We start from the raw sequence: 230,686 nt of genomic DNA, 5'->3' as shown, positions 1-230,686 counted from the left end.
CGCGCGGGTGGGTGCTCGACGCGCGGTGCTTCACGGAGCTCGTGGAGCAGCAGCTGCCGCCGGGGCACGACCTCGCCACGCTGATCCGGCTCTCGGGCACGAAGGCGGGCGTCGACAGGGCGGCGCGGGCGCGCGACCGCATCCTGAACGAGCCGCTGCCCGAGGCCCTCTCGGCCGCGCTGCTGGCGCTCTGGCAGGCCGTCGAGCCGGAGGCGCCGTGGGGCCTCGCGGTGCGGTCCAGCGCCACGTGCGAGGACAACGAGGAGACGTCGATGGCGGGGCTCGCGACGACCGTGCTCGGCGCGCGCGGGGAAGCCGCGCTCGACGCCGCGATCCGTCAGGTCTGGGCGAGCGCCTTCCTGCCGCGCGCGCTCGCGTACCTCGCGCACGCCGGCGTCCGCGACGTCGCGATGGGGGTCGTGCTGCAGGTGATGGTGCGCGCCGAGGCCGCGGGCGTGCTGTTCACCGCGCCCCCGCCGGGGCTCGGGGGCGAGCACTGGCACGCCGGCGAGCGGCTCGTGAACGCGACGCTCGGGCTCGGCGCGCCGGTCGTCGACGGCGCCGCGGCGGCCGACACCATCCGGATCGCGCGCGACGGCGGCAGGGTCGTCGCGTCGGCGGTGGCGCAGAAGCGGCGCGCGCTCGTCGTGGGCGCGGCGGGGCTCGAGGAGGTCCCGGTGCCTGAGCCCCGCGCCGAGCAGCCGGCGCTCGGCGAGGCGGCGCTGCGGCAGCTCGCCGAGCTCGCCGAGCGGCTAGAGCAGGGCGGCAAGGGCCCGTTCGACGTGGAGTTCGCGGTCGAGGCGGTCGAGCCGGGCGGCGAGGGCTCGCGCGGCGCGGCGCTCGCGGTCGAGGCGGTCGGGCCGGGCGGCGAGGGCCCGCGCGGCGCGGCGCTCGCGGTCGAGGCGGTCGAGGCGGTCGAGCAAGCCGGCGAGGGCTCGCGCGGCGCGGCGCTCGCGGTCGAGGCGGTCGAGCAAAGCGGCGAGGGCTCGCGCGGCGCGGCGCTCGCGGTCGAGGCGGAGGCGCAGCGGGTGTGGCTGCTCCAGGTGCGTCCGGTGAGCGGCGGCGGCTTCCCCGAGGGGGGCGGCCCCGACACCATCTGGTCGCGCGCCAACGTGGGCGAGGCGCTCCCCGGGGCGGCGACGCCGCTCACCTGGTCGGTGGCGCGGGCGTTCTCCGACCGGGGCTTCCGCGAGGCGTTCGCCGCGCTCGGCTGCCGCGTGCCGCGGGGCGCGCGCCTCGTGGCGAACGTCCACGGGCGCTTCTACCTCAACCTGACGGCCTTCATGCGGATCGCGGCGCAGGTCCCGGGGCTCTCGCCGCGCGCGTTGCTCAGCATGAGCGGCGGGGCGAGCGAGCCGCTCATCGCGCGGCTCGCCGAGCAGAGCGTGGGCGTCTCGCGGCGCGGCTTCTTTGCCCGGCTGCCGCTCACGGGGCCGCGGCTCCTCCTCCGGCACGCGCGGCTCGAGCGCGAGGTCGCGGCGTACGAGGGCGAGGCGCTCTGGGCGCAGCGCGCCCTCTCCGAGCTCGACATGACGCTCCTGCCGGACGACGCCATCGGCACCACGCTCCGGAGCGTCTTCCTGCTGCTCGAGCGGACCGGCACGCGGATGCTGCACTGCGCGTCGGCGTCGCTCGCGAGCCACCTCGCGCTGTGCAAGGCGCTCGAGCGGATCGCGGGCCGCCGCGCCTCCGCGCGCTCCGCGTCCGGGGAGGCGCACCTCGACGCGCCGGCCGGGCGCGCGGAGACGAACGTCGAGCACCTGGCGCAGGTGCTCGCGGGCGGCGTCCGGGAGCTCGACAGCGCGGGGCCGGGCATCGAGCTCGCCCGGGTGGCCGAGCTCGTCATGCAGGATCGGGCGGCGCGCGAGCGGCTCCTCGCCGGCCAGGTGATGTGGCCGCGCGACCTGCCCGAGGGGCCGGCGCGCGACGCGTACGCGCGGTTCCTCGAGGCTTACGGCGATCGCGCGGTGCGCGAGGCGGAGCTCGCGACGCCGCGCTGGCGGGAGGACCCGTCGCCGGTCATCGCGATGCTCACGGCGTCGCTGCGCGGCGCGCCGGGCGATCCGGAGCGCGCCCTGGCGCGCGCGAGGGCGCTCGCCGATCGGGAGATGGCGATGCTCGAGACGCGCGTGCCGCGGCTGGAGCTCGCGCTGCTGCGCACGCTCGTCGGCCGCGCGCAGCGCTACGTGCGCCTGCGGGAGCGCATGCGCACGTGGGTGTCGCGCGTGCTCGGCATGCTGCGGCGGGTCGCGCTCGACATCGACCGGCGCCTCAGGCGCCTCGACCCCTCGCTGGAGCCGGGGAGCGTCTTCTTCTGCACCTACGAGGAGCTCGTGACGGCGCTCTCCAGCGGCCGCGCCGACGTGGGCCACCTCGTGCGGCTGCGGCGCGCCGAGCACCTGCGCGACGCCGCGCGCCCCGATCCGCCCGCCACGTTCATCGGCCGGCCGCCGCCGCTCGTGCTGCCGCCCGCGTCGGGGGTGCGCCTGCTCGGTCTGCCGGCGAGCCCTGGCGTCGTGGAGGGGCGGGCCCGCGTGCTCGAGCCGGGCGCCTCGGCGCTCGACGCGGTGGGGCCGGGGGAGGTGCTGGTCGCGCGCACGACCGACATCGGCCTCTCGCCGCTGTTCCTGGTGGCCGCCGCGGTCGTGACGGAGCTCGGCGGCCCCATGTCGCACGCCTCGATCGTCGCGCGGGAGTACGGCATCCCTGCGGTGGTGAACGTGCCCGGCGTGACGCTGGCGATCAAGACGGGCGATCGGCTCCGGATCGACGGCGATCGCGGCGTGGTCGAGCGCCTGGACGAGCGCGGCGCGCCGTCGTCGCCGGGCGTCGTCGCCGGGGGAGCTCCTGGCAGCGGCGCCGAGCCGCTCGCGGCGCAGCCCGGATGACGGCCGCGCGCCTTCGCGTCGGGCCCTCGGACGGCCCCACGGTGGCCGACGTCCTCGAGCGCGCGGGCGGCGCGTCGCGGGGCCTCGCGGGCGCGGCGGCGGAGGGCCGTGCGTTCCTGAACGGCCTTCGCGCGCGGCCCGGCGACGTGGTGGCCGTCGGCGACGAGCTCGCCGTGTGGCCGGCGCGGCGCGACGCGCCGGGGGCGCCGCCGGTGGAGGTGCTGGCGCGCTGGGGCGAGCTCCTCGTCGCGTCGAAGCCTGCGGCGCTGCCGACCGAGCCGGAGCGCCGGGGCACGCGTTCGCTCGTCACGGAGGTCGCGGAGCTGCTCGATCTGCGCGACCTGCCGCACGCGGCCTCGCGGCTCGACGTCGGCGTGAGCGGCGCGGTGCTGTGCGCGACGGGCGCGCGTGGCACGCGGCACCTCGCGGCGATGCGCGAGGCGGGGCGCATCGCGCGGGTGTACGTCGGCGTCGCTCTCGGGCGCATCGAGGGGTCGGGCACGTGGGATGCGCCGATCGGCGCGGCGCGCTCGCGGGGTGGGCGCAGCCTGCCTGCGGTGGGCGGCGCCGGGGCGAGGGACGCGGCGACGCGTTATCGAGCGGTCGCCTCGGCGGGGGGCGGGGCGGCGCCGGCCACGCTGCTGCGCCTGGATCCGCTGACGGGCCGCACGCACCAGCTCCGGGTACACGCGGCGCACGCCGGGGCGCCGCTCCTTGGCGACCGCGATCATGGCGGGGCCCGCTCGGTGACCACGTCGAGCGGCCGCGTGATCCCGCTCTCGCGCATCGCGCTGCACGCCTTGCGGGTCACGGTGCCGGACGAGCGCGGCGAGCTCTGCACGGCGCTCGCGCCGGTGCCGGACGAGCTCCGCGATCTCTGGAGCGCGCTCGACGGCGACGGCGCGGCGTGGGAAGAGGTGTTCCCTGCGACGCTCGAGGCGGCTCCGCCGCCCGGGGCTCCTTCCGGTATCTGATGACCACGCCTCGCCCTCTCGCCCGCGCCGCCCTGGCGCTCCTCGCTGGCCTTGCGCTCGCTGCCGCCGGCGTGGTCGCCGTGGCAGAGCCGGAGGTTCCGCCGTCCCGCGCCGGCTATGCGCCGGACCCTGCCGCGCGGCCCAGCGCCAAGCAGTGGGTCTTCGACGTGCAGTACGCGAAGGGGAGGGGTTCGATCGTGCAGGCGCGATCGGTGGCGCTCGCCCGTCCTCAGGCGACGGCGCGCGTGATGGGCCGGTTCGCGATCGAGCTGTACGTCGGCCAGGAGCTGCTCGATCGGATCCGTTTCGACGTGCCGCTGACGGGTGACGCGCCGGAGCGGCCGTCGGGCGCCCTGCGCCGCCGGCCGACGTTCGACGACGGCGTGACGACGCGGGTTCGCGTGCAGATGGCGGACAACCCGCGCGCGAGCTGGGCCAAGCTGGTGGACCGGAAGACGGGCGCGGAGGAGCGTTTCCTCTGGCCGCCGGAGCCGGACGGCCGGCTCATTCCGTTGCGCGCGCAGGGCGGGGCGGCGGTGGACGGCGGCGCGCCGAGCGATGCGGGGTCGCCGCCGGCGGATGCTGGTGGACCGGCCGACGCGGGGCGGCTGCCGGTGGACGCGGGCTGGCCGGACGCGGGCATTCCGCCGGTGGACGCGGGCTGGCCGGACGCGGGCTGGCCGCCGGTGGACGCGGGGCGGCTTCCGGACGCCGGGTTGCCGCCGGATCCGTTCAAGCCGCGGCGGAAGTAGCCCGCCCTGGTTGGGCGAGCGGCGACGACCGTCGTTGCCCTGTGCAGCAACGTTCCCCTCCGGGCCGCGGCTGCGGTACCTTGGCGGGCATGCAGGACCGCTCGCTCGCTGTCGTCGCATCGCTCGCTCTCGCTGTCGTCTTCTCCGCGGCGCCGGTCGCCGCCCAGCCGCCTGCGGGCAAGGAGAAGCCGCAGGCGGCCGCGCCTGAGCCGGCGGCCGCGCCCGAGGCTTCCTCCACGCCGCGCAAAGATCCCAGCGGGCACACCGGCATCAGCCCCTACACGGAGCAGGTCCTCAAGGGTGAGGCGTCGTTCGTGGCGCGCGACATCCCCGGCGCGATCGCGGCGTTCCAGGAGGCGATCAAGCAGGATGCCTCGAAGATGCTCGGCTTCTACCTGCTCGGCGAGGCGATGCTGGAGTCCGGCAACATGGCGGAGGCCGAGACGGCCTGGACCACGGCGATCGGCAAGAAGGGCCCGGACGAGCTCCAGGCCAAGGTGCTCTTCTGCCTCGCCGATCTGCGCGAGCGTCAGAAGAACTGGCAGGCGGCGAAGGAGGCGTGGGGGGCCTACAGCGCGTTCCTGACGAGCAACCCCAAGGCGACCGGCTATCCGGCGACCGCGGCGGAGCGGCAGAAGCAGATCGACCGGCGGGTGAAGGACGAGAAGGACTACGCCACGGTCAAGGAGCGCATCGTCCAGCGCGAGGCCGAGCGCCAGAAGGAAGCCGAAGAGAACGCCAAGAAGGACAAGATGAACCGGTAGCGCGCCCTCGGCTGCGCGCGGCGCGCGCCGCCATAGAACACGCCGCGCTCCGCGGAGCGCCCGGTGTGTGGCGAGGAGCCGCCGCCCCGCAACGTGGTGGATGACGAGCTCGCCCCTGCGGACACGGCGCTCAGGTGGGACTCGCGCTGATGCCGTTCAGCTTGAACCTCGTGAGGCGCAGGAGCCGGGTGACGAGGAGGGCCGAGTTCGCCACGAGCGCGGTCGTGAGCCCCCACCAGAGCCCCTTCGCGCCGAGGCTCAGGGCGAAGCCGAAGAGGAGCATGAGCGGCAACCCGACCAGCCAGTACGAGGCGATGTTGGCGAGGAAGGGAAACCGCACATCCCCGGCGCCTCGCAGCGCCCCCGCCGCGACCACCTGGATGCCGTCGAAGAGCTGGAACAGCGCGGCCACATAGAGCAGCTCGACGCCGATGTGGACGACCTCCGCGTCCGACGTGAACAGGTGGATGAGCCAGCGCGGAGCCAGGCTGAAGAGGAGCGCGCCGCAGGTCATGACGGACGTCCCGAGGGCGAGGCCGAGCAGCGCGGACCGCCGCGGAGAGGCGCCGGCGCCGATCGCGTGACCGACGCGCACCGAGGTCGCGCCTGCCACGCCGAGCGCGCCCATGAAGGTGAAGCTCGTGAGCCCGATGGCGATCTGGTGCGCCGATACGGTGTGAGACCCGAGGCGCCCCGCGAGCACCCCGAGGAGCGCGAAGGCGCCGCTCGCCACCAGCAGGTGCAGGCCGATGGGAACGCCGAGGCGGAAGACGGCCGTGACTGGGACCGCCTCGCCCGCGGGCGCGAACGCCTGCCGGTGCCGCCGCGCCGCGGCCAGGACGATGGCGGCCAGCACGAAGCTGCCCGCGCTCGTCGCGAGCCCGGCGCCCAGGGCGCCGAGGCGCGGCAGATCGAGCGGCGGGAGGTGCAGCCACTGCAGGGCCTCGTCGCCGCGGACGAGGAGGCCGCACGCCAACGCGTTCACGACGTTGGCGGCGAGCGAAGCGACAAGCGCCGGCCGCGTCTCGCCGTGTGCTTGCAGGAAGGTCCTGCAGGCGACGTGCGTGAGCAACGGCAGATACCCGGGCGCATGGCCGATGAGATACGCGCGCACGTGCGGGATGAGCGCCGCCTCGACCCCCATCGGCTCGAGCAGCAGCGTCGCGGCGAACGAGAGCGCGACCGCCGGGAGCGAGAGGAGCGCGCAGCCGCGAATCGTCGCGCGCAGCGCCGCCCACGCCCGCGCCGACTGGCCGGCGCCTATCGCCTGCGAGGCGAGAGGCTCCAGGGCGAACGCTATCCCCATCCCGACGGAGGTGAGCGCGAACATGATCGACCGAGCGATCCCGATCGCCGCGAGATCTTGCACCGAGCCGCGGCCGATGATCGCGGTGTCGATGAGACCCATCGACACCAGGCCGAGCTGCGCGAGCGTGAGGGGCACCGCGAGACGGACGAGCGTACGCAGCGCGGCGCTTTCAAAGGCCGAGTGCACAGGCGAAGTGCGGCTCATGCTAGCTCCGTTCAGGGCGCCGCGTACCCCCGGGGCCACACCGCGTCAACGCGGCCCTGGGTCGCGCCGCGCGGGCCCAGGAACATCTGCCGACCTCGGATGGATCCGACCTCGAGATCCTGACTGTCTCTGCTCACGACCAGCTCGGACGGGCGCGGCTGCGCGCGGATCTTCCACGCGGCGAACTCGAGGTCGAGCGAGGAGCAGCTCACGAGCAATACGTCGCTCTTGAGGTGGGGCCAGCGCGCGCCGTCAATCCTTCTTGAATACGTGTTTGTCCGCCGTGCTCACCGCGGCCAGGCGCGCGCTGCTATCCGGCGAACGGCTTCTTCATACTGTTCGTATCCCAGTACGACGAATATCGATGAATCTTGTCCTCGCGAAGGACCGTCGCGGGGACGGTTGATATCTGATATTTATATGAAGTTCAGTTCTCTCCGCGCGCGCCCGACGCTCTCCCTACCCACGACGCCAGCCGTCGCTAGGCTGAGCCCCCGCCTCCGTCCACCGGTAGAACCCTTCCCCCGTCTTCTTCCCGAGCTTCCCGGCCCGCACCATCTGCCGCAGGATCACCGGCGGCCGGAACTGCTCCCCCACCTCGCGGTGCAGGTGCTCCAGGATCGCGAGCCGTACGTCCAGCCCCACGAGGTCCGTCAGCTTGAGAGGCCCCATCGGGTGCCGGTACCCGAGCTCCATCGCGCGATCGATGTCGACCGCCGACGCCACCCCCGCTTCCAGCATCCGCATCGCCTCGGCGCCGAGCGCCACGCCGAGCCGGCTCGTCGCGAAGCCGGGCGTGTCGTTCACCACGATCGGCGTCTTGTCCAGGCGCCTCGCCACCGAGAGCGCCGCCGTCACCGTCGCCTCGTCGGTCTCGAGCCCCCGCACCACCTCGAGCAGCTCCATCACCGGCGGCGGGTTGAAGAAGTGCAGGCCGATCGTGCGCCCGCCCGCCCCGAGCCGGCGGCCGAGCTCCGTCACGCTCAGGCTCGACGTGTTCGTGCCGAGCAGCGCCCGCTCCGGCGCCGCCGCCTTCACCCGACCGAGCACCTCGACCTTGAGGTCCATCTGCTCGGGCACCGCCTCGATCACGAGATCGGCGTCCGCCGCCGCGCGCTCGAGCTCCGGCGACGCCACCAGCATCCCGATCATCTCGCTGCGCGCCTCGTTGAGCATCTTGCCCTTCTGGACGAGGCGATCGGTCGTGCGCTTGATGTCCTCGATCGCCGCGCCGATCCGCGCGGCGTCGACGTCGTAGAGCCGCGTCACGTAGCCGGCGACCGCCGTGACCTGCGCGATCCCCTGGCCCATGGTGCCCGCGCCGAGCACCAGCACCGTGCGCATCCGCGCGGCGGCGGGGTCCCCCACGAGCTCGCTCACTTCGCCGGAGCCGGGGCGCCGTCCTTCTGCCGCGCATCCAGGCGCTTGCGCACCTGCTCCACCTCCTGGGGCGTCAGCTTGCGCAGGTTCGCCGGGCCCGGCGCGGCGGCGCCCCCCGCGCGCTCGCGCTCGGCCGCGGCGGCGCGCAGCGTCTCCGCGGCGGCGCCCGCCTCGGGCCCCGCCGGCACCGCCGGGCGCGCAGCAGGCTGAGGCGCCGGGCGAACGCCGGCCTGAGCAGGGCGAGCCTCGGCTGCAGCCGGGCGCGCCGCGGCCGCAGCCGGGCGGGCGCTCGCCGGCGCGGCTTGCCCTGCGGCGCTGTCGTCGCTGCTCATCGCAAGGCAGGTGACGCCCGCCACCACGAAGACGGCGAGCCCCAGCGCAGGGACCCAGTTCGGGGTGGGCGGCTCGTCCGCGGGCAGCGCGCGGGCGGGCTCCCCGTCGAAGCCGTGATGATCGCTCACGTCGTGCGCCGCGGCCGCGTGAGCCTCGTGATGGGCCGTGCTCATGCGCGGACAGTTGCCGTACTTCGCAAGCGGCGTCGAGGGGGTTCCACGCCCTTCCACGCGCTTCCACGTCTCGCCCCACGTCCCGCCGGCCAGAACGGCCGGGCGCGCTCAGCCCGCGAGCCTCCGGTGGCTGTCGAGCGCCGCGCGCTGATCCTCGAGATCGTCGCCGTAGACAGCCTCGATCGCCTCTGCCGCGAGGCGGTGCTGCCGCTCCGCCGTCTCCTTCGGCTGCATCCCGTACGCGGCGTCGCGGATCAGCACCGTGCAGAACTCGAAGCGGTGCTCCCCCATCCGCGACCAGATGCGCTGCGCCTCGCCGAAGCGCAGGTGATCCACGAGCGCCGAGGCGTCCGGGATCATCCGGGCGAGCACGCGCGTGTCGAACTCGCGCCCCAGCACCGCCGCGGAGATCACCGTCTGCCTCGTCGGCGGCTCGAGCCGCTCGAGCCGCGCGACGAGCAGGCTGTTCACCGTCCGCGGCGGCATGAAGCGGCTCGATCGCACGGCGTCGTGGCTCGACCCGTACCGCCCGTCCTCCAGCCAGTACGCGAGGATCTCCTGCGCGAAGAACGGGTTCCCCCCCGCGGTCTGGCCGAGCAGCGACTCGAGCATCGTCGGGAGCGGGCCGCCGAAGAAAGGCTCCGCCAGCGAGATCAGCCGCTCCGGCGGCAGCGGCGCGAGCTCGATGGTCTGCGACGGGATGCCGGCGTCGAGCGGGATGCGGACGTCCACGCCCTCCCCCGCGGACCCCTCGGGCCGCGCCGAGCAGATCACCGCGAGCGGCAGATCCTTGCAGGCGGCCGTGATGGCGCGAACGGCGTCGAGCGAGGTCGGATCGGCCCACTGCGCGTCGTCGAGGTGCACCACCACCGGCTGCAGCGAGCTCTCCGCGACGAGCAGCGCCGCGAGCGCCCCGAGGACGTCGTCGCGCCGCGCGTCCCCGGCGGCCGCCGGCTCCTCTCCGTGCAGCCTGAGGAGCCGCGCGAGCGCCTGGCGCGACCGGTCGATCCCGGCCCGCACCTCGGTCCAGCTCTCGGGCAGCCGCTCCAGGAGGAGCTCCAGCGCGAGATCGAGCCCCGCCTCCTTGGCGCGCTGGCCGAGCTCCGACGAGATCCCGAGGTACTCCTTGAGCGCGAACTCGAACGCGTAGAGCGGGGTCCTCAGCGTCTGATCGCAGCGCGCCTCGATCCACAGGAGCGGGCGCATGTCCATGAGCTGCGCGCGCTGGTGGCGGTAGCTGTGCACGAGGTAGCTCTTGCCGATGCCCGCCTCGCCGAGGATGTACACGACGCCGGCGGAGCGCCCGGTGAACAGCGGCTCGAGCGCCTGCGTGAGCCGCCCGAGCTCGGCCTCGCGGCCGATGGGGCCGAGGTCGTAGAACTCCTCCTGCACCGCGATGCGCCGCCGCTCGAGCGAGTAGACGAGGATCGGCAGGTCGAACCCCTCGAACCGGAAGATGTTCTCGGTCGACCACTGGTGGCTCGCCTCGCCGGCGAGGAACGCGCGCTCGTCCGCCCAGATCGACGACGGCGCGGCCTTGCGCGCGATCTGCGCGGCGAGGTGGACGGCGCGGCCGACGCACGCGAACTCGCGGCGGCCCACGGCGCCGAAGAAGCCGACGAGGCAGCGCGCGCGGGTGATGCCCACCGCGAGCCGGGGCACGCCGAGGCCGTTGCTCTTCAGCTCGAGCGCGAAGTCGAGGGCGCGATCGTGGTCGCTCTCGTGCGCGACGGGCGCGCCGAAGTAGAACTGCGCGCCGAAGCCGCGCTCCGTCACCGTCATGCCGGCGAACGTGGCGCCGTACATCGCCGCGATCTCGTGCAGCTGCTGGAGGAGCTCCGTCGGGCTCTCCACCCGAGCGAGCGAGACCGACACCGTCGTCACCTCGCGGATCTCGCCCTCCGGCGCGAGATCGCCCGCGCCCGGCGGCAGGAACGCCTCCGCGTCCGCGTCCGTCGGCGCCGACGCGATCGTGAGCGACGGCGGCCCGCTCAGGAGATCGGCGTCGTCGAGCTCCGCCACGTTCTCCCGCGCGCTGGCCGCGGGGAGCCGCTCTCGGAAGCTGCGATCGAGGTGGAGCTCGCTGTCGTCGACCCCGCGATCGGTCGCCTGGCAGGCCTCGACCGCGGGGCCGTAGAGCAGGAAGTAAGCGCGATCCGCGGCGATGCGCACGATCGTCCAGTGGACCGTGCCCCAGGCGAGCCCGATCCTGAACGGCGTCTGCGCGCCCCCGGCGCCGAGCGCGCGCCGCGCCGCGAGCTCCAAGAGGCTGCGCCGCATCGCGAGCGCGGCGCTGCGGGCGTGTCGCGTGACGTTGCGCCCCGGCCGATCGGGGAAGAGCGCGGTGAACCCGCCGCCGGGCGACAGCGTCGCGACGAACCCTCCCGACTGGTGCACGGCCTCGAACAGCGGATCGAAGAGCGAGCGCAGCGTGTCCGGATCGATCGCCTGACGCGCGATCATCTGCTCGGCGAGCTCCACGATCGCCGGGAGGGAGACGTGCAGGACGGCCGCGTCGACCGCTCCCGCGTATTGCCCTTCGGCGTCCTGTTCGAGGATGAAGTCCGGGACGAGCGGATTCATGTCGAAACTGTATCGGGGATCTCCTCCCGACACGAGCGCGGCGGGAGGGCGGTGTGAGCGCCGGGCGAGCGCGCCCGGGGGTGCGCTGAAGAGGCTGTTACGGAAGCGCGCTGCGAGGGTCGTTCAGGACATGTGAAGGGAGGGGTGCGCAAGAGAGTGGCGCCGCGCGTGGGCGGAGGTCGGTCTCGACGGTTCCGTCGGTCCCCTCGGTCCCGTCAGCCCCATCAGCTCCGTCAGAACCGCTGGGGTATCCGGTCGTCGACCGGCACCAGGCGGGAGGTGAAGAAGACGCGCACCGTGCCGAGCTCGAGGCGCGCGCCATCGAGCGTGAAGGGCACCTTGCGGGTCTCTCCCGCGAGGCGCAGGGTCAGCTCGCCGCGCACGGGGCCCAGCGCGCCGGCGCCGGCCGTGGAGGCGCCGGCGCCCTCCGCCGCCGACGCGCGCGCGATCTCGACGAGGTAGCTGCCCTTGGGGAGGCTCCGCAGCGCCAGGGACTCCGAGCGCGTGCTCGTCGCGTCGCGCGAGCGCACACCCACCGATGCGAGGGTGGAGCCCATCCACGAGATGCGCCGCCCTTGCGCGTCGATGAGGGAGATGTCGAGGTCGGCGCCGCCGGTCCACTCGGCGCTGAGCCGCACGTCGCCGGACAGGTCGGCGGAGGGCGCCGCCTCCGGCTGCGCGAGCCGCCGGTCGACGTCCGCGCGGATGGCGGAGGTCACGTCGAGGCGGAGCTGGCTCGCGAGCTCGCTCATGCCGCCCTCGCCGGCGCATCGGATCGCGGCGGCGACGAGCTTCGCGTCGGCGGGCGCGAGGTCGGCGAGCGCCACCCGGTGCCGGCACGCGAACGCGGGCCGGCCCGCGGCGTCCCAGAGCTCGGCGAGCCGCGCCTGGATGGATCGGTCGCCGGGGCGCACGTCGGCGAGGCCCCCGAGGATGCGCGCGGCGCGGTCGCGCTCGCCCTGCCGCGCCGCGAGGTCGGCGCGGGCGATGAGCGCGTCGGGATCGAGCGCGTCGCGCCCGCTCCAGCGCGCGGTCAGCTCCTGGGCCTCGCCGATGCGGCCGGTCGTGGCGTAGAGCGCGTAGAGGCCCGCCGTCCTGTCGCGGCTGTCCGGGGCCGCCGCGAGCGCCGCCTCGGCGGCCGCGGTCTTCGCGGCGCTCTCGGGCGCCAGCGTGTTCGTCGCGTCGAAGCTCACGTTGCGATCGAACACCCGGCGCATCGGGATCATCCGCCGCGGCCGCGGGCGCCACAAGTCCTCGGCGGCGACGAGGCCCTCCTCGGACGACCTCCGGGCGCGATCGTCCGGCGGGAGCGCCGGCTTCGGCTCCGCGGGCGCGGCGGCCGTAGGCGCCGGCGGGGGCGCCGGCATGTCGGCGTCGAGCGGGCCCGAGAGGGGATCGAACGACTTGTCGAACCGGCGCTGCGGCTTGGCGGGCGACGCCGGGCGGGCGCCGGCCGACGTGCGAGACTCCGCCTTCGCGGCCGGCGCGGCGTCCGGCCAGCCGGATCCGCCGCCGCCCCTGCCGGTGCCCGACAGGCCAAGGCCCGCTCCGAGCCCGTCCCCCTTCTCCTCGGCGCCCTTGTCCGCCGCGTCGTCGGGCTGCTCGCCCTCGGCGTTCGCGCTCACGCGCTCGGCCTGCTCCTCGCCCGTGAAGGCGGAGGTGATGCCGTCTCGCTCGAGGCCGAACGCCTTGAACATCGCCTCGCTCTCCAGGACGAGCAGCGAGGTGAACCGGCTCGCCACGGAGAAGCGCCGCGACAGCTCGATGATGGCGGGCTTCTGCGCGTCGCCGCCGGTCTCCTCGAGCTCCGCGATCTTCGCGGCGGCGTAGAGGCGCGGGACGAACGCGTTGCCCGCGCCGGTCGTGGCGGCGATCGTGACGGGGTAGGTCTGCTCGAAGCGCTCGCCCGAGACGCGGCCCCGCAGGCGGATCGCGCCGGAGACGTCGGCCCCGGAGCTCATCCGCGCCACGACGAGCGCCTCGCCGCCGGCGCGGATCGGGTCGAGCCGCGCCGGCGTGATCTGCGTGAGGCCGGGCGGGAGCTCGATCTCGGGATCGCGCAGCGCGAGGCCGTACGCCGCGCCGAGGACCGACTGCGCCGCGCTCGCGACCTTCTGGCCGGGCACGTAGGGGACCATCACCCCGCCGCCGCCCCGCGCGAGCGCCCTGAGCGACGTGGTGTCCGCGTCGCTCCCGAGCGCGACCGCGACCACGGCGGCGCCGTCCGCGGGGACCGCGCCGCGCACCGCGGCCTCGATGTGGGCGGGGCGCGTCGGGCCGACCGAGGGCGTGCCGTCGCCGAGGTAGATGATCCGGAGCTCCTTGCCGTCGAGCGGGCCGGCGGCCGCGCGCGCCGCGATCATCGCCGCGGCGAGATCGCTGCCGCCGTCGGGCTCGATGCCGCCGAGGAAGCGCTCGACATCGCCCGCGGAGGCGGCGCCGGGGGCCATGGGGCGCGCGGCGCCGCCCTGGCCTCCCTCGCCGAGGGAGCGGCACAGGGTGTCGCACGCGAGCACGACGACCTCGTCGCGCCGGTCCATCTCGCGGACGATCGACGAGGCGAGCCGCGTCGCGCGGGCGAAGCGCTCGCCCACCATGGACCGGCTCGAGTCGACGACGATCGCGTGGCGCCGCGACGTCGACGCCTGCCAGCGGGGCAGCCGGGGCCGGATCGCGATCGCGACGTAGGGCGACGCGTCGCTCGCGATGGCCTGCGCCGCGGCGAGGGAGGCCTCGTGCTCCGCGCCGTCGCGCGTCGACGCGCCGGCCGCGCCGCGCCGCGCGCTGTTCACCCGCGGCGCGGCGGGCGGCGCGGGGGCGGGCGCCGGGGCGGGGGGCATCCGGTAGGCCCAGGCGGAGACGGGCCGGTCGCGATCGGGGAGCGCGTACTCGACCGTGAGGTCGCCGGCCGGCGTGAACCCGCGGGCCTCCAGCGTGCGGCGGTCGGCCGCGCCCTCCGCGGGCGCGGCGGCGAGCTCGTAGCCGCGCGTCGAGACGCCGAACTCGCGGTCGTGGCCGAGCACCTGGACGTCGAGCGAGAAGTCGCCGATGTTCGTCGTGCCGCTCTGGTCGTGCGCGAGGGGGTACGTGAAGCGCCGGACGCCGCCGGCCTGCTCGACGAGCTGCGTGTAGGTGAGCACGACGCGCCTCGATCCGCGCTTCGGGATGGGGAAGATGCGCAGCTCGAACCGGCCGCCCCGCTGCCACTCGAGCAGCGCGGGGTCGCGCCACGGGCCGGGGACCCAGATGATCTCCTCGCGCGGCTTGGGCGCCTTGGGGGCGGCGTTCTGGATGACGCCGCGCCAGATCGCGGCCCCGCGATCGCGATCGACGAACGCGCCCTCGATGAGCTTGCCGTCCACCTCGAGCGCGAGCCGCTCGATCTGCGCGCCCGGCGGGAGCGGGAACCGGAAAATGCCCTCGAGCTCCTCGTCGGTGTCGTTGGCGAAGGTCTCGTCGATCTCCGTCCTGGCGACGACGTCGACGATCCGCACCTTGACGGCGTGCTTGGCGAGCCGCACGGCCCGCTCTTTCTCCTGCGTCGCGCCCGGCTTTCGCGCCCTGAGCTCGCCGAGGCCGCGGAGCGCCGGGGCGTCGGCCTCCTCGGCGGAGCGGTCGCTCCACGCGAGCGTGTCGGCGAGCGACGTCGCGCTCGCGACCTCCGGCGCGGCGCCCTTCGCGAGCGTCGCCTCCTCGCCGGCGCGCACCTCGACGGGCTCGCCGCGCTCACCGGTGACGCGCACGGCGCCGCGGGCGACCTCGACCGAGGCGCGCGCGGGGCCCGCGGTGATCGCGAGCTTGGTCCCGAGCACCTCGATCGCGCCGTGCGGCACCTCGATGCGCGCGGGCGGCGCGCCGGGTGCCGGGGTGACGTCGAGGACGACGGCGCCCTCATCGACCCGCGCGCGGCGGCCGTCGCCGGCGATCCACACGCGGGAGTCGCGATCGATGGCGAGCGCGGAGCCGTCCGCGAGCGACAGGTGGGCGCGCGTCCGCGCGTCGGTGCGCAGGGTCGCGCCCTCCGGGAGCGCGGCGCCCGAGGCGAGCGGCGCGCAGGCGCCCGCGGCGTCGCACGCCTCGAGGCCGCCCGACTTGTCGGCCGACGCGCGCGACACCGAGGCGACCTTGCCGGACCACGGCGCTCCGGCCGTCGCGGCGACGGACGGCGTCGCCTCGCCGCCGCGCCGCAGGACGATGCCGCCGGTGATCGCCGCTGCCGCGGCCAGGGCGGCGGCGGCGAACGCCGAGCGCCGCCCGAAGGCCGGACCGCGGGCGCGGCGCGGCGCCGGCGCGGTCCGCTCCGGGATCGTGGAACGCGGCCCGCCGGTGCGCGCTTCGGCCGCGCCGGATCGCCGCTCGGCGATGTCGGATCGCGCTCCAGAGGCTTCGGATCGCCCTTCGGCGATGTCGGATCGCCCTTCGGCGATGTCGGATCGCCCTTCGGCGGTGTCGGATCGCCCTTCGGCAATGTCGGATCGCCCCTCGGCGGTGTCGGATCGCCCTTCGGCAATGTCGGATCGCCCCTCGGCGGTGTCGGATCGCCCCCCGCTCACGCTGGATCGCGCGCCGGCGGCGCCGTCTTGCTCCTCGGCCGCCGCCTTCAGGACGGCGCCGCTCGTTGCGCCCTCCGAGGCGCGCGCCGCCTCGATCCGCCGGAGAAGCGCCTCCGCGAAGCCGTCCGCCGGCCGGAAGTCCGCGCCCGCCGCCGCGGTCACCTCCGCGGCGCGCGCTGCGTCGTGGCGGAGATCGCGGCACGCGTCGCAGCCGGCGATGTGCTCGTACAGCGCCGGCCGCGCCGTCCCGTCGAGCACCTCCGCGAGCTGCTCCTCGACCTCGCCGCAAAGCCCAACCGAACCCGTCCCTGTCGCGCTCATCGCCCTCACTCCTCGCCCAGCTCGGCCCTGAGCCGCGAAAGCGCGCGGCTCACCCGCTTCCGCGCCGCCGCCTCGTCGATCCCGCACGCGATGGCCACCTCCTTGAAGGAGAGGCCTGCCTCGAAGCGCAGCACCACCGCCTCGCGCTCGCTCGGCTTGAGCCGCGAGAGCGCGGCGCGGGCGCGCTCGGCCCGCTCGCGCTCCACCGCGAGCTCGCTCGCGTCGGGCCGCGGCCGGGTGTCGTGGACGAGGCGCAGCCGCGCCTCACGCCGCGCTCTGAGCTCCGTGTGCCGCCCGCACAGGCGCCGCGCGATCCCGAAGAGCCAGGCCCGCACGCTCCCCTCGGCGCGGTACTGCGGGAACGCATCGAACGCCGCGAGCAGCGTCTCCTGCACGAGCTCCTCGCTCTCGGCCTGCGACCCCGTGAACGCCATGCACAGCCGGCCCAGCGGCATGGCGTAGGCCTTCGCACACCGAGACAGCGCTTCCCGGAAGTCGCCTGCCCCGATGAGCCCCTCGATCGCCCGAGCCTCGTCGGCCCGCGCGTCGGTCCCAGTCCGCGCGTCGTCCCCCGACCCAACGAGCGCTAACCCAGCTGCCATCGCTGCCTCATCGCCGGCCATGTGCCCCCGTCCCCCGAGTTCGTGACCGGATTTTTTTCGTCCCCCGCCCCCAGCGGACTCCGGTGCCCGATCCCACAGTACAGGGCGGTCCGGCCTTTGCCTTTTGCAATGCGATCCCCGCCGCAGCAGAATCGGCAGTCGCCTCAGGAGCCGCGCTTATGAATGAGACAAGCCCGTCTGTTTTCGCGAAGGCCACCGCGCCCCGAGGTGCGGCGCCGAGCGATCCCGTTGACAGGTCGCCTGTGAAGCGATGGAGACGGTCGCTTTCGCTCGCCCTCGCCGTGTCCCTCGCCGGCGCGCTCGCCACCCCCGCGGCGCTCGCGCAGGATGCGCCGGGCGAGGCGCAGGTTCAGGGAGAAGGTGAGGCCCCGCCGGCCGGCAAGCGTGTGGTGCTCCCGACCCGGACCAGCGCGGGCGGGAAGGACAGGAAGGGGGCCGCCGCCGAGCCGAAGGCAGGCCCGGCCGAGAAAGACAAGGCGGAGCCGTCGGTGGAAGAGCGCGCCGCGCGCGGCGTGGCGGTCATCGAGCGCGGCGGGCAGGTCCTCGGGCTAGGCGCGGTGCTCGCCGGCGACGGGCGCGTGCTGACGGCGCTCTCGCCGCTCGGCGCGGGCAACGACCTCACGGCGCGCCTCGCCGACGGGACCACCGTCCGGGTGAAGCTCGGCCACCACGACCGCGTGTGGGATCTCGCGCTGCTCGTGCCGCAGACCGGCAAGTGGGCCGAGGGGCTCACCGCCTCGTCGCGCGATCCGGTGCGGCCGGACGCGCAGATCCGCTCGTTTTCGGCGGCGCGCGGCAAGGTCGCGGCCACCGCGATCGTGCTCCGATCGCACCGGACGTTGATCGGCGGCGACGACCGGCCGCTCGACCGCGCGATCGAGCTCGGGTCGCGCGTCTCGCCGCTCGATCTGGGCGCGCCCATCATCGACGAGGACGGCCGCGTGGTCGCGGTCCTCGGCCGCGGCTGCGCCCCGAACGAGGGCAAGCCTTGCACGCCGGTCGCCTTCGGCGCGCCGATCGGCGCGATCCGGGCGTTCCTTCGGGCGGTGCCGTCGACGGCGGTGCAGCCCGCGGCGTGGCTCGGGATCCAGGGCGTCAGCGAGGCGGCGCCGGTCGCCAAGGGGGTCCGGATCACGGTGGTGCACCCCGAGAGCCCCGCGGACGAGGCCCGCTTGACGGGCGGCGATCGCGCGGAGAGCGACATGATCCTCGCCGTCGACGGCGTGCCCGTCACCAGCCCCGAGGCGCTCTCCGACGCGATCCGGACGCACGCGGTCGGCGAGAAGGTCCCGCTCACGTTGCTGAGCCGCGGGAAGTACCGGCAGGTCACGGTCCTGCTCCGCGCCGCGCCGGAGCCGTCGGCCGCCGCGTTGAAGCGGCCCGAGGCCGAGCTCCCGCCGCCGAGCTCGAGCGGTAAGGGGACCGAGGAGTACCGCAAGTAAGCAAAAAATGATGCGGGCCTGCGCGCGGATTCTATAAGCTCGGCGCTCGGGCCCGATCCGGTTGACACTCCGTCAACGGAACCTCCAGGATCGGGCTCGAGCGGCTCGGACGGGCGCGCTCGCGGTTCTCATTCAGCCTCGCGCCTGGCGCGGGGCCTTCGATCGGGTGATCCGTGTCCCAAACGTTTCGAATCGAAGTGGCCGGCGAGACGAACGTCGGGCGCAAGCGCAACCACAACGAGGACAACTTCGGCATCATGGTCGAGTACGGCCTCTTCATGGTCGCCGATGGAATGGGGGGGCATGCGTCGGGCGAGGTCGCGTCGAAGATGGCTGTCGACGCGATGCAGGACTTCTTCGCCCAGACGCAGGACGACCCGGAGCGGACCTGGCCCTACAAGATGGACAGGTCGAAGGGCTACGAAGAGAACCGGCTGATCACGGGCATCAAGCTCGCCAACCTGCGGATCTACGAGACCGCGCAGCGCGAGGCGAAGAAGCGGGGCATGGGGACGACGTTCGTCGGCATCTTCACGGCGAACGACGGCGTCTACGTCGCCCACGTCGGCGACAGCCGGGTCTACCGCTTCCGCGAGGGCCGGCTCGAGATGCTCACCGAGGACCACTCGCTCCTCAACGACTACATCAAGATGAAGCGGCTCACGCCCGAGGAGATCGCGAACTTCCCGCACAAGAACGTGATCGTGCGCGCGCTCGGGATGAAGGACACGGTCAAGGTCGACACCCGCTTCGAGGTGCCGCAGCTGAACGACACGTACATCCTCTGCTCCGACGGGCTCTCCGGCCCGGTGAGCGACATGGAGATGACGCAGATCCTGACGGAGCACCAGGATATCCAGGTCGCGACCGCCAAGATGATCGAGCGCGCAAACGAGAACGGCGGGCCCGACAACGTGACCTGCGTCCTCGTTCGCTGGACCCAATAGGCCGCTCTTGCGCTCAGACAACTGCCCGTCGCCGCATCACGCGACGAGCTCCCTCCCCGGGGGCCTCACCGAAATGGTCGACCAGGGGCGAACGGACTAGGGGAGGGCGCCGCCGCTCCAGGGGATCAGGACCAGGAAGACGAAGGCGATGAGGGCGAGCATGAAGAGGCTCGTCATCAGGTAGGTCGAGCGCGGCGAACGCGCGGTGCTCCAGCCGTCGCCGTAGAACTTCCCACGCGAGCGCACCCGGATCCGGCGCTGCACGCCGCGAAGCAAGCTCGGCGGCGCCACGGGCGGCGCACGCATCGCTCCCCGGACCAGCTCGCGCAAATCGAGCTCGTCGACGAGCGGCAAGTCGCCGTGCTCGGGCAGGTCGCCATGCTCGGGGAGGTCGCCGTCGTCGGGCAGGTCGCCGTCGTCGGGCAAGTCGCCGTGCTCGGGGAGGTCGCCGTCGTCGGGCTGATCGCGTCGGGGCGCGGCGGCGGGGCGCGCGGGCTCCACGGGGGGCGCCGTGGGACGGCCGCCGCTCTCCGCGGGCGAAGCGGCCGGCTCATCGGCTTGCCCCGCGCGCTTCGGGTCGTCCGCTCCGCTCATTTCCCGCCTCTCACCTTCTCGCCCATCATCTTCTCGACAAGCGCGCGGAGCTGCCCACGCGCGCGATGGATCCGGCTCTTCACCGTCCCGTCCGGCAAACCCGTCACCGAGGCGATCTCTTCGTAAGACATGTCCTCGACGTCGCGAAGGATGAGCGCCTCCCGGAACTCGGGATCGAGCTGCCCGATCGCACGCTTCACGACCGCCTCGAGCTGCATCCCCTCCACCAGCTCGTCAGGGCGGCTCACGTCGCCGACGCTCACGCCCTTGGCCGCAGAAAGCGGCACCCGCTCGGCCATCGCGTCCACGTCGTCCTGGGCGCCCGCGTGCCGCCGCGAGAGGTACTTCGTTCGGTTTTTGCAGAGATTCACGGCGATTCGATAGATCCAGGTCGAGAGCTTCGACTCGCCGCGGAACTGATCGATCGCCTTGAAGACCTGGACGAAGACTTCCTGCGACACGTCCTCGGCCTCGTCACGCCGGCCGAGCATGCGGAAGACGAGCGCGAACACGCGGCGCTCGTACATGATCACGAGCTCGTTGAACGCGCTCTCGTCACGCGCGACGAGCCGCGCGATGAACTGCGCCTCGCCCGCCTCGAGCGGCGCCGAGGGCTCGGGGTCGACGCCTGCACCGGTCGGAGCGCCGCGTCCGCGTTCCGCACCCGCATGGGCCGGGGCTCCGCGTCCGCGTTCCGCATCTACATGGGTCGGGGCTCCGCGTCCGCGGGCCCCTTCATCGCTCGCCACGCCGTCCGGTCCTCCAGGAGCCAGGGGCTCGCGCACGCCGCGCGGCAGGCGCAGAGCCCTCGGTGAGACCACGGTAAACAACCCCGGCTCGACCGCGCCAGACAATAGCGAGCAGACGACGGCGCAGGATGCACCCGCAAGGCGGTGCGACCTCGCCGGAGGCGCTCCCGCCCGCGCGATGGAGGTCGGCCGCCATGACCCCCCTCAGAGGGCGCGGGGGCTCGATGGTTCCGGCGCGTGGATTCGAACCACGATTAGGGGATTCAAAGTCCCCCGTCCTGCCCTTGAACGACGCCGGAGTGCTGCGGGACGGAGCCGACCGCCGCGCGGCGCGCACCTTAGCGCGAGTCGCGCAGGATAGCACCCGTCCCGATCCAAGAGTCGGCTCTGCGGGCCGGATAGCTGATGCCGCGCGTGGCGTCTGCCTCGGATCGACCTCGCCTCAGGCGGAACTGCCCGCGCTCGCGGCGGCCCACCGGCGCCGCCTTCGCGCCGGAAGCCAAGGCCTTCTCCGCCCCGTAGGGCGGCAGCGCGGAGGCGCCCGTGCCCTCGCCCGGGGCCGCGGCCGCTTCCTCGCGCGCCGGGGTCGCCTCGGGCGCAGCGCCGCCGGGCGTCGAGGTCGCCCCGGGCGCCACGCCGTCGCGCGCCAGGGTGGCCTCGGGCGCCGCAAGCGCCGGGGTCGCCTCGGGCGCCACGCCGTCGTGCGCCAGGGTGGCCTCGGACGCCGCAAGCGCCGGGATCGCCTCGGGGGGAGCGCCGTCGAAGGCCGGGGTCGCCGCGGGGGCCGCGACGGCAAGGGTCGCGGCGAGCTGCGAGGAAGGCAGGACGACCTGGGCGGCAGCCGCTGCCACGCCCTGGGCCACGCCGGGGCGCGCCGCCAGCGCGACCGAGGCCGCCGCGGGCGCGCCCTCGGGAGCGAGCGCGCTCAGCACCGAGAGGCCCAGCACGAGCACGATCGCCGCGCTGCCCGCGGCGATCGAGACGGCGTTGCGCGAAGCGCGAGCCCGCCGCGCGAGCCGCGACCAGGCGCCCGACACGCGCGCGCGCGGCGTCGGGTCCGCGTCGCGCGCGCCGCGCGCCGGCCCGGATCTCGCGGCGCCGAGCCTCGGGGCGACGGCGCTCGGGAGCGTGTCGGGCGGGGACGAGGGGGTCGCCGGGAAGCAGGACGGAATCTCGAGGGAGATCGGCTGCGAGGGAACGTCCTGCCGCAGCACGGCCTCGGCCAGCGGGAACCGGCCGAGGGTGAAGGCCTCGGCGCGCTCGTCGCGCGCCTTCGCGGGGGCGCCCTGATGGAAGCGGGGCGCGACCGCGCTGAGATCGTCTGGCGTCAACGCGAAGCTGAGCGGGCCGGTGGACTCAGGGCCCTCGCCTGCGGCGGAGAGGGCGGCCGCCTCGTCGCGCGGGGGCGGCTGGGAAATGGTCCAGCCGAGCGCCTTGACCTCGCCGGCGGGCGTCCAGCACTCGAGGCCTTCGCGCCAGACGCGCGTGCTGTGGGGGAGCTCCCCCAGCTCCAGCGCGCGCCAGAGCGTGACCGTGCTCATCGCCTCGAGAAAGTCGCCACGGTCGATGCACCAGGGCTTCGACTCCGTCGGTGCCTCCTCCGCGCCGCCGGCGTGCGACGTGAACGGCATCGTGGGGGCGCTGCAGAGGCTGCTCAGCTGCTCCTGCCCGCACCCCTCCGCGCCACCCGACGCCGGCACGCCGTCGCCAAGCCCCTCCACCTTGTACGCTGCGCTCGGGCCCATCGCTGTCTCCCTAGCGAGCCGCGGCGGCCCACCCGATGCTGCTTCCGGGTGCACCTCCGCTGCTCTCGTGCGTCGGTAGCGGATGCTGGCGCGGTGGGCCAAGAAAGGTGCCGAGCGGGGCAGGCAGGTAGGCCGGGCGCGCCGCTCCGAGCGGAGGGCGTGCGGGGGCGGAGGCGCCGCTGCTGTGCGCGAGGCGAGAGCGCGGCCGTGATGTAGAGCGCAGCCGTGATGCCGTGATGTGGAGCGCTGCGTGGAGCGCAGCCGTGATGTGGAGCGCTGCGTGGAGCGCAGCCGTGATGTGGAGCGCTGCGTGGAGCGCAGCCGTGATGTGGAGCGCTGCGTGGAGCGCAGCCGTGATGTGGAGCGCGGCCGCTGTAGCCCGACGTCAGAGGTCCGTGTAGTTGTCGGCGAACATCGCGCGCTGGCCGAGGAAGGCGATCTCGAGCATGCCGCCGACGTCCGTTCCTCCGGTCGCGCGACGGATCACGTTGAGCGCCGGCATCAGCCGGACGAGCCCGCGGTACTGCGTGCCCTCCGGCGCGCGCGCCAGCGTCAGGTGGACCGGGGCGCGCAGGCTGAGGCGGACGTCGGCGGGCGCGTCGTCATTGAGCGCGACCGCGACCTTTGCGCCGAGCGCCGCGCGGAACGTGGCGCTCGCCACCTTGTCGACGAGCCCGGCGTGCGCCGCGATCGTGAGCTCCTGGCTCTGCACCGGCGCGCCGAGCACCTCGCGCCTGCAGCGCGTCGCAGGGACGAAGGCGGTGGACTGGGTGATCGGATCCACGCCGCTGACGACGTCGCCCGCGGGCTCGCACCACTCGAGCGTGTCCGTCGACGCGGTCCAGCGCGAGTCGAACGCGATCTGCCCTTCGATTGTGGGCGCGAGCCTCTTCCCGCCCTGGCCGACATAGATCGCCGCCGCGCCGACGCTCCAGGGCACGGCGGTGAGCTCGCGCGGCGCGTACGTCGGTGGCAGGCTCTGGTCGCGCCGCTCGGGGCCCGGGCCCAGGTAGCTGAACCGGGTGCGGCCGACCGCGCCGCCGACGTAGAGGATCAGCGGAGGATACGCCGAGCTGCCCTCTCCCTCGAAGTCGAGGTGCGCGAACGAGGCGGACAGGCGCAGGGTGCCGGTGGGCGTCTGGGCGGAGTCGCTGGCGTGGGAGAGGCCGATCAGCGTGGACAGCCCGTCCTCGGACGCCACCTCGGCCTCGATCACGGCGCTCACATCCCACGCCGTCGGATCCGTCGCCTCGCCGAACCCGGCCAGCACGCCGAAGCCGACCCGCGCGACCGCCGCGCCCGCGGAGCTGCCCGTGACCTCGGCCGGAACGAGGTAGACGAGCTCGCGGCCCGTGGCGGCCGGCGCGATGGCCGCGCCCTCGGCAGGCGCAAGCGGCGCGATGGGAGCGCTCGACGCGGCCGGAGCGACCGGCGCAATGGCGCGGCCCGGCTGCGCGGGCGCCACGGCCACGCCGGCACCCGGCGCAGCGGGCGCGCTCGGGGCAGCGGCGGGCGCGCTCGGGGCAGCGGCGGGCGCGCTCGGGGCAGCGGCGGGCGGGACCGGCGCCGTGGGGGCGCTGGCCGGCGTGGGGGCGCCGGGGGCGGTGGCAGCCGGCGGGACGGGCGCCGGGGGCGCTACGCCCGGCGGCACGGGAGCCGACGGCTGCCCCGCGCCCTGGGCGAGCGCGGGCGCGGCGAGCGTGAGCGAGAGCAGCGCTGCGGCGCGCCGGAGCAGCAGGGCGCCCCTCACGGCGCCACCGTGAACCGGAACGTGAGGTCGCCGGCGCCGATCGACGTGTCGTATTCCTCGCGGGTGCTCTGATTCGTCTTGGGATCGAAGGCGAAGATCTGGAACTTGCCGCTTCCGTTCCTGACCCTGAAGCGGAACACGTAGTTGCCGGGATCCAGATCGAACTCGGGGAAGACCGTGTTGCGGATCGAGAACGGCTTCACTCCCGACGGATCCGCGGCGGGCGCTGGGTCCTCGAACAGATAGCCGACGGCGCTGAGGTGGTACTCGTCGCTGTGGAGCTTGAGCTTGATCCTCTTCATGGTCGAGAGCGATCCTCTCACACGCGCGCGGGACGGTACAGCGGTTGGGGGGCTCGCGGCATGGCGGCGATCGGGCTCGCCCGGCCGTCCAGGCGGCCGGCTTTCGAAGCGCGGCCAGAGACGGGCGCGGGCACGGGGCCCGGAGAGGGCGCGCGCCGTCTCGAGGACGTGAGCGCGCGCGGAAGCGGCAAAGGGGCGGCTTTGAGAGCCGGTTCCGTTGCCGAGACAAGACGGTGTCGAGACGAGGGGTTGCGGCGGGGAGACAATGGGCCGCCGCGGGGAGACAACAGTCGTCGAGCGACCACGACCGCTCGCCCCGGGTCGCGGAGGTCCAAACGCATGTCGGCGATCTCGGCGCTGCCGCCGTCGGTGTGGCCGAGTCGGCGGGGCGAGCGTCGGCCCGCCCGACCGCGCCGCCGCACGGCCGAAACCCGGCATGCCGCAACAGTCGATGCACAAAGAGCTCGCTGCTGCCGGAGCGACGATCTCGTATCCAGCGCTGACGGCGTATTGCCGGCGACACGGCATCGGCCATGAGCCGCACAAGCCGGTCGGGCAATACCACTTCGGGCCGGGCAAGGAGTCGCAGCACCACACGTCGCCGCGCGAGCCCGTCATCGGGGCAAGGAGCGACGCGCCCAGGCGGCCTCGACGTTGCTGTGCTGCTCGCGGATGCTCTTCTTCAGCGGCGCCGCTCTCGCCGCCGGCCGCTCCGCGCGAGCCGACGCGCGGAGCGTAGCGCCTCGAGGTGCTCAGCCGCCGCCGGCGCGCCGCACGGCGACGCCGACGCCGGCGGTGCTGTAGCAGCCGCTCACGTTCCACGAGATGGTGGTGTTGGAGTCGGCCACGAGATAGCCGGCCAGCGCGACCATGGTAGTCGGATCGGTCAGGCGCCGGTTCATGGTGGAGGTCGCCGCGGTGGGGCTCATGGTGGCGCCGGTGTTGCCGTTGCGCGCCGCCAGCACCGTGTACACGAACGAGCCGCTCGCGCTGAAGTTGGTGGTCACCCCTCGGGGCACGGCGCTGTTGCCGCAGTCCATCGTGTTGGTGTGGATGCCGGTCGTGTTGGCGCTCGCGAACGGGTTCGACTGGTGCACGGCCTTCAGCTCCACCACGTTGGCGAAGTACACGCCCCAGGTGTTCGCGTTCGCCATCTGCACCACCACGGGCTTGTTGCCGGTGGCGGCCGGAAGCTGGCTGTCCAGGAGGTAGTAGATGTGCGCGGCGGAGTTGTTGTCGGCCTGCCGTGCGTTGAAGAGCGTCATCGGCGTGCCGTCGTAGGTGACGCTCACCGGCACGAGCGAGTTCTCGGAGGCGACGATCCCGACGAGGACCATGCGATCGTTGTCCCGCGGTGTCTGCAGGGCGTGGGTCACGTTGATGATGGACGCCGAATTCCCGATGGTGCTCAAGGTGCCGATCGTGCCCGAGTTGACGACGACGATGTTCGGCGAGACGACGCAGTTGCCGTTCGAGCAGATGGACCTCGTCCCCGAGCACGCGTGGCCGCAGTCGCCGCAGTTGCTGGCGGTGCCGAGCTGGGTCGTGCAGCCGGCGCTGGGGTCGCCGCAAGCCTTCCAGCCCGTGTCGCAGGTGGGCACGCAGGTGCCGGCCGTGCAGCCGGTGGCGCTCGCGTGCGCCTGGAGGCACTGGGTGTTGCAGCCGCCGCAGGCGTTGACGTCGCCGGAGACGTCCTTCTCGCAGCCGTTCATGCCGTTGCCGTCGCAGTTGCGCCACAGGCCGCTGCACACCGGGGTGCAGCCCGACGAGCTGCATTGATTGCTGGTGACGTGGGCGCTGGCCCCGCTCTGGCACACGAGGTTGCAGCCGAGGCAGTTGTTCTCGTCGTCCCACAGGTCGATGTTGCAGCCGTTCTTCGGTACCCCGCAGTCGTCGTACTGCGCGGTCGTGCACACCGGGTTGCAGGTGCCGTCGAGGCACTGGCTGCTGGTCGTGTGGATGGTGCTGCACTGGGTGCCGCAGGTGCCGCAGTTCCCCTCGTCGGTCTTGATGTTGGCCTCGCAGCCGTCGGTCAGCGAGCTGTTGCAGTTCCCGTAGTCCGCCTTGCAGCCGGCGAAGCTGCAGGCGCTGTTCTGGCAGGTCGCGGTGGCGTTCGCGTAGATGGTGTTGCAGTTGACGCCGCCGGCGGCCGCGCAGGCGCCGCAGTGGGTCTGGTTGACGTTGACGTTCGTTTCGCAGCCGTTGTCCGGATCGCCGTCGCAGTCGCCCATCCCGCTGTTGCAGGTCTTCACCTTGCAGTCGCCGCCCTCGCACTTGGGGGCGCCGCCGGCGATGGTGCAGGTCTCGCCGCAGCCGCCGCAGTGGCTGAGGCTCGTCTCGGTGTTGGTCTCGCAACCGTCGGCGTAGCCGCCGCCGCAGTCGGCAAAGCCCGGCTCGCAGCGGCCGATGGCGCAGCCGGTGGCCGTGCATTTGCCGGTGCCGTTGGCGACCGTGCACAGGCCGCCGCACGTGCCGCAATTCTCCGGATCAGCGGTCAGATCCACCTCGCAGCCGTCCTCGGGGTCGCCGTTGCAGTCGCCCCTGCCGGCCGGGCAAACCGTCTCGCCGCATACGCCGTCGCGGCACCAGGGCCTGCCGCCCGCCGTGGGCACGCACTCGTGGCCGCACTCGCCGCAGTTCAGCACGTCGCGGTTGATCGCCCTCTCGCAGCCGTCGTCGACCCGGCCGTTGCAGTCGGTGAAGCCCTCGTCGCACTCGACCTTGCACTCCGACTTCTCGCAATAGGCGTCGCCGTTCGCGGCCGGACACAGCTCGTCGCACCCGCCGCAGTGGCTCGAGTCGGTCGAGGTGTTCACCTCGCAGCCGTTTTCGGGATCGCCGTCGCAGTCGGCGTAAGGCGCTTCGCACTCCTTGACCTTGCAGGCGCCGCCCTGGCACTCGGCCGTCGCGTTCGGCAGCGCGCACTTCAGGCCGCAGTTGCCGCAGTTGTCCACGTCGGTGCGCAGGTTCACCTCGCACTCACCCCCGGCCTGGCGATCGCAGTTGGCATAGCCGTCCGAGCAGGTAGGGCCGCACGCCCCGTCGATGCAATCATTGCTGAGGCAGTCGCTGCTCGAGCGGCACTTCTTGCCGTCCTGGCAGCCGCCGCAGCTGGCGCCGCAGTCCACGTCGCTCTCGGTGCCGTTGGGCACGCCGTCGGTGCACGTCGGCGCGACGCATTGGCCCTCCTGGCACACGCCGCTCTCGCAGTCGCCGGCCCGGTTGCAGTCTTGGCCGGTCGTGCACTTCTTGTCGCAGCTGCCGCCGCAATCGACGTCCGACTCCGAGCCGTCGCGGGCGTTGTTCATGCAACCCGCTTCCTGGCAGACGCCGTCGATGCACTCGCCCTCGGCGCAGTCGCGGCTCGCGGCGCAGCCGGAGCCGAGCGGGCATGGGTCGCACTCGCCGCCGCAGTTCGGGCCCGTCTCGCCGTCGGACTGCGTCTCGTCCGTACAGTGCGCCGGCGGGCCGGGGTCGCCCGGGAACTCGAAGTCCGGCACGCTACACGAAGCGGCGAAGAGCCCCGCCGTCAGCGCGGCGGCCGAGAACGCGCGCAGCAGCGCGAAACAACGCAGAAAGCTAGGGGTCGACATCCAACGACAAAAGTATCATTCGCAGGCGCATTTCGCGGCCACAAATCGAGACAGCGCCGGGATTCGTACGGGGCGCGCGGGGGGCGCGCGGAGCTCCGCCGGCACGCTCGCACCTCCGACCACGACGCGGCGCGGCGTCGCGCCGCCGCATTGACAGGAGCGGAGGCGGCAAGCCACTATGGCGGCCAGTCACTTGGGTGAGCGCCGCATGAGGAATTTTCCACGAATGTTCCGCGTCGCAGCGGTGCTGCTGCTGCTCGAGGCGCCCGCGCTCGCCCAGGAGCCCGACGAGCTCACGCGAGCTCGCGCGCAGTTTCAGCAGGCGACCGAGCTCGAGCAAGCTGGTAACTGGGCCGCGGCCCTGCAGCGGTTCCGCGAAGTCGGCCAGGTGCGGATGACGCCGCAGGTCCGCTTCCACATCGCCGTGTGCGAGGAGAATCTGGGGCGGCTCGTGGCCGCGCTCGGTGGCTACGAGCTGGCGCTCGCGGAGGCCGACGCCGTGGGGCCCGAGTTTCGGGCCGAGGTCGAGCAGTCGATCGGCCGGCTGCGTGCCCGGATCCCGAAGCTCGTCATCGTACGTGGCAAAGGGGCGGCCTCCGCGGCCATCGCGCTCGACGGCATCGCCCTCGGCGGCACGTCGATCGGCGTCGAGGTGCCGCTCGATCCCGGGCCCCACGCGCTCACCGCCAAGGCTCCCAATTACAAGCCGTTCCAACAAACGGTGGAGCTGAAGGCGGAGGGGGTGACGCGCGTCGAGGTGACGCTCGAAGCGTTGCCGCAAGAGCTGCTGATCAAGGCGGGCGCCTTGCAGCCCGAGAAGCCGCCGTCCAAGGTGGTGCCGTACGTCATCGGGGGCGTCGGCGCCGTGAGCCTGATCGGCTCCGGGGTGCTGTTCGGGCTCCGCCAGGGAGCGCTCCAGGATCTGGAGGACGCCTGCGGCCAGGGCGGCAAGTCGTGCCCGCCCTCGATGCAGTCGCGCTACGACGACCTCAAGTTCTATCACTACGGGGCGCAGGTCGCGCTCGGCGTCGGCGTCGCCGCGGTCGGCACGGCGACCGCGATCTTGCTCCTTCAGAGGAAGAAGCCAAAAGAGCCCGAGAAGACCTCGCTCGAGCTCGTGCCCGTCGCGGGCGGCTCCGAGATAGGCGCGAGCGTCTCAGGGACGTTCTGAGGGAGTCGAGCCACAGCGGGGCGCATCTTCGTGCGCTACGGGCTCATCCGCAGAGTGAAGCTCGCTGCGGCGTACTTCGGTACGCTCCACTCGCCTGCCCAGCGGCTGAGCCCGTACCCCACGAATCTGGGTACTGGTCAAATTTGAACGGGGAGACAGGGAGACGGGGAGAAAACCCCTAGTAAAGCTCCCTGTCTCCCCGTGATCTTCTCGGGCAAAATTGACCGCCGCCCGAATCTGCACCCCGCTATGAAACATCGACGATGAGGCAGCCCTGAGGTCCAGGGCGTCAGCGCTCTCTTCACGATGTGTTTGCCGCGTTAGAACCCCGGATCGTGCTTCCACGACTTGGGCGGCGCGGCCTTTGGCGTCGGGCTCGGCGGCTTTACCTGCTCGGCGGGCTTGTTCTGGCGGCGGGGCGCCTGGCTCGCGGGTGACACCGGGGGCGGAGCCGGCGCGGGCGCCGGCGCTGCGCTGGCCGAGACGGGGGCAGGGGGCTCGCCCGTGGGCCCGCTGAGCCCGTTCGCAGGGGGCGCCTCCCCCTGGGGAGGCGCGGGCGCCGGGGCGGCGGGCGCGGCGACGGAAGGAAGAGGGGCCGGTGGGTCGGCGCTCTGGAGCCGCAGCGCGGCGAGCACGCCGCCGGCGAGGAGACCGAGGATCACGACGGTGGGCAGCGCGCGGCTCTTGGAGCGCGCGAACGGCGGGATCTCGTCGTCGGGCGTGCTCTTTCCGGCCTCGCCCGGGATCGCGCCGCGGAGGTTGACGGTCCTGAAGGTGCTCACCGCCGAGTGACTCGTGCCGGTCACGTCGGAGATGCCGAGGTTGCTGCTCAGCTGATTGCGCTCGGCGCGCTCCAGCGCTTCGGCGAGGGCCGCGCGCGTTTGCCGGTGCTGCTCCTCGAGCAGCTCGCGGACGAAATTGGCGACGTCCTCGTCGGTGGCTCGCTGGCTGGGCGGCAGCGCCTTGTCGAGCGCTCGCTGCAGCTCGTTGGCCGTGGCGTAGCGCTGGTCGCGCTCTTTTTCGAGCGCGCGCAGCAGCACGGCCTCGAGCGACGCCGGGTAGTCTTCCATGAACTCGTGCGGCGCCAGCACCGGGTCCGGTGACGAGATGGCGAACAGCGTCGCGCCCTCCGCTTCCCTGCGGAACGGGTGTTTGCCGGTGGTGAGCGCGTAGAGCACGATGCCCATCGCGAACACGTCGACGCGCCGATCGATCGCCTCGCCGCGCACCTGCTCCGGCGCCATGTAGCTCACCTTGCCCTTGAGCTGGCCGGCCTGCGTCGTGCTGTCGTTGAGCGCGGTGGCCTTGGCCACGCCGAAGTCCACCACCTTGGCCAGGCCGTCGTACGTGACCAGGATGTTCTGCGGGGAGATGTCGCGGTGCACCAGGCCGACGAGCTTGCCGTTCTTGTCCTTGAGCTCGTGCGCGGCGTGCAGGCCGGCGCAGGCCTGGGCCACGATGCGCACGGCGATCGGGATCGGCATGCCGTTCCGCTTCTTCGCGGTCTTCATCACCTGGTTGAGCGGAACGCCGTCGATCCACTCCATCGCCAGGAACAGCACGCCGTCCTGCTCGCCGAGATCGAGGATCTCGACGGCGTTGGGGTGGCGGATCTGGGACGCGAGCGACGCCTCCGAGAGGAACATGCGCTCGAACTGGTCGTCCTCGGACAGCGTCGGCAGCATCGTCTTCAGGGCGACGATCTTCTGGAAGCCGCGCGTTCCCTTCAGCCGTGCCGCCCACACCATGGCCATGCCGCCTGCTGCGATCGGCAGCAGCAGCTCGTAACGACCCAACACGGACCCGGGCCCGAGATCGGCCGGGGTGGTGGGTAGGACGTTCGGTGCAGGATTCACGCTACTCGGAAGGCTTGATAAGTTGCCCGACTGTACGAGTGTGCGGCGACACCAAGCGAATGCCTAGCGATAAGAAACACCGCGGAGACAAATTGACGTTATCGCACCAATAGCCCCACCTCCTTACATCCACCTACGGCCGGCGGCGCTTCGCAGGCGGGAAGCTGCCACCAAAACGTCGTTAGGAAGGCCAAACGCTGTCCGAAAGTCAAGCGCCTCCTATCCACCCACCATCGTACAGCCTCTTTGTACGCATGGGTCGACGTCACGCCCATTCTGCAATCCACCTGATTCCATGCGCGGTGGGACGTCGATGAGCGGCGACCTTCGGCCTCCGGCACCGGCGTCTCGTGCCATTTACTGTACGTATCTGGGCTTACTGTATCTATCTGAGCTCCTGGATCGCGCGGGCATGGGCAGGGCGTCGAGCGACCGTCGCCGCCGCCATGGGAAGATCAATGGTCGTGATCGAAGGATGGCTCCCGCCTTTTGCGCGAGGACATGAGCGCTTCGATTGAGCGTTTCGATGTCGCCGTGGATGCCAACGCGACAAGCCGCCCCGCTATCGAGGGCGATCGTCCTCCGCTGGCGAAATGGGTCCTCACCGCCGATTTGACGGTGCGCGGCGCAATCAAGAGCGCGCCGAGCGGGCTCCTGCCCTGACGAGCGCCGGTCGTTCAATCAGCGGTGAGGGCCCGCTTCGCCACGCGCGAGCGCGCCGTCAGCGGCGCACGACGAACATCGCCGCGAAATACCCGTCCGTGCCGTGGACGTGCGGCAGCAGCCGGAACGCGTCGCCGCCGCCCGCGAGCTCCCGAGCGAGCTCCGCGTCGAACGGCGCCGGCTCCAGCCGGACGCCGAGGTCGTCGTCCGCCGGGGCCGCGAGCCGCGCCGCCACGGCCTCGCACTCCTCGCGCAGCACGCTGCACACCGCGAACACGAGCCGGCCGCCATCCCGGGCGCGCGTGGCGGCGCGGCGCGCGATCGCGACCTGGAGGTCGGCCAGGCGCGGGAGGTCGTCCGCCTCGCGCCGGAGCGCGATTTCGGGGCGCCGCCGCAGCGTGCCCACCCCGGAGCAAGGGGCGTCGACGAGCACCCGGTCGTAGCCCTCGGGGACGTCGCCCGCGCCCACCGTCCAGTCGACGGCGTAGGTCTCGCGGACGTACGCGGCAGCTCGCCCGACCCCGTCACGCGCGCCGGCCTGCGCATCGCCGACCTGCGCGCCGGCGCCCTCCGCGCTCGCCGGAGGCGCGCCCAGCGCCGCGCGCAGCTGCGAGAGCTTCGCGGGGTACAGATCCGCCGCGTCCACCGCGCCGCCGGGCAGCACCGCGCGCGACAGGAGCCACGACTTGTTGCCCCGGCCGGAGCAGGCGTCGAGCACGGCCTCGCCTGGCCGCGCGCCGAGCGCGAAGGCGAGCGCCTGCGCCCCCTCCTCCTGGCCGATCCACGCGGCGCCGAAGCCGGGGAGCCGCCGGAGATCGCCCGCACCCCGCGCGACGATCGCCGTCGGTGAGACGCGCCCGGCCTCGAAGGACGCAGAGGGCGCGGCGGCCCGCAGCGCGTCGAGCCACGCGCCGCGGTCCTCGCCGGGGGCGAGGCAGAGGCCGGTCGGCGGCGGCACCGGGCCGGCCGACAGGAACGCCTCGGCCGCAGCTCGGCCGAGCGAGCGGCGCAGGGCGCCCCGCAGCCACCCCGGCGCGGAGGCGACCACCGCGCTCGCGAGCGGCGGGCGACCGCCGGACTCCACGGCCGCCGCGAGCCTGCGCAGCACGGCGTTCGCGAACGCGCCGACGCGCGGTCCGCCGGCCGCCTGGGCGCCGTCCACGGCCTCCGAGACGGCCGCGAACGAGGGGACGCGATCGAGGAAGCAGAGCGAGTACGCGCCCATCAGCACGTGCGCGCGCACCAGCGGGTCGGTCGTCCAGCGGCTCTTCGCGGCGAACTCGGCGATGCGCGCCTCGAGCGCCGCCTGCGCGCGCAGGACGCCGTAGACGAGCTCCGTCGCGAGGCCCGCGTCCCGCGGGTCGAGCGCCGGCGCGCGGCGCAGCTCGGCGTCGAGGGCCGCCGAGGCGAACGCCTCCGAGCCCCACACCCGCGCGAGCACGCGCGCCGCGACCGCGCGCGGCGCGCTCTCGGTCGCGTGCGGCGGGCGCGGGGCGCCGCGGCCCCCGTCGCGCCCGTCCTCTTTGCCCCGGTCAGCCAACGAGCTCCTTGAATTGCCCCTGGATCACGTCCCAGCGGCGCTCGACGTCGTTCTTGAAGGCGATGCCCATCAGGCCGATGAGCACCACGAGCCCGACCAGGCTCGCGATCTCGCGGACGCGCAGCGGCAGCGGGCGCCGCAGCACGGCCTCGAACGTGAAGAAGAGGAGGTGGCCGCCGTCGAGCACCGGGATGGGCAGGAGGTTGATGAGCCCGAGGTTGATCGAGATGACCGCCATCGCCCAGACGAAGTAGCTGACGCCCTTCGCGCCCTCCTCGCCGATCACGTCGTACACCGTGATGGGGCCGCCCAGCGTGGAGATGCTGACCTTGCCCTCCATGATGCGGACGATGCCGACCACGATGAACCGGATGACGTCGTACGTCTCGTCGACGGCGCTCTCCAGGGCGAACTGGAAGGCCGACGGGCTGTCGACGTAGGGCGCGGCCACCATCGGCGACCAGTTCGACGCGCGCAGGTAGAAGCGCGGGCGGTGCTGGCCGTACTCGTCGATCCAGTCCTCGCGGCGGAGCTCGATGGTGCCGCTCTTGCGCTGGCCCGAGCGCTGCCACGTGATGACGTGGGACCGGTCCGGCGCCGCGAACAGCCGCTCGACGAAGGTCGACCAGGCGGTGACCTCGACCCCGTCGACCTCCGTGATGCGATCGCCCGGCCGGAGCTCGGCGTCCCACTCGGCCGAGCCCTCGGGCACCTCGGCGACGTAGAGGTCGGCCGGCTCGATGCCGGTCCGCGCGAGCAGGTCGCCGTGGCCGCTCTCCGGCGTCAGCGCGGCGACGCCCGACTCGTAGACGGCGAGCTCGGCCAGCCCGCCGAGCGCGCGCGGCACCGTGACCGGCCGCAGGTACGTGACCGGCACCGTCGCGCCGCGGCTCTCCTCGAGCGCGAGCTCCAGGTCGGCGAACGTCTTCACGGGCGTGCCGCGCACCTCCGTCACGACGTCGAACGTGCGCAGCCCGGCCCGGAACGCGGGCGAGTCGGGCCGCGAGACGCCCACCACCGCGGCGGGGCGGCTCGGCCGGATGCCGATCTCGCCCACCCGATCCACGATCTCGAGCGGCTTCTGGACGACCTTCTCCTCCGGGACGACCGTGACCTCGACGTGCTCCTTGTTGCGGAACACCTTGAGGCGGAGCTCCTGGTTGGGGCTCTTCGTGACGATCCGGTGGAGCTCGGCGAAGGTGCTGACGCGCTCGCCGTCCACCTCGAGGATGCGATCGCCCGGGACCAGCCGGCCCTCGGCCGGGTGCCCCGGCAGGACGACGCCGACCGTCGGCGGGACGAAGCGCGTCTCCCCGATGAAGACGGCGAAGTAGAGCAGCACCGGGAAGAGCACGTTCATCGCCGGGCCGGCCATGACGATGATCACGCGCTTCCAGAGCGCCTGGGACTCGAAGGTGCGCTTGCGATCCTCGGGGAGCACGGCCTCCTGCCGGTTCTCCTCGAGCATCTTCACGAAGCCGCCGAGGGGCAGGAGCGCGACGCAGTACTCCGTCTCGCGGCCCCGCAGCCGCAGCACCCGGGGGCCGAAGCCGATCGAGAAGGTGAGGACCTTCACGCCGAAGATCTTCGCGCACACGAAGTGGCCGAGCTCGTGCACGAAGATGAGCACGGAGCAGAGCAGCGCGAAATACAGGAGGTCCACGGCGGCGGTTGTCTTTACGCGAGGCCGGGCGCGGTGACCACTGGCCACTGAGGGGGCGCAAGGCCACGACGCCCTCCCGCGGGGAGGCCAGCCTCTGGCGGATGAGGGCGGCGCGTGGAAAGGCGTCCTCCGGCGTGAAGACGCCTTCAGGGCGATGGCCCCGGTCGGCCGCCCACACACACCCGCAATTCGGCCGCGTGGCGAAATGTCACAGAGCGCGGGCGCGCGAAGCCCGGGCTCGCGCCCGCCAGAAGCCCGCAGGCTCGGCGCATCCGTGATATCTCACCGATGGAACTCGGCCGGGCGCCGCGCCCGCGAGCGGCGCCTCACGGCGGACGGTCCCCCTGGCCGATTCTCGCGATGTGCCCTGATACGAACTGCGAGGTCCCATCATGAAGCACACGATTGAGCACGATCTGAGCGACAGCGAGGCGAAGCTGGCGACCGAACGCGCGATCGCGCAATACCGAGAGCGGTACGCCGAGTACGAGCCTTTCCTCGTGTGGCGCGACGAGCGGCGCGCCGAGCTCGGCTTCTCCGTGAAGGGCGTGAAGCTGAAAGGCAGCATGGAGCTCCGGCCCGGCGCCGTGGACGTGGACCTCGACGTGCCCCTCCTGATGCGCCCCTTCAAGGGGGTAGCGATCGGCGCGATCGATAAAGAGGTTCGTCACTTCATCGAACAGGCGAAGCGCGAACGGGCACAGGGAGGCGGCAAAGCCACCTGAGCGGGCGGACTGTTCCGCTATGGACATGCGCGCCGGCCGGCGCTATGTTGCTGCAACAGTATCTACTTCGCCGGCCGAAGTACGCCCCGCGACACGACTCACTCCAGTGCTCGGCCGGCAGGGGGCTGTCTCACCGCGCGCCCTGCCGGCCTTGTTGTCGTGCTCACGGAGCGAGCGCCCTCACGGCCGTCAGCTTGTGTGATGCCAGCACGCTGTGGAGCGCCGTGATGCGGCCGCTCGCGTCGATGTCGCAGCGCATGACGAACCGCGGCGCCAGCTTCTCCACGGTGGTCCTGCGCTCGATGACGACCGCCGGGAGGCCGTTGATGAGGCGCAGCTCGTGGCGGAGCGCTCCGGGGTCGTCGATCCTCAGCAGGCCGACGTAGAACCGCGCGACCCGGTTCGGGCCGACGACGATCCGGCGCGCCGCCTTGAACTCGCCGTTCGCGTCGTTGATGACCCGGACTTCCTCGCTAAGGAGCGCCTCGACGGCGGCGACGTCCTGCGTCGCCAGCGTCTGCAGGAAGCGCACGAGCGCCGCGCCCGACCGCTCGACGAGCTCGGGCGAGGGGCGGCAGCGCTCGCGATCGTACGGCTCGAGGGCGCGGCGGGCGCGGTGGTGCGTCGTCTTCACGCTGGCCTCCGACAGGTCGAGCGCGGCGGCGGTCTCCTGGACCGAGTAGTCGAAGACGTCGCGGAGGAGGAGCACGGCGCGCTGCTGCGGGGTGAGCGCCTCGAGCGCGATGAGGAACGCGAAGGACGCGCTCTCGAGGAGGTCGTAGCGGCCCTCGGTGCCGTCTCGGCCGGGGATCTCGAACGACGGGGGCTCGGGCTCCGTCTCGATCGGCGAGGGGAGCCACGGCCCGTCGTAGGCGAGGCGCTTGCGGCGCCGGAGCGCGTCGCGGCCGAGGTTCAGCGCGACGCGCGCGAGCCACGGGCGGACGGGCTCTCCGGTGCGAGCGGGCGGGCGCTCCAGCGCGCGGACGAACGTCTCCTGCACGATGTCGTCCGCGTCGGCAGCGCTGCCGGTGAGCCGGTAGGAGAGGGCCCAGAGGAAGCGCTCGTGCTCGCGGTAGCTCGCGGCGGCGAAGCCCGCGGCGGCGAGCCCCGCGCGCGGGCAGGAAGGATGCGAGGCCGTGGAGCTGCTCATGGAGCGTCGGGTAGCCCCGTCACGCCGCGCGGTCGAGGGCGCGGCGCGAGAGGATGGCCCCCGCGGCGTCCCGCGCGCTGGCGAAGCTCGCGTCGGCGAGCATGCCCGTCGGCCCGACCCAGTCGCCCGCGAGGAAGAGCCCGTCGAGATCCGGGACGCGGACGCCGGGGCGCGCCGCGTAGCCGCCGCCCTCCGCCGGGACCACGGCGTTGGAGACGACGAGCGAGGGCAGGAAGCGGCGCTCGACGAGCGCGTCGCGGTAGCCGGGCTGCACGCGGTCGAGCAGATCCTCGAGCTCGCGCTCGGCGTCGCGGCCCGCGAGCTCGGGGCTGTACTGGGCGGTGTGGATCACGGCGCCGCCGCCGGGCGCGAGGCGCGCGGCGCCCGAGTGGACCGACAGGTAGAGCGGGCGGTCGACGCCGAGCACGAAGAGCGGGCGCGGGCGAGGGAGCCTCGACAGGGCGACGTCGAGGCACGCGGCGCGGATCGGGACGGCGCGCTCGGCGTGCGCCGCGAGCGCCGTGCTCGCGGGCGCGAGCGCGGCCGCGGCGCGCGGGCTCGCGGCGACGAGCACGGCGCCGGCGCCGAGGCGGTCGCCGTTCGCGAGCTCCACGGCGGAGACGGCGCCGCCCTCGGCCGCGATCTGCGTCGCCCGCACGCCGGTGAGGATCTCCACGCCCGCTGCCACGGCGGCGTCGCGCAGGCCCTCGACGAGCGTCTTCCAGCCGCCGTCGAGGTAGAGCACGCCGTGGCCCAGGGCGTGCTGTACCTGGGCGAGCGCCGCGCCGGCGCTCTGGCGATCGTCGTCGGCGCAGTAGGTCGACAGCCGGACGAGCGTGCCGACGAGGCGGCGCACCTCGGGCGCGCGGAAGGCGTCGCGGAGCCAGGTCGAGACCGGGACCGACGCGAGCGGCGCGGGGTTCGCCGCGGCGAGGCCGCCGAAGACGCGGCCCATCTCGATCTTCGCGGCGAGGGGGAGGAGGCCCGTCGTGAGGAGCGACAGGGCGCCGGAAGGCAGGGTGTGCAGGGCGCCGCGGTCGAGGGCGAGCCCGCCCGACGTGGGCGGCGTCGCGCCGGTGTACCGGACGCCGAGCTCGCGGAGCACCTCGAGCGCCGCGCCGCCGCGGTAGAGCGCGTGGGCGCCTAGGTTCAGCGAGAAGCCGTGGCTCTCCTGCGTGGAGGCGCGGCCGCCCGGCGCGTGCGCCTTCTCGACGAGGGCGACCGACCGGCCCGCCCGACCCAGGTACGCCGCCGCCGCGAGCCCAGCGAGCCCGCCGCCGATCACCACCACGTCTTTTGTGGTCTTCATTACTTGTGCCCTTTCCTGGCGGTATCACGATCGAGGGCCCGGAAAGGTTACGTGCGCCCCGTCGATTTTTCGGAGCGGGCTCGGAGGGCTGGTCGGGGGAAGGGGGAAGCGGCGTGTCGGCGCTCAGGCGGCGCGGACGAGCGGCGTGTCGGCGCTCAGGTGGCGCGGACGAGCGGTGTATCGACGAGGTGCTCCGAGAGGAACCACACGTGCATCTCGTTCATGCGGAGGACTTCGCCCATGAGCAGGTCGGCGGTGCCGGCGTCGTCACCCGTCGCCGTCACCTTCAACGCCTCGTGCGTGTCCGCGAGGACCACCTCGTGGGCGTCGAGCAGGCGCGAGATCTGCACCGGCACCTGCTCGCGGCCGCGGGCCGGCCGCTCGACCCTCGTCATCTCCACGACGTCGTGCGCCATGGCCACCGCGATGCCGCCCAGCGTCTGCACCCGCTCGCCGAGCAGGTCGATGAGCGTGTTCTGCTCGTTGAAGTGCTTATCGAAGAGGAGGTGGAGCTGGTAGAAGGTCGGTCCGGAGACCTGCCAGTGGTGCTTCTTGTACATGTCGCGCAGGACGAGCGTGTCCGCCAGGATCTGATTCAACGCGCTGACGCTCGCCGTGCGAGTCTTTACGCTCAGCGCCAGCTGATACTCCACGAGCGTCCCGAAAGGCTGGATCTCGGGGCTTCGCTGCCGGAGTAGCGGCTGGGCCTCGTGGATTCGCGTCTGTCCATCCTTGCCACGTTGTTGCTGGTGCTTCGATGACATGATCCCCTCCTCGTCGACTGGTTCACTGCGTATCTAGGGCTGCGGCCGGCTCCGTCCACGGCCGCACGTCCGGTATCGTGTCCGCGCGGGGCAGCTTTCCGCGCGCGTCCGCTGGATAGCGCGCGCCGCGCCGCATCCGCGGCTCGCATCCGGCCGGGATTTCGTGCAAAGTCCAGCCCAGCATGAAACGGCTCCTGCTCACCAGCGCGCTGCCCTACGCCAACGGGCACATCCACATCGGCCACCTCGTCGAGTACACGCAGACCGACATCTTTGCCCGTTACTGGCGCATGACCGGGCGGAGGTGCATTTACCTGTGCGCCGACGACACCCACGGCACGGCCATCATGATGCGCGCTCGGCAGGAGGGGCGGAGCGAGGCCGACGTCATCGCCGACATGAGCGCGGCCCACCAGCGCGATTTCGCGGCGTTCCAGATCCGGTTCGACCACTACGGCAGCACGAACTCCCCCGCGAACCGCGCGCTGTGCCAGCAGATCTGGGCGTCGCTGCGCGAGCGCGGCATGGTGACCACGAAGGAGGTCACGCAGCTCTTCGATCCGCAGGAGGGCATGTTCCTGGCGGATCGCTTCGTCAAGGGCACCTGCCCGAAGTGCGCGGCGCCGGACCAGTACGGCGACAGCTGCGACAAGTGCGGCTCGACCTACGCCGCCACGGACCTGATCGAGCCGAGGAGCGCGCTGACGGGCGCGCGGCCCGAGCTGCGGAGCGCGCAGCACCTCATGGTGGCCATCGAGCCGGAGCGGCCGTTCCTGTCGACCTGGACGCAGGGCGACGGGCGGATGCCGAAGGAGATCGCGAACTACCTCGCGGGGCACTTCCTGTCGGAGCCGCTGCGCGACTGGGACGTGTCGCGCCCCGCGCCGTACTTCGGGTTCGAGATCCCCGACGCGCCCGGGAACTACTGGTATGTCTGGTTCGACGCGCCGGTCGGGTACATGGCCGCGAGCAAGGAGTGGTGCGATCGGGAAGGCGAGGCGTTCGACGACTGGTGGCGATCCGAAGAGACCGAGATCGTCCACGTCATCGGGAAGGATATCGTGTATTTCCACACGCTCTTCTGGCCGGCGATGCTGAAGAGCGCGCGCTTCTCGCTGCCGTCGCGCGTGCAGGTGCACGGGTTCCTCACCGTGAACGGAGAGAAGATGTCGAAGAGCAAAGGCACGTTCGTGCTGGCCTCGACGTACCTGAAGCACCTCGACCCGGCGTACCTCCGGTATTACTACGCGAGCAAGCTGAGCTCGAAGGTCGACGACATCGATCTGAACCTGGAAGAGCTCGTGAACAAGGTGAACGCCGAGCTCGTGAACAAGGTCGTGAACCTGGCGAGCCGGTCGTCGCGCTTCGTGGCGCAGACGGGGCTGTCGGCGGCCTACCCGGAGGACGGGGGGCTGTTCGCGGCGGCGGCGGAGGAGGGGGACGCGATCGGGGCGGCGTACGCGGCGTTCGACTATGCGCGGGCGACGAGGATCATCGTGTCGCTCGCGGATCGGGCGAACGAGTATGTCGACCGGATGCAGCCGTGGGCGCTGGCGAAGCAGCCGGAGAAGAAGGCGGAGGTGCAGGCGGTGTGCACCGTGGCGCTCAACCTGTTCCGGCAGATCGTGCTCTACCTGGCGCCGGTGTTGCCGAAGCTGGCCGACGACGTCGGGCGGCTGCTCGGGTGCCCGATGGACCGGTGGGCGCTCGCGAAGACGCCGCTTGTGGGGACGCCTGTGGCCGCGTATGAGCACCTCATGAAGCGGGTCGAGCCGGGTGCAGTGGAGAAGATGATCGCGGAGGGCCGCCCTGCCGAGGAGGCGGCGGCGCCGGGCGGGGCGACAGGGGCGCCGGCCGCGGAGGCGGCGCCAGCGGCAGCGGGCGCGGGGGCGGCCGTGGAGGACGACGGCGCGGCGCTCGCCAAGGAGCCGCTCGCGCCCGAGTGCACGATCGACGACTTCGGCAAGGTCGACCTGCGCGTGGCGCGCATCGTGGCGGCGGAGCACGTGCCGGAGGCGAAGAAGCTGCTCAAGCTGACCGTGTCGCTCGGCGGGGACGCGCGAAGGACGGTGTTCGCCGGGATCAAGGCGCATTACAAGCCGGAGGACCTCATCGGGCGGCTCGTCATCGTGTGCGCCAACCTGGCGCCGCGGAAGATGAAGTTCGGCCTCAGCGAGGGGATGGTGCTCGCGGCGGGGGATGAGACGGTGCACATCCTGGCGCCCGACTCGGGGGCGAAGCCGGGGATGCGGGTGCACTGAGCCGGCGGCCGGCGGCGCGGGCTCGGTGAGCCCGAGAGCCGCCGCGCCAGCGGGTGGCGACGAGCCCCCGTGGCCATGGCCGGCGGCGCGCCCGCTCATCGCGCTGGGCAGGATGCGTCGTAAGCGGTTGCGCTCGCGGAGCTCCTGACGAGATCCTGCCCGGATGACCCCTGAGACCGTCGATATCCTCGATCCGGACCTTTACCTCGCGGGCGCGCCGCACGATCGCTTCGAGATCCTCCGCCGGGAGGCGCCCGTCCACTGGCACCCCGAGTCGGCGGGCCGGGGCTTCTGGGCGATCACGCGGCACGCCGACGTCGCCCGCGTCTCGCGCGATCCGGCCGCGTTCTGCTCGGGGCGCGGCCTCTTCATCGAGGATCTCCCGCCGGGGGACATGCGCGACAACCCCGATGTCATGATCATGATGGACCCGCCGAGGCACGCCCGCTTCCGGGCGCTGGTCAGCAAGGGGTTCACGCCCCGTGTCATCCAGCGCCTCGAAGGGCACGTGCGGGAGCTCGTGACGAGGCTCATCGACGACGCCTGCGCGCGCGGCGGGTGCGACTTCGCCAGCGACATCGCGGGCAAGCTGCCGCTCTCCGTGATCCTCGAGGTGCTCGGCGTCCCCCGCGAGGATCAGGAGCAGATGCTCGACTGGACGACGCGGTTCTTCGGGGCCAGCGATCCCGACTACGGCGTCACGCGCGAGGAGCTGAACGCCGTGCTCCACAACATGAACGCCTATGCGCACGCGCTCGCCGAGGAGCGGCGGAAGGCGCCCAAGGACGACATGCTGAGCTTGCTCATGGCCGCCGAGGTGGACGGCGAGAAGCTCTCCTATACGGAGTTCGGCGGCTTCTTCAACTTGCTGCTCACGGCCGGCCACGACACCACGAAGAACCTCATCTCCAACGGGATGCTCGCGCTCCTCGAGCACCCCGACGAGCGCCGGCGTCTGCTCGAGGATCCGTCGCTCCTCCCGACCGCCATCGAGGAGATGCTGCGCTTCACGCCGCCGGTTTATTACTTCCGGCGCTCCGCGGTGCGGGACACCGAGATAGGCGGGCAGCGGATCGCGGCCGGGGACAAGGTGGTGCTGTGGTACGTCTCGGCCAACCGCGATGAGGCGGTGTTCACTGACCCGCACAAGTTCGATGTCGGCCGGACGCCCAACGAGCACCTCTCCTTCGGCGTCGGCCCCCACGTGTGCCTGGGCCTCGCGCTCGCGCGCCTGGAAGCGCGGGTCGCCTTCGAGGAGCTCCTGCGCAGGCTCCCCGAGCTCGAGCTCGCCGGGCCGGCCGTGCGGCTCCGCTCGAACTGGGTGAGCGGCGTGAAGTCGATGCCGGTCCGGTGCGCGCGCCCCGCCGGCTAGCGCGCGGCGCGCCGAGGCGCCGGGCCGCACGCGGCGGTCGCGCCGCAGCCCACGCACCGCAGGCGCTGCTCGACGAGCCCCGGCGCTCGCCGGGTCGATCGCTCATGACCCGTTCTTCTCGCTGAAGCGGTACACGACCGTCCCGAAGGCGTGCACCTCCCGGGAGGCGCCGTCGACGACGGCGACGTCGGTCCAGCAGATCCGCGCGTCGCGCGCGCGCACGACGGCGCGCGCGACGAGCCCGTCCCTCGGCAACGCCCCGAGGATCTGCGCGCTCAGGGCGATCGTCGCGCCCGAAGCCCCCGGCGACGGCGCGGCGACCGTCCACGGGGACGTGGCGCCGGCGGCGTCGATGAGCGTCAGGACGGCCCCTTCGTGCATGGCGCCTTCCTCGTCGAGGTTCACCGCAGCGGCGTCCATCGCCATCTCGACCGCGCCGCGGCGCAAGCCGAGGAGGCGCAGCTGCCTTCGCGACAGGAAGGGACTGGCCGCCATCGCCGCGCGGATCGCGCCCGCGAGGCCGCTCTGCGCGTCGTCCGAGGGAGCGACGCCGGCTCGTTCTCCCTCGGGAAGATCGATGAGGGGAGGGGAGCCCGCCGGCGCGCTGTCCAGTCCGGCCTCGCTCACGGTCGACGAGGCGTGCGCAACCGTATTCCCGTCCACGTCCCTGATGAGCGTCTCGAAGAAGCCCAGCTCGCGCACGCGGCGCACGGCGCGCGTCTCGACCCTCACCGCCTTGCGCGCCGCGCGCACGTAGCCGACGTGCATCGAGACGGTGCGGAGCGGCGCCTTGACCGCGCGAGGGGGCTCACGCGCGACGGCGTGCGCGGAGATCGACACGAGCGAGGCGATGGCGCCGCCGTGGACCAGCCCGAACATGGTGTTCCGCTCTTCGTAGGGCAGAGCGAGCCGCGATTGCGCGTCGTCGGTGGCCTCGATCTCCACGCCTAGGTCGGACGGATAGGAGCCGTCCTTGAACCGCGTCCTGATGTTCTCGGTCATGCCGTAGTGTCCGGAGATCGGCCGGGGTCGTCCAGCCTGGCCGCGCATGGCTGTCCACGCCGATCGACGCGTCTTGCTCACGCCGGTCGCCCTCGGCGCAGCGCTGCAGGGGGAGGACCTCTCTCCGGCGCGGCGAGCTGGACAGTACATATGATGATGGGAGAAAAATTCAATCGACCAAGAACGATATCGAATCTTCAGGCACCCCCAAAAACATGAGCCGCGCCGGGCTCACGCCGGCACTGAAGGGACCGGGAGCGCAGCTCCTCATGAGCTGCAGCTGATTCGGGTGGATCGAGACCGTGATCCCGCCGGATCGGGGGCCGCCGGTGCGCCCCGATCGGGCGCCCTGCCCGCCGCTTGGCACGCGCGATGTCGCTCGCTCCTCGTGAGAGGCGCACATCGCACGATGAGCAACTTCAGGAGGAATCATGACGCTTGGCAGGATGGTTCTTGTGGGATGTCTGTCGCTGGTCGGATCCGCCCTCGTCGCCTGTGGGAACGGCGATGCGGATCGCCTCGGCGAGGGGAGCGGCAACGTCGTCACGAGTACGCCCACGTCCGAGGGCGACGGCTGTACGCTCACCCAGGGCTACTGGAAGAACCACGAGGAGAGCTGGCCGACATCGACGCTCACCATCGGAGGGGTCGACTACACCCAGGAAGAGCTGCTCGATCTCTTTCGGACGGCCCCGCGGGGCGACACAAGCCTGATCCTGGGCCACCAGCTGATCGCCGCGCTGCTGAACGTGCGGAGCGGCGCGGACGACGCGGCCCTGGGTGGGGCGCTCGCGGACGCCGAGGCGTGGATGGTCGCCAACAAGGACGCCGATGGCCGGCTCCCTTACGGCATCAAGCAGGGCGACGCGGCCGACGAGGCCGTCTCGCTGGGAGGTGCGCTCGCGGACTTCAACGAGGGCGGCACCGGCCCTGGCCATTGCGACGGCGGCCCCGGCAGCGGCTCTGACGACCCGGGTGATGACAGCGGCTCCGGCGACCCGGGCGGGAGCGACGACGGCGCGGGCGGCTGCGGCCACGACGGGAGCACGGGAGAGAGCGACGGCGGCGACCCCAGCGGCGGTGACCCCAGCGGCGGTGACCCGAGCGGCGGGGAAGGCGGGTCTGCTCCGACGGGCCCGACGTGCTCGGACCCCTGCAGCGACGGGTGCGCCGATGGCTACATCTGCGTCGTCGGCTGCTGCGCGATCGTCGTCAACTGAGCTCGAGAGCACCGCCCAGGTCCCCCGGGAACGACGGGCTCGCACGAGCTGAATTTGTGGGGCATCTCACGCGGGTGCAGCGGCCGGCCGCTGCTGCACCCTGTCGGGATCGACGAGGGCCGCACGCCCGTCCATGGGTATTGACACCGGATATGTGAGCGCTCACAATCGGCCTTCCGGTCGTTCTTTCGCTTTGCTCTGGATAGCCCGCCATACGTGGGATCGGCACGGGGCGAGTGCCGACAGACGAGTCGCGCCATCGCGACAGGGGCCAGATCATGCTGAAACCAGGTGCTTATTCTTCTTTCCCGGCCGTCGCCTTGATGTTGCTCGCTTGCTCGTCGGAGACAGGCTCTCCCGGCGCGGGGGGCGGCGGAGCCGGTCCGACCTCGGGCGGCGCAGGTGGGGCCGACGCTTCCGCGGGCAGCGGGGAAACCGCCTCCACGGGGAGCACGAGCAATGACGGCGGCTCCTCCAGCAGCGGCACGACAGGGGATTCGACCGGCGGCGCTTCGCCGGCCGGGGGCGGCGGCACGGGGACCGGCGGCGCCGAGACACCCACGGGCAACCCGAGCCCAGGCTGCGGCAAGTCGGGGCGGCCCCAAAGCGGAACGGTCACGGTCGACAACGATCACATCTACACGTTCCCGGACAGCTACGACGGCAACACCCCTCTCCCCCTCTTGATGGGCTTCCACGCCTGCGGCAATCCCATCGACCAGTTCATCAACCTCACCCGGGGATCGGCGTTCGAGGCGGAGTACGTGCGCGCCGTGGGAAGGTCGTCGGACCGGGGTGGGTGCTGGAACTACGGCAACGACATCGCCAAGGTCCTCAAAATCTACGACGACCTCATGGACAACTACTGCATCGACATGGACCGTGTGTTCGCCACCGGCCACAGCTCCGGTGCCCAGATGATCGTGCAGATCCTGGCGCACAAGTCCGATGCCGAGCACATGCGCTTCAGGGCGGTCGCGCCCGTCGCGGCCTCCGACTACGGTGCGCTGCAGGTGTCCGTTCCTGTGATGTACATTCAGGGCAAGAACGACACCGTTCGCGGGGGAGACGGGGCGAGCACGGTCGCCAGGTTTCGCACCGCGAATGGGTGCGAGATGAGCTCGACGCCGTATTCCGAGGTCATGGGCTGCCAGAGCAGCGGCAAGGCGGTCAACCCCGGCTGCGTTTCCTACAGCGGCTGCTCGGAGCCGACGATCTGGTGCTCGCACGACGATCCGGCGTACAGCAACACGAGCCACGGCGTGCCGTGTTTTGCCATCCAGGCGATGTACGACTTCTTCACGGAGTTGCCGTAAGGACGTTCCGGCCCGATCGTTCGTCGTCTCCGCATGGCGGCGGACGCGAGCGAAGGTGAGGACGGGAGACGGAAGACGAGAGCACACGCAATCCGGACGGTGAAGCTCTCACCGATTCACCCGGAGGCGCTTGCGCCAGCCATTCCCCCACGTCAACATGCCGTCGAATCGGCGTGCGGGGTAGTCCATAAAAAGACGGAACGCCGCTGTCCGGGCCGAGCACACGTTCCACAAGAGCCCCCTCGCCCTGCGGGAGAGGGGAGAGCAAGCGGAGCTGCGGCACCCTGCGATGCGCGTGCGGGCGAAGCACTATCGAACCGGCGAGCCGCTCGATCTCGTCTGCGAGCGAGGCGCGATTCAGCGCCTCGACCCCGCCGGCGCCGAGCCCGCCGATTGCGAGGCGGACTGGGTCGCTCCCGCCTTTTGCGATATGCAGATCAATGGCTGCGAGGGGATCAGCTTCAACTCCCCCCAGCTGACGCGCGCACAAGTCCACCACGTCGTGGACACGTGCCAGCGCCACGGCGTCGCCCAGCTCTGCCCCACGCTCGTGACGAGCTCGTTCGACGCCCTGATGCACGGCCTCCGCACCCTTCGCGCCGCGTGCGACGAGGATCGGGACGTGAGCCGGGCCATCGCCGGGATCCACCTGGAAGGCCCCTACATCTCGCCGGACGATGGGCCGCGCGGGGCGCATCCGAGGCAACATGTCCGCCCACCCAGCTGGGAGGAGTTTCAGCGCTTTCAGGACGAGGCCGCCCGCGGCATGATCAAGATGGTGACGCTGGCGCCGGAGACGGAAGGGGCGCTGCCGTTCATCGAGAAGCTGGCGAAGGCGGGCGTGGTCGTCGCCATCGGCCACACGGCCGCGTCGGCGAGCTGCATTCGCGACGCGATCCGCGCGGGCGCGCGCATGAGCACCCACCTCGGCAACGGTTCCCATGCGATGTTGCCCCGGCACGACAACTACCTCTGGGAGCAGCTGGCGGCGGATGAGCTCTCGGCCAGCATCATCGCCGACGGGCACCACCTCCCCATCCCGGTGATGCGCAGCATCCTGCGCGTCAAGACGCCGGCCCGGCTGATCGTGACGTGCGACGCGTGCCCCCTGGCCGGGCTGCCGCCCGGGAAGTACCGCGAATGGGATCAGGAATTCGAGATCCTCCCGGCGGGCAAGATCGTCGTGCTCGGCACCAGCTTCCTCGCCGGCTCCTGGGCGTTCACGGACCTGTGCGTGCGCAACCTGCTCCAGCTGGGCGAGACATCCCTGCCGGACACCATCGATCTGGCGTCGAACCGGCCGCGCGCCTTGCTGGGGTTGCCCCCGCGCCGGATGGAGGTCGGCGAGCCGGCGGAGTTGATTCTGTTCGATTGGTCGCCGGGGCAGGAGTTTCGCTTACGGGCGATCGTGGTGGGCGATAGATCACCTCTGCACTGCACAGCCTCAGCTGCCTGACCCGGTTCCCGGGGACGAGCTCGTGCGACACGGCGTCAGATCTGCCGAAACCTACGAGCTCGCGCGCGCCAAGCTCGTTGGGCAACTCACGCGGACGACGCGGCCGCCCGTCGCCGCGCGTCCGGCGGGACGAGGAGCGCCGCGCGCCGATCGAATTTGGTTGACGCCGCAATGTGAACGTTCACAATTGCGTCGACCCCCGGAGTGAGGGACGGCGGCCGCGCGACCGAGCCGTGCCGTTCGGCGTTGTTGCGCGCGCTGTCGCTCGGGTTGTCGTACCGGACAAACGCTTAAAGTAGGTGCTCAACATGGATCACGCTCGTTCGAGCCTGGTGACCGGTCTTGTATTCTCGGCATTGCTTGGGGCTTGCGGCGGTACGGAGAACCAGGAGCCCGAGCCGGACTCGGCGGCCTCTTCTGGCACGGGATCTTCGTCGTCGAGCTCCAGCAGCAGCAGCAGCAACAACAGCAGCAGCTCGGCCAGCAGCGGCGCAGCGGGAACCGGCGGTGAGGGAGCCGGCAGCGTCGCCGGTGGAGGCGGTAGCGGCGGTGAGGGCGCCGGCGGTGGCGACGGGGGCAGCGGCGGCGGTATCGAGCCTGCTGTCTGCCCTGAGACCTACTCCAATCCTCTCATCTGGGAAGACCTCCCCGATCTGGAGGTCATTCGCGTCGACGACACCTACTACTACACGGCGTCCACGTTCCACCATTCGCCCGGAGCGCCCCTGCTACGCTCCTACGACCTGGTCCATTGGGAATACGTCTCACACTCCGTTCCCCTGCTGGACTTCGACGCCTCGTACGACATGAGCAGGGGTAGATCGTATGTCAACGGCATCTGGGCGTCCACGCTCCAGTATCGGAAGAGCAACGAGACCTTCTACTGGATGGGCTGCATGCACAACGCGGGCGGCGGCTGGGTCTTCACCTCCAAGTCCCCCGAAGGCCCGTGGGAAAAGCACAAGGGTGGTTGCTACTACGACATGGGGCTGCTCATCGACGACGACGACACCATGTACGTCGCTTCTGGAAACAACACGATCAGCGTGGCCCAGCTGAGCGCGGACGGCTTCAGCCAGGTCAAGAGCCAGGTCGTGTTCCAGACGCCGGCTAACCTCTCCGGACCGCTGGAGGGATCTCGCTTCATCAAGAAGGACGGGGCCTACTACATTTTCACCACGCAGTATGCGAATGGCGAGTACGTGCTGCGCTCGACGAAGGGGCCGTTCGGTCCCTACGAGCTGCGGCCCTTCGCGGTCAAGCTGCCCTACGCTGGCGCTCCGGGCTCCGGTGGATCGCCGCACCAAGGCGGCGTCGTCGAGACGCAAAACGGGGATTGGTACTACCTCGGATTCAATGACTCGTACCCGGCTGGCCGCATCCCGGTCATGGCCCCGATGACGTGGACCGACGGCTGGCCCTCGCTCACCTTGGTGGACGGCAAATGGGGAGGTACGTACCCCTTCCCGGACCTGCCTTGCGGATCGAACCGCGTGAAGCCGCGCGTGAACAAGGACATGTTCGAGGGAGCTGCCCTGCGCCCCGAGTGGGAGTGGAACCACAACCCCGACAAGACAAAGTGGTCCTCCGGGGCTGGGCTGACGCTGCAGACGGCGACGGTGACCGACGATCTCTATGCTGCGCGAAACACGCTGACACACCGCATCGAAGGTCCCGTCTCCATCGCGACGATCGAGCTGGACTATAGCAAGATGCAGAACGGTGACGTGGCCGGCCTCGCCGCCCTGCGTGACGTGTCGGCGTGGATCGGGGTCAAGAGAGCGAACGGGGCGACGCGCGTCGTGATGACCAATGGGGTCAACATGAACACCTCCTGGGCCACGACGGGCAAGGGTACCGAGGCGGCTGGCGCCGACGTGTCCGGCGGCAAGATCTGGCTGCGCGTGGAGGCCAACATCCGCACGGACGGCGGCGGTGGGCAAGCGCGCTTCTCCTACAGCACCGATGGCACCCGATTCACCAGCCTCGGCAACACGCTCAGCATGAACAAGAACTGGCAGTACTTCCTCGGTTACCGGTTCGGTATCTTCAACTACGCCACGCAGTCTCTCGGTGGCTCGGTGAAGGTCGCGTCCTTCGAGATAACCAAGCCGTAACACGCGAGCCGTTCGTCCGCCTCACGGACGTCTCGAGCGACGCGAGCGCTTCGCTCGTCCGAACACCTGGCCCTGGACGCCGCCGAAAGCGCGACAAGGGGCGGCCGGACAGGCTTCGCGACCCTGCTGAAGCGCCTCGTCGAGCAGCCCACCAGATGAGCCTGGATCGATGATCGGCCCGGGTCGCAATCGAGGCAAACGCATCGATGTGTCCGGGGCGCCGCGCGCGGGAGGCGCGGCGACAATCCGAGCTGCGGGCTAGACGAACGGCATTCTCCGTCTATCCTTGATAGGTGCGCTTGGGGGAGCTCTTGGGGGGGCGCTTCCGGATCGAAGCGCTCGCGGAGGCCGGCGGGATGGGCGCGGTCTACCGCGCCTTGGACGTCACCACCGGAAGGCGGGTCGCCGCCAAGGTGCTGCACGATCCGTCGCCGGACCACCTCGCGCGCTTCGCGCTGGAGGCGGAGCTCCTCGCCCGGCTCGATCACCCGGGGATCGTGCGGTACATCGCCTACAAAGCCGCGCGCGAGAGCACGCCCTTCCTGGTCATGGAATGGATCGAGGGAGAGGACCTCTCCCGCCTCCTCTTGCGACGGCGGCTCACCGTCGCCGAGGCGGTGGCGCTCGGGGCGCGCGTCGCTGCGGCCCTGGGCGCCGCCCACGCGCGGGGGATCGTCCACCGCGATCTCAAGCCGGCCAACATCCTCCTCGTCGGCGGACGGATCGAGGAGCCCAAGCTCCTCGATTTCGGGGTCGCCCGCTTCTCGGACATGCACCCGATCACCGGCGCTGGGGTGCTTGTCGGCACGCCCCAATACATGGCTCCGGAACAGGCGCGCAGCGGCGATGAGGTCGGCGCGCCCGCCGACATCTTCTCGCTCGGATGCGTGCTCTTCGAGTGCCTCACAGGCGCCCCGCCGTTCCAGGCGGATCACCTCGTCGCGCTCCTCGCCAGGATCATCTTCGACGAGCCGCCGCGCCTGTCGCAGCTCTGCCCCGACGCGCCCCTGTGGCTCGACGCGCTGCTCTCGCAGATGCTCGAGAAGGACCCGGCGCGGCGCCCGCGCGACGGGGCCGCGGCCCACGCCGCGCTCGCGACGCAGGAGGTCCAAGGCGGATGGAGCTCGGCGCCGACGAGCTCCGCGCTCACCTGCAGCGAGCGCCGCTTCCATGGCGTCGCGGTGGTGGGCCGCGCGCCGGCTTCCGCGCTCGACGCCACCGTCTCCGTCTCCGACGTGAGCGCGGACGCCGGCGCGCTCCGAGAGGTCGCCGCCCGCTTCGAGGGGCGCCTCGAGCTGCTCGCCGACGGTACCGCGGTGCTCATCGTCGGCCGCCCGCACGTGCCTACCGACGTCGCCGCGCAGCTCGCGCGCTGCGCGCTGGCCCTTCGCGAGCGCGTCCCCGATCGCCCGATCGCGATCACCGTCGGCTGGGGCGAGCTCGGGTGCGGACTGCCGGTCGGCGACGCCATCCAGCGCGCGGCGGGGCTGCTCCGGAGCGTGGGCCGCGCGGGCGCGCCGCAGATCCTCGTCGACAAGACCACCGCCAGGCTGCTCGAGGCCCGCTTCGAGGCCGCGAGCACCGCGTCCGGCGCCCTCGAGCTCCGCGGCGAGCGGGGCGCCGCCGCGCCGTGGCGCCCGCTCCTCGGCAGGCCCACGGCCTGCGTCGGCCGCGATCACGAGCTCCGCCTGCTGGATCAGACCTTCGCCGGGTGCGCCGGCGAGCCGGCCGCCCGGGCGGTGCTCGTCATCGGCGGCGCGGGCATGGGCAAGTCCCGCCTCCTCCAAGAGCACCTCGCGGCCCTCCGGCGCGCCGGTGCGCCCGCGGAGATCTGGGCGGGGCGGGGGGATCCGCTGCGCGCCGGATCGATCGGCGGCCTGCTCGCGGAGGCGATCCGGGGCACGGCGGGGATCAAGGGCGGCGAGCCCGTCGAGGAGCGGCGCGCGCTCCTCCGGGCCCGCGTCGCCCGCCGCGTTCCCGAGGCGGAGCGGCGCCGGATCGACGAGTTCCTCGGCGAGCTCGCCGGCGTCCCGTTCCCCGACGAGGACAGCCTCCCGCTCCGCGCCGCCCGGCAGGATCCCGAGCTGCTCGGCGAGCAGATGCAGCGCGCGCTCCGCGATTTCCTGCGCGCCGAGTGCGCCGCCCAGCCGGTGGTGCTCGCGCTCGAGGACGTGCACTGGGCCGATCGCGCCTCCGTCGCGGCCATCGACGCGGTCTTGCGCGAGCTCGCGGACCAGCCGCTCGTGGTGATCGCCACGGCGCGCCCCGAGATCAAGCAGGCGTACCCCGATCTGTGGGCCGAGCGCGGTCGGCAGGAGCTCTGCCTCAGGCAGCTCTCGCCGAGGGCGTGCGCGCAGCTCGCGCGGGAGGCGCTGGGCGACGCGGCCGACGGGGCGCTCATCGATCGCCTGGTCACCCAGTCCGAGGGCCAGCCCTTCTTCCTCGAGGAGCTGATCCGCGCGACCGCGGAAGGCCGGGCCGACGCGCTGCCCGAGACGGTGGTGGCGATGGTGCAGGTCCGGCTGGAGGCGCTCCCGCCCCCCGCGCGCCGGATCCTGCGCGCCGCCAGCGTGCTCGGCGAGGTGTTCTGGCGAGGCGCCGTCGAGCACCTGCTCGGGGGCGGCGAGGCCGCGCTGCTCGCGAGCCACCTCTCCGCGCTCGTCACCGGAGAGCTCTGCGTACGCCACCGCGAGGGCCGCTTCCCCGGCGAGGAGGAGTACGCCTTTCGCCAGGCGCTCCTGCGCGAGGGCGCGTATGCGCAGCTCACCGAGGAGGATCGAGCGCTCGGCCACCGCCTCGCCGCCGGGTGGCTCGAGGCCGCGGGCGAGACCGATCCGCTGGTGCTCGCGGCGCACTGCGAGCGCGGCGGGCTGACAGCCCGGGCGGCGTCGCTCCTCGTCCGGGGCGCCGAGCTCGCGGCCGCGCGCCGGGCCTACCCCGACGCCGAGGGCTGCTACGGGCGCGCCGAGGCGCTGCTCGGCGCGCTGCCTCCTGCGGCGCGCCGCGCGCGAGGCCTCGTTCGCTTCCGGCTCGGCCGCTACACGGAGGCGCTCGCCGACCTCGCGGCGGCGCGCGAGGAGTCGGCCGCGGCGTCGGAGCCAGCGGCCGAGATCGAGCTCCTCCTCGACGAGGCCATGATCCTCGACTGGACAGGCGAGTATCAGGCGGCAAGCGGGCGGGTCGCGGCCGCCGAGCGCCTCGCCGACTGGGTGGCCTCCCCCCTGCTCGGCGCCCGCCTGCTCCTCGGCATGGGCCGCTCGCTCCACCGCGTCGACCGCGAGGACGAGGCCGCCATGGTGCTGACGCACGCCGCGGAGCACGCCGCGGCGCTCGGGGACGAGGGCCACGAGACGCACATCATCGCCCGGCTGCTGCTCGGCTTCATCCTGCCCAGCCTCGGCCGCGTCGAGGAGGCGGCGCAGGACCTCGACGCGGTGATCCGTAGCTGCGAGGAGCGCAGCGACCTCATGCACCTCGGCGCTGCGCTCAACAACCGCGCGCTAGCGCGGGCCCTCCTGGGCGACCGCGCCGGGATGATCGCCGATTTCGAGCGCACCATCGCGCTCGGGCGCGACCTCGGCCAGCTCGCGATCGAGCTCGTCGGCCGCTACAACCTCGCCGAGTACCTGTATTTGATGGACGATCTCGAGGCCGCGGCGTCCCACGCGCGCGCCGTCGAGGCGATAGCGCCCCGCTGCGGCGATCGCCACGCGTCGATCGCCTTGGCGCTCCTGAGCGCGCGCTTGCGGCTCTACCAGGGCGATGAGGCGGGCGCTCGCGAGATCGCCCTGCGGCTCCGCCCGGCGCAAGAGGAAGCCGGCTGCGAGGCGCTGAAGCCTTCGGAGGACGTGCTCTGCGCGATGATCGAGCTCGCGACGCGCGACGACGACCGCGCCGCGTGGGCCGCGCTCGAGGAGCGCTCCGCGCGCTGCTCGGTAGGGCAGGAGCGGATCGAGGTGCTCGAAGCGCGGGCCCTCGCCGCCCTCCGCCGCGGCCGGCACGCCGACGCCCTGTCGCAGCTCGAGCGCGCCCTCGCGGCCGCCTCCACCATTCCGACCGTCATGGGCGGTCGCCTCCGTCGCTGGCACGCGGAGCTGACGAAGCGGACAGAAACGGACGTTCGCGACACCCACCCTCGCCGCCGCTGAATCACCTTTCACGGGCGTGACAATGCCGGAAAAGGTAGAACATTGAACCCATAGCGAACCTATGGATGATGGTTGGTGCGTTCGCGCGCCGCGCGCAGGGAGCCGCCGGGTCGTGCGCCAGAAATGGGGGGGAACCCATGTCTCTCAAGCGGACATTCATCGTGCTTGGCTGGGCTGGGGTGCTGTCGGGCTGCGCCGCCGAGGTCGGGGACACCGGTGCGCAGGATGAGCTTGTCGGGGAATCCCAGGGGGCGCTCCTGAGCGGCAACGCGCTCAGCGCGAACGCCCTGAACCTCAACGCCTTGAACCTCAATGCCCTGAACCTCAACGCCCTGAACCTCAACGGCCTCAGCGCGCAGAACCTGGCCGTGATCCGGGATCCCGGTCCTAACGGCACGCTGGCGCGCGAGTTCATGCGTTATGCGACGAGCTGCGCCCTGAACAGCACGGGGTCCTTCAACTTCTCGTGGACGGACTCCAGCGGCAAGATCCACAACGAGAAGTACCCCGGTCTGCTCGGCGTCGCGCCCACCTGGGCGAGCGGGCCGCTCGACGAGCTCGGGCAGCGCATGGTCACGAGCTGCGTGGCGGCGCGCGTGAACTACTATCAAACACCGGTCCTCCTCTCCGCCCGCTCGCTGCGGGATCCGCTGAAGACGCTCTCTTCCAGCCAGGAGCTCATCGATTATCCGGACGTCGAGGGGGCCTTCTGGGGCAACCTGTTCGCCGCGCAGCCCTACCTCAACACCTGCTACAACAGCGCGACGGTCGACAACTCGCGCGCCCACCAGCGCGACTGCGCCGCGGGCCACATGACCTCCGAGGGCCAGATCGTGGAGTGCGGGGTGATCCGCATCGTCGGGGCGTGCAGCCGGGTCTGCCAGTCCCTCAACGGGGCCGGCCAGTACTACCCGTCCTGTGTCGACCGCCCTGGCCAGAGCACCGCGACCACGAAGGAGGTGATCACCACCGCCTTGCCCTGACCGACGCGCCGCGGCGGCTCGCGAGATAGCGCCCCCTCCTCTTCTGGGAGGGGGCGGTAACAACCTACTCCAGAGGGCGAAACGCTTCGTCCCACTTCTTCTCCTTCAGCCTCTGGAGGAAGGGGAGCCACGACGCCTCTCGCTGCGCGAGCTTGCTCACGCCCATCGCCTTCAGCTTTTTTAAGTACTGGGCAGAGATCAAGGAGTGATCGTCTCGGAAGTAGGCGCTTCCCACCGCGAGCTCTCCAAAGATCTGGACGAGGCGCAGCGCCGCGGCGTGCTCGTCCCGATACCTGTCCCGTTGATAGTTCAGCGTGATGGCGACCCGTCGCGCAAAATACTCCGTCACCCCCTCGTCGAGCGAATCGCCGAAGAGTCGACGAAAATTTCCGGACGCGTACAGGTGGATTCCCTCGTGGATGATCGTGCTCGGCTCTCCTCGGCTCGTGCTGAGGTAGATGGTTCCCTCTTCCGTGAACGCGTTGACCTGGCCGCCTCCAGGCAGCGAGGCCGCGTACTTCCGCTGAGCGGCCTTGAACAGGTTCGCGCTCAGCACCACGTAGTGCTCGGCGATGTTCACGCCCGCGTCGACCCGCCTCCGCACGTAGTCGCCGAGCACCTTGCGAACGGCGTCGTCCACGGGCCCCGGATCGTGGGGCCTCACGGCCCCGACCAGTCGAACCTTCAACGCCTTCACGAGATCGGGAAAGTCGTTCGGCACGGGCTCGGGGTACGGAATCCAGTTGTCCGGGGGAGCCAGCACGCGCGCACCGGCCTCCAGCATCTCCTCATCGCGGGCGGCCTCCGTGATCTCCTGCGGCGACGCCGCCACGATGAGCTGGTATATCTCCGCGTAGCGCACCGCCTCCCGCTCCGCCGACGCCTTCGAGAAGATGCGGTACAGCATATCGCTCAGCGTCTCGTACACCGGGTTGCTGAACACGTCGTGCCACCTGCTGTGTTGCTCTCCGGTGGGCCGATACCTCCCTCCAGGCTCACCCGCGCGCCAGACGTGGCGGCCATCGCGCATCCGCTGCCAGAAGCCCGCACGGAAATAGCTCGGTACCCAGCTCGCGCGTTGGGCCACGGTCCCCGGCGCTGTCAGGCCAACCGCCGCCTTCGGCTGCGCCACCGTGGCCGGGTGGGGCGCCCTCGGCTGCGCCACCGTGGCCGGGTGGGGCGCCCTCGGCTGCGCCACCGTGGCCGGGTGGGGCGCCCTCGGCTGCGCCACCGTGGTCGGAGTCAGCGCCCTCGGCTGCGCCGCCGTGGCCGGGTGGGGTGCTCTCGGCTGCGCCACCGTGGCCGGGTGGGGCGCCCTCGGCTGCGCCACCGATCGCCCGCGGCCTTGGCCACCTCGCGTCCCGTTGCTCATCGCCGTACGTCTACCCGCGCACGCTTCTACCGGCGCACCCGGCGCCCAGCCAACTTCCCCGCCGCCGCGCTCGGCGTGGCTCAGGGTGCTGGCAAGCTCGACAACCGCGGTGCTCCGATTGGGAGGTCGCCGCTCCTGTTCCAACGTAGCTCCCGAGAGAGCGAAGCAGGGGGCGGTGAGCGCCTCACGTCCAGCCTTGGGCTGGCCGCGCGTCCGCTGGCAGCCGCATCGTGAACGTCGTACCGCGACCGGGAGCGCTGTCCACATGGACGCTCCCGCCGTGGGCTTCTGCGCAGGCGCGTACCAGCATCAGACCGAGGCCCCATCCGTGTGCGCGGTGCTCGCCTGCGGCGCGCATGAATGGATCGAACAGCGTCTCTTGTGCCTCCGGCGGGATCGGCTCGCCCTCGTTGTGCACGTTCACCTCGACGCCGTCCGGCCGCTTCGTGATGGCGACGGCGATCGGCGCGTCCTTCGCGCCGTACTTCAGCGCGTTCGAGATGAGGTTCCAGAGCGCGCGTCGCAGCTCCGAGGCACCCCAGAACCCTCGGGCGCCCTCGTCTGCGTGCAGCACGATGCGGCCTGGGTGATCGGCCGCGAGCTCGTTGACGAGCTCGCGGCCGAGCTCGCTCAGGTTGCACTCCGCGAGCGTGAGCGAGAGACGCCGGCCGGCGTGGATCCGATCGGCGTCGAGCAGATCGGTCACCATGCGGTCCGCCCGATCCAGGTTGCGGACGACGACCTCGACCCGCTTCGCGACGTCCGGCCCGTTCGCGTCCGGCTGCGCGGCGAGCAGCGTCGCGGCCATCCTCGCGGCCGATAGCGGACCGCGGAGATCGTGCGCCAGGACCGAGACGAACCGGTTTCGTAGCTCGCGCGCGACGCGCAGGGCATCGAGCTGGTCGAGCAGCTCCGTGTAGATTCTGGCGTTGTCGAGGTGGAGCGCGAGCCGCTCGCCGACCGCCGCGATGCGCCGCGTCTCACGGGCGGTGAACGTCCGCTTTTCACGGAGGCCGATGTACAGGACGCCCATGAGAGAACGCTGCGGCGGGAGACGGATGCCGAGCAGCGAGTGGATGCCGCTGTGCCGGAGTTTATCCGGCACGTCGAGCAACGTGGTCTCCACGTCGCGCATCGACATCGCATAGTCCTGCAAGGCGACGGCGCCTGCGAAGGACGAGGCGTCGACAGCTCGCACGTACTCGACGAACGGCTCATCGGCCAGGCCCACCGACGCGACCATCTCCAGCTTCCCGGTCCTGATGTCGTGCAACAGCAGCGCAGCCGTATCGGCGTCCATCGAGTCCATGACGACCTCAAGGACCTTCCTTAAACGCCCCGACGACAGGGGCGCCTCTCCGCCGAAAGGCTGCAAGAACGGCTCATGGAGCAGCCGTAGGTAGCGCTTCTCGGTTTGCTCGTCCTCCAGGAGGTGTTGCCGGAACGCTTGCGTTACGAACATGGAACGGGCGTGGATCTCGGCGAAGAGGCGATCGATCTCCTCCAAGCTCGGCCGCTCCTCGGTGGCTGTGATGGACCAGGTGCGCACGATCGCGCGCCCGAGGATGGCGAACTCTTCCAGCGCCTCCTCGAGGCTGAAGCCGGCACGCAAGCGTGAGGACAGGTGGCTCTCGATGAGCTCGTTTCGCTCGCGGCACACTTCCTCCCCGTCCCATCCACGCGCGAGCGACCGCACGTACTTGGGCATCATGTTCGTCAGCTCGGGGCGCTCCAGCCCCCTCGCCACCGCTGCCCTGTTCGCTTCGTTGGCCCAGGATTCGACGATCTCTGGTGCGTGCGCCGCGATGATCTGCTTGATCGTCCGCATCGCCCCCCCACGTTCTTGTCGAGATGATTCTTGATCCTTAAGGGGCGCGACGGGGCTCTTGCCAGTGCGCGTCACCGAGGCTCTGGATCATACCACCCGAGCGTTTGGACGCATTCCCAGTCTCCCGGTTAGCGTTGGGGGCTCGATGGCAGCGGAATAAAGCCGGAGCGCGTTCGGCTGAGCGAGCGCACGAAAGCCGTTAATGCGGGAAAAGGTAGAACATCGGACCCATCAGCGGATGGATGGGCGGGTGTTGACCGACGTTCCCCAGGGTCGTCCCTGGTCGAGCGGGAGGGCCTCGGAGCTGCCGAGAGATCGAGGCGGAGAGCGGTGTTACTTCTCGAGCGTGATCAGACCCAGCTTGTACGGCAATCTTTCGTAAGCCCCTCCGGCGCTCGGATCCCTGCCCTGGTAGAGGAACTGCATGTTGCACGCGTTGATGGTCATTCGCTCGTCGCTCCCGGAGCGGATCATCTCACCGTGGCTGATGTCGTCGCTCCACTTTCCGCCTTCGAACGTCACGTTGGCAGGGCCGGCGAAGGGCTTCTGCTTGGTGTCCGCCAGGGGAGCCCAGGGGCCGTCGAGGCTCTCGGAGGTCCACGACCTGAAGAAGCGAGGGCTGTTGTCGAACGCCTCGACCATGAGCAGGTACTTGTTCGTGCCATCCACCTTGTAGACGTTGCTGGCCTCGAACAGGAGCCCCTGGCTGGGGGCCGACATGACGGTTTCGTACCCATCGAAAGCCGGGAATTTATCGATGCTGACCTTGGAGCGGTAGAGCTTCCCGTCGTCCCGCGAGAAGAACAGATGGCAGTTCTTGTCGTCGCAGATGTTCCAGAAGTCCAGCGCGCCAAGGGTGTTCCCCATCTGGCCTGGCTCGCCCTTGAGCAGCGGCTGGGGCCGGCTCCAGCCGTTGACGTTGTTGATGTCGTCGTTGGTCGAGTACCGGCCGTTCCACTGGAAGATGAGGTACCACTTGTTGTGCGGCCGGAAAAAGAAGACCTGGGGCGCGACCGTGCCGCCGGTGGGCCAGTTCGCCATGTGCTGCTGCTGCGCGGAGCTCGCCTGAGCGAAGTCGGTGAAGTTCAAATACACGGAGCTCCACCCCCCGTTGCCCGCCGTGTCGTACACGGTGGCAAATACGTGGTACTTGCCGTCGTGGAACACGATCGTCGGGTCCTTGATGGAGACGAAGGTGCGACCGGCAGCCGACTTGGGGCTGATCACCGGAGGCCCGGACTTCCACTTGAACGTGGTGGGCAAGTCGCAGGTCACGGGCGGCGAGCCGCCCGCGCCCGCGCCGCCGCCGCCGTCCCCCGGAGCGCCGCCGCTCCCCCCGGTCCCACCCGTCGGGTCGCCGCCCGTGCCCGGGTCGCTTCCGCTGCTCGTGCTCGTGCTCGTGCCGGGGCCTGATCCACCCGTGCCGCTTGTGCTCGTGCTCGCGCCCGCGCCTGTCGTGCTGCTGGCGCTCGTCGTCGGGTTCTCCGAGCCACCCGTACCACCACTGGACGGCTGGTCGTCCCCCGTGTCGCTGGCGCAACCGGCGAGCGCGGCGAGCACACAGCCGAGGGCAGACAAACGAAGGAGGGAACGGGACGGAGTCAAATATTGGCGAGGCAAATCGAAGGGAGTGATCATGCTGGTCTCCAGAGGGATGCCCGATCGGGCAGCGAGCTCCTCAGAGCCCGACTGTCAAGGTTGACGCGCACGAGGACGAGGACGAAGGGCCCGGTGCCGCACGGCGGCCTACCCAGGGCAAAGCGGAGCAATCTCCGAGCCAAATTGTGAGCGCTCACATCTACGGCGTCAATTGAAAACCGGCGCGCGGGACTCGCCGGCCACGATGCCGATCGCCGGAAACTCCTCAGAACGCGCTCCCGGCGTCGCTCTACCAGGCATCGACGATCAGGGCGATTGGCTCGCCCGGTCCGTGCACGCCCTGAATCAGGATGCCCTCCACGTCGGCCGTCTTGGATGGCCCCGTACACCTGACCACGTAGGGGTCGCCGCCGAGCGCGGAGATTTCGGCGCAGAGCGAACGGTGGATGTCGGCGCGGCGAACGATCGCCACGTGGATCCAGGGGGCGAGCGCGCTGAGGCGCGTCGAGGTGGTCGCGTCGTCGAGGATGACGGTGCCCGTCTCGGCGATCGCGCCGGCGGCGCGCTCGACCGGCAGGATCTGGACCCGACCTCCGGGCGCGAGCGCCGCGCGCCAGACGGTCGGCTGGCTGAGGAAATCGAGGAGCTCCCAGGAGCGGGCCGCGAGCTGCCCGGCGTCGAGCGCGGCGGGGCCGCCGTCATTCACGCTTCCCCTTCGGAGACGACGTGGTTTTCGAGCACGCCGATCTTCTCGATCTCGATCTCGACCCGATCTCCCGGGCGCAGCCAGCGCGGCGGTGTTCGGGCCATGCCGACGCCATGCGGCGTCCCCGTGAGGATCACGGTGCCCGGCAGCAGCGTCGTGCTGCCGCTCAAGAACTCGATGAGCTCGGGCACGCCGAAGATCATGTCGCCGGTCGTCCAGTCTTGCACGCGCTCGCCGTTCAGGAGGGTGGCGATGCGGAGCGCTCCTGGATCTCCGACCTCGTCCGCGGTGACGAGGCGGGGGCCGAGCGGGGCGAACGTGTCGAACGTCTTGCCGCGACACCACTGCCCGCCGCCGCGCCGGAGCTGCCAGTCGCGAGCCGACACGTCGTTCGCGCACGTGTAACCGAGCACGTGCTCGAGCGCGCGCGCGCGGCTCACGTTCTTGCACGCTTTGCCGATGACCACGGCGAGCTCGCACTCGTAATCGACCTCCTCGCTCGCCAGCTGACGCGGAATCACGATCGGCGCGCCAGGATCCTGGACGGCGTTCAGTCCCTTCATGAAGACGATCGGGTGCTCGGGGAGCTTGGCCTTGGTCTCTTCGGCGTGCCGGCGGTAGTTCAGGCCGATGCCGAGGATCTGCGTGGGAGCGATCGGGGCGAGCCTGCGCGCGACCTCCGCACGTTCTTGTGTGACCGTGTAGTGAGCGAAGGGGTCGCCTTCGATGCGCAGGGCCGTGCCATCGCCCTGCTCGCTCGCGTAGCGGGCGCGTCCGTTCGTGTCCAGGTAGCGGATGATTTTCATGAGCGCTCCGAGCGGTCCTGCCAGACCTGCCCGCCCGGGAACGTGTGCGCCGCGAGCGAGTCGAGCGCGGTCTTTGCGTCGCGACGAAAGGCGGTCATGGGAGGGTGGAATCCAGGTGGCGTCCGCCTGGCGGCCCGAGCGGCCGCCAGGCTTACCGGGGTGGTAAAACCACAACTGGAGGGGAGCGGAGCTACTTCTGGAGCGTCAACATCCCGAGCCTGTAGGGCAACTTGCCGTAATCACCCCCGACCTTCGGATCTCTGCCCTGGTAGAGGAACCGCAGGTCGCACGGGTCGATGGTCATCTTCTCGTCGTGCCCGGAGCGGATCAGCTCGCCGTGGCTGATGTCGTCGCTCCAGTCCTGGCCTTCGTAGGTCACGTTGGCAGGGCCGGCGAAAGGGTTCTGCTTGGTGTCCGCCAGGGGAGCCCAGGGGCCGTCGAGGCTCTCGGACGTCCACGACCTGAAGAAGCGAGGGCTGTTGTCGTACGCCTCCACCATGAGCAGGTACTTGTTCGACCCATCCACCTTGTAGACGTTGCTGGCTTCGAACAGGAGACTCGCGCTGGGGGCCGACATGACGGTCTCGTAACCGTCGTAATTCGGGAACTTGTCGATGCTGACCTTGGAGCGGTAGAGCTTTCCGTCGTCCCGCGAGAAGAAGAGGTAGCAGTTCTTGTCGTCGCAGATGTTCCAGAAGTCCAGCGCGCCGTTCGGCTCGCCTCGGAGCAGCCCTTGGGGCCGACTCCAGCCGTTCATGTTGTTGATGTCATCGTTGGTCGAGTACCGGCCGTTCCACTGGTAGATGAGGTACCACTTGTTGTGCGGCTGGAAAAAGAAGACCTGGGGCGCGACCGTGCTGCCGGTGGGCCAGCTCGCCATGTAGTGCTGCTCAGCGGCGTTCGCCTGAGGGATGTCCGTGAAGTTCGAGTACATGGACTGCCATCCGCCGTTGCCCGACGTGGTGTCGAACACGGTGGCAAACACGTGGTACTTGTTGTCGAAGAACACGATCGTCGGGTCCTTGACGGATGCCCAGCTGCGGCCGGCAGGCGGCTTGGGGCTGATCACCGGAGGCCCCGACTTCCACTTGAACGTGGTGGGCAAGTCGCAGGTCGGCGTGGAGCCGCCTGCGCCTCCACCACCGTCCCCTGGATCTCCGCCGCTCCCCGAGGCCGACGTGCTCCCGCCGGTACCCGTCGTACCGCTTCCCCCGCTCCCGACGGAGCTCGACGTACCAGTGCTACCGCCGGTGCCCGTCGTACTGCTGGCGCTGCTGGCGCTGCTGGCGCCGGTCACCGGATTCTCCGAGCCACCCGTCCCATCAGGGGAGGGCTGGTCGTCGGTCGTGCCGCCGCCGCAGCCGGTGAGCGCCGCGAGCACACAGCCGAGAGCAGAGAGACGAAGGAGGGAACGGCACGGAGCCAGAGCGTGGGAGGGCAAATCGAGGTGAGTGATCATGCTAGTCTCCAAAGGGATGCCCAATCGGGCCAGCGAGCTCCTCAGAGCCCGACCGCCAGGGTGAACGCGCATGAGGACGAGAAGCCGGGGCGCATGACGGCCTACCCAGGGCGAAGCAGAAGGATACCCGGAGACCAAATTGTGAACGTTCACATTGCCGGCGTCAATCAAAAACCGGCGCGCGGCCTGCCGCGTCCGGCAGCAGCGACGGCCAGCTTCATCCTGCCTTTGCGCGTCGGTCGCGCGCCGCTCCTCGTGATGCGCTCTACCGTGATCCCGCGGCTGCCACCGGCGCGGCGGCGCGGCCGGGGAGGAGGAAGGCGCAGCCGATCGTCAGGAGCAGCGCCGCGCTGAAGATGGATGTGGCCATCGTGTGCTCGCGGTTCACCACGTCGCCCGCCGGGCTGTCGGTGAGGACGAGGCCGAGCACGGTGAGGCCGACGATGCCCCCCATGTACCGCATCGTCGAGGTGAGGCCTGCGGCCATCCCGCTCTTCTCGCGCGGAACGTCGCTCATCGCCGCGGACTGCGACGGCGCGGACGTCAGGCCGAGGCCGGCGCCGAGCATCACGAGCGCGGGGATCGCGTCCGTGAGCGCGTTCAGAGGCCGCGCCGCGAGCAGGAGCATGCCGGCCAGGGCGAGCGAGCAGCCGGCGAGCGCCACCGCGCGCGGCCCGAAGCGATCGGAGCCGCGCCCCGCGAGGGGCGAGACGACCACCATCGTCCCCATCATGGCCAGCAGCGTCGTGCCGACGTCGCGCGGCCCGACGTGGAACAGCCGCCCCGCCACCTGCGGCAGCTCGAAGATCGTCGAGTACATGGCGAAGTTCTGGAGCGAGATGAGCAGGCTTCCGCCGAGGAACGCGCGCCGCCTGAACAGGGAGAAGTCGATGACGGGGTCCGCGGCGCGCCGCTCCCAGAGCACGAAGGGCACAAGGCCCACCGCGCCGAGCACCGCGGCCCAGCGGAGGTGGGCGGCCTCGAGGCCAAGGACGAGCCCGATGAGCGACCCACCCAGCAGCACCGAGCCCACGACGTCGAACCGCGGTCGCGGCGCGGCAGGCGCCGCGGCCGCGGGACGCGGCGGCGCGCCGATGTGCGCGAGCGCGGCGGACAGGAGCAGCACCGGGACGTTGGCGAGGAAGATCGAGGTCCACCCGAAGGTCCCCACGAGCAGCGCGCCGATCGTCGGTCCGGTGCCCGCCGACAGCCCCATCACCGCCCCGAAGGCGCCGAAGGCGCGCCCGCGCACCTCGGGCGGCAGCTCCGTGCGGAGCATGGCCGTCGCGCTCGGGACCACGATCGCGCCGCCCGCGGCCATCACGACGCGCGACACCGCGAGCACCGGGAGCGCCGGCCACAGGTAGGCGAGCGCGGCCCCGACCGCCAGGAGGAGCTGGCCCAGCCCGAGCGCGCGCCGGTGGCCAAGGCGATCTCCGAGCTTCCCACCGGGGCTCTGCAGGACGATGTTCGTGAGCAGGTAGCTCGTCACGAGCGCCTGCCGGAGCGCGCCGGAGTCGACGCGGAGCGTGCGCGCCATCTCCGGCAGCGCCACGGCGACCATCGTGGAGTTGAGCGGCGCGAGCGCCGTCGAGAGGGCGATGGCGGCGAGGAGCCGCACCGGCAGGCGCGAGGAAGGCTCAGCCACGAGCGAGCTCGCCCGCGCCGTCCCGACGGTCGTCCCGGCGCAGGAGCGTCACCCGGCCCTCCGTCCCGTCCACGAGGATCTCCTGGCCATCCGTGATGCGCTCGGTCGCCCCGGCTGCCCCCAGCACCGCCGGGATCCCGTACTCGCGCGCGACGATGGCCGCGTGGGAGACCGCGCCTCCGACGTTCGTGACGACGCCCGCGGCCAGCGTGAAGAGCGGCGTCCACGCGGGGTTCGTGTAGCGGCAGACAAGGATCTCCCCCGCCTTCAGCCGCTCGAACTCCCGCTCGTCCCGCACGATGCGCGCCCTGCCGCGGACCACCCCGGACGACGCCCCGATGCCGCGGAGCTCGTCGCCCGAGGCGCCTCCCGCGCCCGCCCCGGACGACATCTTCTGCCACCTCGCGTTGACCACCCCGTACGTCGCGCGCCGCCGTCGAACGAGCCGCTCCACCTCGTCGAGCGGCGGCGCCGCCCCCTGGAGCCACCCCCGGAGCTCGGCTTCGGTCAGGTAGAAGACGTCGTCAGGGCGCGGCAGGCGCCCGCGCTCGCAGAGGCGGCGCGCGATCTCGGCCACGATCGCCTGCAGCGCGGAGTACGAGCGCACCAGATCGAAGTGCGTGCGCTCCCGGAACACGATCGCGCCCCGCAGCCGCTCGAGGGTGCGACCGAACGCGTCGGGCAGGCCCGGCACGAGGCGGAGCGCGCGGGTGACCTCGTCGAGCGCCGCCCGGTAACGCGCGAGCCCGGCCTCCTCGGACGGCGGCTCGGCGGCGTCGAGCAGGCCGCGAAGGAGCCCCCACAGCGGCGCGGGATCCTGCCGCCACGTCGGCGCCGAGAGGTACAAACCGGTGCTCTCCCGGTGCCCGTGCTCGTCCAGGAACGCGTCGACTTCGGCCAGGTAGGACCGGCCGGCCTCCGAGTCGCGGAGGGCCTCAGGGCGCCCCTCCCGGATCGCGCCGGCGACCTCCGGCCCGGCGCTCGCCGCCCTGCGCGCGAGGTGGAAGAGCGCGAGGTTCACGTCGGACGTCCGGGTGCGCAGGCCCGAGACGAGGTCGCGCATGACGGTCGCCGTCCGCTTCGGTCCCACGGCGAGGGCGATCGGGACGCGGAGGGCGATCGCGGCCAGCTGGCTGGCGCTCCTCTCGAACCGCTCGCCAAGGACCGCGGTCGTGGTCTCCGTGATCCGGTCGGCGCGGCGGAGGAGCGCGGCGTCGTCCAGCGCGCGGAGATCGACCGGCGCGCAGGCCTCTTGGATCCGCTTGAACCCGTCGCCCTCCCACCACGCCATCGCATCGTCGCGCAGGCTGGCCGCGACCTTCTGCGGCAGCCGGAGCAACCGGAGGGTGGGTCGCACCTTCGGTGGGACGAAGAGCGGACGCCACAGCTGGTCGACCCACGCGCGCTCCTCGGCCTCGTCCACGTCGAGCCCCAGGAAGCGCATCATGCGCACGAGCGCAGGGAGCGTCGTCCGGAAGCCCCATTGATCGAGCGGCCTGGGGGCGACGGGGAACCGGTCGTTGTCGTTGGCCTCGAGCATCCTCCGCTGCATGCGGTTGAGCTGCGGGAGCGGAGGGATGGGCTCGATTTCGGCCGCGCCGAGCGTGGTGATCGGGCGCGACTGGAGGAGGTGGATGGAGCCCCCGGCGAAGGCGAACTCCACGTCCTGCGGGCAGCCGAAGTGGGCCTCGAGGCGGAGCCCGATGCGGCCCAGATCGAGCACCAGCGCGTCGCTCGGCGCGGGGCGGCCGGCCTCCCGGCGGTCGCGATCGTCGATCGCGAGGTCGTCCGTCCCGGGGCCCGCGGCCCCGTTCGGCTGGCGCGGGCCGGGCGCGGCGGCCCCGGCGAACGGCGCGCGCCGCAGGCGGTACACGTCGCCGGTCGTGTGCCCTGACACCACGGCCTCGCCGAGGCCCGGGGCGACCTCCAGGAGCATGCGGTCGGCGCGATGGGCCACCGGGTCGACGGTGAACAGGACGCCGGCGAACTCGGCCGGGACCATGCGCTGCACCACCACGGCGATGTTGACCCCCAGGTGATCGATGCCCCGCGCCGCCCGGTAGCCGAGGGCCCTCGGGCTCCAGAGGGACGCCCAGCACCGCCGCAGCGCGAGGAGCAGCTCGTCCGCCCCCGCCACGTCGAGGTACGTCTCGTGCTGGCCCGCGAACGAGGCGTCGGCGAGGTCCTCCGCCGTCGCCGAGGAGCGAACCGCGACCGGCGGCGCGCCGAGCTCGCGGTACGCGTCCCGGACCGCGCTCTCCATCCCGGGCAGCATCGCGCCCCGCTCGAAGAGCTCCGCGGCCTCCGAGGCCGCCGCCTCCCAGCGGCTCGCGGCGAGGTGCGCCGTGAGGCGCTCGGCGAGCCCCCATGCGCGCGCCTGCTCCCCGTACGCGTCAGCGCTCACAACGAACCCGGGCGGCACGGCCAGCCCGAGCTGGATCAGCTCACCGAGGTTGGCGCCCTTGCCGCCCGCCGTGGCGAGGTCGGCTCGGGATAGCTGGCTCAAGCGATGAACAAGCATCAGGCATCTCCTTCGGCCAAGAAAGGCTGCTTCTGCTGCGTCCCGCGCTCCCGGCGCCCGCCCGCCCTCCGGGCAGCGCCTCGCTCGAGCCGACAGCGTCCGCTCGATCGTCACCTGAAAGTCATTGTGACGTCACGAAGTAAGTATCATGATACTTATAAATGGCAAGGCCGCGTAACATCACCGACGCGCAGATCCTCGACGAGGCACGCGCGTGCTTTCTGGAGCACGGCGCGGGCGTCTCGACGACGCTCATCGCGGAGCGGCTCGGCGTCTCGCACGGGGTGCTGTTCCAGCGCTTCGGCACCAAGGAGCAGCTCCTGCGCGCCGCGCTGCTGCCGCCGTTCGAGCCGCCGTGGATGGCGCGCGCGCGGGCGGGCCCGGACGACCGCGACGCGCGGAGCCAGCTCCTCGAGCTCGGCGAGGAGATCTCCGCCTACCTCGAGCGCATCGTGCCGTGCCTCGCGGTGCTCCGCTCGGCCGGCATGCACGTCGAGTCCATGGCCGATCGGCGCGAGGACCTGCCGCCGGTCCGCGCGCGGCGCGAGGTGGTCGCGTGGTTCTCGCGGGCGATCGCCCGCGGCCTCCTGCGTCCGGTCCGCCCGGAGCACGCGGCCGACCTCTTCCTCGGCGCGCTGCACTTCCGGCCGTTCCACCAGCACCTCTCGGACCAGCGGTTCGATGAGTCGGAGGGCCGGGCCTACGTCACGTTCGCGATCGACGCGATCCACCGGACGCTCGCGCCCGCGGCGGAGTAAATCTCCCTGTCTCCCCCGTCTCCCCGTGATCTTTCTCGGGCAACGTCGACCACCACCCCACGCCTCTGCCGTCTTGTTGGCGCAGGGCGCGAGACGCCGGCCAACGCCCTCGTTCGCGTCACGCCGCTGCGCCGGCCGCGTCCGGCAGCAGCGACGGCCAGCTCCGCGGCGGCTTGAACCTGTGGGTCGGCGCGGGCCCGTCGACGAGGTGCTCGACCCCCTCGATGTGACTGCCAGGGAGCAACACCCCGCCCAGCGACTCCCGCACGAGCGGTATCCGCGCCGGATCGAAGCCCATCACCCGCGCTGCGATCGCGTCGACGAGGCCCGGGTCGAACCCGCCGAGCAGGAGCCCTGCGCGCACGGGCGTCGCGCCCAGCGGACCCTCGCCCTCGCCCGCGACGATGCCGTCCACGATCGTCAGGTACCGCCGCTGCGGCTCCCCGCGCAGCGCGCCGCCGCGGTCGGCGAAGAACAGGATGCGGTTGAGATCCAGGATGGTCCGCCAGAGCGTGTCGTTCCCCTCCCAGCTGCCATCGATGACCTTCGGCGGCGCCGCGAGCCGCGGCGCGCGGGCGACGAGCGAGTGATCGCCGGGGAGCGGGAGCCGGCTGAGCTTGTTCTCCACCGCCTCTCCGAGGCCCTGAGGCCGATCGAACTCGTCGCCGCCCACCGACGGATCTCCCTCGGTGAAGTGCGGGAGCCAGTACTTCTCGTTCGTCAGGCCGATCACGCTCTTCAGCGAGAGCGTGACTCCCGTCTTCTTGTGCGTCTTCAGCTTGGGAAGGTTGATGACGACATCGGCGTCGAGGAGCGTCTGGGGAATGCTGTACTCGTGCCGCTCCCCGCTGTGGTGCGGCACCGGCGTCGCGTAATGGCTGCGGTGGAACCGGAGCGCGGCGCCGCGCGGGGCGCCCGCGCCGGCGAAGGAGCTGCTCCGGCCGAGATCGACGACCCGGTAGCCCCGCGGATCGCCGGGGAGGGGGCGGCGGAGGAGCAGGCCGAGGTTCCACGAGCGGCCGAAGCGGCGCACGTCGTCGAGCGCGAACACCGGCGCGATCCGGAAATACCGCAGGTCGATGAAATCGACGTCGTGGCCCTGGGACTTCAGGTGATCGATGACATCGAAGATGCCGAGCGGTCCGGCGACCTTCTCGATCTCGCACCCCTCGACCGGGGAGTCGACGACGCGCACCCTCCCGCGCGGGCCGGCGGCGCGAAGCGCGTAGTCGAGCACGGGGCGGAGCAGCGAGCCGTGCGTGCTGGAGGCGGCGAGCCGCTCGCCCGTGATCTTCTGGTGCAGGTTCTTCGACGAGACGAGGTTCGGCTTGACGACGACGCGGTCCCCCGGCGCGATCAGGTCGCCGAGCGGGTTCCACTCCGGCGTGCCGGCGCGGGCCGCGTCGAGGCCGAGCCGGCGGAAGAGCGCCTCGACGGCCTCGTAGACCGGGCTCGGCGGGCCGTACGGAGCGCTGCCCCCGTAGCTCACGCCCGGCCTCGATACCGTCACCACGCGGTTCTTCGTCGCTGCCATCGGGAGCCCCGGTCAAGCGTCCGCGCCGCTCGGGCCGGGCGCGAGGATCACCGCCGGCGCGGCGCGCTGGAAATCGACGTTCAGGCGCGAGACGCTCGCGAGGTGCTTGCCCGTGCGGACGAGCGCGATGTCGTCGGTGAACTCGACGTCGATGCGCATCCGCTCGCCGAGGTGATGGCGGAACGTCGCGAGCACCTCGTCCAGGACCTGCTGAGAGAACCTCCCGCCCTTGACCACGCGGAACGTGATGGCGTCGCGCTCCTCCTGCACCACCTGGAAGCGCTTGATCGCGTAATCGAACTCCTTGAGATAGTGCGCGAAGAACGTACCGGGCAGGTAGCGCCCGTCCGTCCCCCGGATGATGGACTGGACGCGCCCCTCGATGCGGCCCACGCGCGGCGCCCCCCGGCCGCAGGGGCAGGGCGCGGCCGGGGACATCGCCTCGGCGAGATCGCCGATGCGGTAGCGGACGAACGGCATGCAGAAGTTGTTGAGATCGGTGATCACGACCTCTCCTATTTCCCCCGGCTCGGCGGGGCGCCCGTCGCGCAGGACCTCGACGATGTACCCCTCGGCCACGACGTGGTGGCCCTCGTGTGCATCGCACTCGTACGCGATGCCCGAGAACTCGCGGCTGCCGTACTTGTCGAAGACCTTGCAGCCGAACGCCTCCTCGATGAGCCGGCGGCTCGGCAGCGGCAGGGTCTGCGCGCTCGACATGATCGCGCGCGGCCGGGCCGCGACCTTGCCGGTGCTCTTGACGTAATGGGCCAGGAAATCGAGCGCCTCGGCATAACCATCCATGAGCACCGGCCGCGCGCCGGCGATCTTCGCGATCATCTCGCTCAGGTTGTCGTCGGACAGCTCGAAGATGGGGATGAACGTCCGGTTCGAGAGGACGGCGTCCGCGCGCTCGCGGGCCGCCTGCGACTTCGTCATGCCGATCGTCTGGTGCCAGAGCCGCACCGTGGGGTCGCCGAAGCGGTAGCCCGTCCACTCCTGCGCCCGGAGCGTGGCCGCCCAGCGGAACTCGAGCTGCGCCCGGTCCGCGTAGCAGACGAACGGCTCGCCGGTGGAGCCGCTCGTCGTGATCTTGAGGACCTGCGCCTTGTCGTGGTTCTCCGACATGATGTCGAAATAGAGGTGGCGCCGGATATCCGCCTTGGTGAGGAACGGCAGCTTGTGGAGGTCCTCCTGGCCGCGGATGTCCTCGGGCCGGAGCTTGAGCTCCTGCATGCGAGCGCGATAGTAGGGCACGTTGCGGTAGCAGTGGCGGAGCAGCCGCCTGAGCTTCTCGTCCTGGAGCTCGCGGGTCTGCGCCGGCGTGAGCCACTGTGTCTTGCGCAGCGTCTCGTAGTAGTGCTCGACGTCGCGCGTGATCATCCAGTGGGTGTGGTTGAACGCGGCCAGGTACGCGCGCCACCTCGCCGCGGCGAGCGGGTCGCGCTCCGGCGAGCGGTCGACCACCGGGTTGCGGCGGAGGTACTGGGTGGCCACGTCCGGCGGGATCCGGTCCACGCGGTACTCCCACGCGGCCTTGCCGAGGTCGTAGAACGACTTGACCACGGCGCGCGCCGCGGCCTGGTCGAGGAAGGAGACGCCCTGTCGCCGCTGCTCGAAGAGCGTCTCGACCTCCTTGTACGAGTAACCCTTGGCGTGGGCGGCGACAAGGATGAAGGACTGCCAGTAGAAATAGCTGCCCTTGTACGTCAAGAGATCTTGGAACACCTCTCGAGCGCACATCACGAAGCCGCTCTTGTTGTCGTGGAGCGACATGCCGAAGGTGGTGTTCAAGAGGTAGTTGAGCCCGCGGCTCAGGTGGTAACGGCGGTCCCTGCGGCGCCCGACGGCGCTCCTCCAGCCCTGGACGACATCGACGCTGTGCTCGTAGAGCTCGCGCCGGAGGCGCAGGAGATCCTCGGGCTGGTACTGGAGGTCGGCGTCGATGATGGCGACGAGCTTGCCGCGCGCGGCGGCGGCGCCGGTGCGCCACGCCGCCGTGATGCCGCGGTTCTGCGGGTGGAAGCACCCCGCGACGAGGCCGGGGTGCGCGGCCATGAGGGCGCGGATCGTCGTGGCGGTGCCGTCGGTCGAGCCGTCGTCGACGAGGATGAGCTCGCCCGTGAGCGCCCCCTCGCGGAAGACGCCGAGGATGCGGTCGGTGAGCTCGGGGATGTTCAGCTCCTCGTTGAGACAGGGCACGATGACGGAGAGCTCGATCGGCATTTCCGGAGCAAGCTCACGATGGGCGTCGGTCATGGCGTGTTCACCTAGTTTACCTGGAACTGGACGTGGAGCGCGGGCGGGCCAGAGGCGCGCGGCGCGGCCCGGAGGCGGGCCGGAGTTACAGGGGCACGCAGCGGAAGCACGCGCGGATCGGCAGCGCGTCGTGCGGCGCCGCGCGGCGCTCGGTCACGCGCAGATGGCGCGCCAGCAGGCGGCCGAACTCATCTGGCGTCCACTGGTGCAGGTGGTAGACGTCGCCGCCCCACTGGACCCGGTCGCGCAGGAGATAGCCCACCGGCGTGCGCCGCACGATGCCCTTCAGCCGCGCGATGAGCGGGTCGTTGGGCACCGTGATCGCGGCCACGCCGCCGGGGCGCAGCAGGCGCGCGATCGCCGCGAGGACGGCCGCAGGGTCCACCGTGTGCTCCAGGACCTCGGTGCAGAGGATGCGGTCGAAGCTCGCGGCGGGCAGGTCGAGCTTGTCGACCTCGCCCTTGAGGAAGCGGGCGTCGTAGCCCGCGAGGTTCTTGCGGGCGGTGTCGAGGAAGACGTCGGAGACGTCGATGGCCGTGATGCGCGCCCGCGGAAACAGGCGCAGCACGTGCCCGCCGCCCGAGCCGACCTCGGCGAGATCGAGGCCGGCGCAGTCGCCGAGCATGTCGCGGAGGATGGCGAGCCGCTTTCGTTCGATGAGCCGGATCGGCAGCGGGGAGCGCTCGTAGTAGTCGTCGATCGGGTGCTCCCGGGCGAGGCGATCGTTCAGCGCCTCCACATCGATGTCGCCGGCGGCGTTCGGCATGGCGGCCCCATAGCATGGAGGCGGCGGAGCCTCACCCCTGCGAACGCGCCGCGCTTCGGCCCGCGCTGGCCGCCGCCGCGGCGCGCCGGGGGCAGCGGCGGACAAGGCCGTGGCCGATCGCTCCCTATCGCGGCGCCGGCGCGGCCGGGACACTACCGGGGTTGTATCCGAACCGGGGGGCCTGCCGCCGGGCATGAATGTCCGAGGGGCCACATCTCTTATGACCGTAAGTGGAATCTCGTGGCCAATGAGTCTGGGTGGCGGCCCGGGTTGCTCACGAGGCGAAAGGGAGGCTGCTCGGGCTGCCGGTGGCGCCGAAGGGGTGAGCAGGCTCGGGCCGAACGTCGACCCCGCCGCTCGGGTCGACTCGCAGCAGGAGCCTCGCCGCTCGCCGCTCTGCGCGACGCCCGAGCTACCGGTTACGCGACCACGTCAGCGTAGCCAGCGCTCCACGCCGTGGTCTGATCGCACAGCGTCTGCCGCGCGCGGATGATGTCCCCGGGATGGATGTCGATCGCGTGCGGTAGCTCGATGTCCCGGCTGGACGCGGCGGACGGGATCGATATCCCCGGGATCTCTTTACCGTTTAGGCTCAGCGTCACCACCGCACCGGGAACTATGTCGGACACCACGAGCGGTCGGAATCGCCCGTTGACGGACAGGGTGCCGACCAGCCCCGGCGGGGCGAGCGCGACGCGCGAGATCGGCTGTACGGGCACCACGTCCGACGACGGGCTGCGTTCGCCGTCGCAGCCCTCGGCCACGGCGTAGATGGTGTCCGGGAGCACCAGCGGCTCGGTCAGGATCTCGACCCCGCCACGCAGCTCGGTGACCCGCGTCGGGAGCGCGATCTCTCGCCGCAGCATCGTGGAGAACACACGGACGATCGCGCCGTGCGGCGCATAGACATAGATGGCTCGCGAGCACTGGTAGAGCAGATCCGGTATGATGGGCTTGACCAGCGGGGACCGGGCTCGATAGGAGATCGACGCCCGGGGGGAGTCGTCGCTCCAGCGGTGGACCACGCCCATTGTATCGGCGAAGCCCTGCCTCGCCGTGATCGTGCCCTCGGGGACGTTGCGGAACAGATAGCGGTCGTCCGCGATGCCATCCGGTGTACGCGCAACGAACGGGACCTCCTCGACCACGCCGTCGGCCTTCCGCGTGACGTGCAGCTGCACGGTCGCGCCGGCCACGAGGTTCTTGATGTCGAGATACACGCCGTTGACGTAGGACGAGACACACGCGCTGGCGATGGTGGGCGCCGGCGGTGGGTCCTTGCTCACCGCGACCGCCGTGGACAGCGGACTGGCCCACTGACAGACGCTGAAGTCTTGGCTGGCCGTGACCTGTTGACCCGCCTCGAGCGACGACAACAGGCGGACCGTCTGCGATCCCGCGGTGCAGCCCGACCACGCGGGCGCGCCATCCACGAAGATCTTGACGTTGGCGCTGGGCAAGATGCCGTCGACCGTGACGTCTCTCTGGAACTCATACAGCGGCCGCACGATCGGCGCGGGCAGCGGCAGCGACGGACGCTGCACGACCGGTCCCTTCGTGGTGCGCAGCGCGCCGGCCGCCTCCTGGGCCACCGAGAGCGTGTCGCCGTCGCGCGGCAGCTCGGCGAGCTCGACCCGCGACACACCGTCGCTCGCCACCTCTCCGGTACCGATCACCCTCCCGCTCGCCTCGATCGTGAGCTTCGCGCCCGGGGTGCCGTGCAACAGGTACACGCACGCCGAGCACGCGTAGAGCTGACCGAGGTCGAACACCGGGTCGCTGAGCGGGGCGTCGTCCGCGCGCACCTGGACGGGCTCCGACAGGTCACCGAACCGGGTACCGAATACCTGGCGCGCGACGAGCCAGTAGCCCGCCTTCAGCCCCGCGACATCGTAATATGTATCGCTCACGAACACGGGCCAATGGCCGATCACCGGCTCGTCGGCGGGGTTAGGCAGCGGGCTGCGGTCGGGCCGCATGATGAGCTGGACCATGCCGCCTTCGAGCGGCGTCTGGATGCGAATGCGCCTGGTCGATGCGGTCAACCCTCTGTCAACAATCACTGTCGTCGGAGTTGTCACTGTCGATGCCCCTTTTGCGCACGCCCGCGCTCCGGGATTCGCGGGCGCCACTGCCACCCACACTCCAGAGCCGCGCCGTGGACTTCGCGGAGCAGCGTCCCTCATGGCCGCACGCTCCGCGCTGGTTGCAGGCTATTACGGCGCCGCTGCCAGGCGGTTTCGCTGCCGCCGCTTCATGGGTCGGGGCTTTCTCACGCCGCATTGAAGCGGCCACGGAGATAGCTGGAGGCTCGAACGATGCATGCGCGCGGCCGATTGCCCCGCAGGGAGTGAACGCAGCCCCCTCAGATGCATGGATAAGTTATTGATACAGCGTCGCTTTTCCAGGAGCGATGAGGATCGGGTGAGGTGTTCTATGTCAACCAGCGTGTGCAGCGTGGCCGCACGGTGGGACCGGTGACGCGGGCGACGCGGCGGCGGAGGGCGCCCGCGGCCACACCGGAGCCGCCCTCGGCGGCGAAACAGGCGGAAACTATGAAAGTCGCTACTGTTTCCGGCGGCCGCTCGCCGTCGACCGGTGTTTCTGTCGGGATTTCTGACACACGGAGCTCGTTCGCCCCCCGTCAAGGCTCGACGCGGCACCTCGCGCTGCACCCGTCGCCCGACGCCGTGTTGCCGTCATCGCACGTCTCGAGCCCCGCAATGTCGCCGTCGCCGCAGACGATCGCGGGATCGACAAGCGTGCGGCGCAGCTTGAGGTCGCTGCGCAGGGCGCCCACGCGCGCCTTGAAATCGCTCAGGTCATTTCGAGTCGCGTCGCCGGCGCTGGCCTCGCCGAGCACCTGCTCCGCCTGATCGATGGCCGCGAGCACGGCGCCCTCATCCCACGCGGCGGTCACGATGCGGGCCAGCTCGGCGCGGTACCGCTCGTCGAGCGCCGGGATCTCGCGGATCCGGCGCGGGAGCACGGCGACGGGCTCGGTCTCGGTGTCGAAATACGGGTCGTCCAGGATGCGGTCCATCCCGTGGGCGATGAACACGAAGCGCCCGTCGACCGGGTTCTCGTAAAGATAATAGTTGTTCGCCCGGTAGGCGTAGCCGTCCCAGTGGCCGAGCAGCGTCTCGAGCGCGTAGCTCGTGAGGAACCGATCCAGATCGAGGCGCTCGCTCACCTCGGCCGCGAGCTGCTCGTCCGGCGCGTCCTGGATGGCAGCGGCGAGCGCGCGGAGCTCGGTCGCGTCGCCGTCGTCCCCGCTGTCGAGCTCCACGGCGCCGATGTCCTCCGCGAAGTCGCCGCAGCACGGGCCCTCGTAGAGCACACCCTCGTCGTTCTCCTCGCCGAAGTGCCGCCGCAGGAACCGCTTGTCGATGGCCTCGGTGACGACGTAGATCCCCCTGTCCACGCCGTTGATGCTCACCACCGCGTGCGCGGTGCGCGCCGCGGGGGCGCCGGCGCGGTCGTGCAGATCCTCGCCGACCTGCTCGCGAAGGAACGTCGGGTCCTGCTTGGAGCCGTTCAGCAGGAGCTTCTTGAGCCCGTGCAGGGTCGTCTCTTCATCGAACTCGTCGAATTTGAGGCTGAAGCTCGGCTTGTCGGACAGCTCCACGGCCGAGTTGCCCTTTTGTCGGATGCCGGCGCCGCTGACGACCTCGCCGTCGTAGACGAGGGTGCACGGGACGCGCTCGTCGAGGTTCGTGCGGAGCTGCCCCAGGTGCGCCTCGTCGATGGTGATCGCGATCTCGTGCAGCGCCGTCCGGTCGAAGACCACGTCGCTGCCCGGGTCGATGGGCACGCAGCCGCCCTGGCTCGCCGCGACGAGCAGGAGAGGGAGGGCCGCGGAAGCGTGCGAGGACCTCATCGCTCCAGGCCTACCGCTCCGTACCTCTCCTGGGCTCCGCGTTCCCTCGATGCTCGCCCGACTCGCCGGGGAGCCGGCCGCCGACGGCGTGGCGGAGCTCGCCGACCGCGGTCCAGTAGCGGCGCACGAAGCGCAGCAGCCGGAGCTCCAGGCGCACGCGGCGCTCGTCGACCTCGAGCGCCCGACCCACGTCGACGTTGCGGCCCTCGATCGCCCGCTGCGCCTCGGCGCCCGCGCGCTCGGCGGCAGGGGTCATCCGGCGCCGGAGCTCGGTCACGAGGGCCCGGGTGGACTGCGCCTCGCTCAGGCTCGTCCGCACCTCGCGCGTCACGAGCTCGACCGCGGCGCCGAGCGAGCGCTGCTCCGCCTTGCGCGCCGCGTCCGCCGCGGCGACGGCGGGGCGGTGCGTGTCGAACAGCGGCAGCTCGACGCCGAGCCCGAACGTCCACCCGAGGCCGAGCTCGTTCTCGGGCCGGAAGTCGTAGCCGACCTCGACGAACGAGAGCCAGGGCCACCGCGCGGCGCGCTCGGCGTGGAGCGCCGCGTCCGCCGCGTCGCCCTGCGCGGCCGCGAGCTCGACCTCGGGGCGGCGCTTGAGCGCGAGCTCGACCGCCTGCTCCTCCGTGGGGAGCTCCGGGGGAGGCCACGCGCTCTTCGGCGCGCCGAGGAGGCGCACGGGCACCGCGGGATCGAGCCCCATGCGCGAGAGGAGCGCGGCGAGCGCAGCGCTCCGCTGCGCGCGCAGATCCACGCCGTCCTGCTCCGCGTCGACGGCGGTGAGCTCCGTCATCGCCTCGTCGACCGCCGTCGTCCGCGCGGCGGCGAGCTGCCCCTTCATCCAGGTGGCGAGCGATCTTCGCGCCTCGGCCACCGCGTCGGCGGCCTCGATCTCGGCGTCGAAGAGCAGCACCTCGTCGAACAGCGACCGAATGTCGGCCTCGAGGGCGATCTCGACCTCGCGCGCGTCGGCGAGCGCCTTGGCCTCGTCCACGCGCGCGGCCGCCACGTTCGCGTCGACCTCGCCAGGGCGGGTCACCGGGAAGCGGAGCGCGGTGCTCACGCGCGGCTCGCGCTCGCGGATGCGCTGGAGCTCGATGTTCGTGATGCGGAGCTCCGGGTTGTCGCAGTGGTCCTCCGCGTCGACCTGCGCCGCGGCCGCCTCGGCGCGCGCGTTCTGCGCGGCGAGCTCGGCGCTGTGGTCTCTCGCCCAGGCGACGGCGTCCTCCACCGTCATCGCGAGCGGCGCCGCGCTGGCCGCGCCGCCCGGGCGCGCGCTCGGGCCAGCGCGGCGGAGCGCGGGCGCGCCGGCGGACGCGCGGCCCTCGCGGTAGAGGGCGATCGCGCGGTCGGACGCCGCCGGCCTCGCCGGGGAAGTGCAGCCCGAGAGGGCCGCGCACATCAGCATGACGGGGATCGCCGCGCGGCGGCGGCGCTGGCTCACGGGCCCCACGAGAGCTCCTGGAACGAGGGCGCGGCGGTGTTGCCGGTGTCGAACACGATCGTCAGCGCGCCCGGCGTGAGCGACGGCGTGATCCCCTCGGGCTTGAGCCCCGGGAACCGCTGGACGAGGCGCGGCGAGAGGACGCCGCCCTCGGGGTGATCCACCCGCCACAGGGCGCCGGCGTCGCCGTCCGCCGTCGAGGGCGTGGACGTCATGGCGAGCGCGCCGTCCGGCATGAAGACGAGCTCCGAGATGCCGCCCGGCGCGGGCCGCCCGGCGAGCTCGACGTCGACGCGCGCGCGCGCCCACAGCGAGACGCGGGCCGCGTCGAAGCGCGTCGCCTCAACCGCCGTCCGCTGCTTCTTCTTCGCGCTCGCGGCCTCGACCGCCGCGGCGTCCTCCCCGCCGAACAGCGCGGCGGGGGAGGAGACCCGCCAGATCATCGCGTTGCCCTGCGGATCGAGCGGCGCCTTCAGCCCGAGGTACAGCGCGCCCTGGCGGAAGGCGAGGCCCTCGATGTCGAGCGCCCGCGTCCCGTCGGGCAGGCCGAGCGCCGCGGCGCGCGCCGGATCCGCGTCGAGGACCTCGGCCAGGTGGATCTCGCCGTCGACGCGGAAGCCCTGGCCGTCCTGGCGGAGGCGGAGGAGCGCGGTCCGCTCCGGCTTGCGCTTCCCCTTCTTGCTGTAGCTCTGCGACGACAGGAGGTAGGTCTCGCCCGCGTCCCCGGCCGCGATCCCCTCGACGTCGTTCAGCTCGTCGACGCCGCTCACCGGCACCGGATCCGCGGCGACGGCGCCGCTCGCGGACATCGTGAAGAGCCACGGCGCGCCCTCGTTGTTCTGCTCGTGGCCCGTGTCGTCGCTGACGATGAGATACCGGGACTCGCCGGGGCGCGCGAGGACGCCGGACGGCTCGAAGCGCGTTCGGCTCGCCAGGGTCGGGGGCAGCTTCATGAGGGACTGGGACGCGACCGCGCCGGCCTTCGGCGCGGCGCCGGGCTTCGGTGCGGCGTCGGGCTTCGGCGCGGTGCCGGTGGTCTTCGGCGGCGCCCCGGCCTTCCTCGGGCCGTCGAACGTGATGTCGAAGGCCTGGCCGGGGACGAGCGCCATCGGCGCGTCGAGCGAGATGGTGACCACGCGGCCCCACGCCGGCATCTCCGGCGTGGGCCAGCAGCGCGGGGGGAGCTGGGAGACGAGCGGGCCCACCGCGACGACCGTGCCCGGGATCGCGTCGCCGAGCTGGCCGCGGATCCAGAGCTCCGCGGCGTCCCCGTCGTTGACGCCGAGGGCGAAGCGCTCGGGGACGCAGGCGACGGCGCGCGCGCCCGTGCGCGCGCTCAGGAGCTGCACGAGGGGCTCGCCGGCCGGGACCACGTCGCCGGGCTGCTTGTCGATGGAGGTGACGTGCCCCGCGTTCGCGGCGCGCAGCACGTAGGTCGCGCGCCGCTGCTCGAGCATCGCGATGTACTCGGCCTTGACGCGCACGTCCGCGTCGAGCTTGGCCGCCAGCCCGGACGTCCGATCCCGGAGGCCGTTCCGCCGCCGCTCCGTCGCCTTGAGCTGTTCCGTGAGGACGCTCAGCGTCCGCGGCTTCTCGCTGGCGATCGCCGTGACCGACGCGTGCTGCAGGTCGAGCTTCGTCAGGTCGTCGAGGACGGCCTGACGGTTCTCGACGAGCTGCTTCACCCTCGAGATCTCGCTGTCCAGCACCTTCGCCTCGGCGATCGCCCGGCGCTGCTCCTCGCGGTGCACCGCGAGGTGGCGCTCGACCGTCTCGCGGTTCGCGTCGAGCTCCTGCTCGAGGACGGCCATCTCCATCTGCAGATCGGCCTCGACCTGGGTCTTCTCCGCCTTGGCGACGGCGATCTCGGCGTCGATCACCGAGGTGTCCAGCGTCGCGATGACCTGCCCGGCCTCGACCTGCTGGCCGACGGTCACCTCGATGGAGGCCACCCGGGCGGTCTCGACCGGCGAGATCATCTCAGGCAGCGCCTCCGCGAAGCCGAAGACCCGCCCGCGCGGGCCGCTGCCCAGGTGGAGCCACAGGGCGGCTCCGAGCGTGAGCACGAAGGTGATCGCGGGGGCGGCGTCCTGGAGCGCCGCGCGGAGTCGCTGGTAGCTGTACATCGATGATCCTTGCACGGTGATGACGTCGGCGGCGGTGTGCGATCGTATCCACGAGTCGAGAGGGCCCGCGAGGGCGCGAACGACAGGCATCCTCGGCGACGGACCTCGGCCGCTAGAGATCCAGCGTTGGCTCCTGGAGCATGAGGGAGACGTCCTGCACGCCCGGGATGGCCTGGAGCTTGGCGACGAGCGCCGAGCGGAGCTCGGGCGCGAGGACGGTGATCTGGTAAGCATGCTCCATAACCGTCCCCTGCGCAGCCTCCCTGAGGGTCACGAGCGAGAAGGTCCGGCAGTGCGCGCGGAGCACTCTCGCGAGCGGCTCCTCCACCTCGGGCCCGACGGGCGCGGTGAAGCGGAGCAAGCCGTCCGGCTGTCGTCGTGAGCCCCAGCCGGTGAAATGGAGGAGCAAGGTTCCGACTGCGAAGATCGCCGTCCCGCCGAGGGCCGCGCCGAACGCCTGGAGCCCGCAGGCGACGCCGACGCCGAGCGCCGCGAACACGAACATGACGTCGCGGGGATCGCGCATGGTCGTGCGGAAGCGGACCGCGCTCAGGCCCACGGCGACGCCGATGCCGGCGGCGATGCTGCTGCCGACGGCGAGCATCAGCATGCAGGTGATGACGCTGCCCATCGCCATGCTGTGCACGGACGAGCGGGAGTAGGAGAGCCCCCGGAACGTCGCCATGTAGACGATCGCGACCGCCTGGCCGAGCCCGAACGCGAGCAGGAGCGACACCATCGCCCTGCGGACGTCCATGGCGCTCCCCTGGGTGACCCATCCGAGCCAGTCTATCATGGCAAGCCGCTCTTTCCCGGCGCGATCGCGCGATGTGGTGCGCGCGGACGCGCGCGCGTCCGCGTCACTGTGCCCCGGAGGCAGCCCCGCGGCCAGGGTAGGGGCGTGCTTGCTTGATGTAGAGCGTCGGCGGCTCGCCGGGGTTAGCGTCGTCGTCGAACTTGAACTCCACGTCCATCGCATACCAGCCGTCATTGCCGGCCGCGGGCCCGTAAGCGGGGGAGAACCGGTCGTGGATGGCGTCGAGCGCCACGCCGAGCTGATGGACCTGCGCCGTCGAGAGGACGGTCTCGCCCTCCGGCACGAGGCTCGAGTGCGTCAGGTACGTGATCGGCTGGTTCGGCTGGCTGAAGAAGTAGAGGAACCCGTCGTTCGTCACGCCGGCGGGCGGGGCGACCACCTCGACGTCGCCGCCGCTCTGCACGTTGACGTAGAAGGCGGGCTGGACCCCCGCCGTGTCGAACGGGTTGTTTGTCACGGCCACGCCGTTCGCCTCCTCGGACGGGAAATTGTTGTGCGCGAGCAAGGCCATCCCGATGGTCCGGTGATCGATGCCGTAAAAGGTGCGTTCATCGAAGGTGCGGAGCTTCCAGGCGCTCGCGTACGTCTTGCGGATGGCATCGAGGACGTCCGGCCAGTCCGTCGGATCGCCGGTGTGCGAGTCGTAGCAGCCGGCGCACGGGAACCCGTCGAGATCCTCGCTGTTCGTGCTGGTGCGGAAGCGTATCGCGTGGCCGGGGTAATCCGCCTCGATCTTCGCCCTGAGGAGCTCCTGGAAATCGGCGTCGATCGGCGCGCTCTTCATGGCGTCGCGGAGCTCCTTCAGCTTCTCGTCGCGGGTCGCGGCGTCGGTGTTGAACTCCGGGTCGGCGAGCAGCGCTTCGATCTGGTCGTAGAACCCGTTCTGCTTCATGAACTGGTCATAGTAGTAGACCGGGATCGCGAAGGCCTTCAGGATGGGGACCTCGGGGATCCTCGCCAGGATGGAGTAGTGGGCCGCCTTGCCGCCGAAGGCGAGGACGGCCTTCTTGATCGCGTCCCGGAGCGGCTCGCCCTCCGGCGGATCGGGGGTCACCTCCTCGATGTCGCGCAGATCGGTGACTGTCAGATCCATCTCGGGGAGCGTGACGGGTGTGGGTTTGTGCGCCTCCCAGAACGCCTCGGCCTCCGCCTGGGTGACCTCGCGGACGCTCCAGGACGACGGCCCCGCGGTGAGCTCGACGAGCTTGTCCTTCAGCGCGAGCAAGTCGGGGTGGTTCATTGCGTTGCGCAGCCCCATGTTGGGGGTGCGCCGGTTCTGGGAGAGCACGTTGATGTGCGAGAGCGGCGTCTGGAACTCCTCGGTGATGATCCCCTGGACGACGGAGATGTCGTTGGGCGCCTCGTCGAGCACGACGATGTCCTGGTGGGACAGGTACTCCGAGTCGAGATCCGCCGCCTTCGCGAAGTGGAGCCGACCCACCGCCGTGCCCAGCGAGAGCGGCTGGTAGTCGATCCCGGCGTAGAGATCGCCGGTGCTGACCACGGGGATGTCGGCCGGGAGCTTCTTCGCCTCGGCCGCGACGGCCTCCGACGTCGGGTGGAAGGCGAGCTTCGCCCCGAAGAAGGTGGCCGCCTTGGCCGCTCGGAACAGGGTGGCGATCATGTCCGCGGGCGCGGTGTCGTACGGCGAGAGCTCGAGCACCCACGCGTCGGGGCCCTCGTAGTGCGTCACCGCGCCGAGGACGAAGCGGCGATCCGGCGTGAAGTACTCGGTCGCGTTGAACTCGGCGAGGGGCGGGACGATCGGCAGGTCGCCGCCGGAGAGGTGCGATGAGGCGAAGTCGTAGTGGATCTGATAGAGAACGCTGTTCTGGAAATACAGCGCGTTCTTATCGGCTTGATCCAGCACGACCTTGACGGACCGCGCGCCGGGCAAGCTGGCGTCGATGGGCGCCGACGCGAGCGCCTCGAAGTCCGCGGCGCAGCCCACGCGCTTCAGGAACTCCGTGGCTTTGTCGTCCGTGCGTTCGCAGACCTCTCCGGCCACGCCGGGGTCCTCGGAGCCGCCGCCGCCGCACGCGCCCGGGAGCGCCGAAGCGAGCAAGGCGAGCGCGAGGATCGACGTGATGCGAGTGCCTTTGTACATGATTTCTCCTGAGACAAGTAAGCTGAGCGAGGAACGGCGCGCGCTGGTCCGCTTGGTTCAGGGGGTCAGGGCGTCAGTGCGAAGCAGTAGAACCCGCCGTAGCCGCCGCCGGACCCGACGGTGACGGCGCCGGGCAGCGGCCCCCCCTGCTCCAGGAGGTTGATGCCCGGCGCGCACCCCGACTCGTCGAGCGATGACATCCAGTTGGCCATGTTGATGTTGCCGCCGGGCCCGCCGGCGCCGGTGCTGCCGCCGCCGGTCGGGAAGCCGGCGCCGGTGCTGCCGCCGCCGGTCGGGAAGCCGCCACCTCCGAAGTTCCTGGGCCACGAGTGACCGACGCGCGGCCGCCCCTCGCTCGTGTCGCCCGACTTGGCCGTCCAGTCCTTGCAGGTCGCGGTCGCGCTGTAGAGCTGTCCCTTGTCGTTCGTCCCCGTCAGCATGTCGTGGTTGTCCACCTCGCCCTGGCTCGGATCGGGCTGGTGGTTGGGGACGCCATCCTCGTTCGGAAAATCGTCGATGATCGCAGGGTCGGCCGCGGTGGGGCGGTCGTTGAGCAGCTCTTCTTTGCTGTTGGCGAGCAGCCGGCCGAGCCGGTCGTACCAGGGACCGGTGCCGATCCGATCGATCGCGTTGACCTGCTTGCCGTCCTCCCCTGCGACGGCGCTCAGGAAGGCGCGCCACTGCTTTTTCCCCGCGCCCGGGAGGCTCTTCTCGGCGATGGTCGCGCAGATCTTGTCCGCGCCGCGGAGCCCGGCGCCGGCGCCCGTCTCTCCGAAGCGGAGATCGCCGCCGAAGCCGTCCTGGGAGCCCGATAGCTCCTGCAGGGCGACGAGGCTGGTCACGAAGAAGCTGAATTTCTCGGTCGTCCCGCCGCCGGAGCTGGACGAGGTGGGGTCGGCGCCGGAGGTGGACGACGTGGTGTCGCCGCCGGAGGTGGACGATGTGGTGTCGCCGCCGGTCGAGGAGGTGTTGCCGCCGGAGCTGGATGATGTGGAGTTGCCGCCGGAGGATGATGTGGAGTTGCCGCCGGAGGATGATGTGGAATTTCCGCCGGACGAAGAGGAGGTGCTGGTCGAGTCGTCGCCCGAGGCGCCCACGTCCGAGTCCGAACCGGAGCAGCCGACCACGTGCGAGAGCAGCGCGAGGGTGAGGGGCAACAGCAACGGGCGATAAGTGCGTGTCATGGTCTCTGTGTCCTTTTCCTTGTTAAGCTAGACGGTCGGCCGCGCCGCGGATCGGCGAGGCTCACTTGCAGGTGAGATCGCTCTGGCAGGTCTGGCCCTCGGGGCATTGCGAGTCGTCGTTGCACGAGGTGAGCCCCGCGATCACCACCGCCTGCTCGATCTGGGACGAGACGACCAGATCGACCCGGCCGGGCGGGATCGTCGCGGAGCCCACGGACTTGCGCGTGACGATGATCGTCGGGAAGCCTGCGACGCCGAGGTCGAGGAGCTGCTTGACGAGCGACGCCGGCAGATCGAGCGAGCCGGTGTCCTCGACGTTGCACTCGATCATCCCCTTCGTGCCCCCGTGATGGCTGATGTCGAGCTTCACGTGGATCGTGGAGATGCCGGCCTGCCCCGGCGGGGTCCACGTGAGCGGAAGGGGCTGAGCGGGATCGAGCGTGATCGTCTCGTTCAGGAGATCGAGGGGGCTCACGCCCTTGGCCTCCACGGTGAAGGCGCTGAAGTAATCGCCGCTGGCCTCGACGCGGACCACCTGGCCCTCGTCGGCGGGCGGATACGCGAGCTTCACGCCGGCGGGAGGCTGGTAGTTGTTCGCCGTGGGGCTCATGACGAGGGAGGCCGCGCCCGACTCGAGGTTCAAGCCGGTCACCGTGACGTCTCCGGCGCTGTGCGCGGCCGGGTAGGCCTGGCACGTGTCGTCCTCCACGCAGACGGCGCTGCCCCCGCAGGGCTCGTTGCAGAACGGGACGCGCGGCGTGAGGAGCTGACAGCCCCCCTCCTCCGTCTTCACTTCCCAGATGAGCTGCGAGGGCGTGGGGCCGTCGTAGATTTTTCCGATCACCGACGTGCTGCCCGCCGTCCCCGGCTCGGCAGCTGGCAGCGAGCGCACCTGGAAGGCGCCGACGAGCCGTGTGGGGTCGCCGGTCGGTTCGCCCGTCCCCGCGGAGCCGCCGGCGCTCCCGGAGCTCCCAGACCCCCCGGAGCCCCCAGAGCCCGACGTGTCGTTGGTGCCATCCGCGGAGCTCGAGCAGGCGACGGAGAGGAGGGCCACGACCCCGCCAAGGGCGCCGGCGCGCCATCCGCCTCTGGAGAGGAATTTTTCAATTCGGCAAAGGTTTTGTGACATCTCGATGGCCAGGTGGCGGCGCTGCGGGATCGGGGGTCAATCTTTTTTGCAGAAGCCCCACCTCGCAGACGCCGGCGACCCGCCGTCAGGCCGTGTGCTCAGCCGCCGCCGAGATCGGACAGGCGCGCGCGCAGCCGCGGCGCGTGGACGCTCTCGCCATGACGGGCGAGGAAATCGGCGATGGCCGCGCGCTCGTCGGCCGCCCGCCCGAGCCGGCGCAGGCTCTGCACCCGGCCGACACGGGCCTCCGCGGCGAGGGGGCCGCCGGCGCCGGCGAGGTAGCGATCGAAATAGCCGAGCGCCTCCGCCGCCTTGCCCTGGTGGAGCGCGATCTGCCCGAGCGACACCAGCGCTGCCCGCGCCTCGGGGCTCGACGGGTGCTGTGCGAGCAGGGCGCGGTAGGAGGCGTTCGCCTCGGCGCTCTTCCCCTGCCCGAGCTGGGCCTGCGCGCGCAGGAGCAGCGCTTGCGGGCCCAGCGCAGGCTCTTCCGCGCGCGGCCTGGGCGGCTGCGGCGCGCGATCCCGGGCCCCGACAATGCTGGCGGCCGCGGGCTCGCCTGCAGGCAAGCCGGCGCCAGGTGAGGGCTCGCCGGCGGGCGCGCCGGCGCCAGGTGAGGGCTCGCCGGCGGGCGCGCCGGCGCCAGGTGAAGGCGCGCCGGTGAGCGCGCCGGCGCCAGGTGATGGCTCATCGGCGCCAGGCGAGGGCGCGCCGGCGCCTGGCGGAGGCGCTTCCGGCAGCGAGGGCGCGGGGAGGCTCAGGACCGCGCCCGGCGCGCCGTTCGGCTCGATCGCTTCGATCCCGCTCGGCGCCGGCGGCGGCGCCTGCGCGGGCCCGTCGAACAGCTCCGCCGCGAGCGCGGCCAGGAGCGTCGCCGCGATGGCGACGCCCGCGAGCGACCCGGCGATCCCTCGCCGCAGCATCGGTCGAGGCGCTGCGCGCAGCCTCGCCGTGCTCTCGGGCACGGGCTCGACGCGGGCGCTCCTGGGCTCGACGCGGGCGCGCGCGGGCTCGACGCGAGCGCCCCCCGGCTCGACGCGGGCGCGCGCGGGCTCGACGCGGGCGCGCGCGAGCACCTGCTGCAGCATCGCGGCGTCGCTGAGCTCGCGGCCGTCGCCGCGCGCGTCGCCGAGCCTGCCGATCGCGGCCCAGAGCGGCGCCTCGCCGCGGAGCTCGGGGTCGTCCTGCTCGGCGCGGCGGAGGAGCTCCGCGTCCTCGGGGCGGATCGGCTCGCCGCGCGCCTCCGCGGCGAGGATCGCGGGCAGGAGGTCCAGATCGATCTCGGACTTCTGCGTCCCTGTCATGATGCTCTCTTCCGGCCGACGGCGAGGTCCTGTCGCACCTGCTTGCGGAGCGCGCCGATGCCGAGGCGCAGCCGGCTCTTCACCGTATCGGGGCTGACCTCGGTCATTGCGGCGATCTCCTCGATGGAATGATCGAGCGCGTGGTGCAGGAGGATCGCAGTGCGCTGCGCCTCCGGCAGCTCGTCGAGGTACGCGCGCGCCTCACGCGGGAGGGCCTCGAACGGGGCCTGGTGCGGCGCCTGGGCGATCTCCTCGTCGATCGCGCTCTCCGGGGCCACGGGGGCGCCTTCCCGCCGCTGCTGCCTTGCGTACCGAAGGATCGTCCGGACGGCGACGCGCCTGGCCCATGCATCGACGGCGGCCTCGCCGCGGTAGCTCGACGCGCTCTCGAGGATCGCGAGCAGGGCGAGCTGCGCGGCGTCGTCGGCGTCGGCCGCGCTGCGGAGGAACGTCCGCGCGACCCGGCGGACCCGCGAGATCACGTGCGTCATGAGCCAGGCCTGAGCCTCCGGGTCCCCCGCGCCGGCGCGGCGCATCCGTTCGAGGTCGGGAGGTACGGGCACGGCGGGCGGCGGCGTGGGCGGCGCGGGCGGCGGGGCAGGGATGGGACGCGTCATGGCGCTGGCCAGGAGCGGCTCGGGCAGCGGGCCGAGGCTCCTGGAGAGCGCTCGCGTGTGCTCAGCGTCCATCGCTGGGACCTGGTGCGGCGCACGGCCCGAAGCGGGTCAATTTTCCTTTCGCGTCGGGTCATGCGGCGCGGGTGGTCATCGCCTGACCATGTCCGCGGGCGCCGGCGGGGCCGGCATCGCGAGGCCGAGCTCCAGCCCGAGGCCGGCGAGGATCCGCACCGGATCGGGCGAGAGCGCCAGGGCCGGGTGTACGGAAGCGTCGGGCTGCGTCAGGAGGACGTCCACACCCACCATCGTCTTGAGGCGAAGCCACCCGGTGAGCGGAAACCCGAGCTCCGCGACCGGCGCGACGCTCACGAGCACATCGGTCCGGGTTTCCGGCGGCGGCAGCTGCTGCGGAAACATCCGCGGCCACCGCCACGGCGGGAGCGGCGGCGGCGTGGGGCCGTGGCCCTGCGGCGGCGGGAACGGCTCCGGCTGCTCGAGCGCCTGCTGGGTCGTGGCTTCCTGGGGGACGCGCTCGATGATGTCGACGGTGGCGCGCGCGCCGAGCTGCAGGTCGAAGCCGAGCGGGAGCCGGAGCCGGACCTGACCGGTCGTGATCACCGGGTGACGCGACAGCTGGAACGTGGACTGGTCGCCGCCGAGGGTGGTCGAGGGGATCAGCTCGTACCCCAGGCCGAGGACGGCGTAGTCCACCGGCGCCCAGGAGGCGCGGAGCGCGGCGGCGCTCTGCCAGGGCGCGTCGCTGCTGAAGTTCGCGCCTGTGTAGCCGGCGAGGACGGCGAACGTGGGCAGCGGGCGCGCTTCGTGGCGGGCGCTGATGGACGGCGGGCCCGCGGGCGGCCGCAGGTGCGGCGCTGCGTCCGCGGGCGCCGCGGCGGGCGCCGCCGGGGCAGCGGCGAGCGCCGCCGGGGCGGCGGCGGGCTCGGGCGGAGCCGCTGGAGCCGCCGGGGCCGCGGTGACCTTCACCTCGGCCAGGCCGGCGACGTGGCCCTCGCGGAGCTCCTCGGCGACCGCGCCGGCGATGTTGGCGAGCGACTCGAGGGCGGTCGCCGTCTGCCCGGGCAAGACCGGGATGCGGCGGCCGTAGATCTGCTCGCCGTCGCGCTCGACAACGTACAAGGCGAGCTCGTCGCTCGACCCGGCGTCGATCCAGATCACGCCCCGCGCGTCCCACGTGTCGGCGAGCGCGTTGGCCTCGGGGAGGAGCGTCTGCAGCACCGGCCTCGGGGTGCCGGGGCGGACGATCTGAAGGCGGACGCCGACGGGGCGGATATGGGCCACGACGAGGTCGAGGGCCCGCTTGTCGATGCCGCCGGCGCCCGGGAAGGCAGCGAGGACGAGCACCGGGTCGCGGGCGGCGCGAGGCTCGCCCGCCGCGGCGGGGAGGGCGAGGGCGGTCAGGAGGGTGCCGGCGACCGCGCTCGCGGCCGTTCGGGCAGCGCGGAGGGCGAGCTCGAGCGACGCGGCCGGCACGGGCGCCGAAATTTATCACCCTTTCCGGCGGGGCACCATCCCTTGCCGGAGCTCGGCGGGATCGCCGCGCCAGCGCCGCAGCGCGCTGCGCCAGCGCCGCAGCGCGCCGCGCCAGCGCTTCAGCGCCGCGCCAGCGCCGCAGGGCGCCGCGCCAGCGCCGCAGGGCGCCGCGCCAGCGCCGCAGCGCGCCGCGACTGCGCCTCAGCGCGCTCCGGTCGACCGCGGGTAGCTTCCGAGCACCTTGACCATCTCGCAGCGCGCGCGCAGCCGCTCGATCGCGTCGGCGACGCGCGGATCGGTCCGGTGCCCCTCCAGATCGACGAGGAAGACGTAGTCCCAGTGCTTCTGCCGGCTGGGCCTCGACTCGATCCGGGTCAGGTTGATGCCCGCGTCGTCGAAGATGGCGAGGACCCGGCGGAGCGCGCCGGGCTCCTCCTGCACGGAGAAGACGAACGACGTCTTGTCGGCGCTCGTTGGGGGCGCGTCGTTCGGGGCGATGACGATGAAGCGGGTCGCGTTCTCGGCGCGGTCGTGGATGCGCTCCCGCAGGAGCGGCAGCCCGTAGAGCTCGCCCGCCCCGCGGCTGCCGATCGCCGCTGCGGCGGGGTCGCCGAGGGCCTCGTGCGCCGCCGCGGCGGCGGAGACGGTCTGGACGATCTGCGCGCCGGGGAGGTGCTTCGCGAGCCACAGGCGGCACTGCGAGAGCGCGTGCGAGTGCCCGTGGACCCGGGTGATGCCGCTCAGCCCGTCCGCCTTGCTGAACAGGCAGTAGGCGACGTCGAGCACGAGCTCCTGTCGGATCTGGAGATCGCTCTCGATCAGGGCGTCCGCCGTCAGGGTCACCGAGCCGTCGGTCGAGCTCTCGACCGGGACCACGCCGCAGGCCGCCTCGCCCGCGCGCACCGCGTCGAAGACGCCCTCGATGGTGCCCGTCTCGCGGTAGCGCGCGGCCAGCCCGAACAGGTGCCGCGCCGCGACCTCCGCGAAGGCGCCCTCCGTCCCCGGAAAGGCGACCTTCATGGGCTCCTCGAGCGACAGGCAGGCGCTCATCACCTCCCGGAAGACGACCCGGATGGCGTCGCACGGGAACCGGCCCGCGCCCTTCGCCTGCAGCCGGGTGAGCACGCGCCGCTCCCGCTCCGGGTCGTGAAACTGCGTCGCGTTCGCGGCGCGCTTCGCGTGCGCGACCTCGACGGCCACCTCGGCCCGCTCGGCGAGGAGCTCGAGGATCCGGTCGTCGATGCTGTCGATGCGTTCGCGAAGCTCGCCCAGGGTCGCCATGTGCTGTTCCACCTCGGATGGGGAAGGGCGGCATCAAAGCGCAGGGGGCGCCGCCGCGCAAGGCTCGCCTCGGCGGCGGGAATGCGGCCGGGAATGCCAGGAACGCGCGCGACGGAGAGGGGCGTCAGGGGCGGAGCGGCGTTCGCGCGGGCTCGGCGCGCGGCGCGGATGGGCGAGAGAGAGCCGGTAAGGGGGAGAGGAAGAAGCCAGGATCCGCACGCCACCGTGGGGCATCGACATCATTTCCTGTCCAGGCTCGATCGCGTCTTGCTCCCTCACGTCGAGCTCGCGCTCACGCTCTACCGCGATCACGGCCTTGTCCGGTACCTCCCCGCGGGCTCGCCGCGGGCGGCCAGCTGCGCTTCGAGCGCGAGGAGGACGTGCCCGAGGCGCTCGCGATGACCCTTGCGGTGAACACCCGGCAATCGTTCGTCGACGACGCGGAGGTGATGGCCTTGACAAGGCTCTTCCTCTCCCGGACGGTGCGCGCCGAGCCGGAACAGCTCTATCTTCCGCGCGAGTTCATCCGCGTCGTTCATACCCGCTGGACGCCGGAGGCTACGATGGGCCTGCTCGCGCCGCTGCGCGAGCACTACCATCCGAAGGAGCAGGCGCCCCGGCAGGAAGGACCGTCCCGCAAGGGCCCGTACCCGTGCGGGAGCGGCGAGAAGTACAAGCGGTGCTGCGGGAAGAGCGCGTGAGAGGCGACGTCGACTTCGCGCCGCGTTCTCCTACATCCGAACGTTTACGTGGTCGTGGTCGTTCACGGCCTATCGTTGACGACCACGTCCACGTCCACCTCAACGTTTACGTTGGTGACCGATGACCGAACGAGCTTGGTGAATGCCTGTGGGTCGCCTCCCTCGCGACCAGGCGCAACGCCAGCCCGGACAGGCATCATCCCCCTGGGCTCTCCGCCGTTCCGTTTGCTCCCGGCATCCCCGCCGTTGCGTTTGCTGGCGGGGCCTCTGGTGCATCGGCGATTCCCGTGGCGCCGAACGAGACCGCCGAGCGGAGCGCGGGGAGGAGCTCGTCCGCCTTGCGCTTGCCGAGCGCGACGGTCGCGAGCACCTGGAGCTGGTCGTAGCGGGCGACGACGAGCGACGCGAGCTGGTCGCGCAGGATCGACTCGGGGGTGCGCTTCGCCACCGTCGCCGCGGCGTTGCCGGGTCGCACCTGCTGCACGAGCGTGCCGCCCAGGGTGGCGAGCAGGTCGAGCTTGTCGGCGGGGAACGGGTGCTTCCCCTCGATTGCGCTGGAGAACTCGGCGAAGAGCCCTGGAAGGGCGACGAAATCGCGTGCCTTGTCGAGCTTGCCCGAGCCCGCGCGCACCGCGGCGACGCGCTCGCGCGGCAGGAGGCCGAGCAGCGGGTGCGACGCGACCTCGAGGAAGGTCAGCATCAGCTCGCGCCACGGGGCGCCCTCTGTGAGCATCTTCTCGATCTCGCCCGCGCTGAGCTTCGCGACCGGCACCCGCCCCGCGGCGAAGTCGAGCGCCATGACCAGGGAGGGCAGCTCGAAGACGTCCTTCAGCCTGGGCTCACGCAGCGCGCTGACCGCCGCGGGCAGGTGCGGCTCGACGGCGGCGAGCGCGGTCTTCACGTTCGCGCGCATGAGGAGCGGCTGGCCCGTGAAGATCGGCAGGTCCGCTGTCGGCACCTGCTCCGCGAGCGGCCGGAAGTGCGCGAAGGCGCGCTCGGGCATCTCGTCGACGAACGCGTCCCGCCGCGCCCCCGCGATGAGCGAAGCCGGATCGGCGTCGCTGGGCCTGCCTTTGCGCAGGCGCCGCGCGTCCTTCTTGTCGACCTTGCTCGCCTTGTCGGCCTTGCTCGCCTTTTTTTCCTTGTTCCCGCCCATGGGTCTCCCTTCACATAGAGGCGACTCGCCCAGCGGATCGCGTGGGGCGACTCGCCCAGCGGACGCTGCCATGAAACCAGCATCCTGTTTAATTCGCCCGGTCGTTCGGAGGGCAAGCGCCGCCGAGACCGTGCTGCCCGGCTGCGCGCGGCTGCCGCGATGCCGCCGGACCGAAGGGGCCTGCCGCCTGCCGCGCCCCGAGAGCGAGGCGACGGGAGGAGCGTAATATCCGTTACAGATCTGCTGCCCGCTCGGCGGGGATAGCGTTGGCTGTCTTACAGATCTGCGCCTGGAGCGGCGGGTGACCCGTCGAGGGGGTGAGAGATCTGCGTCCCATTCGGCGGTGGGGCCGCTTCTAGGCGCATCGGAGCGTGTGCTCGCCGCCGCCCGGGGATCGTCGGAACGAGGACCTCGCCGCGGCGCAGAGGCGGAGGTGCAACCCGGCGTGGCGGGTGCGGTGCTGGAGGACGATGACCATGTCCTCGCGGATCGCCGCGATGCGATCGGGGTGGAGTGTTACCGAGCACGCTCTTTGGAGTGTTACCGAGCACGCTCTTTGATGGGCGTGCGATCCGGCTCTGTGATGGCGTGCTGGGAATCTCCAACCATGTCAAGGCGCTGCGGCAGCCTCCGGCGGTGCCCCTGCGGGGCAGCCTTGACACGGCCGGGGATCCCCAGCGTGAGGCAGCTACGCGTTCGGGCGGTGGATCCGCCCGAACGCGAGCCCATCATCGAAGGTGGCACCCGCCGATCCACTTCGACCAGGTGACGCGTACTTACGCGCCCCTCCTATCAAAGAACCGGATCGCCGAGGGCCTGCTGTCCATCAAGTGCCGTGCTCGGTAACAGTCACCCCTGGCGCCGCGCGCCGCCCGCGCTTGGGCCCCATCGTCCTGGCCTTCCGCGAGGCCCGCTTCTTCGCCAGCCTCGGCGCGGCAGGGATCGCACGTGCGATCCCTGGGCTACTCTACCAGGGCTCTCACCGTGTCTTCGTGGTGGAGGCGCCGGGAATCGAAACGCCTGCCGAGAGTGGTGATCCGCAGGGATCGCGTAGGTTTCCGGATGAGACGGGAGCGGCAAGCGTGCCGACGACGGCGGCTAAGTGCGCGAAACCGCGTCAGGCAGACGAATCGCAGACGAAACCGGCGGACCCGCGGACGGTGCTTCTCGGCCAGCTCGCGGAAGGCATGCGGGCGGCGCTCGCCGCGGGCGACGTGGAGGCGGCGCGCATCGCCCACGAGACCATCGGGCGCCTGCTCGGCGCGCCGAGGGCCGACGCGGCCGGCGTCATCGACCTCGCCGCCGAGCGCAGCCGGCGCGGCGGGTAGGGCCGGCTGGGGCGGCGCTCGCAGCGGGCGACGTGGAGGCGGCGCGCATCGCCCACGAGACCATCGGGCGCCTGCTCGGCGCGCCAGGGGTCGACGCGGCCGGCGTCATCGACCTCGCCGCCGAGCGCAGCCGGCGCGGCGGGTAGCCCCGGCTGGGCCCCGCGCTCGCGGCGGGCGACGTGGAGGCGGCGCGCATCGCCCACGAGACCATCGGGCGCCTGCTCGGCGCGCCAGGGGTCGACGCGGCCGGCGTCATCGACCTCGCCGCCGAGCGCAGCCGGCGCGGCGGGTAGCCCCGGCTGGGCCCCGCGCTCGCGGCGGGCGACGTGGAGGCGGCGCGCATCGCCCACGAGACCATCGGGCGCCTGCTCGGCGCGCCAGGGGTCGACGCGGCCGGCGTCATCGACCTCGCCGCCGAGCGCAGCCGGCGCGGCGGGTAGCCCCGGCTGGGCCCCGCGCTCGCGGCGGGCGACGTGGAGGCGGCGCACATCGCCCACGAGACCATCGGGCGCCTGCTCGGCGCGCCAGGGGTCGACGCGGCCGGCGTCATCGACCTCGCCGCCGAGCGCAGCCGGCGCGGCGGGTAGCCCCGGCTGGGCCCCGCGCTCGCGGCGGGCGACGTGGAGGCGGCGCACATCGCCCACGAGACCATCGGGCGCCTGCTCGGCGCGCCAGGGGTCGACGCGGCCGGCGTCATCGACCTCGCCGCCGAGCGCAGCCGGCGCGGCGGGTAGCCCCGGCTGGGCCCCGCGCTCGCGGCGGGCGACGTGGAGGCGGCGCGCATCGCCCACGAGACCATCGGGCGCCTGCTCGGCGCGCCAGGGGTCGACGCGGCCGGCGTCATCGACCTCGCCGCCGAGCGCAGCCGGCGCGGCGGGTAGCCGAGGGCGCAGCGGTTGCGCGCATTTTCGAAGCAGCCAATCGACTGCGGTAGCAACTATTCGTCGGTATCATCATGGTCATCGGCGAGAGTCGGATCAAGTTGGGGCGCATCAAGTCCAGCAGCAGCTATCAGCTCTTCGAAGAAGCGACGCTTCTTGATGATTCTCTTCGCCTTATTTGCTGCATTCTTGCCAGCGATGTACCGAAGCAGTTGCTGACTTACCCGGCCAAGCGCCTCGCCGGCAACGCCGTCCTCAAACGAGTTGGCGACTTGAATGACCTCCTCAGGCCCCCATTTTTGGCGACCGAGAACGAGCGCGACATACAAATACGCGGCAAAGGGCAAGGTTAGATGCAGATGGCCCCTATTGAACTCTGCGGCAGGTACCTGCCCAGTCTTCCCTAGGCGCTCAATGTTTCGGGCGATTAGTAGGCACGCAAGATATACGTCAAGCTTCCAGCTTGAATTAAAAACCGTGTTGTAGACCTGGTCACTTCGAAAGATATTGCTCTTGGAGGACAACGACCCTAACGGATCGCAAAGAGCAACGGCGCGAACATATTTTGCGAGTTGGCGAGGGCTTACGATTCGATCCGCCGATTTGCCGTGGTTCTGCCAGAACCCATTGCGCCGCTCGTAATACCAGTCTCTACCCTCTAGGTATGCCTCTATGTCTCTTTGGATCTTGTCTGTGGCTCGCAGGAACGCAGGATCGACGGGCGTCTGATAGTTCGACGCCTTTATGATGCGATCGAGTACCGCGCGGTCTTCGGTTACGATGATCTTCACCAGGATCGCGCGGTCATCACTCTTAAGGCTCGATCCGTTGTCTCGCTGCTTTAGTTGAGAAAACCAGTTGTAAATCGTCTCTGTGGTCTGAAGGCCGTTGACGATCTGCACGTTCTCTAGGTGCATTTCTTTGCCGACTGTACTGGCATAAGATGCCAAGAACGTTACGCCATTATTTAACCACCAAAAGTCAACGGTGTCTCCATCGGTCCCGCGCCCGCTAAGCGTTGCCGCAATGTCTTTGTTGACGGCAGTTTTTCCTCCAAGATAATCGCGAATATTCGACTCGAACAGATGGCGCCGGAGGGAACCGTCCTCCGCGCTAACAAATCTGTAATAGTCGTACAGGCGACAAAGGATCGCATAGTTTGTTTTGCCGCGCGAGAGAACGGATTCAATAAAGGGGAGCTTGATTGAGTAGTCTGGCTGTCGCCGCGCAAGATCAAGTAGCTCAGACGCACCAACGAATGTAACGCTGCAACTGACGGTTTCTCTGATTTGTCTCTGGATCAACTTCTCTAACGTTGTCGCCCGAGCACGGAGGTCGTCGCCGACGGCTCTTGCGTCGCCCCGGCACATATACAGAATCTGAGCGCGGAACTGAAACCTCTTCCCAGCATTGTCCAGGAGCGCTTGTCTAAATATTTCGCGCGCCTCAAGAACAGAGTCGTTGTATGGGTATTCAAGTGCCGAGTCGTCCTTGCTAAGATCGAGTAACTCAGCAAGTGATGCATGCAGTTGGTCGAGTGGTGCCTGCTGAAAGGAAGATCTGTGCTTTACGGTGCATACGACAATTTCGATCGTTGGGTGGTGTTTGTGCGCATCGGGAATCTCATCGATCGTGGCCAAATTGTCGTCGACAAGCGTAAAAAAACCGTCGATGCCGCCGTCGTGGCCGCCGTCGACCCATCCGGTCTTAAGATCTTCGTATGTTAAAGCGTACCGCTTAAGCCCTTGCTCGAGGCAAAACAGCTCAAACAGCTCGTCGTCCGAAAGGGTCGTGCCAAGCCTGTCCTTTGATTTTGCAACGAGCGCGTCCAGTAGGACGATGTCATTCGCTGTCATTAGGTGTCTCCGGTTGCTGTCTTGCTTGGGTGTGCGAGCGAGCCTGGCGACAAGCGATGAATTGAGAGCTGGATGCCGCTGATGCGCCGTCCCGCTGGATGTGTGACGAGCGCCGCCAACGAGGCCGCGCTTGCGTAGGCGATTGTCAACGAGACGAGCGTTTCATTGACGTGCCGGTCATTGCCGCCAAGCCTTTGCTGGGTGAGCCCATGCCATACATCCGGCATCGCTCCGGTCATTGCATCACGGTCGGCTACCTCCATGGCTACCCGGATCTGCGAGGCCATCCGAGATCACGTCCCATGTCAAGAACGTGTACCGCCGGGAGTTCCGGCAAGGATGCCTCCCGCAAGGGAAGGGAGACCGGCCGGCCGCGCGACCGGGGAGCGACTCCTGGATCGTTTCGATGTATGTGTACGTGGGGTCCTCGGACCGCTACCGCCTGGGACGAGGCTCTCCAGTGGAGCGACATCATGCGGCGGTCATCGACCTTGGTCAGTGCCTCGGCGAGCTCCGCGCCGCGCGTCTCCCTTGGGGATGAGGTAGGGGCCGGCGTCATCTGCAAGGCGATCGGTCGCCTGCTCGCTCTACGGCTGGCGGCCGGCGATGGGGTGGAGCCGGCAGCGATCGCAGACCTCCTCTTGAGCGGCGTCGGCTTACTCGGGGATAACGCCGAGCGGGCAGCCGGGCAGGCGGCAAGGCACACCTACCCGGCCCCCTCGACGCTCGCAGGCCCGAAGGCGTAGACGCGCGGCAGGCAGAGCGGGGGCCACGGGCGGAGCACGGTTGCGTTGCGCTGGCGGGCGCAGCACCCACGCGCGAGTTCGACGCCTGCTACGGCAGAGGCGCGGGGGCCGAGCGCACAGGTTGGCGGTTCCGTCATGGCCCGGCCGCGCTGCTCCGACGCGAGCTCCGCGGCGCCCGCGCCGAGCTCGACGCCGATTCTTCGCCCAGAAGCGCGAGGATCTTGTCGAGTAGCTCTCGCTCGACCCGCTGCCGGTTCAGGTCGTCCTCGTCACCGGCTGCGACAGGTGACACCTTGACGATCCCTTTGATCATCATGAGAGCATCGACTGTTCGCTCGGCCTCACGGTCGTCCACGTCGCGCCGGAAGTGTACAACCAGGCCTTTGATGCTCATTGCGACCCACTCTCCGGGCGAAGTCCTCCATGGCTTCCTGAAGCTCGATGAGGTCGCGCAGCGCGCCGATGGCCTTTGTGCGTCGCTTGTAGAGCGTAGAGAGAGGTAGCCCCGCGACTTCTGCCACCTGGGCCATCGGGATCCCATCCAGATCATGTGCCACGAGCACAAAGCGCAACTTCGGATCGAGCGCGTTCACCGCGTCGAGGGTGCCCGTCCTGATGCTGTCGGATTCCATCGCGGCAGCGGCATCCGTCGCCGGATCGGCGACATCGATCAAATCGACGAGCTCCTCCCTGCGGCGCCCCATGCGCTCGTGATAGTGTGAAGCAACGTGTAGGGTGATCGCGTTCAACCAGCGTTCCGGCCTGCCGCGCGTCGGATCGAACCTGGGCCAGCTCTCCCAGACGCTGAGCCAGACTTGGCCTGCGACGTCGGTACGATGGCACCGTGGGACCCCCAGGGTCCCCAGCCAGCGCAGCACGGCACGAACCTGCGCCGGGCAAAAGAGGCGCGCGTGCGCGGCGGCGCGCTCGTCGCCCTCCGAATGCGACGCTCGGCGGCGCTCATCCATGGCTCCCTACTCCCGGAAGGGTCGTGTTCAGGGGAGAGCGCTCTGCCTCCTCCCAATCGGACGCATCGGCGAGGGCTGCCCCCTCGTCCTCGTGCGCCTGCTCGTGCGCCTCGCGAAGCCCGCGCTCGCGTCCCGGCGCTTCGCGCGCGGTGACCGCGAAGCCGATCGCGACGCAGGCGATCATCGCGAGCCCGAGCGGCGAAATGAGCCACATCGCACAAAGTAGATCCTCCACCCTATCCATCGCGTTTCACCTCCTGGACGTGAACGTCCTTGTCTGGACGCAAGGCAGATCTCGGCCTCGTGCTGTCCGACGACATCACTTGCGTCACCGCCTGCTCGCTGTCGGAGGGACGCCGAGGGCTCAGCGAATCTGCGAAAGGAGCGCTTCACGCTCCGCGGCGAGCTGTCCTTGCGGGAACTCCCGCGCATGGGTCTCGAGCAATCGGCGCGCTTCTGCGACCGCGTTGTGGTCCTCGACGGCCCTTCGGGCCTCGTCGATGAGGCTCTGCTCGCGCTCGCTGACGGCTGGGACCGCGGCGCGGACGGGGAGCGAGGTGCGACGAACCGGCGCGCCCGACGGAGCTGGCGCCCGTGCGCCTCGGTCCTGCGCCGGCTGCGCGATCTCCTGCGCGGCCGGCGTGGCCGAAGCGCGCAGGGGAAGTTGGGCCGGAGGCGGCGCGATCTCCTCCACCGCCGGTGCGGGCGCAGGAGCGCGCTCCACCGCCGCCCGCAACCACGACTCCGGGTCGAACGAGTCGGGCAACGCCGCGACGACGGCGCCGGCCAGCACGACGATCGCTCCCTGCACAAGGATCTTGATGCCCAGGCGGCCTAGCTTGCTCAGCCACCCCTCGCGGCCGCGCAGATCGAAGGCGAACGGGACACACGCCGCGTCGTCCCATCCACGCGAGCGTTGCCGCGCCCTCCGGCGCTTCACGGCCGCGGCGAGATCCTCCTGCGCTCGGCGATAATGGGTTTTCACCGTCTTCGGGTTGAGCCCCAGCTCGGAGGCGATCTCGACGAGCGGCACCTCGTCGAGATCGTGCCTGATCAAGACGTCGCGGTACTTGGGGTCGACCTGGTTGATCAGGTCGCGGAGGAGCGCCTCCCGCTGCTGCCTGCGGAGCATCTCCTCCGGAGTCGGGCCCTCCGCCTGAAGCTCGTGATCGTCGAACGAGGTCAGGACCTCCCCGCGACGGCGTGCGTTCCGGACGTGGTTTCGCGCCAGGTTCAGGACAATGGTGGCACCGTAGGCCGCCCGGGCCTCCCCGAGCTCGACCCGCTGATCCGCTTCCAGTCCCCGCAGCAAGGCGTCCTGCGCGAGGTCCTCCGCGTCTCGCGCAGGAACCCCGAAGCGCCGTGCGAGGCGCCGGAAGAACTCGAAGGCAGTGGGGGTGCTGGCTGGCTCGCCCATCACCGGTAGAACACCTGAGCCGCCTGGAGGGCTTCAAAAAAGTGCAGGGCGTTCCCAGCGTCCGTCGGATCGCACGCGAGAAGTAGGGACGCGGCGTCCGCGACCGCACGAGCCGCGGTGGCCGCATTCCCCGATCGGGTGGGATTTTCTCATCCGAACGCCCAGATTGCCACAATTCCAGCGCCGTTGACGCGCCACAGCTGGCGCGAGTACGGTTCACGCATGCGTTTTGCCGCGCAGTCGCTCTGGAGCTGCCTGGTGCTCGGCGTCGCGCTCGGCACTGCGCATCCGGTCCGTGCGGAGGACCGGAATCCGGCCCCGGCACGGAGCGACGATTCCGTCGTAAAGGACCATCTTCGCCGCGCCCGACGGGCTCGGGCATCGGGCAGGTGGACCGAGGCACACGCCGCCTACAAGGCGGCCTTCGATGCGATCGACGCGACATCCATTTCAGAGAGAGAGTCCGCCGAGGTCGCTGGAGAGCTGGGCCTCTGCGAGCTCAAGCTGCGCAAGTTCCGTGACGCGGCGGAGCACCTGGCCTGGAGCCTTGAGCGGCGCAAGGCGCTTTCTCCTGAGCAGCAAAAGGGATTCGCGGATGGACTGGCCCAGGCCGTTCCGTTCCTCGCCACCCTCTATCTGTCGGTGGATCCGCCGGACGCCGAGGTGTTCGTCGAGGGCAAGCCCATCGGCCGACCCAGGCGGACGTACACGCTGTTCTTCGAGCCTGGCAAGCACATGGTGCGGGCCCGAGCGCCGGGCCGCGCGGAAGGCACCCAGACGCTGGACGCGCAGGCGGGGACCGAGCCCATCATGACGTTCCAGTTGTCGAGCGCGGCCGAGAGCAGCGCCAAGGACGACGCGCCCGCGGTACCCGAGCCCGTGAGCGCAGCGCCCCGTGCGCGCCCGCAGGCTCCCGGGCAGCCAGCGTCGTGGCCGACGACACTGCGCATCGCGGGGATCGCCGTCACGACGGCCACCCTGTCCGCGGGCAGCCTGCTCATGATCCGGGCCGCGAACCTCGACGGCGATCTGAGCGAACGGCGCGACGGGCTCAACGGCGGTGCGACGGCGAGCGGGTCCAGGTGCTGGCAAGCGGCGGACCGCCCGGGGTGCGCCGACCTGCTGCGCCTCCGAGACGAGCGCAACCTGTCCGCGGGCATGGGCACGGCCATGCTCATCGCCGGCGGTGTGATCGGGGCAGCGACCGCCGCGTCCTTCTTCACGGACTTCTCCTTCCTGGCGCCCACGCCGGCTCAGGATCGGATCCACGCCTCGCCCGTGGCGACCGGGCGGGAGATCGGCGTGATGATCGAGGGGCTGTGGTGAGGACATCGGGGGCCGAGCAGATGCGCTCGAAGGAAGGCCGGCGCGTGGCGCGGGTTGTCGTCGCGCTCGCGATCTGCGTGTGCGGCGCGAGCACGCTGACAGGGTGTCCGTACTCCGACCCTTGCTGGGAGGTGGAGGCGTGCGAGCCCGACCCGGTGCCTCCGCCCGGTCCGTGCGAGGGAGAGCCCGGCACGGCGGCCGCGCTGGATGAGTGCGGGGTGTTCGTCAGCCCGCTGTCGGGCGACGACAGGAGCCCTGGCACGAAGGACGCGCCGGTGAAGACCTTGCAACACGCGATCGGGCTCGCCGCGCACGGGCGAAACCACGGTGAGGAAGCGACCCGGCGCGTGTACGCGTGCAGCGGGGAGTTCGCGGAGACGATCACGCTGCCCTCGGGGGTCGACCTCTGGGGCGGGCGCCTGTGCGACGGCGGGGCGTGGTCGTACGAGGGGTCGTTCGGCGGGCCGGATCACCCGACGATCATCGCTCCGCCGGAGGGGATCCCGCTGCGGGTCCTCGGGGGGGACGATGCGGAGCCCGCGGGGGACGACACGACGTCGGTGATCGCCGGCGTGCGCGTCGTGGCGGCGGACGCCTCGGCGCCGGATGGCAAGTCGTCGATCGCGGTGATCTTGAGCACGGGGGCCACGGCGATCGTGCAGGACAGCGTGATCGTCGCGGGCAACGGCAAGGACGGGGAGCCGGGAGAGGACGCGGACACCGAGCGGGCGACGGACGGCGTCGTAGGGAACAACGGCGCGAACGCATGTACTGTAGACGCTGCGGTGGGCGCCCTTCCGGTGGTCACCGTGTGCGGCGACGGCATCGAGTCGACGGGCGGCTACGGCGGTGACGGCGGACTCGACGTGGGCGGCGATGGCGCACCGGGACGGCCGGCGCTCGCGAGGGATCCCGATCGCGACAGCCGCGCGGGGCTCGGCGCGGATCAAACGCGATGCGAGGACGGGAACGATGGCGCAGACGGCGCAGACGGTGGTCGTGCGGATGGCGCCTTGGGTCCAGGCTTCCTCAGCGACGATGGATGGATCGGTATCCGTGGTGAGGACGGGACGAAGGGCGGCGTCGGCTACGGTGGCGGCGGGGGTGGCGGCAGCAAGTCGCGCGGGCTCAATTTTGCGTGTCCGACAAGCCGCCCCCAACGTGGTGCGGCCGGCGGCTCGGGGGGAAGCGGGGGCTGCGGCGGCAAGGGAGGCTATGGCGGCGGCTATGGCGGCGCGAGCATCGGTATCGTCGCGCTGGAGGGCACGGAGCTGACCGTCGCGAACACCGACGTGTTCGCTGGCAAAGGCGGCCAGGGCGGGGTTGGCGGAACGGGCCAACCGGGCGGCGCTGGTCAGCTGGGCGCTCACGGAGGCTTGGGCTTTGTTGAGGCAATGTGGAATGCATGCAAGGGCGGCAAAGGGGGCATGGGCGGCCGCGGAGGTGATGCCGGCGGCGGGCTGGGCGGCGCCTCCGTGGGCATCGCCTACGTGGTGCCCAACTTCGCCATTCGACCCGGGACCACCATTATTGCCGGACGCCCCGGTGACGGTGGCCTGGCGGGGAACGCCGGCACGGAGGACGAGGTGGGCAAAGGGGAAAACGGCCCACAAGGTCAACTGGTCGCCTTTCCCGCGGCAGGCGAGCCGCTCCATTGAACCGCGCCACGCAACACGCGGCCATCGAGGGATGCCCATGAACCTGAATTCCGCGCTCCTCCTCGTCGTTGCTCTGCCGCTCGCCTCGGCCGGCTGCGGGACCGCGCCGGGGGTGGACGACCCGAACGGTGCGCCGCCGTGCGACGGACCCTCGACGTGTGGAGGCGATCCGATCCCCGAGTCCGTCTGCCTGGAGCACCTTGCGAACGGCAAGGCGGTCGATGGCTGCGGCGTGTTCGTCCACAATCCGTTCTTCGGAGGCGACGACGCGAACCCCGGCACGAGGGACAGGCCGGTTCGTTCCATCCAGCGCGGCATCGAGCTTGCGCGCACCGGACGCGGTCGCGTGTTCGCCAACAACGATGGCTTCGACGAGTCCCTCACGCTGCCCTCCGGGGTGGATATTTACGGAGGCTTCGACACGTTAGAATGGGAGCTGGTGACGGAGATTCAAACCGAGTCGCAGGGCATGAGCAAGCTCATTGCCCCCTCGGCCGGGCAGATCGCGGTGATCGTCGAGCCGGCACGCGCCGGCGACACGGGGGCAGCGGACGGGGTCTCGGTCATCGATCACATGTTCATCCGCAGCCAGTTTCATATCGGGATGATCGTTCGGTCGGGCGCCGCGGTGGAGATCGTCGGAAGCTGGATCGAGGCCGACTACGGATTGAGGGGCCGCGATGGGGACAAATGGCCGGGCCGGGCAGCGGAAGGACCGGATGGGCAGTATGGGGGAGACGCGTGCTCCGCAGCGACGGTCCCGGGTGGGGCTCGGGCGGTGAACTCCTGCGAGGGAGGGATCCCGAGCGTCGGTGGCAAGGGAGGTGACGGGCTCGCCGACGGCGCCGGAGACGGGGAGGACGGCGAGCCCGTACCCGAGCCGAACCCACAGCACCAGGGGAAAGGAGGACATGGCAGCCCGGCAGACGGGGGTTGCAGCAGCGGCACCACCGGCAGAAGCGGCATGTGGGGCGCCGCCGGCGCACCGGGCAAGGGCCGCGGGCGGGTCGATGAGAGCGGATGGCACGGCGATACGGCCGGCGACGGCGCCCGGGGGATGCCGGGCCAAGGCGGCGGCGGGGGCGGCGGGCGTCGCGGTGGCCTCGCGGTGTGCGGCGTGGCCACCCAGGGTGGCGCCGGCGGCGGCTCCGGAGGCGCGGGCGGTTGCGGGGGGCGGGGCGGCCGAGGGGGCGGGAACGCCCAGCCGAGCATCGGGATCCTGGCGCTCCACGCGAAGGTGACGGTGCGCGACAGCTTCATCGTCAGCGACGACGCGGGCCCAGGCGGCGCCGGCGGCGAGCCGGAGGAAGGCGGCAAAGCCGGCCGAGGCGCTCCAGGAGGCGCCTCGGGGGACGGCATGTGGTCCTGCCACGGTGGCAGCGGCGGCCCCGGAGGCGACGGCGGCTACGGCGGCCCCGGGCGCGGCGGCGACACGATCGGCATCGCCTACCTCGACGAGGACCAGCTCACGCTGGAGGGCGTCACCTTCGAGATCGGGCAGCCGGGCCTGGGCGGCACGAGCTGGGATTGGTCCGGCGACGTGCTCACGGGGGAGGACGGCATCGCCGTCGAGACGCTTCGGTTCCCTGAATAGCCGAAGTCACGTCATGGGAGAACGGCACGGACCTCCATGACGGCTGCCACGATTGCAGGAAGGCAGGCAGCGGAGCGAACCGCCGTGATGCCAAAAAACATGGGAGTAGGACAGGACATGCCGGGACGGCCCTCCCGCTCTCCCCTCGGCGATCTCGGCGGCTTTTCTGCTGATCGGGGCAATGTCCAGCCGTCGTGCTACGACGAAGCTACGGGCTCCGAGTTCACGGGCCAACTCGCCAGGAAGCTCCAGGCCCAGGCGACCATGGCGGCCGGCGGCTCGCCTTCACCGTCCCACGAAGCGACCAGCGCTTCGAGCTCGCGCGTGGCAGCTTCGAACTCGCGCCTGGCAGCGATGCCCCATGGAGTCTTCGGCGGCTCGAGGAGCACGCGAATCTTCGCGAGCGTGTCGATCAACTCGTCCTTGCGAAGGACTCCATCCGTCTTCACCACGCAGTAGCAAGAACCGCTCTGCAACTTCGGCATCAGGGGCCACAAGATGCAGTAGAGCGCCGCCAGCACCGTGAGCACCGCGATGAGCGGCTGTGTCAGGTTGCTCGCTTCGATCTGGACGCCGGGGGCCGGTTCATCAGACGGCGACGGCTCCACCCACCTGTGCTGGTCCGTGAACAGGCAGTCGTAGAGTCTAGCCTCCCCGGGGAAACGCAGGTTCGTCATCACATCGGGCACGAGCACGGTCCCGATCTCCGGCGGCATGCGTTCGCAACCGAAGGTCGCTTCGATGTCACCGGAGATCCACTCCGCGCATGGCTGCTCGTCGGGCAACAGATCGAAGGTGGCATATTCACTCGTGATGATGGCGAACTTTTGGCCATCGTCCGGACGTGCGACGAACCTCGGATCGAACGGGCTGCGCGGAACGATGAAATGTAGGCCTAGAAACTTGACCGAGAACGAGTCCCTCGTTTGCTTCACGATGTCGATCGTGCGCGAGCTGTGGACGATGTAGTAAGGAACCAGAAAGCTCACATGGAACCACAGCGTTCGACCCGTGGACTCCGGCATGTCGATCGAAAAAGAGTAACAGGCGTCGCAGCCTCCGGCGGGGAGGTGCAGTGAATGGTTCATGAACCTACCAGGGAATCCGTCTCGGATGCGACGGTGCAGGGAGCGCCATCGGTCGCACTTGGAGGCCTGGATCCGCGCGCGCACGAGCCGGTCATGCTCCTCGGTCTCCGCGCATCGCTGGACGTCGATATCGCCGTTATCCATAATCCCGACCCCACGGGGATAGTATCGATAAACGACACCGAGCAGCTCATCAACATTGTGTTTCATAGACTCACAATCCTGTGACCGGTGTGCCTGTACTGTCCGTCCGATAGCGTGCTCGGCCACGCGGGCGGCATCCACCCAAGGGAACAGCTATGGATCCACCCAAGTCCACACCTCCGAGAAGAGACACATGTAGATCTTCGCCTCGCCCATCAACACAACGCTTATCGCCACATCCGGCACCACCTCGTTCCCGATCTCCGGTGGGATCGGCCGGTAGCCGGGGTAGGTGGACTCGATCTCCCGTGCGATCTCGCGCGCCACCGGCTCCTCCTCGGGGATGCCGGGGAGGTGGATCCCGTAGTAAGGGCCGAGCAGGGACACGTGGAAGCTGAGCGCCGTTTCGTCGGTGAGCCAGATGCGGGCCGAGTACGCCGGGTCGGCCCCCCCGGAGAACAGGTGGAGCGACTCGTTTTGAAGGCCGTATCGATCCCCCAGGCGGTGGATCATCGCTTCCCACGCTGGGTACTCCGCTCGCCCGCGGTTTGCGGCTTCCACCAGGCGGCGGTGCTCCTCCGTGTCCTCGTAGACGGGCTCGCCCGGAGGCACATAGATGCGCTGGATCTTCTGCACACCCCGCGGGTAGAAGCGGTAGACCACGTCGAGCAGCTCGGAGCGAGTCATCTTCATGGATTCGTCACCGAGGCGCCGAGCAGTGGGTACTTGGACTTGAACGCAGCCTCCGCCTGGATAGCAAACATTTGCAAAATATTCCTGGTGGAAGTTTGTAGTCCATGACGTTGGCGACATCGTCCGTAATTTCTTCGCTGAGGCTGGCTGCGCGGCGAGCAACGTGCCGACGCGGGCTATTCTTGCGATCACAGGTCGGCGTCAAACGGAATCGAGACGAGAACACTGCACCGACCAGGGGTCGCACCGTCCAGAGCGCGCGCCAGCGCGGGGCTGCCTACGCGGCTCGCGTGCCCGTCGACCTGCTGGTACCGGCCGCCGGTCCACATCGCTGTGAGAGCGCGCTGGTTGCCGCGCGGATCGGGCTGCACGACGTCGCCCGCGAGCGCAGCCCGTCGCTCGGCGACGTGAACAGGCAGGGCGAGAGGGCGCCGCCGAGCTCGCCTCGAGAGGAGGCGACGCGCTGAATCGCCTCCTCGTCGCCCATCCACGCGCACCGCTCAGCGGCCGTGCGACCCAGCGTCGAGGTATTCGAGCAGCTTGGCCTCGTCGCTGCCGATCAACCGCTCGATGAAGTCCTGCCGGCGATGGCGATGGATCTGCAATGACCCCGCGGTCGTCTGCACGAGGACGGCGACGCGCCGGAAGCCCCTCATCACGGCGGGCCGCACCCGCTCCATTGCCGCCTCGTACTCCGGATCATTCCTTCCCACCGCTGCTCGCAGGTCCAGGAGCAGGGACAGCCCGCTGCGGCCTGCCCGGTCGAGAGCGCGGCACACTTCCATCCAGATCGCCTCGAATTGCACCGCGGACTCCGACGGCACCGCGCTCCGCGTGACCCTCACGAGCTGTGCGGCCGGGTTGACGGTCACGACGAAATGGGTGTTGCGCAAGAGCTCGGGCATGGCCCGTGCTGCATTGTACCCATAGCCGCCTCTTCGATCGAGGACGGAGCCGCGCCCTCTCCTGGGCCGTCGCGGGCGCCGGCGCTCACTCGACGCCGATCGCGCCGGCGCCCCTCGCCGCGCCCGCCCCGCTCAGCCGCTCGGGTCGGCCGCGTCTCTGTCGCCGACGAGATCGGCGATCTCGCCGGGCGCAAACCCGACCAGATCGGGCTCCGGCGAGAGCGCCACGCCGAACCGATCGAGCACCCCCCGCCGCACGCGCCGCGCGAGGCCGAGCAGCTCCTCCGCCGTGGCGCCGCCGCGGTTCACCAGCGCGAGCGTGTGGCGCGTCGAGATGCCCGCGGCGCCGTGGCGCGTCCCCTTCGCGAAGCCGGCGCGCTCGATCAGCCAGGCCGCGGACAGCTTCACCCGCCCGCCGTCCGCCGGATACCGCGGGATCGCCTCGCCGGGCGCGAGCACGCCCGCCGCCTCGATGCGCACCATGACGCCCTCGGCGGCGCCGGGCGCGAGCGTCGGGTTCATGAAGAACGACCCGGCGCTCCGGCAGTTCTCGTCCGCGGGATCGAGCACCATCGATTTACCGCGGCGGAGCGCGATCACCGCGCTGCGCACCTCGCCGAGCGGCGGCGCGGCCCCCCCGGCGGACGCGGCGAGCGCCCGCTGAAGCTCGGGGTAGCGCACCGTCGCGGCGCCCGCCGGGCGCAGCGCGAACGTGACGGCCGTGATGACGTACCGCCCGCGCCATTCGCGCTTGAACCGGCTGTCGCGGTAGCCGAAGCCGCACGCGGCCCCGGGGATGACCGCGGCCGCCCCGGTCGCGCGGTCGATCGCACGGACCTCGGCGATCGTCTCCGCGACCTCCTGGCCGTACGCGCCGACGTTCTGGATCGGCGTCGCGCCGACGTCGCCCGGGATGCCCGACAGGCACTCGACGCCCGCCCAGCCCTCGGCGACCGAGCGCGCCACGAGCTCGTCCCACGCCTCGCCCGCCCCCGCCCGCACGAGGGCGCGCCCCGCCTCGTCGTCGCCGCCGGCCGCCCCGCCGCCGGCTGCCCCGCCGTCGGCCGCCCCGCCGTCGGCCTTCCCGCACCCGCGCACGAGCTCGATCCCGCGGACGCGCACGCGCAGCACCAGCGCGTCGAGGCCTCGGTCCGCGACAAGCAGGTTCGATCCGCCGCCGAGCACGAAGAGCGGCACGCCGCGGGCCTCGGCAAAGCGGAACGCCTCGACCACCGCGGCCTCATCGGCAGCCTCGGCGAAATAGCGCGCCGGCCCGCCCACGCCGAGCGTCGTGAGCGGGGCCAGCGGGACCGACTCGCGGACGTCGAGGCTCACGGCTTCTTCTCCGGCGCCTGCGGCTTCTCCGGCGCCTGCGGCCGCGCGCCGCCGCGGACAGCGGCCGGCCCCTGCGCGCCGCCGGGAGACCGCGCCGGCGGCGCCGGCCGCGCCACCCGGATGCCCGCCATGAAGCCGCTGTCGACCGCCTGCACCCGCTCGACGAACGCCTTGTACTCGTCGATCGACACCGTCCCCGTCGGCAAGCTCAGCGCGAAGTCCTCCTCGATCGCCGCGCCGTAGCTGCCCTTGCGCGACGCCGCGAGGCCCGCGTGCTCGACGCGCACCCCCTCGGGCGCCCGTGCGACCGCGTAGCCCTCGGGCAGCTCGATCCGGCGGCGCACGTGGTACTGGAGCGCGGTCTCGATCGCGAGCGCGCTCTTGCGGGCCCCGCGCGAGGCGTACGAGGCGCCGAGCGTGCTCGTGTACGCGCGCGGGAACACGAGGTGCACCGGCTCGATCCCCGGCAGCGTCCACGCCGCGGCGTCCTTGCCCTCCGGCTGCGCGAAGCCGTGGATCGTCACGGCGGCGCGGAGCGCGACCTCCCACGAGCCCTCCGTCGACGAGACGACAACGTCCTCGACGTCGGCCCACGGGAGCCAGCCGAGCACGACGCCCCGGAGCATCTCGCGCCGCGCCGTGCCCACCACGGTCTCGAACGCCTCCGAGAGCGCCTGCGCCGCCCGCCCGTGCAGCAAAATCGTGAACGTTCCCGTGGCATTACCCGTCGCGTCGACCGTCAGGCGCAGGTCGACCTCGTCGCCGGTCTCGCCGCTCGTCCCGGCCACGGTGACGAGCTCGCCGCCCGGCAGCATGGCGGCGCGGCCGCGCAGCTCGGGGCTGATGCGGCCGGGGGGCAGCGGCGGGCCCTCGACGTCGGCGTCGATCCACACGTCGCCGCCCGGCAGGCGGGCGATGACGAGCGGGTGGTGGAAGCGCCCCGCGTGCGGCGGGAAGTCCGCCGACGAGCTGAACGGCTCGGTCTCGGCGATGGCGAGATCCGCGCGCACGCCGAGCTCGCGCAGCGCGCGGTAGACGAGCCACGATCGGCTGCCCTGGCCGAGCTCGATCATCGAGCGCGCCGTCGTGCGCTGCGGGCCGCCGCCGAGCAGCGCCGCCATGTCCGAGAGCTCGGCGCCGCCGGCGACCTTCACCGCCTTGCCCGCGGCCGCGACGACGCGCTCGAGCAGCGCGGGCGACGGCGTCCGGTCGGCGCCCGCGGCCTCCCGCGCCCAGCGGGTCATGGTGGGATCGCGGTCCTCGAGCGCGCGGATGTTCTCGTCGAGCGCCGCGGCCACGTGGTCCCAGGTCTGCGTCCCCAGGCTGACGCCGACGCCCATCTCCACCCGCGGCACGCCGTCCTCGATGCGCCGCGGCGGCTGGTCCTTGATGCGCCAGACGCTGACCGTGGAGGCGCCCTCGGCGCGCTGCTCCGCGGCGCCGAGCAGCGGGTGCGACCAGACCGCGAGCGGGAGCGACGTCGGGCGGCGGACCTCGATCGTCGCCTCGCGGACGCTCGTGCGCTCGGGGAGCAGGTCCCACGTGTCGATGACGAGCTGGCCGCCGTCGCCCGGCAGCGCGTAGCCCTCGGTGACCTGCTCGATGTAGTCGCCCTGCTCGAGCTGCGAGAGGTCGCTGTGGTCCTGCGAGGCGTTCGACGCCGCGTCGGGCGCGAGGATGCGGCCGTCGCGCTTGTGGATGCGCCGGCGCAGCAGGCGCATCGTGGAGCGTCCCTCGATGAGCGGGCCGTAGGTGGCCGCGCCCTGGGCGACGTCGGTGGTGCCGGAGACGCGGCGGAGGTCGTACGTCACGTAGTGGACGAGCCCGTCGGGCGAGACCGTGAACTGCTCGACGTGGCGGAGCACCGCGGTCGCGGCGCCGGGGAGGAACGCCTTCTGCTGGTCCTCCAGCACGAGCTTGCGGCCCTCGGCCTCGAGCGGCGGCGCCGGGTCCGACGCGAGGCCGAGGGCGCGCGTGATGGGGCCGAGCCCGGCGGGGGTGTCGCGCGCCGTCGTGCGGTCGCGGGCGAGGCGGCCCCGCACCGCGCGGGCGTCGCCGCGGCCGGCGGCGAGGCCGAGCGCCTCCAGCATCGTCCGCTGCCCCGGCGGCATCGCGTCGTACACGGCGAGCGCGCCGCGCAGGTCGCCGCGGGCGACGCGCTCGCGGAGCTCGACGTCGCGCAGCGCGTCCGGCGCGCGGCGGAGCCGGCGCAGCCGCTTGATCTCGGCGAGGACCGCGTCGCGGTCGCTCGCGTCGAGGAGCGCGCCGAGGCACGCGGCGCTCGAGCGATCGAGCCCGCCCTCGCAGGCGGCCTTCACCGCGTCGACGCCGGCGCGGCCGTGGATGCGGTCGTCGACGACGGCGAGCAGCGTCGACCCGGGCGCCGCGGCGGCGAGCTTCGCGTAGGCGGCCTCGGCGACGTCGGTGACGCTCGCGCGGCGGGCGACCGTCGCGAGCTCCGCGAGGACCATGCGATCGGCGTCGGGGACGGCAGGCGCGCTCAGGCCGGCCGGTCCGGGGGGCGCGACCCGGACCCCGAGCTCCCGGAGGGCGTCCATGGTGCCCTCGCCGCGGCCGCCGCGGCGCTCGGCGAGCTCGGCCTTGTAGAGGCGCGCCTCCCACGACGCGGGCCGCGCGGCGAGCACGCGCTCGACGGCGGCGCGGGTGCGCTCGACGACCTCGGCCTCGGGAAGGTCGCCGACGCGGCGGATCGCCCTCGCGTAGAGCAGGTCGAGGCGCGGCGAGCGCGGCGTGGACGCGGCCGCGGGCGTGGGGGAGGCCGGCGAGCGCGGTGTGGAGGCCGCGGGCGTGGGGGAGGCCGGCGAGCGCGGTGTGGAGGCCGCGGGTGTGGAGGAGGCCGCGGGTGTGGAGGAGGCCGCGGGTGTGGAGGAGGCCGCGGGCATGGAGGAGGCCGCGGGCGGCGCGGAGGCCGGGCGGAGGCGGCCGTCGCCGTCCGGGTCGAGGAGGTGCTCGGCCGCGCGCGCGTCGCCGAGGGCGAGCAGGGCGGCGGCAGCGACCTCGATGCTCGCCGCGTCGACGCGCTGGCCGGCGGCGCCGCGCGACGTTGGGGCCGGCGCCAGGCTGACCGCGGCGGGCCGGGACGCGGACGCGGTCGCGGCGGCGCCGGGACGCGGCGCGCGGGCGCGGAGCGGCAGGCCGTTCTCGCCCCACGCGGTGAGCTCGATGGTGTCGCCGTCGCCCTTCTGCGCGACGCGCACGACGACGCGCAGCGTCCCCGGCTGCGCCTCGACCGTCGCGAGGCGCGTGACCTGCGCGCCGCCCGCCGCGTAGTCGCGCTGGAGGGCGGGCACGCCGCCCACCTCGAGCACGGCGGCGGACGACGAGGCGAGCGCGAGGCTCACCCGCTGGGCGATCGGGTTGTGGAGGTCCACGACCACGGCGCGCGTCCCCTGGAGGGCGCTCACCGCGTCGATGTCGATGGCGCACGCGTCGGCGCGGACGACGATGGGCGAGGCGCTCTGCGCGAACGGCGCGAGCCCGGGGTAGGCCCTCCCGAGCGGCGCGCCCGGCGCGGAGCTCACGGGCGAGGGCCGGGCGAGGCCGTGGAGGGGCGCCGCGTCGAGCGGGCCGACGAGGGCGGCCTCGCCCGCGCAGCCGCGGCGCGCGCTCCAGGTCGCCGCCGCGGCCTCGTCGCCGACGAACAGGGCGATGCGGTGGAGGGCGCTCGCGAGCGCGCCGCGCACGAACGGCATCTCCGGGGCGCCGCGGCCGGCGACGTCCGCGAACGCCCAGGCGCGCTGGAGGCGGCGGGCGACCTCGGGGAGCGCGTCGCGCGAGCGGAAGGCGATGGCCGCGGCGTCGGGGTCGGGCCCGCCCGCGGTGCCGGCGCCGAAGACGAGCGCGTCGAGCGACGCGATCACGGTGGCGAGGGCGCCGCCTTCGCTCGGCGCGTCGACGGCGCGGTCGAGGGCGTCGAGGTACGGCGCGGCGGCGGCGGAGCTCGTGATCTCGGCCTCCAGCGCGGCGGAGAACGCGGCGGGGAGCGGCGCGTCGCCGGGGAGCGGCGACGCGGCGCCTCGAGGGGCGCACGCGGCGGGCGCGGCGGCGAGCGCGAGGGTGAGCGCGAGGGCGGCGCGGCGAGCGACCAGGAAGGGGCGGCGAGCGACGGGGGGGCGCTCTGCGAGGCGAGGGCTTGCGGGGAGCTGGCTGGCGCTCGTGGGGCTGCGGGGGTCGGTGGTCACGATCGGCGTCTCCACGGCGCCGCGCGCGGCGGTGCCTGTCCGCCGTTCCTTAAGGGCCTGGGATTGCCGACGCAAAGGTGAACTTCGGCACGGGCCTGGGATTGCCGACGCAAAGGTGAACTTCGGCAGGCCGCCGCGATCTGCCCGACCTCCGAGGCCGGCCTTGTGCCCCGGGCCTCAGCGCCCGCCGCCTCCCGGGAGCCTCGGCGCGGCGCGCGCGGCGATCACCGGCGCGGCGCGCGGCGGCGCGGCGCGCGGCGGCGCGCCGGGCGGCGCCGCGCCGCTCGCAGCCTGGCGCTGCATGCAGAGCTTCAGCCCCGCGCGGAGGTTTCCGACGGTCGCGATGCCCGACAGGTCGAGCCCGAGGGAGACCATCGTCTGCGCCACGTTCGGCCGGATGCCCGTGATGACGCCCTCGGCGCCCAGGAGCCGGATCGCGCGGATGAGCTCGATGAGATAGCTCGCCGTCTTCGTGTCGACGACCTCGACGCCGGTGAGGTCCAGGATCGCGAAGCGCGCCCGCTTGTCGACGATGGCGGCGAGCAGGTCGTCCATCACGTCGGCGGCCCTCTTGCTGTCGACGACGCCGACCATCGGGAGGGTCAGCACGCTGTCCCAGACCTCGATGATCGGCGTCGACAGGTCGCGGATCACCTGCTGCTGGCGCTCGATGAGGTCGAGCCGCGCCCTCAGCTCGTCTTCCCTGAGCTTCGCCTCCGTGGCGTCTTGCGTGAAGCTGACCGCGCCGTTGCGCTCGCCGCGCTCGTCGGTCAGCGGGATGACCCACGTCTCCCAGGCCATCCCGAACGCCTCGACGCGGGTGCGGACGAGCTCGCCCCGGACCGCCCTTCGCATCGGCTCCATGTCCATCGGCACGGGAGGGTCGTCGAACACGTTCATTCCGACGAACTGGCCCGGCCTGAGGCCGAGCGACTGGAGCGTCTTGCCCTCGTGGAAGGTGCAGAATCCATCCCGATCCATCCGGGTCACGGCCGTATCCACCGTTCCGAGGATGGCCCGGAGGATCATGTCGCTCTCCTTGAGCTTCTCGACGGCCTCGACCTGCTCCGTGACGTCCTGCCCGAAGCAGAGCAGCCGAATCGACTTACCGCCGTCGTCGAGCACGGGCGCATACCGCCACTCGCACACGACGGCGCGCCCGTCCTTGCGGGTATGGGTGTAGCGGCGCGGGGGGCTCTCCTGTCCGAGCGAACGCCCGAAGGTCGTGGCGTCCGGCTCGCTCACGATCGTGTCCGCGAGGCGGCGGCCCACCGCTTCGTCAGCGGTATATCCAAAGATGCGTTCTGCCTCGCCGTTCCACGCGTCGACGACGAGCTCGTCGAGGTTCCCCGCGCACTCGATCACCGCGAAAGGCGCGCTGCGGACAGCCCTCAAATAACTCGCGTCGAGGCCCGGAGATCCGGAAGCGGTCACTGTGCTCATCATCTTTCGTCCAAGGTAAACTGGGCCGCCGGTTGGTGTCGAGGACGAGCGACGGCAGGCCGGCAGGGAGGACGAGGGCAGGGCCGAGCTTGTGAGATGAATTCGTTGGGACGCAAACGTTCACGTCCGCGGGCGGGCGTGGTCTGACCGGCGGCGGGGCGGGTTGCTGTGAGCCGCGCGTGGGCGCGCGCAGCGACAGGGACCGGATGCGCTTCGCCGGCGGGTGCGCAGGCGGCCGCCGCCCAACCTGGGATCGCCCCGCGGCTCCAGCCTGCGGGGGCGCCGCCATGTCCCGCCGCCAACCTGGGCCGGCCTGCGAGGTCGAGCGCTTCGAGGCACACCTGGTGCAGCGAGGACAGTGCTTCAGCGGGTGGTGTGCGTCGCGGAGCGCGCGAATCCCGTCTGGTGTGCGCAATCGTGAACGGTTACGTTCGACAGGACGAGGAGGCGCTGCGCCTGCGATGAACGCGATCGACTACCGCACGGGTGATGCGACAGATCCCGTCGGAGAGGGGGCGAGGATCATCTGCCACGTCTGCAACGACATCGGCGGCTGGGGGCGCGGGTTCGTGGTCGCGCTCTCGAAGAGGTGGCCCGAGCCCGAGGCGCAGTACCGCGCCTGGCATGCTCGCGGTGAAGCCGCTGGGTTCAAGCTCGGGGAAATACAGGTTGTGGGCGTGGAGGGCGATCTCTCCGTCGCGAACATGATCGCCCAGCACGGGGTGCGTTCGCAGCACGGCGTTCCCCCGATCCGGTATGATGCGCTCGAGCGATGTCTCGCCAGGCTCGCGGAGCACGCGCAGCGTGTCAGCGCTTCGATTCATATGCCAAGGATCGGTTGCGGACTGGCGGGCGGGGAGTGGCCAGAGGTCGAGTCCATCGTCCAGAGGACGCTCTGTGCCGCCGGACTGTCGGTGCACGTCTATGACCTCTAGAGCATCGAATAGGTTAAATTCAATGGGTCGCGAGGCCCGATCGAGCTGCCAGGAAGCAAGCTCCAAGGGCAAGGAATGCCGGAAAAGGAGAAACCGCAAGGGCGCAAGGGGCGCAAGGGACCAGAGAAGAGATATTTGCGTTCTCCTTGCGTTGCGCCCCTTGCGCCCTTGCGGTTTCTCTTCCCTTCTGTTGATTTTCTCGGGACCCGGATGTGAATCGGTACTCTAGCGCGGGGATCAATACCAAACAGATGAAGCTCACACGCGCGGAAGACAGCCATGTGATGGCCATGAAGAGCTGGTTCCCCGATCGACGAAGCTGCCAGATCTGGGGTGGTCCGCAGTTCAGGTTCCCGTTCACGGACAGCACCTTCCTGGAGGACACGCGGAGCCATGTGCTGCCCTCCTATGTGATGCTCGGAGCGGACGACCAGCTCCTCGGTTTTGGCCAGTATTATCTGAGGGCCGGTCGCTGTCATCTCGGACGGCTCGCGATATCGCCCGAGCACCGGGGTGCGGGGCTGGGCCGGTGGCTCGTCGGTGGTCTGGCCGAGCTCGGCGTCCGGGAGCTCGGCGTGGGCGAATGCTCCTTGTTCGTCGTTGCGGACAACACGCCCGCGATGCGGCTGTACCGGAGGCTGGGCTTCGTGGAGACCCCGTACCCGGAAGATGACCCCAGCGTCACCTCCCTTGTATACATGGTGGTGGCCGCAACCCGACTGGCAGAGCTGCGCCTGTGCGCCCAAAGGGGCGCTGCGAGCGACGGGCGGGACGCGCGCGATTGAGCGCGGACGCTGGGCAGCCCTACCACGCCACCCGAAGCGACGAACAGCAGAGGAATCCATGCTCACCGGTCACTGTCATTGCGGCGCAGTTCAGTACAAGTCACAGGGGCCTACCCTGTTCTCCGTCATCTGCCACTGCCGCGACTGTCAGCGCGCGTCGGGCACTGGCGGCGTCCCTGTCTTGGGCGTTCCCAAGACATCGTTCAGCTATTCTGGGCCCGTGAAGCAGTCGCACGTACGGGGCGGCAGCGGCCTGCCGGCTGTCCGCAATTTCTGCTCCGAGTGCGGCTGCCTGCTGTTTGGTACTCCTGAGTCAGCGCCCGATATGGTCACCATCTACGTGGGCAGTCTGGACGATCCCGCTTCGTTTTCCCCGACGGAGGCGCTGTTCACCAGCCAGCGTCCGCCATGGGCCAAGTTGGCAGCGCAGCTCGTCGAGCACGCGGCGCTCCCTGAGCGATGAGCTACGGTCTTCCAGCGCCGCCCAACCCTGTCGGTGAAGTCATTGAGCATGGGTGGCGGGCAGCTCTTTGTCCGAGATCATCGCGGTGGCGACGCTCAGCTGTGGCGCGCCGGCGCGCAGCGTTCGTGAGATGGCCGGCGAGAACGAAAGTCCGAATTTCGACAGGAGCTGCTATTTGTCGAGGTCGTCGATCTTGTGGTGAAACAAGAGATCCAAGCCTTGTGCGCTGTCGCTCTCGAGTCCTTCAGGGGTGTGCTCCCCCCGGAGCGCTTCCGCGATGCGCACGACTGGGTTCACAAGTACGGGGAGTGGGGGCTCGCCATGGAGTTCGTCATCGACTGGATCGGCGATCTCGAACTCCCTGTCGACAAAGCGCAATTTGACGCCATCGAGCGCGCCATGGTAGCAATGGGGTGGGCTGAGAGCTCAAGGATGAAGTGGCTCCGTGGATATTTCGCGTCGCTCGGAACGCGGAGTTCTCACGGGGGTGGGTCCGCGTGAAGCTTCACAAGCGCCCTGCTCGTGCACGGCGCCCTGCAGGAGGAAAGCCAATTGCCTGAGCTCCATTTCCGCCGTGCCCGCCCCGAGGACGCGGCCCGCCTTCAGGACATCCGGCGCGCGGCCTTTGCGCCCGTGTTCGCGTCGTTCCGCTCGATCCTGGGCGACGAGCTCTACGACCTGGCGCAGCGGCGAGACGCCGATGCGCAGGAGGGGCTGCTGACGTCGCTGATGGCGGCCGACTCGGGCTGGGAGATGTACGTGGCCCAATCCGGCGACGAGGTCGTCGGCTTCGTGGCGCTCCGGCTCGCTCAGGAGACGCTTGTCGGCGAGATCGGCCTCAACGCCGTCGACCCCGCGCAGGCCGGAAGGGGGATCGGCACCGCGATGTATGAGTTCGCGGCGGCGCGCCTGAAGCAGGCTGGGATGAAGGTCGCGATTGTCGGCACCGGGGGCGATCCGAGCCACGCTCCGGCGCGACGCGCGTACCGGAAGGCGGGGTTCGACGTCGAGATCCCCAGCGTGTGGATGTACCGCAAGCTCTGATTTCGCCGGTGCGCGGACCCGCGCGCGGCTCGCGTCGCCCTTCGTCTACCCGTACCCGCGACCAGCGGCAGCCCGCGTGCGGGCCGTGAGGAGATCGCATGAAGACCTACAAGAAAGCAGATTTTCCGGTGGCGAAGGTCCGGCGCTTCCTGGAGCCGGGTCCGGTGGTCTTGGTGAGCTCTGCGCACAAGGGCCAGCGGAACATCATGACGATGGGCTGGCACATGGTGATGATGGAGGAGCCGTCCCTCGTGGGGTGCTTCATCTGGGACCAGAACGATAGCCATGAGATGGTGCGACGCAGCAAAGAGTGCGTGATCAACGTGCCCACGGTCGATCTCGTGCGCGCCGTCATCGGGATCGGGAACAGCCACGGCTCCGAGGTCGACAAGTTCGAAAAGTTCGGGCTCACCGCCGTCGCGGCGACGAAGGTCGGCGCGCCCCTCATCGCCGAGTGTTATGCGAGCTTCGAGTGCAAGCTGATCGACACGAGCGCCGTCAAGCGCTTCAGCTTGTTCGTCTTCGAGGTGGTCAAGGCGCACGTCGCGACATCGCCGCGTTATCCGACGACCGTCCACTACCGCGGCGACGGGGTGTTCATGGTGTCCGGTCGCAACGTGAGCTACCGGAGGCTCTTCAAGCCGGAGAACCTGTAGCTCGCTCGGCGCTCGAAATGAGGCCGGTAGGCCCGAGCGCGTCCGCGTCGATCGTCTTCGGAGCCTCGGCCGCGCGCGGACCGGTCGCGGCCTCCGCCGAGGAGGTCATCGCCCCCGGAGCGCGGCTCCGCGAAATGCAGCGCGATTCAATCGCCTGCGCGATCGGGCAATGGCTCCGGCCCGCCCGCCCGCCAGCGCGGCGCGCGCCGGCGATGCGCAGCGGGCGCACCCGAGGCGCCGCTCGCGCTGCTTTGGTGAGCGTCCTCATCATGACCGCTGTGCGACGCGCGGGAGCGCGACGCTCCCGCCGGACAGAGAGCTGAACAACCTCTTGCGATCTGCCGGCCAACGCGTCGACAGGACCGAGAAATCAACGTCCCCGTCGGGAATTCCCCTCAGGACGGCTCGGTAGAAGCCGTGTCGGCGCTTGCAAGAAAGTGGACCGCCCGGCGAAGGTTCTGCTAGGGGGGTCTATCATGATCATCGCGCTCACCGGACAGAAAGGTGGGATCGGCAAGAGCACCACGGCCGTGAGCCTCGCCGTGGCCGCGCTGGCGAACGGCCGGCGTGTGCTGCTCGTCGACGCCGATCCCCAGGGGACCGTCCGCACGTGGGGCGACGTGGCCTCCGAGGCGGGGCACGATACCCCGACCGTCATGGCCATGGGCGCCTCGATGCACAAGCCGGGACAGCTGCCGGAAGTCGCCGCCGCGTACGACCTCACGGTCATCGACTGCCCCCCGCGCCACGGCGAGATCGCGCGGTCGGCGCTGATGGTCGCCGACATTGCCATCTACCCCTGCGGCCCCACGGCCGCCGACGCCTGGGCCCTCACCGCCGCGCTCGAGGTGTTCCGCGAGGCCGCCGCGCTGCGGAGCGCGCTCAAGGGCTGCATCCTCATCACACGCAAGCAGGGCCGCACGGCGCTCGGCAAATCGGCGCGCGCGGTGCTCGAGACGTCGGGCCTGCCGGTGCTCTCCACGGAGCTCGGCTATCGCATCGCTTACCAGGAGTCCCTCGCCTGCGGGCAAGGGGTGACGGGCTACGCACCGCGGGACACCGCGGCCAGAGAGATCACCCACCTTCTCGAAGAACTGGAGAAGCTTCACCATGGCGAAAAAGCAAGTCGCGGTCTCTCTACGAAAGCCGCCGTCGCCTGAAAAGGCCGACGCGTTCGTCGCGGGCGGCGAAGGCGGCAAAGCGGCGGACGACGTCGTGAGGTCGAGGCCCGACGCCGACCAGCGTGCGCACGACCGCGAGAAGCCGGCCGAGGCGCGGCAGGAGCGAGCGCCGGAGGCGCGGCAGGAGCGAGCGCCGGAGGCGCGTCCAGGCGATGAGACGCCCGCGGCGACGGCGCCGCAGGCGGCGAGCGCGGTCGTCGGGCCCCAGGCGCTCGCCACCACCTCGGAGCCGCACGCCGGCCCGCCGGTGCTCCTCGGGAACGACGGCCGCTCTCGGCGCGCGGTCACCATCTACCTGCCCGATCCGCTCGCGGACCGGCTGCTGCTCCATTGCATCGAGCACGACCGCGACATGAGCAACCTGGTCGGCGAGGCGGTCGAGGTACACCTCGACAAGCGCCTCGGACCGGCGTCTGTCTCCGCGGCCCCGGCCGAGGCCGCCGCCCCCCGTGAGGCGCCGCCCCCGAGCGCGAGCTACCGCACCGATCCGTTCCGTCCAGCGGACACCAGCCCGAAAGGGCGGGTCGGTCGCGTGGTCCATGTCGGCCGCGTGCTGATGACGCTCTGGCGGCAGCGGCCCCGGGCGAGCTGACCGGCGAGCGCGCAGCGACTCCGCCCCTCTCGCACCTGGCGGCCGCGACCGACTCGCCAGCAGTTGACGTTCACGCTCACCTCGCCAAGAAGAAGCTAGGAGACAATGGACGTCGAAGAAAAACTCTTGAACATCCTCCTCGTTGAAGACGACGATGTCGACGTGATGAACGTCCGCCGGGCGTTCAAGCGGAACAACATCTCGAATCCCCTCTGGGTCGCCGGGAACGGCGTCGAGGCCCTCGAGATGCTGCGCAGCGGCGTCGTCCCGGTGGAGCGACGGCTCATCCTGCTCGACCTGAACATGCCCAAGATGAACGGGATCGAGTTTCTGCGGGAGCTGCGGGCCGATCCGGAGCTCGGGGCCACATCGGTTGTCGTGTTGACCACATCCAACGACGACCGCGACAAGGTGGGAGCGTACAACCTCAACGTGGCCGGCTATCTCGTCAAGCCAGTCACGTTCCTCAGCTTCGTGGAGCTCATGGCAGCGCTCAACAAGTACTGGAGACTCGTGGAACTACCCTAGCGAAACACATCGGCTTTCTGGTCCCTGACGGTACGAGGAGCGCGCTGCGTGGTGTGCGCACACACTCGCCGTCCTGGCGACAACGCACGTCCCGCCTTCAGGCGCGGTGTCGCTGTGTAGGCCGATCGAGGATCCTGATTGCGTCCTCACCGGGATTGCGCTCCTCCCGGATCTGCTCGATACGTGGGAAGATGCGGTTTCCCGAGCTCCGGACCGGCGTCGCGATCACCGCGCTCCTCGGCCTCTCCTCGATGGGCACCTTCTGCATCCTGCCCGATGGCGGCGGCAACGGCCCGCCCGATCCTTCGACCGCGTGCGCCTCCGGCGAGCCGCCCGCGGCGGGCGCGGACGTCCTCTTCTTCAGCGCGCCGGAGGGCGGCGGGAGCCCGCTCGCCGCGGACACGGTGCTCCACCTGGAGTACGGGCCCCAGGGCGGGCAGCACGTGATGGTGGGGATCCGGCACCACACGAGCGGCGGCGGCGTGTGGGCCTACCGCATCGCGTTCGAGCCGGAGACGCCGGCGCCGGAGTCGCCCGAGCCGGGCGCGCTGCCGCGCCCGCCCGTGCTCGAGGGGTCGAACACCGTGCCCGTCAACGCGTGCGCCTCCGGGTGGACCGAGACGATCGCGCCCCTGTTCGTCCAGATCCTCGACGGCGGGCAATCGGATGCCTCGGGGCAGATCCCGGAGGCGCGCGGCGTGCTCCGCGTCGTCGCGACCGAGGAGGGCTCGGCAGAGCAGGTGTCCGCCGAGGTCCCCGCGCGGATCGCGATGTGAGCGGCGGCGGCCGGGCGAAGGCCGGCTACTTGCTGCGCTTGACGACGCCGAGCGCCTTCTGCGCCGCCTTGACGGCCGCCTGCGCCTCCTTGCCGGGGGCGTCCGAGAGCGCCGCCATGAGGGCCGTCGCGACCTCGCGCCGGCTGTGCGCGTGCACGTCCGCGAGCTTCAGGTAGAGCTGCGCCTTCTCGGCGAGATCGGCGTCGCCGCGCCGCGCCTCGATCCGCTCGACAAGGCACGCCGCCACCGCGGCGTCGTCCATCTTCTTCAGCGCGTCGAGCGCCGCCGCGCGCTTCGCGAGCTCCGGCCGCGCCTCGATGAGGTCCACGAGCGGCGTGAGCGCCACGGGGCCGAACGCGCGGATCGCGTCCGCGACGATGCCGGGCTTGTAGCCGTCGGCGTAGGCCGAGAGGAGCTCGCTCAGCCCGCGGACGTCGCCGAGGAAGCCGAGCGCGTACGCGGCGATCTTCGCCTCCTGCTCGTTCTCGCTCCGGCTCGCCAGCATCCGCACGAAGGTCTCGACCATCTCGACGTCGCCGAGCTGCGCGAGCGCGTAGGCCGCCTCCTCGCGCACGCCGCGGGCGGCGTCCCCGTAGAACGCGCGGCGGAGCGCCGGCAGCGCGGCGAGGTCGCCCAGCTCGGCGAGCGCCTTCAGCGCCGCGAGCCGCTCCTCCTTTGTCGGCGCCGCGCCGAGCGCCTTCGCGAGCTCCTGCACCCGCTCCTGCCGCGCGGCGCGCCGCGCGCGCACCCAGTCGCTCCCCGGCCCGGCCTTCTGCGTGGCGTCGCTCACGTCGCGCACGTCGTTTGCGTCGCTCAGGTCGATTACGTCGAGCGCGTCGCGGGCCAGCGCCCGCAGGCCGGAGTCCTTGGCGTGCTCCGCGACCTTGGCGAGCATCGCCTTGGCCTCGGCGTGGGCCGGGCCGCCGTGCAGCGCGACCGCCTGCAGCACCCGCACCGCCGTCAGCTTCGCCACGCGGCCCGCCTTCACCGTGAGCGCCTTCTCCGCGGCGGAGAGCGCCTCGGCCCCGAGCGGCGCGAACGTCTTCGCGATGGTCGGCGTCGCGGTGCCGTCCGCCCACAGGGGGAAGATGCTCGCCACGAGCTCGCTCGCCGGCAGCGACGCGTAGTAGCGCGCGTGGTGGACCGCGGCGACGTAGCGGTTCATCGCGCCCGCCGCGCGCCGCCGCGCGACCTCGTCCGGGGAGAGCGCCTCGTCGGGCCGCGCCACCGCGACGCTCTCGTACGTCGGGACGCGCTCGGTCGACGCGCGGTCGATCTGCGTCGCGCCGGCCAGGCGGACGAGCGCCATCTCGAGCACCTGGTAGAGCTTGATGAAGTCGTCGAGCCGATCGGCCGGCTCGGGCCGCTGCGGGAGCCCCTGGAGCAGCGCGGCCTGCTTCTCGAGGCGGAGGTCGCGCAGCCGCGCGGCCAGCGGGTCCGTCACGCGCGCGCTGAGCCCGGTCAGGCCCGTGGCGAGCGCCTCGGCGAGCTCCTCGCGGACCTCGCCGAGCGCGATGGCCGCGGGCGAGGCGCCCGCCTCGCGGGCGGCGGCGTTCCACGCCGAGCCCTCGAGCGGCCCGCCCCGCGCCGCGATCCCCTGCTCGGCGCCCTGGTCGAGGACGGGGCGCAGCTCCAGGCCGAGCGGCCCCTCGACGACGGCGGCGAGCGGCCACAGCGTGGGCAGCGCGGCGTCGATGCCGACGTCCCCGAGCAGCGCGCGCAGCCGCGCGTCGCGGAGCGAGCCGGCGAGCCGCTCCTCGAGCGCCGCGTCGTCGGGCAGGTGGAGCGCCTCCCCCTTGTCGTCGACCGCCGAGAGCCGCGCGCCGCGCGCGAAGAGCGTGTCGGTGAGCACCGCGACGGGCACGAGGTCGGGCGCGAAGACGTCCTTGCGGTGCTCCTGGAGCGCCGCGAGCGCCGCGCCGACGTCGGGCAGCGCCCGCGCGAGCACGGACTCGAGGGCGCCGGCGTCGAGCGGGCGCTTGTCGCCGAGATCGGTGAAGTCGACGCGCAGCGGCGGGTAGCCCGGGTAGGTCGTCGCCCGCGCCCCGGCGAGCACCTCGCCGGCGAAGCTCCGCTTCGGATCGGTCCGCTTCGCCATGAACGCCGGGAGGATCTGCTTCTCGCTGAAGTGGCGGCCGGACTCGAGGTCGATGAAGCGGCTCTCCCGGATGACGAAGTCGTCGCTCGTCGTCCGCGTCGAGAAGGCGTACTCGACGAGCGTGAGGTCCCCCGCGGGCTTCCTGTCGGACGCCTTCCACGTCTTGCCGACGAGCTCCTCGACGTGGCGGTCGTCGAGCGGCTCGCCCGCGAGGTGCTTCTCCAGCTTGCGGGCGGTGAGCAGGAGATCGGCCATCACGTTCGCGTAGGCGACCGCGGGGAGCGCGCCGCGGGGCGCGCCCCGGGCCTGCCGGCCCCCCGCGGCTTGCCTGCGGAGCAGCGCGGCCAGGTCGAGCGTGCGCGCCGAGAGGCGCCGGAGGCGGTTCTCCCGGAGCGCCTCGGCGAGCTTCTCCATCTGCTCGATGCGGTCGTCCCCGATCGTCGCGACGCCGGCCACGCCGAGCTCGCGCACGAGCGTGCCGACCTGCTCGACGCCGGACTTCATCAGGGCCTGCGCGTTCGCGCTGCCCTTCTTCACGCTCTTGCGCGCGGTGTCCCCGCCCGGCGCGCCGGGCGGCGCCGACTCGCTCACGGCGAACGACTCGGGCGCGCGCGCCCAGGCGACGAGCAGCGCCGCCGCGTGCTTGCAGAAGGCGGTGTTGAAGGTCCGCGCGGGGCAGCTGCAGCGCCCCTTGAACGCGGGCGCCGGCGCGTCGGTGTAGACGAGCGAGACCTTGTAAGGCGAGGCCCCCGAGCCCTTGGCGTCGCAGAACAGCTTGTTCTCGTAGCGCGCGAGGTTCAGGAGCTGCCCGCCGTCGTAGAGCAGCGTGCCCTTCTTGAGCTCCCCCGCGTCCTGGATGAACGCCCGGAGCTCGCCGGCCCCGATGCGCTTCACGTCGCCGGGCGCCGCGCTCACGGCGCCTCCGCGGGGGAGCGCGCCGGGCGCGGCGCCGTGTAAATCTCGTCGTCGGGGAGCAGCGGAAGGGCGGCCGGCATCGGCCCGGAAGCGTATCACGGGCGGCGGCGCCGGAGCTCCTCGCCGCCTCCAGCCGATCGGGCCGACAGTCCATGGGATCAGGCCATCGGGCCCGCGCTCATCAGGCCAGCTGTGCGGCGCCGGCGCGCTCCACCTCGCCCTCGCCGAGGCGCGGGTAGTCGATGTAGCCGCGCGGGCCCTCGGAGTAGAAGGTCGCGACGTCGGGCGTGTTGAGCGGCGCGCGGCGCGACAGGCGCTCCGGCAGATCGGGGTTGGCGAGGAACGGCGCGCCGAAGGACACGAGATCCGCCGCGCCGGTCCGCAGCGCTTCCTCCGCGATCTCCAGCGTATAGCCGCCGTTCACGATGAAGGCGCCGCGGAACCGCTCGCGGAGGAGGGGCGTCACCCGATCCGCGGCGGCGAGCGCCTGATCCGTGAGCTGCTCGACGACGTGCAGATAGACGACCTTGCGCGCCGAGAGCTCGGCGGCGACGTGGCCGAAGAGCGCCCTCGGATCGGAGTCGCTCATGTCGTTGTACTCGCTCACCGGCGACAGCCGCACGCCCACCCGGTCGGCGCCGAACACCCCGCTCACGGCCTCGGTGATCTCGATCAGGAAGCGCGCCCGGTTCTCGACCGAGCCGCCGTACCGATCCGTCCTCTGGTTCACGCCGTTCCGGAGGAACTGGTCGATGATGTAGCCGTTCGCCGCGTGGATCTCGACTCCATCGAAGCCGGCGGCCTTGGCCCGGCGCGCTCCGTCCTCGAACTGCGCGACAACGCCGGCGATCTCGCCCGTCTCCAGGGCGCGCGGGGTGGTGTACGGCTGCGGGCCCTCAGGCGTGTGCGCGTGGCCCGTGCGGATGGCGACGGCCGAGGACGAGACGGGCGCCTGCCGGTTCGGCTGGAACGAGGGGTGCGACGACCGACCTACATGCCAGAGCTGCAGGAAGACGCGCCCTCCCGCGCGGTGGATCGCGTCCGTCACGAGCCGCCACCCCGCGACCTGCGCGTCGGTGTGGATCCCAGGTGTGCGGAGATATCCCACGCCCTGCGGGCTGACCTGCGACGCCTCGGTGATGATGAGGCCGGCAGAGGAGCGCTGCTCGTAGTACCTCGCGTTGAGCTCGGTCGGCACGTTGCCCTCGCCGGCGCGGCAGCGCGTCAGCGGCGCCATCACCAGGCGGTTCGGCAGCGAGACGGGGCCGAGCGCGAAGGGGCTGAAGAGCAGGTCTTTGGCGGTGGTCACGATCGATGCTCCTTGCAAAGAAGATGTAGCTTCCAAAAGGGAAGTAGCATCCGTTCGGAGGGCATCATGAATCTCTGCTGCACGATGTCAAGTGACTTCCTTTTTGGAAGTGGATAGGTTACGCTGGTGTGTGGGACGAGACATGAAGCACGCGTGCCAGCACCTCTGCGAGAAGTTTCAGACAGCGATGGACGTGCTCGCGAAGCCCTGGAACGGACTCATCATTGCGACGCTCGAGGAGGGCGCGCTGCGCTTCGGCGAGATCGGCGAGCGGATCGACGCGATCAGCGATCGGATGCTCTCCAGCCGGCTGAAGGAGCTCGAGGCGCTCGGCCTCGTGGTGCGGCGCGTCCTGCCGGGGCCCCCCGTGCGCGTGGAGTACGAGCTGACCGACGCCGGGCGGGGATTCGGCGAGGTGTCGCAGGCGATCTCGCGGTGGGGAGAGCGGCTCGCCGTGCATGGGGCGCGCGGCGGGGCGAAGCGCGCGGCACCGGCGGCACGGGCGGCACGGCAAGAACCGGCGGCGAAGCGTGCGCGGCCGTCATCCACGTAGGAATCGCGTAACGGATGTCACGAAGGAGTCCGCCCGCTCCTGAGCAGCGTTCAGGCAATGCCTGACGCCGAGCGCTCGTGTGGCGAGGGTGCGAGATGAGCGCCTCTGTCGATCTCGAGGTAACGCTTGCCGGTCAGGTGGAATGGTGATGTAATTCCAGGGCTTCGCACGATCGGCGGCTGTTAACGCGAAGCGTCAATTCGAAGGTGTCCTCTGGGGGCGCGGTGGATCGTCGTATGGGACTGCAGCACCAGCGCCGACCGGGGGGGATGAGGCTCGCGCACCAGTTCTGGTTGTCTCTCGTCCTCCCCATCGCGATGGCCATCCTGCTGTATGGCATCTTCGCGTCGGCGCACCGCAAGCAAGTTCTGCGGGAGGAGGCCACGGCGGAGCTCCGCAATTACGCCACCCTGCTCCAGGCGTTCGTCGAGAGCGCGCTGCAGCGCAGGGACCTCGGGCTCGTCCGGCGGCGGGCAGAGGACTTCGCGAGCGCCGAGCGCATCCTTGGCATCGCCGCGTTCACCAGGGGAGGTGAGGCGGTCTTCATCACGAAGGGAGTCGAGCGCGAAGCGGAGCGCCTCGAGCAGCTCGCACGCCAGGCGTTCCTCGAAGGAGGCGACATCGAGCAAGCCGACAGCCTGGTCGGGCAGCCCGTGCTGGTCCGCACGGTCTCCATCCACCCGAGCAGCGCCAATCAGCCCCTGGTCGCCGTCCTGGTGCGCGATCGCCACTACATCGAGGTGCTGGAGGACACGTTGAATCACGGCCTCGCGGTGACTGGCGTCGTGCTGCTGCTCGTCAGCGCGGTCGTCGCCGGGCTCGTCGGGCGCTTCACGGTCGCGCTCCCTGCGCGGGCCATCCTCGCCGGGGCCGAGCGCGTCGCGAGCGGCGATCTGGACGCGGCCGTGCCCGAGCGGGGCGCGGAGGAGCTCTCTCGTCTGGCGAGCGCCTTCAACACGATGACCAGCTCTCTGCGCGAGGCGCGGGAGCGCGCCGTGCGGGAGGAGGCGGCGCGGGTGAACGGAGAGCGCAGGCTGCAGCAGGCGCAGGCGCTCGCCGCCGCGGGGCAGGTGGCGACCTCGCTCGGCCATGAGATCGGCTCACCGCTGAACGTGATCCAGGGCCGCGCGCGCCGCGCGGCCGACCTGCCCGGCTGTCCGGAGCACCTGCGCGCCGAGCTCGAGACCATCGCGCGGCAGTCCGAGCGGATCACGCGCGTCGTCGCTCGCCTCGTCTCCCTCGCCCGGCCGCCGAGACCGCAGCGAGCGGACAGCGATCTCAGGCGCGTCATCGACGATGTGGTCGCCTTCCTGGGTCCGGAGTGCAGGAAGCGTGGCATCGAGGCGAGCGTCGTGTGCCCGCGCGAGGGCGGCGCGGGGACGCGCGTCGCCCTCGACTCCGATCGTCTGTTTCAGGTCGTGTTCAATCTGTGCTTGAACGCCGTCGAGGCCCAGCAGAGCGGCGGCGAGCTCGTGGTGCGCGTCCTGCCCGACTGCGAGGGTCCCGGCGGCTCTCTCGCCGTGTGCTTCGAGGTCGACGACGCGGGGCCCGGGGTCCCTGCCGAGGATCTGCACCAGATCTTCGAGCCGTTCTTCACGACGAAGGCGACCGGCGGCGGGAGCGGCCTCGGGCTCGCGATCGTGCGCGGGATCGTCCAGGAAGCCGGCGGTTCGGTGGAGGTCGCCTCCTCGTCGACAGGCGGGGCGCGCTTTAGGATCACCCTGCCCGCGATCGTGTCCGACTCGCCGGCGAGCGTGGACGCGCGCTCGGACGAGAGCAGACGAGAGCAGATAGGAAGGACAGAAGGATGAGTTTGAGCTCACCGAGCGTGTTGGTTGTGGAAGACGACGATGATCTCGGCCGGTTCGTCGTTGACATCGCTACGGACCACGGCTACCAAGCGACGCACGTCGCAGACGCGATATCGGGACTCGGTCTGCTCCCGTCGGGGGGATTCGACCTGCTGATCACCGACATCCGCATGCCGGGGATGGACGGCATCGAGCTGATCGCGCGGGCGAAGGAGCAGGACCCGTCGCTCGCGATCATCGCGATCACCGCGTTCGGCTCTGTCGAGACCGGGATGCGCGCTCTCCGCGTCGGCGCCTCCGACTACCTCTCCAAACCTTTCCGTTCGGATGAGCTAAGCTCGCGCATGCGGCGCGCGCTCGAGCGCCGCGCGCGCGACATCGAGCATGCCCGTCTCCAGCGCCAGGTCGCAGAGGTCTTGCGCCGCGGCAAGTCGTGAAACGGCAGCACTGCAGGGCCCCGTGACGTCGAGCTCCCCCGGCGTCGGCGAGGCCTGAACACCTGAAGCGGGATCAAGCTCCCTAGGCGCGCTATCGTCGTCAGGAAGGTAGTCATGCAATCGAACAACATCGCTGCGACCTCGAAGGACAAGCACGGGAGCGGCGTCAGCAAGAAGAAGCCGCCGCCCCGCAAGCGCGGCGCCAACGGGAGCCACCTGGATGTGCGGGAGATGCAGCTCCAGGCCGTCCTCGAGGTGCTCAAGGCGGTGAAGGCCGGCAACTTCTCCGCGCGCGTCGGGATCGGCGAGGTGCCGGGGACGATCGGCCAGATCGCCGACGAGGTGAACGACGTCGTCCAGCAGCTGCAGACCGTCGGCTCGGAGATCACGCGCGTGGCGCGCGAGGTAGGCACCGAGGGCAAGCTGGGCGCGCAGGCCGAGGTGCAGGGCGTCAGCGGGACGTGGAAGGACCTCACGGACAACGTGAATGTCCTCGCGGGCAACCTGACGAACCAGGTGCGCAACATCGCGGTCGTGACGACGGCGGTGGCGAACGGCGACCTGTCGAAGCAGATCACGGTCGAGGCGAAGGGGGAGATCCTCGAGCTGAAGAACACCATCAACAAGATGGTGGAGCAGCTGCGCGCGTTCGCGTCGGAGGTGACGCGCGTGGCGCGCGAGGTAGGCACGGAGGGCAAGCTGGGCGCGCAGGCGGAGGTGCGCGGCGTCAGCGGGACGTGGAAGGACCTCACGGACAACGTGAATGTCCTCGCGGGCAACCTGACGAACCAGGTGCGCAACATCGCGGTCGTGACGACGGCGGTGGCGAACGGCGACCTGTCGAAGCAGATCACGGTCGAGGCGAAGGGGGAGATCCTCGAGCTGAAGAACACCATCAACAAGATGGTGGAGCAGCTGCGCGCGTTCGCGTCGGAGGTGACGCGCGTGGCGCGCGAGGTAGGCACGGAGGGCAAGCTGGGCGCGCAGGCGGAGGTGCGCGGCGTCAGCGGGACGTGGAAGGACCTCACGGACAACGTGAATGTCCTCGCGGGCAACCTGACGAACCAGGTGCGCAACATCGCGGTCGTGACGACGGCGGTGGCGAACGGCGACCTGTCGAAGCAGATCACGGTCGAGGCGAAGGGGGAGATCCTCGAGCTGAAGAACACCATCAACAAGATGGTGGAGCAGCTCCGGACGTTCGCCGCGGAGGTGACGCGCGTGGCGCGCGAGGTCGGCACGGACGGCAAGCTGGGCGGCCAGGCGCAGGTGCCGGGCGTCGCGGGCACGTGGAAGGACCTCACCGACAACGTGAACCAGCTCGCGGGCAACCTGACGAACCAGGTGCGCAACATCGCCCTCGTCACGACGGCCGTCGCCAAGGGCGATCTCTCTCAGAAGATCACCGCCGAGGCGAAGGGGGAGATCCTCGAGCTGAAGGACACCATCAACAAGATGGTGGAGCAGCTGCGCGCGTTCGCGTCGGAGGTGACGCGCGTGGCGCGCGAGGTAGGCACGGAGGGCAAGCTGGGCGCGCAGGCGGAGGTGCGCGGCGTCAGCGGGACGTGGAAGGACCTCACGGACAACGTGAATGTCCTCGCGGGCAACCTGACGAACCAGGTGCGCAACATCGCCCTCGTCACGAAGGCGGTCGCGAGCGGCGACCTGTCCCAGAAGATCGCGGTCGAGGCGAAGGGGGAGATCCTCGAGCTGAAGGACACCATCAACAAGATGGTCGATCAGCTGCGCGCGTTCGCCGCGGAGGTGACGCGCGTGGCGCGCGAGGTCGGCACGGACGGCAAGCTGGGCGGCCAGGCGCAGGTGCCGGGCGTCGCGGGCACGTGGAAGGACCTCACCGACAACGTGAACCAGCTCGCGGGCAACCTGACGAACCAGGTGCGCAACATCGCCCTCGTCACGAAGGCGGTCGCGAGCGGCGACCTGTCCCAGAAGATCACGGTCGAGGCGAAGGGGGAGATCCTCGAGCTGAAGGACACCATCAACAAGATGGTCGATCAGCTGCGCGCGTTCGCCGCGGAGGTGACGCGCGTCGCGCGCGAGGTAGGCACCGAGGGCAAGCTCGGCGGCCAGGCGCAGGTGCCCGGGGTCTCCGGCACCTGGAAGGACCTGACGGAGAACGTCAATGTCATGGCCTCGAACCTCACCTCGCAGGTGCGCGGCATCGCCAAGGTCGTGACCGCGGTCGCGAACGGCGATCTCCGCCAGAAGCTCGCCCTGGAGGCCAAGGGCGAGATCGCGTCGCTGGCGGACACCATCAACGACATGACCTACACGCTCCGCGTCTTCGCCGAGCAGGTGACCACGGTCGCGCGCGAGGTCGGTATCGAGGGCAAGCTGGGCGGCCAGGCCAAGGTGCCCGGCGCGGCCGGCACGTGGAGGGACCTCACCGACAACGTGAACCAGCTCGCCGGCAACCTCACCACGCAGGTGCGCGCCATCGCCGAGGTCGCGACCGCCGTGACGAAGGGCGATCTCACGCGGGCCATCTCGGTCGAGGCGCAGGGAGAGGTCCTCCAGCTGAAGGACAACATCAACCAGATGATCTCGAACCTGCGGGACACGACGCGCGCCAACCAGGAGCAGGACTGGCTGAAGACGAACCTGGCGCGCTTCTCCGGGATGATGGCCGGGCAGCGGACGATCGAGGCGCTCTCTCGCCTCATCATGTCCGAGGTGACGCCGCTCGTGTCGGCGCAGCACGGGGCCTTCTATGTGCTCGAGTCGGAGGAGAAGTACCCGGCGCTCAAGCTCACGTCGAGCTATGCGTTCCAGAAGCGCAAGGGCATCTCCAACCGGTTCGCGCTGGGCGAGGGGCTCGTCGGGCAGTGCGGCCTGGAGAAGAAGAGCATCGTCGTCACGGATCTCCCGGACGACTACATCCGGGTGAGCTCGGGCCTCGGCGACGCGCCGCCGCGCAACATCTGCGTCCTGCCGGTCCTCTTCGAGGGGGGCCTCAAGGCGGTCATCGAGCTGGCGAGCTTCCAGAACTTCACGCCCATCCACCTCACGTTCCTCGAGCAGCTCACGCAGTCGATCGGCGTCGTGTTCAACATGATCGGCGCCAGCATGAGGACGGAGGAGCTGCTCCAGGAGCTCCAGAGGTCCAACACCGAGCTCGGCTCGCGGTCGCAGGAGCTGGAGGAGAAGGCGTCCGAGCTCGAGATCAAGAACCGCGAGATCGCGCGCGCCAGCGCCTCCCTGGAGGAGAAGGCGCGGGAGCTCTCGCGCACCTCGAAGTACAAGTCCGAGTTCCTCGCGAACATGTCGCACGAGCTGCGGACGCCGCTGAACAGCCTGCTCATCCTCGCCCGGATCCTCGCGGACAACGAGGAGCACACGCTCACGTCGAAGCAGGTCGAGTACGCGAAGACGATCGCCGCGGCGGGGCAGGACCTGCTCCAGCTCATCAACGAGATCCTCGACCTCTCGAAGATCGAGGCCGGCAAGATCGACGTGAAGACCCAGCGGGTGGCGCTCTCCGAGCTCGCGGAGTACGTCGAGCGGAGCTTCCGGCAGATCGCCGAGCAGAAGGAGCTCGAGTTCTGGGTCCGGGTCGCGACCGGCGTCCCCGCGTCGATCATGACGGATCTGCAGCGGCTCCAGCAGATCCTGAAGAACCTGCTGTCCAACGCGTTCAAGTTCACGTCGTCCGGACGGATCTCGCTCGAGATCGAGGTGGCCAGCAAGGCGCTCACGTTCAAGCGGGAGACGCTCATCAAGGCGAAGACCGTCCTGGCGTTCGCCGTGACCGACACGGGCATCGGCATCCCGGCGGAGAAGCAGACGCTCATCTTCGACGCGTTCCAGCAGGCCGACGCGTCGACAAGCCGCACCTACGGCGGCACGGGCCTCGGGCTGACGATCAGCCGGGAGCTGGCGAGCTTGCTCGGCGGGGAGATCGCCCTCAACAGCACGCCCGGCCTCGGCAGCAAGTTCACGCTGTACCTGCCGGCGGAGCGCACGGAGCCGAAGGCGACGAGGCCGGTGCGCGCCGAGCTGCCCGAGCCGGTCGCGCCGCTCCTCACGAACGGCGCCTCCTCGGTCGCGCTCGCCGGGCGGAGCGTGCTCGTCATCGACGATGACGCGCGCAACGTCTTCGCCATCACGAGCCTGCTCGAGCGGCGCGGGGCGCACGTGGTCCTGGCCGAGAACGCGAGGCACGGCATCGAGATCTTGCAGGAGGCCGATTCGCCCATCGATATCGTCCTCATGGACATCATGATGCCGGAGCTCGACGGCTACGAGGCGACGCGGGAGATCCGGAGCGATCCCCGCTTCAACGAGCTGCCGATCATCGCGGTGACGGCCAAGGCGATGCCGGAAGATCGACAGAAGTGCCTGGACGCCGGCCTGAACGATTTCGTGGCGAAGCCGGTGGACGAGGGGCGGCTGATGTCGGTCATCCTGCACTGGGTGCGGCCGGATTGAGCCGCGGAGCCGTACGGTGTCCAACGCGCCCGCGACGACCAGCATTCTCCTTGTGGACGATCAGCCGGAGAACCTGACGGCGCTCAGGGCTATTTTGGCCGACGAGAGCTACCGCCTCGTGACCGCCGCGAGCGGGAAGGACGCGCTCCTCAGGATCCTGTCCGAGGATTTCGCGGTCATCCTGCTCGACGTGCGGCTGCCCGACATCGACGGCTTCGAGGTCGCCTCGCTCGTGAAGCAGCGGGAGCGGTCGCGCCACACGCCGATCATCTTCCTGACGGCGGCGACGGACGATCTCGCGGCCATCTACAGGGCGTACGCCGTGGGCGGCGTCGACTACCTGCTGAAGCCGCTCGAGCCGGAGGTCGTCCAGGCGAAGGTCGCGGTGTTCGTCGAGCTCCACCGGCGCGGCGAGCAGATCAAGGAGCAGGCGGAGCTCCTGGGCCAGGCCGAGCAGCGGCGGCGCGACGCCGAGGTCGAGGACCTCCGGCGCGCCGCGCAGGCGAGGTACCAGAACCTGGCCGACGCCATCCCTCACTGCGTCTTCACGGCGAAGCTCGACGGAGGCATCGACTACGTGAGCTCACGCTGGCTGGAGTACACGGGGCTCGCGTTCGAGGCGCTGCGCGGCTGGGGCTGGCAGGCCGCGGTGCACCCGAACGATCTGAACCAGTTCGTCAGCAAGTGGCGGCGCTGTCTGGAGTCGGGTGAGCCCTTTCAGGGCGAGTGTCGGCTCAGGTCGATTCACGGGGTCTACCGGTGGCACCTGTGCCGGGCGGTCCCGGAGCGGGACGTCTGGAAGCGGGTTGTCGCCTGGCTCGGCAGCTTCACGGACATCGATGACAGCAAGCGCCACGAGCAGGAGCGCCTGCACCTCCTGACGCGCGAGCGGGCGGCCCGCGCGGAGGCCGAGGCCGCGGTGCGTCGCTCGGAGATCCTCGCGGAGGCGTCGAGCTCGTTCGCGGCGTCGCTCGACGAGGGCAGCGTCGCGGCGGCCCTCGCGCGCATCGCCGCGGAGCGCATCTGCACCTGGTGCGTGCTCGACCTGCGGGAGGAGGGCGGCGCGCGCAGGCTCGCGGCCTCGCACAGGGCCCGCGACGCGGCGCGGTTCGCCGGGCGGTTCGCCCCGCGGGAGCTCACCCTGACGGCGGACGGCGTCGGCGCGGTGCTCACGACCGGGCGCCCCGACCTGCGCGTCGAGTGCTCTCCGCGCGACGTCGCCGGGGCGCTCGACGTCGACGATCCCGGCATGATCCAGGAGCTCGGCGCCAGCAGCTACCTCTGCGTACCGCTCGTCACGCGCGGCGAGGTGCTCGGCGCGCTCAGCATGGTGTGGGTCGAGCCGGGCGAGCGCTTCGAGCCGCCCGATTTCGCGGTCGCCCTCGACGTCGCGCAGCGCGCGGCGCTCTGCCTCGAGAACGCCCGGCTGCTGCGGATGACGCGAGAAGCCGTGCAGATCCGCGAGGATTTCGTGGCGGTCGCCTCGCACGAGCTGAGGACGCCGCTCAGCGCGCTCGTGCTCCAGGTCCAGGGCCTCACCCGCGCCCTGAACCGCGCGGATGGCGGGCTGCCGGCGGAGCAGGTCCTGGCGAAGCTCTCCCAGGCCGGCGGCCAGATCGACCGGCTCACGCGGCTCATCGACACGCTGCTCGACGTGGCGCGCATCAACAGCGGCCACCTCGAGCTCAGCCTCGACGACGTCGATCTGTGCGACGTGGCGCGCGAGGTGGCGGGCCGCCTCGAATCCGAGCTGGAGCGCGCCGGCTGTTCGCTCGACCTGGACATGCCGGTGGCCGCGGTCGGCCGGTGGGACCGCCTGCGCATCGATCAGGTGATCACCAACCTGCTCATGAACGCCATCAAGTACGGGCGTGGCAAGCCGATCCAGGTGCGCATCTCGGTCGATGGGCGCTCCGCGGTGCTCCAGGTGGCAGATCAGGGTATCGGGATCGCCGAGGAGTACATCGCCCGCATCTTCGGGCGCTTCGAGCGAGCGGCGCCGACCAGCTCCTACGGAGGTCTCGGCGTCGGCCTGTTCATCGTGGACCAGATCCTGAGGGCTCATGGCGGCACCATCCAGGTGGAGAGCGCCCCGGGCATGGGGGCGAGGTTCCAGGTGGCGTTGCCGCTCCCGCCCCGAGCGGCTGGTCCGTCCGGACCCCTGGGCGAGCGCCCTGGATCGTCGTTGACCGGTCCTGCGGACTGAGAGGCGCTCTCCTGAGCTCACCTGGCGTCCGTGGCGCAGGGACGCCGTCGTGCTGCGCCACCGTTGCAACCGGTGGTTTCAACCGTGAAAGGCGCCTCACGGTCCCCACGGGAAAAGCGGCGACGCCGGCATCCGGCCATCGTTGGCCTGCATCGTGCAACAAGCCCGTGACAGAGCGCCCGGTGCAACACCCGGGGCCAGTCCCTCGCTGATCACCACGGAGACACGGAGGCACGGAGCGAACCCAGACCCGTGCCTTCGTGCCTCCGTGGTGCCTGCGTGCATCCGCCGTGAGAGGCGGAAGGCGAGTGGATCTCCCGGGTGGACAAGTTCACGTCCGGACGGGCGCTCAGGGCTCGTGATCTCCGCACTGCGACGCTGCGTAAAAGATCAAAACGGTTTATAGGTGGTGAGCCCTCCGCCGAACGACGTGATCAGTCCGCCCCACATATCGGTAGTTCAAGTGAAACTTTCTATCAGCCTAGTTGGTCCTTCGATCAGCGCCGTGAGCAGCGCGGGTCCTCTCCTGGTCGAGACACCCTCTCTCGAAGAGGTGGTTCGCGCGGCCGGGTCCCGTCGGCGGGTCTCTGCGAGCGCTGCCCGGGGCGCGACGTCGCGAAAGCGCGCCGCCGCCCGGCGGACGGACGAGCGCTCGGCGAAGGCGATCCGTCGCCCGCGGTGACGGGGGCGGCGCGGCGCGGGACGCGGGAGGCGCGCTCTCGCTGACGTCGCTGGCTGCTGCGCCCCCGCCTGCTCTCCTCGGATCAGCGGCGCGAGGGACCACGGAGGCACAGACGACGCAGAGGACGAAAAAGAACCTCTGTGTCCTCTGTGCCTCTGTGGTCTTGAGATAGAGCGTGGCGCACCTTCGTGCGCCGCGCGCTCATCCGCGGGGTGAAGCTCGCTGCGGCGTACTTTCGGACGCCTCGCTCTGCGCCCGTATCACACGAACCTGATCTCCGCCATGGGCGAGGCGGACGCTGGGCGCTCAGCGCGCCTCGGCGTCGAGCAGCGGGCCGAGGTCCTGACCTCGCATGAGCCGCTCTACCACCTTCACGAGGAGCTTCGGGGTGCAGCCGAAGCAGGGGGTCCCGAGGGCGGCGAGCTTCTGCGCCATCTCGTGGTCGTAGGAGGGTTTGCCCGTGTCCGACAGCGCGAGCAGGCAGATGGACTTCACCTTGCTGTCGGCGAGCTGGCGCATGCGGGCGACGAGCTCCTCGGCGTTGCCGCCCTCGTACAGGTCGGTGATCAGGATGAGCAGCGTCTTTTCGGGGCGCTCGATGAAGTTCGCCTGGGCGTAGGCCACGGCGCGGTTGATGTCGGTGCCGCCGCCGAGCTGCGCCGTGAACAGCACGTCGACCGGATCGACGAGCATCGGAGTCACGTCGACGACCTCGGTATCGAAGAAGAGGAGTCGGGTGCGGAGGACGTCGAGGGACGCGAAGATCGCGGCCATGATGGAGCTGTAGACGACGCTCTCGCCCATGGATCCCGACTGGTCGACGAGGATGGCGACGTCCCACTCGTGTCGTCGCGTCTGGTTCGCCCAGAAATAGAGCTTGTCGGGGACGATGCGGCGCCGCTCCGCGTCCCATCCTTTGAGGTTCTTGCGGATGGTGCGCTTCCAGTCGAGGTTCCTGAGGACGCGCAGCGGGCTCGTCGTGTTCCGCCGCAGGGCGCCGAGGACGGCGGTGCGGATCTCGGACTCCAGCGCGCGCCGCACCTCCTCGACGACCTCGCGCACGATCTGCCGGGCGGCCTCCCGGGCGGCGTCGGGGATGAGGCCCTTCGCGCTCATGAGGGTGGCGACGAGCTCGACGTTCTTCTCGAGGAAGGGCAGCGTCTCGGGCTCGAAGAGGAGCTGCGTCAGCCCTCGCTTCTCGATGGCGTCCTTCTGGACGAGCGCGACGATGTCGTGGCTGAAGAACTCGCGCACCGCGGAGAGCCACTCGGGGACGTACGGTCGCGAGCCGCCGAGGTTGCCGGCGCGCTCGTCGTAGATGAACGAGAGGGCCTTGTCGAGGTCGCCGAGCCGCCGTGGGTCGACGTGGAGGGCCGACGCCGCGCCGCCGAGCCCGCCGAGGGAGAGGCGCGGATCGACCCGCTCGGCCTCCGGCCCGAGCGCGAGCCGCCAGCGCAGGAGGGCGTCGCGGTCGCCGTCGGCGAGGTCGTCCGTCGCGCCGGCGGGGGAGGGGGGCGGAGGGGCTTTTCTGGGGCTGCGGGCGCTCATCGTTGTGGGGTGTCGGATGGATGGCGGGCTCTCCAGAGAGCCTGTTTGACGGACGCCCGATCCGCCGTCCAGCGGCGTGAGCAGCGAGCGGCCGCACGCGCCGCGCAGCGTCAGAATAGGGGGGGTAGCCGCCGGGCACAAGCAGGACGGCGGAGCATGGCGGCGCTGCCGCTCCGCCGCAGCGGCGGCGCTACGCCTTCGGAGCCCCGACGGTGAAATCCCAGACGAACTTCCCCTTTCCTTGCTTCTCATCGGGCGGGGTAAGGACGAGCCCGTCGATCGACTTCACGACGCAGCTCGACACCTCGTCCGACGCGGTGGTGCCGGCGGGGTCGACGGCGACGTCCGTGATGCGGCCGCTGTCCTCGAGCACCGTGAAATTGACGGTGACCTTGCCCTGCGCGCGGGGGTTCCGGGCGAGCTCTGCGTCATAACACGCCTTGATCTCGTCGCTCCTCGTCTCGAGCAGCGCGGCCGTATCGTTGCGGTACATCTCGGCGTTCCGCACGGCGAAGGAGCAGCCCGCGGACGCGCTCGCCAAAACCATCATGGTAAGACCCGACAACCACTGCTTCATGCTCGCCTCCTTGCGGGGAGCTCCGTTCACGATCCGATTACGCACCAGCATTCACTTCCCGGCGTTCGCGGTCTTCGCCGCGGTGTCCTGCTCGACGATGTTGAACTCGACGCGGCGGTTCTTCTCGCGTCCCTCCGCCGAGTCGTTGTCCGCGATGGGCTTCGATTTGCCGAAGCCCTTGGCGGTGAGCATGCCGGCGGGGATGCCGTGGTCGACGAGGTACTTCATCACGGCCTTCGCGCGGCGATCCGAGAGCTTCAGGTTGTGGTCGTCCGACCCCTCCGCGCTCGCGTGACCCTCGATCGCGATCTTCTTGATGTGCGTGTGCTTCTTGATCGTCGCGACGACCTCGTCCAGCAAGCTGTGGGACTCCGACCGGATCGTCGCCTGGTCGTACTCGAACTGGATCTTCTCGTTGATGACGATCTTGTCGTCCGTCACGACCACGCGCTCCGGCGGGGGCGGCGGGGGCGGGGGCGGCGGCGCGGGCGGCTGGCCCACGACGGTGAGCGCCCTCCCCCCTTCGAACGTGGTGACGCCGCCGCAGGCGATCGGGCCCAGGCCCATCACCGTGAGCAAGGCGCCGGCGACCCAGGGCCCGAGGCCCGAGGCCCGCCGTGAGCTGCGCCATGCGACGAGCCAGCGGCGGGGGCTCGGGCGGCTCGTCACATCTCGTTTATCGTGGATATCGTTCATGATCGCGTCTCCATGGCCCGCTGTCACGGGCCCAGACCACCGGGGCGCTCTGCGTCGCCCCTCGATGAGTTCGCGGAAATTGCCGGGTCGGAGCGCGTCGCGCGCAGGAACTCCGCGAGCGACGTGAGCGCGTGGAGATCACCGGGCGCGAGGGCGCTCGCCGCCTCGTGGAGCCGCTGGCGAGCCGAGTCGGCGGCGCGAGAGCTCCTCGGATCAGCGCTTGCGCTGGGCCACGCATGCTCGAACGAAGCTGGTATCAGACCGCGGGCGTGAAACCACTCGAGGATCGTGGCACGGATTTGCGCGTGCCGGAAGACGCGCCAGCGCCGGAGCTGCTCTGGCCTGTCGGAGAGCACGGCCTTGAACCGCCGAAACGAGCCCCGCCCCTGGAGGCACTGCAGGAGCAGCAGCTGGAGCTCGAGGTCGTCGACCGTCGGGATGAACGCCTGCAGCCACCGGTACTGCTCCGGCGCGCCGATCGCCTCGACGCGCATGCAGCCCGGATCCGCCTCGATGCGCGCGCTCGTGTCCGGGTCGGCGAGCCCATCGACCAGCCGGATCACGGCGCCTGTCTCGAGGTGAAGGAAATAGCGGATGTGCTGAGCGCTGTTGTCGAAGGCGTTCGCGAGAGCGTTCCAGTCGACGAGGATCCTCCGGTTCGCAGCAGCGGATTCCGGCGTGGTGGTGCACATTGCGCGCCCGGCCCGTACGCAGCTCCCATGCCAGCCGCGCAGGAGGCGCGCGCCTGCGCGGCGCGCCTTCGAGCCTGTTTTTCGTCAGCAGCTGCGGGTGTCGCGTTGTGCAACAGGTCGACGAGGAGCGGAGTCGCGCGCCTCGTCGCCCCTCGGGAGGCCGCGGCGCGCGCTCGACCCGGGGGCGGCAGCGCGGGGCGCGGCTGGGCGATGCGGCGGGGCCGCCGGGCGGATCACGGCTTCGGGTCGCTCGAGCGTCCTCCGCGCATGCCGTACCGCTCGAGCTTGCGATAGAGGGTCGCCCGGTCGAAGCCCAGGATCTGCGCGGCCTGGCTCTTGTTCCCGCCGACCACCTCCAGGACGCGCAGGATGTAGCGCCGCTCGACCTCCTCCATGGGGACGAGCTCGGTCGGGTCGTCGCTCGAGACGAGGACGTGCGAGCGCCGGTAGGTCCGGATCTTCTCGGGCAGGTCGTCGACGGTGAGGTGATCGTACCGCGCCAGCGCGACCGCCCGCTCGATGCAGTTCTGGAGCTCGCGCACGTTGCCCGGCCACGCATAGGCCATGAGCTTCTCCGCCGCGGGCGCCGAGAGGCCCTTGATGGGCCTCGCCTTGACGGTCGCGAAGTGCTCCAGGAAATGCTGCGCGAGCAGCAGCACGTCGGCGCCGCGGGAGCGGAGCGGCGGCAGGTCGACGTGGACCACGTTGATCCGGTAGTAGAGATCCTCGCGGAAACGGCGCTCTTCGATCGCGGTCTCGAGGTCGCGGTTCGTCGCGGCGATGAGCCGGACATCCACCGGGATCTCCTCGTCGGCGCCGACGGGCCGGACGACGCGCTCCTGGAGGGCGCGCAGGAGCTTCGGCTGTAGCCCGATCGGCAGCTCGCCGATCTCGTCGAGGAACAACGTCCCGCCGTGGGCCCGGGCGAACAGCCCGCTCCTGGCCCCTTTGGCGTCGGTGAACGCGCCCCGCGCGTGGCCGAAGAGCTCGCTCTCGAGGAGGGCGTCCGGGACCGCCGCGCAGTTGACCGCCACGAACGCGCCCTCGCTCCGCCGGCTGCGCTGGTGCACCGCGCGGGCGACGAGCTCTTTGCCGGTCCCGCTCTCTCCCGTGATGAGGATCGACGTGTCCGAGTCGGCGATGCGATCGAGCAGATCGAACACGCTCCTCATCACAGGGCTGCCGCTGAGGATCTGCTCGTACCCGTGGGCGTCGGCCACGGCGCGCCGCAGGCGGCGCACCTCCTCGCGGAGGGCGCGGTGGCGCAGGGCGCGCTCCACGGTGAGGCGGAGCGCGTCGAGCTCGAACGGCTTCGTCACGAAGTCGTACGCGCCGGCGCGGATGGCGGACGTGGCGGTGTCGAGGCTCCCGAACGCGGTGATGACGATGACCGGCAGATCGGGCCTGTTCTGGACGATCCGCTCGCAGAGATCGAGGCCGCTCATGCCGCGCATGGTCATGTCGGTGACCACGACGTCGAAATCCTCCACGCCGAGGAGCTCGAACGCCTCGGCGGCCGACGTCCGCCATGCCGTCCGGAACCCGCGCTTCTTGAGCCCCGCGTCGAGGAGCTCGCAGACGCCGCGCTCGTCATCGACGATCAGGACACGCCCTGTCATGAGTTCCCCCGCGGCAGGACCATCGTGAAGCGACTCCCCGAGCCCACCCGGCTGTCGACGTGGATCCAGCCGCCGTGCTCCTTGATGATGCCGTAGGCGACCGACAGGCCGAGCCCGGTCCCTTCGCCCACCGGCTTGGTTGTGAAGAACGGCTCGAAGATGTGCTCCAGGACGTCTGCCGGCATGCCCTGCCCCTCATCACGAACGGACAGCGCGACATACGGCCCCTCGGCCCCTCCCTGATCGGCGGGGGGACTCGCGCGCTCTTCCCGCACGCCGACGGTCAGGGTGCCGCCGGACGGCATGGCCTGGATGGCATTGACCACCACGTTGGTGAGCGCCTGCTGGAGCTGGTCGGCGTCCGCGTGGACGACCAGCTCCGGCGTATCTCCCTCCTGGACCATCGCGACGCCCTGCTTCTCGGCCAGCGGCCTCAGCATCATGAACGTGCTGTGGATGACGCTCCTCAGCGGCGTTTCCTGCTTCTCCGCGCTACGGCGCCGGGCGAAATCGAGCAGCTGGCGGATGATCTGGGTCATCCGCTGCGACTGCTCGAGGATGATCTGCCCGTTGGCCGGCACCTCATCCCCCGTGACGTCCCGGTCCACGAGCATGCGCGCGCGCCCCGCGACGATCTGGAGCGGCGCTCCCAGCTCGTGTGCGATCCCGGACGCGAGCTTGCCGACGGTGGCGAGCCGCTCGGCGTGGCGGAGCTGCTGGAGCGCGGCGAGCCGCGCGGCCGCCTCGGACTCGAGCTCCCCGTTCGCGGCGGCGAGGCGATCGCACATTGCATCCATCTCCCGTCCGAGCTCGCCGATCTCGTCCTCCTGGCGCAGCGACAGGCGCCGGGAGAGATCGCCGGCGCCGATCCGCCGGGCCTGATCGATCAACGTGCGCATGGGACGTCCCACAAGCCCGACTCCGAGGGACGTCGCGAGCAACCCGCATACCAGCGTCAGAGCGGCCGTCGTGACCGCCGTGTTCAGGATCATGCCGTGGGTGGTCCGGCGGGCTCCCGCCAGCGACTCGGAGAGCTCGAGCGCGCCGACGCGGTCGCCGGGCACCGGCACCGGCACGCACGTGACGAGCACGTCCGCGTCTTCCCGAGGGAGCCTGTGCACGACCGACTGCCCTCGTGAGAGGGGCACGAGCAGCTCCGGCGCGAGCTGGGGCCGATGGGCGCCGTCCGCCTGCTCGTCGAGCCAGACCCACCGGAGGTCCACCTGCCTCTCGCGCTCGTTGGCGTCCTCGACAAGGCGCAGCGCCCGTGCGGGCCCTTCCGTGCGCCACACCCCCGTGATGGCGGCGGCCAGCGCGCGGCCCATCGCGTGATGGTCCCGCTGGACATCGTTCTCGAACGTCTTGGCCTCTCTGCGGATCTGCACGTAAGCGCTCAGCGCCAGCACAAGGAAAACCCCGAACACCAGGGCGAGCGTCAGCTTGCGCGCCAGCTTCATGCCCGACGTCGTAGCGCAGGTGGAGCACGGCGAGCCATCGCCGCTCGACGCCGCCGCAAAGTACGACATGCCGCATTTTGCGGCACAGGCGATGGCCCGCGCGCGGGCCGTGCGGGCCGTGCGGGCCGTGCGGGCCGTGCGGGCCGTGCGGGCCGTGCGGGCCGTGCGGGCCGTCAAAGAGCGCTCTCCTGCGGAGCCCGGTGGGCAGCTTCGATGGGACCTGTTACCGCGGCCCGGCGGGTGATTTCTCTGGGCAGCAGAACAGGTGATCTGGCACCAGCATGGCGCAGCCGTCTTTCCAGGGGTCGTCAGGCGCGTAGTCCGTCCGGTTCTCCGCAGGATAGAAGTACGCTCTGGGCTTCGCTGGATCTGCACAGGCGCTGTCGCGCTCCGGCGCTGCCTCGCGGCCCTTCGGCGCGCCGGTGACCCTGGAGCAGGCGGCGAGCGCGGCGCCCGCCACGAGGAGCGCGAGGAGCGCGGCGACGGGCCTGTGCATCCACGGCGACGAGCGACCGGGCTGCCGCCGCGGACATGGCTGTTGTCGAGAGCTGCCCGTCGTCGGGCCCTCCGGGGGCATGGACATCAACGGGTGCATCGGGCCTGCGCGGGGTCTGATTTCAAGTACATGCAGGCTGTCGGAGCGCAGCCGAGGCCCGCACAGGCCGCTTCGAAGCTAGGGTAGCAGCAGCCGGCGGCGAAGACCTCGCTGTCGGCGCAGTCGAAGAAGCTCTGAGCAGGTCGGGCCGGAGCCGCGCATCGTGTCGGCTTGGTGGGCGGCGTGAGGTCCGCGCTGGGCGCGTGACCGGAAGCAGGGCTCTGGTCGGGATCGGACGTCGGCGCGCCGGCGGTCGCGGGCTCGGGCTCCGGCGCCGGCCCCGGCTCGGGGGCCGCCGCCGGGCCGGGCCCCAGCTCTGCCATCGAGCCAGGCCCTCGGCCGGGCGGAGCGTCCGGGGTCGCGGCCGAGGTCGTCGGGCTCGGCGTGCTCGTGCAGTGAACGAGGAACAGAAGAAGCGAGAGCGACCGTCCGAGAGCGAGCGCGTGGACCGCTGCGATCTTCCGCTTCATCAAGGGAGCATCGCACGATGGCCTGCGCGAAACCAGGGAAGCCCGCGTCGTGCGCGCGCTCGTTCAGCCGCCAGGGCGGCCCCCCGCGCCGGCGACGTCGGTCAAGGCATAGTGCCTCATCTCCTGGATGCACGCGTAGAAGGGCTTCACCTTGGCGAAGAATGACGGGAACGACGCCTCCTTGCGAAACCCCTGGAGGTGGCCGTCCAGCGAGTCCCAGCGGATGCGGACGACGAAGCTCGCCGGCTCCTCGATGCACCGGGAGATCTCGTAGTCGAGGCAATGCTCCGAGCCGCACAGCTCTGTCGCCGCGGCGCGATAAGCGGACAGGAACGCCTGCTCCTGCTCTGCGGGGATCGTGTAGCGAATGTACTCGATGATCATGGCAGCTTCCTGGGTTGGGGGGCCTGGGGGCGCCGTGCGGCAGCACGAGCCATCCGGAGACCAGAGATACGCGTTGGCGGATCGATCGTCGAATCGACAATCGGTGAACCGATCCATCGACGATGCCTATGGGTCGGCGTGTTATCCATCGACCATGCGCTTGCAGTCGGTGGACACCCATCTTGTCGTGGCCTTGCACGCTCTGCTCCAGGAGCGGAGCGTCACGCGCGCCGCGCGCCGCGTCGGCGTGACGCAGCCCTCGATGAGCCACGCGCTTTCACGGCTGCGCGCCCATTTCGGGGACCCGTTGCTCGTCCAGGTGGGCAAGCAGATGACGTTGAGCGAGCGAGCGCGGGACCTTTTGCCGAGAACAGCCGAGGCCGTCGAGCGGCTCGAGCAGGTCTTCAGCCAGGTCGAGCGGTTCGACCCGAGGCGCTCGACCCGCACGTTCCGCCTCGTCGCGACCGACAACCTGGAGCTGCTCGTGCTCCCGCCGTTGACAAGGCTCCTCGCCGCCGAGGCGCCGCACGTCAACCTGCGGTGCCGCAACATCCCGCCCGATTTCGCCGAGCTCCTGCGCCGCGGCGAGCTCGACGCCAAGCTGGGGCGCGGCGGGCCGGTGCCCGACGGATGCCGGTCCACGCGGCTCGCGGCCGAGCAGCTCGTCTGCGTGATGCGACGGGGCCACCCGGCCTCCCAAAAGGCGCTCACGGCGGCGCGCTACGCTGCCTGCGAGCACCTGATGATCTCGCCGCACGGAGAGGACCACAACGTCATCGATCAGGAGCTGGCAGCGCGAGGGCTGCGTCGGCGCGTGACCCTGACCGTGTCGCATTTCCTTGTCGCTCCGTTCATCCTCTCCGGCTCCGACCTGCTGCTCACCGTGTCCGCGCGGGTCGCCGAGGCGCTGGCCCGGAAGCTCGAGCTCGTGGTGCGGCCGTGTCCGCTCAAGGCGAGGGGCTACACGCTGACGCTCGTCTGGCCGGAACGCTGCGAGGGCGACGAGGGCCACAGCTGGCTTCGCGCCGCCATCGAGCGCGCCGTCGCGTGCGAGCCGGTCGCGGGCCTGGGCAAAGGCGGTTGAGGACCTGCTCGTGAGGCGCGGCGGGAGCTCCTCCGTCAGCGCTGGTCCAGGCCGGATCGTGATGGGGCCGGCCTGCCACGCAGCGTGGGCCCGCGGCGACACCGGCCTCCGGCGCGGTGTGGGTTTTCCGGGCGGCGCTCCGCGGCATGTGCCGTGCTCCTCGGGCCGGCATGCCGCGCTCCCGACTCGCCACGTCGATCGCTTTGCTTGCGCTCATCGCCGGCTGTGCAGCCCGCCCGCAATCGGCCCTTCCCGTTTCCCTCGAGGTCCCGCCCGCTCCTGCCCCGCGTTCGTTCGAGTCGAAGGGCGCCGTGGACGCCGCGCTCGGCGGGCCGCTCCTGGTCTGGGGTCGCCCGGGCGATGGGCCGCCGACGACATGGCACCTCACCGAGGATGGCGCGGTGATCCGCGAGGAGCCCGGGATCGTCGTGGCGACCGGTCGGGGGGAGTGGCGCTGGGAGGTGCGCGAGGTAGAGGTGAAGACCTCGGCCTGCGACTTCGGTCCCGGGGAGACGCGCGAGCCGGGCGAAGGCACCGCGAGCCGCGCGGAGCTCGTGCTGCGCGGGACGGGCGTGCGCCAGCAGGTGGTCGCGCCGTCGGACGCGGACGGGAGCAACGTGCTCCAGCACGAGGCGGAGGCGATCGGGAGCATCGGGCCGTACCTGTTCATCGAGGAGCGGACGTACAGCGACGCGTGCGGCGCGCACGGCTTCGTGGGCGTGGGGTTCATTGTGTGGGACGCCGACAAGGGGGCGATCGTCGACCTGCTCGCCGAGGTGTCCAGCGTGCCGGCGCTGCAGCGCGAGGCCGAGGCGCTCCTCGACGAGGACGAGGACGACCCGGAGGCCGCCCGGCAAGAGGAGGACGCGCCGGAGCTCGTGCAGGTCGCGCCCGCCTACGACGCGCGGGGGGCGCTCCGGCTGACCGCGAAGCTCGCGCGCTCCGCCTGTTATGCCTGCGGCGACGGCGCGTGGAGCTCCTACACGCGCTCGGCGGTGGTGCCCACCAAGAAGGCGCCGGAGCGCCTCGCAGCGTGGGCGTCCCCGCCGCCCGGCATGCAGAGCTTCCTGGCGCAGCACCCGGGCGTCACGCTCGGCGGCTGGTCGCGGGCTGGCCGGGGGGAGTGAGCCGAGCGAGCCCCGCTGGCCCGATCGGATGCGCAACAAGGGCGGTGCGCGGAGCGCCGTTGGCCGGGCCTCGCGTCAGAGCAGGTCGTCCAGGTCGTCCATGGCCTGCGACAGGTCCTCGCTCATTTCCTTCAGCTTCTCGCGGTCCTTCTCGAGCAGCACCGCCTGCGCCGCGCGCGCCTTGTCCCCGAGCTTCCGCGCGGCGAGCACGTTCTCGAGCAGGTACCGCCGCTCGGTCGCGCCGAGCGCCGCGAACGCGCGCCGAAGGACCGGGAGCGTGTCCTTGAAGCGCTCGGGCGGGATGCCCCCGAGGAACGCGTCGAGCGCCTCGACCACGGGGCGGCTCTTCACGAGCACGAGCGCGTTCACCTCGAGGAAGCCGGCCAGGAACGACGCCGCCGCCTCGGGCGGGGCCGCGCTCCCGATCCGCAGGCCGACGATCCTCGCCACCTCGGCATCGTCGATCACCTGCGCCAGGTAGAGCAGCCCGCACGCGAGGCCCGACGCCGTGGGGTTCACCACGTCGCTGTCCACGAGCCCCCGCGCCGCCTCGAACCACGCCGCGCGGTCGACGATCGGCTGCGAAAGCGCCACGTCGTGCAGCGTGCGCAGCGCCTCCTTCGCCGGGGCGACGGCCTCGTCGCTGCCCGTGCAGCCCCCGTGGACGCGCAGGACCGCGCGCGCGAACGTCTTCTCCAGCATCGTCGCTATCACCCCGTCGCCGAGCGACGACAGCGACCGCGACGACCCGAACGACGCGAGCCCCGCGAAGGCGCGGCACGCCCGGGCGAGCGACGGCAGATCGCTGTCGCCCGCGGCGAACCGGTCGCACGCCTCGAGCGCCGAAGCCGCCGCGCGGGCGCTCGACGCGAGCACGGCGTTCAGCAGCACGTCGGCGGCCTCGCCGGTCGTGTGGCACGCCGCGAGATCCTCCTCGAGCAGCCGCGTCGCCACCTGCTCCAGCGTGTCGCCGAGGACGATCTTCTCGACAAGCGCAACGTCGGTCGCGGGCGTCCACTGCGCCTCCCACGTCTCGCTCAGCTGCCGGAGCAGCTCGTCCGGCGGCAGCTCGCTCGCCGCCTGCCCGCGCCGCTGCCCGCGAGCGCCAGCGCCGCCGCGCCCGGCCGCTCTGGTGCCGGCGTACGCCGCGTAGGGGATCTTCGCGATGCGGAGCCGGTGCAGGAGCACGCTCGTTCCGACCTCGACCTCGTTCGTGAGCGACAGCCGGAACGACTCGGGCGCGTCGGTGGCGGGCAGCCTGCGCTCGCGCACCTCGCGCCAGAACTCCTCCTGGAGCGAGTTCTTCCCGATACTGCCCCCGACGCGGCCCACGTTGCGCCCGATGACGGCCGGCCAGAGGAAGCCGTCGACGTGCGTGGCGTCGCCGCGGCACATCGTGGCGATCGTCGCCTCGCGCACCTCGTCGAGTCCGGGCTCCGCCTTGCCGCGGAGCTCGGCGAGCGAGACCGCGAGGCGGAAGGCCTCGATGGTGTCGGCGAGCGAGGCCATGAAGCCGCGGAGGCGGAGGTGCTCGGTGAAGTCGATCAGCACCTCCAGCGTGGCGCGCCGGAAGTCGCCGCCGGCGTCGTGCGCGCGCTGGTAGTACTGCGGCGCCCTGTTGCCCGCGCCGTAGCCCATCTGCTCGGAGAGCCGGGGGAAGCTGAAGGGGATGAGCGTCACGGCGCACGGCACCGGGGCCGGCAGCCGCGCCTCCAGCGCCGGATCGACGTCGCGCGCCGCGAACGCCGCCGCGTGCGCCGCGCCGAGCACGGCCGCGACCTCGTGCGGGGCGAGGTCCGACCCCATGCGCTCGAGGATGCTCCGCGCCATGTACGCGTCGCGCGCCCGGTGGACCAGCCGATCCCCGTCGCCGCGCACGAGGTCCGCGTACGCGAGCAGGGCCTCGCGGAACGGCCCGGGATCGTAGCGGGGCGCCTCGAACGAGGCCTCCCAGAACTCCTCGAACGAGCGGAAGCCCCGGGCGCGCGCGCACGCCGCATAGATGCTCTCCTGCTCCCCCTCCGCGCTGGCCGGCCCGCCGCCGCCGTCGTCCCCTGCGCCGTCGTCGTCCGCGTGGCCGCCGTGCTCGCCGTGCGCGCCGTCCTCGCCGCGGTCCGCGTCGATCTCGCGCTCGTGCCCGCCCGGATCGTCTGCGTCGTCGTGGCCGACCAGGGCGCCGTCGAAGGGCGCGAGCGTCGTGCCGACGGGGATATCGATGAGCTCGACGCGCACGCCGTGCTCGAAGGCCCATTTCACCGCGACGTACTCGGGCGAGTAGGCGGCGAACGGCCACAGGGACGACGCGGGCTCGCCGTCGGTGCGGTAGCCGAGGATCGCCACGGGCGGGACGGTCTTCGGATCGACGAGCGCCTCGAGGAGCGAGGTGGCGTCGCTCGGGCCCTCGACGAAGATCGCCTTCGGGCGCACCTCGTCGAGGTAGGCGCGCAGCGTCGCGCTGGAGCGCGGCGAGTGGTGGCGCACCGGGAAGAGGTGGACGGCGGCGAGCCGGTCGAGGTCCATGGGGATCCTTCAGGTCGCGAGGCGCTTCTTGGCGGCGGCGTAGAACTCCTTCCAGAGCCCTGCGCGCCCCTTGGCCACCGTCTCGCAGTACTCGCGGACGGCCTTCAGGTCGTCGCCGCCCTCCTTGCTCACGGCGCCGAGCAGCGAGCGGGTGAGGTCGTCGGCGGTCACCTTCCCGTTGCCGAAGTGCTGGGCGAGGATGCCGCTGTTGAAGAGCACGCTGATGGCCTCCGCGGTCGACAGGACGGAGCCCGGGGCCTTCACCTTCGTCTTGCCGTCCTTTGTGACGCCGGCGCGGAGCTCCTGGAAGAGCGTGACGAGCAGCTTGGCGAGCTCGGCGGGCGGCTCGACGCCGATCTGGTAGTCGCCGCGGAGCTCGGCCTCGCGCTTCTGCACGATGCGGATCTCCTGCTCGAGGTCGTCGACGACGGGGACGGTGATGAAGTTGAAGCGGCGCTTGAGCGCGGCGCTCATCTCGTTGACGCCGCGGTCGCGGGTGTTGGCGGTGGCGATGAGGTTGAAGCCGCGCTGTGCGGGGACGACCTGGTCGAGCTCGGGCACGGCGATCTGCTTCTCGGACAGGATGGAGATGAGCGCGTCCTGGATCTCCGACGAGGTGCGGGTGATCTCCTCGAAGCGCGCAAAGCGCCCGTCGCGCATGGCGCGGAGGATGGGCGAGGGAACGAGCGCCTTCTGCGAGGGCCCTTCCGCGAGGAGCAGGGCGTAGTTCCAGCCGTATTTGACGTGCTCCTCGCTGGTGCCAGCGGTCCCCTGGACGACGAGGGCGCTCGTGCCGCTGATGGCGGCGGAGAGGTGCTCGGAGAGCCAGCTCTTGGCGGTGCCGGGCTCGCCGACAAGCATGAGGGCGCGGTCGGAGGCGAGGGTCGCGAGGGCCACCTGCACGAGCGAGCGATCGCCGATGTACTTGGGGGTGATCGTGACGCCGCCGACGGGTTTGTCGCTTCCGAGGATGTAGGTCTCGACGGCCCTCGGCGAGAGGCGCCACCCGGGCGGCCTCGGCGCCGTGTCGTTGGCGGCGAGGGCCGCGAGCTCGTTTTCGTACTTTGTCTCGGCGGGCTGGCGGAGGTCGCTCATGGGTGGCGCAGGAGGTTACCGCAGAACGCGGTGGAGGGCGGGGGAGAGTAGGCGCGAGCGAATTCGATCCCCCTGGATCACGTGTGGGTCCCGCCGGGAGACGAGAAGCTGCTTGTTCATGAGCGTCGCTTGACGCTGTGTCTGCTCGCGCCGGATCCTGACCTCGACCCGGCGCCGCTTGCACGGGTGACGTGCAATCGAGGGGCACCGGAGGAGAGGCGGCGGACGATGAGGAGCGAGAGCCGTGGACGAGGCGCGTGGAGCGGGGTGATCGCAGCGGTCGTCCTTGCCGGCGGCTGCGTGGCTGCGTGCAGTGCCGATCCCGAGCAGCTCGGTCGTCCCCGCAGCGCGAGAGGCCGCAGCGGGGCTGGCGGGGGCGATACGGGCGACGGCGCGGCGGGCGGCGGCGGGGCTGGCGGGGGCGATACGGGCGGCGGCGGGGTTGCCGGGGGTGCAATCGGCGACGGGATCGAGACGGGAAGCGCGGGCGCCGGGGTGCCGGCGGGGTCTCGCAGCTGCGGCTCAGGGGAGCAGGCGACGAAGGCGCTGTGCGGACCCGAGCGCATCAGTTGCTGTGACAGCAGGCTCGTTCCGGGCGGCACGTTCAATCGGCGGTTCGATGGTGTGAATTTCACCGACGACTCCCATCCGGCGACGGTGAGCAGCTTTCTCCTGGACACCTACGAGGTGACCATGGGGCGCTTTCGTGCGTTCATCGAGGCCGGACAGGGGACGCAGGCGAGCCCGCCCGAGGTCGGCGCGGGCGAGCACCCGGAAGTCCCGGGGAGCGGCTGGTCTGCCGAATGGAACCAATGGCTCAAGAAGGACACAGCGGCGCTGAGGTCTTCGCTTCGCTGCTATGTAATGTCGGGGCAGGCGATGTGGAGCAATGAGGCCGGGCCGAACGAAGACCTACCGATAAACTGCATCACCTGGCCAGAGGCCTTCGCGTTCTGCGTGTGGGACGGGGGGCGCCTCCCGACAGCCACGGAGCTGAACTACGCGGCTGCTGGCGGCGACGAGCATCGGGAATATCCGTGGGGCCAGGGGTTCGACTCGAGCCGCACGACCCATGATTGCCTCGGGGACGGGAGCATTGCGGGGGACTGCAGGCTGAGCGACATCCTCCCTGTCGGATCGAGGCCGGCGGGCGCAGGGCGATGGGGACAGCGGGATCTGAGTGGGAGCGTGTCGGAGTTCACACGGGACTGGTCGGGCGAGCTCCCGGTGCCGTGCGTCGATTGCATCGTTCTGGAGCGCCCCTCGGCGGGTCCCTACTTGCAGATCCACGGCGGGAACTATGAGCAGAGCGCGTCTTTTCAGCGAGCGGTCAGCAGCGACAGCTACCGATACCCGACTCGCTCCGGCTTGATCGGCGTCCGGTGCGCGAGGACCCCGCCACCTGAGCCACAGGTGGAGTGAGATCTGACCTCACGCCATCACAGCACGTCGTCGACAATGTGATCGAGCTCATCCTGTGGAAGGCCGGGATCAGGCACGCGCCGCCCGAGCTGCTCGATCTGCTCGACCGCTGGATACCTGAGGTTCCTCAAGTCGGTCGCGTTCACCTGGGTGTGGCCGTTGAACTGCCGAAAGTGCGTATCCACGAGGGTCGAGTTCAAGAAGGCAGCCAGTCCGCGCGCGATCAGGGCCGGCAGCCCCTTGCCGTTTCGATGGATCACGTTGAGATGGTTCTCGAACCCGATCCTGCCTCCCGGAGCGCTCTCGGGCGTGAAGAGGGCGGCGACGACCCGCCGCCTCTCCTCCTTCGACGAGAAGCGCTTGACGAGCACATAGCTCCCCCTGGGCATCCAGAGATCGGCCGTCTCTGGCGCGTGGACGAGGGCGTTCGGCTTCTTGCCGCGTTTGGGCCAGCGAACGACGCCCGACGCGAAGTGCGTCGGGTAGATCAGCGGACCGGTGCTCTCGTCGGGCTCCTGCCGCAAGAACTCGCGCGCTCGGAAGTCGACGACCTTTCCCGTCGAGACGCCCACGTTCAAGTCCGTCAAGCGGGATGGCATGCGGGCGAACGTGGCGGCGACCCTCTCCCCGGCGTCGTCCGGCACCACATGGATGAACAGCTCGGGATCTCCAGGCAGGACGACATCGTCGAACGGCACGGAGCGTACGGACAGCAGCCCGCCCTCCGGGCCGCGCGACGACGAGATGGTGATGGGACTGCGCCCGGCGCCCTTGACAGCATGAACGATGACGTTCTCTTGAAGGACGTCGTCGTCCGCGAACGCCGCTTTGCGCGACTCGAAGACGTGCATCCTCCGCAGCGACATCTCGCGGAAGAACAGCGCCCGGAACGGCCGAAAATAGGGGCCGTTGCAGAAGCTCCGAGGGGTGATCGCGACGAGCTCCCCGCCCGGCTCCAGGAGGAGGATCGCGAGAGCGAGAAAGGCCGTGTACAGGTTGCTGGTCTCGATGCCCACGCGCCGCAGCGCCGACCTGGCCTCGGAGCCCGAGCCGAGCTTCTTGTACGGTGGATTCAGTATCGCGTGCGTGAACGAGCGCGGCAGGTTCGGGCGAGCCTCTCGGCCGTCGAGCCGCTCGACGGCCGATCGGATGAAGTCGGCCTCGAGGATGTGGGCGGTGAGCTCGATCCCGGCACTAGCGCACTCGTCGCGACACTCCCGCGCAGTCCGGCGCAAGTACGCTGCGAGTCGCCGGTCGATCTCGAAGCCCGTCGCGCGGATCGCGGTCGGGCGCACCCTGCGGGCGCAGGCCTCGGCCGTGAATGCCGCGAGGAGGCTGCCCACTCCGGCGCCGGCGTCCAGAACACGAATTTCCCCGCAGGACCGCTCGAACAGCGACGCCATGAAGGACGCCACCGGCGGCGGCGTGAGGAACTGACCCAGCGCGGACCGCGTGCGGGGGTCCAGCGCTCGAGCGGCTTCGATGCGGCGGAGGTCGACGCGGTCGAGGAGCGGCGGCCGGGCGACCGCCTCGAGTCTCGCGGGCCGACGCATCGGTGATGTGGCTACCGCAGTTGGGGCGTCGAGCCAACCGTGGCCGGGCGGCAAACGCCCCGGGGGCGCCTCGCCAGCAAGGCGACGTTCGCAACGATCGAGCTCGACGCGCGCCGGGAGACCTCCGGCTGTCGCTCGGAGGCCTCATCGCCGCCGCAGAGGCGCGCCCTTAGGCTGCCTGTTGCCGCGGCTCTCCCTCGGCCAGCGGCGGGATCCCGAACCGCTCGCGCACCTCGTCGAGCGGCAGGCGGACGACGTCCCAGAAGTCCCAGCGATCGCTCAGATCGACCTTGCAGGCCGCGCCGCGCGCCACCGCGCGCAGGACCCTGTGCGCGTCGAAGAGCCCCACCTGCGGCGCGGCGACGGGCGTGATCTGGATCCCGAGGTGGAAGTGCAGGATCACGAAGAGCAGGAAGGCGAACCCGTCGCGCCGGATGAAGCCCGCCTGGAAGGAGCCCGCCTGGATCTCGCCCGCGGGATCCGTGTCGTACTCCGCGAGCACGTGGCCGAGATCGTGGAACACCATGCGCTCCGGGATCGCGTCGCGGCTCTCGCCGGGGAACAGGAAGCCGCGCGCGGTGCAGTGCTCCCAGAACACCCGGCCGAACGTGCCCTCGGGCAGGAGCCCGAGCTGCTTGTAGCGGAAGGCCCGCGAGCGATCCTCGACGCCCGCGCGGAAGAAGGGCCCGACGAGCTCGCGCACGCCGGCGAGGCCGTCTTTCCTGAGGACCTCGCCGGCGAACGCGCCGAAGAGCCGGCGCCTCACGGCGGCCTTGGCGAGCCCCCTGTGGCCGCGCGCCACGAGGCGGAGCACGTCCACGCCCTGCTCGCGCACGCCGAGCGCCCCGGCGAGCGCCTCGATCGCATCCACCTCGGCCACCGTCACCTCGCCGTCCGCCATCGCGATCACGAGCGCCAGCTGCACCAGCCGCTTGCGCCGGTGCGGATCCGGGATCGCGCGGGCCACCGCCTCGGGCGCGAGGCGCGGCAGCGCGTCGACGTCGGCGCGGACCCCGTGCAGGGCCGCGAGCTCCTCCAGGACCGCGCGCTGCTTCGGGTCGAAGCGCGCGAGCGCGCCGTCGGCCAGGGCCACCTCCCGGAGCGCGCCGAGCGCGGCCGGGATCTCATTCGACAAGAACACCACGATATCCATGCTGACCTCCTCTTCACACAAGGGGTTTCACGCACGACGTCCCGCGAACGGCTCACTCTCGCTGGAACGCGCTGATCGCCGACAGGATCGCCGCCGAGATCTCCGGCGGCAGCGACCTGGCCGTCTCCAGGATCACGCGGACCCGCTCCACGCTCGCCTGGTCGACGAAGCGGCGGCCGAGCGGCGTGAGGGCGAGCGTCCTCGCGCGGCGGTCCTCGGGATCCTCCTGCCGCGCCAGGAGCCCCCGCTGCACCAGGCCGTCGACGAGCCGGCTCCCGGCCGAGGCCGAGAGCCCGAGCGACGTGGCGAGCGCCGTGACGCGCACCGGGCCCTCCTGATCGACGAGGTGCAGCGCGGCCACCTGCGCCACGCTGAAGTCCTCCTCGTGCAGCGCGCGCGCGAGCTCCGCGATGATGCGCGAGAACATCATCCGCGTGAACCGCTCGACCGGCGAGCCCAGGGTTCGTTGCTTAGTCACAATATTGTCTATTACGCATTAGTTGCTTGAATGCAAGTAGTTGCCGACGCGATCGCGCGAACGCCAGCGCGGGTCCGTCCGCCGCGGAGGGCGGGCAGGCGCGCCGGTCGCTCCCGTGCGCCGGTCATCTCGGCGCGCCGGTCACTTCCGTGCGCCGGTCGCTCCCGTGCGCCGGTCATCTCGGCGCGCCGGTCACTTCCGTGCGCCGGTCACTCCCGTGTGCCGGTCATCTCGGTGCGCCGGTCGCTCCCGTGCGCCGGTCATCTCGGCGCGCCGGTCACTTCCGTGCGCCGGTCACGTGGACCTCGCGGAGGCGCGCCCGCGCCGCCGCGTAGTACGGCTCGATCTCCTTCGCCGCCGGCGTGCCCCAGAGGTTCTTCCGCTCCTCCGGATCGCTCGCCAGATCGTAGAGCTCGAACCGGGCGCCGCCCGAGATCGTCAGCTTCATGTCGCCGCGGAGGAACGACCGCCGCGCGTCGTTGTAGGGCCCGGCCGGCATGTCGATCAGCACGTCGCGCGCGTGGGGCTGCTCGCCAGGGGCGAGGAACACGTCGGGCAAGAGCGACGCGCCCGACAGGAAGTCGTCCGCGGGCGCGCCCTCGGCAGGCCCCGGCACCCGCATGAGATCGAGCAGCGTCGGCGCGAGGTCGATCAGGCTGCGCCGCGCCGAGACCCGCGACGGCGCCGCGCCCGGCACGTGGACGAGCAGCGGCACCCGCACGAGCTCCTCCCAGAGCTCGAAGCCGTGGCGGAACATCTTGTGCTCGCCGAACGCCTCGCCGTGATCGCTCGTCACGACGATCGCCGTGCGCCCGCCGAAGGGCGCCGCCGCGATCGCGTCGAGCAGCCGGCCGATGTTCCGGTCCGTGAAGGCCACCTCGCCGTCGTAGAGATCCCGCTGCGAGGCCGCGCCGAAGCCCGCCACGTCGTCGTGCCGGAGGTAGTCGGCGTGCGGGTCGAGGTAGTGCACCCACAGGAAGAAGCGCCCGCCCGTGTTCTCGGGCGAGCGGATCAGCCGCAGCGCGGCGTCGGTCAGCGCGGCGCTCGTCGCCTTGTTGTCGACGTCCCAGGGCGCGCCCTCGGGCGGCGCGGCGGACATGTCCACCACGTCGAAGCCGCGATCGAGCCCGCCGAAGCTGCCGAAGTAGCGGTGCCCGTGCACGCTCATCGTGCGCACCCCGGCGCGCTTCAGGCGCTCGGCGACGAACGTGTCCTCCTCGCCGAACTTGTTGAAATGACCCCAGTTTCTGTGGGTCTCGCTCCCGTACTTGCCGATGAGCATCGGGCCGACGCTCTTGCCCGTGTAGGACGCGAGCGAGTACGCGCGCTCGAACACCGTGGAGCGGGCCGCGAGGCCGTCGAGGTTGGGCGACACGGGCCGCGGGTTGCCCGCGTAGCCGAGGTCCCAGCGGAGCGTGTCGACCGTGACGAGGACGACGTTCAGGTCCGCCGGCAGGCGCGCGGCGGACGACCCGCGCGAGTCGGCGAGCGAGGCCGCCGTGGGCGCGGGGGCGAGCGCGGCGAGCGCCGCGGCCGTCAGATCGCCGCCGGAGCAGTCGTCGTCGACGCCGTTGTCGAGGATCTCCTCGGCCAGCGGGTGGACGCGCGCGTCGTGGTCGTCGCAGTCCCCGCCGCCGAAGAGGGCGGCCGCGCGGTCGCCGTCGCGATCGGCGGCGCGGCGCAGGACCGCGAGGCTCTTGCCCCCGACGGGCGCGCCGCGCTCGATCGCCTGCGCCACCGCGGGCTCCTCGTTGAGCGCGGTGGCGGCGCGCGCGGTGAGCGCGAGCGGCAGGAGCGCGGCGAGGAACGCGACCGGCGCGCGCACCGTCCGGACCGCGGCCTGCCCGAGGAAGGCGGCGAGCGCGACGACGAGCAGGAGCGCCGGGGCGCGCAGATCGAGCTCGGGGCGCTTGAAGATGCCGTAGACGCCGAGGAAGCCGCCCTCGCCGGAGACGCCGCCCGTGGCGACCCCGAACGCGAACAGGGCCGCGGCGATCCCGAGCGCGACGCCGCCCGTGACCGCCGGGTCGACGCACGCGGGGCGGCCGTCGCTGGCGTTGGCGAGCGCGCGCCTGAGCGGCGGCGTGAGGGCGAGGACGGCGAGGCCTGCGATGAGGCCGAGGCCGAGCGCGCCCGCGGCGACGGCGGTGCCGACGAGGAGCGGCGCCGCCTCGAGGCCGAGCAGGGCGCGGGCGAGGTGCGCGCAGAGGGTCATCCAGAAGAAGGCCGCGAGCACCGCGAGCGGCACGAACGCCGCGACGTCGGCGGGCCGGCCGATCGCCCGCACCCGCAGGGCGCCGATGAGCGTGGCCGGCGACGGCGGGCCCGAGGGGTCGACCACGATCGCGGAGACGCCCGCGAGCAGGCCGACGACGAGCGCGACGGGGGCGAACACCCCCATGTCGGCGAGGTAGGTGGCGAGCTGGAAGGCGGCGTCGTCGCCGGCGCCCGCCGTGGCCCACCCGGCGTCGAGGGACGCGGCGACGACGCCGAAGACGCTGGCGCCGAGCGCGCTCCTGGCGAGCCGCCCCGCCCACGCGCGGGCCAGCGTCGGGACCGCGGGGCCCGGCGGGCTCGAGGCTCGCTTCACGCCGGGCCTCGCTTCCGCGCCATGGGGTGAGCGGCGTCGTAGACCTTGAGCAGGTGGTCGATCGAGACGTGCGTGTACCGCTGCGTGGTCGCGAGCGAGGCGTGCCCGAGCAGCTTCTGGATGGCCCGGAGGTCGGCGCCGCCGTCGAGCAGGTGGGTCGCGCACGTGTGCCGGAGCGCGTGCGGGTGCAGATCGGCCCGGCCGGCGCCGAGCGCGCCGTAGCGCTGGACGAGCGCCTGGACGCGGCGCACCCCGATGCGCGCGCCGCGGCGGGACAGGAAGAGGGCGCGAGGGTCGCGGGCGCCGGTCGTCGGGTCCGTGAGCTCGTCGCGCCGCTCGAGGTAACGCTCGATCGCGGCGAGCGCATGCGAGCCGAGCGGGACGATCCGCTCCTTGTCGCCCTTGCCGACGACGCGCACCGCGGCCCTGTCGGCCGGGCGCCGGTCGACGTGGGTGAGGTCGAGCCCGCACAGCTCGGAGACGCGCAGGCCTGCGCCGTAGAGGGTCTCCAGCATGGCGCGGTCGCGGAGCCCCTCGGCCGTCTCGGCGCCGGGGATCTCCATGATCTCGGCGGCGGCGTCGACATCGAGGAAGGTGGGCAGCGGGCGCCGGACCTTGGGCAGGGCGAGCTGGGCAGCCGCGTTCTTGTCGACCTCGCCGCGCCGCTCCAGGTAGCGGAGCAGGGCGCGGGCGGCGCCCACCTTGCGCGCGATCGAGGCGGGCGCATGGGTGCGCGCGAGCGAGCCCAGCCAGCTGCGCAGGAGGAGGATGTCCAGGCCGTCCACGGCCGGGGCGTCGCCCCCGATGGGGGCGTCGTGGTGGGGCGGAGCTGTGCCGGCGGCGGTTGATGCCGTGCCGGCAGCCGGAGCTTTGCCGGTCGTTGATGCCGTGCCGGTCGTTGATGCCGTGCCGGCGGCCGGGGCCTTGCCGGCGGCCGGGGGCTTGCCGGCGGCCGGAGCCTTGCCGGCGGCCGGAGCCTTGCCGGCGGCCGGAGCCTTGCTGCGCGCCGGCGCGGGGCGGTGATCGGCGTTCGCGGCTGCCTTTTCGCGAGCGAAGTGCGCGAGCTGCTCGAGGTCGCGCCGATACGCAGCCACGGTGTGGCGCGAGGCCCGCCGCTCGGCCGTCAGGTAGGTCAGGAAACGCGCGATCGCCTGCTCCAGCGTGGGCCCGCCGGATCGATCGCCGCTCCTCCGCGCATGCATCACGGGTTTGCCCTACCACCAGGACGCCGCGGCAGGCAAAGACTCGCCGGCGGTGGAGCTGGAGCGCCGCTCGTCCGCCGCCGCGCGCCGCTGCGCGGGGGCGGCACGGGAGGCAGGCGCCGGCCTGCGGGGGACCGCGGCCGCCAGGTTCCGCGGCAGGCCGAGGTCGCGGGGCGCGTCGCGCCACGCCCTGATAAAAACCGCTCGCCGAGGATCACCAGGGAACCACACCAGCCGGTGGTCGAGATGGCGCAGCTCCGCTCGCTCCCGGCTCCGCTGTCCGGGCCGATCTCTGATCTACGCTGTCGATCTGTGGCTCGGATTGCCGAACGAGGCGGCGAAGAGGGGCTGTTTCGACGCGTGAGATCTACGCCCGCTCGCTCGCTGCGCGCCAGCCGCTCAATCGCAATTGCCCGTGACGGACGGCGGCAGCGCGCGCTCGTGATCCCGATGTGGTTGCCGCTCGCGGTGTGATACGACGGCTTGCCCGGGGCCCGGGCGCATCAGGAGCATGAAATGACGAACGTTGCCGTGAGCGAGCCGGCCGTCGAGGCGCCGCCGAAGCTTTCCTTTGCTCAGACCATCAGGAGCCTGCCGCGCTCCTTCTGGATGGGCTGCACCATGGAAATGTGGGAACGGCTGGCTTACTACGGCGTGCGCGTCGTCATGCCCATCTACATCGCCCAGGCCGACGAGCCTGGAGGGCTCCACTTCAGCCAGCAGGACAAGGGCACCATTTACATGGTCTGGGCCCTCATCCAGTCGCTGCTCCCGATGATCACCGGCGGTTACGCCGATCGGTACGGCTACAAGCGCACGATCTTCATCACGGTGTGGCTGAAGATCATCGGTTATCTGCTGATGGCGACACAGCGGAGCTTCACCGGCTTTCTGCTCGGCGTCGTCATCCTCGCGACGGGCACGGCCCTCTTCAAGCCCGGGATCCAGGGCACGCTGGCCCAGTCGATGGACAAGTCGAACTCGTCGGTCGGCTGGGGTCTCTTTTACTGGCTCGTGAACATCGGCGCGGCGATCGGCCCGCCGCTCGCCGGCTACCTCCACGGCAAGGGCTGGTCGTGGGTCTTCTACGGCTGCGCCGCCATCATCTCCCTGAACTTCTTGATGCTGCTCACGTACAAGGAGGTCGACTCCGGCGCGGACAAGACCTCCGATGCATGGAAGGTCTTCAAGGACACGATCAAGAACATCTGGGACGCGCGGCTCATCACCGTGATCCTGCTGCTCTCGGGGTTCTGGCTGATGATGTACCAGCTCTGGGACCTGATGCCGAACTTCTACACGGACTGGATCAGCAGCACATCGTTCGTGCAGAACAACCCCTGGATCCCGACGTCGTGGCTCGACATGAAGGATCCGCGCGGGGTCCAGCTGAAGCAGGAGAACGTGCTCAACGTGAACTCGGTGAGCATCGTCCTGCTCCTCGTGCCCTTCTCGTACCTGGTGGCGAGGATGAAGGTGCTCTCGGCGATGACGCTGGGCATCCTCGTCGCCATCTTCGGCATCCTCGTCTCGGGGACGACGAGCTCGCTCTACGTCCTCTTCCTGGGCATCCTGCTCTTCTCCATCGGAGAGATGCTGACCGGCCCGAAGAAGAGCGAGTATTTCGCGCTCATCGCGCCGCAGGGAAAGAAGGCGCTCTACCTCGGCTACGTCAACATCCCGGCGGCGATCGGCCCCGCGATCGGCGCGCTGATGGCCGGGATCCTGTACGGGACCCGCGGCGAGAAGGCCACGCTGGCCCTGCGCTACCTCGCCGAGAAGACCGATCTCGCCAAGGGGAAGGCCTGGAATGGCGATGTGGCGTCGCTCTCGGATCTGCTCGGCGTATCGCGCCAGGACGCCTTCAAGACGCTTCAGGCGACGCTGCACATCGACGCCACCGAGGCCACGCGCCTGCTATGGGACACCTACCAGCCTTACGAGATCTGGTATTCATTCGCCGTGATCGGGGTCGTTTCGCTCGTGGGGATGCTGCTCTTCTCCCGGCGCTCGAGGCGGTGGAAGGACCTCGACGTGTGAGGCACGGCGTCGTCTGACGTCCACTCGCACGTCTACTCGCACGCCTCGCCGAGCACGTACCCGTGCTTGCAGATGCAGCGGCACTCGATCTCGAACTCGGGCTCGTTGCACGCCGGCCGGACCTGCCGCACCTGCTGCGCCGTCCGGCCCTCCCTGTCCTTCACCTGCACCACGATCTCGTAGTCGTGATCGAAGATGTCGCGCCCCGACCAGTGGTTCGGGCAGACTCCCACGTTCGCGAAGGTCGAGATGTCGGCGTCGACGCTCGCTCCCCAGCCGTCGCCGGTCGGCTTCAGGTTGACCGTCCTCGACTCCGACATCACCCGCCCGGACTCGGTGTCGCGGAGCGAGCCGGACAGCTGGACACCGCAGGCGCTCAGGTTCGTCGCGCGCACGCCCAGGAAGAGCACCCGCCCGCCCTGCGGCGGCATGATGATGTCTATCCCGTCGCCGTCGCTCACCGGGTGCGCCGCATCGCTCGAGTCGAGCGCGATGACCTCGACGCGGATGTCGGCGCCCTCCTCACCCAGGTACCCGAGCTTGCAGGTGTCCTCGACCGGCGGAGGATCCCCGCCGTCATCGGCGCACGCCGGCGCGGCGAGCAGCAGCGCAGCGAGCCCTCGGCTCGCCGCAGCAGGCCAGGCCATCAGCGGTCCCGCCCCTCCGGCGCCGGCGGATCGCCCCCGTCGTCCTCCGGCTCCTCCCGCGGGATCGGCGCGCGAGGGCGCCTCGTGGCGCCGAAGGAGCTCGAGCTGATCGGCGCCATCGTGATCGGCGCCGTCGCCCTCGAGTCGGACGTCGGGCGCTGGGAAAGCGCGTCGCCGCGCCACCTGCCGTCGACGTCCGCCTCGGCCCGCGCCGGCGCCTCGCCGGGCGGCGAGCTCCATTCATGGAGAGCGGCCTGCGGGAACGGCGTGCGCTCGGCCAGGTACGCCGCGAGCAGGCGATCGCGCTCGAGCTCTTCCGTGCTCGGCGGCGGGGGCGGATCGAGCGTCGGCAGCTCGTCGGTCCACGTCAGGTCCGCCTCGTCCAGGCTCGAGCCGGACCCGGCGCTGGAGAAGGCGCGCGGCGCGTTCCGCTCCGTCGGGACAGGCTCGGGGGCATAACTTGGCAGACCGCCCGGCGCGTGGCTGGAGGCGCGGGCCGGGATCGGGCTGGGGATACGGGCTGGCGTCGGGCTGGGGATACGAGGCGGCGCGTAGCCAGGGGCACGATCCGACGCGTGGCTCGAAGCACGAGGAGGCGCGTAGCCAGGGGCGCGGTCCGACGCGTGGCTCGAAGCACGAGGAGGCGCGTAGCCAGGAGCTCGGTCCGACGCGTGGCTGGGAGGACGAGGAGACGTGTAACCAGGAGCTCGGTCCGACGCGTGGCTGGGAGGACGGGGAGACGTGTAACCAGGAGCTCGGTCCGACGTGTGGCTGGGAGGACGGGGAGACGTGTAACCAGGGGCTCGGTCCGACGTGTGGCTGGGAGGACGAGGAGACGGGTAACCGGGAGCTCGGTCCGACGTGTGGCTGGAGGGGCGGGGCGGAGTGTACGTGGGCGCGTGATCGAGCCCGCTGGCGGGCGCGCGCTCGGACGCGAAGGAGGGGCTCCGCGAGGTCGGCGGCGGCCCAGGCGGCGGCGGATCGATGGTCGGCAGCTCGTCGTCCCAGTCCCAATCCTCCGGATCGACTCGGGAATCCGACCGGCGCGCCGACGCGCCGAGCCGAAGATCGCCCGACCTCCGCGACGCCGGGAACGCCGCCGGCGGGCCGATCGTCGGCAGCTGGCCCACGCCCTGGTCCCGCGGCGGCGCGTCGTCCCGGCGATCGAGCTGCCGCGACGGGCGCGTCGGCTCGGGCGCCGGCACGGAGTACCTCGTCGACGCGACCTGCCCGAACGGCCGCGAGTCCCTCGGCAGCCGCGGCGGCGGGGGGACCGCCATCGCCGCGCGCGCCGCCGCCGTCGAGGGAGGCGGCTGCGTCGAGATGAGGTTCTCGTCGCGACCCCGCTCGGCCGGCGGCGGGCGATCCGCGGGCGCGGCCTGCCGGGGCTGCATGCTGGTGGGCGACGCCCCCGCCTGCGCCGAGCCCGCGAGCGGCTTGCCCAGCCACGCCGCCTCCTTGCGCGCCTGCGCGGCGCGCGCGCCCTCCTCCGCCGCGCGGACCCCGCGCGGCGCGAGCGTGTCGCCCGGCTCCGTCGGCGGGACCTCGTCGCCGAAGAGCACCGGCGCGGCGGCCGTCACGCGCGACTCCACCCCCGCGGCGCCCCTCCCGGAACGGAAGCCGAACGCGGCGCGGATCGCCCGCTCGTGGTGAGGCTCGACCTCGACGGGCCGGACGATGAAGCACGGCTCCGCGCCCGGCGCCCGCTGCGACAGGTCGACGTCGAACGGCGCGCCGAGGAGGTGACCCTGCTCGTCGAAGAGGACGCGCACCGGCGGCTGCGCGAAGTGCGCGGGCGACGGCGGCGTCGAGAGGACGACCGCGAGCTCGCCGGTGCTCAGCTGGACGAACGTGCCGGTCGGGATGATGCCGAGCGCGCCGACGAGCAGCTTGCCGATCGCCCGGTCCGTCGCGCTCTCGGCGCCGTTGATCATGCGCTGGAGCACGGCGTCGAGCGACGACGCGCCGCCCGACGCGGTCTCGATCGTCGGGAACGGCGCCGTCCGGAGCTCCGTGAACTGGCGGGCGGCCGCGAGGATCCGCGCGAGCACCGTGGGGCTGCGCCGGCCGCCGTAGAGCGGGCCCTGCCGGCTGCCGTGCCGGAGCGAGAGCGCCTCGTAGGCGATCACCGTGCGCGTGATCGACGGCGCGTGCAGCTTGCCGAGCGCCGTCAACATGACGGCCGCGCTCGCGGGCAGCCGCTCCTTCTCATCGTCGCTCAGGCCGCGCTCGAGGAGCGGGCGCACGGCAGGCTCCCCGCCGTCGGCCGAGCCGGCGAGCACCCCCGTGAGCCGCAGCCGGCTCACGTCGTAGAGCAGCGCCGCCGTGACGAGGCTGCCGAGCATCCGCCGGTCGGTCGTGAGCTGCCGGGCGATGCCCAGCGCGACGATCGCCGTGGACACGCTGAGGCCCGCCTCGTCCGGGTCGGCGATCTTGCCCGCGGCGACCGAGAGCAGGAGGCGCGCGTCCTCCTCGGCCGCGGCGACGAGCTTCTGCGCGACGCGCTTCACCCGCTGCGGCAGGACCGCCTGGGAGGTGCGCAGGGTCGCGTAGAACGATCGCATCACGAGGATCGCCGCCGCGTAGGTGCGGCTGATCCGGCCGATGCGGGTGCCGTCGCCGTCGATGGCCCCGCCGGGGAACGGGTTCGTGAGCTTGCGGACCCGGACGCCCCGCAGGCTCGACTGGAGCAGCCGCGCGGCGATGCTGCGGTCGCGCTGGGCGTCGGCGAGGAGGCGGGCGAAGGCGGCGAGCTCGGCGCGGCGGACCGCCTTGTCGAGCACGAGCTCGGACACGTCGCAGGCCTCGAAGAAGCTGCCGAGCTCGAGGGCGACCTCGTACGTCTCGCGCGAGGCGCGGAGCATCTGGCCGTTGATGAAGAGGGTGTTGCCCGCGAACACGATCGTCGCGGCCTCGCTCCCCGACAGCTCGCAGTACTGGACGATGCTGTCGATCGCGGAGGGAACGAGCGACAGCACCGCCTGGTTCGAGTCGCTGTGCAGGAGGCACGCCTTCGCGAGCCGGTAGACCATCTGCACCAGGCCGAGCGCCGCGCGGCGCCGCACGTCGGCCTTCACGCCCGAGATCGCCGTGTCGCCGGTGGTCTCGTGGAGGTTGGCTTTCTCTTCGCTCACGGCTTTCTCCCGCCCCGGGGCGACGGGGACGGCCCTGGCTTCGTCGACGGCACCGCGCTGTTCGGCGCAGGCTCGACGGCCGTGCGGGACGGCGAGCCGAGCGGCAACGACGCGGGGCCCTGCCGCACGCTGTACGGCGGGCCGCTGGCGCTGGAGGGCGGGGCGGGGGACCTCGGCGGCGCGGGCGGGCGCGGCATCGACGGCGGCATCGGCGGCGGCGCGGCCGTCGGGGTGGACGACGAAGCCGCGGAGGGCGGCGGCGGCCCGCGCCGGCTGAACGGCACGGAGTTGGGAGGCGCCGCGGTGGAATTCGTCGAGGCGGGCACCGGCGACACGAGCGGCGGCCTGTAGGCGGATCGGCCGGCGTCGCCGCCGTTCGGGACCATGGATCCGGGGCGCGGGGTGCTCCACGGCTCGAGCTGGTCCGGCAGCTTGAGCGGCCCGGTCGGGCTCACGCGCCGGACCGAGACGGGCGAATACGAGCGCGCGGCGCGGGAGGGCGGCGCGCTCGCGTCCGGGTGCGCCGGCGCCGGCGGGCGCTCGCTCGGGCGGGTCGGCGCGACGAGGCGCGCGGCGATGGCGACCGCGGCGCGGGCGGCGGCGTCGCGCACCGGCGGCGTGTTCCACCAGCGCGGCTTTGTCGCCTCTTTGACCGCGCGCAGCGCCTCGTAGCTCCGCGCCTGGCAGAGGAAGTGCGCGGCCAGCTCGCGGGTCTGCTCGATCGCCTCGGACGGGATGAGCTGGCGCTTCTCGAGCAGCTCGATCGCGAGCTTCTCGGCCCGCGCGGGGTTCAGCTGCGCGACGGTCTCGAGCCACTGCCGCCGCTCCGCCGCCGAGAGGTCGTGGAACGACGGCGCCACGATCCGCCGTACGAGCGTCGGGCCCGCGGGGAGGACGCCGAGCTTGCCGATGAGGCGCAGCGCCTCGCAGCGCACCGGCGGCGCGGGGTCGTCGAGGAGCTTCTGGAGCTCCTCCCGGACGCGCTCGGCGGCGGAGCCCGCGCCGGGAGCGCCCTCGCCCACGGCGGCGTCCGGGAGCTCGGCGAGCGCGCTGATGCGCACCTCGACGTACGGGCTCGCGAAGCCGGCCTCCAGCGCGGCGAGAGCGCTCGGCGTCTTGAGCTGCGCGAGCAGCTGGAGGAGCGTCAGGGCGAGGGGGACCGGGGCGCGCGAGAGCAGGTCCCCGAGCTCGGCCTCCCGGCCGGGCGCCCACCGCCGCATGTACGCGAACAGGATCTCGCGCAGGCGCTCGGACTGCACCGCGCCGTGGCACTGGCACGCCGCGCTGAACAGCGCGCCGTCCTCGAGCGCGTCGAGCGCGTGGGCCAGCCCCTCGACGATCGCCGGGTCGAGCGGTGCCACGCTCCGGCTCGCGCCGGCCTGCGCCGCGGTGCGCCCTGCGCCGGCCTGCGCCGCGGTGCGCCCTGCGCCGGCCTGCGCCGCGGTGCGCCCTGCGCCGGCCTGCGCCGCGGTGCGCCCTGCGCCGGCCTGCGCCGCCGGGCCGGCGCCGAGGGTCGCACCGGCGGCCGCCGGGCCGGCGCCGAGGGCAACGCCGGTGGCCGCCGCGCCGTGGCCCGCAGCGCCAGGGGTTGACGCGCCTGGGGCCGCCGCGCCCGTGGCCGCCGGCTCCTCCGGCTGAGCCGTCGCGAGATCGTTGAGGATCGCCCGGAGCGCCTCGACCGGGAACATCGCCTGCGCGAGCGCCCTGTCGACCGCGCGCGCCGAGAGCTGCGGCAGCGCGGCGCCGTGTCGGCTCGCCGCGCCCGCTGCGCCGCGCTGGATGCCGTCGAGGCGCGCGAAGAACGCGCGCCGCAGCATCGTCTGCACCTCGAACGCGAGCTCGTAGCTGTGCAGGACGATCTGGTCGGCGGTCCACGCGGTGAGCGCCCCCGTCATGCGGCCCTCGTCGCCGAGCCGGACGGCGTCCACGTAGCCGTCGACGAACGCGTCCATGTAGCGCTCGTTCCACTGCTCCGACGGCAGCGCGATCTGGGCGCCGAGGGTGCTCCGGGTCAGCGGATCGATGGCGAGCGCCGAGGCCGCCGCGCCCGTCTCCGCGAGCGCGGCCTCGACGTTCCGCTGCAGCGCCCTGCCCGCGAGCGAGCTCTCGTCCCACAGGCTCTCGATCTGCGCGAGCGCCCGCGCCCCCACCGCGACCTCCCGGCACTGCTCCTCGAAATCCTCCAGGTCCGCGTCGCCCTCGGCGAACTGGTCGATCGCCATGTACGCGATGTGCTCGAAGCGCCGATCCCAGAGCGCCGTCACGGCGTCGTCGTCCTCGCCGATGCCGAAGCTGTGGTCGCGGAGCAGGATGGCGGCGAAGTCGCGGAGCTCGGCCTCGGTGATGCCGGCCTTGATCTGGATCTTCCGGACGCCGTCGGCGAAGAGCTGGTAGGGGATGCGATCGAACGGAGACCTGTCGGGCTGCCAGATCGGCTGGCCGCCCGAGGTGAAAGCGCTCGGGGTGACCTCCCAGCGGACGCCGAGGGGGTTCTGCGCGAGCGTGCGCGTGATCTCGTCGAACGCGAAGTGGATGCCCTTGTTCACGTGCGGGTGGTTCCACCCGTACTGGCGGATGTTGCTGAGCACGAGCGCGAGCTGCTTCCAGACGCCGACGAGCCGCTGGCAGGTCTGCTCGACGAGCGCGATCGACGGCGGATCCTGGTCCTCGTCGATTGTGTCGTTGCCGCGGACGAGCACGCGCGGCGCCTTCTTCTCGCGCGAGGGCGTCAGCTGGCCCGCGGCGTGCGCGGCGGTCAGCCGGCGGAGCTCGCCGCGCATCGCGGCGGCGCTCTGGAAGCGGCCCCCGCGCTCGAAGGCGAGCGCCTTGTCGACGAACGCCACGATCTCGACCGGCAGGTCGGGGACCTCGGTCGCGATCGACGGCGCGGTCTGCGTCGCCGCGAGGAAATACGACTCGGACTCGCTCCGGCCGCGGTTGAGCCGCTTGCCCGACAGGAGGGTGAACAGGCTCGCGCCGACCGACCAGAGGTCGGACCGGCCGTCGATGCCGGACACGCCCATCGCCTGCTCGGGCGACATGAAGGCCGGCGTGCCGAACGTGAGCCCCGCGCGCGTCGCCTGCCGCTCGGGGTCGCGCATCCGGGCGATGCCGAAGTCGAGGACCTTCACGTGACCCGCGCTCGTGACGAAGATGTTGGCCGGCTTGATGTCGCGGTGGACGATGCCGATCGAGTGGCACTTCTCGAGCAGGTCGAGCACGACGTCGAAGACGGGCAGCACCTGGGCGAGGGGGAGGGTGCCGCCGGCGCTGCTCGCGAGCCGCTGGAGGGTGGTGCCGGAGAGCAGCTCCATGACGAGGAACGGCTCTCCGCGGTCGCTGAGGTCGTCCTCGACCACGGCGACGCGCGCCGGGTGATCGACCCGGTTCGCGATCTTGCCCTCGCGCAGGAAGCGGTCCCGCAGCTCGGCGTTGCGCGCGAACTCGATGTGAAGGACCTTGACCGCCGCCCGCGTACCCCTGCGGTGCGTCGCCGCGAACACCGCGCCCATGCCGCCGACGCCGAGCAGATCGTCGAGCCGCCACTTGGCGTTCAGGGCTGTCCCGATCCGCGCAGCGGCGGTGTCCACGAGGTTCGGCTCCTCGGGGTGCAAGTCGAGCGGGGCCATAGACCGGGCAGCGAACAGGGGCCGCGCTATGCGCGGCAGAGGGCGAGCAAGCCTGGCCGAGCATACATGGTTCCCGCTGAAGCGCGAACCAGGACAAGGTCGTCCGCCCTTACGGAATAAAGGTGGGAGAAGCGTCCCGTGGGATTGCTGTCAGGCGCCTCGCGCCTCGTGCGTGCAGCCGAACCAGCCGAAACACGATCACGGGCCACCGCGGCGCGCGCCGACAACCGCGGACAATCGCCGACGGTTCCCCTCTTCAGCGCACGTCCAGCCGCGGCGCGGAGCCGGCGTCCTGCTCGGGGGCGCCTGGCCATTCGGGGCAGGTGACGCGGTACTCGGTGCCGGGCATGAGCTGCGCCCATTCCTCGCGCGTGAAGTTGCGCCCGGCGTAGGCGCAGGCGCGCGCGATCAACAGGGGCTCGGCCGCGATCGAGAAGACGCGCGCCGCGCCGTCGTTCGCGGCGGTCACGACGCGGGTGGCGTCGGGGCTGAACACGGCGTCCGTCAGCGTGACGCCCTCGGCGCGGAGGGTGATCGCCTCGCCCTGCCCGTCGATGGGGAGCACCCGCGCGATGCCGTCGCTCGACACCGCGACGAGGCGCGCGCTGTCGCTGCTGAAGGCGACGGTCCGGACCGCCGCGCCGAGGCCGGTCAGGACGAGCGGCTGGCCCTGGCCGTCGGCGCGGAGCACCCGCACGCCGCCGTCGAGCGCCGCGATCGCGACGTGGTTCCCGTCCGGGCTCACCGCGAGCGCGGCGATCGCGCGGTCCTCGTACCCTGACGGCAGGACGCGAGGGGCTCCGCGGCCGTCCGCCGGCCACACCTTCACGTCGGGCCCCGACGTCGCCACGATGTGCTGGCCATCCGGGCTGAACGCCGCCCTGAGCAGCCCCGCGCGCTCGTCGCGCAGCACGACGGGCTCGCCCGGGACGCCGTCCTCGAACACGCGCAGGATGCCGTTCCACGAGGTCGTGACGATCCGGGTGCCCTCCGGGCTGAAGGCGACGCCCACCACCCGGTCGTCGTGGACCCCGAGCACGATCGGCTCGCCTCGCCCGTCGGCGCGCCAGATCCGCGCCGTCTTGTCGGCCGAGCCGGTGACGAGGCGGCTGCCGTCGGGGCTGAAGTCGACGCTGAGCAGGTGCTCCTCGTGCCCGCGGAGCACGACGGGCTCGCCCGAGCCGTCGGCCCGGAAGACGCGCGCGGTCTTGTCGGTCCCGGCGGTGGCGATCCTGCTGCCGTCGTGGCTGACGGCGATGCCGGTCAGCGGCCCCGTATGGCCGCGCAGGACCAGCGGCTCGCCCGGCCCGTCGAGCCGCCACACCCGCGCCGTCCCGTCGTCCGACGCGGTGACGACGCTCGCGCCGTCGCGGCTGAAGGCGGCGCTGTTCACGACCCCCTCGTGGCCCGCGAGGACCGCCGGCGCGCCCTTGCCGCCTTTGCTCCAGACGCGCGCGGTCCCGTCCGCGGAGGCCGTGACGATCGCGCCGCCGTCGGCGCTGAACGCGGCGCTGCGCACCGCGCCCTCGTGCCCGCGGAGGACGACGGGCTCACGCCGGCCTGCGTCGAGGATGCGCGCCGTCCCGTCGCCCGCCGCGAGGGCGATGCGGTCGTCGACCGGGCTGGCGTCCGCGCCCTCGACGCCCGGCCCGAGCCCCTTCAGCGCCACGGGGGCGCCGTGCCCGTCGGCGCGGAGGACGTAGACCGTCCCGCTGATGGCCGTGGCGAGGATCCGGGTGCCGTCGTGGTTGAACACCGCCCGCCGGATGAGCCGCTCGCCGAGGGGGACGACGAGCGGCGGCTCGTCCCCCATGCTGGGGCGCCACACGTAGATCGCCCCGCCCGTCGTCCCCGCGACGACGCGGCTGCCATCCGGGCTGAACGCCACGCTGGTCGGCGCGGCGTCCTGCGTGCCGAGCGCGCGCTCCTCGCGGCCGTCGGGGCGCCACAGGCGCACCGCGCCGTCGGTCGATGCGGTCGCCAGGAGGCTCCCGTCGTGGTTGAAGGCGACGGCGACGACGCCGCCGGGGGTGCGGGCGCGCAGCACGATCGGCTCGTCGTGCCCGCCGAGGCGGAAGATCCGCGCGGCCCCGTCGGCAGAGGCGGTGGCGACGGAGCGGCCGTCGGGGCTGAAGGCCGCGAGGTGGACCGCGCCGCCGTGGCCGGTGAGCACCTCCTGACCGACGGCGGGGCCCCAGACCGCGTCGCCGAGCGCCTGCACCACGGTGGGCCCGGCGGGGCGGCCGCTCGCCTTGGCGGCGAGGGCCGCCTCCACGGCGAGCAGGCGCGCGCGGGGCAAGAGGCCCTCGGCGCGCTCCTTCGCCGACTGGGCCGCGAGCCGCCGGGCGTCGTTCTCGCGCGACTCCTGCTGCGCGCGGAGCAGCGCCCGCTCCTCCTTCCCCATCTGCCAGACGAGCACGAGGATCAGGCCGCCGAGCAGCGTGACGGCGACGGCGAGCACGGTGACGAGCCGCCGCGCCGACCGCCGCTGGCCCTCCGCCCTCACGCAGGCGGAGAGGAACGCCCTCTCCTCGGCCGAGAGGTCCCCCCGCCCGTCGCACCACGACGTGAGCTCGGCGAGCGCCGCGCCGCCCACGAGGTAGTCGTCTCTTCGCCCGTGCGACAGCCAGCGCGCGAGCGGCTCCCTCGTGGCTCGCTCCGCCTCGCGCGACACGACCCACGCCCGGTCGAAGACCCGGCGGAAGACGCGATTGCGCACGTCGAGGTACGGCAGGCCCGCGGCCGACGTCCGCTCCCCGGAGAGCCCCGAGAGCCGCAGCGTCCGCTGGATCGGATCGCCGGCGTCGACGGCCACCCGGTGGCCGTCGAGCAGCTGCTTGTACAGCCGGAGGAGCTCGGGCGCCTGCGCGCAGCCGGGCCCCTGCGCCTCCAGGCACCGCTCCGCGTGGCGCAGGTTCGGGTCCTCGGTCCGGCCCTGGTCCAGGAACCGCAGCGCCACGGCCTCGTCGACGTCGAGGTCGCGCCGCTCTCCGACGAGGTCCGCGCAGAGCCGCTGGGTCATGTAGGGGTGCCCCGAGGTCCACGCGAAGATCGCGTCGAGCAGCGCGTCGGGATCGGGCACGAGCCCCTCCAGCCCCGCGCGGAACCCCCGCGCCTCGGCGCGGGTGAAGTCGTCGAGCCGGATCGGGCGGCCGATGTTGAACGGCGCGCGCGCCGGATCCGCGACGAGCTCCGACGGCGCCGCCGCCCCGAGCAGGCAGAAGGTCAGCCGGGCGTTGGCCGGGCGCTCCGCGCGCCGGTTCACGAAGGCCCTGAGGATCGCGAAGAAGTCGTCCCGCGAGAACGGCAGCGCCAGCGTGGCGTCGACCTCGTCGATGAACAGGACGATCGCGGAGGAGATCTCCACGAGCACCACGTCCTCGAGCCACCGCAACCAGCAGTGCACCGGCCCGAGGTGCCAGTGCGCATCCCAGAACTCGTCCGGCGGATCGAGGCCGAGCTGCTCGGCGATCTCCGAGGCGATGCCGAGGTACCAGCTCACCGGCGAGGTGGTGTCGGGGCCGAGCGCCCCGAGATCGACGCTCGCACACTCCACCTGCTCGGCGCGGAGCCGCATCGAGACCTGGAGTCGCAGGCTGGATTTCCCGATGTGTCGGGTCGACAGCACATAGCAGAGCTCTCCGCGCAGGAGCGCCTCGAAGAGCTCCCTGTCCGCGGAGCGCTCGATATAGATCACTCCATCGCCCACGGTCCCGCCCGCCTGGAACCGGCGCCTGTGATCTCCGGCACTGGCCTTCGCCTGATCGAGGTCGGGAAGCGCCGAGAAGGTCACGAATAGGACGGTGCCATGTGATGCCGGGACCGTCAACGGAACGACAGCCCGCTTCGATGGCGTCCGTGGTGAAACAACAGGGCTCGCGACGGCGCGGTGGAGTTCACGCGAATGTCGCCCCGACCGGATGGGCTGGCGCTCACGCGATCGGCATGCGTCGGCGAAGGCCGCTGGCGAAGCGTGGCCCGGGCGCGGTGGTGCGCCTGCGCGCCTGCGTCAAGCCGGCGCGATTGCGTGTGCGTCGCTCGTATCGTGCCACGAAAACCCAGTTTTTACGTCCAGAAATCGTGGACTGGGCCACTGACGCTGGTGTAGCGTTCGCGCCGTGCGAGGGGCGTTGAGGGCGGGGCAGAATGGCGTCGTGGCTGCGTTTGCAGCCGTGTCGCTGCTGGTCTGCGCATTGCGCTCCGGCGCTCAGAAGGCTCCTGTGAACACTACGGTTTTGCCTGATGCGCCAGAAGCACCTGCCGGAGCGCGCGGGCGGTCTGACCCGGCTCTGCCGGCGTTGGCCGCGCCGCCGCCCGACGGGCTCATCAGGCGAGATGGGCTCTCGTGCGGCCCGTAATGTGGCTTGTAGGGACGTGTGGTGGTTCAACACGCCGAGCTAAGGTGATCCCGATGGACCGGCAGCGATCGAGAACCTCGCTCTGGCGTAGGGGGCGCGCGGCCGCCCTCGCGCGGGCGGCCGGGGCCGCCGCCCTCGCGCTCCTCGCGGCGGGGTGCGCCGAGCTCGACGGGGAGGTCACGCGGTCGGTCTCGCTCGGGGCGCACGCGAGCGACTGGCGGGAGGAGATCATCTATCAGGTGCTGATAGACCGCTTCGCCGACGGCGACGCGGGGAACAACTACCGCGTGTCCTCCGCGCCGGTCAGGTGGCACGGCGGCGACTGGAAGGGGCTCGAGGAGAGCCTGCCCTACCTCGAGGAGCTCGGCGTCACCGCGCTCTGGATCTCGCCGATCGTCAAGAATGTCGACACCGACGCTGGCGTCGACGGATACCACGGTTACTGGACGCAGGATTTCACCGAGCTGAACCCCCATTTCGGCGATCTCGCTTCGCTGCGCCGGCTCGTCGCGTCGGCCCACGAGCGCGGGATGAAGGTGATCCTCGACATCGTGACGAACCACGTCGGCCAGCTGTTCTATTATGACATCAACCAGAACGGGCAGCCCGACGATGACCTCGACGGCGGCGGCAAGGGCTGGCGCTCCCAGCCCGAGCGCGTGAGCGAGTACGATCCGGATTTCGACCCCCACGGCGTCCAGGCGCGGACGTCGCTCGGCGCGTCGGGCCCGGCGCCGATCGTCTTCCGTCACGACCCCGCGACAAATCACCTCCCGCCGCAGCCCGAGCTCTTCCAGCTCCCCGAGGTCTACAACCGCAAGGGGCGCATCCTCGATTTCGACGATGTCGATCAGCTCGTGCACGGCGACCTCCCGGGCGGGCTCAAGGACATCGACACGTCCCGCTGCGACGTGAAGCGGACGATGGTCGACGTGTTCGTCCGCTGGGTCGAGCTCACCGACGTCGACGGGTTCCGCATCGACACGCTGAAGCACGTCGAGCACGAGTTCTGGCGTTATTTCACGCAGAACGTCCGGCTGCGGCTGGCGGCGATGGGCAAGACCCATTTCTTCATGTTCGGCGAGGCATTCGACGGCAGGGACGATCTCGTCGGCAGCTTCACGAAGCACGAGGTCCCGGCCCACCCGCACGACGAGGCGCTCGGCGGCGATCTCGAGCGCGAGAACGGCGATGAGGCGGAGGGGGGCTGTCCGGGCGCCGCGCCGATCACGGGGGACTCTGTCGATTCCGTCCTGTATTTCCCCCAATATTACCAGGTCTTCCGCGGCGTCTTCCGGGACGCTCAGGCGACGCGGCAGATCGAGGGACTGTGGGCGGAGCGGAAGCTCAACTACGGCGCCGAGCCGAACGCGAACGGCATCGGCGTTCCGCCGCTGAAGGCGCTGGTCAACTTCATCGACAACCACGACGTCCCGCGCTTCCTCCATGCCGGCCCGGGCGCCTCGCCCTTCAAGGCCGATCCCGAGGCAGCGCTGAAGAACGCGCTCCTGCTCCTCTTCACGGAGGACGGCATTCCTTGCCTGTACTACGGCACCGAGCAGGGCTTCAGCGGCGGCGACGACCCGGCGAACCGCGAAGATCTCTGGGAGAGCGGCTATGACACGCAGCGCCCGCTCTTCCGGTGGGTCCAGCGGCTCACGGCGCTGCGCAGGGGCTACCGGGCGCTCACCGTGGGCGAGCAGCGGGTGCGCTGGTCGACGGAGCGGACGGGCGAAGAGGACGAGGACGCGGGGATGTTCGCGTTCGAACGGGGAGAACCGGACGGCGACTACGCGCTCGTGGTGCTCAACACGCACCCCGGGAAGCAGAGCTCCACGCGCTTCGAGGGGGCGGCGATGACGACGGGGCTGAGGCAGGGGACCGTGCTTGTCGACGTGCTCTCGCCCGAGAAGAAGACATATAGCGTGGGCGCCGACGGCGCCGTCACCGTCACGCTGCCTCCGATGAGCGGAGCCCTGCTCATCCCGGAAGACCAGGTCCTCCGCGATCTCTGATCTCTCCAGCGCTCCTCCCTTCCAAGAGAGTCTCCAATATGGCGTCTGTCAAAGTGCGCGGCCTCAACAAGCGATTCGGCCAGACCCATGTGCTGCGCGGCGTCTCGGTCGACGTGCCCGACGGCTCGTTCGCCGTCCTCGTTGGCCCGAGCGGCTGCGGCAAGTCGACGCTGCTCAGGCTGCTCGCCGGCCTCGAGGAGGCCGACGACGGCACGATCGCGCTCGGCGACCGCGACGTCACGCGCCTGGAGCCGCGCGATCGCGACATCGCGATGGTGTTCCAGTCGTACGCCCTCTACCCGCACCTCACGGTGCGCGAGAACCTCGCCTTCGGCCTGAAGCTCCGCAAGACGCCGCCGGCCGAGATCGAGGCGCGCGTGAAGGAGGCGTCGGAGATGCTCGGGCTCGGCCCGCTGCTCGACCGGCACCCCCGGGCGCTGTCCGGCGGCCAGCGGCAGCGCGTGGCCATGGGCAGGGCCATCGTGCGGCGGGCGCAGCTCTTCCTGTTCGACGAGCCGCTCTCGAACCTCGACGCCGCCCTGCGCGCGCAGGTGCGGGTCGACATCCGCAAGCTGCACGACCGGCTCGGCGCGACAAGCGTCTACGTCACCCACGATCAGGTCGAGGCCATGACGCTCGCCGACGAGATCTTCGTGCTCAACAAGGGCGTCGTCGAGCAGTCGGGGCCGCCGCTCGAGGTCTTCGCCCGGCCCCGCACCCGGTTCGTGGCGAGCTTCCTCGGCAGCCCGGCCATGAACTTCGTCGAGGCGCGCATGGAAAGCCGGGGCGGCCGCTGGGTCGCGGCCCAGGGCGACCTCGCCGTCGAGGTCGACGCGGCCGACTTCCCGGGCGCGCTCTCGTCCGGGCGGCGGGTGACGGTCGGCGTGCGCCCGCACGAGGTGGACCTCGCCTCGGGCGACGGCGGCACCCCGTTCGAGGTGGCGATCGTCGAGGCCCTCGGGGCCGAGTCGTACGCGCACGGCACCGTCGCGGGGGCGCCGTTCGTGGCGCGCCTCGATCCGGGGGCGCGCGTCGGGAAGGGCGACACCGTGAAGGTCGCGCTCCGAGAGGTCCACCTGTTCGACGCGGACTCCGGGCTGAGCCTGCGGGAAGCGTGAGGCGGCCGTGCCGAGCCGCCGTCTCCGCCCCGCGCCCAGGCCGCCTGCGCTCGCGCTCGCCGCGCTCACGCTCGCCGCGCTCACGCTCGCTGCGCCCGCGCTGATCCTCCTCTGGCCCGCGCTCGCCGCGGCGGCGCCCATCCGGCTGTGGCACGCCTACCGCGACGACGAGGCCAGGGCGCTCGACGCCATCGTCGCGGCCTTCAAGGGCGCGGAGGTCGATCTCCTCGCCGTCCCGTTCGACGCCTACGCCTCGAAGCTCCAGGCGGCGATCCCGATGGGGGAGGGGCCCGACCTGTTCATCGACGCCCACGAGCGGCTCGGCGACTTCCGCGCGCGCGACCTCGTCGCGCCTGTGGGCGACGCGCTCGATCCGGGCGGCGAGGCCGTGTTCCTGGGGCCGGCGCTCGCCGCGGTCCGGCAGGGGGGCGAGATCTTCGGCCTGCCGATCAGCCAGAAGTGCGTGGCGCTCTACATGAACACCGCGCTCGTGAAGGAGGCCCCCGCGACGCTCGAGGACATCGCGGCGCTCGTCGGCTCGCTCCCGCAGGGCGTGTACCCGCTCGCGTACGAGGCGTCGAACGCGTACGCGCACATGCCGATCCTCTCCGCGTTCGGCGGCGCGATGCTGGGCGAGGGCGACCAGTTCGGCTTCGTCGGCCCAGGGCCGGAGCGCTCGCTCGAGTTTGTCCGCGCGCTGATCGCGCGGCGGGTCGTCCCGGAGGACGCGAACGGCGCGCTCGTGACCGACCTGTTCAACGCGGGGCGCGCCGCGTTCGTGATCAGCGGGCCGTGGTTCGCGGGGGGCCTCGGGGAAGAGGCGAGGCGGCGCGCCCGCGTCGTCCCGCTCCCGAAGGTGCGCGAGACCGGCCTGCCGATGCGGCCGTTCCTGACCGTCGAGGCGGTGATGCTCTCGCCCCAGGGCGCGCGGCGCGCCGAGGCGCGGGCGCTGGCGCGCCACCTCGCCGGCGCCGCGGCCGCGGCCACGCGGCTCCAGATCGCGCGCACGCCGCCGGTGCGGAGCGACGTGGCGGTCCCGGCCGGCGACGCCTTCATCGCGGCGTTCATCGAGCAGGCGAAGGTCGCCATCCCGATGCCGACCTCGCCGGCGATGCGCTCGACCTGGGAGCCGTCCACGCGCGCGATCCGCAAGGTGCTGCGGGGCGACGCGCCCCCCGACGTCGCGCTCGCCGAGGCCAAGCGCCGCTTCGACGACGTGCGCCGGCCGGTCCCGCCCCCCGCCTCGCCGGCGCCGCTGCTCGTCGCCCTCGGCGCGCTCGCGCTGGGCCTCGCGCTCCGGTGGGTCCGCGCCGCGAGGGGCGCGGCCGCCGGCGCCGCGCGCTGGCGCTCGTTCCGGCGGTCGCTCGTACGTTCGATTCCCGCCTACAAGTACGTCGCGCACGCGGTCGTCGCGATCGGCGTGCTCGTGATGGTCCCGCTCGTCATCGGCGCGGCGACGTCGCTCTTCGCCGGCAGGGGCGAGGACCTCCGGTACGTCGGCCTCGCCAACTTCATCAGCATCCTCACGGCCCGCGGCGGGCCGCTCTTCGCGAGCGGCTCGTTCTACCTCGTGCTCGCGGTGACCGTGCTCTGGACCGCGGTGAACCTCGTCCTCCACGTCCTGCTCGGCGTCTCGCTGGCGCTGCTCCTGCACCGCCCGACGCTGCGCCTCCGGGCGCTCTACCGGGTGCTGCTCATCGTGCCCTGGGCCGTGCCGAGCTACGTGACCGCGCTGTCCTGGAAGGGCATGTTCCACCGGCAGTTCGGGGCCGTGAACGCGCTCGTCGAGGCGGTGAGCTCCGCGCTCGGGACGAGCATCGAGCCCATCGCCTGGTTCTCGAGCTTCACGACGGCGTTCACGGCCAACGTGACGACCAACGTATGGCTCGGGTTCCCGTTCATGATGGTGGTCACGCTGGGCGCGCTCACCGCCGTGCCGGAGGACGTGCTCGAGGCCGCCGAGGTCGACGGCGCTACGCGGTGGCAGCGACTACGGAAAATTACGCTGCCTCTGATCCGGCCGGTGCTGGCGCCGGCGGTGACGCTGGGCGCGATCTGGACGTTCAACATGTTCAACGTCGTGTTCCTTGTGTCCGGCGGCGACCCGGACGGAACCACGGACATCCTCGTCTCCGAGGCGTACCGGTGGGCTTTCACCCGCGAGGCCCAGTACGGCTACGCCGCGGCGTACTCGGTGCTCATCTTCGTGCTCTTGACCCTCGCGACGCGGGACTGGCGCTTCCGGCGGCGGACGCCTGTCTCGGCCATCCCGCAGGGCGGGGTCGCGGCCGGGTCGGCGCCTGTGCCGGCGGCGGCGACGGAGGCCACATGACGCGGAGGCCCGCTCCGATCGAGTCGATCGCGGTGCACGCCGCGCTGCTCGCGGCGGTCGCGTTCGCGCTGTACCCGGTGCTCTGGGTCGTCTCGATCGCCTTCTCCGGCGAGCGCCCGCCGGTGCCGGAGGTGCTGCCTCTCCCGAACCATCCGACGCTCGAGCACATCGAGGCGGTGGTCACGACGTCGAAGAAGGTCGGCGGCGAGCAGATCTGGCTCTTCCCCCGTCAGCTCGCCAACTCGATCGTCGTCGCGCTCGCGACGGCGGCGGTCGGCGTCTCCGTCGCGGTCCCGGCGGCGTACGCGCTCGCGCGCTTCCAGTTCCTCGGCAAGGACCGCGGCGTGCGCGCGCTGCTCGCGACGCAGATGTTCCCCACGGTGGCGAGCGCGATCCCGCTGTACCTCTTGCTCGACGCGCTCGGCCTCCTCAACTCGCGGACCGGGCTCGTGCTCTGCTACGCGTCGACGGCGGTGCCGTTCTCGATCTTCCAGCTCCGGGCGGCGTTCGAGGCGATCCCGGTCGACCTGGAGGAAGCGGCGATGGTCGACGGGGCAACGCGCTTCCAGGCTTTCCTCCGGGTCGTGCTCCCGGCGGCGCGGCCAGCGATCGCCGTGACGGCGCTGTTCGCGATCATGACGGCGTACAACGAGTTCATCCTCGCGGCGACGCTGCTCGGCAAGGAGGAGATGTTCACGCTGCCCGTGGTGCTGCAGCGGTACATCGGCGAGTACGACGCGCAGTGGGAGCGGTTCGCGGCGGGGGCGCTCCTCGTGTCGCTGCCGGTCATGGCGGCGTTCTACATGGCGCAGCGTCACCTCATCGCGGGCCTGACGACGGGCGGCGTGAAGGGGTGAGCGTGCGGTGAGCGTGCCATCGAGCGCCCCGGCCGCCGCGCGCCGGCGGCTCAGGCTGGCAGCGCCGGGTCCGCCGACGCGACCCGCGCCGCCCGGCGTCGCGGTGCTCGGGGTCGAGCGGCGTCCTCCCTGGGTCGCCGTCGGCGCCTCGGCCCTCCCGTCGGTGTGACCCACCCTCGCGGCCGTGGACGCCCGATCGCGACCCCGCTATCTCCATAAAGCCATGCCGAAGGCCGAGGATCCCCCGCCAGCCGCTGCGCCGGGGACCGCCCCCGCGGACGCGCGTCCGTCGCTGGGCGGCGAGCCCCGTCCCTCGCAGGGCGGCGAGCCCCGCCCGTCGCTGGGCGGCGAGCCCCGTCCATCGTTGGGCGGCGAGCTCCGCCCGTCGCTGGGCGGCGACGCCGACGGCCGCGGCACGTTCCTGCCGGTCCCCTCCGTGCGGCAGCGGCGCCTCAGCCGGCCCTCGTGGGAGAAGGTCGTGCTCCCGCTGCTCGGCCCCCTGCTCGCGCTGCTCGTCATCGTCGCGGTCGCCACGCTCGAGGCCGCCCTCGACTGGAACATCCCGAACCCGCCCGCGATCCTCTCGATGATCATCGTCTTCGCGGCGTTCAGCGGCGGCCTCTGGGGTGGCATCGTCACCGCGCTCATCTCGTGCGTGTACTTCGCGCTCTACTTCTCCGAGGACGGGGTGCCGTTCTCGTACAAGGAGGACAACCTCCTCCGGGTCGTCGTCTTCGCCGTCACCACGCCCGCCATGGCCGTCATGGCGAGCATCGCCAAGCGCCGCGCGGACGCCATGGGCGAGGCCTCGCTCGAGAACGAGCGCGAGCACTCGGCGAGCCTGCGCGCCCTGCTCATGCAGCGCCAGGCGGTCGAGGCCGAGCTCCAGCAGGCCAAGGAGGCCGCCGAGGCGGCGAGCCGCGCGAAGAGCGAGTTCCTCGCCAGCGTGAGCCACGAGATCCGCACCCCGATGAACGGCATCATCGGCATGACGTCGCTCGCGCTCCAGACCGAGCTCACCCAGGAGCAGCGCGAGTACCTCGAGATGGTCAAGATCTCGGCCGACGCGCTGCTCTCCATCATCAACGATGTCCTCGATTTCTCGAAGATCGAGGCCGGCAAGCTCGAGATGGAGCCCGTCGTCTTCGACCCGAGCGAGATCATCGGCGACGCCGTGAAGACGCTCGCGCTCCGCGCCCACGAGAAGCGGCTCGAGCTCGCCTACGACGTCGGCCCCGACGTGCCCGAGGCGCTCGTCGGCGATCCGCTGCGCCTGCGCCAGGTCCTCGTGAACCTTGTGAGCAACGCGGTGAAGTTCACCGACGTCGGCGAGGTCGTCGTCCGCGCCCAGGTCGACTCGCGCGCGCCCCTCACGGCCGAGGAGGAGGCCTGCGCGGACAGCCAGGGCGCGCCGAGCCTCTACGCGGGCGAGGCGCTCGGCGACGCCGTGGTGCTCCGCGTCAGCGTCATCGACACCGGCATCGGGATCGCCCCGGAGAAGCAGCGGGTCGTCTTCGACGCGTTCGCCCAGGCGGACGGCTCGACCACCCGCAAGTACGGCGGCACGGGGCTCGGCCTCACGATCTGCGCCCGCCTCGTCGAGATGATGGGCGGCAAGATCTGGATCGAGAGCGAGCTCGGCAAGGGCAGCACGTTCCACTTCACCCTCCAGCTCCGGGCGCTCGAGGGCGCCGCGCGGTCGCGCCGCCTCGAGATCCCGAAGGACCTCCTCGGCACGAAGATCCTCATCGCGGACGACAACGCGACCGCGCGGCGCATCCTCGCGGACACCATCGAGGGCTGGGGGATGAAGGCGGTCCCCGTCGACTCGGGGGCGGCGGCGATCGCGGCGCTCTCGGAGGACTCGGGCGTCTGGGCGCTGCCCTGGGGCAAGCCGGGGGGCAACGCGGTCGGGCCGAGCACCTCGTTCGGCCTCGCCATCATCGACGCCCGCATGCCCAAGGTCGACGGCTTCGCCGTGGTCGATCACTGCCGGAAGCGCGAGATCCTGAAGGGGCGCACCCTGATGATGCTCAGCTCGACGTCCGCGCAGGCGGACGCCGCGCGCTGCCGCGATCTCGGCGTCTTCGCGATGGTCACGAAGCCCGTGAAGACGTCCCACCTCCAGGAGGCCGTGTTCCACGCCTTCGGCATCCCGACGCGGACCTCGCTCCGGTCGGCCGACCCGCGCCGCGCCGCGCCCGGGCCGCGCGTCCGAGGCCTGCGCGTGCTCGTCGCCGAGGACAACGCGATCAACCAGAAGCTGATGCGCCGCTGGCTGGAGCGGCAGGGCCACCACGTGCACATCGTCGAGAACGGCCGCCTCGCCGCCGAAAAGATCGCGAGCGGGCAGTACGACGTGGCCCTGCTCGACGTGGAGATGCCCGAGATGGACGGCCTCCAGGCCGCGCGGGTCGTCCGCGCCCGCGAGCGGCGCGAGGGCGGGCACATGCCGCTCATCGTCGTGACCGCGTACGCGATGAAGGGCGACCGCGAGCGCTGCCTCCGGGCGGGCTTCGACGGCTACGTGTCGAAGCCGGTGCAGGTCGAGGAGCTCTACGACATGATCGACCGGCTCGCGGCCGGGCCCGCCGCCCTGGAGATCGAGGACCCGGCGCGCATGTCGCTCGGCGCGCCGAGCTCGTACGCGTCGGCGCCCTCGTCGACGTTCGACAGCGGGCCGCCGAGCACCCGATCGGAGGAGCGCGTGCAGTCTTCGCCCTCCTCGATCACGTCCCGGCCGATGTTCGATCGCACAAAGGCGCTGGAGCGGACGGGCGGCGACGCCGACCTCTTGCGCGAGCTCGCCGAGGTCTTCCTGGAGGAGTGCCCGCGCTGGATGGGCGACATCGACGACGCGGTGGCCGCCGGCGACGCTCGCAAGCTCCAGCGGGCCGCGCACAGCCTGAAGGGCGGGGTCGACAGCTTCGGCGCGCGGGGCGCGTACGAGGCCTCCTTCGCGCTGGAGAAGATGGCGCGCGCGAACGAGCTCGGCAGCCTGGCCGAGGCGCAGTTCGCGCTGCGGGCGCAGATAGAGCGCCTGCTCCCCGAGCTCGCCGCGTTCGTGCGCGAGGGCGCGCCGGCGGATCCGGGGCAGCCGGTGCAGGGCGAGCGGCGCTCTGATAGCGAGGTGACGCGATGGTGAGGGTGCTCGTGGTGGACGACTCCCCGATGGATCGGCGCCTCTCCGGGAGCCTGCTCAAGAAGCGCGCCGGGATGGAGCCCGTGTACGCCGAGAACGGCGTCGAGGCGCTCCAGACGATCGCCAAGTCGATGCCCGAGATCGTGCTCACCGATCTCCAGATGCCCGAGATGGACGGACTGGAGCTGGTCGAGGCGATCCGCCGCGAGCACCCGTACCTACCGGTGATCCTGATGACGGCGCACGGCAGCGAGGAGATCGCGGTGCAGGCGCTGCGGCGCGGCGCCGCGAGCTACGTGGCGAAGCGGAGCCTCGCGGCGGAGCTCGTGAACACGGTCGAGAACGTCCTCGCGGTGGCGCGGCTCGATCGGCGGGAGCAGCAGCTGCTCTCGTGCCTGACGGCGACGGAGTCCCATTTCGAGCTCGACAACGACGTGGCGAAGGTCCCCGCGCTGGTGGGCCACGTCGAGCAGAGCCTCGGCCGGATGCGGCTGTGCGACGAGACGGGCCGGATCCAGGTCGCGGTGGCGCTGCGCGAGGCGCTCGTGAACGCCATCGTGCACGGCAACCTCGAGGTCAGCTCGAAGCTGCTCGACGAGGAGCCGAGCGCCTTCTCCGCGCTCGTCGAGCGTCGCCGGACGGAGAGCCCCTACCGGGATCGGCGCGTGCACGTCGTGGCGCGGGAGACGCGGACCGAGGCGACGTACGTGGTGCGCGACGAGGGGCCCGGCTTCGACCCGCGCAACCTGCCGGACCCGACCGACCTCGCCAACCTGGACAAGCCGAGCGGCCGCGGCCTGATGCTGATCCGCACCTTCATGGACGAGGTGCGGCACAACGAGAAGGGCAACGAGATCCGCATGGTGATGCGGAGTCGCTCGCCGGGGACCGGCGGCGAGCCGGGCGAGGACGGCGGCTGAGGCGGGCGCGGGCCGCCCATCGCTTTTTCAGGAGGTGTCGGAATGCGCAGAAGGTTCCGGCAGCTCTCGGCAGGTCGCGCAGCTCGGGCTCAACGCCTCCGAACGGTCTGGAGCCCCTGAGCGCGGCCGTGGGTCGGGGGAGCAGGGAGAGCCGGGTGATGGTTCAGGACAGCAGGGGAAGTGAAGTCGAGCTGCCGGAGCAGCGGCGCGGCAAATCCGACGGCTCGCTACACGGAGATAGCGCGGCCGGACAGCAGGCCACGGGAGCAGGTGCCGGCCGCTCGACGGGCGATGCGAGTCGCCTCGCGGATCCTCCCCTCCGCGGAACAGGCGCCCATGGGACGCCGCGCGGGGCTACCGTCGGCGTCATCTCCCCCTACCTGGACGGCTCGTTCTGGAACCCGGTCCTGGCGGGCATCCACGAGACGGCGCGGCAGCACGGTTGTCGGACGCTGGTGATGCGCGGCACGCCTGCCTCGCTCCAGGCCCCTTCGCTCGCCAGAGAGCAGGTGGACGGGTGGATCGTCGTGATCGGGGTGGACGGCATCGAGCAGCTCGCTGCCGAGCGGATCCCGCTCGTCGTCGTCGGCACCCATGTCCACAAGGGCAACTGCCCTTCCGTGATCCCGGACAACCACAGCGGGATCCGGAGCGTGGTGCGCCATCTCATCGACCACGGGCACCGGCGCATCGCGTTCGTCGGCTGCTTCCACGAGTCCGATGTGCGCGAGCGCTTCGACGCCTACAGAGAGACGCTCGCCGAGGCGGGGATACCGTTCGATCCGGAGCTGGTCATCCGCACCGACGACAACTGGTATCCCGGCGGCGAGAAGGCTGCTCCGCAGCTGCTCGCGCGGCGGAATGCGTGTACGGCGGCGGTCTTCGGGACGGACAAGAACGCGATCGGAATGATGCCGTCGCTGAAGGCGGCGGGCGTCCGCATCCCCGAGGAGCTGGCGATCGTCGGCTTCGACGATGTGCCGGAGGCCCAAACATCCGACCCGCCGCTGGCCACCGTGCGCCAGCATTTCGAGATGCTGGGGAGCGCCGCGTGCGAGCTCGTCGTCTCGATGATCGCCGGCGAGACCGCCCCGCCAGAGCTCGTGCTCACGCCAAACACCTTGATCCCGCGGATCTCGTGCGGATGTGATGTGCTCCAGAGCTTCCTCGGCGAGGACGAGGCGCCGGGCGAGCAGGCCGGCGGCGACCTGGATCGACGGATGGTCGAGCTGCTCCTCGCGCCCCGACCCTTGACGCCCGATACGTCGCCTACCGCGGTATGGCCGGGGGTCGCCCTGGTGCTCGAAGCGTATGAGGCGGCGATCGAGGGCGCCGCGCCCCCTCCGGCGAAGGCGCTGGAGCGCGCCTACCATCAAGCCGTCCGCATCTCGTCCGATCTGGGCACCTTGATGGCGCTCGTGCGCCTGCTCCGCCGGTCCCACGAGCGGCGCCGCGAGCGGCTGGGTGGAGATGCGGCGTCCGCGCAGCGGGTCGAGGCGTTCCTGGACGGCGCGCACCTCTCGATCGCTCGGGCGCGGCTCAGCGTCGAGGCCGAGTTCGTTGCGCAGCTCGGGATGCTCGTGCGGTCCAATCACGACGTGGGCCTCGCGCTGCTCAGCGGCTCTCAGCAGGAGTCCCTGTCGCTCTCATGGCTCGCAAAGACGAGCGCGATCTGGGCCTGCCTTGCGCTCTGGGAGGACGCGAAGACGCTCGTCGTCGCCGGCGCCTATGGCCGCGACGGCAGCGCGACGCCCCCGATCGGCAGCCGCCACCGGCTGGAGGCGTTTCCACCTGAGCATCTGCTGCCGCCCTCGGCCGCGAGCGGCGCGCTCATGATGATCCTGCTGCCTATCCGCACCGCGCGACGCGACTGGGGGGTCCTCGCGCTCATGGGGCCGACCCTCCGCGAGCTGACCGGCGACGAGGGCACCGTCGGGGTCTGGGCGTCGCTGCTCCCCGCGGCCCTCGAGCGCGACGAGCTCGTCCAGTCGCTCTCGACGAAGAACGCGGAGCTCCAGACAGCCTATGCGAGCGAGCGAACGCTCTCGGACACGGTGCGCGAGCTCGGGTGTCCGCTCATCCCGCTCCTGCCCGGCGTGATGCTCGTGCCGCTGATCGGCGCGATCGACCGGGACCGTGCCCTCCAGGTGCTCACGGCCGTGGTCGAGGGGGTCGACCGGCATGAGGCGCGCTTCGTGCTGCTCGATATCACCGGCGTTCCGGCGGTGGACGCCCAGGTCGCCCAGGTGCTGGGCCAGACGAGCCGCGCGGTCGCCCTGCTCGGCGCGCGCGTCGTCCTGGTCGGCGTGCGGCCCGAGATTGCGAGGAGCCTCATGGACGTGGAGCTAGGGAGTCTCGCCACGTACTCGTCACTGGCGGGAGCGCTTCACGAGCTGACTGAAGGAGGCCTCCGCCCTGCCACGGGTCCCGGTGCACGTCGGCGCCGGTGATGGACCGCCGTAAACGACGATGCGCGCCTCGGAACAATCCTTGATGAGATCGGTACAGGCGCTCGCCCAGCCGGCGGACGTACAGCCCGCTCCGTTCCCCGACTTCGTGTGTGTGGGTGACGAGCTCGCGAACGACCTCAGTCGCCTGGCGCGGCAGGCCTGAGGAGCGAGGTGTCGATACGCAGCACGCGGGCCGTGTAGGGCCCCACGCGTGACGCCTGCGTGCGCATGGCCACGGTGAGCTCCGTGCCGAACGCGGAGACATCGACGAGCGGGTGCCGATCGTACACTTCGCTGAACTGGCTCTCGCCCGCGATCGCGGGGAGCGGCAGCGTCACCGCGACCTCGGGCGCCCCTCCGGCGGCGGGCACGCGCACGAGGCGCAGCTCGCCGCGGCTCTCGTCCGCCGCGATGTTGCCGATGCACGTCGGCAGATCGATGTTCTGCACCTCGTAGGCGATCGTCCAGTCGATGTGGCTGAGCACGACCGCGATCCACACGTCGCCATCGCTCGTGCGCGCGGCCGCGAAGGCCGACCACGCGAGTCCCGAGGTCACCTCGTGGCAGTCGGCCGGGCAGCCCGGCGACGCGGGGTCGCCGACGCCGTACGCGCAGCCGTACGTCGGCGTCGCGGTGCCGGGGATCGCTACCTCGTCGAAGCCATCGCCCTCGCCGGCGCTCGCCAGCCGCAGCCCGTCGGGGTGCTGCACGACCGCCGCGAAGCGCGGAATCGTCGCTTGCGCGGCGGGCTGCGGCGGCGGGACGGGCTCGTAATCGAGCGAGAACGTCGCGGAGACCGGCGCGCCGAGGAGCCGCTCCGTTGTGCCGTCGAGCACCTTGATCTGCCAGCTCGAGGAGGGCGCTTCGACCATCCCGAACGAGAGCGGCGCGCCGTCGGGCGCGAGGGCGAAGCGGGTCCAACCGGTGCCGCTCGGCCGGCTCGCCGGCGCGACGTCCCAGGCGCCGCCGGTCGTGCGCGTCGCGTGCCCGTAGCTCTCCGGTGCGTCCGTGATGATCCAGATGTGCGGCTCGCCCTGGGAGTCCACCGCGACATCGAGGACCGACACGTATTTGTCGTCGCGATCGAACACCGGCTGCTTCTCGGTCGCACCGCCGCCGAGCGGCAGGAACACGACACCGCCGGGATAGCCGTCGAGGCCGCCGACCGTCTCATCCGCCGCGGCATACGCCCTCCCGTCCGGCGACAGCGCCACGCTCACGCTATTGGACTGCACGTCGAAGTCGCGTTGGGTCGCCCCATCGTCGTCGAGCTCGAACAGCCGCGTCGGGGCGTTGCTTGTCGTCACGAGGTACGTCGCTCCCGCCGCCGGCACGGCCCGCACCGCGCCCGCTGCAAAGTCGAACGCGGTACACGTCACCTCCACGTCGAGCGTGATCGCGCAAGGCGCGTCCGCGGGACAGGCATCGCCGTGGTCGCCCCGCTGCGAGGCGCACGTCTCCGGGCCGCCGCCCGCGCCGCCTTGCCCGCCCGCGCCGCCTTCACCCCCGGCGCCACCGCCCCCTCCTGTGCCGGCTGGCACGCGCGTCTCGCCCTGGCACCCGAGCGTCAGCGACAGGCCGGCGAGCATACCGGTCCCAAGGATTCGAAGGATGACCAACCGCGATCGTCTGCGCATGAGCGCTCGCCTCCCTGCGATGCGCTGCAGTTTAACACCAAACGTGCCAGTCGAACTGCTCCGCAAGAGCCGCCGTCACGCTCGATCGATTGTGCCCTTCTGCGTAGGAATGCCGGCGGTGTTCACCTGCTCCCGTTGCAGTCGCTGGTCCGGCGACCACGCGTCTGCCGCAGACTCAGGGCACCTCGACGCCGCTGCGACTCGTGCGTTCACGACGCCGGCGCGCGCTCCGGCGACGCGGGATCAACGCTCATAGACACGAGTACACGGCCTCGACCAGCGCGGGCCACCGCGGGTCGCCGCCCTCGCCGCTCGCGATCGTCTGGTTCGGCGTGTAGCCGAATCCGAGCCCCGCGTCGGGGTCCGCGAAGCCGAGCGCGCCGCCGGCGCCGGGGTGGCCGAAGGTCCGCGGGCCGCGCCCGAAGGGGCGCAGGGCGCTCGGGAGCATGAACCCGAGCGAGAACCGGCTCTCTGCGAGCAGGACGGCGTCGATCCCGGCTGACCGCTCGACGAGCGCGGCCTCGATGGCCCGGGGCGACAGCACGCGCGCGGTGCCGGCGAGGGCCCCGCCGTTCGCCAGCGCGCCGTACATCCGCGCGAGGGCGCGCGCGTTCGCGTGGCCGTTCAGCGCGGGGATCTCCGCGCGCCGGGCGCGGGCGGTGTTGACGAGGCCCGGCGACACGAGGTCGCGCGGCCTGGTGAAGGCCATCGAGGTGAGCGACGCCGGGTCGCGGAAGCTCGCGCCGAACGCGCCGCCCAGGCCCTTCGGGCTCGCGATGGTCGGCGGCACCTCGGCGATCCGCCCGTCGTGCTCGGCGCCGGTGCCGATGTGGAAGTCCAGGCCGAGCGGGCCCGCGACGGCCTCCCGGAGGAACGCGCCCACCCGCTGGCCGCTCGCGCGCCGGATCACCTCGCCCACGAGGAAGCCGAACGTGACGGCGTGGTAGCCGTGCCGGGCGCCCGGCTCCCAGAACGGCTCCTCCGCGGCGAGGGCGTCGGTCATGGCTTGCCAGTCGTAGAGCGCGCCCTCCTTCGGCTCGGCGCGGAGCGCCGGCAGGCCGGCGCTGTGGTCGAGCAGCTGGGCCACGACGACGCGCCCCTTGCCGGCCGCGCCGAACTCCGGCCAGGCGGCGGCGACAGGCGCATCCACGTCGAGCGCGCGCCGCTCCGCGAGCGCGTGGGCGCACAGCGCCACCGCGCCCTTCGTCGCCGAGAAGACGTTCACGATCGTCTCGAAGCGCCACGGCGCGCTCTTCGCCGCGTCCCTGAAGCCGGCCCAGAGATCGACGACCACGCGGCCGCGCACGGCGGCGCACACGGCGGCCCCGAGCTCGGGGAACCGCTCGAAATTCGAGGCGAACGCCGCGCGCACGGGCGCGAACGCCGGGTCGCAGGAGCCATGGATCGCGAGGTGCATCGCTCGTCCCTTCGTCCCTTCCTCCGGGCCGCGCGGCCCTCCGGGCCCGACCCCGGAACTGCGCAACCTATGTTGCGCAACCTCGGTTGATGAATAGGGCCGCCGCCCGCGGCCGTCAACGTCATTTGCGCAACCTCGGTTGCGGGTTACACGCTCCCGCCGTGAAGCCTGCGCGCCCGGACGAGGACCTCGTGCTGCTGTTCGCCGCCATCGCGACCGCGAGCAGCGACGAGGTGATGCGCCGCGTGGAACGGGCCGGTCACGGAGATCTCCGGCCGAGCCATGGATACGTGTTCCAGCACCTCATCCCGGGGCCGGTGAAGGTGAGGGAGCTCGCGGAGCGGCTCGGCATCACGGCGCAGGGCGCCTCGAAGGCGGTGGCGGAGCTGGAGGAGCTCGGCTACGTGCGCCGGCGGGTCGCCGAGGACGACCAGCGCAACCGGCTCGTGGAGCTCACGGAGCGCGGGTGGGCGGCGGTCGAGGCAGGGCGCGCCGCGCGCGCGGCGGTGAACAGGCGGCTCCGCGCGCTGCTCGGCGAGGAGCAGGCCGGCGCGCTGCTCGCGTCGCTCCAGCGCATCGCGGAGCGCACGGGGGGGATCGAGCTCCTGTCCTCGCGCCGGCTCCGCCAGCCGTAGCGCGCCCGGGTCCGATCCGGCGGCTGCGCGGCTGAGTCGAGGACCGAGGTGTCGATGTGCTGCGCGCATCTCAGTCGCCTGGCGCGGCGGGACCGAGGAGCGAGGTGTCGATGCGGAGCACGCGGGCCGTGAAGGGCCCCACGCGTGACGCCTGAGTGCGCATGGCCACGGTGAGCTCCGTGCCGAACGCGGAGACGTCGACGAGCGGGTGCCGATCGTACACTTCGCTAAACTGACTCTCGCCTGCGATCGCGGGGAGCGGCAGCGTCACCGCGACCTCGGGCGCCCCTCCGGCCGCAGGCACGCGCACGAGGCGCAGCTCGCCGCGGCTCGCGTCTGCCGCGATGTTGCCAACGCACATCGGCAGATCGGTGTTCTGCAGCTCGTAGGCGATCGTCCAGTCGAGGTGGCTGATCAGGAATGCGATCCACACGTCGCCGTCGCTCGTGCGCGCGGCCGAGAAGGCCCACCACTCGAGCCCGGAGGTCACCTCGTGGCATTCGGCCGGGCAGCCCGGCGGTGCGGGGAGGTCGAAGCCGAGCTGACAGCTGTACGTCGGCGTCGCTGTGCCGGGGATCGCGACCTCGTCGACGCCGCCCTCGCCGGCGCTCGCCAGCCGCAGCCCGTCGGGGTGCTGCACGACCGCCGCGAAGCGCGGAATCGTCGCTTGCGCGGCGGGCTGCGGCGGCGGGACGGGCTCGTAACGGAGCGGCGAGTTCGCGGAGACCGGAGCGCCGAGGCTCCGCTCCGCGGTTCCGTCGAGCACCTCGATCTGCCAGCTCCCGGGGCGCGCTTGGGCTATACCGAACGAGAGCGGCGCACCGTCGGGCGCTAGGCCGAAGCGGGTCCAACTGCTGTCGGCCGGCCGGCTCGCCGGCGCGACGTCCCAGGCGCCGCCGGACGTGCGCGTCGCGTGCGCGAAGCTCTCCGGCGCGTCCCCGATGAGCCAGATGTGCGGCTCGCCCTGGGAGTCCACCGCGAGATCGAGGACCGGCACATATTTGTCGTCGCGATCGAACACCATCTGCTTGTCGGCCGCGCTTCCGGCGAGCGGCAGGAACACCACACCGCCGGGATAACCGTCAGGGCCGCCGGCCGTCTCATCCGCCGCGGCGTACGCCCTCCCGTCCGGCGAGAGCGCCACGCTCACGCTGCTGGACTGCACGTCGAAGTCGCGTTGCGTCGCCCCGTCATCGTCGAGCTCGAACAGCCGCGTCGGGGCGTTGCTGCTCGTCACGAGGTACGTCGCGCCCGCCGCCGGAACGGCCCGCACCCCGCCCGCTGCAAAGTCGTACCCGGTGCACGTCACCTCCACGTCGAGCGTGATCGCGCAAGGCGCATCCGCGGGACAGGCGTCGCCGTGGTCGCCCCGCTGGGAATCGCACGTCTCCGGGCCGCCGCCCGCGCCGCCCGCGCCGCCCTGCCCGCCTGCGCCGCCCTGACCGCCCGCGCCGCCTTGACCGCCCGCGCCGCCTTCACCCCCGGCGCCACCGGCCCCTCCTGTGCCAGCTGGCACACTGGTGCTGCCGTGGCACCCGAGCGTCAGCGACAGGCCGGCGAGCGTGCCGATCCCGAGGATTCGAGTGAAGTGTATAGACAACTCCCTGAGCATGAGCGCTCGCCTCCTTGCGATGCGCTGCCACTCAGCACCAAGCGTGCCAGTCGAGCTCCTCCGCAAAAGCCGCTGTCACGCCCGATGCTTTGTGCCGTTCTGTGTCGGAATGCTCATGTCGGTCGCCTGCTCGCGTTGCAGGTGCTGGCGGCGACGGCCACGCACCTGCCGCGGGCTCAGGGCTCCTCAGAGCATCATGCCGCCCGATGCCTCGATGCGCTGGCCGTTGATCCAGCCGCCCTCGGGCGAGAGCAGCAGGGCGACCGCGCCGCCGATGTCGTCCGGGAGGCCGACCCGGCCGAGGGCGGTCTGGCCGGCGATCATCTTGTTCAGCTCGGCGTTGTCGCGCACGGCGCCGCCCCCGAAGTCGGTCTCGATCGCGCCTGGCGCGAGCACGTTCACCGCGATCTTCCGCGGCCCGAGCTCCTTCGCCAGGTAGCGGGTGAGCACCTCCACGCCGCCCTTCATCGTGGCGTAGGCGGAGTACCCGGGGAAGCTGAACCGCGTGAGCCCCGACGAGACGTTGAGGATCCGCCCTCCGTCCGCGATGAGCGGGAGGAGCTTCTGCGTGAGGAAGAACGTCCCCTTGAGGTGGACGTTCATGAGCGCGTCGAACTGCTCTTCGGTCGTCTCGGCGAAGCTCGCGTGGGCGCCCATGCCGGCGTTGTTCACGAGGTAATCGAGGCGATCGCGCCCGAAGCGACCGGCGAGCTCCGCCTTCACCGCGGCGGCGAACGCCTCGAATCCGCGGGTGCTCCCCAGATCGAGCGCGATGGCCGCCGCCGTGCTCCCCTTGGCCTCGAGCTGCTTCACGACGTCCGCCGCCTCGGCCGCGCCGCCGCGGTAGGTGATGATGACGCCCACGCCATGATCGGCGAGGTGGAGCGCCATGCTCTTTCCCAGCCCGCGGCTTCCGCCGGTGACGAGGGCGACGGGGTTACGCTTGGATGTGCTCATGGTCCGGTCCTTTCGATGGCGACGCGGCGGCTCGCCGCTGTCTCTGCGACTGTGAATAGCGATCCGATCCCGGTTGCGGAAGCCCCACGTCTCCGACACACTGTTTCGACAGTCGAAACAATGACCGTCGACGTCGGATCACTGAAGATCTTCGTGAAGGTGGCGGAGCTCGGCAGCTTCACGCGCGCAGGCGAGCACCTCGGCATGCCCAAGGCGCGCGTGTCGCTGCGGGTGCAGGCCCTCGAGGCCGAGCTCGGCACCCGGCTCCTCCAGCGGTCGACGCGCGTCGTCCGCCTCACGCCGGACGGGGAAGAGCTCCTTCCGCGGGCGCGGCGCCTCGTGCTCGAGGCCGACGAGCTCGGCGCGATGTTCCAGGCGGCGCGGGCCCTGCGCGGCCGCGTGCGGATCGATCTGCCGGTGAACTTCGCGCGCGACGTCATCATCCCGCGCCTGCCCGAGCTGCTCGCGCGCCACCCCGAGCTCGAGGTGCTCATCAGCACGACCGATCGGCGCGTCGAGCCGCTCCGCGAGGGCTTCGACTGCGTCCTGCGCGTCGGCGCCCCGGGCGGCGAGGGGCTCGTCGGCCGCAAGCTCGGCGCCCTGCGCATGGTGAACTGCGCGAGCCCGTCCTACCTGCGCGAGCACGGTACGCCTCGTCGAATCGAGGATCTCGATCGGCACCTCCTCGTGCACTACTCGTCGACGCTCGGCGCCGACACGCCGTCGTTCGAGTACCCGCACGACGGCGGTTACCGAGAGTGGCCGATGCGCAGCGTGGTGACGGTCAACAGCGCTGATGCTTATCTCGCGGCGTGTCTGGCGGGCCTCGGCATCATCCAGGCGCCGCGGGTAGGGAAGTTCGCCAGCCTCGCCGCGGGCGAGCTCGTCGAGATCTTGCCCTCCCTCACCTGCGCGCCGATGCCGGTCTCGCTCCTCCACACGCACGGCAGGAGCGTGCCGCGCCGCGTGCGCGCGGTGATGAGCTGGATCACCGAGGTCCTCTCTCCGCACCTCGCGGCGCTCGACCGCTGACCCGCGCGCTCCTCGCGGGGTGTTCGGGTCGATCGACGCTCATCTCCTCTGAGCGCCCTCCCCGGGGGGCCGGGCGCTCCGGCGAGGCCCCTCGCTCGATCGCTCGGGGGCTCACGCCGCGCGCCCCGGCGCGATCCGGAGCAGATCGAACTCCGCCACGAAGCCCTCGCCCAGCGGGCTGCAAGCATAGAGCCCGCACTCCACCTCGCGCGCCCCGTCGTCCTCGTGCAGGTGGGCCATGCGGAGCTGCGTCCACGCCGCGCCGTCGTCCGAGCTGTCGACGAGGTAATCCGGCCCCTCCCGCCGGATCCGCAGCCAGATCTCGCGGCGATCCGAGGGAAACGGCTGGGTCGACCAGTCGCTGTATCCCGCGTTCGTCACCACCGCGCCGAGCCGGCTCGGGCCGTCCGGCTCGAACTCGACCGACGTCTTCAGCCAGCACGACTCCGCGATCCGCACCATGAGCCCTGCCTGGTCGTACTGGTGCGCCGGCCGGAACCGCACATGGCAGGTCATCACGAAATCGCCGCCTGCGCGGGTGAAGAGGAAAGGCCCGTTGTCGTTGCGAAACCCGTAGTGCGTCCGCTGCCAGTAGTCCGTCTTCGCCCCGGGCTCGACGACGAGCGCGCTCCGCGCCGGCTCCACCGCCCAGCGCGCCGGCGGGTTGCGCCACGTGAGCCGCGGGTCGATTTCGATCCTGGTAAAGCCCTCTTCCAGAAGCTGTCCTGTCATGACGCAAACCTCCACGATCCGCACGACGTGCGGTCCGCCCGCGCGCGGGCGAGGGCCGGGAGGCTACCACGGAGCGCGCCGCCGCTCTGCGATCCGCCGCGCCGCTCACGCTGACGGCTGCTGGCCGAGCACCGCGTCGTGGAGCTGCTCGAGATCGAAGGGCTTCGCGAGGAACCGCGCGAGCCCGAGATCCGCGGCGAGCTCCGAGATGTCCACCGCCGCGCTCACGAGCACCACGCGCACCACCGGATCGAGCCGCGCGCGGATCGCGTTCGTGCAATCGCGGGGAGAGAGCCCGGGCATGAAGTAGTCGCACAGCACCGCCTGCAGCCGGTCGCGCTCGCGCTCGATCAGCGGGAGCGCCTCGGTGCAGTCGGCGACCTGGAGGCACTGGAGCCCCCACTCGCTCAGGCTGAGGGAGACGAGCTCCCGGAAATCGGGGTCATCGTCGATGACCAGCACGCGGTTTCGCAGCATGTTCCCTCCGCTGGCTAGCGTCGGAGTTCCAGAGAAAAGACCATGATGTCGCCGGGCCTGCGCTCGATCGAGAAGCGCGCGCCGTGGAGCCGGGCGATCCCCTGGACGAGGTGGAGGCCGATGCCCGTGCCGCGCGGCTCGCCGCGCCGCCCCTCGAACGCGATGACGGCGAAGGGCTCCAGCAGCCTATCGAGGTCCTCCGGGAGATCCTTCCCGCCCCGGACCTCGATCGTGATGAGCTCGCGCCCGGCGGAGTCGGCATCGATCGTCATTAGCACCGGCTCGTGCTCGAGCGCGACCGACACGGCCTGAACGAGCAGGCTCCAGAGCGCCTGCTCGAGGAGCTCGGGATCGCCCAGGATGTGCGCGTCTCCGCGGGGCATCAGGCGAATGCTGTGATCGCTGGCCACGGGCTCGATCTCTCCTATCACCCGGCGGGCGAGCTCCTGGACGTCGATCGCTTGGGGGTTGAAGGGCCGCTCGCCTCCGGATATCCGCGCACACCACAGGAGATCCTGGACCAGGCGGGCGAGGCGCGTCGCCTGACGATCGATGATCGCGAGGGCGCGGTCGCGGACGGCCGCGTCGTGCCGCTGGTTGAGCGCGACCTGCGAGAACCCCTTCATGGTGGTGAGCGGCGTCTTCAGCTCGTGCGCCGCGACGGCGAGGAATCGGTCGCGATCCTTGTCGCGCTCGGCGATGGCCTTGAAGCTCGTGTTCAGCGTGTGGGCGAGCACGGCGAGCTCGTCATTGCCCCAGTCCCCGAGCGGCTCGTAGGTGCCGAGCTCGCGAAAGCGCTGGACGGCGGTCACCATCCGGCGGACGCGCGGCACGATCGCGCGGTGCACGGCGAGGCCAAAGAGCGACGCCGCCGCGACGCCCGCGAGGCAGACGGACAGGAAGGCGAGGAGGATGAGCCGCCGGTTGCGGTCGTAGGCGCTGTAAGCGACATCCATGTACCGCAGGTTGATCTTGTTCAGCTTGGCGAGGGCGGCGCCGAGGTCCTCCACGTCGGCGCGCCGCAAGAAGGGCGCCGTGGGCGCGGGGCCCACGAGCCCGGTCGTGCGCTCGAGGCTCGCCACGACGGCGGCGATGGTGTCCACCGCCGCGAGCTCCTCATTCAGCAGCCCGAGCTCTCCTGCCCGATCGAGCGCGGCCCGGAGGTGGAGGGCTTCCGGCAGGGTCGAGGTCGCCGTCAACCAGTCGCGCTGGTACTGCTCGACGAAGGATCGGAGCTCCATCATCGGCCTCCGGGCGTCGTACGCGACATCCGACGACGGGCGAGCGAGCAGGTCGAAGAGCGCGTTCGACGACTCGATGCCGCTGCTGATGACGACGAACGGCTCGAAGACGTAGTGACGCAGGTAGGCGGTCTCGTGGGTGAGCCGCCTGAACGCGACAATGGATGTCATGATGCCCAGGGCGGCCAGGATCAGCTGGCTCGCTATGAGCAGGGAAAGGCGCCTGCCGATGGACATCCTCATCGGAGGCCCGTTGCCTCCGTTGCTCGGAGGCGAGCCCGCGTGCTGAGCACGTTGAGACCACCGAGGCATCGGCCACCCCTCGGTGTGACCGTGGAAGCAAGGGGGGCACCACGACAACGCCGAACCGGCGCTGGCGATCGCCGTCTCCGGATCGCCCGCTCGCTACTGCGGCCGGCCCTGCGCGATCCAGCTCTCGACGAGCTGGATCTCCTCCGGCCCGACCGCGGGCAGCCCGAGCGGCATGCCGCGCACCGCCGGATCCGCGCGGCCCGCCTCCTCCGCCTGCCGCGCCAGCAGCGCGGCGACGAGGCGCGGGGCGCCGTCCGGCCCGCGCGAGAACACGCTCCGCCGCTCGCCGTGATCGTCGACGTAGCCCGCGGCGATCCCCTCGTATGTGGCGAGGTTCAGCCCGCGCGGCTTGAACCCGAAGCCGCCCGTGTTCCCGGGCCCGCCGTCTCCGAGCGCGTAATCCGGCTCGGAGTGGCAGTGCCTGCACGTCACGCGGAACACCCTGCGATCCACCTCGGCGTAGGTCACCCGCCGCGACAGCAGCGGCAGCCGCTCGGGCGCGCTCGCCGGCGCCCGCGGCGAGAGCTCCGCGGTCACGATGAAGGCCGCGATGTCCCGCGCCTCGGCGGGCGACATCGGCACCTGGGGCATCGGCGTGCCCGGCTTGATCGCCCCGGGATCGAGCACCCACGCGACGAGATCGGCGGTCTCCATCCGGTCGCGCGCGTGCCTCAGATCCGGCGCCAGGGCGATCGCGGCCCGCGTCTCCTTCTCCATCCCCTTCACGGGCGCGACCGCCGTCAGCCCCGCCGTCCCGGTGAAGGCGTGGCACGTCCCGCACCCCTTGGCCTCGTAGAGCTCGCGCCCCCGGGCCGCGCTCGCGCCCTCGAGCGACGCTGCTGGACGTTCGCGCCGCTCGCGCGTGAGGTACGCCGCGATATCGCTCGCCTGCTCGGGCCCGATCGCGAGCCGCGGCATCGTCGCGTGAAGGCGCGGCCGCACGTCGTGCGGCGAGAGCAAGAACCCGCGGATCCAATCGCGGCGGAGCCGGTCGCCGGCGGCGGCGAGCGACGGCACGTCGCGCAGCTGCACAAGGTTCTCGTTCCACCGCTTCATCGCCGCTGCCGGCGCCTGGAACCGCCCCGCCGCGATGTCCTGGTGGCACTGGACGCAGTGGGCGTCGCGCGCCGCGGGCGCGTGCCCGGTCCCGTCGTGGCAGCGGTTGCACTGAAGCTCCGCGACGAGCCGCTCCCCGCGCGCCGGATCGCCGGCCTGCGCCGTGGCCGCGAGCGATGGCGCCGCGGTGGCCCCTGCGCCGGCGTCGCTCGCGGGAAGCGGCGCGGCGGGCGCGGGACCCCGCGCGTCCTCGGAGGTACACCCCGCGGCGCCCGAGGCGAGCGCCGCGAGCACGGCGAGCAGGGGGCGGGCGCGCATCGACGTCAGCTCTGTTGACCGACCGCGCCGACCGCGCCGCCCGCGACGCCCGCGCCGACCGCGCCGCTCGTCCGGCAGAGCGCCTTGTTCTGCGCCATCGTCTCGCACCGGCTGGCCGCGGCGTCGTGCCCCGCGTTGTCCCCCGAGAGCGCGCGCAGCCGCGCCAGCGCCGCGTAGGCTTCGGGGCTCGTCAGGAGGTCCTTCTCCGCCAGGCCGCCGAGCAGCTTCAGCGCCTCGCCGCGGTGCTCGGGCGCCCTGGCGAGCGCCTCGCCCAGGTCGGTCTGGAGCGCCGGATCGTTCTTCCGCTGCTCGTTCAGCCGGCGCAGCGCGCGGATCGACCAGTCGATGTTCCCCTTGCGCTCCTCGGCCGACGCGCCGTCCCACGTCTCGAGCAGCTCGCGCGGCAGCTCCGGGCCGACCTGGAGCGCCCCGTCCGCGCGCGCGGTGGCCACCGCGAGGACGCGGAAGGCCCGGTTGATCAGCGGGTCCTTGTCATAAGAGATCCGCCGGATCTCGGGGAACATCCGGATCACGCTCCCCGCCGCCGCGGTGAACCGGCCGTTGTGAAGCGCTTGCTCGGCCTGCGCGATCCCCATCACGCGGTAGTCGATCGCGGGCATGATCTCGACTCCACCGCAGGCCGACGCGTCCGTCGCGGGGACGAGGGCGGACGCGATGAGAGCACAAAAAAGAGTGAGTCGAACGGCGGGACCATTCATGGGAGGACCTCCTCGGGCAGGCTGTGACGGCGCGCTCCGTCGCTCATCGGGCGCTGCCGATCGACTGTGACAACGCTCAAGGAAAAAATGTTGCTCCCCCGATCGCGATCTCGAGCGGAGGCGCGGCGTGCTCCCGCACGGATGAGAACGCCTATGTGGGAATGGGGGAATGTGGGAAAAGATGCGCTGCTGCGATGCGATGGTTGCCTTGGTGCGCGGCCCGGTGTCCAATGCGGGCCTTCCAAGGAGATCCGGCATGTTGAAGAAGCGGCGCGTCGCGATCGCGGTCCTGCTGGCCCTCGCCAGCGCGCTCCCGGCGTGTACCAGCAGCAGCAAGAAGGCCGACTGCGCGAGCCCCGAGGTGTTCTGCGTGGGCCTCGTCACCGACATGGGCAAGATCGACGACAAGTCGTTCAACCAGTCGGCCTGGGAGGCGATCCAGCGGGCGCAGAAGGAGCTCGGCGCCACGACGCAGTACATCGAGACGACGGATCCGAAGGACTACCCCAAGAACATCGCGACCTTCGCCGAGGAGCGCTACGACGTCGTCGTCACGTCGGGCTTCGGGCTCACGGAGGCGACGCACGCCGCGGCGGACCAGTACAAGGGCGTCAAGTTCATCGGCGTCGACCAGTTCCAGGCGGCGACAAAGCCGAACGTCGTGGGCCTGGTCTTCCCCGAGGACCACGGCGGCTTCCTCGTCGGCGCGCTGGCCGCGATGATGACCAAGACGGGGAAGATCGGCGCCGTGCTCGCCACCGACGCCGTCCCGCCCGTCTTCCGGTTCGGCGAGGGCTTCCGCGCCGGGGCGCGCCACGTCAAGCCCGACATCGAGCTCAGCGTCGTCTATCACAACGACGTCGGCTTCGATAAGACGTTTACCGATCCCGAGTGGGGGAAGACGACCGCTGTCTCGATGATCGACAAGGGGGTCGATATCGTCTTCGGCGGCGGCGGCAAGACGGGCAACGGCGCGCTGCTCGGCGCGGCCACGAAGGGCGTTTACGCCATCGGCGTCGACACAGACCAGTACTACACGGTGCCAGAGGCCCAGAAGGTCCTGCTCTCCAGCGCCGTCAAGCTCATCACCGAGGGCGCCTTCGATCTCATCAAGTCGGCCAAGGAGGGGAAGCTGCCGTCGGGGAACTTCCAGGGCAAGTCGGGGTATGCGCCGTATCATGATCTCGACGCCAAGGTCCCGGCCGAGGTGAAGGCGAAGATGGAGGACCTCCGGAGAGGGCTCCTCGACGGCACGCTCAAGACGGCGGTGCCGCCGGCCAAGGGGCCGTGATCGGTCCGGGCCCCCGAGGATGCGAGAGAAGCTGATCCGGCGCCTCAGGCCGCTGCTCCTGCCGGCCCTCTCGGTGTTCACCGCGATGGTCCTGGGCGGCGTCCTCATCGCCGTGGCGGGGGGCAGCCCGCTCGAGGCGTACGCCGGCATGCTCGAGGGCGCGCTCGGCTCGCCGCGGGCGGTGAGCGAGACGCTCGTGTGGGCGACGCCGTACATCCTGGCCGGCCTGTCGGTCTCGCTGGCGCTCAAGGGCGGGCTCTTCAACATCGGCGCGGAGGGGCAGCTCGCGCTCGGGGCGCTCTCCGCGGCCTGGGCGGGCCACTGGCTGCCGCGGCTCTTGGGCTTCGGCGTGCCCGCGCCGCTGCACGTCCCCGTGACGCTGCTCCTCGGCGCGCTCGCGGGCGGGCTGTGGGCCGCGGTGCCCGGGTGGATCAAGGCGCGCGCCGGGGGACACGAGGTGATCAGCACGATCATGCTCAATTACGTCGCCCTCAACGCGGTCAGCTTCCTCTTGAACGGCCCGATGAAGGATCCCGGCGCGTCGAACGTGCTCTCCCGGACGCCGCTCATCGACGAGAGCGCGCGCCTCCCCGCGCTCGTGGACGGCTTCCGGCTGCACTGGGGGTTCCCGCTCGCCCTCTTCGCGGCGGCGCTCGTCGGCTGGGCGCTCCGGCGGACGACCTTCGGCTTCGAGATCCGCACGGCGGGGCAGAGCCCCGACGCCGCGCGCTACGCCGGCGTGCGGGTGAGCCGCACCGTGATCGCGACCATGGCGCTCTCGGGCGCCCTCGCCGGGCTGGCTGGCGCCATCGAGGTGAGCGCGCTTCACCACCGGCACGAGCTCGGGTTCTCGCAGGGATACGGCTTCGACGCGATCGCCATCGCCCTGCTCGGCAAGGCGCACCCCGGCGGGACGGTGCTGGCGGCCTTGCTGTTCAGCGTGATGCGCAGCGGGGCGACCCGGATGCAGTACCTGACGCAGGTGCCGATCGACGTCATCTCCGTCATTCAGGCGCTGATCCTGCTCTTCGTCGCGGCGGACGCCCTGGTGCGGCGCATCTACCGTGTCCGGGGCGAGCGCGAGCGGCTCGTGCTGACGCGCGGCTGGGGCGGTTGACCCGCCGGATCGAGCGAGGGGACGGGGACCAGAGCGGGGAGCGGGGAAAAGGGAAGGACGGAGATGGGCTATCGACGCTACGCATTCATCGCGGTGGTCGTGGGCGTGCTGGTCCTCGTCGTGACGCTGGTCGGCGCGTCGCAGGTGCCTCCCCTGACGATCGTGGCCAGCATGGCGGCCACGACGCTCGCCGTCGCCACCCCGCTCACCCTGGGGGCGCTCTCGGGCGTCTTCTGCGAGCGCTCCGGGGTCGTCAACCTGGGCATCGAGGGGATGATGCTCGCGGCGGCGTTCTCGGGCTGGTTCGGGTCGATCTACGCGAGCGCTGTCCTCGGCTTGCCGCCGCTGCCGAGCTTGCTGCTCGGCGTCGTGATCGCGGTCGCCACCGGCGCCGCGCTGGGGCTCTTGCTCGCCGCGCTCGCGGTGACCTTCTCGGTGGACCAGATCCTCGCGGGGACGGTGATCAACTTGCTCGCCGTGGGGCTCACCGGCTTCTTCAACCGCCAGCTCTTCTTCGGGCAGGGCAGCGCGTTCGGCGGGCAGGTGCCTCACGCGCCGGGCGTGCTGCCGCGCCTCCGGGTCCCGCTGCTCGCGGACATCCCCATCGTAGGCCCCGTGTTCGAGCAGCAGCCGATCGCCGTCGCCGCCGTCGCGCTGGTCGGGCTGGCGCACCTCGTGCTGTTCCGCACGCGGTGGGGCCTGCGCGCGCGCGCCGTGGGCGAGCACCCCCGCGCGGCCGCGACGGTCGGGATCGACGTCGCCCGCGTGCGCTACGTGAACGTCGTCATCGGCGGCGCGATCGCCGGGCTCGGGGGCGCGTATTTCACGCTGGAGTCGGTGCCGTCGTTCGAGCCGCTGATGACGAACGGCCGCGGCTTCATCTCCCTCGCCGCGATGATCTTCGGCGACTGGACGCCGTTCGGCTCGTGGGCCGCGGCGCTCGTCTTCGGCGCGGCGCAGGCGTTCCAGATCAACCTCCAGCTCTTCCGCGACCAGATCCCGCCGTCGTGGTCGTTCCTGCAGCAATCGTCGGTCGTCGGGCTGGTCCCGTACCTCCTGACGCTGCTGCTCCTGACCGGCGTCATCGGCAAGACCACGTCGCCGGCCGCCGACGGCCTGCCGTACGAGCGGGAGGGGCGGCGGTGACGGCGGTCCTCGAGGCCCGGGGGATCACAAAGCGGTTCTCCGGCGTCGTGGCGAACGACAAGGTCGATCTCGACCTCCGCGAGGGCGAGATCCACGCCCTGCTCGGGGAGAACGGGGCCGGCAAATCGACGCTGATGAACGTCCTTTACGGGCTGCTGCGCCCGGACGAGGGGGCGCTCCTCCGGAGCGGGCGCCCGGTCGCGCTGCGCTCGCCGAGCGACGCGATCGCGCTCGGGATCGGCATGGTGCACCAGCACTTCATGCTGATCCCGGTGTTCACGGTCGCCGAGAACGTCGTGCTCGGGGCCGAGCCCGTGCGCGGCGCCCTGCTCGACCGCCGGCGCGCGAGCGCGGAGGTCCGCGAGCTCTCGGCGCGCCACGGGCTCAACGTCGATCCTGACGCGCGGGTGGAGGACCTCCCGGTCGGCGTGCAGCAGCGGGTGGAGATCCTCAAGGCTCTTTACCGCAAGGCGGAGATCCTGATCCTCGACGAGCCCACGGCCGTGCTGACGCCCCAGGAGGCGGACGAGCTGTTCCGCGTGCTGCGGGGGCTGACGGCGCGCGGGGTCTCGGTCCTGTTCATCACGCACAAGCTCAGGGAGGTGCTCGCGATCGCGGACCGGGTGACGGTCATGCGCGGGGGGCGGGTGGTCGGCGCCGCCGTCCCCGCGGAGACGGACGAGCGCGGCCTGGCGGCGACGATGGTGGGCCGCGAGGTGGCGCTCCAGGTGACCAAGGCCCCGGCGAGCCCCAGGGACGTCGTGCTCGATGTGCAGCGCCTGTGCGTCGCGGGCCGCCGCGGATCGGGCGCCGACGTGGTGCGGGAGGTGAGCTTGTCGGTGCGCGCCGGCGAGATCCTGGGGATCGCCGGCGTGCAGGGCAACGGCCAGACCGAGCTGTGCGAGGCCATCACCGGCCTCTCGCCGCCCCGCGCCGGGCGCGTGCTCCTCCGGGGCCGCGACGTCACCGGCGCGCAGCCCCGCGCCCTCGTCGAGCGCGGCGTCTCGCACGTGCCCGAGGACCGCCAGCGCCACGGGCTCGTGCTCTCGTACTCGATCGCGGACAACCTCGTGCTCTGCACCTACAACGAGCCCCCGTTCGCCGTGCGGGGCGTGCTCCGCGACGACGCCCGCGAGGAGAACGCGAGGCGGTTGATAAAGACCTTTGACATCCGCGCGCCCGGCCCGGAGACGCCCGTGTCCACGCTGTCGGGCGGCAACCAGCAGAAGGTGATCCTCGCCCGCGAGATGAGCCGCCCCGTGGAGCTGCTCGTGGCCAGCCAGCCGACCCGGGGCGTGGACGTCGGGTCGATCGAGCACATCCACCGCGAGATCGTGGCGGCGCGCGACGCGGGGGCGGCGGTGCTCGTCGTGTCGGCGGAGCTCGACGAGATCCTGGCGCTGTCGGACAGGATCGCGGTCATGTACCGGGGCGAGATCGTGGCGACGCGCGACGCGGGCGCCGTGTCGCGGACGGAGCTCGGGATGCTGATGGCCGGGGTGCTCCCCGGCGAGGAGGCCCCGCCGCGCGCCGCGGACAAGGCGGACAAGGTCGACGCATGAGGGGGCGCGCCTTCCGCGCGCTGGCCGTGGCGGCGCCCCTCGCGGCGGCGGCCGTGGCCTCGTTCGCGCCGCCGTCCGCCGCCGCCCCGACGCTGGAGCAGTACCGGTATTTCCGCGCGCTCTCCCTCGACCTGAAGGGGCGGCTCCCGACGCGTGAGGAGCTCGCCGAGCTCGAGTCGCCGGGCTTCGATCTGGACGCCTGGATAGAGCGCCACCTCGACGGACCGGGTTATGTCGAGCGGCTCACGCGCATCTACATGGATGTCCTGCGGCTCGAGCTCGGCCCGGTGGGGGTGTTCACGCCGTCGGAGACGACGCTCCGCCGGGCGCAGGTGGCCGGCCCGGACGGGAGGCCGATCTACGTCTATTCCCGCGTCAACCAGCGCCGCCTGAACCCGGTGATCGACGGCGAGTTCTGCTTCTCCGAGGCCGAGAGCGGGCTCCGGGTGGTGGATTTCGCGCCCTTCGCTGGGGCGTCCGTCCGCATCTCCCAGCGGCTGCTCGACGAGCGGACCACGCTCGTGCGCCCGTACTGGCTTTACCGTGATTATCTCTCCGTCCTCCCGACGCAGCGTTATGGCGATGGGTGGAAGGACCCGGACAGCGCCTATGCCCCGGTGCCGCAGCTCCTGTTCGAGCCTGACGGCAAGACGCCGACGGTCGAGGTCCGGGTCTGCAAGGAAGAGGCGCAGACCGCGGAGGTCGGCCACATCTTCGCGAGCGGCATCCCCCCGCTGCCGAGCGGGGCTCCGCTGCCGCCGGGCCGCGCGCGCCCTCCCGTGCGCGAGGACCTTTATGCGAAGGCGCACCGGGGCGAGCCGATCTCGTGCCGGAGCGCGCTCGCCCCGAGGATGAGCGTCGATTGCGGCTGCGGCATCGGCCTCGAGCACTGCATGCCTGGCGTCAACAACGACAGGGATCCGCGCGCGTTCGAGCTGCCGGCCCATGTCCCGCTCGGCCTCCAGGATCCGATCGGCTCGGCGCCGCAGACGGTCTCCGGATGGCACAAGCTCTGGTGGTCGCAGGAGGCGATTCATTACCTGAACCACGTCTTCGCGGCGGATCGTGATTTCCGGGAGGTCCTCACGGGGCGTTACACGTTCGTCAACGGGCCGCTCGCGCAGTTCTACCGGTCGATCGCGCCTGCGGTGTGCTGTGGTCTGCACGTGTCCTTCGGGATGCGCGAGGACGAGGCGCCCCTGTTCTTGCCGGGCGCGGTGCCGCCGGTCGTCGCCCCGCACGACGCCTCGGGCTGGACGTTCATCCCCGATCGCGGGCCGCGCGCGGCTGGGCTCGTCACGATGACGGTGTTCCTCGCGAAATATGCCTCGCGCCGCGCGCGCGCGGCGGCGCTCTACAGCGCGTTCCTGTGCAAGAGCTTCACGGCCGAGCACGCGGAGCTCCCGCCGTCGGACGAGCCCGATCTCATGGTCCGGCCGGGCTGCGCGAGCTGCCATGCGACGCTGGAGCCGCTCGCGGCGTATTTCACGCGGGTCGACGAGACGACGTGGACCTATCTGCCCGCCGAGCGGCTCCCGGTCGAGAACCCCGTGTGCAAGCTGAACGCGGAGGGGAAGGCGAGTCAATCGTGCCAGCGCTTCTACGACCCTGTGTTCTCGAGCCGGGAGCGCGGCGTGCTGCGGGGCGCCTATGCCTCGATGGATCACGCCGAGCGCGGCCCGGTCGGCGCCGCGGTCGATCTCACGCGCACGCCGGAGTTCGCGTCGTGCGCCGTCGAGCGCGTCGCCGAGTCGTTCCTGGGGCGGCCGCTGCGCGAGGAGGACGAGGCGCTGCTCGGCGCGCTGCGCGAGCGGTTCGTGTGGCGCGGCTACCGGATGCGGCCGCTTGTCGAGGCGATCGTCCGCTCGCCGGCGTATGCGCGCGCGAGCAACGTGCGGCCTGCATTGGAGCGGGGCGGCGCCGAGAGGAGCGGCGGGGCGACGGGAGGTGCGGAGCGGGGCGGAGCGGCGAGGAGCGGCGGCGCGGGGCGCGGCGAGGGGGCGCGGTGACGCAGGCCCGGGGGAGGGCGCCGGGCCGGACGGGGGCCTTCGCCCTTGCCGCCGTGGCCGCGCTGGCCAGCGCGTGCGCCCCGCCGGAGGCGATCGCGCCGCGGCCTGCAGCGCCGCTCCGGGAGACGGGGCGCGTCGCGCAGAGCCGGGTTCCGAAGCAGGATCTGCGGCTCATCCCGGCCGAGGCGTACTTGAGGACGTACCTCCGGCTCTTCGGCGGCCTCGCGCCTGCCGAGGTCGAGCGCCGCGCGCGGGGGGACGACAAGGCGGCGCTCTTCGACACCTGGGGAGACTACCTCGCGGCGCTCGGGCTCCCCGATTACAGCCTGGATCTCCCGCGCGCGACGCAGACCAACGCGCTCATGATCGCGGCGTTCGAGCGGCTCGGGATCGCGCTCTGCGATCGCGCCCTGGAGCACGATCTCAAGGCGAAGGAGCGCGTCCCGATCGAGCGGCGGCTGATCTTCGCGTTCGATCTGCCCGCGCAGGACCCGGACGAGGCGGCGTTCGCCCCGCGCTTCGACGTGCTGCACCGGACGTTCCTGAGCTACCCGGCGCGCCTCGCGCCGCCGGACCGGCAGGGGAGGTTCTTCGCGCTCTACGAGGGGACGGTCGCGCGGCACCGCGCGAAGGACGCGGCGAAGTCGCGGTTCTCGCCGGAGGAGGCGGGGTGGGCGGCCGTCTGTTACGGGCTCGTGCGGCACCCGGAGTTTCATTTGTATTAGGGGGGCTGCAGTCCCGAACATGGCGGGGACTTGCTGCCTGCGCACCTCCGGCTTTGCCAGCCGTCCCGGGAACACGCTCAGCAGCGCCGAGGAGCGTGCCCAGCTCCGACGATCACCGGCTGCTCCCCTCCGCTGCGCGCACCGCCACCTGCTTGCCGCTGAACGCCACCGCGAGCGCGTGCACCGGAGACGCGCCAGCGGCGCGGAGCTCGGCCGTGTAGTCCCTGCGGCTGATCTGCGATAACCCCTCTTCCAGCGCTTGCTCCAGCGTCTGGCCGCCCCGCGCCACCTTCATCTCCAGCACGACGCCGGGCTTGCCCGGCTGTCGGGGCCGCACCAGCACATCGGGCCTCCCTTCGCCGGACTCGCGGTTCGACCGCACTTCGTAGTCCGGCTCCAGCGTGGCGAGCAGGCCCGCGACGAACCCGTGATAGACCTCCTCCGGGCCGAGGCGGCGCGCCTCGTGGTACGAGAGGACGTTCACGACGAACGCCCGGAGCTGCTCCTCGAAGGTGGCCACATCGCCGCTCAGCAGCGCCCGCACCAGCCGCCGTGAGCTCGCGCCCCGCCCGGAGAGCCGCTCCTCCAGCCAGTCGCGGAAGGTGCTGATATAGACCTCGCGCACCTCGTCGTTCGGGATCGACAATCGATACGCCGGCACGTGGGTCGTCCCCGCCTCGACCGCCTCGGCGCGCAGGTACCCGGAGAACACGAGCAGGGCAAAGAGCGCTCGCGGGCTGCCCGGCAGCTGGTCGAAGGCCACGTTCTCGTCGAGCCGCTGCTCGATCGCGCCCCCCTCGAGCAAGACCGCGATGTCGTCCTCGACGTCGAGCGCGTGGTGCACCAGCAGATCCCTGATGAGCTCGTTCGCGCTGGTCGACACCCAGTAGCTGCGGGTGCGCCTGTCGTCGCTGGCCAGGAAGCTCAGCACGGACCAGGGATTGTAAATGACGGTCTCGCCGAAGACGTAGCCATTGTAGGCCCTGCGGACGCTCTCGAGCCTGTCGAGCGCGCCCCCGTCCTTGAGGAGCGCGATCACCTCGGGCTCGGTGAAGCCGAAGCAGGTGGAGAACTCGGTCCGGAGGAGCGAATAGACACCGATGTTGTTGAGGCCCGAGAAGATGCTCTCCCTCGCGATCCGCAGGACGCCTGTGAGAACGGCCCTGGACAGGTGCGGATTGTCCTTGATCCCGCCGGTCAGGAAGGTGCGGACGAAGTCGAGGACCTCGCGGGCGTAGCCCCCGACGAACCCGGCGTGGATCGGCTCGTCGTACTCGTCGATCAGGATGACGACCTTCTCGCCGGAGGCGCGGTGCAAGTATGCGGAGAGATCGAAGAGCGCGCGCTGATAGATCACCTCATCCGCGGTGCCGTCGAGGATGGCGCGGTAGTCGCGCGCCTCCCGCTCGCTAAGGGCGCCCCCGTCGAGCAGCGCCCGGTGCTCGTCGAACAGCGCCTCGATCTTCTTCTGGATGGCCTTCCAGCACGCCTCGAAGGCCGGCGCTTTGACGTCCCGGAAGGTCATGAACACGACCGGATAGCGCTGGAAGTGCGCCCGGTACGCTTCGCCCGCGCGCCAGATGGAGAGATCCTCGAACAGGTGCGAGAGGTCCTCGCCTCGCTTCTCGAAGAAATACCGGAGCATCGACAGGTTCAGCGTCTTGCCGAAGCGCCGCGGCCGCGGGAGCAGCAGCCCCACGAGCCCCGGACGGTCGAGGAGCTCCTGAATGAAGTGCGATTTGTCGACGTAGACGAGCCCGCGCTCGCGCAGGTCGCGGAAATCGGAGACGCCGAGAGGGACGTGCTGAATCATGGAGGCGCTCGACGGGCGGGGCACCAGGAGCATGGAGAAGGGCGAGCTCGGTAGCAAGCGGGCAGCGCCGGCCGCCATCCAGAGGCCGTCAAAGGCGACGCGCACGAGCTCGTTGGGCGGGCGATATCGTGCGAGCGCGCGCGGACCCGGTGGGTATCCTGAGGAGCACGCCCGATGCCTTGTCATGACCCCCGCTCCCGCCGCCTCGCCCTCCCGCGCCGCGCGCTGCTCGAGGCCGCCGCGGGCGCGGCGCTCTCCGGCGTGCTCGGCCTGCCGGCGCGCGCGATCGCCGCGCAGGGCAAGGCCGCGGAGGACGAGTTCTTCCTCTTCCTCCACGCGTCCGGCGGCTGGGACGTGACGCTGTGGGCCGATCCTCGGAACGAGGCCAAGGGCCTCGTGAGCCCCGCGACGACCGACAACACCGAGACCGCGGCGCTCCGCCTGTGGGTCGACGCGCCCGCGGCCGGCGGCGCGAAGAGCTTCGCGCCGGTGACGCCGAAGGGATCGAGCCTCGCGTTCGGCCCCGGCATCGGCGGCCTCGCGGACATGCACGACCGGCTGTGCATCATCAACGGCCTCGCGATGAACACCGTGAGCCACCCCGACGGCACGGCCTTCTCGACCACGGGACGGCACCTCGTCGGCGGCCGCACCGTGGCTTCCAGCGTCGACGCGATCTGCGGGAGCGAGCTCGGCGCGGGCCAGACCTTCCCCGTCGTCTCGGTCCAGTTCCCGTCGGCGTTCGTCGGCGACCGTCTCGATCGGCGCGCCGTCCCGCTCATGGTCGCGGAGATCGGCACCCTCAGCCGCTCCCTCGCCCGCGCGCGGCACTACGACACCGACGAGGACCGCGCCGCGGTGACCGCGCTCCTCTCCGAGGAGGCCATGTCCCTCGCCGCGCGATCCAGCCACACCGACGCCCTGCGCGGCTTCGCCATCCAGGCGGAAGGGCTGGGCAAGATGCTGAGCTCCGGCCTCGAGGAGGTGTTCTCCAGGGGCAAGCTCATCCAGGCCCACCCGGAGTTCAACCACTCAGCCCGCTTCGCCAGGCAAGCGGCCGTCAACGCCGCGTTCGCGATCGAGGCCATGCGGCGGAACGTGGTCCGCTGCGTGAGCTTCACGAGCAGCGGCTTCGACACGCACACGAGCAACTACCGCCAGCACGCGGCCACCCAGCAGGAGCTCTTCGACCTGATCGCCGCCCTCCTCCGCTCGCTCGACAAGACCCCGCACCCGACCCGGGCCGGCAAGAAGCTCTCGGATCACACCCACCTCCTCGTGACGAGCGACTTCTGCCGCACGCCCCAGCTCAACACGGCGATGGGCCGCGACCACTACCCCAACAACTCCGCGATGGTGATCTCCCCCCGCTTCCGCGGGAGCTTCGCGTTCGGCAAGACCGACCCGGAGCAGCTCCTTCCCGCCCCGGCGAAGACGTTCCAGGGCGGGCCGCGGCCGATCGCCCCGCCGGACCTGCTCGCCACCTTCCTGTTCGCCTTCGGCATCCCCCCGCGCGAGCACCTGCGCGACGGCGAGGTGGTGCCGGAGCTGCTCCGGTCGCCGTGACGCTCCTCCGCCGAGCGGCGTCTGCCGCCGCGCTCGCGCTGTCGTCGTCCACGCTCGCGCTGTCGTCGTCCGCGCTCGCGCTCGCGCTCGCCGGCTGCGCGGCGCAGGCCGCGGCGCCTCTCCCGCCGCTCGTCGTGCGCCAGGTCGCGTGGCCATCCCCGGGGGAGCTCGGGCCGGTGCGGGCGGTCGCCGACGACGGGCGACGCGTCGTGGTGTTCCACGACGGCGCCGCCGCCGTCTTCGTGAACGGCGCCCTCGCCAGGGTCGAGCGCGCGCCCCACCGCTGGGTGAGCGCCGCGGCCCTGCCCGCGCCCGACGGCTACGGCACGTGGATCGTCGGCGTCGACGCCGAGGGCCGGCTGCTCCGGCTGCCGGGGCAGGGGACGTTCGAGATCGTCTCCGATCGCTACGGCCTGGAGCGCGCCGCGGTGCGGTCCGCGATCGGCCTCGGCGAGGGCGGCGCCGCCTTCGCGCTGGACGGCGAGATCGCGGTGGCGGACGGGGAGACCGTCACGCGCTACGCGACGGGCCCGCTCGCGACGTTCGCGGCGGGGGTCGGGCGCGTCGCCTTCGCTGCCGGAGGCGACGCGCTCGGCGCCTTCGACGTCGCCGCGAGGGCGCTGCGATCGTACCCGCTCCCGGCCGACGGCGCGGCGCCGCTCCTCGCGCTGACCGGCGCCGGCGCGCTGCTCGCGGCGACGCCCTCGGCGCTCTACGCGGAGGACGGCGCCGGCGTCCTGCGCCTGCGATTCCGGGCGCGCGCCGCGCTCCACGGGCTCGCCGTCTCCGGCGACCGCGCGTGGTTCGCCGACGGCGACGAGCTCGGCGTGCTCGATCAGGCAGGCGCGCGGGAGACCCGCGGCGCGCGCCTCCCGCAGGGCGGTAGGCTCATCGGCTCGTCGAGCGGCGATGTGTGGCTGCTCGCGTCGGGCGCCCTCCGGCGCTTCGCCGCGGAGGACGGCGACGGGCCCGCCTGGGGCGAGATCGCGCCCGTGTTCGCCCGCGCGTGCGCGCGCTGCCACCTCCCGCGCGGCGAGGGCGGCGTCGACCTCTCCACGCCCGTGGCGTGGGCTTCGCTCCGCGAGGCCATCGCGCGCCGGGTCGTGGACGAGCGGAATATGCCGCCCCCAGGGCACGCGCTGTCCGAGGCCGACCGCGCGCGGATCCGCGCCTTCGTCCGGCGCACAGGGCGGCCCGCGCGGCCGTGAGGCGCGCTCGCCGCCGCGGCCGTGAGGCGCGCTCGCGCGCGGCCGTGAGGCACGCTCGCGCGCGGCCGCACAGGCGCGCTCGCCGCCGCGGCGCGCCCGTCTTGCGCTACCCTGGGGCACCATCGCGAAGAGGAGAGCTGCCTGATGATGTCGTTCAGCCCGGATCCGCGCGTCGCAGAGCAGCAGATGCACGCCATCATCTACTACCTCACGGGGTTCGGGTACATCGACGGCGAGCTCGATCCGACCGAGAAATCCTTCATCCGCGGCTACATCCACGAGCTCGTTCGGCAGCGCGCGAGCGACGCCCTCGGCGGCGAGGCCCAGGAGAACCAGGACGTCGTCGCCCGGTGGACCAGCCACTTCCACGAGGTGTTCTCCGAGATCGACCACCAGATCCAGAGCCATTTCACCGAGAGCGTCGCCGAGGGAGAGGACCCGAAGGACTTCGTCCTCGCCAAGGTCAAGCTCCGCTGCTTCGAGCTCCTCGACGGCTTCGACGACGACAACCGGAAGGCGCTGCTCGCGACCGTCGACGAGCTCATGCTCGCCGACGGCGTCGTCCACCCGAACGAGCAGCGGTTCCGCGACGAGCTCTCGTCGCTCCTGTCGGCGTCCCCGATCGAGATCGACGACGTGGACATCGAGACGATCGAGCAGGGCGCGGTCGTGATCGATCCGGCCACGCGCAAGCAGGCGCGCGAGGTCGATCACCCGTTCTTCAAGGCGTTCGAGTGGGACTACGCCAGCGACGCGGCCACGTTCGCGGAGCAGGCCAAGGTCGACATGGACCTGATGCGCAGGTTCGAGGCGAAGCTCGAGGAGCAGCGCGCGCGCGGCGCGGGGCGGCTCGACGGCGCCGCGGATCTCGCGAGCTTCGCCGGGCAGGCGCCCTTCCTCGACGGCCACGTCTACGTGGCCTCGCCCGATCCCGCCGAGGAAATCGAGCTCCTGGTCATCGGCGATCTGCACGGCTGCTACTCGTGCCTCAAGGGGGCGCTGATGCAGGCCGACTTCTTCGCCAAGGTGCAGGCCCACCGCGACGACCCCGCGCACAACCCGCGGATGATGCTGGTGTTCCTGGGCGATTACATCGATCGCGGCAGGTTCAGCTACAACGGCGTCCTGCGCACGGTGATGCAGCTCTTCCTCGCCGCGCCCGACAACGTCTTCGTGCTGCGCGGCAATCACGAGTACTACGTCGAGCTGAACGGCCGCGTGCTCGCGCCGGTGCGGCCGTCGGAGGCGATGAGCTCGCTCGCGGCCATCGCGCCGAACGAGGTGTTCGCCGCCTACATGCGCCTCTTCGAGGCGCTCCCCAACATGCTGGTCTTCGACCGGATCCTCTTCGTCCACGCGGGGATCCCCCGCGACGAGACGATCGCCGCCCGGTGGACGTCGGTGTCCTCGCTCAACGACCCCGAGATCCGGTTCCAGATGCTGTGGAGCGACCCCAGCGAGGTCGACGCGATCCCCGCGGAGCTCCAGAAGTCCACGGCTCGCTTTCCCTTCGGCAAGCGTCAGTTCAAGAGCTTCATGCAGAAGCTCGGCTGCACCACGCTGATCCGCGGCCACGAGCGCATCCCGGAGGGCTTCCGCGTCGTGTACGACGATCCCGACGGCGTGCTCCTCACGCTGTTCTCCGCGGGCGGGAAGACCAACGACGACCTTCCGGAGGCCAGCAACTACCGCGAGGTCACGCCGATGGCCCTCACCATCCGGTACAAGGGTGGAGTCAGCCAGTTGACCCCGTTCGCGATCGAGTACGAGCGGTACAACGACCCCAAGTACAACGCGTTCTTCCGTGAGCAGCTGCCGCCGCTCGATCCGTAGGGCGTGATGGGCCCGCTCGACCCCCGCAGGCGGGAGCTCCTCGCTGCGGCCGATTTGCTCGTCCTCTCCGCGCCTGCGCCTGCGCCCGCGCTCGGCGCGCTCGCGTTCGCCGCGCTCGCCGCGGTGGCGGGTGATGCCCGCGCCGACACCGCGGCGGGCGCGGCGAGGGCGAGCGGTGTCGAGCTCGACTGGATCGCGCCCAGGGAATGTGCGGATCGAAGGCGCGTGCTGGCCGAGATCGAGCCGCGTCTCGGACGGCCGTCCGAGGCGAACGGCGAGCCGCCGCTGAAGGCGCGCGCGGTGGTATCCCGGAACGAGCGCGGAGCGTGGGACCTGCGCCTCACGACGACGCTCGGCGAGACGACACGGGCGCGCGAGCTCCACGGCGAGACCTGCGCCGAGCTCGCGGATGCGGCGGCGCTGATCATCGCGCTCGCCATCGATCCCGACGCAGCCGACCGCGGCACCCCGGAGGCAGAGCCGGACGCCGGCGCGGGGCCAGGCGCGATCGTGGGCGCGGATCCGGACGCTGGCGCGGATCCGGGCGTCGGTGCGGATGCGGGCGCCGGCGCGGAGCCGGACGCCGGCGCGGAGCCGGACGCCGGCGCGGATCCGGACCCGCCCAACGCCGCCGAGGCGGCGCCCGCGGCCTCGACCCCGCCGGGCGCCCCCGCGGCCCCGGCGCAGCGCCCGTCGCGCCCCCTCGAGGTGCGCGGCACGCTCAGGGCATCCGGCGTCCTCGACACCGCCTCGCTCCCGGCGGTCGCCCCGGGCGCCAGCCTCTCCGCGGGCGTGCTGATCGGAGCCGTCCGCGCCGAGCTCTCCGGCACCTACTTCGGCGCGCAGCAAGCGTTCGTCGCGCGGACGACGATGGGCGGCGACATCCACCTCACCACCGGCGGACTGCGCCTTTGTTACGCAATGCGTTATCGCTCGATCGAGCTCGGACCCTGCGCCGGCATCGAGGTCGGCGTCATGAGCGCGGCCAGCTTCGGCGCGGCGTCGCCCGGCTCGAACCGGGCGCTCTGGGTCGCGCCGCACCCCGGAGCGCTCGCGACCCTCGCCCTCTCGGACCGACTCCGCGTCCCGCTCGCGATCGACGTGCCGTTCCCGGTGATGCGCGACCGCTTCGTGCTCGTCGGCATCGGCGCGGTCCACCGGAGCGCCGCCGCCACGCTCCGCGCCTCGCTGGGGGTCGAGGTGCGATTTCCGTGACGGATCCGGACAGCGCCGGCCATGTACTGCGCGTGACGAGGACGTCCCCCGCGTCGGCGCTCCCCTTCGCGGGGTCCGTGTTCGATCCGCACTTCGGCGTCCCTGGTGCGCCCGTCGCCCTCGACTTCGACGCGGTCTACGAAGAGCACGCCGACTTCGTCTGGCGAAACCTGCGCCGGCTCGGTGTCCGCGAGGCGAGCCTGGACGACGCCTTCCAGGATGTCTTCGTCGTGGTCCACCGGCGGCTCGTCGAGTTCGAGCCGCGGTCGAGCGTGAAGGCGTGGCTGTTCGCGATCCTCTGCCGGGTGGCGCACGATCACCGCCGCCTCGTCCGGCGCAAGGGAGGGCTCGAGGAGCTGCCGGGGGGCGTGGCGGACCGCGCGCCGGGGCCGGCGGAGCGGCTCGAGCAGGTCGAGGCGCTGAAGCTCGTCGACGCGCTCCTCGCGGAGCTCGACGATGAGAAGCGTGCGGTGCTCGTGATGGCGGAGATCGAGGAGCTGAGCGCGCCGGAGATCGCCGCGGCGCTCGACGTGAAGCTGAACACGGTCTACTCGCGGCTGCGCGCAGCGCGCCGCGAGTTCGAGCTGGCGCTGGCGAGGAGCGGGGGCGGATGGCCATGAGCGATCCGGGCGAGAGGGCGCGCGCGCTCCTGAGGGCGGCCCGAGCGGACGGGCTCGCGCCGTCCGACAAGGCGCGGCTCCGCACGGCGCTCGCGGCGAAGCTGGCCGCCGCCCCGCCGGCGCCGTCCGGAGAGGCGCCCACCTCGCCCCCGCCGCCGTTCGCGGGCAGCGGCGCAGGCGGCGGCGTCCTCGCGGGCAAGGCGGCCGGCGGTGTGCTCTCGGGCAAGCTGATCGCGGCGGGCGCGCTGATCGGCGCCGTCGCCTTCGCCGGCGGCTTCCTCACCGGCAGGGCGACCGTCGACGCCCCTCCGCCGGCCGGCGTCGCGCCGCCGGCGAGCGCGACCGCGGCGACGCCGCCCGCGGCGGCTCCGCCCGTGGCGGCTCCGCCCGTGGCGACGCCGCTCGTGGTGGCTCCCGTCGCCGCGCCGGCGCCGGAGACGGCGCCCGCGAGCCCGCGCGCCGCCCGCGCGGTCGCGCCGGCGCCGCCGCGGCCGCTGGACCCGGGCGCGGAGGACGCCGCGCGAGCGCCCTCGGCAGGCGGCGGCGAACGCGAGCCGGCGCGCCCGCGCGGCGGACAGCCGGCGAGGCCGAGCACGCTCGCCGCGGAGATGGCCTTGCTGCGCGAGGCGCAGGACGCCGTGCGGGGCGGCGATCCGTCGGCCGCGCTCGATCGCCTCGACGCCCTCGGCGCCCGGTTTCCCGAGGGTCAGCTCCGCGAGGAGCGCATGGCTGCGCGCGTGCTCGCCCTCTGCGCTGCAGGGCGGGCGCGGGAGGCGCGCGCGGAGGCCGAGCGGCTCCTCGGCGACGCGCCGGGCTCGGTGCACGCGGGCCGCGTCCGCGCCTCGTGCGCGTTCCGAGAAAATCTCGACTGACAGAGACGGATGTTCCTCGCTCCGGCCATGTACCGATGGACCGCAAGAGACAGGAGGAACCCCATGAATCGTTCGACTCGCGTCGCGCTCGCGCTGCTCTTCACGGCTGCCTCGATAGGGAACACCGCCTGTCAGTCGCAGGACCTGCCCATCGGCGGCGATGAGGCCACCTCGGGCGGCGGTGAGGCCAGCTCTGGCGGCGAGGGATCCGACGCGGCCGCGCTGCTCGTCGCGCACTGGGAGGGATACGTCGAGAACTTCGAGTTCCGCTCGGGATCGGACGCGGTGCAGCTCGACATCGATACGGTGGAGGGGTCGGCGATCCAGGGGACGGTGCGCTTCGGGGCGGGGCCATCGATGCCCCCGCCCACGGATCCGGACGTGGGTTATCCCCCGAACCCCGGGATAGAGGTTGGTTACGCGCTCGGCCTGCCCTACGAGGGCTTCGATTTTACGCTACTGGGCGCGCAGCTCAGCGAGAGCCGGCTGCGCTTCTCGATCGCACCCACAGAGCTCTGGAAGGGCTGGTGCGAGCTCCAGACGCCGCGCCTTGTGGTCACCCCGGGCGGCCGAGAGCGCACCTATTTCTGCGAGTCTGAACAGGGCTACTTGCAAGGCAGTGACGGCTGCTTCCTGGCCGAACAGCCCGTCGACTGTGCCTATATCGATCTTTGCATAAAGGAGGTTTGCCATTGTGGCGAGTCCGGGTGCACAGTGGACGCGGAGCTCGCGGAGGAACGGGTCGACTTCGATCTTGAATTCGATCAACAGGAGGCGAACGGCAGCATGGCGATCGAGAGCGCCATTTTTTACAACGTCCGGCTGACGCGCGACCCCTGACGGCGATCGGCTCAGGGACCGGTCCCCTCGACGACGCCGTCATGGTGTGCCGCGCCGCCTGGCACACCGCGGCCCAGCGCCCGCTGGATTCGGGCTGCGATCCGCGGGCGAACCGACCGGACGCCCGGGGCATGCCTGTTGCAGTTCCCCCGGCATGCCTCGGCGCTTATCCCTGGGTCTTGGCTTGCTTACCTCCCTTCTTCTCGCCGGGGGCTGCTCCGGGACGGTGAACCACACAGGTACGGGCGGCGGGGATCCGGCCGGCGCCGGCTCGGTCGCGGGCACGGGCGGCTCCGGCTCGGTCGCGGGCACGGGCGGCTCCGGCTCGGGCACGGGGACCGGCGGCGCGGGGACCAGCGGTGCGGGGACCGGAGGCGCGGGGATTGCCGGAGCGGGAGGCGCCGGTGGGGGATTGCCTGCCCGATGCGCGCTCCCGCAGGATATCGGGCCCTGCGATGGCGCGATCCCCCGCTACTGGCACGATCCGCGAACAGGCGTGTGCGTCCCTTTCACTTATGGCGGCTGCGAGGGCAACGAGAATCGCTTCGAGTCGCTCGAGGAGTGCCAGGAGGCCTGTCAGGGCGGCGTCCCTGACATGGACGCATGCGATACGCTGGGCGATTGCATCCTCGCATCGCCGGGCTGCTGCGGCGCCTGCGATCCCGTCGATGCCCGCGCGTTCGTCGCGCTCAACCGGGCGAACGTACGCGACTACCAAAGGGTGACCGAGTGCGAGGGGGTGGCGTGCGGGCCGTGCCCGGATGTCGAAGAATCTAAGCGCACCTCTCAGTACTTCACCGCGACGTGCGAGGCCGGGCGCTGCGTCGTCGTCGACGTGCGCGAGTCGCCGCTGACAGAATGCGCGATCGCGTCGGACTGCGTCCTGCGCGACGGCATCGACTGCTGCGAGGGGTGCGACGGGAGAGGCATCGTCGCCCTCAACAAGAGCGCGGATCTCCAAGGCATGGTCTGTCCCGGCAACTTCGGCGCCGCGTGCCCTCCGTGCGCGCCCGTGTACCCGGCCGGGATGACGGCGGTCTGCTCCTCGGGCAGGTGTCAGCCTCAGATGCCCGCGACGCCTTGAACGAACAGGAACGACCAGCGCTCCCGGCGTGCGCGGTCAGGCGCTGTCTCCTGAATCGTGGACAAGGCACTTTCCTGCGCCCACCCGGGCGCCTCCCCGGGCTCGGCGCATCATCGCCGCGCTGCGCCGATTCCGGTGACGAGATCCGGCGCATTGGGCGCAAAGGACGGAACCGACCGGAACCGACCGGAACCGACGAACCGACCGAAACCGACCGAAACCAACCGCTCCACCGCCGCCTCGCATTGACGCTGGGCGCGTGGCACCGATAGCCTCTTCGATGGAGCGCTCGTAGACTCTTCTTTCTTCGACCTCCTTCACGAAGGGAGCTGCCCGTGAATCGAAGCACCCCGAGGATGCTGCTCGCGGCCATCGCGCTCTTCAGCGCGGCCGCGTGCTCGGGAACGTCAGGTGATGGCGGGTCGGATCCGGTCGACGGTCCCGGTCCCGGTCCCGGTCCCGGCCCCGACCCCAGCGCGCAGTGCGCGCCCGGCGTCACCGCGCCTGGCCCGACCCCGCGCCTGACGCGGCTGACGCACGCGCAGTACGACAACACCATCCGGGACCTCTTCGGCAAGGACATGAAGGCCGCGGCGGCGTTCCTCGCGGACCCGGCGTTCGAGGGGTTCGACAACAACGCCAAGGGGCTCCTCGTCTCCGACCGCCTCGCCCGCGATTACCGCCGCGCCGCGGAGACCATCGCGGCCGACGTGGTCGTCGACCAGGCCGTGCTCGGCAAGATCCTGCCGTGTGCGCCGGAGGGCGACGGCGCGGCGTGCGCCCGGCAGCTCATCCGGGAGCTCGGCAAGCGCGTCTACCGGAGGCCGCTCTCGGCGGAGCAGGAGGAGGCGTACGCCGCCGCCTACGCTCGCGGCAATGGCCTCTTCGACGCGGGCACGCCGTTCGAGCAGGGCGTGCGCCACGTCATCGAGGCGATGCTCCAGTCGCCGTACTTCCTCTACCGCATCGAGCTCAGCGAGGAGCTCGACGGCGAGGGGATCATCCCGCTCGACGGCTACGAGGTCGCGACGAGGCTCTCGTACCTGCTCTGGAACAGCGTGCCCGACGGCGCGCTCCTCGACGCGGCGGAGGGCGGCGCGCTGGGCACGCCCGAGGGCATCGAGGTCGAGGCGCGGCGCATGGTCGCCGACCCCAAGGCCGTGAGCGCCCTGGACGACTTCCACGACCAGTGGCTCCACATGAGCCGTTATGCGGATCTCTCGAAGGATCCGGCGCTCTACGAGGACTTCGACGCCAGCGTGTCCTCGGCCATGATGGCCGAGACGAGGCAGTTCATCCGGCACGTCGTCCTCGAGATGGAGGGCGATTTCAGGACGCTGATGACGGCGCCCGTCGGCTTCGTGAACGACAAGCTCGCCCCGATCTACGGCGTGGAGGGGCCGTTCACGAGCGAGCTCGTGGAGACGCCGCTCGACCCGGCGGAGCGGGCGGGGCTCCTCACGCAGGCCGGCTTCCTGAGCTCGCACGCGTTCTTCAACAAGAGCTCGCCGATCCACCGCGGCGTGTTCATCCAGCGCCAGATCCTCTGCACCGACCTCCCGGACCCGCCGGCGAACATCAACACAACGCTGCCGCCCCTCCAGGGCGAGATCAAGACGACGCGCGACCAGGTGGAGGCGCACACGTCGCCGGATGCGTGCAACAAGTGCCACGGCGTGATCAACCCGCCGGGCTTCGCGCTGGAGCACTTCGACGCGGTCGGGCGCTACCGCGCCGACGAGGACGGCGAGCCCATCGACGCGACCGGCACGATCGCCGTCGGGGACGCCGAGATCCGCTTCGACGGCGCCGTGGACCTCGCGACGCAGCTCGCGGAGAGCCCCGTGGCGCAGCGGTGTTATCTGACGAACTGGTACCGCTACGGCAATGCCCGCCAGCTCTCGCGCGAGGACGCGTGCACGATCGCCGATCTCGACGCGAAGCTCGGCGCGTCCGGGTACAACATCAAGGAGCTTCTCGTCGCGCTCACGCAGACGAAGACGTTCAGGTTTCGGGCCGTGGAAGAGGTGGACCAATGAATCGCAGAACGTTCCTGCGGGGCGCGTGCGGGGTGATGCTCGGCCTCCCGCTCCTCGAGTCGCTGCGCCCGCGCGACGCCAAGGCCGATCCGGCGAGCGCGCCGCGCCGGTTCATCGCGTTCTTCATGTGCAACGGCGTGAACATGGCCCGGTTCTTCCCGAGCACGCAGTACGGCGCGCTGACGGCCGCCTCGTTCGGGTCGGATCGCGCGATAGCGCCGCTCGCCGCGTACCGGGACAAGCTCTTGATCCCGCGGGGCATCCACATGGCGCCGCGCGGCTACGGGTTCGACCCGAGCGCGGGCGACGATCACGCGAAGGGGATGGGCTGCAAGCTCACGGCGCAGCCGCTCGTCGCGGGCAGCCAGTACGCGGCGGGGATCTCGCTCGACCAGCTCATCGCGAACAAGCTCAACCCGCAGGGCACGCCCGCGCTCACGCTGATGGTCGGCGCGAAGACGCCGAACGTGCGCGGGCACATCTCGTACACAGCCAGCGAGGCGCCCGTCAGCGGCGAGAACAACCCGTGGCTCGCGTACCGGGACCTGATCGGCGGGACGGACATCGAAGAGGAGGCGCTCGTGCGGCTCACGAAGCGCCGCGAGAGCGTGCTCGACCTGGTCTCGGTCGAGTATGAGGCCCTGCTCAAGAAGAAGCTCAGCAAGGCCGATCGCGAGAAGCTCGACAAGCACTTCCAGACGGTGCGCGACCTCGAGGTGGGCATGGGCGGCTCGGGGATCATCCCGCGCGAGCTCTCGCCGGAGCGAGCGGCGGAGATCGAGGGGATCGACCCCGACACCGTGGCGTTCGACGCCGAGTTCAAGAAGGTCGGTCGGATGCAGATGGACATCCTCGCGCTGGCGATCGCGACCGGCGCGACGCGGTCGGCGACGCTGCAATGGGGCTCGGGCGCGGCGGGGCCCATCTTCAAGTGGGATGGGATGGCCCACGAGTACAATCACCACAAGCTCTCCCACGGAAACACGAGGGACGACGACACCGGGAGCGTTGTGGACGGCTACGAGGAGATGCTCTTCAACATCGATCGCTGGTTCATGGGCGAGTATGCCTATCTGCTCGACCGGCTCGCGGGCTACGAGGAGGGCGGGGCCACGGTGCTCGACAACAGCGCGGTCGTGTTCATGAACGAGCTCTCCGACGGCAAGCGCCACGATTTCCGCGACCTGCCGTACATCATCGCGGGGGGCTGCGGCGGCTATTTCAAGACGGGGCAGTACATCAAGGTGACGCGGCAGTCCAATACGGTGCAGGACAAGGACGCGCCCCACAACAAGCTGCTCACGACGCTCGCGAACGCGGTCGGCTGCACCGAGGAGGGCGGGGGGCCCATCGCCAACTTCGGCTCTTACGGCCAGCCCGGCGAGTTCGACGAGCTCAAGGCCTGAGCGGGCTCGTCGCCTGTCGGGAGGCACGGGCCCGCCGCACCCGTGCCTCTGCCCGCGTGGCACGTCCTCTGCACTCGGGCTTCGTCCTGAAAAGGAGCGTTGCCCAGTCATGACGAAGCGACCTTCTCGGCGGACCTTCCTCCACGCCGCGGGTGCCAGCATCGCGCTCGGCGCGTGTGCGGAGAGCGCACAGCTGCGGCAAAACGCCACATCTTCGGGCAAGGGCTCTTCGGAGCCTCCTGAGGGGCCTTCGTCCGGGGCGCCAGAGGAAGAGGACGTCGAGCTGCCGGCGGGCGGTGTGATGCCGACGAGGCCTCTCGGGCGGACGGGCGTGAATGTCAGCCTCCTCGGCCTCGGCGGGTACCACATCGCGGTGCCCAGCGACGAGCAGGAGAGCATCCGGATCGTTCGATTCGCGATCGATCATGGGGTCAGCTTCCTCGACAACTGCTGGGATTACAACGACGGCAAGAGCGAGGAGCGAATGGGCAAGGCGCTCCAGGACGGATACCGCAGCAAGGTCTTTTTGATGACCAAGCTCGACGGGCGCACCCGGGCGACCGCTGAGGCGCAGCTCGAGCAGTCCCTGCGCCGGCTGCGGACCGACGTCATCGATCTCGTGCAGATGCACGAGATCATCCGGATGAGCGATCCCGAGCAGATCTACGGGCCCGGCGGCGCGATGGAGGCGCTCGTGGCCGCGAAGAAGGCCGGCAAGATCAGGTTCATCGGCTTCACGGGGCACAAGGATCCGGACATCCACCTCGCGATGCTGAAGATGGCCGAGCGGCAGGGCGTCCCGCTCGACACCGTGCAGATGCCGCTCAACGTCCTGGATCCGCATTACCGGAGCTTCGAGAAGGCGGTGCTGCCCGCGCTGACGCAGCAGGGCATCGGGGTGCTGGGGATGAAGCCGTTCGCCGGCGGGGAGATCGCGAAGACGGGCGTGGTCTCACCGATTGCCTGCCTGCACTATCCCATGAGCTTGCCGACGTCGGTGGTCATCACCGGCTGCGACAGCCTGGGTGTCCTCAAGCAGGCGCTCAAGGCGGCTTATACGTTCCAGCCGCTCGGCAGCGAGCGCGTCTCCGCGATCCTCGCGCGCACCGCCGCGCTGGGGGCCAGAGGGGAGCACGAGCAGTTCAAGACCACGGAGCGCTTCGACGGCACGACGAAGAACCCCCACTGGCTGACGACCGCGACCCTGTGAGCCAGGCTCTTCAGAAGCCGAAGGTGGGATCCTTCTCGGGAGCGCCCCTGCTGGAGGGCCCAGCCTGAGAGGGCCGCCTGGCCGGGGGAGGCGCCTGCGGACGTGTCGGCCTGCTCGTGGCCCTCGCAGCGCCCGCTGAGGAGGCGGCCGGAGGGGCTGCCGAGGCGTCGGCTGCGCCGGTCGGGGCCGACGAAGCCGATGTGGCGGGGAGGGCGCTCGCGTCCGGGGGAGGCGGCGCTGGCAACTCCTCCGCGCGCGACGGCGGCGCGGATGGCGGCGTGGCCGACACCGGAGCGTCGGACGGAGACGCCGTCGCGGGCGCGGCGGGTACCTCGGGCGCAGGCGAGCGGAGCAGGATGACGGTGGCGATCCCCAGGCCGACCATGAGCACGCTGGCAGCCACGAGCAACCCTCGGGGCGGGGCGCGACGAGCCACGGGCGGGGTCAGAGCGCCGCCCACGGCCTCCAGCGTGCCGCCCACGGCCAGCGTGTCGCCCGGGCCCATCATGCCACCCGGGACCTGCGTGCGGTCTGCCACGACCGTCCCGCCCGCGACCAGCGTGCTGCCGGCGGCCACCACGTTCTCCAGGGCCACGGTGCCACCCCCGAGCGCCGGCACGGCACCCTGAGCGGGCGCGCTGCCTTGAGCGGGCGCGCTGCCTTGAGCGGGCGCGCCGCCCGAGCCCGGCGAACTGCCACGGGCCGGCGCGCCGCCGTGGGCCAGCGCTTCGGTCGAGTCCAGCGAGTCGCGCGAGTCCGGCACCGCCGTGCGCTGCACCGCCGCGGCGAACGCGCGGGCGAGCTCGCTCGCGCTCTGGAACCGCTCCGCGGGCTCGCGCTTGAGCGCGCGTTCCAGGAAACGATCCAGCTCGGGCCAGAGCGCAGGCGCGAGCTGCGAGGCGACCGGGATGTCGCCCGTGCAGATCTCGACGAGCACGTCGCCGAGCTCCTCGCCGGGGAAGGGCAGCTGGCCCGTGAGGCACTGGAAGATGATCACCCCGAGCGACCAGAGATCGCTGCGGAAGTCGATCGTCTTGCTCCGGCGCACCTGCTCGGGGCTCATGTAGTGCGGCGAGCCGATGAGCGTGCCTGTCTTCGTCGCGTCCGCGGCCAGCCCGGTGCCGGTCGCCTTGGCGACCCCGAAATCGAGGATCTTGACGATCTCCTCGCCCTGCCGCGCGAGGAAGATGTTCGCCGGCTTGAGGTCGCGGTGGATGAGCCCCACCTCGTGCGCGCGGCGGAGCGCCTTGCACACCTGGCTCACGATGCCGACCATTTCCTCCGGCGTGAGGCGCCCGTGGCGCGCGAGGTACGCCGCGAGGTCCTCGCCCTCGAGCAGCTCCATCGCGAGGTAGGGCGTGTCGCCCTCGAGGCCGTAGTCGTAGACGTGGACCACGTTGGGCGTCCGGAGCTGGGCCGACGCCTTCGCCTCCCGCTCGAACCGCGCGCGCGCGACGGGGGAGTCGGCGTGCTGCGGCATCATGAACTTGAGCGCGACCTCGACGTCGAGCTGGAGGTGCCGGGCCACCCAGAGGAAGCCCATGGCGCCGCCCGACAGCGGCCGCTCCAGGCGATACTTCCCACCGACGACGCTCCCCGCTTCAAGCGACAGCATGCGTTCGAGCCTTCTGCGTCCCAGCGTCCTTGCGTTCGGGCCTCCGGGGTCTAGCAGAGGCCGGGCCCCGTGTCGCGCGTCTTACAGCGGCCGGCATCTCGCCCCATCATGCCACGGGTCCGGTGGCGCGACGAAGGCCGAGCGCGAGCGGGCTGCTGTCGCACGACCTCCTCCCTGCCGCGGCGCCTCCTGCCGCGGCAGCCCTGCGTCCCCGGGGGCGCTCGGCGCCCTGGCGCTTCGGGGATGCTCCGCCGCCGCGGGGGTCCCGCCGCCGCGCGCCCGAGGAAGAGCCCGCTCCGCCGCAGGGCGCCGGGCGCGCGCCCTCGCCCGTCGCGCGGGGGCGTCTTCATGGCGTCCGGTACTAAGCTGCGTGCGCCATGGTCGACGCTTCCCCCATCACCGCCGTCCTGGGCCCGACCAACACCGGCAAGACCCACCGCGCCATCGAGCGCATGCTCTCGCACGACTCGGGCATGATCGGCCTGCCGCTGCGGCTGCTCGCGCGCGAGGTCTACGACCGGGTGACCACCCGGGTCGGCGAGGCGCGCGTCGCGCTCGTGACCGGCGAGGAGAAGCGCGTCCCGAGGCGGCCGGATTACTGGGTGTGCACCGTCGAGGCGATGCCGATCGATCTGGAGGTCGACTTCCTGGCCATCGACGAGATCCAGCTCGCCGCGCACGACCAGCGCGGCCACGTGTTCACCGAGCGCCTGCTCCTCTCGCGCGGCCGGCGCGAGACCTGGTTCCTGGGCGCCGACACGATGCGGCCGCTCGTGTCCGAGCTCGTGCCGACCGCCAGCATCGTCCAGCACCCGCGGCTCTCGCGCCTCGCCAGCGCCGGGGCCGGCAAGCTCTCGCGGCTGCCGCCGCGCAGCGCCGTCGTCGCGTTCTCGACCCCGCAGGTCTACGAGATCGCCGAGCGGCTGCGCGCGCAGCGGGGCGGCGCGGCCGTGGTGCTCGGCGCGCTCTCGCCGCGCACCCGCAACGCGCAGGTCGCCCTCTTCCAGTCGGGCGAGGTCGACTACCTCGTCGCGACCGACGCGATCGGCATGGGGCTCAACCTCGACGTGCGCCACGTCGCGTTCGCGGCGCTGCGCAAATTCGACGGGCGCGCCGTGCGCGATCTCGACCCCGCGGAGCTCGCGCAGATCGCCGGCCGCGCGGGCAGGCACCTCGCGGACGGGACCTTCGGCACCGTCGCGCCGCTGTCGCTCCCCGACGGCGTGGCCGCCGCGATCGAGGCGCACCGCTTCCCCCCGGTGCGGAGGCTGCTCTGGCGGAGCAGCGAGCTCGACATGAGCTCGATCGACGCGCTCCTCGCGTCGCTCCGGGCGCGCCCGCGCGCCCGCTCGCTGAGGCTCGTCGACGACGCCGAGGACACCGCCGCCCTGGCGAGGCTCGCCGAGGACCCGGAGGTGCGAGCGCGCGCGCGGGGCGAAGAGGCGGTGGGCTTGCTCTGGGAGGTCTGCCGCATCCCCGACTTCCGCAAGCTCCTCTTCGAGTCGCACGTCGCGCTCCTCGCCGAGATCTACGGGCAGCTCTCGGGCCCGAGCGCGGCGCTCGACGCTGGCTGGATGGCCGCCCGGGTGGCCGAGATCGACGACGTGGGCGGCGACATCGACACGCTGATCACGCGGATCGCGTCGATCAGGACGTGGACCTACATCTCGAACCACGCGCGCTGGGTCCGCGACGCGGCGGGGTGGCAGGAGCGCACGCGGGCGATCGAGGATCGCCTGAGCGACGCGCTCCACGAGCGGCTGGTGCAGCGCTTCGTCGAGCGGGGCGCCGCGGCGCCCCGCGCGCGGGCGGCGTCGAGCGCGCGGTCGTCCTCGGGCGCGCGTGCGGCGCAGCGCCGCGCGGAGGACGAGCCGCCTGTGGTGGCGGAGGGGCACCCGTTCGCGCGGATCGCGGCGCTGCGGGCCCGGCTCGCGCCGGGGCCCGCGGCGCCGGCGCCCGAGGAGGACCAGGCGCGCTGGGTCGAGGCGCTCGTCGGGGCGCCGCACGCGCGGTTCTCGGTCGACGTGGGCGGGCGGATCTTCGACGGCGAGCGGCTTCTCGGGCAGCTCGCGCGCGGCCCGACGCTGCTCCTGCCCGACGTGCGGCTGGCCGCGCGCGACGACCTCGGCGCGGGGGCGCGGTCGCGCGTCCTCCGGCGGCTCGTGGCGTTCGCGCGCGATCTCGTCGAGGAGCTCCTCGCGCCGCTGCGCTCGCCCGAGGTGCGCGCGCTCCCCGGCGCGGCGCGCGGGATCGTCTACCAGCTGGAGCAGGGGCTCGGGACGGCGGCCGCGCGCGACGCGGAGGAGCAGGTCGCGGAGCTCGCGCCGGAGGGCCGGGCGTTGCTCGAGGCGCACGGCATCGAGGTGGGCGAGCGCGTGCTCTACGTGCAGCCGCTGCTCCGGCGCGGCGCGCTGGAGCGCCGCCTCGCGCTGTGCGCCGCCTGGTTCGACCGCGGCCGGGTGCCTGCGTGCCCAGCGCCCGGCGCGGTGTCGATGGCGGTCGCGAGGGGCGTGGATCCGCGGGCGTACGCGGCGATCGGCTACCCGGTGTTCGGGACGCGGGCGCTCCGCGCGGACGTGGCGGAGCGGGTCCACCGGGCGCTCGCGAGCGGTGAGCCGGCGGAGCGGCTCTCGGGCTGGATGGGGTGCCCGGCGCGGGAGGCGCCGAGGGTGGCGGCGTCGCTGCTGGGGGAGGAGGTTGGGGGCCAGTGACCGTCCGATCGGTCTTTCGCTGTGCGCCCGTCGATGCGCCCCCGGCTCTCAGTTCGCGATCTCGGGGAGCTCGCTCTGGGTGAACTGCGCGATCTCGTGGGTTGGAATGTCGTAGGCCCCCTCTTAGAGCCTTCACTCGAGCATGCGCCTGCTGCAAATTCGGAGGTTATCGGACGCCATCGGACGCCATCGGACGTTCCCACGCGCTCGCAGACGCACCCGCCGTGTGGCTTGTCCTACATCGCCGCCTCTTCCTCGCCGAGGCTTGGCCATCGCGCTCCGTTTATCCACCTTGACAGATGAACAGTGCTGCGCAAAAGTTCGAGCGGGTATGCCCTGCGCCCGCACGCCCTTCGAAACGAGGAGATGACAATGCCCATGATCGGACGACAGTGCACGCGCGATGGCAGGACGGTCTGCCTTCGCATGAGTGAGGCCGGTCTGCCAGTGAATCGAGAGGAGCCCGGGCTCACGGTCGTGTACGGGTGGTCGAGCGAGGAGCGCCGCGCGCAAGGGCTTCCAGCGTCGATCCAAGGCGTCGAGCTCCGCACCGACTCGGGCAAGGTCCTCGCGTTCGACTACTGCCCGTTTTGCGGCGAGAAGCTCGCGGGGAGCGCGAAGAGCGTCCGGGCGACCGTCGCGCGGCGCACCGCTTCGGAAGGCGCCCGCACCGAGTCGCCGCCGGCGGTGGTCGAGCGCGCACAGCGGCCCGGGCGAGCGATCGAGGCCGTGCCGCCTCAGCCTCCGAGCGCACCGGCGCGTGCGCAAGCGCCGGCGGGCTCGACGACGCTGAAGGTGCTTCGAGAGAAGCTCGGGCTCTCGCAGGCCGAGCTCGGCGAAAAGCTCGGCCTCGCGCGCAGCTCGGTCGCCAACTACGAAAACGGACGGTCACCGCTCTCGCAGCGGCTCCGCAAGTGGGTCGCAAAGCACGAAGCGAAGCTCACCGAAGGGGGAAACGGCGCATCCGGCCGCGGGAGCGCGGCCGCCTAGCCGCCCAGGAGGTCACCGGGCCCGGACGCGCTCTGCCACGCCCTTCGGGGAGCGGCAGACTCTTGCGCGGGCCCGGGGCCGGAGGGGGCTCGATAGAGCCACTCCCGTCGCCTCCGTGCGGCGGTGAGACTTGTGACCGCGCTGCACGTCTGGGGCGCGTCCTCAACCTACCGATGACGGGATCGCTGCATGCTCTGCGTGCGCATCCACGTCATGTTCGGACACGCGCCGAACAGACCGGAGCACCGTCCGACGCACGTGATGAGCCGCCATGGCAACGTCGCCGCGTGGCACGGCGGATGCTTTAGCGCCTGGAGCGCCTGCAGCGGTTGGCCCAGATGAGCTCTGCTATGGCCCTGGCGAGCATCGCCAGCCGCCCCCTTACGCCCGTCATCGAGCTGTCCAAGGAGCATCGACGTGGGAAGCGGCGAACTCTCGTGGTCCTGCGTGTGCTGCGGCCGAGTCTTCGGCGCCGCGCGGCCTGATGCTTGTGTCGCATGCGGGACCGAGGCCCCATCCATTCTCGGCATTCCCATCCTGACGTTCAAGCCGCACGTGTCGATTGATGCGCTGCGGACGCAGCTCGCCACGGTGCCCGAGCCCGACGCGGGGCAGCCGGTGAACCGCGAGGCCCTGAAGCGCGTCCTGGATCCCGCGCTCGCGCAAGCGGCGGGCCTCCCTCAGCGCCCGATCGGCATGAGCGACTTCATGACGGCGCGGATGGCCGGCTGGGAAACCAGGCTCCCGTACCTGTACATCGACTGGGCCGACACAGAGGAATTCCGCGCCGACCGCGCTTTCTTCCTCGACGCGGTCCTGCGGCATTGCCGGGATCGGAGCGTCGCGGCCGTGCTCGGCTGCGGCGCCGGAGGGCTCGTCGCGAGCCTGGCTACGGCCTTCACCGCGAGCCTCGGGCTCGACATCTCGCTGCCGCAGCTGCTGCTCGCCGACCACCTGATGCGGGGCGGCACGCTCTCGCTGCAGCTCCCACAGGCGCGCTGGCGCCAGATCTCGATGCGAGGGCCGACGACGCCTCCCAGAGGGGCGGGCTTCATCGTGGCGGACGCCGCCGCGCTGCCCTTCGCTCCCGGATCGATATCGCTCGTCGTGACCCAGTACCTGCTGGACATCGCCGGGGCGCCGACGTTGATCGCGCGGGAGATCAACCGGGTCCTGTCCCCAGGGGGCGTATGGCTCAACCTCTGCTTGCCCTTCCGCCGCTCCACGGATCCACCGGAGGTCGGGCCCCTGAGGAGCGACGACATGCCGGCTTTTCTCGATGAGCTCGCGTTCGACGCGCTGGAGATCCGCCGGCGGAGAGCCATGTTCCACGACCTCTCGGCGCTCGACGAGTGGCTCCCTGTGTCGGTTCACTCCGCCATTTTCTTCGCCGCCCAGAAGCGCGGAGACCTCGAGCCCGATCCCGTCGCACGCGCCTTCGAGGACCACGCTGCCCGGCGCGAGAGCACGATCCTGGACATGATCCCGCGGTTCATCGCGAGCCAACGCATCCATCTGCTCGAGGGGTTGTTCTTCGGTCCTGGAGGCGCGGAGCCTCGTGTGGAGCTGAGCTTCGCGAACAGCAAAACGACGTCGATCCCGGGCCCGTTGGGTGCTTTCCTGCGCAGGCTCCTGTCGTCCATCGACGGCAAGCGGACCGCTCGCGAGGTCCTGGCCGCCCTCGACCCGGCCGTCGGCGAGGCGCTCTCCGAGGGCGACTTCGTCGTCTTGCTGCGAGCCATGAGGCACCGGGGCTGGATCGAGATCGGATAGATGAACCATCCGCGGGGCGCTCGGCGCGCGTCGGTGCCGCGGCGAGGGGGACCGGCCGTCGCCGCCCGCAGGAGTGCGGGGCCGGATCCGAGCGCAGCGGGCGAGCGAGAGGGAGCAAAAGAGGTTGCGAACGTAGAAAGAACGAAGCGAGGATCGCCGGATGACCTGCGTGCTTCGCGATGGATTGCGGATCGGTTGCGCGGCGGCCGTGGTGCTCGCGGCGGCGCCGGCGGCCGCCATGCAGCCGCCGCCCGGGATCTCGCCGGCGCCTGATGCGCCGCAGGGCGGTCCGGCCGGCGCGTTGCCTGCGCCGGCTCCGGGCGACGCGGCGGCCGTGCCCCTGCCGCCGCCGGCTCCGGGCGATGGGAGCGCGCCGCCGACCGGGGTTGCGCTGCCCGGAGCTCCACAGGCGCCCCTGGCGTGGACGATGAGCCCGGATCCCTGGAAGCGCGGGAGCGCTCCCGTGGACGAGCAGGCCGAGCCGAAACGCGTCTGGTACGGCTGGCAGCACCTCCTCGCGCTCGGCGGGAGCGTCGTGCTCACGCCCATCGCTGTCGCCACGGAGAACGCGGCGCTCGGCTGGATGGCCGCCAGCCCCTTCGCGCTCGGCGGCCCGGTCACCCACTGGGCCAACGGCCACGTCGGCATGGGCTTCGCTAGCCTCGGCCTCAACGCTGGCTGCACGATCGGCGGCGGCATGGCCGGCGTGCTCGTCGGCAGCTCCTCGGACTTCGCCAGAGATGGCGAGATCCTTGGCATGATCATCGGCGGCACCCTCGGAGCGCTCACCGCCAACGTCGTCGACATCGCGTTCCTCGAGGATGAGGAGCGGGGGCCCACGCCGGCCGAGAGCTACGATTACGTTCGCCTCCGCCCGCTCCGGCTCCGGCTCGCGCCGCACGTCGCCGTCGCGCCGGGCCTCACCACCTTCGGCCTCGGCGGCGCCTTCTGAGGGGAGCAGCGGCGCCGGCCCCGCGCCTCGGGCGACGCTTCGGGCTGGTCCGGCCGCGGCGGGGGTGTAGCATCCTCGCGTGTTGACTCCGACCTCAGGTGTACGACGGCTCGCGCTCGCCGCGCTCGCCGCGCTCGCCGCGCTCCCGGGGTGCGGCGGCGCGGAGCAGCAGGAACCCCAGTTCGCCGATTCCCCCGCGGTCCCGCTCCCCGGGCCCCCCGGCGCCGCGCCGCTGGACGCCGTAGGGGGCGAGCCGGAGGAGCTGCCCGGCGTGAACACGGCCGAGCTCGTTCGCCGCGAGCGCGGCACCTGGTGGCAGCTCGTCTCGCAGCTCTATGCGCCGTGCCCCGATCAGGCGGTGTCGCTCGCGCAGTGCGTGCGCGAGGCGCGCGCCTGCGCGGCCTGCGCGCCCGCCGCGCAGCTCCTCGCCGACAAGATCCGCGGCGGCGCGAGCGGCGCGGAGGCGCAAGCCGCGTACGGCGTGAGGTTCGGTCCGAACGTGAGGCAGATCGACCTCGCCGACTCGCCTGCTCGTGGACCGGAGCGCGCGTCGATCCAGATCGTCGTGTGGTCGGACTTCGAGTGCCCTTCGTGCGGGCGCGCGGTGCCGATCCTCGACGAGGTCGTCGACCGCCACGCGCCGTACGTCAGGCTGATCCACAAGGTGTACCCGCTGCGATCGCACCCGCACGCCGAGGCCGCTGCGCGCGCGGCCGTCGCGGCGCACCGCCAGGGCCGCTACTGGCCGATGGAGCGCCTCCTGTTCGAGAACCAGCAGCGGCTCGAGGAGAAGGACCTGCTCGGCTATGCGCAGAAGGTCGGCCTCGACATGGCCCGGTTCCGCGCCGACATGGCGGGCGAGCCGGCCGCCCAGGTCGTCGCACGCGACAAGGCCGAGGCCGACCGCGCCGGGCTCTCGGGGACACCGTTCATCGTCATCAACGGGCGGGAGTTCGATCTGGCGCTGTTCAGCCTGCAGGGCGAGCTCGACCGGTGGATCGAGACCGAGCGCGCGATCATCGAGAGGAGTCAGGCGGCGGCGTCCGGGGGCGGCGCGCAGGGCGACGCGCGGTAGGGTCGCACGGCGAGCCTGCGAGTCGCCCTCGAGGACGTCCTCCGCCGCGGGCGACACCGGGGCGACGGCGCTCCGTCGCCCCGGGGGACACGGGCCGAGATCGGCTAGCTGGGCCGATTGGCCTTCTCGGACACCTGGCTGCCGCCCGCGCTCGTCCCCTGGCCGCTCGCCATCTGGGCCGAGGACCCGCTCTTGATCTCGACCGAGCGGCCGCGCTGCTGCTGCTGCGGCAGCTTCAGACAGACCTCCAGGACGCCGTTCTCGAACCTGGCGTCCACGTCGTCGGCCTGCACGCCCTGAGGCAGCGGGATGGCGCGTGTGAACGACCCGTAGCTGCGCTCGGTGTAGCTCACGCCCTCGCGCTGCTCCTGCTGCTCCTGCCGGCGCTCACCCTCGATGATCAGGGTGTCCTCGCGGAGCTCCACCCGGATGTCGTCCTTCGTCACGCCGGGGAGATCGGCCTTGACGACGAGCTGACCGTTGCGCTCGCCCAGCTCGATGCGCGGTGACCAGAGGGACGAGAGGCCTCGCCCGCCGCCCATCTCGCCCATCGGGCGAGCCTGCCGGGACGGCGCGAGCATCCCTCCGAGGCCGAAGTCATCGAACATGCGATCCATGTCCTCCATCATGCGGCTCATCATCGCGAAGGGGCTGAAGACGCCGCCTGCCGCGCCGTACCGCCCGAGCTGGCCGCCGCCCTGCTGACGCTGCATCCCGGTGGACTGACCCTGGGGAGGGGTCTGACCTGTCGTCTGGCTGCCGGGCTTGCCTTGCTGCGATTTGGTCGCCGACACGTCTTGACCTGTCGGCTGACGCTGCTGTTCCGCCATAAGAACCTCCTTTCGAACGTCGCGAACGTCCGTAAACGTCAGACGTGCAAGTGTGGTGCCGTGTCGTGAGCGTGAACCAGCGTAGATGACGTGGCCTGTCGACGCGGCGCTGCTGGTCGCGTCCGTCACGGCGCGCCGAGCAGGCCGTTGCAGAGCGCCACGCGGGCCGCGCCGCCGGCAAAGCGCGCCCCGGGCTGGGCTCGCGCGCGCGCCGCTGCGCCCGGTGGAGGCGCTCACCGCCACCGCGCCAAGATCGCCTCGAAGCGCTCCAGACTGCACGGCTTCTGCAGCACGGGACGGCTGAGATCGGACTCGCGCAATCCCGCTCTCCCGTAGCCGGTCAGGAAGACGTACGGGATACCTCGCTCGCTCAGGATGTCGGCCACCGGATAGACCTTCTCGCCTGCGATGTTGACGTCCAGGCTCGCCCCATCGATCTCGGCCGCGCGGGCCAGGCGTATCGCGTCCTTCATGTTGAGCGCCGGGCCGATCACCACACAGCCGAGGTCGGTCAGGGCGTCCTCGAGCGACGAGGCGATCATGGGCTCGTCCTCGACGATGAGGACGCGCAGCCCCTCCAGTCCACGCGCGTCTCCTGGAGCCGAGGTCATCCTACGCCCACGCGCGAGAGGGGCAGGAGCATCACGCAACGCACGCCCTCGGGCAGGTAATCGAGGCTCACCTCCGTCGCGAGCTGGCGCCCGAGGTCGCGCTCGATCAGCCGCGAGCCGAAGCCCTTGCGGCGCGGCGGCCGGACAGGAGGTCCGTTCGTCTCCTGCCATTCGAGGCGGAGCATCCGCTCGTGCGCCTGCGTGGTCACGTTCCACGTGACCGCGACGCGGCCGGACGGCTGCGATAGCGCCCCGTATTTGATCGCGTTGGTGGCCAGCTCGTGAAAGACCATGCCGAGCGTCACCACCGCCTCCGGGCGGAGGCGGACGTCTGGGCCGACCAGGCGGACGCGATCGACGTTGCCGTCGGCGTGCGGCGCCAGCTCGGCGCGAACGACGTCGTGGAGGTCGGCGCCCTGCCACGAGGTCTGGTTCAGGAGGTTGTGGGTCTGGGACAGGGCGAGCAACCGGGCGAGGAACGCGTCCGCGAACGCCCTGGGCGAGCCCGCCATGCGGAGCGTCTGCAGGGCGATTGCCTGCACGATCGCCAGCGTGTTCTTCACCCGATGGTTCAGCTCGTTCATCAGGAGCCTCTGGCGTTCCTCCGCTTGCTTGCGCTCGGTCACGTCGAGGCAGAACGCCACCCCCTGGCTCTCCGACCCCTCGAACAGCGCGCCGCCGACCACGACGGGGACGCGGCTGCCGTCCTTCCGGAAGAACTCCTTCTCTTGCGGCCCGAATTCACCCGTCAAACGGACCTGATCGAGCGTCCGCCGGGTCATCTCCTTGAACTCCTGCGGCGTGAGATCGGTCCAGCGGATACTCCCCGACGTCAGCTCTTCACGGCTGTAGCCGAGCATGCACAGGAGCGCGTCGTTCGCGTCGATGACCCCGCCATCGAGGTCCCAGACGGCGATCCCGATGATGTCGGAGTCCACGAGGCGCCGGATGCGCGCTTCCCTCTCCCGCAGCGCCTGCTCCGCCCGCCTGCGCTCGCTGTTCTCTCGCTGCAGCTGGGTGTAAAGGCGCGCGTTCTCCAGCGAGATGGCAGACTGGGAGGCCAAGAGCTCCAGCATCTCGATCCGATCGGCGGTGAAGGCGCGCGGCGTCAGGTTGTTCTCGAGATAGAGGACGCCGACCAGCGTGCCCTGCTTCACCAGGGGGAGGCAGAGCACGGAGCGGGGGCGCCGTCCGCGCACGTAGGCGTCCTCCGAGAACAGGTTGGGTACGGCGGCGTCGTCCAGCATCACGCTCTCCCGCGTGCGGACCACATACTGGAGGATCGCGGTGGGGAGATCGGACGAGGTGACCGGCGCCTGGCGGAGCGTGACCTCGACC

At 71.6% G+C, this 230,686-nt stretch carries 165 protein-coding genes and 1 tRNA gene (2 of these 166 only partly in view); 74 read left to right on the top strand and 92 right to left on the bottom strand.

Annotated features, from left to right (window positions below; all coding sequences use genetic code 11):
• The 4 genes from WME90_RS41205 to WME90_RS41190 form a co-directional block, all read left to right on the top strand.
• Positions 1–2,888, top strand: the 3' portion of a protein-coding gene (locus WME90_RS41205) for a PEP/pyruvate-binding domain-containing protein (RefSeq protein WP_437277575.1). It extends 172 nt beyond the left edge of the window; the window shows 2,888 of its 3,060 coding nt (coding positions 173–3,060); its start codon lies beyond the left edge, outside the window; the stop codon is at positions 2,886–2,888.
• Positions 2,885–3,862 (top strand): pseudouridine synthase, encoded by a 978-nt coding sequence (locus WME90_RS41200; RefSeq protein ID WP_437277574.1) that lies wholly within the window; start codon positions 2,885–2,887, stop codon positions 3,860–3,862. Before WME90_RS41205 ends, WME90_RS41200 begins: the two co-directional genes overlap by 4 nt.
• Positions 3,862–4,614, top strand: a complete 753-nt coding sequence (locus tag WME90_RS41195; RefSeq protein ID WP_437277573.1) for a hypothetical protein — start codon at positions 3,862–3,864, stop codon at positions 4,612–4,614. Before WME90_RS41200 ends, WME90_RS41195 begins: the two co-directional genes overlap by 1 nt.
• Before the next feature lie 89 nt (positions 4,615–4,703).
• Positions 4,704–5,378, top strand: a complete 675-nt coding sequence (locus WME90_RS41190) for a tetratricopeptide repeat protein (RefSeq protein ID WP_437277572.1) — start codon at positions 4,704–4,706, stop codon at positions 5,376–5,378.
• 130 nt (positions 5,379–5,508) lie between these two features.
• On the opposite strand, the gene WME90_RS41185 is transcribed toward WME90_RS41190, so the two are convergent.
• From WME90_RS41185 to WME90_RS41155, 7 genes are all read right to left on the bottom strand, one after another.
• Positions 5,509–6,891, bottom strand: coding sequence for an MATE family efflux transporter (locus WME90_RS41185; RefSeq protein WP_437277571.1), 1,383 nt, complete (start codon positions 6,889–6,891; stop codon positions 5,509–5,511).
• An 11-nt stretch (positions 6,892–6,902) separates the two neighbouring features.
• Complete coding sequence (locus WME90_RS41180; protein ID WP_437277570.1) at positions 6,903–7,103, bottom strand: hypothetical protein; 201 nt, start codon at positions 7,101–7,103, stop codon at positions 6,903–6,905.
• 247 nt (positions 7,104–7,350) lie between these two features.
• Positions 7,351–8,235, bottom strand: coding sequence for a 3-hydroxyacyl-CoA dehydrogenase family protein (locus WME90_RS41175; RefSeq protein WP_437283727.1), 885 nt, complete (start codon positions 8,233–8,235; stop codon positions 7,351–7,353).
• Between the two features lie 32 nt (positions 8,236–8,267).
• Positions 8,268–8,777, bottom strand: coding sequence for a hypothetical protein (locus WME90_RS41170; RefSeq protein ID WP_437277569.1), 510 nt, complete (start codon positions 8,775–8,777; stop codon positions 8,268–8,270).
• Positions 8,778–8,885: 108 nt separating this feature from the next.
• Positions 8,886–11,360 carry an AAA family ATPase gene (locus WME90_RS41165; RefSeq protein WP_437277568.1) on the bottom strand — a complete coding sequence of 825 codons (2,475 nt, stop codon included), beginning with the start codon at positions 11,358–11,360 and terminating at the stop codon, positions 8,886–8,888.
• 233 nt (positions 11,361–11,593) lie between these two features.
• Positions 11,594–16,234 carry a VIT domain-containing protein gene (locus tag WME90_RS41160; protein WP_437277567.1) on the bottom strand — a complete coding sequence of 1,547 codons (4,641 nt, stop codon included), beginning with the start codon at positions 16,232–16,234 and terminating at the stop codon, positions 11,594–11,596.
• Positions 16,235–16,239: 5 nt separating this feature from the next.
• Positions 16,240–16,836 carry an RNA polymerase sigma factor gene (locus tag WME90_RS41155; RefSeq protein ID WP_437277566.1) on the bottom strand — a complete coding sequence of 199 codons (597 nt, stop codon included), beginning with the start codon at positions 16,834–16,836 and terminating at the stop codon, positions 16,240–16,242.
• A gap of 263 nt (positions 16,837–17,099) precedes the next feature.
• Between WME90_RS41155 and WME90_RS41150 the strand changes: the two genes are divergently transcribed.
• Complete coding sequence (locus WME90_RS41150; RefSeq protein WP_437277565.1) at positions 17,100–18,299, top strand: S1C family serine protease; 1,200 nt, start codon at positions 17,100–17,102, stop codon at positions 18,297–18,299.
• 173 nt (positions 18,300–18,472) lie between these two features.
• Positions 18,473–19,246 (top strand): Stp1/IreP family PP2C-type Ser/Thr phosphatase, encoded by a 774-nt coding sequence (locus tag WME90_RS41145; protein WP_437277564.1) that lies wholly within the window; start codon positions 18,473–18,475, stop codon positions 19,244–19,246.
• Positions 19,247–19,342: 96 nt separating this feature from the next.
• Here the strand turns inward: WME90_RS41145 and WME90_RS41140 are convergent, their stop codons facing one another.
• The 7 genes from WME90_RS41140 to WME90_RS41110 form a co-directional block, all read right to left on the bottom strand.
• Positions 19,343–19,840: a hypothetical protein gene (locus tag WME90_RS41140; protein WP_437277563.1), complete on the bottom strand. Its 498-nt coding sequence runs from the start codon at positions 19,838–19,840 to the stop codon at positions 19,343–19,345.
• Positions 19,837–20,418: a sigma-70 family RNA polymerase sigma factor gene (locus WME90_RS41135; protein WP_437283726.1), complete on the bottom strand. Its 582-nt coding sequence runs from the start codon at positions 20,416–20,418 to the stop codon at positions 19,837–19,839. The genes WME90_RS41140 and WME90_RS41135 overlap by 4 nt, the downstream gene beginning before the upstream one ends.
• A gap of 396 nt (positions 20,419–20,814) precedes the next feature.
• Positions 20,815–20,888 (bottom strand) — tRNA-Gln (locus WME90_RS41130).
• 39 nt (positions 20,889–20,927) lie between these two features.
• A complete protein-coding gene (locus WME90_RS41125; protein ID WP_437277562.1) occupies positions 20,928–22,334 on the bottom strand; it encodes a hypothetical protein in 1,407 nt (468 codons plus the stop codon).
• 385 nt (positions 22,335–22,719) lie between these two features.
• Complete coding sequence (locus WME90_RS41120) at positions 22,720–24,084, bottom strand: hypothetical protein (RefSeq protein WP_437277561.1); 1,365 nt, start codon at positions 24,082–24,084, stop codon at positions 22,720–22,722.
• Positions 24,081–24,386 carry a hypothetical protein gene (locus tag WME90_RS41115; protein WP_437277560.1) on the bottom strand — a complete coding sequence of 102 codons (306 nt, stop codon included), beginning with the start codon at positions 24,384–24,386 and terminating at the stop codon, positions 24,081–24,083. Before WME90_RS41115 ends, WME90_RS41120 begins: the two co-directional genes overlap by 4 nt.
• A 752-nt stretch (positions 24,387–25,138) precedes the next feature.
• Positions 25,139–27,979: a hypothetical protein gene (locus WME90_RS41110; RefSeq protein ID WP_437277559.1), complete on the bottom strand. Its 2,841-nt coding sequence runs from the start codon at positions 27,977–27,979 to the stop codon at positions 25,139–25,141.
• Between the two features lie 226 nt (positions 27,980–28,205).
• On the opposite strand from WME90_RS41110, the gene WME90_RS41105 reads away from it, so the two are divergent.
• Entirely contained in the window at positions 28,206–29,150 is a 945-nt protein-coding gene (locus WME90_RS41105) for a PEGA domain-containing protein (protein WP_437277558.1), read from the top strand.
• 320 nt (positions 29,151–29,470) lie between these two features.
• Here WME90_RS41105 and WME90_RS41100 read toward each other — a convergent pair whose 3' ends face one another.
• The gene (locus tag WME90_RS41100) at positions 29,471–31,006 is read right to left on the bottom strand and encodes a serine/threonine-protein kinase (RefSeq protein WP_437277557.1); all 1,536 of its coding nucleotides are present in this window, start codon (positions 31,004–31,006) and stop codon (positions 29,471–29,473) included.
• A 489-nt stretch (positions 31,007–31,495) separates the two neighbouring features.
• Between WME90_RS41100 and WME90_RS41095 the strand changes: the two genes are divergently transcribed.
• A complete protein-coding gene (locus WME90_RS41095; protein ID WP_437277556.1) occupies positions 31,496–31,669 on the top strand; it encodes a hypothetical protein in 174 nt (57 codons plus the stop codon).
• 58 nt (positions 31,670–31,727) lie between these two features.
• On the opposite strand, the gene WME90_RS41090 is transcribed toward WME90_RS41095, so the two are convergent.
• Complete coding sequence (locus WME90_RS41090) at positions 31,728–33,209, bottom strand: RsmB/NOP family class I SAM-dependent RNA methyltransferase (protein WP_437277555.1); 1,482 nt, start codon at positions 33,207–33,209, stop codon at positions 31,728–31,730.
• On the bottom strand, positions 33,202–34,872 hold the full coding sequence (gene rseP, locus WME90_RS41085; protein WP_437277554.1) for an RIP metalloprotease RseP: 1,671 nt from the start codon (positions 34,870–34,872) through the stop codon (positions 33,202–33,204). Before rseP ends, WME90_RS41090 begins: the two co-directional genes overlap by 8 nt.
• A gap of 392 nt (positions 34,873–35,264) precedes the next feature.
• On the opposite strand from rseP, the gene WME90_RS41080 reads away from it, so the two are divergent.
• Positions 35,265–35,597: a polyhydroxyalkanoic acid system family protein gene (locus tag WME90_RS41080; RefSeq protein ID WP_437277553.1), complete on the top strand. Its 333-nt coding sequence runs from the start codon at positions 35,265–35,267 to the stop codon at positions 35,595–35,597.
• 163 nt (positions 35,598–35,760) lie between these two features.
• On the opposite strand, the gene WME90_RS41075 is transcribed toward WME90_RS41080, so the two are convergent.
• The 3 genes from WME90_RS41075 to WME90_RS41065 all read right to left on the bottom strand — a co-directional run bounded on the left by WME90_RS41075 (position 35,761) and on the right by WME90_RS41065 (position 38,820).
• A complete protein-coding gene (locus WME90_RS41075; protein ID WP_437277552.1) occupies positions 35,761–36,747 on the bottom strand; it encodes a sigma-70 family RNA polymerase sigma factor in 987 nt (328 codons plus the stop codon).
• A gap of 19 nt (positions 36,748–36,766) precedes the next feature.
• The gene (locus WME90_RS41070; RefSeq protein WP_437277551.1) at positions 36,767–38,056 is read right to left on the bottom strand and encodes a phytoene desaturase family protein; all 1,290 of its coding nucleotides are present in this window, start codon (positions 38,054–38,056) and stop codon (positions 36,767–36,769) included.
• Positions 38,057–38,211: 155 nt separating this feature from the next.
• Positions 38,212–38,820, bottom strand: coding sequence for a Dps family protein (locus WME90_RS41065; protein WP_437277550.1), 609 nt, complete (start codon positions 38,818–38,820; stop codon positions 38,212–38,214).
• A gap of 182 nt (positions 38,821–39,002) precedes the next feature.
• Here WME90_RS41065 and metG point away from each other — a divergent pair, with 182 nt between their 5' ends.
• On the top strand, positions 39,003–41,081 hold the full coding sequence (gene metG, locus WME90_RS41060; RefSeq protein WP_437277549.1) for a methionine--tRNA ligase: 2,079 nt from the start codon (positions 39,003–39,005) through the stop codon (positions 41,079–41,081).
• 163 nt (positions 41,082–41,244) lie between these two features.
• Positions 41,245–42,453 (top strand): cytochrome P450, encoded by a 1,209-nt coding sequence (locus tag WME90_RS41055; protein ID WP_437277548.1) that lies wholly within the window; start codon positions 41,245–41,247, stop codon positions 42,451–42,453.
• A 102-nt stretch (positions 42,454–42,555) separates the two neighbouring features.
• On the opposite strand, the gene WME90_RS41050 is transcribed toward WME90_RS41055, so the two are convergent.
• Positions 42,556–43,455 carry a hotdog fold thioesterase gene (locus WME90_RS41050; protein ID WP_437277547.1) on the bottom strand — a complete coding sequence of 300 codons (900 nt, stop codon included), beginning with the start codon at positions 43,453–43,455 and terminating at the stop codon, positions 42,556–42,558.
• 431 nt (positions 43,456–43,886) lie between these two features.
• Between WME90_RS41050 and WME90_RS41045 the strand changes: the two genes are divergently transcribed.
• The 6 genes from WME90_RS41045 to WME90_RS41020 all read left to right on the top strand — a co-directional run bounded on the left by WME90_RS41045 (position 43,887) and on the right by WME90_RS41020 (position 54,695).
• On the top strand, positions 43,887–44,675 hold the full coding sequence (locus WME90_RS41045; protein WP_437277546.1) for a hypothetical protein: 789 nt from the start codon (positions 43,887–43,889) through the stop codon (positions 44,673–44,675).
• Positions 44,676–44,953: 278 nt separating this feature from the next.
• Positions 44,954–45,991: an alpha/beta hydrolase family esterase gene (locus tag WME90_RS41040; protein WP_437277545.1), complete on the top strand. Its 1,038-nt coding sequence runs from the start codon at positions 44,954–44,956 to the stop codon at positions 45,989–45,991.
• Positions 45,992–46,280: 289 nt separating this feature from the next.
• Positions 46,281–47,447 carry an N-acetylglucosamine-6-phosphate deacetylase gene (locus tag WME90_RS41035; protein WP_437277544.1) on the top strand — a complete coding sequence of 389 codons (1,167 nt, stop codon included), beginning with the start codon at positions 46,281–46,283 and terminating at the stop codon, positions 47,445–47,447.
• A gap of 308 nt (positions 47,448–47,755) precedes the next feature.
• The gene (locus tag WME90_RS41030; RefSeq protein WP_437277543.1) at positions 47,756–49,564 is read left to right on the top strand and encodes a family 43 glycosylhydrolase; all 1,809 of its coding nucleotides are present in this window, start codon (positions 47,756–47,758) and stop codon (positions 49,562–49,564) included.
• Between the two features lie 299 nt (positions 49,565–49,863).
• A complete protein-coding gene (locus tag WME90_RS41025; RefSeq protein ID WP_437277542.1) occupies positions 49,864–53,712 on the top strand; it encodes a serine/threonine-protein kinase in 3,849 nt (1,282 codons plus the stop codon).
• Positions 53,713–53,849: 137 nt separating this feature from the next.
• The gene (locus tag WME90_RS41020) at positions 53,850–54,695 is read left to right on the top strand and encodes a hypothetical protein (RefSeq protein WP_437277541.1); all 846 of its coding nucleotides are present in this window, start codon (positions 53,850–53,852) and stop codon (positions 54,693–54,695) included.
• A gap of 64 nt (positions 54,696–54,759) precedes the next feature.
• Here WME90_RS41020 and WME90_RS41015 read toward each other — a convergent pair whose 3' ends face one another.
• The 8 genes from WME90_RS41015 to WME90_RS40980 all read right to left on the bottom strand — a co-directional run bounded on the left by WME90_RS41015 (position 54,760) and on the right by WME90_RS40980 (position 66,634).
• Complete coding sequence (locus WME90_RS41015; RefSeq protein WP_437277540.1) at positions 54,760–56,067, bottom strand: hypothetical protein; 1,308 nt, start codon at positions 56,065–56,067, stop codon at positions 54,760–54,762.
• Between the two features lie 184 nt (positions 56,068–56,251).
• Positions 56,252–57,895 carry an ATP-binding protein gene (locus WME90_RS41010; protein WP_437277539.1) on the bottom strand — a complete coding sequence of 548 codons (1,644 nt, stop codon included), beginning with the start codon at positions 57,893–57,895 and terminating at the stop codon, positions 56,252–56,254.
• 333 nt (positions 57,896–58,228) lie between these two features.
• Positions 58,229–59,473: a non-reducing end alpha-L-arabinofuranosidase family hydrolase gene (locus WME90_RS41005; protein ID WP_437277538.1), complete on the bottom strand. Its 1,245-nt coding sequence runs from the start codon at positions 59,471–59,473 to the stop codon at positions 58,229–58,231.
• Between the two features lie 310 nt (positions 59,474–59,783).
• Complete coding sequence (locus WME90_RS41000; RefSeq protein WP_437277537.1) at positions 59,784–60,200, bottom strand: LUD domain-containing protein; 417 nt, start codon at positions 60,198–60,200, stop codon at positions 59,784–59,786.
• Entirely contained in the window at positions 60,197–61,006 is an 810-nt protein-coding gene (locus WME90_RS40995; RefSeq protein WP_437277536.1) for a fumarylacetoacetate hydrolase family protein, read from the bottom strand. The genes WME90_RS41000 and WME90_RS40995 overlap by 4 nt, the downstream gene beginning before the upstream one ends.
• A 190-nt stretch (positions 61,007–61,196) precedes the next feature.
• A complete protein-coding gene (locus WME90_RS40990; protein WP_437277535.1) occupies positions 61,197–62,465 on the bottom strand; it encodes a non-reducing end alpha-L-arabinofuranosidase family hydrolase in 1,269 nt (422 codons plus the stop codon).
• Between the two features lie 265 nt (positions 62,466–62,730).
• A complete protein-coding gene (locus WME90_RS40985) occupies positions 62,731–64,113 on the bottom strand; it encodes an MFS transporter (RefSeq protein ID WP_437277534.1) in 1,383 nt (460 codons plus the stop codon).
• The gene (locus WME90_RS40980) at positions 64,106–66,634 is read right to left on the bottom strand and encodes a PEP/pyruvate-binding domain-containing protein (RefSeq protein WP_437277533.1); all 2,529 of its coding nucleotides are present in this window, start codon (positions 66,632–66,634) and stop codon (positions 64,106–64,108) included. Before WME90_RS40980 ends, WME90_RS40985 begins: the two co-directional genes overlap by 8 nt.
• Positions 66,635–66,795: 161 nt before the next feature.
• Between WME90_RS40980 and WME90_RS40975 the strand changes: the two genes are divergently transcribed.
• Complete coding sequence (locus WME90_RS40975) at positions 66,796–67,392, top strand: TetR/AcrR family transcriptional regulator (RefSeq protein ID WP_437277532.1); 597 nt, start codon at positions 66,796–66,798, stop codon at positions 67,390–67,392.
• Positions 67,393–67,510: 118 nt separating this feature from the next.
• Here WME90_RS40975 and WME90_RS40970 read toward each other — a convergent pair whose 3' ends face one another.
• The 15 genes from WME90_RS40970 to pheA all read right to left on the bottom strand — a co-directional run bounded on the left by WME90_RS40970 (position 67,511) and on the right by pheA (position 89,325).
• Positions 67,511–68,926 carry a DUF362 domain-containing protein gene (locus WME90_RS40970; protein WP_437277531.1) on the bottom strand — a complete coding sequence of 472 codons (1,416 nt, stop codon included), beginning with the start codon at positions 68,924–68,926 and terminating at the stop codon, positions 67,511–67,513.
• A gap of 12 nt (positions 68,927–68,938) precedes the next feature.
• Positions 68,939–71,185: a glycosyltransferase gene (locus WME90_RS40965; protein WP_437277530.1), complete on the bottom strand. Its 2,247-nt coding sequence runs from the start codon at positions 71,183–71,185 to the stop codon at positions 68,939–68,941.
• Between the two features lie 85 nt (positions 71,186–71,270).
• Positions 71,271–71,951, bottom strand: coding sequence for a methyltransferase domain-containing protein (locus WME90_RS40960; protein WP_437277529.1), 681 nt, complete (start codon positions 71,949–71,951; stop codon positions 71,271–71,273).
• Positions 71,952–72,370: 419 nt separating this feature from the next.
• A complete protein-coding gene (locus WME90_RS40955) occupies positions 72,371–73,945 on the bottom strand; it encodes a hypothetical protein (protein WP_437277528.1) in 1,575 nt (524 codons plus the stop codon).
• Positions 73,946–74,595: 650 nt separating this feature from the next.
• Positions 74,596–75,831, bottom strand: coding sequence for a CotH kinase family protein (locus WME90_RS40950; protein WP_437277527.1), 1,236 nt, complete (start codon positions 75,829–75,831; stop codon positions 74,596–74,598).
• Positions 75,832–75,841: 10 nt separating this feature from the next.
• Positions 75,842–77,272: a TolC family protein gene (locus WME90_RS40945; RefSeq protein WP_437277526.1), complete on the bottom strand. Its 1,431-nt coding sequence runs from the start codon at positions 77,270–77,272 to the stop codon at positions 75,842–75,844.
• Positions 77,269–79,398: an HlyD family efflux transporter periplasmic adaptor subunit gene (locus WME90_RS40940; protein ID WP_437277525.1), complete on the bottom strand. Its 2,130-nt coding sequence runs from the start codon at positions 79,396–79,398 to the stop codon at positions 77,269–77,271. Before WME90_RS40940 ends, WME90_RS40945 begins: the two co-directional genes overlap by 4 nt.
• Positions 79,399–79,510: 112 nt before the next feature.
• On the bottom strand, positions 79,511–80,194 hold the full coding sequence (locus WME90_RS40935; protein ID WP_437277524.1) for a DUF4956 domain-containing protein: 684 nt from the start codon (positions 80,192–80,194) through the stop codon (positions 79,511–79,513).
• A gap of 64 nt (positions 80,195–80,258) precedes the next feature.
• Complete coding sequence (locus WME90_RS40930) at positions 80,259–82,322, bottom strand: PEP/pyruvate-binding domain-containing protein (protein WP_437277523.1); 2,064 nt, start codon at positions 82,320–82,322, stop codon at positions 80,259–80,261.
• 65 nt (positions 82,323–82,387) lie between these two features.
• Complete coding sequence (locus WME90_RS40925) at positions 82,388–83,506, bottom strand: hypothetical protein (protein WP_437277522.1); 1,119 nt, start codon at positions 83,504–83,506, stop codon at positions 82,388–82,390.
• A gap of 61 nt (positions 83,507–83,567) precedes the next feature.
• Positions 83,568–84,560 carry a hypothetical protein gene (locus tag WME90_RS40920; RefSeq protein WP_437277521.1) on the bottom strand — a complete coding sequence of 331 codons (993 nt, stop codon included), beginning with the start codon at positions 84,558–84,560 and terminating at the stop codon, positions 83,568–83,570.
• Between the two features lie 173 nt (positions 84,561–84,733).
• A complete protein-coding gene (locus WME90_RS40915; RefSeq protein WP_437277520.1) occupies positions 84,734–85,936 on the bottom strand; it encodes a tetratricopeptide repeat protein in 1,203 nt (400 codons plus the stop codon).
• Positions 85,933–86,625 carry an RNA polymerase sigma factor gene (locus tag WME90_RS40910; protein WP_437277519.1) on the bottom strand — a complete coding sequence of 231 codons (693 nt, stop codon included), beginning with the start codon at positions 86,623–86,625 and terminating at the stop codon, positions 85,933–85,935. Before WME90_RS40910 ends, WME90_RS40915 begins: the two co-directional genes overlap by 4 nt.
• A 75-nt stretch (positions 86,626–86,700) precedes the next feature.
• Positions 86,701–88,044, bottom strand: a complete 1,344-nt coding sequence (locus WME90_RS40905) for a hypothetical protein (RefSeq protein WP_437277518.1) — start codon at positions 88,042–88,044, stop codon at positions 86,701–86,703.
• Positions 88,045–88,245: 201 nt separating this feature from the next.
• On the bottom strand, positions 88,246–89,325 hold the full coding sequence (gene pheA, locus WME90_RS40900; protein WP_437277517.1) for a prephenate dehydratase: 1,080 nt from the start codon (positions 89,323–89,325) through the stop codon (positions 88,246–88,248).
• A 380-nt stretch (positions 89,326–89,705) separates the two neighbouring features.
• Here pheA and WME90_RS40895 point away from each other — a divergent pair, with 380 nt between their 5' ends.
• Positions 89,706–90,026, top strand: a complete 321-nt coding sequence (locus tag WME90_RS40895) for a YecA family protein (RefSeq protein ID WP_437277516.1) — start codon at positions 89,706–89,708, stop codon at positions 90,024–90,026.
• 196 nt (positions 90,027–90,222) lie between these two features.
• On the opposite strand, the gene WME90_RS40890 is transcribed toward WME90_RS40895, so the two are convergent.
• The gene (locus WME90_RS40890) at positions 90,223–91,182 is read right to left on the bottom strand and encodes a hypothetical protein (RefSeq protein ID WP_437277515.1); all 960 of its coding nucleotides are present in this window, start codon (positions 91,180–91,182) and stop codon (positions 90,223–90,225) included.
• A gap of 878 nt (positions 91,183–92,060) precedes the next feature.
• Here WME90_RS40890 and WME90_RS40885 point away from each other — a divergent pair.
• Complete coding sequence (locus WME90_RS40885) at positions 92,061–92,510, top strand: hypothetical protein (protein ID WP_437277514.1); 450 nt, start codon at positions 92,061–92,063, stop codon at positions 92,508–92,510.
• A gap of 937 nt (positions 92,511–93,447) precedes the next feature.
• On the opposite strand, the gene WME90_RS40880 is transcribed toward WME90_RS40885, so the two are convergent.
• The 6 genes from WME90_RS40880 to WME90_RS40855 form a co-directional block, all read right to left on the bottom strand.
• The gene (locus WME90_RS40880) at positions 93,448–95,247 is read right to left on the bottom strand and encodes an AIPR family protein (RefSeq protein ID WP_437277513.1); all 1,800 of its coding nucleotides are present in this window, start codon (positions 95,245–95,247) and stop codon (positions 93,448–93,450) included.
• Positions 95,247–95,534: a hypothetical protein gene (locus tag WME90_RS40875; protein ID WP_437277512.1), complete on the bottom strand. Its 288-nt coding sequence runs from the start codon at positions 95,532–95,534 to the stop codon at positions 95,247–95,249. The genes WME90_RS40880 and WME90_RS40875 overlap by 1 nt, the downstream gene beginning before the upstream one ends.
• Before the next feature lie 592 nt (positions 95,535–96,126).
• The gene (locus WME90_RS40870) at positions 96,127–96,309 is read right to left on the bottom strand and encodes a hypothetical protein (protein WP_437277511.1); all 183 of its coding nucleotides are present in this window, start codon (positions 96,307–96,309) and stop codon (positions 96,127–96,129) included.
• 25 nt (positions 96,310–96,334) lie between these two features.
• Positions 96,335–96,961, bottom strand: a complete 627-nt coding sequence (locus WME90_RS40865; protein WP_437277510.1) for a sigma-70 family RNA polymerase sigma factor — start codon at positions 96,959–96,961, stop codon at positions 96,335–96,337.
• Positions 96,954–97,205, bottom strand: coding sequence for a hypothetical protein (locus WME90_RS40860; protein ID WP_437277509.1), 252 nt, complete (start codon positions 97,203–97,205; stop codon positions 96,954–96,956). Before WME90_RS40860 ends, WME90_RS40865 begins: the two co-directional genes overlap by 8 nt.
• A 120-nt stretch (positions 97,206–97,325) precedes the next feature.
• Entirely contained in the window at positions 97,326–98,378 is a 1,053-nt protein-coding gene (locus WME90_RS40855) for a sigma-70 family RNA polymerase sigma factor (protein ID WP_437277508.1), read from the bottom strand.
• A 222-nt stretch (positions 98,379–98,600) separates the two neighbouring features.
• On the opposite strand from WME90_RS40855, the gene WME90_RS40850 reads away from it, so the two are divergent.
• Genes WME90_RS40850 through WME90_RS40840 form a run of 3 tightly spaced genes read left to right on the top strand, consistent with a single transcriptional unit; the run spans position 98,601 to position 102,956 of the window.
• Positions 98,601–99,704 carry a hypothetical protein gene (locus WME90_RS40850; protein ID WP_437277507.1) on the top strand — a complete coding sequence of 368 codons (1,104 nt, stop codon included), beginning with the start codon at positions 98,601–98,603 and terminating at the stop codon, positions 99,702–99,704.
• 20 nt (positions 99,705–99,724) lie between these two features.
• Complete coding sequence (locus WME90_RS40845; RefSeq protein WP_437283725.1) at positions 99,725–101,362, top strand: hypothetical protein; 1,638 nt, start codon at positions 99,725–99,727, stop codon at positions 101,360–101,362.
• 37 nt (positions 101,363–101,399) lie between these two features.
• Positions 101,400–102,956 (top strand): hypothetical protein, encoded by a 1,557-nt coding sequence (locus tag WME90_RS40840; protein ID WP_437277506.1) that lies wholly within the window; start codon positions 101,400–101,402, stop codon positions 102,954–102,956.
• A 197-nt stretch (positions 102,957–103,153) separates the two neighbouring features.
• On the opposite strand, the gene WME90_RS40835 is transcribed toward WME90_RS40840, so the two are convergent.
• The 6 genes from WME90_RS40835 to WME90_RS40810 form a co-directional block, all read right to left on the bottom strand.
• Positions 103,154–104,254, bottom strand: coding sequence for a hypothetical protein (locus tag WME90_RS40835; RefSeq protein WP_437277505.1), 1,101 nt, complete (start codon positions 104,252–104,254; stop codon positions 103,154–103,156).
• A gap of 87 nt (positions 104,255–104,341) precedes the next feature.
• Positions 104,342–104,881 (bottom strand): hypothetical protein, encoded by a 540-nt coding sequence (locus tag WME90_RS40830; RefSeq protein WP_437277504.1) that lies wholly within the window; start codon positions 104,879–104,881, stop codon positions 104,342–104,344.
• Positions 104,882–105,381: 500 nt separating this feature from the next.
• Positions 105,382–105,786, bottom strand: coding sequence for a hypothetical protein (locus tag WME90_RS40825; RefSeq protein ID WP_437277503.1), 405 nt, complete (start codon positions 105,784–105,786; stop codon positions 105,382–105,384).
• 132 nt (positions 105,787–105,918) lie between these two features.
• A complete protein-coding gene (locus WME90_RS40820) occupies positions 105,919–107,121 on the bottom strand; it encodes a UDP-N-acetylmuramate dehydrogenase (protein ID WP_437277502.1) in 1,203 nt (400 codons plus the stop codon).
• Positions 107,118–111,323, bottom strand: a complete 4,206-nt coding sequence (locus WME90_RS40815; RefSeq protein WP_437277501.1) for a hypothetical protein — start codon at positions 111,321–111,323, stop codon at positions 107,118–107,120. The genes WME90_RS40820 and WME90_RS40815 overlap by 4 nt, the downstream gene beginning before the upstream one ends.
• 177 nt (positions 111,324–111,500) lie before the next feature.
• On the bottom strand, positions 111,501–112,757 hold the full coding sequence (locus tag WME90_RS40810; RefSeq protein WP_437277500.1) for a PAS domain S-box protein: 1,257 nt from the start codon (positions 112,755–112,757) through the stop codon (positions 111,501–111,503).
• A gap of 470 nt (positions 112,758–113,227) precedes the next feature.
• Between WME90_RS40810 and WME90_RS40805 the strand changes: the two genes are divergently transcribed.
• From WME90_RS40805 to WME90_RS40760, 10 genes are all read left to right on the top strand, one after another.
• The gene (locus WME90_RS40805) at positions 113,228–113,701 is read left to right on the top strand and encodes a macro domain-containing protein (RefSeq protein ID WP_437277499.1); all 474 of its coding nucleotides are present in this window, start codon (positions 113,228–113,230) and stop codon (positions 113,699–113,701) included.
• 251 nt (positions 113,702–113,952) lie between these two features.
• Complete coding sequence (locus WME90_RS40800) at positions 113,953–114,486, top strand: GNAT family N-acetyltransferase (RefSeq protein ID WP_437277498.1); 534 nt, start codon at positions 113,953–113,955, stop codon at positions 114,484–114,486.
• Entirely contained in the window at positions 114,371–114,949 is a 579-nt protein-coding gene (locus tag WME90_RS40795; RefSeq protein WP_437277497.1) for a GFA family protein, read from the top strand. The genes WME90_RS40800 and WME90_RS40795 overlap by 116 nt, the downstream gene beginning before the upstream one ends.
• Positions 114,950–115,147: 198 nt before the next feature.
• Entirely contained in the window at positions 115,148–115,450 is a 303-nt protein-coding gene (locus WME90_RS40790; protein WP_437277496.1) for a MafI family immunity protein, read from the top strand.
• 21 nt (positions 115,451–115,471) lie between these two features.
• A complete protein-coding gene (locus WME90_RS40785; protein WP_437277495.1) occupies positions 115,472–115,993 on the top strand; it encodes an N-acetyltransferase family protein in 522 nt (173 codons plus the stop codon).
• A 98-nt stretch (positions 115,994–116,091) separates the two neighbouring features.
• Positions 116,092–116,649: a flavin reductase family protein gene (locus WME90_RS40780; protein ID WP_437277494.1), complete on the top strand. Its 558-nt coding sequence runs from the start codon at positions 116,092–116,094 to the stop codon at positions 116,647–116,649.
• Positions 116,650–117,125: 476 nt separating this feature from the next.
• Entirely contained in the window at positions 117,126–117,809 is a 684-nt protein-coding gene (gene parA / locus WME90_RS40775; protein ID WP_437277493.1) for a ParA family partition ATPase, read from the top strand.
• The gene (locus WME90_RS40770) at positions 117,760–118,422 is read left to right on the top strand and encodes a hypothetical protein (RefSeq protein WP_437277492.1); all 663 of its coding nucleotides are present in this window, start codon (positions 117,760–117,762) and stop codon (positions 118,420–118,422) included. The genes parA and WME90_RS40770 overlap by 50 nt, the downstream gene beginning before the upstream one ends.
• 105 nt (positions 118,423–118,527) lie before the next feature.
• Positions 118,528–118,950 carry a response regulator gene (locus WME90_RS40765; protein ID WP_437277491.1) on the top strand — a complete coding sequence of 141 codons (423 nt, stop codon included), beginning with the start codon at positions 118,528–118,530 and terminating at the stop codon, positions 118,948–118,950.
• Positions 118,951–119,141: 191 nt separating this feature from the next.
• A complete protein-coding gene (locus tag WME90_RS40760; RefSeq protein WP_437277490.1) occupies positions 119,142–119,726 on the top strand; it encodes a hypothetical protein in 585 nt (194 codons plus the stop codon).
• A 25-nt stretch (positions 119,727–119,751) separates the two neighbouring features.
• On the opposite strand, the gene WME90_RS40755 is transcribed toward WME90_RS40760, so the two are convergent.
• Together WME90_RS40755 and WME90_RS40750 are read right to left on the bottom strand one after the other, a co-directional pair.
• Complete coding sequence (locus WME90_RS40755) at positions 119,752–122,739, bottom strand: HEAT repeat domain-containing protein (RefSeq protein ID WP_437277489.1); 2,988 nt, start codon at positions 122,737–122,739, stop codon at positions 119,752–119,754.
• A gap of 181 nt (positions 122,740–122,920) precedes the next feature.
• Positions 122,921–124,048 (bottom strand): alkene reductase, encoded by a 1,128-nt coding sequence (locus WME90_RS40750; protein WP_437277488.1) that lies wholly within the window; start codon positions 124,046–124,048, stop codon positions 122,921–122,923.
• Between the two features lie 142 nt (positions 124,049–124,190).
• On the opposite strand from WME90_RS40750, the gene WME90_RS40745 reads away from it, so the two are divergent.
• From WME90_RS40745 to WME90_RS40725, 5 genes are all read left to right on the top strand, one after another.
• Entirely contained in the window at positions 124,191–124,601 is a 411-nt protein-coding gene (locus WME90_RS40745; RefSeq protein WP_437277487.1) for a winged helix-turn-helix transcriptional regulator, read from the top strand.
• A gap of 236 nt (positions 124,602–124,837) precedes the next feature.
• Positions 124,838–126,412 carry an ATP-binding protein gene (locus tag WME90_RS40740; RefSeq protein ID WP_437277486.1) on the top strand — a complete coding sequence of 525 codons (1,575 nt, stop codon included), beginning with the start codon at positions 124,838–124,840 and terminating at the stop codon, positions 126,410–126,412.
• Positions 126,409–126,849 carry a response regulator gene (locus tag WME90_RS40735; RefSeq protein WP_437277485.1) on the top strand — a complete coding sequence of 147 codons (441 nt, stop codon included), beginning with the start codon at positions 126,409–126,411 and terminating at the stop codon, positions 126,847–126,849. The genes WME90_RS40740 and WME90_RS40735 overlap by 4 nt, the downstream gene beginning before the upstream one ends.
• A gap of 114 nt (positions 126,850–126,963) precedes the next feature.
• Positions 126,964–131,298, top strand: a complete 4,335-nt coding sequence (locus WME90_RS40730; RefSeq protein WP_437277484.1) for a HAMP domain-containing protein — start codon at positions 126,964–126,966, stop codon at positions 131,296–131,298.
• A 16-nt stretch (positions 131,299–131,314) separates the two neighbouring features.
• On the top strand, positions 131,315–133,504 hold the full coding sequence (locus tag WME90_RS40725; RefSeq protein WP_437277483.1) for an ATP-binding protein: 2,190 nt from the start codon (positions 131,315–131,317) through the stop codon (positions 133,502–133,504).
• A gap of 988 nt (positions 133,505–134,492) precedes the next feature.
• On the opposite strand, the gene WME90_RS40720 is transcribed toward WME90_RS40725, so the two are convergent.
• The 6 genes from WME90_RS40720 to WME90_RS40695 form a co-directional block, all read right to left on the bottom strand.
• A complete protein-coding gene (locus WME90_RS40720; RefSeq protein WP_437277482.1) occupies positions 134,493–135,734 on the bottom strand; it encodes a VWA domain-containing protein in 1,242 nt (413 codons plus the stop codon).
• A 190-nt stretch (positions 135,735–135,924) separates the two neighbouring features.
• Complete coding sequence (locus WME90_RS40715) at positions 135,925–136,311, bottom strand: AgmX/PglI C-terminal domain-containing protein (RefSeq protein ID WP_437277481.1); 387 nt, start codon at positions 136,309–136,311, stop codon at positions 135,925–135,927.
• Between the two features lie 51 nt (positions 136,312–136,362).
• Positions 136,363–137,007, bottom strand: coding sequence for an OmpA family protein (locus WME90_RS40710; RefSeq protein WP_437277480.1), 645 nt, complete (start codon positions 137,005–137,007; stop codon positions 136,363–136,365).
• A gap of 23 nt (positions 137,008–137,030) precedes the next feature.
• Positions 137,031–137,699, bottom strand: a complete 669-nt coding sequence (locus WME90_RS40705) for a UPF0158 family protein (protein ID WP_437277479.1) — start codon at positions 137,697–137,699, stop codon at positions 137,031–137,033.
• Between the two features lie 233 nt (positions 137,700–137,932).
• Positions 137,933–139,318 (bottom strand): sigma-54-dependent transcriptional regulator, encoded by a 1,386-nt coding sequence (locus WME90_RS40700; protein ID WP_437277478.1) that lies wholly within the window; start codon positions 139,316–139,318, stop codon positions 137,933–137,935.
• Positions 139,315–140,775, bottom strand: coding sequence for a sensor histidine kinase (locus tag WME90_RS40695; RefSeq protein ID WP_437277477.1), 1,461 nt, complete (start codon positions 140,773–140,775; stop codon positions 139,315–139,317). Before WME90_RS40695 ends, WME90_RS40700 begins: the two co-directional genes overlap by 4 nt.
• On the opposite strand from WME90_RS40695, the gene WME90_RS40690 reads away from it, so the two are divergent.
• On the top strand, positions 140,774–141,019 hold the full coding sequence (locus WME90_RS40690) for a hypothetical protein (RefSeq protein WP_437277476.1): 246 nt from the start codon (positions 140,774–140,776) through the stop codon (positions 141,017–141,019). The genes WME90_RS40695 and WME90_RS40690 overlap by 2 nt on opposite strands.
• Here WME90_RS40690 and WME90_RS40685 read toward each other — a convergent pair.
• Complete coding sequence (locus tag WME90_RS40685; protein WP_437277475.1) at positions 140,999–141,271, bottom strand: hypothetical protein; 273 nt, start codon at positions 141,269–141,271, stop codon at positions 140,999–141,001. The genes WME90_RS40690 and WME90_RS40685 overlap by 21 nt on opposite strands.
• A 632-nt stretch (positions 141,272–141,903) precedes the next feature.
• Entirely contained in the window at positions 141,904–142,224 is a 321-nt protein-coding gene (locus tag WME90_RS40680) for a putative quinol monooxygenase (RefSeq protein ID WP_437277474.1), read from the bottom strand.
• A gap of 103 nt (positions 142,225–142,327) precedes the next feature.
• On the opposite strand from WME90_RS40680, the gene WME90_RS40675 reads away from it, so the two are divergent.
• Together WME90_RS40675 and WME90_RS40670 are read left to right on the top strand one after the other, a co-directional pair.
• Positions 142,328–143,308, top strand: a complete 981-nt coding sequence (locus WME90_RS40675; protein ID WP_437277473.1) for a LysR family transcriptional regulator — start codon at positions 142,328–142,330, stop codon at positions 143,306–143,308.
• Positions 143,309–143,619: 311 nt separating this feature from the next.
• On the top strand, positions 143,620–144,435 hold the full coding sequence (locus WME90_RS40670; protein ID WP_437277472.1) for a hypothetical protein: 816 nt from the start codon (positions 143,620–143,622) through the stop codon (positions 144,433–144,435).
• A gap of 75 nt (positions 144,436–144,510) precedes the next feature.
• On the opposite strand, the gene WME90_RS40665 is transcribed toward WME90_RS40670, so the two are convergent.
• Both WME90_RS40665 and WME90_RS40660 read right to left on the bottom strand, forming a co-directional pair.
• Positions 144,511–146,955, bottom strand: a complete 2,445-nt coding sequence (locus tag WME90_RS40665; protein WP_437277471.1) for a DUF5682 family protein — start codon at positions 146,953–146,955, stop codon at positions 144,511–144,513.
• A gap of 9 nt (positions 146,956–146,964) precedes the next feature.
• A complete protein-coding gene (locus WME90_RS40660; protein ID WP_437277470.1) occupies positions 146,965–148,050 on the bottom strand; it encodes an ATP-binding protein in 1,086 nt (361 codons plus the stop codon).
• Between the two features lie 267 nt (positions 148,051–148,317).
• Between WME90_RS40660 and WME90_RS40655 the strand changes: the two genes are divergently transcribed.
• Positions 148,318–149,472, top strand: coding sequence for a formylglycine-generating enzyme family protein (locus tag WME90_RS40655; protein WP_437277469.1), 1,155 nt, complete (start codon positions 148,318–148,320; stop codon positions 149,470–149,472).
• A 17-nt stretch (positions 149,473–149,489) separates the two neighbouring features.
• Here the strand turns inward: WME90_RS40655 and WME90_RS40650 are convergent, their stop codons facing one another.
• The 5 genes from WME90_RS40650 to WME90_RS40630 all read right to left on the bottom strand — a co-directional run bounded on the left by WME90_RS40650 (position 149,490) and on the right by WME90_RS40630 (position 156,448).
• Positions 149,490–151,025, bottom strand: a complete 1,536-nt coding sequence (locus WME90_RS40650; RefSeq protein ID WP_437277468.1) for an Eco57I restriction-modification methylase domain-containing protein — start codon at positions 151,023–151,025, stop codon at positions 149,490–149,492.
• A gap of 169 nt (positions 151,026–151,194) precedes the next feature.
• A complete protein-coding gene (locus tag WME90_RS40645) occupies positions 151,195–152,178 on the bottom strand; it encodes a TerB family tellurite resistance protein (RefSeq protein WP_437277467.1) in 984 nt (327 codons plus the stop codon).
• Between the two features lie 52 nt (positions 152,179–152,230).
• On the bottom strand, positions 152,231–152,656 hold the full coding sequence (locus WME90_RS40640) for a MarR family winged helix-turn-helix transcriptional regulator (protein WP_437277466.1): 426 nt from the start codon (positions 152,654–152,656) through the stop codon (positions 152,231–152,233).
• 277 nt (positions 152,657–152,933) lie between these two features.
• Positions 152,934–155,246, bottom strand: a complete 2,313-nt coding sequence (locus tag WME90_RS40635) for a sulfatase-like hydrolase/transferase (protein WP_437277465.1) — start codon at positions 155,244–155,246, stop codon at positions 152,934–152,936.
• On the bottom strand, positions 155,243–156,448 hold the full coding sequence (locus WME90_RS40630; protein ID WP_437283724.1) for a tyrosine recombinase XerC: 1,206 nt from the start codon (positions 156,446–156,448) through the stop codon (positions 155,243–155,245). Before WME90_RS40630 ends, WME90_RS40635 begins: the two co-directional genes overlap by 4 nt.
• 516 nt (positions 156,449–156,964) lie before the next feature.
• Here WME90_RS40630 and WME90_RS40625 point away from each other — a divergent pair.
• The gene (locus WME90_RS40625) at positions 156,965–158,488 is read left to right on the top strand and encodes an MFS transporter (RefSeq protein WP_437277464.1); all 1,524 of its coding nucleotides are present in this window, start codon (positions 156,965–156,967) and stop codon (positions 158,486–158,488) included.
• Positions 158,489–158,520: 32 nt separating this feature from the next.
• Here the strand turns inward: WME90_RS40625 and WME90_RS40620 are convergent, their stop codons facing one another.
• From WME90_RS40620 to WME90_RS40605, 4 genes are all read right to left on the bottom strand, one after another.
• A complete protein-coding gene (locus WME90_RS40620) occupies positions 158,521–159,135 on the bottom strand; it encodes a hypothetical protein (RefSeq protein WP_437277463.1) in 615 nt (204 codons plus the stop codon).
• Positions 159,135–162,269, bottom strand: a complete 3,135-nt coding sequence (locus WME90_RS40615; RefSeq protein WP_437277462.1) for a hypothetical protein — start codon at positions 162,267–162,269, stop codon at positions 159,135–159,137. The genes WME90_RS40620 and WME90_RS40615 overlap by 1 nt, the downstream gene beginning before the upstream one ends.
• A complete protein-coding gene (locus WME90_RS40610; protein WP_437277461.1) occupies positions 162,266–165,898 on the bottom strand; it encodes a protein kinase domain-containing protein in 3,633 nt (1,210 codons plus the stop codon). The genes WME90_RS40615 and WME90_RS40610 overlap by 4 nt, the downstream gene beginning before the upstream one ends.
• A gap of 256 nt (positions 165,899–166,154) precedes the next feature.
• A complete protein-coding gene (locus tag WME90_RS40605) occupies positions 166,155–169,691 on the bottom strand; it encodes an AAA-like domain-containing protein (protein ID WP_437277460.1) in 3,537 nt (1,178 codons plus the stop codon).
• 618 nt (positions 169,692–170,309) lie between these two features.
• Here WME90_RS40605 and WME90_RS40600 point away from each other — a divergent pair.
• From WME90_RS40600 to WME90_RS40570, 7 genes are all read left to right on the top strand, one after another.
• A complete protein-coding gene (locus WME90_RS40600) occupies positions 170,310–172,271 on the top strand; it encodes an alpha-amylase family glycosyl hydrolase (protein WP_437277459.1) in 1,962 nt (653 codons plus the stop codon).
• A gap of 38 nt (positions 172,272–172,309) precedes the next feature.
• Positions 172,310–173,389, top strand: a complete 1,080-nt coding sequence (locus tag WME90_RS40595; RefSeq protein WP_437277458.1) for an ABC transporter ATP-binding protein — start codon at positions 172,310–172,312, stop codon at positions 173,387–173,389.
• Positions 173,390–173,396: 7 nt separating this feature from the next.
• Positions 173,397–175,721 carry an extracellular solute-binding protein gene (locus WME90_RS40590; RefSeq protein WP_437277457.1) on the top strand — a complete coding sequence of 775 codons (2,325 nt, stop codon included), beginning with the start codon at positions 173,397–173,399 and terminating at the stop codon, positions 175,719–175,721.
• Positions 175,718–176,578 carry a sugar ABC transporter permease gene (locus tag WME90_RS40585; RefSeq protein WP_437277456.1) on the top strand — a complete coding sequence of 287 codons (861 nt, stop codon included), beginning with the start codon at positions 175,718–175,720 and terminating at the stop codon, positions 176,576–176,578. The genes WME90_RS40590 and WME90_RS40585 overlap by 4 nt, the downstream gene beginning before the upstream one ends.
• 223 nt (positions 176,579–176,801) lie before the next feature.
• On the top strand, positions 176,802–179,723 hold the full coding sequence (locus WME90_RS40580) for a response regulator (protein WP_437277455.1): 2,922 nt from the start codon (positions 176,802–176,804) through the stop codon (positions 179,721–179,723).
• Positions 179,717–180,640 (top strand): response regulator, encoded by a 924-nt coding sequence (locus WME90_RS40575; RefSeq protein WP_437277454.1) that lies wholly within the window; start codon positions 179,717–179,719, stop codon positions 180,638–180,640. The genes WME90_RS40580 and WME90_RS40575 overlap by 7 nt, the downstream gene beginning before the upstream one ends.
• A gap of 158 nt (positions 180,641–180,798) precedes the next feature.
• Complete coding sequence (locus WME90_RS40570) at positions 180,799–183,090, top strand: substrate-binding domain-containing protein (protein ID WP_437277453.1); 2,292 nt, start codon at positions 180,799–180,801, stop codon at positions 183,088–183,090.
• 137 nt (positions 183,091–183,227) lie between these two features.
• Here WME90_RS40570 and WME90_RS40565 read toward each other — a convergent pair whose 3' ends face one another.
• Positions 183,228–184,709, bottom strand: a complete 1,482-nt coding sequence (locus WME90_RS40565) for a hypothetical protein (protein WP_437277452.1) — start codon at positions 184,707–184,709, stop codon at positions 183,228–183,230.
• 268 nt (positions 184,710–184,977) lie between these two features.
• Positions 184,978–186,144, bottom strand: a complete 1,167-nt coding sequence (locus WME90_RS40560) for a serine hydrolase domain-containing protein (protein WP_437277451.1) — start codon at positions 186,142–186,144, stop codon at positions 184,978–184,980.
• Positions 186,145–186,305: 161 nt separating this feature from the next.
• On the opposite strand from WME90_RS40560, the gene WME90_RS40555 reads away from it, so the two are divergent.
• Entirely contained in the window at positions 186,306–186,779 is a 474-nt protein-coding gene (locus WME90_RS40555; protein WP_437277450.1) for a MarR family winged helix-turn-helix transcriptional regulator, read from the top strand.
• A gap of 70 nt (positions 186,780–186,849) precedes the next feature.
• Here WME90_RS40555 and WME90_RS40550 read toward each other — a convergent pair whose 3' ends face one another.
• A complete protein-coding gene (locus tag WME90_RS40550) occupies positions 186,850–188,379 on the bottom strand; it encodes a hypothetical protein (RefSeq protein ID WP_437277449.1) in 1,530 nt (509 codons plus the stop codon).
• 198 nt (positions 188,380–188,577) lie between these two features.
• Positions 188,578–189,348 carry an SDR family NAD(P)-dependent oxidoreductase gene (locus WME90_RS40545; protein ID WP_437277448.1) on the bottom strand — a complete coding sequence of 257 codons (771 nt, stop codon included), beginning with the start codon at positions 189,346–189,348 and terminating at the stop codon, positions 188,578–188,580.
• Between the two features lie 120 nt (positions 189,349–189,468).
• Here WME90_RS40545 and WME90_RS40540 point away from each other — a divergent pair, with 120 nt between their 5' ends.
• A complete protein-coding gene (locus WME90_RS40540) occupies positions 189,469–190,380 on the top strand; it encodes a LysR family transcriptional regulator (protein WP_437277447.1) in 912 nt (303 codons plus the stop codon).
• A gap of 111 nt (positions 190,381–190,491) precedes the next feature.
• On the opposite strand, the gene WME90_RS40535 is transcribed toward WME90_RS40540, so the two are convergent.
• The 5 genes from WME90_RS40535 to WME90_RS40515 form a co-directional block, all read right to left on the bottom strand.
• On the bottom strand, positions 190,492–191,112 hold the full coding sequence (locus WME90_RS40535; protein WP_437277446.1) for a DUF1349 domain-containing protein: 621 nt from the start codon (positions 191,110–191,112) through the stop codon (positions 190,492–190,494).
• A gap of 105 nt (positions 191,113–191,217) precedes the next feature.
• The gene (locus tag WME90_RS40530; RefSeq protein WP_437277445.1) at positions 191,218–191,589 is read right to left on the bottom strand and encodes a response regulator; all 372 of its coding nucleotides are present in this window, start codon (positions 191,587–191,589) and stop codon (positions 191,218–191,220) included.
• Between the two features lie 14 nt (positions 191,590–191,603).
• On the bottom strand, positions 191,604–193,073 hold the full coding sequence (locus WME90_RS40525; protein ID WP_437277444.1) for a sensor histidine kinase: 1,470 nt from the start codon (positions 193,071–193,073) through the stop codon (positions 191,604–191,606).
• Positions 193,074–193,235: 162 nt separating this feature from the next.
• Complete coding sequence (locus tag WME90_RS40520) at positions 193,236–194,516, bottom strand: c-type cytochrome (RefSeq protein WP_437277443.1); 1,281 nt, start codon at positions 194,514–194,516, stop codon at positions 193,236–193,238.
• A 5-nt stretch (positions 194,517–194,521) separates the two neighbouring features.
• Positions 194,522–195,136 (bottom strand): hypothetical protein, encoded by a 615-nt coding sequence (locus WME90_RS40515; RefSeq protein ID WP_437277442.1) that lies wholly within the window; start codon positions 195,134–195,136, stop codon positions 194,522–194,524.
• A 355-nt stretch (positions 195,137–195,491) separates the two neighbouring features.
• Here WME90_RS40515 and WME90_RS40510 point away from each other — a divergent pair, with 355 nt between their 5' ends.
• From WME90_RS40510 to WME90_RS40485, 6 genes are all read left to right on the top strand, one after another.
• Positions 195,492–196,526 carry a BMP family lipoprotein gene (locus tag WME90_RS40510; protein ID WP_437277441.1) on the top strand — a complete coding sequence of 345 codons (1,035 nt, stop codon included), beginning with the start codon at positions 195,492–195,494 and terminating at the stop codon, positions 196,524–196,526.
• A gap of 19 nt (positions 196,527–196,545) precedes the next feature.
• Positions 196,546–197,643, top strand: a complete 1,098-nt coding sequence (locus tag WME90_RS40505) for an ABC transporter permease (RefSeq protein WP_437277440.1) — start codon at positions 196,546–196,548, stop codon at positions 197,641–197,643.
• A 63-nt stretch (positions 197,644–197,706) separates the two neighbouring features.
• Positions 197,707–198,789, top strand: a complete 1,083-nt coding sequence (locus WME90_RS40500; RefSeq protein ID WP_437277439.1) for an ABC transporter permease — start codon at positions 197,707–197,709, stop codon at positions 198,787–198,789.
• Positions 198,786–200,351 carry an ABC transporter ATP-binding protein gene (locus tag WME90_RS40495; protein ID WP_437277438.1) on the top strand — a complete coding sequence of 522 codons (1,566 nt, stop codon included), beginning with the start codon at positions 198,786–198,788 and terminating at the stop codon, positions 200,349–200,351. Before WME90_RS40500 ends, WME90_RS40495 begins: the two co-directional genes overlap by 4 nt.
• Positions 200,348–202,360 (top strand): DUF1585 domain-containing protein, encoded by a 2,013-nt coding sequence (locus WME90_RS40490; RefSeq protein WP_437277437.1) that lies wholly within the window; start codon positions 200,348–200,350, stop codon positions 202,358–202,360. Before WME90_RS40495 ends, WME90_RS40490 begins: the two co-directional genes overlap by 4 nt.
• Positions 202,357–203,085, top strand: a complete 729-nt coding sequence (locus WME90_RS40485) for a hypothetical protein (protein ID WP_437277436.1) — start codon at positions 202,357–202,359, stop codon at positions 203,083–203,085. The genes WME90_RS40490 and WME90_RS40485 overlap by 4 nt, the downstream gene beginning before the upstream one ends.
• A 112-nt stretch (positions 203,086–203,197) precedes the next feature.
• On the opposite strand, the gene WME90_RS40480 is transcribed toward WME90_RS40485, so the two are convergent.
• The gene (locus WME90_RS40480; protein WP_437277435.1) at positions 203,198–204,898 is read right to left on the bottom strand and encodes an AAA family ATPase; all 1,701 of its coding nucleotides are present in this window, start codon (positions 204,896–204,898) and stop codon (positions 203,198–203,200) included.
• A 174-nt stretch (positions 204,899–205,072) separates the two neighbouring features.
• On the opposite strand from WME90_RS40480, the gene WME90_RS40475 reads away from it, so the two are divergent.
• The 11 genes from WME90_RS40475 to WME90_RS40425 all read left to right on the top strand — a co-directional run bounded on the left by WME90_RS40475 (position 205,073) and on the right by WME90_RS40425 (position 218,791).
• Complete coding sequence (locus WME90_RS40475) at positions 205,073–206,464, top strand: DUF1501 domain-containing protein (RefSeq protein ID WP_437277434.1); 1,392 nt, start codon at positions 205,073–205,075, stop codon at positions 206,462–206,464.
• Positions 206,461–207,672: a c-type cytochrome gene (locus WME90_RS40470; RefSeq protein ID WP_437277433.1), complete on the top strand. Its 1,212-nt coding sequence runs from the start codon at positions 206,461–206,463 to the stop codon at positions 207,670–207,672. Before WME90_RS40475 ends, WME90_RS40470 begins: the two co-directional genes overlap by 4 nt.
• 144 nt (positions 207,673–207,816) lie before the next feature.
• Positions 207,817–209,505 (top strand): metallophosphoesterase family protein, encoded by a 1,689-nt coding sequence (locus WME90_RS40465; protein WP_437277432.1) that lies wholly within the window; start codon positions 207,817–207,819, stop codon positions 209,503–209,505.
• 3 nt (positions 209,506–209,508) lie between these two features.
• On the top strand, positions 209,509–210,720 hold the full coding sequence (locus WME90_RS40460) for a hypothetical protein (RefSeq protein ID WP_437277431.1): 1,212 nt from the start codon (positions 209,509–209,511) through the stop codon (positions 210,718–210,720).
• Positions 210,717–211,340 (top strand): RNA polymerase sigma factor, encoded by a 624-nt coding sequence (locus tag WME90_RS40455; protein ID WP_437277430.1) that lies wholly within the window; start codon positions 210,717–210,719, stop codon positions 211,338–211,340. Before WME90_RS40460 ends, WME90_RS40455 begins: the two co-directional genes overlap by 4 nt.
• A complete protein-coding gene (locus WME90_RS40450; protein ID WP_437277429.1) occupies positions 211,331–212,212 on the top strand; it encodes a hypothetical protein in 882 nt (293 codons plus the stop codon). Before WME90_RS40455 ends, WME90_RS40450 begins: the two co-directional genes overlap by 10 nt.
• 63 nt (positions 212,213–212,275) lie before the next feature.
• On the top strand, positions 212,276–213,052 hold the full coding sequence (locus tag WME90_RS40445; protein ID WP_437277428.1) for a hypothetical protein: 777 nt from the start codon (positions 212,276–212,278) through the stop codon (positions 213,050–213,052).
• Between the two features lie 154 nt (positions 213,053–213,206).
• Positions 213,207–214,136 (top strand): BPTI/Kunitz domain-containing protein, encoded by a 930-nt coding sequence (locus WME90_RS40440; protein WP_437277427.1) that lies wholly within the window; start codon positions 213,207–213,209, stop codon positions 214,134–214,136.
• A gap of 335 nt (positions 214,137–214,471) precedes the next feature.
• The gene (locus WME90_RS40435; protein WP_437277426.1) at positions 214,472–216,175 is read left to right on the top strand and encodes a DUF1592 domain-containing protein; all 1,704 of its coding nucleotides are present in this window, start codon (positions 214,472–214,474) and stop codon (positions 216,173–216,175) included.
• The gene (locus tag WME90_RS40430) at positions 216,172–217,581 is read left to right on the top strand and encodes a DUF1552 domain-containing protein (protein ID WP_437277425.1); all 1,410 of its coding nucleotides are present in this window, start codon (positions 216,172–216,174) and stop codon (positions 217,579–217,581) included. Before WME90_RS40435 ends, WME90_RS40430 begins: the two co-directional genes overlap by 4 nt.
• A gap of 109 nt (positions 217,582–217,690) precedes the next feature.
• Positions 217,691–218,791 carry an aldo/keto reductase gene (locus tag WME90_RS40425; protein WP_437277424.1) on the top strand — a complete coding sequence of 367 codons (1,101 nt, stop codon included), beginning with the start codon at positions 217,691–217,693 and terminating at the stop codon, positions 218,789–218,791.
• A gap of 10 nt (positions 218,792–218,801) precedes the next feature.
• On the opposite strand, the gene WME90_RS40420 is transcribed toward WME90_RS40425, so the two are convergent.
• Positions 218,802–220,406, bottom strand: a complete 1,605-nt coding sequence (locus tag WME90_RS40420) for a protein kinase domain-containing protein (RefSeq protein ID WP_437277423.1) — start codon at positions 220,404–220,406, stop codon at positions 218,802–218,804.
• 377 nt (positions 220,407–220,783) lie between these two features.
• On the opposite strand from WME90_RS40420, the gene WME90_RS40415 reads away from it, so the two are divergent.
• The 5 genes from WME90_RS40415 (at position 220,784) to WME90_RS40395 (ending at position 227,907) form a co-directional block, all read left to right on the top strand.
• Entirely contained in the window at positions 220,784–223,117 is a 2,334-nt protein-coding gene (locus WME90_RS40415; protein ID WP_437277422.1) for a helicase-related protein, read from the top strand.
• Between the two features lie 447 nt (positions 223,118–223,564).
• Complete coding sequence (locus WME90_RS40410; protein ID WP_437277421.1) at positions 223,565–224,107, top strand: helix-turn-helix domain-containing protein; 543 nt, start codon at positions 223,565–223,567, stop codon at positions 224,105–224,107.
• Between the two features lie 555 nt (positions 224,108–224,662).
• Positions 224,663–225,880 (top strand): methyltransferase domain-containing protein, encoded by a 1,218-nt coding sequence (locus tag WME90_RS40405; protein ID WP_437277420.1) that lies wholly within the window; start codon positions 224,663–224,665, stop codon positions 225,878–225,880.
• 160 nt (positions 225,881–226,040) lie between these two features.
• On the top strand, positions 226,041–226,832 hold the full coding sequence (locus WME90_RS40400; protein WP_437277419.1) for a hypothetical protein: 792 nt from the start codon (positions 226,041–226,043) through the stop codon (positions 226,830–226,832).
• A 79-nt stretch (positions 226,833–226,911) separates the two neighbouring features.
• A complete protein-coding gene (locus WME90_RS40395; protein ID WP_437277418.1) occupies positions 226,912–227,907 on the top strand; it encodes a DsbA family protein in 996 nt (331 codons plus the stop codon).
• Between the two features lie 104 nt (positions 227,908–228,011).
• Here the strand turns inward: WME90_RS40395 and WME90_RS40390 are convergent, their stop codons facing one another.
• The 3 genes from WME90_RS40390 to WME90_RS40380 form a co-directional block, all read right to left on the bottom strand.
• On the bottom strand, positions 228,012–228,737 hold the full coding sequence (locus WME90_RS40390; RefSeq protein ID WP_437277417.1) for an Hsp20/alpha crystallin family protein: 726 nt from the start codon (positions 228,735–228,737) through the stop codon (positions 228,012–228,014).
• A gap of 233 nt (positions 228,738–228,970) precedes the next feature.
• Positions 228,971–229,348: a response regulator gene (locus WME90_RS40385; RefSeq protein WP_437277416.1), complete on the bottom strand. Its 378-nt coding sequence runs from the start codon at positions 229,346–229,348 to the stop codon at positions 228,971–228,973.
• Positions 229,345–230,686, bottom strand: partial view of an AAA family ATPase gene (locus WME90_RS40380; RefSeq protein ID WP_437277415.1) — the final stretch only. The gene runs 4,103 nt beyond the window's last position; the window shows 1,342 of its 5,445 coding nt (coding positions 4,104–5,445); the start codon falls outside the window, past its right edge; the stop codon is at positions 229,345–229,347. The genes WME90_RS40385 and WME90_RS40380 overlap by 4 nt, the downstream gene beginning before the upstream one ends.

The organism is Sorangium sp. So ce375 (assembly GCF_051473855.1).
In the GTDB taxonomy this organism is placed as follows: domain Bacteria; phylum Myxococcota_A; class Polyangia; order Polyangiales; family Polyangiaceae; genus Sorangium.
Note: the sequence above shows the minus strand (reverse complement) of the source record. Positions and strands in the feature narration are given on the sequence as shown.

Excerpts from the sequence above, each read along its gene's own strand:
- WME90_RS41200 (WP_437277574.1), top strand. The coding sequence starts at position 2,885 with ATGACGGCCGCGCGCCTTCGCGTCGGGCCCTCGGACGGCCCCACGGTG.
- WME90_RS41195 (WP_437277573.1), top strand. The coding sequence starts at position 3,862 with ATGACCACGCCTCGCCCTCTCGCCCGCGCCGCCCTGGCGCTCCTCGCT.
- WME90_RS41190 (WP_437277572.1), top strand. The coding sequence starts at position 4,704 with ATGCAGGACCGCTCGCTCGCTGTCGTCGCATCGCTCGCTCTCGCTGTC.
- WME90_RS41185 (WP_437277571.1), bottom strand. The coding sequence starts at position 6,891 with ATGAGCCGCACTTCGCCTGTGCACTCGGCCTTTGAAAGCGCCGCGCTG.
- WME90_RS41175 (WP_437283727.1), bottom strand. The coding sequence starts at position 8,235 with ATGCGCACGGTGCTGGTGCTCGGCGCGGGCACCATGGGCCAGGGGATC.
- WME90_RS41170 (WP_437277569.1), bottom strand. The coding sequence starts at position 8,777 with ATGAGCACGGCCCATCACGAGGCTCACGCGGCCGCGGCGCACGACGTG.
- WME90_RS41165 (WP_437277568.1), bottom strand. The coding sequence starts at position 11,360 with ATGAATCCGCTCGTCCCGGACTTCATCCTCGAACAGGACGCCGAAGGG.
- WME90_RS41160 (WP_437277567.1), bottom strand. The coding sequence starts at position 16,234 with ATGAGCGCGACAGGGACGGGTTCGGTTGGGCTTTGCGGCGAGGTCGAG.
- WME90_RS41155 (WP_437277566.1), bottom strand. The coding sequence starts at position 16,836 with ATGGCAGCTGGGTTAGCGCTCGTTGGGTCGGGGGACGACGCGCGGACT.
- WME90_RS41140 (WP_437277563.1), bottom strand. The coding sequence starts at position 19,840 with ATGAGCGGAGCGGACGACCCGAAGCGCGCGGGGCAAGCCGATGAGCCG.
- WME90_RS41125 (WP_437277562.1), bottom strand. The coding sequence starts at position 22,334 with ATGGGCCCGAGCGCAGCGTACAAGGTGGAGGGGCTTGGCGACGGCGTG.
- WME90_RS41115 (WP_437277560.1), bottom strand. The coding sequence starts at position 24,386 with ATGAAGAGGATCAAGCTCAAGCTCCACAGCGACGAGTACCACCTCAGC.
- WME90_RS41110 (WP_437277559.1), bottom strand. The coding sequence starts at position 27,979 with ATGTCGACCCCTAGCTTTCTGCGTTGTTTCGCGCTGCTGCGCGCGTTC.
- WME90_RS41105 (WP_437277558.1), top strand. The coding sequence starts at position 28,206 with ATGTTCCGCGTCGCAGCGGTGCTGCTGCTGCTCGAGGCGCCCGCGCTC.
- WME90_RS41080 (WP_437277553.1), top strand. The coding sequence starts at position 35,265 with ATGAAGCACACGATTGAGCACGATCTGAGCGACAGCGAGGCGAAGCTG.
- WME90_RS41075 (WP_437277552.1), bottom strand. The coding sequence starts at position 36,747 with ATGAGCAGCTCCACGGCCTCGCATCCTTCCTGCCCGCGCGCGGGGCTC.
- WME90_RS41070 (WP_437277551.1), bottom strand. The coding sequence starts at position 38,056 with ATGAAGACCACAAAAGACGTGGTGGTGATCGGCGGCGGGCTCGCTGGG.
- WME90_RS41065 (WP_437277550.1), bottom strand. The coding sequence starts at position 38,820 with ATGTCATCGAAGCACCAGCAACAACGTGGCAAGGATGGACAGACGCGA.
- metG (WP_437277549.1), top strand. The coding sequence starts at position 39,003 with ATGAAACGGCTCCTGCTCACCAGCGCGCTGCCCTACGCCAACGGGCAC.
- WME90_RS41055 (WP_437277548.1), top strand. The coding sequence starts at position 41,245 with ATGACCCCTGAGACCGTCGATATCCTCGATCCGGACCTTTACCTCGCG.
- WME90_RS41050 (WP_437277547.1), bottom strand. The coding sequence starts at position 43,455 with ATGACCGAGAACATCAGGACGCGGTTCAAGGACGGCTCCTATCCGTCC.
- WME90_RS41045 (WP_437277546.1), top strand. The coding sequence starts at position 43,887 with ATGACGCTTGGCAGGATGGTTCTTGTGGGATGTCTGTCGCTGGTCGGA.
- WME90_RS41040 (WP_437277545.1), top strand. The coding sequence starts at position 44,954 with ATGCTGAAACCAGGTGCTTATTCTTCTTTCCCGGCCGTCGCCTTGATG.
- WME90_RS41035 (WP_437277544.1), top strand. The coding sequence starts at position 46,281 with ATGCGCGTGCGGGCGAAGCACTATCGAACCGGCGAGCCGCTCGATCTC.
- WME90_RS41030 (WP_437277543.1), top strand. The coding sequence starts at position 47,756 with ATGGATCACGCTCGTTCGAGCCTGGTGACCGGTCTTGTATTCTCGGCA.
- WME90_RS41020 (WP_437277541.1), top strand. The coding sequence starts at position 53,850 with ATGTCTCTCAAGCGGACATTCATCGTGCTTGGCTGGGCTGGGGTGCTG.
- WME90_RS41015 (WP_437277540.1), bottom strand. The coding sequence starts at position 56,067 with ATGAGCAACGGGACGCGAGGTGGCCAAGGCCGCGGGCGATCGGTGGCG.
- WME90_RS41010 (WP_437277539.1), bottom strand. The coding sequence starts at position 57,895 with ATGCGGACGATCAAGCAGATCATCGCGGCGCACGCACCAGAGATCGTC.
- WME90_RS40995 (WP_437277536.1), bottom strand. The coding sequence starts at position 61,006 with ATGAAAATCATCCGCTACCTGGACACGAACGGACGCGCCCGCTACGCG.
- WME90_RS40990 (WP_437277535.1), bottom strand. The coding sequence starts at position 62,465 with ATGATCACTCACCTCGATTTGCCCTCCCACGCTCTGGCTCCGTGCCGT.
- WME90_RS40980 (WP_437277533.1), bottom strand. The coding sequence starts at position 66,634 with ATGCTTGTTCATCGCTTGAGCCAGCTATCCCGAGCCGACCTCGCCACG.
- WME90_RS40975 (WP_437277532.1), top strand. The coding sequence starts at position 66,796 with ATGGCAAGGCCGCGTAACATCACCGACGCGCAGATCCTCGACGAGGCA.
- WME90_RS40970 (WP_437277531.1), bottom strand. The coding sequence starts at position 68,926 with ATGGCAGCGACGAAGAACCGCGTGGTGACGGTATCGAGGCCGGGCGTG.
- WME90_RS40965 (WP_437277530.1), bottom strand. The coding sequence starts at position 71,185 with ATGACCGACGCCCATCGTGAGCTTGCTCCGGAAATGCCGATCGAGCTC.
- WME90_RS40960 (WP_437277529.1), bottom strand. The coding sequence starts at position 71,951 with ATGCCGAACGCCGCCGGCGACATCGATGTGGAGGCGCTGAACGATCGC.
- WME90_RS40955 (WP_437277528.1), bottom strand. The coding sequence starts at position 73,945 with ATGGTCCAGCTCATCATGCGGCCCGACCGCAGCCCGCTGCCTAACCCC.
- WME90_RS40950 (WP_437277527.1), bottom strand. The coding sequence starts at position 75,831 with ATGAGGTCCTCGCACGCTTCCGCGGCCCTCCCTCTCCTGCTCGTCGCG.
- WME90_RS40940 (WP_437277525.1), bottom strand. The coding sequence starts at position 79,398 with ATGTACAGCTACCAGCGACTCCGCGCGGCGCTCCAGGACGCCGCCCCC.
- WME90_RS40935 (WP_437277524.1), bottom strand. The coding sequence starts at position 80,194 with ATGATAGACTGGCTCGGATGGGTCACCCAGGGGAGCGCCATGGACGTC.
- WME90_RS40930 (WP_437277523.1), bottom strand. The coding sequence starts at position 82,322 with ATGTACAAAGGCACTCGCATCACGTCGATCCTCGCGCTCGCCTTGCTC.
- WME90_RS40925 (WP_437277522.1), bottom strand. The coding sequence starts at position 83,506 with ATGACACGCACTTATCGCCCGTTGCTGTTGCCCCTCACCCTCGCGCTG.
- WME90_RS40915 (WP_437277520.1), bottom strand. The coding sequence starts at position 85,936 with ATGACAGGGACGCAGAAGTCCGAGATCGATCTGGACCTCCTGCCCGCG.
- WME90_RS40910 (WP_437277519.1), bottom strand. The coding sequence starts at position 86,625 with ATGGACGCTGAGCACACGCGAGCGCTCTCCAGGAGCCTCGGCCCGCTG.
- pheA (WP_437277517.1), bottom strand. The coding sequence starts at position 89,325 with ATGGCGACCCTGGGCGAGCTTCGCGAACGCATCGACAGCATCGACGAC.
- WME90_RS40890 (WP_437277515.1), bottom strand. The coding sequence starts at position 91,182 with ATGGGCGGGAACAAGGAAAAAAAGGCGAGCAAGGCCGACAAGGCGAGC.
- WME90_RS40880 (WP_437277513.1), bottom strand. The coding sequence starts at position 95,247 with ATGACAGCGAATGACATCGTCCTACTGGACGCGCTCGTTGCAAAATCA.
- WME90_RS40875 (WP_437277512.1), bottom strand. The coding sequence starts at position 95,534 with ATGGCCTCGCAGATCCGGGTAGCCATGGAGGTAGCCGACCGTGATGCA.
- WME90_RS40870 (WP_437277511.1), bottom strand. The coding sequence starts at position 96,309 with ATGATGATCAAAGGGATCGTCAAGGTGTCACCTGTCGCAGCCGGTGAC.
- WME90_RS40865 (WP_437277510.1), bottom strand. The coding sequence starts at position 96,961 with ATGGATGAGCGCCGCCGAGCGTCGCATTCGGAGGGCGACGAGCGCGCC.
- WME90_RS40860 (WP_437277509.1), bottom strand. The coding sequence starts at position 97,205 with ATGGATAGGGTGGAGGATCTACTTTGTGCGATGTGGCTCATTTCGCCG.
- WME90_RS40855 (WP_437277508.1), bottom strand. The coding sequence starts at position 98,378 with ATGGGCGAGCCAGCCAGCACCCCCACTGCCTTCGAGTTCTTCCGGCGC.
- WME90_RS40850 (WP_437277507.1), top strand. The coding sequence starts at position 98,601 with ATGCGTTTTGCCGCGCAGTCGCTCTGGAGCTGCCTGGTGCTCGGCGTC.
- WME90_RS40845 (WP_437283725.1), top strand. The coding sequence starts at position 99,725 with ATGCGCTCGAAGGAAGGCCGGCGCGTGGCGCGGGTTGTCGTCGCGCTC.
- WME90_RS40840 (WP_437277506.1), top strand. The coding sequence starts at position 101,400 with ATGAACCTGAATTCCGCGCTCCTCCTCGTCGTTGCTCTGCCGCTCGCC.
- WME90_RS40835 (WP_437277505.1), bottom strand. The coding sequence starts at position 104,254 with ATGAAACACAATGTTGATGAGCTGCTCGGTGTCGTTTATCGATACTAT.
- WME90_RS40830 (WP_437277504.1), bottom strand. The coding sequence starts at position 104,881 with ATGAAGATGACTCGCTCCGAGCTGCTCGACGTGGTCTACCGCTTCTAC.
- WME90_RS40825 (WP_437277503.1), bottom strand. The coding sequence starts at position 105,786 with ATGCCCGAGCTCTTGCGCAACACCCATTTCGTCGTGACCGTCAACCCG.
- WME90_RS40805 (WP_437277499.1), top strand. The coding sequence starts at position 113,228 with ATGAACGCGATCGACTACCGCACGGGTGATGCGACAGATCCCGTCGGA.
- WME90_RS40800 (WP_437277498.1), top strand. The coding sequence starts at position 113,953 with ATGAAGCTCACACGCGCGGAAGACAGCCATGTGATGGCCATGAAGAGC.
- WME90_RS40795 (WP_437277497.1), top strand. The coding sequence starts at position 114,371 with ATGACCCCAGCGTCACCTCCCTTGTATACATGGTGGTGGCCGCAACCC.
- WME90_RS40780 (WP_437277494.1), top strand. The coding sequence starts at position 116,092 with ATGAAGACCTACAAGAAAGCAGATTTTCCGGTGGCGAAGGTCCGGCGC.
- parA (WP_437277493.1), top strand. The coding sequence starts at position 117,126 with ATGATCATCGCGCTCACCGGACAGAAAGGTGGGATCGGCAAGAGCACC.
- WME90_RS40770 (WP_437277492.1), top strand. The coding sequence starts at position 117,760 with ATGGCGAAAAAGCAAGTCGCGGTCTCTCTACGAAAGCCGCCGTCGCCT.
- WME90_RS40765 (WP_437277491.1), top strand. The coding sequence starts at position 118,528 with ATGGACGTCGAAGAAAAACTCTTGAACATCCTCCTCGTTGAAGACGAC.
- WME90_RS40760 (WP_437277490.1), top strand. The coding sequence starts at position 119,142 with ATGCGGTTTCCCGAGCTCCGGACCGGCGTCGCGATCACCGCGCTCCTC.
- WME90_RS40745 (WP_437277487.1), top strand. The coding sequence starts at position 124,191 with ATGAAGCACGCGTGCCAGCACCTCTGCGAGAAGTTTCAGACAGCGATG.
- WME90_RS40740 (WP_437277486.1), top strand. The coding sequence starts at position 124,838 with ATGGGACTGCAGCACCAGCGCCGACCGGGGGGGATGAGGCTCGCGCAC.
- WME90_RS40735 (WP_437277485.1), top strand. The coding sequence starts at position 126,409 with ATGAGTTTGAGCTCACCGAGCGTGTTGGTTGTGGAAGACGACGATGAT.
- WME90_RS40730 (WP_437277484.1), top strand. The coding sequence starts at position 126,964 with ATGCAATCGAACAACATCGCTGCGACCTCGAAGGACAAGCACGGGAGC.
- WME90_RS40720 (WP_437277482.1), bottom strand. The coding sequence starts at position 135,734 with ATGAGCGCCCGCAGCCCCAGAAAAGCCCCTCCGCCCCCCTCCCCCGCC.
- WME90_RS40715 (WP_437277481.1), bottom strand. The coding sequence starts at position 136,311 with ATGAAGCAGTGGTTGTCGGGTCTTACCATGATGGTTTTGGCGAGCGCG.
- WME90_RS40710 (WP_437277480.1), bottom strand. The coding sequence starts at position 137,007 with ATGAACGATATCCACGATAAACGAGATGTGACGAGCCGCCCGAGCCCC.
- WME90_RS40705 (WP_437277479.1), bottom strand. The coding sequence starts at position 137,699 with ATGTGCACCACCACGCCGGAATCCGCTGCTGCGAACCGGAGGATCCTC.
- WME90_RS40700 (WP_437277478.1), bottom strand. The coding sequence starts at position 139,318 with ATGACAGGGCGTGTCCTGATCGTCGATGACGAGCGCGGCGTCTGCGAG.
- WME90_RS40690 (WP_437277476.1), top strand. The coding sequence starts at position 140,774 with ATGCCCGACGTCGTAGCGCAGGTGGAGCACGGCGAGCCATCGCCGCTC.
- WME90_RS40695 (WP_437277477.1), bottom strand. The coding sequence starts at position 140,775 with ATGAAGCTGGCGCGCAAGCTGACGCTCGCCCTGGTGTTCGGGGTTTTC.
- WME90_RS40685 (WP_437277475.1), bottom strand. The coding sequence starts at position 141,271 with ATGCACAGGCCCGTCGCCGCGCTCCTCGCGCTCCTCGTGGCGGGCGCC.
- WME90_RS40680 (WP_437277474.1), bottom strand. The coding sequence starts at position 142,224 with ATGATCATCGAGTACATTCGCTACACGATCCCCGCAGAGCAGGAGCAG.
- WME90_RS40665 (WP_437277471.1), bottom strand. The coding sequence starts at position 146,955 with ATGGACCTCGACCGGCTCGCCGCCGTCCACCTCTTCCCGGTGCGCCAC.
- WME90_RS40660 (WP_437277470.1), bottom strand. The coding sequence starts at position 148,050 with ATGAGCGACCTCCGCCAGCCCGCCGAGACAAAGTACGAAAACGAGCTC.
- WME90_RS40650 (WP_437277468.1), bottom strand. The coding sequence starts at position 151,025 with ATGCGTCGGCCCGCGAGACTCGAGGCGGTCGCCCGGCCGCCGCTCCTC.
- WME90_RS40645 (WP_437277467.1), bottom strand. The coding sequence starts at position 152,178 with ATGGATATCGTGGTGTTCTTGTCGAATGAGATCCCGGCCGCGCTCGGC.
- WME90_RS40630 (WP_437283724.1), bottom strand. The coding sequence starts at position 156,448 with ATGCATGCGCGGAGGAGCGGCGATCGATCCGGCGGGCCCACGCTGGAG.
- WME90_RS40625 (WP_437277464.1), top strand. The coding sequence starts at position 156,965 with ATGACGAACGTTGCCGTGAGCGAGCCGGCCGTCGAGGCGCCGCCGAAG.
- WME90_RS40620 (WP_437277463.1), bottom strand. The coding sequence starts at position 159,135 with ATGGCCTGGCCTGCTGCGGCGAGCCGAGGGCTCGCTGCGCTGCTGCTC.
- WME90_RS40610 (WP_437277461.1), bottom strand. The coding sequence starts at position 165,898 with ATGGCCCCGCTCGACTTGCACCCCGAGGAGCCGAACCTCGTGGACACC.
- WME90_RS40600 (WP_437277459.1), top strand. The coding sequence starts at position 170,310 with ATGGACCGGCAGCGATCGAGAACCTCGCTCTGGCGTAGGGGGCGCGCG.
- WME90_RS40595 (WP_437277458.1), top strand. The coding sequence starts at position 172,310 with ATGGCGTCTGTCAAAGTGCGCGGCCTCAACAAGCGATTCGGCCAGACC.
- WME90_RS40585 (WP_437277456.1), top strand. The coding sequence starts at position 175,718 with ATGACGCGGAGGCCCGCTCCGATCGAGTCGATCGCGGTGCACGCCGCG.
- WME90_RS40580 (WP_437277455.1), top strand. The coding sequence starts at position 176,802 with ATGCCGAAGGCCGAGGATCCCCCGCCAGCCGCTGCGCCGGGGACCGCC.
- WME90_RS40575 (WP_437277454.1), top strand. The coding sequence starts at position 179,717 with ATGGTGAGGGTGCTCGTGGTGGACGACTCCCCGATGGATCGGCGCCTC.
- WME90_RS40570 (WP_437277453.1), top strand. The coding sequence starts at position 180,799 with ATGGTTCAGGACAGCAGGGGAAGTGAAGTCGAGCTGCCGGAGCAGCGG.
- WME90_RS40560 (WP_437277451.1), bottom strand. The coding sequence starts at position 186,144 with ATGCACCTCGCGATCCATGGCTCCTGCGACCCGGCGTTCGCGCCCGTG.
- WME90_RS40545 (WP_437277448.1), bottom strand. The coding sequence starts at position 189,348 with ATGAGCACATCCAAGCGTAACCCCGTCGCCCTCGTCACCGGCGGAAGC.
- WME90_RS40540 (WP_437277447.1), top strand. The coding sequence starts at position 189,469 with ATGACCGTCGACGTCGGATCACTGAAGATCTTCGTGAAGGTGGCGGAG.
- WME90_RS40535 (WP_437277446.1), bottom strand. The coding sequence starts at position 191,112 with ATGACAGGACAGCTTCTGGAAGAGGGCTTTACCAGGATCGAAATCGAC.
- WME90_RS40530 (WP_437277445.1), bottom strand. The coding sequence starts at position 191,589 with ATGCTGCGAAACCGCGTGCTGGTCATCGACGATGACCCCGATTTCCGG.
- WME90_RS40525 (WP_437277444.1), bottom strand. The coding sequence starts at position 193,073 with ATGAGGATGTCCATCGGCAGGCGCCTTTCCCTGCTCATAGCGAGCCAG.
- WME90_RS40520 (WP_437277443.1), bottom strand. The coding sequence starts at position 194,516 with ATGCGCGCCCGCCCCCTGCTCGCCGTGCTCGCGGCGCTCGCCTCGGGC.
- WME90_RS40515 (WP_437277442.1), bottom strand. The coding sequence starts at position 195,136 with ATGCCCGCGATCGACTACCGCGTGATGGGGATCGCGCAGGCCGAGCAA.
- WME90_RS40510 (WP_437277441.1), top strand. The coding sequence starts at position 195,492 with ATGTTGAAGAAGCGGCGCGTCGCGATCGCGGTCCTGCTGGCCCTCGCC.
- WME90_RS40505 (WP_437277440.1), top strand. The coding sequence starts at position 196,546 with ATGCGAGAGAAGCTGATCCGGCGCCTCAGGCCGCTGCTCCTGCCGGCC.
- WME90_RS40500 (WP_437277439.1), top strand. The coding sequence starts at position 197,707 with ATGGGCTATCGACGCTACGCATTCATCGCGGTGGTCGTGGGCGTGCTG.
- WME90_RS40490 (WP_437277437.1), top strand. The coding sequence starts at position 200,348 with ATGAGGGGGCGCGCCTTCCGCGCGCTGGCCGTGGCGGCGCCCCTCGCG.
- WME90_RS40480 (WP_437277435.1), bottom strand. The coding sequence starts at position 204,898 with ATGATTCAGCACGTCCCTCTCGGCGTCTCCGATTTCCGCGACCTGCGC.
- WME90_RS40475 (WP_437277434.1), top strand. The coding sequence starts at position 205,073 with ATGCCTTGTCATGACCCCCGCTCCCGCCGCCTCGCCCTCCCGCGCCGC.
- WME90_RS40465 (WP_437277432.1), top strand. The coding sequence starts at position 207,817 with ATGATGTCGTTCAGCCCGGATCCGCGCGTCGCAGAGCAGCAGATGCAC.
- WME90_RS40450 (WP_437277429.1), top strand. The coding sequence starts at position 211,331 with ATGGCCATGAGCGATCCGGGCGAGAGGGCGCGCGCGCTCCTGAGGGCG.
- WME90_RS40445 (WP_437277428.1), top strand. The coding sequence starts at position 212,276 with ATGAATCGTTCGACTCGCGTCGCGCTCGCGCTGCTCTTCACGGCTGCC.
- WME90_RS40440 (WP_437277427.1), top strand. The coding sequence starts at position 213,207 with ATGCCTCGGCGCTTATCCCTGGGTCTTGGCTTGCTTACCTCCCTTCTT.
- WME90_RS40430 (WP_437277425.1), top strand. The coding sequence starts at position 216,172 with ATGAATCGCAGAACGTTCCTGCGGGGCGCGTGCGGGGTGATGCTCGGC.
- WME90_RS40425 (WP_437277424.1), top strand. The coding sequence starts at position 217,691 with ATGACGAAGCGACCTTCTCGGCGGACCTTCCTCCACGCCGCGGGTGCC.
- WME90_RS40420 (WP_437277423.1), bottom strand. The coding sequence starts at position 220,406 with ATGCTGTCGCTTGAAGCGGGGAGCGTCGTCGGTGGGAAGTATCGCCTG.
- WME90_RS40415 (WP_437277422.1), top strand. The coding sequence starts at position 220,784 with ATGGTCGACGCTTCCCCCATCACCGCCGTCCTGGGCCCGACCAACACC.
- WME90_RS40400 (WP_437277419.1), top strand. The coding sequence starts at position 226,041 with ATGACCTGCGTGCTTCGCGATGGATTGCGGATCGGTTGCGCGGCGGCC.
- WME90_RS40390 (WP_437277417.1), bottom strand. The coding sequence starts at position 228,737 with ATGGCGGAACAGCAGCGTCAGCCGACAGGTCAAGACGTGTCGGCGACC.
- WME90_RS40385 (WP_437277416.1), bottom strand. The coding sequence starts at position 229,348 with ATGACCTCGGCTCCAGGAGACGCGCGTGGACTGGAGGGGCTGCGCGTC.